The sequence below is a fragment of the Desulfofarcimen acetoxidans DSM 771 genome (assembly GCF_000024205.1).
In the GTDB taxonomy this organism is placed as follows: Bacteria; Bacillota; Desulfotomaculia; order Desulfotomaculales; family Desulfofarciminaceae; genus Desulfofarcimen; species Desulfofarcimen acetoxidans.
In genome coordinates this window covers 3915579-4146264 of record NC_013216.1, presented here as the reverse complement: position 1 = coordinate 4146264, position 230686 = coordinate 3915579, and the positions used below count along the sequence as shown (strand labels likewise).

195 protein-coding genes, 1 tRNA gene, 3 rRNA genes, 2 other RNA genes, 5 pseudogenes, 1 riboswitch and 2 other annotated features (2 of these 209 only partly in view) are annotated in these 230686 nt (G+C 41.5%); of the genes and pseudogenes, 148 read left to right on the top strand and 58 right to left on the bottom strand.

The window, feature by feature from the left end:
* The 3 genes from DTOX_RS19210 to DTOX_RS19200 form a co-directional block, all read left to right on the top strand.
* On the top strand, positions 1-698 hold the 3' portion of the coding sequence (locus tag DTOX_RS19210; RefSeq protein ID WP_015759330.1) for a PDZ domain-containing protein. The gene continues 574 nt to the left of window position 1, outside the view; only the last 698 of its 1272 coding nucleotides appear in the window; the start codon falls outside the window, past its left edge; its stop codon occupies positions 696-698.
* A 45-nt stretch (positions 699-743) separates the two neighbouring features.
* Positions 744-932: a CooT family nickel-binding protein gene (locus tag DTOX_RS19205; RefSeq protein ID WP_015759329.1), complete on the top strand. Its 189-nt coding sequence runs from the start codon at positions 744-746 to the stop codon at positions 930-932.
* A 202-nt stretch (positions 933-1134) separates the two neighbouring features.
* A complete protein-coding gene (locus DTOX_RS19200) occupies positions 1135-1710 on the top strand; it encodes a uracil-DNA glycosylase (protein WP_015759328.1) in 576 nt (191 codons plus the stop codon).
* Between the two features lie 17 nt (positions 1711-1727).
* On the opposite strand, the gene DTOX_RS19195 is transcribed toward DTOX_RS19200, so the two are convergent.
* Entirely contained in the window at positions 1728-2018 is a 291-nt protein-coding gene (locus tag DTOX_RS19195) for a DUF2508 family protein (protein WP_015759327.1), read from the bottom strand.
* Positions 2019-2212: 194 nt separating this feature from the next.
* Here DTOX_RS19195 and DTOX_RS19190 point away from each other — a divergent pair, with 194 nt between their 5' ends.
* The 4 genes from DTOX_RS19190 to DTOX_RS19175 all read left to right on the top strand — a co-directional run bounded on the left by DTOX_RS19190 (position 2213) and on the right by DTOX_RS19175 (position 10852).
* A complete protein-coding gene (locus DTOX_RS19190) occupies positions 2213-3550 on the top strand; it encodes a substrate-binding domain-containing protein (protein ID WP_042316263.1) in 1338 nt (445 codons plus the stop codon).
* A gap of 260 nt (positions 3551-3810) precedes the next feature.
* Positions 3811-5835, top strand: coding sequence for an excinuclease ABC subunit UvrB (uvrB, locus tag DTOX_RS19185; RefSeq protein WP_015759325.1), 2025 nt, complete (start codon positions 3811-3813; stop codon positions 5833-5835).
* A gap of 24 nt (positions 5836-5859) precedes the next feature.
* On the top strand, positions 5860-8751 hold the full coding sequence (gene uvrA / locus DTOX_RS19180) for an excinuclease ABC subunit UvrA (protein ID WP_015759324.1): 2892 nt from the start codon (positions 5860-5862) through the stop codon (positions 8749-8751).
* Positions 8752-8923: 172 nt separating this feature from the next.
* Positions 8924-10852, top strand: a complete 1929-nt coding sequence (locus DTOX_RS19175; RefSeq protein ID WP_015759323.1) for an ATP-dependent nuclease — start codon at positions 8924-8926, stop codon at positions 10850-10852.
* Here the strand turns inward: DTOX_RS19175 and DTOX_RS19170 are convergent.
* Together DTOX_RS19170 and DTOX_RS19165 are read right to left on the bottom strand one after the other, a co-directional pair.
* On the bottom strand, positions 10849-11079 hold the full coding sequence (locus DTOX_RS19170) for a 4Fe-4S binding protein (RefSeq protein WP_015759322.1): 231 nt from the start codon (positions 11077-11079) through the stop codon (positions 10849-10851). The two genes, DTOX_RS19175 and DTOX_RS19170, sit on opposite strands and share 4 nt — an antisense overlap.
* Positions 11080-11209: 130 nt before the next feature.
* Positions 11210-12634, bottom strand: coding sequence for a sensor domain-containing diguanylate cyclase/phosphohydrolase (locus DTOX_RS19165; protein ID WP_015759321.1), 1425 nt, complete (start codon positions 12632-12634; stop codon positions 11210-11212).
* A gap of 193 nt (positions 12635-12827) precedes the next feature.
* On the opposite strand from DTOX_RS19165, the gene uvrC reads away from it, so the two are divergent.
* Complete coding sequence (gene uvrC / locus DTOX_RS19160) at positions 12828-14702, top strand: excinuclease ABC subunit UvrC (protein ID WP_015759320.1); 1875 nt, start codon at positions 12828-12830, stop codon at positions 14700-14702.
* 162 nt (positions 14703-14864) lie between these two features.
* On the opposite strand, the gene DTOX_RS19155 is transcribed toward uvrC, so the two are convergent.
* The 5 genes from DTOX_RS19155 to DTOX_RS19135 form a co-directional block, all read right to left on the bottom strand.
* Positions 14865-15371 (bottom strand): flavin reductase family protein, encoded by a 507-nt coding sequence (locus DTOX_RS19155; RefSeq protein ID WP_015759319.1) that lies wholly within the window; start codon positions 15369-15371, stop codon positions 14865-14867.
* 61 nt (positions 15372-15432) lie between these two features.
* The gene (locus DTOX_RS19150) at positions 15433-16785 is read right to left on the bottom strand and encodes a glucose-6-phosphate isomerase (protein ID WP_015759318.1); all 1353 of its coding nucleotides are present in this window, start codon (positions 16783-16785) and stop codon (positions 15433-15435) included.
* Positions 16786-16948: 163 nt separating this feature from the next.
* On the bottom strand, positions 16949-17764 hold the full coding sequence (locus tag DTOX_RS19145; RefSeq protein ID WP_015759317.1) for a PD-(D/E)XK nuclease family protein: 816 nt from the start codon (positions 17762-17764) through the stop codon (positions 16949-16951).
* A 20-nt stretch (positions 17765-17784) separates the two neighbouring features.
* On the bottom strand, positions 17785-20031 hold the full coding sequence (locus DTOX_RS19140) for an ATP-dependent helicase (RefSeq protein ID WP_015759316.1): 2247 nt from the start codon (positions 20029-20031) through the stop codon (positions 17785-17787).
* 17 nt (positions 20032-20048) lie between these two features.
* Positions 20049-22037 (bottom strand): hypothetical protein, encoded by a 1989-nt coding sequence (locus DTOX_RS19135; protein ID WP_015759315.1) that lies wholly within the window; start codon positions 22035-22037, stop codon positions 20049-20051.
* 179 nt (positions 22038-22216) lie between these two features.
* Between DTOX_RS19135 and DTOX_RS19130 the strand changes: the two genes are divergently transcribed.
* The 22 genes from DTOX_RS19130 to DTOX_RS19025 all read left to right on the top strand — a co-directional run bounded on the left by DTOX_RS19130 (position 22217) and on the right by DTOX_RS19025 (position 45845).
* Positions 22217-23614, top strand: a complete 1398-nt coding sequence (locus DTOX_RS19130) for a hexokinase family protein (RefSeq protein ID WP_015759314.1) — start codon at positions 22217-22219, stop codon at positions 23612-23614.
* Between the two features lie 40 nt (positions 23615-23654).
* On the top strand, positions 23655-24461 hold the full coding sequence (locus DTOX_RS19125; protein ID WP_015759313.1) for a Cof-type HAD-IIB family hydrolase: 807 nt from the start codon (positions 23655-23657) through the stop codon (positions 24459-24461).
* A gap of 82 nt (positions 24462-24543) precedes the next feature.
* Positions 24544-26535 carry an amylo-alpha-1,6-glucosidase gene (locus tag DTOX_RS19120; RefSeq protein WP_015759312.1) on the top strand — a complete coding sequence of 664 codons (1992 nt, stop codon included), beginning with the start codon at positions 24544-24546 and terminating at the stop codon, positions 26533-26535.
* A gap of 135 nt (positions 26536-26670) precedes the next feature.
* Positions 26671-27690, top strand: coding sequence for a bifunctional phosphoglucose/phosphomannose isomerase (locus DTOX_RS19115; protein ID WP_015759311.1), 1020 nt, complete (start codon positions 26671-26673; stop codon positions 27688-27690).
* Positions 27691-27694: 4 nt separating this feature from the next.
* Positions 27695-28432, top strand: a complete 738-nt coding sequence (locus DTOX_RS19110) for a PHP domain-containing protein (RefSeq protein WP_015759310.1) — start codon at positions 27695-27697, stop codon at positions 28430-28432.
* Between the two features lie 40 nt (positions 28433-28472).
* A complete protein-coding gene (gene rapZ, locus DTOX_RS19105; RefSeq protein ID WP_015759309.1) occupies positions 28473-29357 on the top strand; it encodes an RNase adapter RapZ in 885 nt (294 codons plus the stop codon).
* Positions 29344-30630 (top strand): gluconeogenesis factor YvcK family protein, encoded by a 1287-nt coding sequence (locus DTOX_RS19100; RefSeq protein ID WP_015759308.1) that lies wholly within the window; start codon positions 29344-29346, stop codon positions 30628-30630. The genes rapZ and DTOX_RS19100 overlap by 14 nt, the downstream gene beginning before the upstream one ends.
* Before the next feature lie 35 nt (positions 30631-30665).
* Complete coding sequence (gene whiA / locus DTOX_RS19095; RefSeq protein ID WP_015759307.1) at positions 30666-31613, top strand: DNA-binding protein WhiA; 948 nt, start codon at positions 30666-30668, stop codon at positions 31611-31613.
* Between the two features lie 165 nt (positions 31614-31778).
* Positions 31779-33197, top strand: coding sequence for an RNA polymerase factor sigma-54 (gene rpoN / locus DTOX_RS19090; RefSeq protein ID WP_015759306.1), 1419 nt, complete (start codon positions 31779-31781; stop codon positions 33195-33197).
* A gap of 259 nt (positions 33198-33456) precedes the next feature.
* Positions 33457-34464 (top strand): type I glyceraldehyde-3-phosphate dehydrogenase, encoded by a 1008-nt coding sequence (gene gap / locus DTOX_RS19085; protein ID WP_015759305.1) that lies wholly within the window; start codon positions 33457-33459, stop codon positions 34462-34464.
* A 21-nt stretch (positions 34465-34485) separates the two neighbouring features.
* Positions 34486-35670, top strand: coding sequence for a phosphoglycerate kinase (locus DTOX_RS19080; RefSeq protein WP_015759304.1), 1185 nt, complete (start codon positions 34486-34488; stop codon positions 35668-35670).
* An 82-nt stretch (positions 35671-35752) separates the two neighbouring features.
* Positions 35753-36508, top strand: a complete 756-nt coding sequence (tpiA, locus tag DTOX_RS19075; protein ID WP_015759303.1) for a triose-phosphate isomerase — start codon at positions 35753-35755, stop codon at positions 36506-36508.
* Between the two features lie 16 nt (positions 36509-36524).
* A complete protein-coding gene (gene gpmI, locus DTOX_RS19070) occupies positions 36525-38066 on the top strand; it encodes a 2,3-bisphosphoglycerate-independent phosphoglycerate mutase (protein WP_015759302.1) in 1542 nt (513 codons plus the stop codon).
* Positions 38067-38095: 29 nt separating this feature from the next.
* The gene (gene eno, locus DTOX_RS19065) at positions 38096-39376 is read left to right on the top strand and encodes a phosphopyruvate hydratase (RefSeq protein WP_015759301.1); all 1281 of its coding nucleotides are present in this window, start codon (positions 38096-38098) and stop codon (positions 39374-39376) included.
* Positions 39377-39482: 106 nt separating this feature from the next.
* Complete coding sequence (gene secG / locus DTOX_RS19060; protein WP_015759300.1) at positions 39483-39710, top strand: preprotein translocase subunit SecG; 228 nt, start codon at positions 39483-39485, stop codon at positions 39708-39710.
* A gap of 42 nt (positions 39711-39752) precedes the next feature.
* Entirely contained in the window at positions 39753-41858 is a 2106-nt protein-coding gene (locus tag DTOX_RS19055) for a sodium-translocating pyrophosphatase (protein WP_042317478.1), read from the top strand.
* A 71-nt stretch (positions 41859-41929) separates the two neighbouring features.
* Positions 41930-42334 (top strand): PaaI family thioesterase, encoded by a 405-nt coding sequence (locus DTOX_RS19050; RefSeq protein WP_015759298.1) that lies wholly within the window; start codon positions 41930-41932, stop codon positions 42332-42334.
* A gap of 97 nt (positions 42335-42431) precedes the next feature.
* Positions 42432-42890 carry an SsrA-binding protein SmpB gene (smpB, locus tag DTOX_RS19045; RefSeq protein ID WP_015759297.1) on the top strand — a complete coding sequence of 153 codons (459 nt, stop codon included), beginning with the start codon at positions 42432-42434 and terminating at the stop codon, positions 42888-42890.
* A 6-nt stretch (positions 42891-42896) separates the two neighbouring features.
* Positions 42897-43245, top strand: a transfer-messenger RNA (tmRNA) gene (gene ssrA / locus DTOX_RS22535).
* 373 nt (positions 43246-43618) lie between these two features.
* Positions 43619-43872 (top strand) — a binding site (T-box leader).
* A gap of 124 nt (positions 43873-43996) precedes the next feature.
* Complete coding sequence (locus tag DTOX_RS25020; protein ID WP_042315521.1) at positions 43997-44524, top strand: IS630 family transposase; 528 nt, start codon at positions 43997-43999, stop codon at positions 44522-44524.
* Between the two features lie 19 nt (positions 44525-44543).
* Positions 44544-45047 (top strand): IS630 family transposase, encoded by a 504-nt coding sequence (locus DTOX_RS25015; RefSeq protein WP_242652418.1) that lies wholly within the window; start codon positions 44544-44546, stop codon positions 45045-45047.
* A 537-nt stretch (positions 45048-45584) separates the two neighbouring features.
* Complete coding sequence (locus DTOX_RS19025; RefSeq protein WP_015759296.1) at positions 45585-45845, top strand: hypothetical protein; 261 nt, start codon at positions 45585-45587, stop codon at positions 45843-45845.
* 106 nt (positions 45846-45951) lie between these two features.
* Here the strand turns inward: DTOX_RS19025 and DTOX_RS19020 are convergent, their stop codons facing one another.
* A complete protein-coding gene (locus DTOX_RS19020) occupies positions 45952-47085 on the bottom strand; it encodes an IS630 family transposase (RefSeq protein ID WP_015756644.1) in 1134 nt (377 codons plus the stop codon).
* A 76-nt stretch (positions 47086-47161) separates the two neighbouring features.
* Between DTOX_RS19020 and DTOX_RS19015 the strand changes: the two are divergent.
* From DTOX_RS19015 to DTOX_RS19010, 3 genes and pseudogenes are all read left to right on the top strand, one after another.
* Positions 47162-47635 (top strand): annotated as a pseudogene (locus DTOX_RS19015) (ATPase); the annotation flags it as partial.
* A gap of 156 nt (positions 47636-47791) precedes the next feature.
* Positions 47792-48112, top strand: a transfer-messenger RNA (tmRNA) gene (gene ssrA, locus DTOX_RS25465).
* Between the two features lie 131 nt (positions 48113-48243).
* The gene (locus DTOX_RS19010; protein WP_015759294.1) at positions 48244-49209 is read left to right on the top strand and encodes a tyrosine-type recombinase/integrase; all 966 of its coding nucleotides are present in this window, start codon (positions 48244-48246) and stop codon (positions 49207-49209) included.
* Positions 49210-49696: 487 nt separating this feature from the next.
* Here the strand turns inward: DTOX_RS19010 and DTOX_RS19005 are convergent, their stop codons facing one another.
* Entirely contained in the window at positions 49697-50776 is a 1080-nt protein-coding gene (locus DTOX_RS19005; RefSeq protein WP_042316255.1) for an NAD(P)/FAD-dependent oxidoreductase, read from the bottom strand.
* A gap of 526 nt (positions 50777-51302) precedes the next feature.
* On the opposite strand from DTOX_RS19005, the gene DTOX_RS19000 reads away from it, so the two are divergent.
* The 17 genes from DTOX_RS19000 to DTOX_RS18920 all read left to right on the top strand — a co-directional run bounded on the left by DTOX_RS19000 (position 51303) and on the right by DTOX_RS18920 (position 68947).
* Positions 51303-52625, top strand: a complete 1323-nt coding sequence (locus DTOX_RS19000; RefSeq protein WP_015759292.1) for an AAA family ATPase — start codon at positions 51303-51305, stop codon at positions 52623-52625.
* A 6-nt stretch (positions 52626-52631) separates the two neighbouring features.
* Positions 52632-53552, top strand: coding sequence for a hypothetical protein (locus DTOX_RS18995; protein ID WP_015759291.1), 921 nt, complete (start codon positions 52632-52634; stop codon positions 53550-53552).
* A gap of 35 nt (positions 53553-53587) precedes the next feature.
* The gene (locus DTOX_RS18990) at positions 53588-54001 is read left to right on the top strand and encodes an ASCH domain-containing protein (RefSeq protein ID WP_015759290.1); all 414 of its coding nucleotides are present in this window, start codon (positions 53588-53590) and stop codon (positions 53999-54001) included.
* Between the two features lie 125 nt (positions 54002-54126).
* Positions 54127-55176, top strand: a complete 1050-nt coding sequence (locus DTOX_RS18985) for an IS630 family transposase (RefSeq protein ID WP_015759289.1) — start codon at positions 54127-54129, stop codon at positions 55174-55176.
* A 148-nt stretch (positions 55177-55324) separates the two neighbouring features.
* Positions 55325-56554, top strand: a complete 1230-nt coding sequence (locus DTOX_RS21740; RefSeq protein WP_015759288.1) for a PIN domain-containing protein — start codon at positions 55325-55327, stop codon at positions 56552-56554.
* 1706 nt (positions 56555-58260) lie between these two features.
* Entirely contained in the window at positions 58261-58668 is a 408-nt protein-coding gene (locus tag DTOX_RS18975) for a phBC6A51 family helix-turn-helix protein (RefSeq protein WP_015759287.1), read from the top strand.
* 127 nt (positions 58669-58795) lie between these two features.
* Entirely contained in the window at positions 58796-59683 is an 888-nt protein-coding gene (locus DTOX_RS18970; RefSeq protein WP_015759286.1) for a tyrosine-type recombinase/integrase, read from the top strand.
* A 105-nt stretch (positions 59684-59788) separates the two neighbouring features.
* Positions 59789-60286, top strand: coding sequence for a hypothetical protein (locus tag DTOX_RS18965; RefSeq protein WP_015759285.1), 498 nt, complete (start codon positions 59789-59791; stop codon positions 60284-60286).
* A gap of 86 nt (positions 60287-60372) precedes the next feature.
* Positions 60373-61767 (top strand): ATP-binding cassette domain-containing protein, encoded by a 1395-nt coding sequence (locus DTOX_RS18960; protein WP_015759284.1) that lies wholly within the window; start codon positions 60373-60375, stop codon positions 61765-61767.
* A gap of 146 nt (positions 61768-61913) precedes the next feature.
* Complete coding sequence (locus tag DTOX_RS18955) at positions 61914-62777, top strand: amidoligase family protein (protein WP_015759283.1); 864 nt, start codon at positions 61914-61916, stop codon at positions 62775-62777.
* A 73-nt stretch (positions 62778-62850) separates the two neighbouring features.
* On the top strand, positions 62851-63126 hold the full coding sequence (locus DTOX_RS18950) for a hypothetical protein (protein ID WP_042316253.1): 276 nt from the start codon (positions 62851-62853) through the stop codon (positions 63124-63126).
* Positions 63127-63241: 115 nt separating this feature from the next.
* On the top strand, positions 63242-63700 hold the full coding sequence (locus DTOX_RS18945) for a gamma-glutamylcyclotransferase family protein (protein ID WP_015759281.1): 459 nt from the start codon (positions 63242-63244) through the stop codon (positions 63698-63700).
* A gap of 94 nt (positions 63701-63794) precedes the next feature.
* Entirely contained in the window at positions 63795-64286 is a 492-nt protein-coding gene (locus tag DTOX_RS18940) for a Panacea domain-containing protein (protein WP_015759280.1), read from the top strand.
* Positions 64264-64707 (top strand): hypothetical protein, encoded by a 444-nt coding sequence (locus DTOX_RS21735; protein WP_015759279.1) that lies wholly within the window; start codon positions 64264-64266, stop codon positions 64705-64707. Before DTOX_RS18940 ends, DTOX_RS21735 begins: the two co-directional genes overlap by 23 nt.
* 181 nt (positions 64708-64888) lie before the next feature.
* A complete protein-coding gene (gene terL, locus DTOX_RS18930) occupies positions 64889-66556 on the top strand; it encodes a phage terminase large subunit (protein ID WP_015759278.1) in 1668 nt (555 codons plus the stop codon).
* Positions 66557-66596: 40 nt separating this feature from the next.
* Positions 66597-68063, top strand: a complete 1467-nt coding sequence (locus DTOX_RS18925) for a phage portal protein (RefSeq protein WP_015759277.1) — start codon at positions 66597-66599, stop codon at positions 68061-68063.
* Entirely contained in the window at positions 68063-68947 is an 885-nt protein-coding gene (locus DTOX_RS18920) for a phage minor capsid protein (RefSeq protein ID WP_015759276.1), read from the top strand. Before DTOX_RS18925 ends, DTOX_RS18920 begins: the two co-directional genes overlap by 1 nt.
* Here the strand turns inward: DTOX_RS18920 and DTOX_RS18915 are convergent.
* On the bottom strand, positions 68942-69298 hold the full coding sequence (locus tag DTOX_RS18915; protein ID WP_015759275.1) for a hypothetical protein: 357 nt from the start codon (positions 69296-69298) through the stop codon (positions 68942-68944). The genes DTOX_RS18920 and DTOX_RS18915 overlap by 6 nt on opposite strands.
* A gap of 87 nt (positions 69299-69385) precedes the next feature.
* Here DTOX_RS18915 and DTOX_RS18910 point away from each other — a divergent pair, with 87 nt between their 5' ends.
* From DTOX_RS18910 to thyX, 6 genes are all read left to right on the top strand, one after another.
* A complete protein-coding gene (locus tag DTOX_RS18910) occupies positions 69386-71752 on the top strand; it encodes an anaerobic ribonucleoside-triphosphate reductase (protein ID WP_015759274.1) in 2367 nt (788 codons plus the stop codon).
* A gap of 14 nt (positions 71753-71766) precedes the next feature.
* Positions 71767-72258 carry a dUTP diphosphatase gene (gene dut, locus DTOX_RS18905; protein WP_015759273.1) on the top strand — a complete coding sequence of 164 codons (492 nt, stop codon included), beginning with the start codon at positions 71767-71769 and terminating at the stop codon, positions 72256-72258.
* Between the two features lie 105 nt (positions 72259-72363).
* A complete protein-coding gene (locus DTOX_RS18900) occupies positions 72364-72627 on the top strand; it encodes a LysM peptidoglycan-binding domain-containing protein (protein WP_042316249.1) in 264 nt (87 codons plus the stop codon).
* A gap of 163 nt (positions 72628-72790) precedes the next feature.
* Positions 72791-74554, top strand: a complete 1764-nt coding sequence (locus DTOX_RS18895) for an IS1634 family transposase (RefSeq protein WP_015758390.1) — start codon at positions 72791-72793, stop codon at positions 74552-74554.
* A gap of 34 nt (positions 74555-74588) precedes the next feature.
* Positions 74589-75086 (top strand): cell wall hydrolase, encoded by a 498-nt coding sequence (locus DTOX_RS18890; protein WP_015759271.1) that lies wholly within the window; start codon positions 74589-74591, stop codon positions 75084-75086.
* A gap of 19 nt (positions 75087-75105) precedes the next feature.
* The gene (gene thyX, locus DTOX_RS18885) at positions 75106-75756 is read left to right on the top strand and encodes an FAD-dependent thymidylate synthase (RefSeq protein ID WP_015759270.1); all 651 of its coding nucleotides are present in this window, start codon (positions 75106-75108) and stop codon (positions 75754-75756) included.
* Between the two features lie 34 nt (positions 75757-75790).
* Here thyX and DTOX_RS18880 read toward each other — a convergent pair whose 3' ends face one another.
* Both DTOX_RS18880 and DTOX_RS18875 read right to left on the bottom strand, forming a co-directional pair.
* Entirely contained in the window at positions 75791-76300 is a 510-nt protein-coding gene (locus DTOX_RS18880) for a GNAT family N-acetyltransferase (protein WP_015759269.1), read from the bottom strand.
* An 85-nt stretch (positions 76301-76385) separates the two neighbouring features.
* Positions 76386-76607 carry a helix-turn-helix domain-containing protein gene (locus DTOX_RS18875; RefSeq protein ID WP_015759268.1) on the bottom strand — a complete coding sequence of 74 codons (222 nt, stop codon included), beginning with the start codon at positions 76605-76607 and terminating at the stop codon, positions 76386-76388.
* A 143-nt stretch (positions 76608-76750) separates the two neighbouring features.
* Here DTOX_RS18875 and DTOX_RS18870 point away from each other — a divergent pair, with 143 nt between their 5' ends.
* From DTOX_RS18870 to DTOX_RS22720, 5 genes are read left to right on the top strand one after another with little or no spacing between them, the layout of a single operon-like run.
* Positions 76751-77284, top strand: a complete 534-nt coding sequence (locus tag DTOX_RS18870; RefSeq protein WP_015759267.1) for a hypothetical protein — start codon at positions 76751-76753, stop codon at positions 77282-77284.
* On the top strand, positions 77259-77537 hold the full coding sequence (locus DTOX_RS18865; RefSeq protein WP_015759266.1) for a hypothetical protein: 279 nt from the start codon (positions 77259-77261) through the stop codon (positions 77535-77537). Before DTOX_RS18870 ends, DTOX_RS18865 begins: the two co-directional genes overlap by 26 nt.
* On the top strand, positions 77461-78087 hold the full coding sequence (locus tag DTOX_RS18860; RefSeq protein WP_157863017.1) for an AAA family ATPase: 627 nt from the start codon (positions 77461-77463) through the stop codon (positions 78085-78087). Before DTOX_RS18865 ends, DTOX_RS18860 begins: the two co-directional genes overlap by 77 nt.
* Entirely contained in the window at positions 78038-78427 is a 390-nt protein-coding gene (locus tag DTOX_RS18855) for a sigma factor-like helix-turn-helix DNA-binding protein (RefSeq protein WP_015759264.1), read from the top strand. The genes DTOX_RS18860 and DTOX_RS18855 overlap by 50 nt, the downstream gene beginning before the upstream one ends.
* Complete coding sequence (locus DTOX_RS22720; RefSeq protein WP_015759263.1) at positions 78396-78788, top strand: hypothetical protein; 393 nt, start codon at positions 78396-78398, stop codon at positions 78786-78788. Before DTOX_RS18855 ends, DTOX_RS22720 begins: the two co-directional genes overlap by 32 nt.
* A gap of 156 nt (positions 78789-78944) precedes the next feature.
* On the opposite strand, the gene DTOX_RS18845 is transcribed toward DTOX_RS22720, so the two are convergent.
* Complete coding sequence (locus DTOX_RS18845) at positions 78945-79433, bottom strand: hypothetical protein (RefSeq protein ID WP_015759261.1); 489 nt, start codon at positions 79431-79433, stop codon at positions 78945-78947.
* Between the two features lie 577 nt (positions 79434-80010).
* Here DTOX_RS18845 and DTOX_RS18840 point away from each other — a divergent pair.
* The 6 genes from DTOX_RS18840 (at position 80011) to DTOX_RS18820 (ending at position 83766) form a co-directional block, all read left to right on the top strand.
* On the top strand, positions 80011-80643 hold the full coding sequence (locus tag DTOX_RS18840; protein WP_015759260.1) for a recombinase zinc beta ribbon domain-containing protein: 633 nt from the start codon (positions 80011-80013) through the stop codon (positions 80641-80643).
* 75 nt (positions 80644-80718) lie between these two features.
* Positions 80719-81312 (top strand): KilA-N domain-containing protein, encoded by a 594-nt coding sequence (locus DTOX_RS18835; protein WP_015759259.1) that lies wholly within the window; start codon positions 80719-80721, stop codon positions 81310-81312.
* Positions 81313-81371: 59 nt separating this feature from the next.
* Positions 81372-82142: a hypothetical protein gene (locus DTOX_RS18830; RefSeq protein WP_015759258.1), complete on the top strand. Its 771-nt coding sequence runs from the start codon at positions 81372-81374 to the stop codon at positions 82140-82142.
* Positions 82139-82603 (top strand): hypothetical protein, encoded by a 465-nt coding sequence (locus DTOX_RS18825; RefSeq protein WP_015759257.1) that lies wholly within the window; start codon positions 82139-82141, stop codon positions 82601-82603. The genes DTOX_RS18830 and DTOX_RS18825 overlap by 4 nt, the downstream gene beginning before the upstream one ends.
* Before the next feature lie 32 nt (positions 82604-82635).
* Positions 82636-82806, top strand: coding sequence for a hypothetical protein (locus tag DTOX_RS23280; protein WP_015759256.1), 171 nt, complete (start codon positions 82636-82638; stop codon positions 82804-82806).
* Between the two features lie 99 nt (positions 82807-82905).
* Entirely contained in the window at positions 82906-83766 is an 861-nt protein-coding gene (locus DTOX_RS18820) for a KilA-N domain-containing protein (protein ID WP_042316242.1), read from the top strand.
* 129 nt (positions 83767-83895) lie between these two features.
* On the opposite strand, the gene DTOX_RS18815 is transcribed toward DTOX_RS18820, so the two are convergent.
* Positions 83896-85278, bottom strand: a complete 1383-nt coding sequence (locus tag DTOX_RS18815) for an IS1634 family transposase (RefSeq protein ID WP_015759254.1) — start codon at positions 85276-85278, stop codon at positions 83896-83898.
* A 17-nt stretch (positions 85279-85295) separates the two neighbouring features.
* Entirely contained in the window at positions 85296-85709 is a 414-nt protein-coding gene (locus DTOX_RS24565) for a hypothetical protein (RefSeq protein WP_015759253.1), read from the bottom strand.
* Positions 85710-85994: 285 nt separating this feature from the next.
* Between DTOX_RS24565 and DTOX_RS18805 the strand changes: the two genes are divergently transcribed.
* A complete protein-coding gene (locus DTOX_RS18805) occupies positions 85995-86405 on the top strand; it encodes a type II toxin-antitoxin system PemK/MazF family toxin (protein ID WP_015759252.1) in 411 nt (136 codons plus the stop codon).
* A gap of 937 nt (positions 86406-87342) precedes the next feature.
* Here DTOX_RS18805 and DTOX_RS18800 read toward each other — a convergent pair.
* Both DTOX_RS18800 and DTOX_RS18795 read right to left on the bottom strand, forming a co-directional pair.
* Complete coding sequence (locus DTOX_RS18800; RefSeq protein WP_042316241.1) at positions 87343-87846, bottom strand: PIN domain-containing protein; 504 nt, start codon at positions 87844-87846, stop codon at positions 87343-87345.
* Positions 87847-87850: 4 nt separating this feature from the next.
* Positions 87851-89002, bottom strand: a complete 1152-nt coding sequence (locus tag DTOX_RS18795; RefSeq protein WP_015759250.1) for an XRE family transcriptional regulator — start codon at positions 89000-89002, stop codon at positions 87851-87853.
* 139 nt (positions 89003-89141) lie between these two features.
* On the opposite strand from DTOX_RS18795, the gene DTOX_RS23690 reads away from it, so the two are divergent.
* A complete protein-coding gene (locus DTOX_RS23690; RefSeq protein ID WP_015759249.1) occupies positions 89142-89306 on the top strand; it encodes a hypothetical protein in 165 nt (54 codons plus the stop codon).
* A 310-nt stretch (positions 89307-89616) separates the two neighbouring features.
* Complete coding sequence (locus tag DTOX_RS18790; protein WP_042316239.1) at positions 89617-89892, top strand: hypothetical protein; 276 nt, start codon at positions 89617-89619, stop codon at positions 89890-89892.
* A 42-nt stretch (positions 89893-89934) separates the two neighbouring features.
* Here DTOX_RS18790 and DTOX_RS25010 read toward each other — a convergent pair whose 3' ends face one another.
* The 4 genes and pseudogenes from DTOX_RS25010 to DTOX_RS18775 form a co-directional block, all read right to left on the bottom strand.
* A complete protein-coding gene (locus DTOX_RS25010; protein WP_042316237.1) occupies positions 89935-90408 on the bottom strand; it encodes a recombinase zinc ribbon domain-containing protein in 474 nt (157 codons plus the stop codon).
* Positions 90397-90462, bottom strand: a pseudogene (locus tag DTOX_RS25460) (hypothetical protein); the annotation flags it as partial. The pseudogene DTOX_RS25460 and the gene DTOX_RS25010, both read right to left, overlap by 12 nt.
* 705 nt (positions 90463-91167) lie before the next feature.
* Positions 91168-91533, bottom strand: coding sequence for a type II toxin-antitoxin system HicB family antitoxin (locus tag DTOX_RS18780; protein WP_015759248.1), 366 nt, complete (start codon positions 91531-91533; stop codon positions 91168-91170).
* The gene (locus DTOX_RS18775) at positions 91526-91771 is read right to left on the bottom strand and encodes a toxin HicA (RefSeq protein WP_015759247.1); all 246 of its coding nucleotides are present in this window, start codon (positions 91769-91771) and stop codon (positions 91526-91528) included. Before DTOX_RS18775 ends, DTOX_RS18780 begins: the two co-directional genes overlap by 8 nt.
* A gap of 305 nt (positions 91772-92076) precedes the next feature.
* Between DTOX_RS18775 and DTOX_RS23565 the strand changes: the two genes are divergently transcribed.
* The 4 genes from DTOX_RS23565 (at position 92077) to DTOX_RS18750 (ending at position 93890) form a co-directional block, all read left to right on the top strand.
* A complete protein-coding gene (locus DTOX_RS23565; RefSeq protein ID WP_015759246.1) occupies positions 92077-92424 on the top strand; it encodes a hypothetical protein in 348 nt (115 codons plus the stop codon).
* Between the two features lie 102 nt (positions 92425-92526).
* Positions 92527-92727 (top strand): hypothetical protein, encoded by a 201-nt coding sequence (locus DTOX_RS23560; RefSeq protein WP_162013545.1) that lies wholly within the window; start codon positions 92527-92529, stop codon positions 92725-92727.
* A gap of 435 nt (positions 92728-93162) precedes the next feature.
* Complete coding sequence (locus DTOX_RS18755; protein ID WP_015759244.1) at positions 93163-93363, top strand: hypothetical protein; 201 nt, start codon at positions 93163-93165, stop codon at positions 93361-93363.
* Positions 93364-93536: 173 nt separating this feature from the next.
* Positions 93537-93890: a DUF2680 domain-containing protein gene (locus tag DTOX_RS18750; protein WP_015759243.1), complete on the top strand. Its 354-nt coding sequence runs from the start codon at positions 93537-93539 to the stop codon at positions 93888-93890.
* 44 nt (positions 93891-93934) lie between these two features.
* Here the strand turns inward: DTOX_RS18750 and DTOX_RS23685 are convergent, their stop codons facing one another.
* The 3 genes from DTOX_RS23685 to DTOX_RS18735 form a co-directional block, all read right to left on the bottom strand.
* Positions 93935-94096 (bottom strand): hypothetical protein, encoded by a 162-nt coding sequence (locus tag DTOX_RS23685; RefSeq protein WP_015759242.1) that lies wholly within the window; start codon positions 94094-94096, stop codon positions 93935-93937.
* 787 nt (positions 94097-94883) lie between these two features.
* Positions 94884-95132, bottom strand: coding sequence for a hypothetical protein (locus tag DTOX_RS23275; protein WP_157863016.1), 249 nt, complete (start codon positions 95130-95132; stop codon positions 94884-94886).
* Between the two features lie 275 nt (positions 95133-95407).
* Entirely contained in the window at positions 95408-95755 is a 348-nt protein-coding gene (locus DTOX_RS18735) for a DUF6551 family protein (RefSeq protein ID WP_052292971.1), read from the bottom strand.
* A 28-nt stretch (positions 95756-95783) separates the two neighbouring features.
* Between DTOX_RS18735 and DTOX_RS18730 the strand changes: the two genes are divergently transcribed.
* The 5 genes and pseudogenes from DTOX_RS18730 (at position 95784) to DTOX_RS23785 (ending at position 101737) form a co-directional block, all read left to right on the top strand.
* Positions 95784-96065 (top strand): helix-turn-helix domain-containing protein, encoded by a 282-nt coding sequence (locus tag DTOX_RS18730; RefSeq protein ID WP_157863015.1) that lies wholly within the window; start codon positions 95784-95786, stop codon positions 96063-96065.
* Between the two features lie 445 nt (positions 96066-96510).
* Positions 96511-97779 (top strand): sensor domain-containing diguanylate cyclase, encoded by a 1269-nt coding sequence (locus DTOX_RS18725; protein WP_157863014.1) that lies wholly within the window; start codon positions 96511-96513, stop codon positions 97777-97779.
* 1086 nt (positions 97780-98865) lie between these two features.
* Positions 98866-99705, top strand: a pseudogene (locus tag DTOX_RS18720) (nuclease/transposase family protein); the annotation flags it as partial.
* Positions 99706-99972: 267 nt separating this feature from the next.
* On the top strand, positions 99973-101355 hold the full coding sequence (gene purB / locus DTOX_RS18715; protein WP_015759239.1) for an adenylosuccinate lyase: 1383 nt from the start codon (positions 99973-99975) through the stop codon (positions 101353-101355).
* 190 nt (positions 101356-101545) lie between these two features.
* A complete protein-coding gene (locus DTOX_RS23785; protein WP_042316228.1) occupies positions 101546-101737 on the top strand; it encodes a hypothetical protein in 192 nt (63 codons plus the stop codon).
* Between the two features lie 105 nt (positions 101738-101842).
* Here DTOX_RS23785 and DTOX_RS18705 read toward each other — a convergent pair whose 3' ends face one another.
* The 4 genes from DTOX_RS18705 to DTOX_RS18690 form a co-directional block, all read right to left on the bottom strand.
* Positions 101843-103555, bottom strand: coding sequence for an IS1634 family transposase (locus DTOX_RS18705; RefSeq protein ID WP_015756032.1), 1713 nt, complete (start codon positions 103553-103555; stop codon positions 101843-101845).
* 451 nt (positions 103556-104006) lie between these two features.
* Positions 104007-105335, bottom strand: coding sequence for a DUF4179 domain-containing protein (locus DTOX_RS18700; protein WP_015759238.1), 1329 nt, complete (start codon positions 105333-105335; stop codon positions 104007-104009).
* The gene (locus DTOX_RS18695; RefSeq protein ID WP_015759237.1) at positions 105328-105846 is read right to left on the bottom strand and encodes a sigma-70 family RNA polymerase sigma factor; all 519 of its coding nucleotides are present in this window, start codon (positions 105844-105846) and stop codon (positions 105328-105330) included. The genes DTOX_RS18700 and DTOX_RS18695 overlap by 8 nt, the downstream gene beginning before the upstream one ends.
* A gap of 618 nt (positions 105847-106464) precedes the next feature.
* The gene (locus DTOX_RS18690; protein ID WP_015759236.1) at positions 106465-107349 is read right to left on the bottom strand and encodes a VOC family protein; all 885 of its coding nucleotides are present in this window, start codon (positions 107347-107349) and stop codon (positions 106465-106467) included.
* 225 nt (positions 107350-107574) lie between these two features.
* Here DTOX_RS18690 and tnpA (DTOX_RS18685) point away from each other — a divergent pair, with 225 nt between their 5' ends.
* Entirely contained in the window at positions 107575-107979 is a 405-nt protein-coding gene (tnpA, locus tag DTOX_RS18685; protein ID WP_015756076.1) for an IS200/IS605 family transposase, read from the top strand.
* A 5-nt stretch (positions 107980-107984) separates the two neighbouring features.
* Positions 107985-109076: an RNA-guided endonuclease InsQ/TnpB family protein gene (locus DTOX_RS18680; RefSeq protein ID WP_015758955.1), complete on the top strand. Its 1092-nt coding sequence runs from the start codon at positions 107985-107987 to the stop codon at positions 109074-109076.
* A gap of 163 nt (positions 109077-109239) precedes the next feature.
* Here the strand turns inward: DTOX_RS18680 and DTOX_RS25005 are convergent, their stop codons facing one another.
* Together DTOX_RS25005 and DTOX_RS18675 are read right to left on the bottom strand one after the other, a co-directional pair.
* Complete coding sequence (locus DTOX_RS25005; RefSeq protein ID WP_015759235.1) at positions 109240-109368, bottom strand: hypothetical protein; 129 nt, start codon at positions 109366-109368, stop codon at positions 109240-109242.
* Positions 109369-109851: 483 nt separating this feature from the next.
* Positions 109852-110289: a universal stress protein gene (locus DTOX_RS18675; protein WP_015759233.1), complete on the bottom strand. Its 438-nt coding sequence runs from the start codon at positions 110287-110289 to the stop codon at positions 109852-109854.
* 456 nt (positions 110290-110745) lie between these two features.
* On the opposite strand from DTOX_RS18675, the gene DTOX_RS18670 reads away from it, so the two are divergent.
* The 3 genes from DTOX_RS18670 (at position 110746) to DTOX_RS18660 (ending at position 115495) form a co-directional block, all read left to right on the top strand.
* The gene (locus tag DTOX_RS18670) at positions 110746-111891 is read left to right on the top strand and encodes a helix-turn-helix domain-containing protein (RefSeq protein ID WP_015759232.1); all 1146 of its coding nucleotides are present in this window, start codon (positions 110746-110748) and stop codon (positions 111889-111891) included.
* 241 nt (positions 111892-112132) lie between these two features.
* Positions 112133-112762, top strand: a complete 630-nt coding sequence (locus tag DTOX_RS18665; RefSeq protein ID WP_015759231.1) for a TetR/AcrR family transcriptional regulator — start codon at positions 112133-112135, stop codon at positions 112760-112762.
* A 63-nt stretch (positions 112763-112825) separates the two neighbouring features.
* The gene (locus tag DTOX_RS18660) at positions 112826-115495 is read left to right on the top strand and encodes a PEP/pyruvate-binding domain-containing protein (protein ID WP_015759230.1); all 2670 of its coding nucleotides are present in this window, start codon (positions 112826-112828) and stop codon (positions 115493-115495) included.
* A 127-nt stretch (positions 115496-115622) separates the two neighbouring features.
* On the opposite strand, the gene DTOX_RS18655 is transcribed toward DTOX_RS18660, so the two are convergent.
* Positions 115623-116750: an S-layer homology domain-containing protein gene (locus DTOX_RS18655; RefSeq protein ID WP_015759229.1), complete on the bottom strand. Its 1128-nt coding sequence runs from the start codon at positions 116748-116750 to the stop codon at positions 115623-115625.
* 304 nt (positions 116751-117054) lie between these two features.
* Here DTOX_RS18655 and DTOX_RS18650 point away from each other — a divergent pair, with 304 nt between their 5' ends.
* Together DTOX_RS18650 and DTOX_RS18645 are read left to right on the top strand one after the other, a co-directional pair.
* Entirely contained in the window at positions 117055-117306 is a 252-nt protein-coding gene (locus DTOX_RS18650; protein WP_157863013.1) for a hypothetical protein, read from the top strand.
* Between the two features lie 53 nt (positions 117307-117359).
* Complete coding sequence (locus tag DTOX_RS18645) at positions 117360-118091, top strand: class I SAM-dependent methyltransferase (protein ID WP_015759227.1); 732 nt, start codon at positions 117360-117362, stop codon at positions 118089-118091.
* On the opposite strand, the gene DTOX_RS18640 is transcribed toward DTOX_RS18645, so the two are convergent.
* From DTOX_RS18640 to DTOX_RS18625, 4 genes are all read right to left on the bottom strand, one after another.
* Positions 118084-119439, bottom strand: a complete 1356-nt coding sequence (locus DTOX_RS18640) for a hypothetical protein (RefSeq protein WP_015759226.1) — start codon at positions 119437-119439, stop codon at positions 118084-118086. The two genes, DTOX_RS18645 and DTOX_RS18640, sit on opposite strands and share 8 nt — an antisense overlap.
* A gap of 239 nt (positions 119440-119678) precedes the next feature.
* Positions 119679-121067, bottom strand: a complete 1389-nt coding sequence (locus tag DTOX_RS18635) for a nucleoside recognition domain-containing protein (protein ID WP_015759225.1) — start codon at positions 121065-121067, stop codon at positions 119679-119681.
* The gene (locus DTOX_RS18630; protein ID WP_015759224.1) at positions 121064-121852 is read right to left on the bottom strand and encodes a FeoB small GTPase domain-containing protein; all 789 of its coding nucleotides are present in this window, start codon (positions 121850-121852) and stop codon (positions 121064-121066) included. Before DTOX_RS18630 ends, DTOX_RS18635 begins: the two co-directional genes overlap by 4 nt.
* Positions 121853-121867: 15 nt before the next feature.
* The gene (locus DTOX_RS18625; RefSeq protein WP_015759223.1) at positions 121868-122128 is read right to left on the bottom strand and encodes a FeoA family protein; all 261 of its coding nucleotides are present in this window, start codon (positions 122126-122128) and stop codon (positions 121868-121870) included.
* A 298-nt stretch (positions 122129-122426) separates the two neighbouring features.
* On the opposite strand from DTOX_RS18625, the gene DTOX_RS18620 reads away from it, so the two are divergent.
* From DTOX_RS18620 to DTOX_RS21730, 3 genes are all read left to right on the top strand, one after another.
* Positions 122427-122813 carry a hypothetical protein gene (locus DTOX_RS18620; RefSeq protein WP_015759222.1) on the top strand — a complete coding sequence of 129 codons (387 nt, stop codon included), beginning with the start codon at positions 122427-122429 and terminating at the stop codon, positions 122811-122813.
* 121 nt (positions 122814-122934) lie between these two features.
* On the top strand, positions 122935-123603 hold the full coding sequence (locus DTOX_RS18615; protein WP_015759221.1) for a hypothetical protein: 669 nt from the start codon (positions 122935-122937) through the stop codon (positions 123601-123603).
* A 210-nt stretch (positions 123604-123813) separates the two neighbouring features.
* On the top strand, positions 123814-126540 hold the full coding sequence (locus tag DTOX_RS21730) for a PAS domain-containing protein (protein WP_015759220.1): 2727 nt from the start codon (positions 123814-123816) through the stop codon (positions 126538-126540).
* A gap of 136 nt (positions 126541-126676) precedes the next feature.
* Here the strand turns inward: DTOX_RS21730 and DTOX_RS18605 are convergent, their stop codons facing one another.
* Both DTOX_RS18605 and DTOX_RS18600 read right to left on the bottom strand, forming a co-directional pair.
* The gene (locus DTOX_RS18605) at positions 126677-127771 is read right to left on the bottom strand and encodes a hypothetical protein (protein ID WP_015759219.1); all 1095 of its coding nucleotides are present in this window, start codon (positions 127769-127771) and stop codon (positions 126677-126679) included.
* A gap of 176 nt (positions 127772-127947) precedes the next feature.
* Positions 127948-128412, bottom strand: a complete 465-nt coding sequence (locus DTOX_RS18600) for a hypothetical protein (RefSeq protein ID WP_015759218.1) — start codon at positions 128410-128412, stop codon at positions 127948-127950.
* A gap of 208 nt (positions 128413-128620) precedes the next feature.
* On the opposite strand from DTOX_RS18600, the gene DTOX_RS18595 reads away from it, so the two are divergent.
* The 3 genes from DTOX_RS18595 to DTOX_RS18585 are packed head-to-tail and all read left to right on the top strand — an operon-like array spanning position 128621 to position 133143.
* Positions 128621-129289 carry an NADH-quinone oxidoreductase subunit NuoE family protein gene (locus DTOX_RS18595; RefSeq protein ID WP_015759217.1) on the top strand — a complete coding sequence of 223 codons (669 nt, stop codon included), beginning with the start codon at positions 128621-128623 and terminating at the stop codon, positions 129287-129289.
* Entirely contained in the window at positions 129273-131306 is a 2034-nt protein-coding gene (locus tag DTOX_RS18590; protein WP_015759216.1) for an NADH-ubiquinone oxidoreductase-F iron-sulfur binding region domain-containing protein, read from the top strand. The genes DTOX_RS18595 and DTOX_RS18590 overlap by 17 nt, the downstream gene beginning before the upstream one ends.
* Positions 131266-133143 carry an NADH-dependent [FeFe] hydrogenase, group A6 gene (locus DTOX_RS18585; protein WP_015759215.1) on the top strand — a complete coding sequence of 626 codons (1878 nt, stop codon included), beginning with the start codon at positions 131266-131268 and terminating at the stop codon, positions 133141-133143. The genes DTOX_RS18590 and DTOX_RS18585 overlap by 41 nt, the downstream gene beginning before the upstream one ends.
* Before the next feature lie 137 nt (positions 133144-133280).
* On the opposite strand, the gene rsgA is transcribed toward DTOX_RS18585, so the two are convergent.
* Complete coding sequence (gene rsgA / locus DTOX_RS18580; protein WP_015759214.1) at positions 133281-134336, bottom strand: ribosome small subunit-dependent GTPase A; 1056 nt, start codon at positions 134334-134336, stop codon at positions 133281-133283.
* Positions 134337-134630: 294 nt separating this feature from the next.
* Between rsgA and DTOX_RS18575 the strand changes: the two genes are divergently transcribed.
* The 4 genes from DTOX_RS18575 to DTOX_RS18560 all read left to right on the top strand — a co-directional run bounded on the left by DTOX_RS18575 (position 134631) and on the right by DTOX_RS18560 (position 139383).
* Positions 134631-135203, top strand: a complete 573-nt coding sequence (locus tag DTOX_RS18575; RefSeq protein ID WP_015759213.1) for a TetR/AcrR family transcriptional regulator — start codon at positions 134631-134633, stop codon at positions 135201-135203.
* 93 nt (positions 135204-135296) lie between these two features.
* On the top strand, positions 135297-137399 hold the full coding sequence (locus DTOX_RS18570) for an AMP-binding protein (protein ID WP_015759212.1): 2103 nt from the start codon (positions 135297-135299) through the stop codon (positions 137397-137399).
* Position 137400: 1 nt separating this feature from the next.
* Positions 137401-138660 (top strand): lysophospholipid transporter LplT, encoded by a 1260-nt coding sequence (lplT, locus tag DTOX_RS18565; RefSeq protein ID WP_015759211.1) that lies wholly within the window; start codon positions 137401-137403, stop codon positions 138658-138660.
* A gap of 39 nt (positions 138661-138699) precedes the next feature.
* Complete coding sequence (locus DTOX_RS18560; RefSeq protein WP_015759210.1) at positions 138700-139383, top strand: alpha/beta hydrolase; 684 nt, start codon at positions 138700-138702, stop codon at positions 139381-139383.
* 139 nt (positions 139384-139522) lie between these two features.
* Here DTOX_RS18560 and DTOX_RS18555 read toward each other — a convergent pair whose 3' ends face one another.
* Entirely contained in the window at positions 139523-140707 is a 1185-nt protein-coding gene (locus DTOX_RS18555; protein WP_015759209.1) for an ABC transporter substrate-binding protein, read from the bottom strand.
* 273 nt (positions 140708-140980) lie between these two features.
* Positions 140981-141242 (bottom strand) — a binding site (T-box leader).
* A gap of 350 nt (positions 141243-141592) precedes the next feature.
* On the opposite strand from DTOX_RS18555, the gene DTOX_RS18550 reads away from it, so the two are divergent.
* Genes DTOX_RS18550 through DTOX_RS18530 form a run of 5 tightly spaced genes read left to right on the top strand, consistent with a single transcriptional unit; the run spans position 141593 to position 146272 of the window.
* Positions 141593-142777 carry an ABC transporter substrate-binding protein gene (locus tag DTOX_RS18550; RefSeq protein ID WP_015759208.1) on the top strand — a complete coding sequence of 395 codons (1185 nt, stop codon included), beginning with the start codon at positions 141593-141595 and terminating at the stop codon, positions 142775-142777.
* Between the two features lie 38 nt (positions 142778-142815).
* A complete protein-coding gene (locus DTOX_RS18545) occupies positions 142816-143697 on the top strand; it encodes a branched-chain amino acid ABC transporter permease (protein ID WP_015759207.1) in 882 nt (293 codons plus the stop codon).
* 26 nt (positions 143698-143723) lie between these two features.
* Positions 143724-144710 (top strand): branched-chain amino acid ABC transporter permease, encoded by a 987-nt coding sequence (locus DTOX_RS18540; RefSeq protein ID WP_015759206.1) that lies wholly within the window; start codon positions 143724-143726, stop codon positions 144708-144710.
* A gap of 40 nt (positions 144711-144750) precedes the next feature.
* A complete protein-coding gene (locus tag DTOX_RS18535; RefSeq protein WP_015759205.1) occupies positions 144751-145539 on the top strand; it encodes an ABC transporter ATP-binding protein in 789 nt (262 codons plus the stop codon).
* Positions 145517-146272 carry an ABC transporter ATP-binding protein gene (locus DTOX_RS18530; RefSeq protein ID WP_042317457.1) on the top strand — a complete coding sequence of 252 codons (756 nt, stop codon included), beginning with the start codon at positions 145517-145519 and terminating at the stop codon, positions 146270-146272. The genes DTOX_RS18535 and DTOX_RS18530 overlap by 23 nt, the downstream gene beginning before the upstream one ends.
* Positions 146273-146391: 119 nt before the next feature.
* Here DTOX_RS18530 and pdaA read toward each other — a convergent pair whose 3' ends face one another.
* The 4 genes and pseudogenes from pdaA to tnpA (DTOX_RS18510) all read right to left on the bottom strand — a co-directional run bounded on the left by pdaA (position 146392) and on the right by tnpA (DTOX_RS18510) (position 149803).
* Positions 146392-147426, bottom strand: coding sequence for a delta-lactam-biosynthetic de-N-acetylase (gene pdaA / locus DTOX_RS18525; protein ID WP_015759203.1), 1035 nt, complete (start codon positions 147424-147426; stop codon positions 146392-146394).
* 127 nt (positions 147427-147553) lie between these two features.
* Positions 147554-147982, bottom strand: coding sequence for a universal stress protein (locus tag DTOX_RS18520; RefSeq protein ID WP_015759202.1), 429 nt, complete (start codon positions 147980-147982; stop codon positions 147554-147556).
* A gap of 404 nt (positions 147983-148386) precedes the next feature.
* A complete protein-coding gene (locus DTOX_RS18515; protein WP_015759200.1) occupies positions 148387-149478 on the bottom strand; it encodes an RNA-guided endonuclease InsQ/TnpB family protein in 1092 nt (363 codons plus the stop codon).
* 5 nt (positions 149479-149483) lie between these two features.
* Positions 149484-149803 (bottom strand): annotated as a pseudogene (gene tnpA, locus DTOX_RS18510) (IS200/IS605 family transposase).
* A gap of 632 nt (positions 149804-150435) precedes the next feature.
* Here tnpA (DTOX_RS18510) and DTOX_RS18505 point away from each other — a divergent pair.
* The 4 genes from DTOX_RS18505 to DTOX_RS18490 all read left to right on the top strand — a co-directional run bounded on the left by DTOX_RS18505 (position 150436) and on the right by DTOX_RS18490 (position 155389).
* A 16S ribosomal RNA gene (locus tag DTOX_RS18505) occupies positions 150436-152006 on the top strand.
* A 129-nt stretch (positions 152007-152135) separates the two neighbouring features.
* Positions 152136-152250: ribosomal RNA gene (gene rrf / locus DTOX_RS18500) — 5S ribosomal RNA — on the top strand.
* Between the two features lie 38 nt (positions 152251-152288).
* Positions 152289-152364, top strand: a tRNA-Met gene (locus tag DTOX_RS18495).
* 88 nt (positions 152365-152452) lie between these two features.
* Positions 152453-155389, top strand: a 23S ribosomal RNA gene (locus tag DTOX_RS18490).
* Together the 16S, 23S and 5S rRNA genes with 1 tRNA gene alongside form the textbook arrangement of a ribosomal RNA operon.
* A 501-nt stretch (positions 155390-155890) precedes the next feature.
* Here the strand turns inward: DTOX_RS18490 and DTOX_RS18485 are convergent.
* Entirely contained in the window at positions 155891-157540 is a 1650-nt protein-coding gene (locus DTOX_RS18485; protein ID WP_015759198.1) for a hypothetical protein, read from the bottom strand.
* Between the two features lie 626 nt (positions 157541-158166).
* Between DTOX_RS18485 and DTOX_RS18480 the strand changes: the two genes are divergently transcribed.
* The 4 genes from DTOX_RS18480 to DTOX_RS18465 all read left to right on the top strand — a co-directional run bounded on the left by DTOX_RS18480 (position 158167) and on the right by DTOX_RS18465 (position 165337).
* Positions 158167-160857, top strand: a complete 2691-nt coding sequence (locus DTOX_RS18480; RefSeq protein ID WP_162013543.1) for a DEAD/DEAH box helicase — start codon at positions 158167-158169, stop codon at positions 160855-160857.
* 24 nt (positions 160858-160881) lie between these two features.
* Positions 160882-161862 carry an HNH endonuclease gene (locus DTOX_RS18475; protein ID WP_015759196.1) on the top strand — a complete coding sequence of 327 codons (981 nt, stop codon included), beginning with the start codon at positions 160882-160884 and terminating at the stop codon, positions 161860-161862.
* Positions 161863-162964: 1102 nt separating this feature from the next.
* Positions 162965-163219 carry a hypothetical protein gene (locus DTOX_RS18470; protein WP_042316217.1) on the top strand — a complete coding sequence of 85 codons (255 nt, stop codon included), beginning with the start codon at positions 162965-162967 and terminating at the stop codon, positions 163217-163219.
* Between the two features lie 303 nt (positions 163220-163522).
* On the top strand, positions 163523-165337 hold the full coding sequence (locus DTOX_RS18465; RefSeq protein WP_015756151.1) for an IS1634 family transposase: 1815 nt from the start codon (positions 163523-163525) through the stop codon (positions 165335-165337).
* Between the two features lie 199 nt (positions 165338-165536).
* Here the strand turns inward: DTOX_RS18465 and DTOX_RS25555 are convergent.
* A pseudogene (locus tag DTOX_RS25555) lies at positions 165537-165665 on the bottom strand (ATP-binding protein); the annotation flags it as partial.
* 267 nt (positions 165666-165932) lie between these two features.
* Here DTOX_RS25555 and tnpA (DTOX_RS18455) point away from each other — a divergent pair.
* From tnpA (DTOX_RS18455) to DTOX_RS18435, 6 genes are all read left to right on the top strand, one after another.
* Positions 165933-166337, top strand: coding sequence for an IS200/IS605 family transposase (gene tnpA, locus DTOX_RS18455; RefSeq protein ID WP_015759193.1), 405 nt, complete (start codon positions 165933-165935; stop codon positions 166335-166337).
* A gap of 5 nt (positions 166338-166342) precedes the next feature.
* On the top strand, positions 166343-167434 hold the full coding sequence (locus DTOX_RS18450) for an RNA-guided endonuclease InsQ/TnpB family protein (protein WP_015759192.1): 1092 nt from the start codon (positions 166343-166345) through the stop codon (positions 167432-167434).
* Between the two features lie 228 nt (positions 167435-167662).
* The gene (locus DTOX_RS18445) at positions 167663-168295 is read left to right on the top strand and encodes a transglutaminase-like domain-containing protein (protein WP_242652473.1); all 633 of its coding nucleotides are present in this window, start codon (positions 167663-167665) and stop codon (positions 168293-168295) included.
* A 417-nt stretch (positions 168296-168712) separates the two neighbouring features.
* Positions 168713-169915 carry an RtcB family protein gene (locus DTOX_RS18440; protein ID WP_042316215.1) on the top strand — a complete coding sequence of 401 codons (1203 nt, stop codon included), beginning with the start codon at positions 168713-168715 and terminating at the stop codon, positions 169913-169915.
* A complete protein-coding gene (gene lepB, locus DTOX_RS25455; RefSeq protein WP_083773496.1) occupies positions 169912-170172 on the top strand; it encodes a signal peptidase I in 261 nt (86 codons plus the stop codon). Before DTOX_RS18440 ends, lepB begins: the two co-directional genes overlap by 4 nt.
* A 695-nt stretch (positions 170173-170867) precedes the next feature.
* Complete coding sequence (locus DTOX_RS18435; RefSeq protein WP_015759189.1) at positions 170868-172061, top strand: methyl-accepting chemotaxis protein; 1194 nt, start codon at positions 170868-170870, stop codon at positions 172059-172061.
* 362 nt (positions 172062-172423) lie between these two features.
* Here the strand turns inward: DTOX_RS18435 and DTOX_RS18430 are convergent, their stop codons facing one another.
* Positions 172424-172648 (bottom strand): hypothetical protein, encoded by a 225-nt coding sequence (locus DTOX_RS18430; RefSeq protein ID WP_207635999.1) that lies wholly within the window; start codon positions 172646-172648, stop codon positions 172424-172426.
* A 182-nt stretch (positions 172649-172830) separates the two neighbouring features.
* A riboswitch (cyclic di-GMP riboswitch) is annotated at positions 172831-172915 on the bottom strand.
* A 517-nt stretch (positions 172916-173432) separates the two neighbouring features.
* Here DTOX_RS18430 and DTOX_RS18425 point away from each other — a divergent pair.
* Both DTOX_RS18425 and DTOX_RS18420 read left to right on the top strand, forming a co-directional pair.
* The gene (locus tag DTOX_RS18425) at positions 173433-174404 is read left to right on the top strand and encodes an ABC transporter ATP-binding protein (RefSeq protein WP_015759187.1); all 972 of its coding nucleotides are present in this window, start codon (positions 173433-173435) and stop codon (positions 174402-174404) included.
* Between the two features lie 108 nt (positions 174405-174512).
* Complete coding sequence (locus tag DTOX_RS18420; protein ID WP_015759186.1) at positions 174513-175319, top strand: ABC transporter permease; 807 nt, start codon at positions 174513-174515, stop codon at positions 175317-175319.
* A 1-nt stretch (position 175320) separates the two neighbouring features.
* Here the strand turns inward: DTOX_RS18420 and DTOX_RS18415 are convergent, their stop codons facing one another.
* Positions 175321-175644 (bottom strand): DnaJ family domain-containing protein, encoded by a 324-nt coding sequence (locus DTOX_RS18415; protein WP_015759185.1) that lies wholly within the window; start codon positions 175642-175644, stop codon positions 175321-175323.
* Between the two features lie 204 nt (positions 175645-175848).
* On the opposite strand from DTOX_RS18415, the gene DTOX_RS18410 reads away from it, so the two are divergent.
* Positions 175849-176088: a hypothetical protein gene (locus DTOX_RS18410; protein ID WP_015759184.1), complete on the top strand. Its 240-nt coding sequence runs from the start codon at positions 175849-175851 to the stop codon at positions 176086-176088.
* Positions 176089-176103: 15 nt separating this feature from the next.
* Here DTOX_RS18410 and DTOX_RS18405 read toward each other — a convergent pair whose 3' ends face one another.
* Positions 176104-176676 carry an HPP family protein gene (locus DTOX_RS18405; protein WP_015759183.1) on the bottom strand — a complete coding sequence of 191 codons (573 nt, stop codon included), beginning with the start codon at positions 176674-176676 and terminating at the stop codon, positions 176104-176106.
* A 377-nt stretch (positions 176677-177053) separates the two neighbouring features.
* Here DTOX_RS18405 and DTOX_RS18400 point away from each other — a divergent pair, with 377 nt between their 5' ends.
* On the top strand, positions 177054-178751 hold the full coding sequence (locus DTOX_RS18400) for a glutamine--tRNA ligase/YqeY domain fusion protein (protein WP_015759182.1): 1698 nt from the start codon (positions 177054-177056) through the stop codon (positions 178749-178751).
* A gap of 192 nt (positions 178752-178943) precedes the next feature.
* Here the strand turns inward: DTOX_RS18400 and DTOX_RS18395 are convergent, their stop codons facing one another.
* Genes DTOX_RS18395 through DTOX_RS18385 form a run of 3 tightly spaced genes read right to left on the bottom strand, consistent with a single transcriptional unit; the run spans position 178944 to position 181633 of the window.
* A complete protein-coding gene (locus tag DTOX_RS18395) occupies positions 178944-179960 on the bottom strand; it encodes an RCKP-type rubredoxin-like domain-containing protein (protein ID WP_015759181.1) in 1017 nt (338 codons plus the stop codon).
* 24 nt (positions 179961-179984) lie between these two features.
* Positions 179985-181175, bottom strand: a complete 1191-nt coding sequence (locus DTOX_RS18390; RefSeq protein WP_015759180.1) for an MFS transporter — start codon at positions 181173-181175, stop codon at positions 179985-179987.
* 59 nt (positions 181176-181234) lie between these two features.
* Positions 181235-181633: a hypothetical protein gene (locus DTOX_RS18385; RefSeq protein WP_015759179.1), complete on the bottom strand. Its 399-nt coding sequence runs from the start codon at positions 181631-181633 to the stop codon at positions 181235-181237.
* A gap of 407 nt (positions 181634-182040) precedes the next feature.
* Between DTOX_RS18385 and DTOX_RS18380 the strand changes: the two genes are divergently transcribed.
* From DTOX_RS18380 to DTOX_RS18355, 6 genes are read left to right on the top strand one after another with little or no spacing between them, the layout of a single operon-like run.
* The gene (locus DTOX_RS18380) at positions 182041-183075 is read left to right on the top strand and encodes a GGDEF domain-containing response regulator (protein ID WP_015759178.1); all 1035 of its coding nucleotides are present in this window, start codon (positions 182041-182043) and stop codon (positions 183073-183075) included.
* A 41-nt stretch (positions 183076-183116) separates the two neighbouring features.
* Entirely contained in the window at positions 183117-186584 is a 3468-nt protein-coding gene (locus tag DTOX_RS18375) for a response regulator (protein ID WP_015759177.1), read from the top strand.
* Positions 186569-187465, top strand: coding sequence for a CheR family methyltransferase (locus DTOX_RS18370; RefSeq protein ID WP_015759176.1), 897 nt, complete (start codon positions 186569-186571; stop codon positions 187463-187465). Before DTOX_RS18375 ends, DTOX_RS18370 begins: the two co-directional genes overlap by 16 nt.
* A complete protein-coding gene (locus DTOX_RS18365; protein ID WP_083773494.1) occupies positions 187401-188063 on the top strand; it encodes a chemotaxis protein CheB in 663 nt (220 codons plus the stop codon). The genes DTOX_RS18370 and DTOX_RS18365 overlap by 65 nt, the downstream gene beginning before the upstream one ends.
* The gene (locus DTOX_RS18360) at positions 188050-189684 is read left to right on the top strand and encodes a response regulator (RefSeq protein ID WP_015759174.1); all 1635 of its coding nucleotides are present in this window, start codon (positions 188050-188052) and stop codon (positions 189682-189684) included. The genes DTOX_RS18365 and DTOX_RS18360 overlap by 14 nt, the downstream gene beginning before the upstream one ends.
* Before the next feature lie 7 nt (positions 189685-189691).
* Positions 189692-190018 (top strand): Hpt domain-containing protein, encoded by a 327-nt coding sequence (locus DTOX_RS18355; protein WP_015759173.1) that lies wholly within the window; start codon positions 189692-189694, stop codon positions 190016-190018.
* A 162-nt stretch (positions 190019-190180) separates the two neighbouring features.
* On the opposite strand, the gene acsB is transcribed toward DTOX_RS18355, so the two are convergent.
* Both acsB and cooS read right to left on the bottom strand, forming a co-directional pair.
* Positions 190181-192376 carry an acetyl-CoA decarbonylase/synthase complex subunit alpha/beta gene (gene acsB, locus DTOX_RS18350; RefSeq protein ID WP_015759172.1) on the bottom strand — a complete coding sequence of 732 codons (2196 nt, stop codon included), beginning with the start codon at positions 192374-192376 and terminating at the stop codon, positions 190181-190183.
* 26 nt (positions 192377-192402) lie between these two features.
* A complete protein-coding gene (gene cooS / locus DTOX_RS18345) occupies positions 192403-194427 on the bottom strand; it encodes an anaerobic carbon-monoxide dehydrogenase catalytic subunit (protein ID WP_015759171.1) in 2025 nt (674 codons plus the stop codon).
* 365 nt (positions 194428-194792) lie between these two features.
* On the opposite strand from cooS, the gene DTOX_RS18340 reads away from it, so the two are divergent.
* A complete protein-coding gene (locus DTOX_RS18340; protein ID WP_015759170.1) occupies positions 194793-195173 on the top strand; it encodes a hypothetical protein in 381 nt (126 codons plus the stop codon).
* Between the two features lie 24 nt (positions 195174-195197).
* Complete coding sequence (locus tag DTOX_RS18335; protein WP_015759169.1) at positions 195198-195926, top strand: YkgJ family cysteine cluster protein; 729 nt, start codon at positions 195198-195200, stop codon at positions 195924-195926.
* A gap of 231 nt (positions 195927-196157) precedes the next feature.
* Here DTOX_RS18335 and DTOX_RS18330 read toward each other — a convergent pair whose 3' ends face one another.
* Positions 196158-196415: a hypothetical protein gene (locus DTOX_RS18330; RefSeq protein ID WP_015759168.1), complete on the bottom strand. Its 258-nt coding sequence runs from the start codon at positions 196413-196415 to the stop codon at positions 196158-196160.
* Between the two features lie 303 nt (positions 196416-196718).
* Between DTOX_RS18330 and DTOX_RS18325 the strand changes: the two genes are divergently transcribed.
* The gene (locus DTOX_RS18325; RefSeq protein ID WP_015759167.1) at positions 196719-197663 is read left to right on the top strand and encodes a LysR family transcriptional regulator; all 945 of its coding nucleotides are present in this window, start codon (positions 196719-196721) and stop codon (positions 197661-197663) included.
* A 112-nt stretch (positions 197664-197775) separates the two neighbouring features.
* Here DTOX_RS18325 and DTOX_RS18320 read toward each other — a convergent pair whose 3' ends face one another.
* Positions 197776-198054 carry a transcriptional regulator gene (locus DTOX_RS18320; protein ID WP_015759166.1) on the bottom strand — a complete coding sequence of 93 codons (279 nt, stop codon included), beginning with the start codon at positions 198052-198054 and terminating at the stop codon, positions 197776-197778.
* A 194-nt stretch (positions 198055-198248) separates the two neighbouring features.
* Between DTOX_RS18320 and DTOX_RS18315 the strand changes: the two genes are divergently transcribed.
* The 5 genes from DTOX_RS18315 to alr are packed head-to-tail and all read left to right on the top strand — an operon-like array spanning position 198249 to position 203483.
* Positions 198249-199589 (top strand): histidine kinase, encoded by a 1341-nt coding sequence (locus tag DTOX_RS18315; RefSeq protein WP_015759165.1) that lies wholly within the window; start codon positions 198249-198251, stop codon positions 199587-199589.
* Complete coding sequence (locus tag DTOX_RS18310; protein WP_015759164.1) at positions 199561-200343, top strand: LytR/AlgR family response regulator transcription factor; 783 nt, start codon at positions 199561-199563, stop codon at positions 200341-200343. Before DTOX_RS18315 ends, DTOX_RS18310 begins: the two co-directional genes overlap by 29 nt.
* Positions 200344-200398: 55 nt before the next feature.
* Positions 200399-200797 carry a holo-ACP synthase gene (gene acpS / locus DTOX_RS18305; protein ID WP_015759163.1) on the top strand — a complete coding sequence of 133 codons (399 nt, stop codon included), beginning with the start codon at positions 200399-200401 and terminating at the stop codon, positions 200795-200797.
* A gap of 5 nt (positions 200798-200802) precedes the next feature.
* Positions 200803-202362 (top strand): bifunctional ADP-dependent NAD(P)H-hydrate dehydratase/NAD(P)H-hydrate epimerase, encoded by a 1560-nt coding sequence (locus tag DTOX_RS18300; RefSeq protein WP_015759162.1) that lies wholly within the window; start codon positions 200803-200805, stop codon positions 202360-202362.
* Positions 202362-203483: an alanine racemase gene (alr, locus tag DTOX_RS18295; RefSeq protein WP_015759161.1), complete on the top strand. Its 1122-nt coding sequence runs from the start codon at positions 202362-202364 to the stop codon at positions 203481-203483. Before DTOX_RS18300 ends, alr begins: the two co-directional genes overlap by 1 nt.
* Before the next feature lie 127 nt (positions 203484-203610).
* On the opposite strand, the gene DTOX_RS18290 is transcribed toward alr, so the two are convergent.
* Positions 203611-205899, bottom strand: a complete 2289-nt coding sequence (locus DTOX_RS18290; protein WP_015759160.1) for a CRISPR-associated endonuclease Cas3'' — start codon at positions 205897-205899, stop codon at positions 203611-203613.
* Positions 205900-206133: 234 nt separating this feature from the next.
* Here DTOX_RS18290 and DTOX_RS18285 point away from each other — a divergent pair, with 234 nt between their 5' ends.
* From DTOX_RS18285 to DTOX_RS18275, 3 genes are all read left to right on the top strand, one after another.
* Complete coding sequence (locus DTOX_RS18285) at positions 206134-206886, top strand: prepilin peptidase (RefSeq protein WP_015759159.1); 753 nt, start codon at positions 206134-206136, stop codon at positions 206884-206886.
* Positions 206887-206930: 44 nt separating this feature from the next.
* Positions 206931-208853: an aconitate hydratase gene (locus DTOX_RS18280; protein ID WP_015759158.1), complete on the top strand. Its 1923-nt coding sequence runs from the start codon at positions 206931-206933 to the stop codon at positions 208851-208853.
* Positions 208854-209044: 191 nt separating this feature from the next.
* Positions 209045-209341: an alpha/beta-type small acid-soluble spore protein gene (locus DTOX_RS18275; RefSeq protein ID WP_015759157.1), complete on the top strand. Its 297-nt coding sequence runs from the start codon at positions 209045-209047 to the stop codon at positions 209339-209341.
* Between the two features lie 274 nt (positions 209342-209615).
* Here DTOX_RS18275 and fliY read toward each other — a convergent pair whose 3' ends face one another.
* Positions 209616-210611 (bottom strand): flagellar motor switch phosphatase FliY, encoded by a 996-nt coding sequence (fliY, locus tag DTOX_RS18270; protein ID WP_015759156.1) that lies wholly within the window; start codon positions 210609-210611, stop codon positions 209616-209618.
* A gap of 347 nt (positions 210612-210958) precedes the next feature.
* Between fliY and DTOX_RS18265 the strand changes: the two genes are divergently transcribed.
* The 12 genes from DTOX_RS18265 to DTOX_RS18210 all read left to right on the top strand — a co-directional run.
* Positions 210959-211543: an ANTAR domain-containing response regulator gene (locus tag DTOX_RS18265; RefSeq protein WP_015759155.1), complete on the top strand. Its 585-nt coding sequence runs from the start codon at positions 210959-210961 to the stop codon at positions 211541-211543.
* A gap of 109 nt (positions 211544-211652) precedes the next feature.
* Positions 211653-213026, top strand: a complete 1374-nt coding sequence (gene glnA / locus DTOX_RS18260; RefSeq protein ID WP_015759154.1) for a type I glutamate--ammonia ligase — start codon at positions 211653-211655, stop codon at positions 213024-213026.
* Positions 213027-213171: 145 nt separating this feature from the next.
* A complete protein-coding gene (locus DTOX_RS18255) occupies positions 213172-214749 on the top strand; it encodes an FMN-binding glutamate synthase family protein (RefSeq protein ID WP_015759153.1) in 1578 nt (525 codons plus the stop codon).
* Between the two features lie 147 nt (positions 214750-214896).
* Positions 214897-215472, top strand: a complete 576-nt coding sequence (locus DTOX_RS18250) for an ANTAR domain-containing response regulator (RefSeq protein WP_042316209.1) — start codon at positions 214897-214899, stop codon at positions 215470-215472.
* A gap of 170 nt (positions 215473-215642) precedes the next feature.
* Complete coding sequence (glnA, locus tag DTOX_RS18245; protein WP_015759151.1) at positions 215643-216974, top strand: type I glutamate--ammonia ligase; 1332 nt, start codon at positions 215643-215645, stop codon at positions 216972-216974.
* A 282-nt stretch (positions 216975-217256) separates the two neighbouring features.
* Positions 217257-218591, top strand: coding sequence for a type I glutamate--ammonia ligase (gene glnA, locus DTOX_RS18240; protein ID WP_015759150.1), 1335 nt, complete (start codon positions 217257-217259; stop codon positions 218589-218591).
* Positions 218592-219078: 487 nt separating this feature from the next.
* Positions 219079-223644 (top strand): glutamate synthase large subunit, encoded by a 4566-nt coding sequence (gene gltB / locus DTOX_RS18235; RefSeq protein WP_015759149.1) that lies wholly within the window; start codon positions 219079-219081, stop codon positions 223642-223644.
* Between the two features lie 29 nt (positions 223645-223673).
* Positions 223674-225158 (top strand): glutamate synthase subunit beta, encoded by a 1485-nt coding sequence (locus DTOX_RS18230; protein ID WP_015759148.1) that lies wholly within the window; start codon positions 223674-223676, stop codon positions 225156-225158.
* Positions 225159-225683: 525 nt separating this feature from the next.
* Positions 225684-226856 (top strand): sensor histidine kinase, encoded by a 1173-nt coding sequence (locus tag DTOX_RS18225; protein ID WP_015759147.1) that lies wholly within the window; start codon positions 225684-225686, stop codon positions 226854-226856.
* Positions 226844-227494: a response regulator transcription factor gene (locus DTOX_RS18220; protein ID WP_015759146.1), complete on the top strand. Its 651-nt coding sequence runs from the start codon at positions 226844-226846 to the stop codon at positions 227492-227494. The genes DTOX_RS18225 and DTOX_RS18220 overlap by 13 nt, the downstream gene beginning before the upstream one ends.
* Positions 227495-227676: 182 nt before the next feature.
* A complete protein-coding gene (locus DTOX_RS18215; protein WP_278184596.1) occupies positions 227677-228732 on the top strand; it encodes an InlB B-repeat-containing protein in 1056 nt (351 codons plus the stop codon).
* Positions 228705-230686, top strand: partial view of an InlB B-repeat-containing protein gene (locus DTOX_RS18210; protein WP_015759144.1) — the 5' portion only. The gene runs 7 nt beyond the window's last position; only the first 1982 of its 1989 coding nucleotides appear in the window; the start codon lies at positions 228705-228707; its stop codon lies off the right edge, out of view. The genes DTOX_RS18215 and DTOX_RS18210 overlap by 28 nt, the downstream gene beginning before the upstream one ends.

The following is a 230686-nucleotide window of genomic DNA, read 5'->3' as shown; positions in this document are numbered from 1 at the left end:
TTGGGCTGCTGGTAGTCGGGCAGGGAGCGATGGTTGACGGCGTGGATATGCCGGGCTGGTGGCCCCTGATTAAATCGGGTTTGCCGGGTGATCCTAACAGCTTCATTTATACCCTGCTGCCGGTAGTTGCCGGCTTGGGTTACGGTGATGTGGCTATTGCCAGAACTCCCAACCAGAAAAGCAGAATGTCGGCCTTTTTTTTGGGTTTGTACAGTCTGATCCTGCTGCTGCTGGCGCTGGTGGCCGACCGGTCCCGCTTTCTGGCTTTGCTGGCTGCTTTATTCGCGCCTTTGGGACATGAACTGGTCATTTTTATCGGTAAACAGGTGGAGCTTGTCAGTCCACCTCTATATGCGGCTAAAGGTCCCGGGCTGATGGTTCTGGATGTGTTTCCTGATACGCCCGCCTGGCGGGCGGGACTTCGCTCGGGAGACTCGGTTGTTGAGATTAACGGCCGGCCGGTTGCGGATAGAGAAAGCCTGGACTTCTTGCTGGAGACGTCTTACATTGTATCTGAACTGGCTTATCTAAAAGCCGGAGAAAGGCAGTTGAGGAGAGTTACTGTCTACTTGAAGCCGGGACAAACTTTTGGTATTTTGCCTGTGCCGGCGGGAAATGAGGGCGAATACGTGGAGATTGCCGCGCATAGTCCGCTCAGGCGCAGATTAATGAATTTGTGGCAGAAAATAAGAAGTTGACAGCAACAGGAAAACTCCTTTATAATCAAAGTAGAGGTGAGGATTATGTGTGAAGCCAATGCTTATTTAGTAGAAGACGGTAAAGAAGAGCTTTTGCTGGAGATGGTGGACAAGGTAGTACCTCAAGAGGACGGCTTGATGTTAGAGGATATTTTCGGGCGGCGTAAACTTATCAAAGCTAAGATTAAAGAACTGGCTTTGGTTGATCACAGGATTATCTTGGAGAAGGAATAGTTGCAGCAGGGGCTGACCGAAGGAAGTTATGGTTAATCAAATTCCCAAAAGAAACCCGTATCACTTGTTGTCATAGTGGTACGGGTTTATTGCTTGTTTCATACATACCTGCCTGCATTTCCGGTTTCCAAGCAGGATCAGGCTATATTTTGTAGAAAACATAATAAATATAATTTTAGAATTTTAAGGGGTAATTATTTAAATGGAAGAAAAAATTAAATTGTGGAATGATTTAAAGGAAAAATGTTTGCAGTGCACAGGCTGCGCACTGTCTGAAAAAAGAACGAACGTGGTTTTTGGGGAAGGGTATATTGGAGCCGGCATTATGTTTATCGGGGAAGGACCGGGGCAGCAGGAGGATGAGCAGGGCAGGCCGTTTGTGGGACGGGCCGGGGTGCTGCTGGATAAAATGCTTGACGCCATAGGTTTGAGCCGGCATACCAATGCTATGATTTGTAATGTGGTTAAATGCCGGCCGCCCGGCAACCGTGTGCCTGACCGGCAGGAGGCGGCGGCCTGTCTTCCTTTCCTGCGCGCTCAGGTGGCGATTATAAAGCCTCGGATAATCGTGTGTCTTGGCGCTACCGCAGTCAAGCATGTGCTGGATACCGTTTCCGGGATCACGCAAATCAGGGGACAGTGGTATGAAAAAAAAGGTTACTGGATGATTGCTACTTTTCACCCGGCAGCCTTGCTGCGGGATCCGGCTAAAAAGGTTTTGGTTTGGGAGGACTTAAAGGCTATCAGAGCTAAGTACGATGAGCTTGGACTGGGATAGGGTTAACAGGAATTTAACTATTCTTGAATACCGGTTTCCGGCAGAGCTTCCGGCTGGGTATAGATTTCTTGCAATTCGCCGGGCCAGGAGGTTAAGCCTTCTTCCCTGGCTTGTTTTAACAGGGCAACGAACTTTCGTTCGGCGGAGCTGATCTTGTAGATTATGTGATCCAGCATGTTATGGCAGGTTGCCTGATTAATTTGCTGCAGTGCCAGCTGCCATTCCCGGCGGGCTTCCTCGGCTTCTTTCAATAAAGGATTTGTTATCTGTTGTTTAGGGTAGATATAGGTATACCAGAACATTTTCATTGTCACACCTCCAAAAATATTGAACCGTTGTTTGTGTTTCTGGATATATTTGTATTGACATTATTTTATGCACTAAATTTTTTCAATAGAAGCAAAATAGAAAAATGTGCTACTCATCCGGTTTGGATGAACAATATAATTTTGCCTGTTCTAAAGCATACTAACGGCAGCAGATATATTTTGGGGTGATGCTGATGTGGGGAAGTTGCTCCAGGAAAGTGTTGTTGCCGGTTATATTTTTTGTAGCCTTTCTTCTCACCGGTTGTCCGGATAAGGGTGAACAGAAACCTGTTAGCCAGAAGGTAAAAATAGGAGTCTGTTTAGCTGATATGGAGAGGGACGGGAATCGAATTATAAAAAAAATTATGACCGAGAGGGCTCAAAAGGAAGGGATAAGTTTTACCTGGCAGGATGCCGGCAATGATGCCGAAAAACAGCAAGAGCAAATAAATGAGTTAGTAAAGAAAAAGGTTAAGGCTGTTATCCTGCAGGCAGTTGACCCTTCAGCAGGGCCGGCTATAGCCCGCACTTTAACGGAAAAAGGAATTAAAACAGTGGCTCTCGAAACACTGCCTGCCAATACGCCGTTGGATGCTTATGTAGCTTCCGATCATGGCAGGGTGGGAGAACTGCAGGCCCGCTATGCTTTAGAGCAGTCTGCCGCCGGCGGGAAAACAGAGGGCTTGCGTATACTGGTGCTGCAGGGTGATCCCTCCGACCTGGCCGCGCGTGAAATTACCGCTGCTAATGAAGCAGTCTTAAAAGGAGATAAGCGGGTAGCCGATTTGAAGGTGCAGAGCAATTTGCGGGCTGATCCGGGCCTGGCCCGGGTCGCGGTTGAAAACACTCTGGCTGCCGGTAAATTGGATGCGGTGCTGGCCAATGACAGCAGACTGGCTATGGCTGCGGTACAGGTGCTGACAGAAAGAAACTTAGCGGCTCAGGTGGTAACGGTAGGCGTGGGTGCGGACAGTAAATCAGTCCGGGGTATTGCTTCCGGCCAGCATGACGCTGAGGTGGACAATTCGCCGGAGCTGCTGGCCCAGTACATAACTGACGCGGCGGTTGAACTGGCCAAAACAGGCCACTGGCAGTATACGGGCCATGTCCCCAACGGTCAATATGATGTGGCGACAAAAATAACCCCGGTACGCTTAATCACCATGAAGGATCTTTATTTATTGGGTGAGAGGGCAAGCGGTTCGGGTGGCGGAAATGAGCAGAACGATAAGTCTGATCAGCAAAGCGGCGGCTCAAGCCACTCAGGAGAAAAACAGGGTGGCGGTGAGCAGGGCGGCAGCGGGGAAAATTCGGGTGACCAGGGTGGTTCCGGTGGGCAGAGCCAATCGGGTGCTCAAGGGCAGTCCGGCAAACGAAAGACTACTCTAAAAATAACCACTCAGGACGGTAAAACCATGGAGGTAGAATTAAACGGTGAGATAAAGTCCATCGAAAGCAAAGACGGCGGCGGCCGGCAGAGTTCGGGTGACAGCCAGCAGTCAGGCGGAGCCAATGTGAGCAGCGGAGGTTAGTAAGGCAGTAAGTGTGAACATAGACAGTTTTAGTTGTTGAAGGTCTATTTTTACTTTTGCCGGTTCATAACAAAGCGGGGCGTGCCGAAAGGCACGCTTTTATATTGTTTTGGTGAATTATGCTTATGATGGATTTGCCGATAAGTCATTGTATAATCGAGCACGAGCACCTGTGGCTGCTCGAAAGCTGCTTTAAGCGATTTTCGGGCAAAAATATGATATAATATAATGCAGATCAATTTACTTTAAGGATGATAAAAATGGATTTAAAAATAAGATCCGAATTTACACCCAGGGGAGACCAACCTCAGGCTATTGCTCAGTTGGTAGACGGGTTGGGTAAAAAATATGATAAACAGATACTTTTAGGAGTTACCGGCAGCGGCAAGACTTATACCATGGCTAAAGTAATAGAAGAAGTGCAAAGGCCTGCCCTGATTCTGGCACCCAATAAGACACTGGCAGCCCAGCTTTGCTCCGAGTTCAAAGAGTTCTTTCCCAACAATGCAGTTGAATATTTCGTCAGTTATTATGACTACTACCAGCCGGAGGCTTATATAGCCCATACCGATACCTATATAGAAAAGGATTCTTCCCTCAATGATGAGATAGACAAACTGCGCCACTCTGCCACCTGTGCACTGTTTGAGCGGCGGGATGTAGTCATTGTAGCCAGTGTTTCCTGTATTTACGGCCTGGGTGACCCGGAGGAATACAGCACGCTGGTGCTTTCTCTGCGGCAGGGAGTGGAATATGACAGGGATGCCATACTGCGCAAGCTGGTGGATATCCAGTATGAGCGCAATGACATAAACTTTACCCGCGGCACTTTTCGCGTGCGGGGCGATGTCATAGAAATTTTTCCGGTAGCTGCCACTGAGCAGGCTATCAGAGTGGAGATGTTTGGGGATGAGGTGGAAAAACTTTTGCAGTTTGACGTTCTGACCGGTGAGATAACCGGGCAGCGCCAGCATATTTCTGTCTTTCCGGCCAGCCACTACGCCACCTCCAAGGAGAAAATGGAGGAGGCCATCAGCCGTATTGAGTCAGAGCTGGAGCAAAGGTTGGCCGAGCTGCGAAAACAGGATAAGCTGCTGGAAGCGCAGCGCCTTGAGCAGAGAACTAACTATGATATTGAGATGATGAGGGAGATGGGCTTTTGCAACGGGATTGAGAACTATTCCCGACACCTGACCGGCAGGGAGGCGGGCCAGCCCCCCTATACTTTGTTGGATTATTTTCCTGATGATTTCATTATGTTTATAGATGAGTCGCATGTGGCTGTGCCACAAATTGGCGGCATGTACGAGGGGGACAGGTCGCGGAAAGCCTCGTTGATTGAACACGGTTTTCGCCTGCCTTCCGCACTGGATAACCGTCCCCTGCAGTTTAATGAGTTTGAGGAGAGAGTTAAACAGGTTATATATGTTTCAGCAACTCCCGGTGCTTATGAATTAAAACATCACAGGCAAATTGTGGAACAGGTAATTCGCCCCACCGGTTTGGTTGACCCGGAAATTATCATTCGCCCGACCAGAGGACAGATTGATGATCTGCTGATGGAAATCCGACTGAGAGAAAAACGTGATGAGAGAGTTCTTATAACTACCCTGACCAAGAAAATGGCCGAGGATTTAACTGATTACTTCAAAGAAAACGGGGTAAAAGTGCGTTACCTGCATTCCGACATCAATACGCTGGAGCGGATGGAGATACTGCGTGATTTGCGTTTGGGTGTTTTTGACGTGCTGGTGGGAATTAACCTCTTGCGCGAAGGCCTGGATTTGCCTGAAGTAAGCCTGGTGGCTATACTGGACGCGGATAAGGAAGGCTTCCTGCGCTCCGAGCGTTCACTGATCCAGACTACAGGCCGGGCGGCCCGTAATGTGGAGGGTAAGGTGATTATGTATGCGGACAGGATTACTGAATCTATGTCCAAAGCGATCAATGAGACTGAACGCCGCCGCAAAAAGCAGCTGGACTTCAACGAAAAATACAATATTACGCCGCAAACAGTGCGCAAGGCGGTGCGCGATGTATTGGAAGCTACTAAGGTGGCTGAAAGCAAGGTGCCTTATGCTGTCTCCGGTAAGGCGAAGATGTCCAAAAAGGATTTAATAAAAATGATTGCCGGGATGGAAAAAGAGATGAAAGAGGCAGCCAGGCAGTTGGAATTCGAGCAGGCAGCCAGATTAAGGGATACTATTATCGAACTGCGGCTAAAATTACGCGGTGAGAAAAACATTAAAGCAGCCATACCCGACGACGGGGAGATAGCTTATTAACTATGCCGGACTGGAGGACTTGTGATGCTGGACAGAATCGTGGTTAAAGGAGCAAGGGTGCATAATCTGAAAAATATTGATGTGGAAATACCCAGGGATAAGCTGGTAGTAATTACGGGTTTGTCCGGTTCCGGCAAGTCCTCTCTGGCTTTTGACACTATTTATGCCGAGGGTCAGCGCCGCTACGTGGAGTCGCTCTCGGCTTATGCGCGCCAGTTTTTAGGACAGATGAACAAGCCGGATGTGGATTATATAGAAGGGCTGTCTCCGGCCATTTCTATCGATCAGAAAACAACTTCCCATAACCCTCGCTCCACTGTGGGGACAGTTACCGAAATCTATGATTACCTGCGCCTGCTTTTTGCCAGGGTGGGGAGACCTCACTGCCATAAGTGCGGCAAGCCTATTACCAGGCAGACGGTGCAGCAGATAGTTGACCGGTTGATGCTGCTGCCGGAAAGCACTAGGCTGCAGATACTGGCCCCGGTGATCAGGGGTAAAAAAGGTGAGCATGTAAAAGTACTGGAAGACATAAGGCGCGGCGGTTTTGTCCGGGTGAGAGTAGACGGCGAAACCAGGGAACTGGGTGAAGAAATCAAGCTGGAGAAAAATAAGAAGCATACCATTGAAGTGGTAGTGGACAGGGTGATTATCAGGGCCGGTTCGGAGAAACGACTGGCTGATTCACTGGAAACGGCTCTGCAGCAGAGCGGCGGCATTGTGCTGGCCAGTATCACGGACGGGGAAGAGTTGATTTTCAGTGAAAACTTTGCCTGTGTGGACTGCGGCATCAGCGTGCAGGAGATAGCTCCCAGATCCTTTTCCTTTAACAACCCTTACGGCGCTTGCCCGGAATGTACCGGTCTCGGCACTAAGCTGGAAATTGATCCCAACTTAATTATCCCGGACATGAATCTTTCTATAGCTGAAGGGGCCATCGAAGGTTGGCATAAAGGAAATATCTCCGCTTCCTATTTCAGCGGTCTGGCCGAACACTATGGCTTTAGCCTGGATACACCTGTAAAAGAACTGAAGCCTGATCACCTGCAGGTACTGCTCTATGGCACCGGTGAGCAAAAAGTGCGCATTATTTATACTGATGTGTACGGGCGGCGGCATGATTACAAGATGCCTTTTGAAGGTATTATTAATAACATTGCCAGGCGCTACAGGGAGACAGCCTCCGAGCATATGAGAAATGAATTTGAACAGTATATGAGTTCGGTGATTTGTCCGGTCTGCGGCGGGGCCAGGCTGAAGCCTGAGGTGCTGGCGGTAAAAATAGGCGGCTTGTCCATACATGAAGTAACCTGTTTAACGGTTACCGACACATTGCATTTCTTTGAAAAGTTGGATTTGACTGAGCGTGAGCGGGTGATAGCCAGGCAGATATTAAAGGAAATTAATGAGCGGTTAGGTTTTTTGATTAATGTGGGTTTAAACTACCTGACTCTGAACCGGACAGCCGGTACTCTTTCCGGGGGCGAGGCGCAGAGGATCCGCCTGGCTACTCAAATTGGAGCAGGCTTGATGGGGGTTTTGTATATACTGGACGAGCCCAGCATCGGTTTACACCAGCGGGATAACGAGAGATTGTTAAATACCCTGCGCCGCTTGAGGGATATAGGCAATACTTTAATTGTGGTGGAGCATGATGAGGATACGGTGCGCACGGCTGATTATATTATTGATATCGGGCCGGGAGCCGGTGTGCACGGCGGGCAGTTGGTGGCTGCCGGGACTTTGCGGGAAATTCTGGACAATGAAAATTCTCTAACAGGCCAGTATTTAAGCGGCAGAAAGTATATTCCGGTACCGGACAGCCGCCGGGAGCCTAACGGCAAGTATGTGGAAGTTAAAGGGGCGGAAGAAAATAATCTTAAAAATATTGATGTGCGCTTTCCCCTGGGGGTATTCACCTGTGTTTCCGGTGTTTCCGGTTCCGGTAAAAGTACTCTGGTTAACGAAATTTTATATAAAACCTTAAGCCAGGAACTGCACGGGGCCAGGAGCAAGCCGGGTTGCTGCCGGGAAGTGGGGGGCCTGGAATATCTGGACAAGGTGATAGATGTGAACCAGTCTCCTATCGGGCGTACTCCCCGATCCAACCCGGCCACTTATACCGGGGTGTTTACCTATATCCGGGAATTATTTGCCCAGACGCCGGAAGCCCGTATGAGGGGCTATAAGCCCGGGCGCTTCAGCTTTAACGTTAAGGGCGGGCGCTGTGAGGCCTGTCAGGGAGACGGCATTATAAAAATAGAAATGCATTTTTTGCCGGACGTTTATGTTCCGTGCGAGGTTTGCAAAGGACGCCGCTACAGCAGAGAAACCCTGGAAGTAACCTATAAAGGCAAGAGCATTGCCGATGTGCTGGATATGACGGTTGAGCAGGCTGTGGAATTCTTCCGCCACATACCGAAGATTCACCGTAAAATGGAGACTATGCAGGATGTCGGTTTGGGTTATATTCGTCTGGGTCAGCCGGCGCCGGAACTTTCCGGCGGTGAAGCGCAGCGGGTAAAGCTGGCTGCCGAGTTGTCCCGCCGCTCCAACGGCAAAACCTTTTACATTTTGGACGAGCCGACTACCGGTTTGCACACTGATGATATAGCCAGGTTGTTAAAGGTACTGCACCGCCTGGTGGAAGCGGGGGATACTGTGGTGGTCATTGAGCATAATCTGGATGTGATTAAAACAGCGGATTATATAATTGACTTAGGACCGGAAGGCGGGGACAAGGGCGGCAGCGTGGTAATTGCCGGGACGCCGGAGGAAGTGGCGGCTGAGACACAGTCTCACACGGGCAGGTTTTTAAAGAAGGTTTTGCCGGCCGGAGTGGAAGCTGCAGCCGGCGGCAGGGAAATGGGCGATGCGGAGGAGAATGCGGCTGCCGGTGAGGCGCAGGCTATATAGAAAAATTATCTGAGTCAAATGTCAACAGGAAACCCGTATCAACTGGTACGGGTTTCCTATATTTGCTGAGCAGGATTTTATCTGATATTTGTGGAATAGTGTGAGCTATGAAGTCAGTTTTTTGCGTGAGAACATGAAAATACTTGGCTTATTTTTGTAGGGAGAGGGAAGAATGGAGAAAATAGAAAAAATAGATTTGCATTTAATTGACGGCACCACTTATCAGATAGATAACAAACCGGGCCTGACTTATATTATAGGGCCTAACGGAACAGGCAAATCCTATGCTTTCAGAAAATTTGCCGAGGAAAATATTGGCCGGGCTCTTTATATTTTGCCTTCCAGAGATGATATGAGGCGCAATCTATATAATGTGGGGCATGGAGAAGAAAATGATTTTTTCCGCGAATGGGTCGTCTATGATCAGGTATGCCGTTACTGGGGCAAGGCTTTGAAGCAGCCGGGTCTTCTGGCGATGGCTTTTTCCTTTCTGGAGCGCCTGGGCGTACCCCACAGAATGTCGATAAGTGTGGAAGAGGGTGAAATTAAGTTTCAAATCTGTGATGAGTCGGTATGTTATGGCAGCAATCAGGCAATGTCAGGTTTACACAAACTGCCGGTGCTGGGCATAGCGGTTTATGATCCCGAGCATAAACTGGTTATTATAGATGAACCGGAGCAGTCTCTTCACCCCCAGGCACAGCATATTTTTGTGCAGGTTCTGCGTGATGTGGCCCGCCTGCAGGGCAAGCACTTCGTGCTGATTACCCACTCGCCGACTATGGTTGACCTGCGTGACGCCGGGGATCTGACCAGAGTGGTTTTTTTCCGGAGGCCCAAAAAGTACCTGACGGAACGCAAGATTTTTCAGTTAAGTATGGATGACGCGCAGCGTTTCAGTGAGCTGCTGCCGGGCTTGACTTCTTATAAACGTGAAATATTCTTTGCTGATAAAGTGATTTTGGTGGAAGGACAGCATGACAGGGATGTCTTTATGGCTTTGATTGAGTCCGGGGGTTTTGGACTATCCCTGGCCCGTACCAGTGTACTGCCTTTGGGCGGGGTAGGCTTTATGGCTAAATATACGGCTTTTTTTAAAGAAATAGGTGTTAAGCCTTTCATTATTTGTGATCGTGATGTATTGTATCCTTCTGCCGGTATTCGTTGGTTTTGCGGTCGTATGGAGGGTGAGAGGCTGGACTGGCGGGGCTGGATCAGTCCCTCGCAGGTTAAGGAATATCTTCAGGGCAAAGAGATGAAGGTACCTGCGGATCGTTATGATTTGCAGCCTGCGGAATTTGATAACATGGAACAAATAGCGGCCCGGCTGAGAAATTTGATGAAAAAAGCGTTGGAGAAAAGCGAACAGCTGATGGATAGGCTGCAAGGGGTTGCTTCAGCGGCAAATTTGCTGGCCGAACTGGCTAAAAAGAAAAATCTGACAGATGACTACAGTGAATACCGGGCCTTTCATTTACTGATGACGGTTGTGCTCAATCATTCCGACTGGTATAATACGCCTGCGGCAGAAATCTTTAAGCGCTTGAGGGAGGTATACGAGCAATTGGAGCACCAGTCTGACCGCCTGGAAATACTTATTTTGCGCATAGGGCGCCTGGAGGATTTGTACCGGCACAGTGGCCGCCTGGATGCCTCCAAAACAGAGAAATCCAGGCGCGAGGCTTTTGATATACGCAGATTATATCAAAATAATAAGGAACAAGTGGATGTTGATTATCAAGAGGTGATTGATCCTCTGATTAGAAAGCGCTATTTGCTCCGTATGCAAAACGGTATTCCGCACGAGGCGGCGGCTGTATTATCGGGAAAAATCCATGAATTATATGATTTCCTTTTTAGTGCCGGAGAACTGGCGGAGCGTGTGCAAAAATTGAGAAGTACGGGTAAGCTGGAAGAACTTTCCGCAGGTGCGGAAATTGTAGATTTTTTACCCGGCGCAGACCCCCCGCAGCTAACAATGGAGATACCCCTGCTGAAAGGTTATCTGTCAGTTGACGGTAGAATAACTTTAACAGCGGGTAAAAGGCCTGAAGTGTTTGACATGTTGTTCAAAAGAAGCTGGCAGGGTGGGAAAAGCTAAGTGCCTGCCTTTTGGGAAGAGCTTACAGGGATTATCTCCAGCGCGCCTCTGGGGCAGGTAAATGTGCAGTGAGCACATCCCAGGCAGCGCCGCATATCAATAACCGGCTGTGTATAAGCGGCTTTTTGCTCAAGTATTTTCCAGTTGCAAGAGAAGGTGGCAATACATATGCCGTTTTCGCAATCATCCGGCAGGCACAGGTTTGTATCGACTTTTACTAGCTGCATGGGAACCTCCACTGATAATTTTCTCTTCATTATATCGAATTGGCGAATAAAAACAATCTTATAAAGTAACATGCAAAAAACGGTCTCTAACCCGGTCTTTGCATGTTACTTCTGCAAATACCAGGCTGTGTTAATTTTCATCAAAAAGTTGAATAAATATTTCCACTATTCCTCTGTCAAACTGAGTTCCGGCGCATCTCCGAAGCTCTGCCAGCGCCTCTTCGTGTGTCATGGCTCTCTTGTAGGGCTGGTTATTGGTCATAGTGTCGTAAGCGTCGGCTATGGAGAATATGCGGCATTCTAAAGGTATTTCCTCGCCTTTTAAGCCAAGGGGGTAGCCGCTGCCGTTGTACCATTCATGGTGTTTGAGTATCCAGTCTGCTATCAGCATCAGATCGGGGCTGGACTGAGCTATTCTGTGCCCGATTTCACAGTGCTTTCTGATTTGGCAATATTCCTCCGGGGTTAGGCTTGTAGGTTTAAATAATATTTTATCGGAGATACCGAGCTTTCCGATATCGTGGTAACGTGTAAAATTGCGCAGTTTTTCCAGTGAGTGATTTAATCCTACGACATTGGCCATTACCTCAACCAGATCCTGCATGCGCTGAATGCGGTTTTCAGAGGTGCACTCTTTAATTTGCAGCTTTTTAAGAAGAGTTTGCATTATGGCGTCGCGTGTATTGGTTTTGCTGCTCAATTTTATTTGGTACATTTTGTCATCCGCTTCTTTGAAAATTTGGTTTAAGTCAGATGATTCTTCAGTACTGACAGCGTAACCTACTGAAATATTTAGCATTATGAGCGGGTTTTCTTTATTGTATTTATTAACGGAGTGATGAATGCGCCGGTAAGCTTTTTCCACTGCCGGAGCACTGCTGTTGGGAAGCAGTATGGCGAATTCATCACCGCCAATTCTGGCTATTACATCCTTTGATCGAAAAGAGCTGCGCAGTACGTTGGCGGCATTGACTATCAATATATCGCCTCTATCATGGCCCAGAGTGTCATTGATCAGTTTCAGACCGTCCACATCACAGATGATAATGCCGACCGGGGCGTGTTTTTTGTCGGACAGCCTTTTCATTTCCTGTTCAAAGTAAGTCCGGTTGTAGAGACCGGTCAACGAGTCATGCAGGCTTAAGTAGCGCAGTCTTTGTTCCATTTCCTTGCGTTTGGTAATTTCACGGACAATCATTAAGACTTCTTCCTCGCCGCTGATTACCATGCGGGCTTCCTGAACACACTGGATGCCATTGATATTAAGATGGTATTCGAAGGTTTGTATGCCGTTGGTCAGAAATGCTTGTTCCAGGTAATCCATAATTTGTTGTGCCAATTTAGGCGGCCAAAGGCAAGTGATATTTTTTCCTAGGCATCTGTCCGGTGAAATAAAAACGGTAAAATCTTTGCCGGGTTTGAAATCAACAATGGTTCCGTCCTTTTTTATTATCAGAAGTAAATCCGGAATTATATTTATCAGGGGATGGTGGCTTAACTTTTCCCTTTGTTTTAGTTTTGTAAAACATCCTTTTTTTGTATTTTTGTTTTTCATAAAAAACACCTCGGTGCACAGCAACTGTACTGTGTTATGCTATGCTATATTATATATATATTTCGAGTAAAAATTGATTTTCCCTCTAAGTATATTCTAGAATATTTAAAATATGGTATTGATAATTTATTGTATAGCAGCTGTCGTTTGCTGTTGAATAAGGGTTGTATTATTAAGCAGGGTGGTGATATTTTTGCCGGTAAATGAAAAGCTGCAGTATCTTCCAGCCAAGCCGGGTGTTTATATTTACCGGGATATGGCAGGTGAGATTATATATGTTGGAAAAGCCGTGTCCTTAAAAAACAGAGTTCGTTCTTATTTCCAGTCCAGCGCAAATCTGACTCCCAAAGTGCGGGCTATGGTGCCTAAAATAGCTGATTTGGAATACATTGTTACCGACTCTGAAGTAGAGGCTTTGATTTTGGAGTCCAACCTGATTAAAGAGCACCGGCCTCGCTACAATGTTTTTTTAAAAGATGATAAGAGCTATCCCTATCTCAAGATAACCTTAAATGAGGATTTTCCTAGGGTTTATATCACCCGCAGGGTTATTAAGGACGGGGCGCGCTATTTCGGTCCCTATACCAGAGTAGGGGCGGTGCATGAAACACTGCGTCTATTGAAAAAGTTGTTTCCGTTTCGCACCTGCAAGCAAAAAGAGCCGCCGGTCAGAGACCGTCCCTGTCTTAATCATTATATCAAGCGCTGTCTGGGTCCTTGCTGCGGTTTGACCGGCAAACAGGAGTACCGTAAAGCGGTTGATGAAATATGTCTTTTTTTAGAGGGACGCCAGGAGGATCTGGTCAAGCACTTGAAAAAGAGAATGGAGGAAGCTGCGGAAGCGCTGAGGTTTGAGCAGGCTGCTGAACTGCGGGATCAGCTGAGGGCTGTGAACGAGGTAATGGAGAAGCAGAAAATAGTTTTTGCGGGCCCGGAGGATCGGGATGTGGTGGCCATGGCTCGCGGCATCAGTGAAACCTGTGTTATGATTTTCTTTATCCGGGGGGGCAAGCTGACCGGCAGGGAGCATTATTTGCTGCAGGGAACGGAGGATATGGACAGGCGGGAAGTAGTTACCGCTTTTATCAAGCAGTATTATCACCAGGCTGACTTCCTCCCCCGTGAGGTGCTGCTGCCCGGCATGGTTGAAGAGGAAGCAGCGGTAATAAGCCGCTGGCTTTCAGAGAAAAAAGGATCCAGGGTAAACCTTCGTGTGCCTAAAAGAGGGGAGAAGCGCGGCCTTTTAGAAATGGCGGAGAAAAACGCTTTGCTGCTGCTGGATCAAATAGAGCAGGAAAAACTGTCCGCCCGGCAGGATAAAGACAATCTGGAAGCGGCCTTAGGTGAACTGGCCGGGGCTTTAGGTCTGGCTAAACCTCCTTACCGTCTGGAATGTTATGATATTTCCAACACCCAGGGTACGGAGACTGTGGCTTCCATGGTGGTGTTTGAAGCGGGCAGGCCGCAAAAAGATCAGTATCGCCGCTTTAAGATTAAAACAGTTGACGGGCCGAATGATTTTGCCTCTATGCAGGAAGTAATCGGCAGGAGGTTTAAGCGCGGGAAAGAAGAAAGAGAGTTGATCAACACGGGGCAGCTCTCCACAAAAGAGGCCAAGTTTCATCGCCTGCCTGATTGTGTAATCATTGACGGAGGAAAAGGCCAGCTTTCGGCTGCCAGGTCTGTCATGCAGGAGCTTGGCTTTGCTCATATTCCGGCTTTCGGTCTGGCCAAGCAGGAGGAACTGCTGTTTAAAGAAGGAGAAAAGGAGCCGGTTTTTCTGCCCAGGGATTCTCACGCGCTTTATCTGGTGCAGAGGCTGAGGGATGAGGCGCACCGTTTTGCTGTGACTTACCACAGGCAGCTGCGCTCTAAACGCAATCTTAAATCTTTGCTGGATGAGGTTGATGGTATCGGGCCCAAACGCCGCCGGGAATTGCTCAAGGCTTTTGGCAGTTTGGAGGATATATCGCGGGCCGGCCTGGGAGAGCTGTCCGCCGTGGAAGGCATGAACAAAAAAGCCGCGGAAGCCGTGTATAATTATTTTCATCAAAAAGAAGAGAAGTAGGGAGTTCGCATTGCATTCAAAGGTTAAACTGAGTCAAACATGTCAAACCCGTACCACTGTCAAGTGTTACGGGTTTTTAGGATAGGTCTGACGTGTAATTATTTATCGATTTTTTATGATTAATCCCTTATGTCTAAAATAATTTCTAAGTTCGGAGACATATTATTCCTTTACATAACAGGCTACAATTTGACCGTAATACAGTACGTGGAAGTCTCCTTTGGGGTAGCAGGTTTTGTGTATATCATCACTGGCTTGGGCAGGCTCCATATCCTGCTTGTAAACTATTTTGCATTCATAATGCAGGTCGCATTCACCAATGACCGGTGTAGTTATGACTTTACCCGCTTCGGCAGTCAGTCCGCATTCCTTAAATTTGTCAATATCCCTGCCTGACTTGGTTCCGCAGGTTGCCAGTGCTTGTTTTAAATCTTTGTTTACCGGTATGCTTACGGTAAATTCTTGAGACTTAGAGATAATCTCGTGGGTATATCTGGAGTAACGTACAGCAACCGTGAAAATTGGTTTTTGCCAGATATAGCCTACAGTTCCCCAACCAATAGTCATGGTATCTATTTTGTCTTCATGCTTGACCGTTAAAAACGCACCTTTGGGCAGTTGTTCAAAAAGTTCTTTTGTATGCTCATTGTATTTCACATCTTTTTTCATCCTGTCAACTCCTATTCTCATCGTAGTCATAATATATTCAGAATATTGAGTTTAAGTGATCTTAAATTGCATGCAGTTGTTTTTCCAGCGCTTTTTTAAGTTCCTCGTAACCCGGTTTTCCCAATAGGGCATACATATTATTTTTGTATGCCTCGACGCCCGGCTGGTCAAAGGGGTTGACGCCCAGCAAATAGCCGCTGACAGCGCAGGCCTTTTCAAAGAAGTAGAACAATTGTCCCAAACAGAAAGCTGTCTGTTCGGGAATAGTCAGCAGGACATTAGGCGCACCCCCTCCCGTATGTGCCAGCAGTGTGCCCTGACAGGCTTTTCTGTTAACAAAATCAATGGTTTTGCCGGTTAGAAAGTTCAGGCCGTCCAAGTCAAGCGGGTCGTTAGGAACGGCCAGTTCAAGTCTGGGCCGGTCAAAGAAGATGACTGTTTCAAAAAGCTGGCGCATCCCGTTCTGCAGGTACTGGCCCATTGAGTGCAGGTCCGTGGAGAAGTTGACTGAAGCGGGATATATGCCTTTTTCGTCTTTGCCCTCGCTCTCTCCAAAGAGCTGTTTCCACCACTCGGAGAAATACATGAGAGACGGTTCATAATTGACCAGAACCTCCACGGTTTTTCCTTTCCGGTAGAGAGCCTGTCTGGCAGCCGCGTATTGATAGCAGATGTTGGTCTCCAGTGCCGGGCTTTCATATTCCTGCCTGGCCCGGCCGGCACCGGACATTAATTCCTCTATGTTTATACCGGCCGCCGCTATGGGCAGAAGCCCTACGGCAGTTAAAACCGAATAGCGCCCCCCGGTTTCATCCGGCACGATAAAGGTTTCATATCCTTCACTGTCAGCCAGCTTTTTTAGCGCACCTTTTTGCCGGTCGGTTGTTGCGTAAATTCTTTTGCCGGCCGCTTCTTTACCGTATTTTTTCTCCATATAATCGCGAAAAATTCTAAAAGCAAGGGCAGGTTCCGCAGTGGTGCCGGATTTGGAGATTACATTGACGGAAATGTCTTTATCCGCAAGGATTTCCAGCAGGTGGCTGATATATGTGGAACTGATGTTATTGCCTGCAAAGTAAATCTGTGTACCGGTTCTCTTGCTTGAGTCAAGCAGGTTATGAAAGTGGTGTGTCAGCATTTCTATAGCAGCCCTGGCTCCCAGATAAGAACCACCGATGCCTATGACTACCAGAGCGTCGGAAGTGTTTTTTATTTTTTCGGCTGCCTGGAGAATCCGATTGAATTCTTCCCGATCATACTTCTCAGGCAAATCAAGCCAACCGGTAAACTCACTGCCTGCTCCGGTTCGGTTATGCAAAACATTATGAGCCGAAAGCACAAAAGGTTCCAGATTGACGATTTCCTTTTGCACAAATGAGTGACTCAGGTCAAGTTTGAGAAGTGATTGACTCAATATATAATGCCCCCTTTTGAACGATGCTGCTAAGTTGAGAAAATGGTTTATTCTGAATAGAGTTCCCTATAAATTACAAAATTATTAAAAGGCCAGTGGATGTGACCTGCATAATATATTTCGTGATCAAGCAGTCATATCCTGCTTAATTTTGGCAGATGATTTAAAAATTTTCAAAAGACAGGTAATCCTCGTTAATCTCCTCCACGGCATCTTCTATTGAATCAAATTCAATTTCCGCTCTGCTTTTTTCTCCCCGGCATATGGGTGAATACTCGCATCTGCCGCAGTGGTTTTTTTCCTCGGTCGCCTGGAAATCCGGATAATTTAATTGGAGAATCCTCTTGATTAAGCCGGTTATATAACGGGCAAAGTCCTTGTGTCTGGCCGCGGAATAATCTATTTCTATATTTTGGCCGGCAAAGATGGGATTCCAGTAAATCATCTTTATTTTTTCCGGTTCGACTGCTTGGCCGGCTGTTATAACTGAGGCGGTTTCCGCCAGCAGGAACAGGTAGAGCATGGTCTGCATACGGTTTAGCAGCTCGGTTTTTCGCAGCGGTCTGGCATCTGTCTTCCAGTCATAGATGATAAGGCTGTTGTCCGGTGTGAGCACGATTAAATCATATTGGGCTTGCAGTTTTATGCCGTTGCGGTTTAAGCGCAGTGTAAATTCCGGGTAATAGCTGTTTTCTCCGGTCATGGCAAAAGTATTCCGCAGGCTGTCCAGCCACTGCCGCAGATCATGTTCATATGGAGAGCCCCGTGGCACGGTGTTGTCCAGGCAGCTGTAATACCTCTGTGCCAGCAGGTGAAATTGCCGTCCTTTCTCGATGCTGTGTTTTTCCTCTTCCGTCGTCCGGCTTTGGGGCCAGTACAGGCCGTCGATGTGGCGCAGGCGGAATTTTAGAGCGCAGGTATTATAGATATTCAGTGACTGCTGGCTGAAGTAAAGATTCTTTAATCTGGCGGAAAGCATATTATTTCTCCTTACGTTATTTACTGTTTTTCCGAATAAAATTCATCTTTTTTCTGCCGCATATATCTTTTTAGTTCTTGCAGGGCAAGAGCCGGTTTTTTCTTAAAGGGCTTGGGGAAACCGGGCAGGTAAAGCATTTCGGGGTAACTGAAGAGCAGGTTTTCCCTGGCCCGTGTTATGCCTACATAAAGCAGGCGGAGTCTTTCACTGATGGTTTCCTTCTTGGCCTCCTCTTGAGGGTCGATTATTTTGCCCGGTTCAATCAGTGCTTTTAATTCCGCCTTGGCCAGTGCGCCGGGATTGGCCATATGCTTATTCAGGTAGCCGGGGTGATCCCGGAAATAATCATCCGGCTGTGACGGGAAGCTGTCTGAGGTCAGTGAGGTTAAGAAGACGGTATCCCACTCCAGCCCCTTGGCTTTATGATAGGTTGCCAGGCTGATGACACCCGGTTCCGGGGTATAGCCGTGGCGGTCATAAACCATATCTGTGAAATGGTCGAAGATGCTTTCCAGCGACTGTAATTCTGCGGCCAGGTCTGCCAGCCTCCAGGCCGGATTGCTGCGCAGCAGTTCTTTTATTTGCAGGGCGATTCTTTGTGCAATAGCAAGTTCCTCATTTTCCAGTCCCAAATCAGCGGCCAAAAAAAGCAGCAGCGATTCAGGGGGTATGCGGGAAGCTGTCAGCCAGGTTTTTACTCTTTTCAGCGCTGCCAGGCAGGACGGCCAGAGCAGCGAGGTGGCTGCCTCTTCAGGCAGCTCCTGTTTTCCCGCCCCTTCGGGGTATAGGAGTTCTTCCAGGCGGCAGGCTGCCAGGAATTCTTTAATGTACGGAAAATCCTCTCCGGCCAGTTCCGGCAGCAGGGTAGAGCTTAAGGCTTTGACCAGTTTGCTTCCCTTGTGCGGCTCGGCCAGGTATTCAATAACAGCTCCCAGGGCCCGCGCGGTATGGCGCCGTTCGCTCTGCCCGCCGGCTATTTGCCGAAAGGGCGCGTTGAGGAGGGTTAGTTGTTCCGCCGCTTCCAGTAGAATATACTTGTCCGGGGCAAGTATGGCCACAGTTTTTTCTTTGTTTTCCCTGATATAACGAGAGGCATGCCCGGCTATTTTGCTTATTTCTTCCCGGTTGGTTTTGCTCTTTATAGAGCCTATGGTGTAGCGTTCAGGTTGGGGATTAGGGCAGGGGTCAGCTGCCGGAACTGGTTTTATGTACTGTTTTTCCAGCGCCTGCCGGCAGGCTTGCACCGGGTGCTCCGTGGCAACCCAGGAAACCAGGTGATTAGCCAGATCGATAATGTTCTGCGAGCTGCGGCTGGAATAAAGCAGCGGTTGGTTTTTAATTTCCCGGCTGCGGCAGAAACTGCGAAAAAGTGCCGGGTCAGCCGCTGTGAAGGTGCCCATAACGGATTGGTTGGAGTCTCCCACGCGCACCAGATTGCCCGTAAAAGTAATACCTTTCTTATCTTCCGGGCTGCCGCCGGCCAGCAGCAGCAATATTTGTTCTTGCAGCAGGTTGGAGTCCTGCGCCTCATCTTCGAAAATATAGCTCCAGCGCTTTTGTAAACGCTTCAATACGGCTGTATCTGTTTTCAGAAGGGTGCGGGCATTATAAATCAAGTCGTCAAAGTCCTGAACTCCCAGATGGAAGAGCCTGTCTCTGTATTGATTATAGGCTTCTATGGCCCAGCGCAGGGGTGATTCATCAGCCAGGGCGGGCAGGTAGCCCTGCATTTCTTCCGCGGTAAGACCAAGGCATTTAAAGTAGGAGATCATATTTTTAAAGAAATCCAATGTTTTAGCCTGCCATTTTTCCAGATATTTTTCCTTGTTCTCCTGTTTGCCTGTTTCCAGGGCGGCTTCCCAGACGTTCCGGTTGCCGCTGATCCAGCGGTGAGTTACTTCCCGCAGCAGCTGGAACTGTTCCGCCTGTTCCAGGATGGTCATTTCCCCTGAGATGAGAAGTCGCTCGGGGCTTTCCTTTAAAATAGTTAAGGCCAGGGAATGCAGGGTTTTCACTTCATAGCCCCTGCCGCCGGGCAGACCTCTGGTTTCCAGTTCCCTGGCCAGCCTGGCTTTAAAGTTGGCTGCCGAGGAGTTCATATAGGTGACTATAAGCAGCTTTCCTTTACCTGTGCGGCCCTCGGCTATCAGCTGCGCGCCCAGATAGGCCAGGACGGTGGTTTTGCCCGCTCCGGGTACGGCCGGAACTGCCAGGTAACCGCTGCGGTAGGCCGCTGCTTCTTGTTGGCCCGGTCTTAGGATTATCATATATTTCTCCTTCTTTATCAGTGGCTTGAGAAATCCGTTGTTTGCTCTATGATATCTTGCAGCCGGCCGAACTGTTCCCATCCGAAACTGCTGTAGGTGCTGCCGGCGGTGATTAATTTTTCTTGGCACCTGTGAGCCAGTGCGCCGACAGTTCTGGCCGCTTTGTCCAGTCTGATTACCTGATCTATGTCGCCGGTCCAGACTGTGCCCGGAACCCAGCGCCTGGAAAGGACATGCGGGTTTGACAATTCTCTGGCGTCGCTGTTGAACCAGGCTTCTCCCGAGCTGTCCAGCCAGAACTGCACCCGGGAGGAATCGCAGTTCAACAGGTAGGCGTAGGGTGTGGCCAGGATTACCGAGTTCTTGTCGGGCTCCGGCTGTTCCAGTGTTTCAGCGGCTACTGTTCCCTGCTTAATCATCTCGATGAAGTATTTGCCTGCCGGTCCGGGGAAGAGCTCCGGTAAACTCTCAATTGCCTGGCTGAATTTTATAGCCGAGGCAAGCAGCTGGCGGCAGGAATAAATTTGCTCAGCTGCCGGTGCCAGGGGTGAGAGTATTTCACCGAAGACCCGCTGCAGGAAAGCTTCTATGGTTAGTCCCGGTTGTGACCGGTAGTCAGCCAGCCAATTGCTGAGCAGGTTGTATTTTGCCATAACTGACGGTCCGATTCTGGCCTGCAGATCTATGTCCGGCACGGGCAGGTTTCCCTGGCGATCAGTTAACAGTTCAGCCAGCAGGCCCGCCCTTACCGGATCAGTGCTCAGGATCAGGCGCAGGGTTTCTGCCAGGTCGCCGAAGCCGGCCTGCAGTGTCCACTCTGGGTGAGCCAGAACGGCCAGCGTGATCAGCGCCAGAGTGAAGGGTTCGTCCAGCAGACGCCGGCTTCTGGTGATATTATCTATTCTATAGCCTTTGGCGGCGAGGATCAGGTTCAGAGAAAATTCCAGAACCTTGTCCACATGAGGTGCGATCAGAACTATTTGCCGGGCGGGAATCCCCTGCCGCAGCAGTTCCAGCAGCCTCTGGCCGACTTCCCTGATCATTTCACTGCGCAGGTCGGTAAAAACCGGTTTTCCCAGTATGGGACAGGGCTGAGGCTGGGTAGGCCGGTTTTTCACCGCCTGTTTTAATGCTTCTGCCCAGCGGTATGTTTTCTCGCTGCAGGCCGGGCAGTCGGGATAGCTTTCCTGACTCAGTCCCACGGTAAGGTTTTTGGCGGAAAAGGGATCGGCCCCGAAAAAGATACCGTGTCCCCCGTCTTTGACATATATTAAAAGGGCTGTTTGCGCTTCTTCCAATAGTACGGAAATTAAATCCTGGGCTGCCGGCGCTGTTTCTTCTAAATTTTCTACGATTAAATGATTAAATTCTCTGTTCAGGTGTTGTCTGTAGAGTTGATCGGCCAGCAGCCGGTTATAGATTTCTACAGCCAGCGGGTAATCCAGAATTCGCTGCTGCAGGCAGATGGCCCGGTATTCCCCTATAATTTCCTGTGCCTGCTCAAAGACCGCGGTTTTTGTTTCTGCTCCTGACCAGGCGGCTTTCAGCCTTTGTCCGATGTTTTGCCAGTCCAGGCCGTTCAGTGCGGCTTTGCCGCGGCTGTCGGCAATTTGCATGGCTAAACGGTCCACAGGTGAGATAATGTCCCGCAGGTAACCCCTTTGCCGGTAGTTCTCCACCAGTGTGGCTGTAAGATACTGTGCGGTTTCCATAGTTAAATAAATGGGAGACAGCACCGGCTGTCCGGGAGGTAAATACTTTTCTGCCAGTGGCCAGTACTTAGTGAGTTCCCGCTGGACAAAGCCGAAATAGGTGTAGAGGTGAAGCGGGCCGGCTTTTTCGGTTTTGAGTGAGTTGTGCCAGCGGTTAATCTGCAGCCGGTTCATCAGCAAGACCAGTATTTTGTGCTGCCCGTGATTAACCAGTTTTTCGTAAGCCTTTATCCCCAGGTCGGGACAGGTTGAACTGCAGGCTTTAAAAGCAGCTGTTTTATTATATAAGTGCATCGATTTCACCTCTTTTGGTATTTCGCCCGGTTAATTTTTAATTCCTGCCGGTTTTGGCTGCCCGAGTTATAAAAAATGCTCGGGCTTTCTTATTGCTGAGTAACATTTTACAGTGGTATATGGTAATATTAAATATATACTAATCGTGGGCTGCTTTATTTTTCAAGAGGAGTGATTTAATGACCTTGCAGGCGCAAACCGGTGATCCGGATAATATAATGAAAAAACTGCGGCAACAGTTTGCTGTGCCGCTTTCTTTGCTTTTAGAGATAGCGGGAAAGTTTCACGGTGAGATTTTAAACGGGTTGGCCGGAAATAAGAGTTCTTTGAAAATGCTGCCTTCTTATCTGTCTAAACCTTCCGGTGAAGAAACCGGTGTTTTCCCGGCACTTGATTTTGGGGGCACCAATGTGCGGGTTCGGCTTCTCCATTTGCAAGGCTGCAGGGGCTTTTCAGTAAAAAGGCAAAAATCCATGCCTCTCAGGGACAGGGAAGGACTGTATGATTATACAGGTGCTTCAGTTGCAGCTGTGGAGTTGTTTGATTTTATTGCCGGAATTATAGAAGATGTTCTGAAATGTGTTGCGGAAGAACCGTCGCTGCAGTGTGAGCTATACCCGCTGGGACATACTTTTTCTTTTGGAACCTATCAGACAGGTGCCAATGATGCTGTGCTGATCAATTGGACCAAGGAAATCAAAACACAGGGCGTAGAAGGTCAAAATATCAACCGGCTCTTAGCGGACGCTCTGTTGCGGCGTAATTTATTTCATGTTAAACCTGTAGTTATACTCAATGATACAGTAGGCACTTTACTGGCGGCTGCTTACTGCGATCCTTATGCCGATATAGGTTCCATTTGCGGTACTGGCCACAATACCTGTTATCTGGAGCAACATGCCGCGGCTTATCAGGAACCGGTGATAATAAATATGGAATCAGGAAATTTTGACCTGCTGCCCTTAACACCTTATGATGACGCGCTCGACCAAAACAGCGGCAAACCGGGTGAACAGAGATTGGAAAAGGCTGTTTCCGGCAGGTATCTGGGGGAGCTGGCACGGCTTATTTTAAAAGAGCTGGCGCAGGCGGGGAAGCTTTTTTCCGGCGGCGATACAGGCCCGCCGGCTGTTTTGGAGCAGCCTTATGCTGTCAGTACAAAAAATATTGCTTTTATACTGGAAAGTGAGCCTGCCGCCGGAGGGAAGGATGAAGGCCTGGTTAAGTGGCTGCGGGATAACTGGGGAGCAGCTTGCTCAAATCAGGATATCGCAGCTTTGCGGGAGATTTTGTCTATGATTGCAGAGCGTTCGGCCAGGTTTGTGGCAGCCACCTATCTGGGCATTCTCCGCCATATAGATCCTGCGCTCACTTCCCGCCATACCATTGCGGTGGACGGATCACTGTATGAAAAGATGCCCGGCTATGCCGACTGCATTGCCGCCGCTCTGTCCGAAGCTTTGCAGGAAAAGGCGGGCATGATTAAGGTTAAGCTGACCAAAGACGGTTCCGGCGTAGGCGCGGCTATTGCCGCGGCCACGATAGCCGGTAGGTCCGGCAGCCGGAAGACCGTTTAAATCTACTCTCAGGGTAGAAAAAATTTTCCCGGAGGATTCTATGTCAAAATATAAATTTGTAGCTATCGATTTGGACGACACGCTTCTTGATAAGGATTTAAAGATTTCGGAACGGGCCCGCCAGGCGATAAGCCGGGCTAAAGACAGGGGGGTTCTGGTGACACTTTCTACCGGGCGGATGTACCGTTCGGCATTACCCTATGCCAGGGAGTTGGAAATTGATCTGCCTATAATTACCTATCAGGGTGCCTTAGTAAAAAACCCCGGCACAGGTGAAACTCTGGCTCATTACCCTTTGCCTCTGGATTATGCCCGCCAAGTTATCAGCAGGGGCAAAAGCCTGGGCTATCATATCAACGTTTATGTAAATGACAACCTCTATATTGAGAAGGAAAACCCGCACAGCGCCCGTTATGAAAAAATATCCGGCATCGCAGCTCAACCGGTGGGGGATCTGTCAGACTTTTTAAACCGGGAAGATCCTACCAAGGTACTGATTTCGGCTGAAGAGCAGCAGCTCGATGCCTTAATGGAGGAATTTGGCCGCAAATTTGGAGCAAACGTGCATATTACTAAATCAAAGCCTTATTTCCTGGAATTTTCACACCCTTTAGCCACAAAAGGACATGCTTTGTCGGTTTTAGCCGGAAAATACGGCGTGTTAAGGGAAGAGGTTATGGCTGTCGGAGACAGCTATAATGATCTGGAGATGATTGATTATGCCGGTTTAGGTGTGATTGTCGCTAATGCCAGAAAGGATTTAAAGGAACACGCGGACTACGTAACTGCGGCTTCCTCCGGGGACGGTGTGGCCGAGGCAATAGAGAAATTCATTTTGGAAAGATAGTTTTGCGTTGCAGGATTTAACGCATAGTCGCAGGAGGAACGGCTTAAGCTATACTACTATTGTTTAAAGCAGGAGGGATGATATGTATTTCGGAAAAGGCAGTTGGAAAAGTTTTGAGCAGGGTGCGGAGAAGGAATGGCTGGTTGCCAACGGTCTGGGCGGCTACGCGGCCGGTACTGTCATAGGGGCTAACGCCAGCAAATACCATGGCCTGCTGGTGGCCGCCTTAAATCCTCCGGTTGAGCGGGTTGTTTTGCTGGCCAAGTTGGATGAACAAGTGGAGGCGGGGGGCATTACTTACAACCTTGCTTCAAACCAGACCAACGGCGAAGTAACCCACTTTGGCTATGTTCACCTGCAGCGGGTGATCATTGATCCATTGCCCTGTTTTATTTACAGTTTTTCTGATATAACTATGGAAAAACATGTATTTATGCTGCGTGATCAAAATACTACGGTGATTTTATACCGTTTTTACAATGGGGCCCTGCCCGCTACATTACGCTTTACACCTCTGGTAAACTGCCGTGATTTTCATCACAATACTTACTATGGGCAGTTGAATTTCAACAGCCAGCCGCTAAAGCGCGGTGTGGCGGTCAGTGCTGTTTCCGGAGTACCTCCGCTGAAAATTATCAGCAGCGCGGGAAGATTCAATAAACGGGATGACTGGTATAAAGGCATGTATTATGCCAGAGAGCGGGAGCGTGGGCTCAATCCTTACGAAGATCACTTTATGCCCGGATATTTTGAGGTAAAAATTGATTCCGGGGAAGTCAAAACCATAACTGTGGTGGCCACCATAGAAGAAAAATTTCCTGCGGATCAAATTGCCGCCAACGGTGAGGGGTATCTTTTGCAGGAAAAGGTTCGATTAGAACAATTACAGGCTCAGGCCGGATACAGTGAACCTTTGGCCAGGCAGCTGGTCTGGGCGGCAGACAGTTTTATTGTACACCGCCGCTCGACCGGCACTAAGAGTGTTATTGCCGGTTATCCCTGGTTCAATGATTGGGGCAGGGATACTATGATTGCCTTACCGGGGCTGACTTTGATCACTCGCCGGTTCGAGGACGCCAGAGAAATATTGAGTACCTTTGCGCGCTATTGTAAGGATGGCCTTTTGCCCAACATGTTTGCCGACGGTGACAGGGAACCTCTTTACAATACAGTAGACGCCTCTCTCTGGTATTTTCAGGCTGTTTATAAGTTCCTTGAATATACAGGCGACTTTGATTTTATCAGGTCGGAAATTTTTCCCGTATTGAGGGATATCATTTACTGCCATGTGCGAGGAACACATTTCAACATTAAGGCTGATGAGGATGGTTTGCTGCAGGCAGGCTCCCCTTCCCTGCAGCTCACCTGGATGGATGCCAAGGTAAATGACTGGGTAGTTACTCCCAGACACGGCAAACCGGTGGAAATTAATGCTCTCTGGTATAACGCGCTATGCGTATATGAAAAGTTATGCCGGCACTACGGTGAAATATTTCCCTACGGCGACCTTCCCGGTAAAGTAGAAAACAGTTTTATCAAGCAGTTCTGGTATTCTGATGCCGGTATACTCTATGATGTAATCGGGCCTGACGGTAAAAAGGACGCCAAATTGCGGCCTAATCAAATTATAGCGGTAAGCCTGCCTCATTCGATGCTGTCTAAAAATAAAAGTATGATTATATTAAGAAGGGTCTGGCAGGAGTTATACGCTACTTACGGTTTGCGCAGTCTTTCCTTGAGAGACCCGGAATATAAGGGCGTTTATACAGGCGATCAATTGTGCAGGGACGGCGCCTATCACCAGGGGACGGTTTGGGGCTGGTTAATCGGACCGTTTATCAGCGCCTACAGGAGGATCAATGCCTATTCGCCTGCCAGCCGCGAGCAGGCGGAGAGGTTTATAGCTCCTTTTATTGATCACCTGCGGGATCACGGGGTTGGCTTCATCTCGGAAATTTTTGACGGCAACGAGCCGGTCAAACCCAGAGGTACTTTCGCCCAGGCCTGGAGTGTGGCCGAAGTCCTCAGGGCTTATGTCGAGGATGTGTTGGAGATTAAACCGGGTCGTGGCTAGCAAAGTACTGCTTTACTCCCGTACGTACATCTCAGGGCTTTGCAAAACAAGCAAGCCCCGAATGTAAGGAGATGGCTATGTCTGTGGCCTGCATGCTTATCGTATTATAACTTTCTATTAGGAGACTGTACCCGGATGATAAATTTAGACGATGTGCAAGCAGTACAAAACCTTGATACGAAAGAACTCCTGTCCACATTAGGGCAGCTCCCCGAGCAGTGTGAGGCTGCCTGGTGTTTGGCTGAACAGTTGGAATTGCCTAAAATAGGAGCTGTTTCTAATATTGTGGTGACCGGTTTGGGAGTTTCCGCTATCAGCGGGGACTTGCTGCGGGTTTTTTGCGGCAGCAGAATCTCTGTTCCTGTAATTGTGAACAGGGATTATATAATGCCGGAATTTGTTTCTGCCGATACTTTGGTTTTTGCCGCAGCCTATTCGGGAAATACGGAAGCTACTTTGAGCGCCTATGAAGAAGCACGCAGTAAGAATGCTTATTTGATAGTAATTGCCTCCGGGGGCAGGTTGACTGAAAAGGCTGTTAGTGACAGGATAACGGTGATTAAACTTCCAGACCATATGCTGCCCAGACTGGCTATGGCACAGCTTTTTTTACCCATGCTTTGTGTACTGTACCGCCTGGGTCTGCTGGAGGAGATGACCGGAGAAATTGCGGACATGGTCAGTCATCTGAAAATTATCCGGGAGGAACTTAAGCCGGAAATTCCCGAAAATCAAAACCCAGCCAAGCAATTAGCCAGGTTATTGTACAACCGCATACCGGTATTCTGGGGTTCTGCGGGTATAACTGAGGTGGCGGCCTATCGCTGGAAAGAGATTATAAACGAGAGTGCAAAATTACCCGCCTTCTGGAATATGCTGCCCGACCTGGATTTTAGCGAGACGCTGGCTTTAAAATCTCACTGTGATCTACAGCGGCAGTTTTTTGTTGTGTTTTTGAGAGATGCCTATGATCACCCGATGGTTCAACGAAGGACAGAGGCCATTAAGGAAATGATTGCCGAAAATGCAGCCGGGAGTACGGATTTAAACAGCTCCGGCTCCACAACCTTGGCCAGGGCCTTTTCCTTATTTTATACGGGTGATTATGCCGGAATTTATCTGGCCCTGCTCTGCGGCAGCGATCCCGGTTGTTGATAAAATGAAATTATTTGCTGACTATCATACTCATACGGTTTTTAGCGACGGACTGGGTACTGTCCGGGAAAACGCCGCATCGGCCGCTGCCAGAGGACTGAGTGAGGTGGCTATAACCGATCACGGGCCGAGGAATATTGTCACCGGCATGAAGGGTTTGGATAAACTTAATATTATGCTTGAAGAAGTCGCCCGGGTTAACCGGCTTGACCTGGGTGTTAAAGTATTGGCCGGTTTGGAAGCCAGCGTTGTAAGCAGTTCGGGCGAGCTGGAGCTGAGCAGGAGAGCTATTAAACAGCTTGACCTGTTGGTTGCCGGCCTGCACCCTTACTTTTTACCCCGCCAACTTAAAGATTTGTGGCATTTTGTTCTGCCCAATCACCTGGGCAGGGTCAGGCGCAGCAGCGGTGCGAAGCTAAAAAATACCAACACTAAAGCTCTCACGGAAGCTGTCAGGAGATACCCGGTGGATATTGTGAGCCATCCCAATTTCATGATGCCGGTAGAGCTGCAGGAACTGGCTCCGGTGTGTGCGGAACGGAATTCTTCTCTGGAGATAAATACCGGTCATGTATATAATAAAGATATGATTGTTCTGGCGGCGCAAAAGGCCGGGGCCAAGCTGGTGATTAACAGTGACGCACACACACCGCAGCGGGTAGGGGATCTGGCAAGCGGCCTGGCGTTGGTGGAGAGGTTGAAGTTTCCCCTGCAAAGGGTTGTCAATCTGAGACTGGAATAATTTAATCAAATTCAAAGATGAGATAAGGAGGTGTCCTATTTTGTTCCAATTGGTATTTGTAACAGGCCTCTCCGGCGGGGGGAAAACCCAGGCCTTACGCAGCCTGGAGGATATGGGCTTCTTTTGTGTGGACAACCTGCCGCCTGCTTTGATACTTAAATTTACGGAACTATGTACACAATCGGTGGGAAAAATAAATAGAATAGCCTTAGTAGTAGATATTCGAGGCGGGGAATTTTTCGATACATTATTTGAAGTGCTGAAAGAATTGAAGGCCCGGCAGATACGTTATGAAATTCTGTTTTTGGAGGCATCCGATGAAACTCTGGTGCGCCGCTTTAAAGAGTCCCGGAGACGCCATCCGTTAAGTGATGACGTTACCGAAGGTATTAAGGAAGAACGCAACCGGCTGCTGGATTTGCGGGGCAGGGCGGACAGGATTATTGATACCAGCAGCTTGACTACCCAGCAGTTGAAGGAAGAGCTTTCCGGTATTTACGGCACCGGATCTGATCCTATGAAGATGGTAATTACCGTTATGTCCTTCGGGTATAAATATGGCTTACCCCTGGATTCTGATCTGGTATTTGACGTTCGATTTTTACCCAATCCTTATTATGAACCTTCGCTGCGATTTTTTACCGGTAATGATCAGGTTGTACAGGAATATGTGCTTAAATCTCCGGCAACCAACGAGTTTATGGATAAATTTACGGATCTGGTGGATTTTCTTATACCTCATTATATCAAGGAAGGGAAGAGCAGCTTGACCATAGCTATCGGCTGTACCGGCGGCATGCACCGTTCGGTGACTCTGGCCAATCACTTGAGCTCAATTTTGAGGGAAAAAGAGCACCGGGTCATAGTAAAGCACAGGGATATAAAGAGATCTCAGGGGTTGAAGTGTTCGAATGATAACAGCTAAATGGTTGTACCCCGGTATGAAGGTTAAGAGATGGTTACTTCTGTCTCTGGTGGGAATTGTTTTAGTTTTAGCCGGTTTTTCCTTGATGCACGGATCGGTATTTAACCGGCCGGAAATACTTGTCTCAAAAATAATTCATGATATGCTGGATTTTGTGCCTTCTCCGAGGAGCGGTTTGTTTATTTTTCTTGCCGGCTTGATTTTTCTGATCTGGGGTTTGCTGCAGGTCTTTAAGTCGGTATTGAGTGCCGTTATGACGGACAGAGAGGGCAGGTTGGTGGATATTATTTTTTTCAGGCGCTATTTAAGGCGCGGGCCAAAGATTGTGGCTATAGGAGGCGGCACCGGTCTTTCGGTAATGCTCAGGGGGCTGAAAAACTATACCAGTAATATTACGGCAATTGTTACTGTGGCGGATGACGGCGGGAGTTCCGGTCGTTTGCGGGGTGATCTGGGTATTTTGCCGCCGGGTGATATCCGCAGCTGTCTGGCGGCTTTAGCCGATAAGGAAGACTTGATGGAGCAAATGCTGCGGTACCGCTTTAATTCGGGTGAACTGGCCGGTCATAATTTGGGCAATTTATTTTTGGCGGCTTTGAATGATATGTCAGGCGGGTTTGACAGCGCCGTGCGCAGTTTGAGTAAAGTCCTGGCTATCAGGGGGCAGGTGTTGCCGGTAACTCTGCAGAATGTTAACCTGGCAGCTGATTTGGAGGACGGCACCACTATTTACGGGGAGTCTTCGATTTGCAAGAGCCAAAAAAGAATTAAAAGGGTATACCTGTATCCCGCCAATTGTTTGCCCTTGCCTGAGGCTCTGGAAGCTATTAAAGAAGCTGATGCCATTATACTGGGACCGGGCAGTCTGTATACCAGTATTATACCTAATTTATTGGTTATAGGCATTCCGGATGCCATTATGGAATCTGAGGCCGTTAAAATTTATGTCAGTAATGTGATGACACAGCCGGGTGAAACGGACGATTTTTCTGCTACGGATCACTTGCAGGCGATTATAAGTCATGGCGGGCCGATTATCGATTATATGATTGTCAACCGGCAGGAAATCCCGTCGCACTTATTGAAGAAATACCGCATGGAGGGTTCACAGCCTGTAAGGTGTAATATTAAAGAGGCGGAGAAACTGGGTGTTAAAGTTGTGATAGATAAATTGGTGCATGAGACTGATGTGGTCAGACACCACCCTGACAAGTTGGCTGCTGCGATTATGAGACTGCTTCTGGTGTTTAGAAAGAAAAATAAGTTCAGGTAATATAGCTGTCTATACGTGAAAAAGAAGGTGAAGGCATGTCCTTTTCGGTAGTGACCAAGGATGAACTTGCCCGCATAATTGCTAAAAAGGATTGCTGCAGGTTAGCGGAACTGGCAGCCCTGGTGAAAATGGACGGCAGTATAGAAATAAGCGGCAACCAGAGACTGGGTTTAAGTGTAGTGACAGAGAGTGCCGGAGTGGCGCGCAAAATACTAACGCTGATTAAGCAGTTTTTTGATCATAATACCCAGGTAATAGTACGGCGCAAGGCCAGACTGAAGAAGAATAATATTTACCAGGTAAAGGTCAGCTCGGCTCCCGGTATAAGAGATATTCTGGTTCGTTTGGGTATGCTGGATGAGGACGGACAGCTGAGTGAGAAAATAAAAGCCGGGTTAATTACACGTACCTGCTGTAAAAAAGCGTACCTGAGAGGCGCTTTTTTAGGAGGTGGCTCGGTAAATAATCCCGAGGGAGATTATCACCTGGAGATTATCACTAACAAAGAACAGCATGCTCTGGATATAGCCGGTGTAATGCGTAAATTCGACCTTTCGGCCAAAGTCAGTACCAGAAAGAACTGGTATGTAGTATACTTAAAGGAAAGTGAGCAGATAATTACCTGCCTTAATGTTATGGGCGCTCACACAGCCTTGTTGGATTTTGAAAACGCGCGTATATACAAAGACATGCGCAATCAGGTAAACCGGCTGGTGAATTGTGAGACAGCCAACTTAAACAAAACTGTTGACGCAGCGGTTCGCCAGTTAGAGTGCATTAAACTGATTGAAGGTCTTGTCGGGTTGGAGAAACTGCCGAAAAGCCTGCGCAGGACAGCGGAACTGAGGCTGCAAAACCCAGAGGTAAGTCTGAGAGAGCTGGGAGATTTATTGGAGCCTAAAGCGGGAAAATCTTGCGTTAACCACCGTATGCGTAAATTAGAGAAGATAGCCGACGCATTGCGGGCTAAGCGGCAGTATTAGTTGCAGATGTTTTCAGCCAGTTATTTTGTGTTAATTTTTTAAATATATTGGATTTAATAAAACTTAGCAGGAAAATAGCATCTCGTTAGAGAATTTATTTTTTATGATGTCGAATAATGTGAATTTGTGGCGTATTAGAAATATTGTTTCGAGGAGTGAAAGGCGATGCGCATGGGTTATGGCTTGCATGTTGAGCAGACACAGAAATTAATCATGACCCCGGAATTGCGCCAGGCCATTACCGTTTTACAGTTGTCTTCCCTTGAGTTGAGCATGTATATAGACCAGCAGTTGCAGGAAAACCCTATGCTGGAGGTTCGAGAAGATGATTTAGACCGGATTGAGGAAAATGAGGGAGCAGAAGGCGACGCTAGCGGGGGGGAAGAGGAATTATCCCGGCAGGAATGTGATGTGGACTGGGAAGAATATTTTCACGACAGTGACTTGGATTTGGGCCGCAGGGAAAAATTAGCGGAGCAGTCCGGGAGCGGCTATGAAAATTTTTTAACGCAGGCTCCAAATCTAACTGAATATTTGATGATGCAGTTAAATTTGAGCCGGTGCGGGGATTATTTAAAAGCTATCGGTGAGTATATTATAGGTAATGTTGACCACAACGGCTACCTGCACGTGTCAGTGAAGGAGATTGCCGAGCAATTAGAGGTAAGCCAGTCTAAGGTGGAGCAGGCTTTATCTGTTATTCAATCCTTTGATCCGCTTGGTGTCGGCGCTTCGTCTTTGCAGGAATGTTTGCTTATTCAGGTGCGGTATTTGAATATAAAAAATAAGCTGGTTGCGGAACTGATTGAAAAATACTTGCCGGATATTGCTAAAGGCAGGCTTAACCAGATAGCTCAGCAGTTAGGAGTTGCAGTGACGGAGGTGCAGGAGGCAGCAGATATTATTAAGACGCTGGATCCCAAGCCCGGGCGCAATTTTAGCGCTACGAACGATGTTCGCTATATTGTTCCGGATGTGATAGTAGAGAGAGTCGAAGGAGAATATATTATTCTGGTTAACGATTCATCGGTGCCTCGCCTGACTATAAATACTGCATATCGCTCTGTTTTAACACAGGATAAGTTTGATCTTCAGACTCGCCGTTTTGTAGAAAGTAAACTCAATTCCGCTGCCTGGTTGTTGAAAAGTATTGAGCAGAGGCGCCTGACTTTATATAAAGTAGCCAGTTGCTTAGTTGATTTGCAGAAGGATTTTATGGAATACGGTGTCAAGCATTTGAAACCGCTTAATTTAAAAACTGTAGCGGAAATAGTTGGCTTGCATGAATCGACTGTGAGCAGGGCCACCTCCAATAAGTACATTCAAACCCCGCAAGGCGTGTTTGAGATGAAATTTTTCTTTTCTACCGGCCTGACTTCCGCCGGTGGAGGAATGACTTCGGCTGAGAGTATTAAGAAGACACTCAGAGAATTGATTGCGTCTGAAGATGCCAGAAAACCGCTTAATGATCAGAAGATCTCGGATATTTTTGCCGAGCGAGGGATAAAGATTTCTCGCAGGACGGTGGCTAAATACAGGGATGAACTGAATATTCCTCCTTTGAAGCAGAGAAAACGCTATTAATTGGGTAGAAATTAAATCATATTGATTAAAAGGTTAATCGGCCTGCTGTTATTTTATAATAGCAGGCCGATTTTTTTATGCCTTGGTAAATTGAGTCATTTGTTAGTACAAGCTTCTTTTTGACTTCTATAATTTTTTTCGCATATAATGATCTAAGGGAGGAACTTTTTGCATTTACAGAGAATGTAGTAAATAGTAACACACTAATATCATAAATTTAGACAAGTAAGACATACTAATAAGAAGAGAGGCTGGTAAAATGGCGGTAAGATTAGGCATTAACGGTTTTGGCAGAATTGGGAGATGTGTCTTCCGGGCGGCAATGAATAATCCCGAGGTGGAAATTGTTGCAGTGAATGATTTAACCGATGCCGCAACTCTGGCCCACCTGTTGAAGTACGATTCTGTGCATGGTACTTTCGATGCGCAAATCAGTGCTGCAGAAGATGCAGTTATTGTTAACGGCAAGACATTTAAGGTATTGGCCGAAACTAAGCCGGAAGCTTTACCCTGGGGAGACTTAGGGGTAGATATTGTTGTGGAATCTACCGGAAGGTTTGTCAAGCGTGCAGACGCGGCCAGGCATTTAGCAGGAGGAGCTAAGAAGGTAATTATCTCAGCGCCGGCCAAGGAAGAAGATATTACGGTGGTTATGGGTGTGAACGAGGATAAATATGACCCAGCCAAACATCACGTGCTTTCTAATGCTTCTTGCACTACTAACTGTTTAGCGCCTTTGGCCAAGGTTTTAAATGATAAATTCGGAATTGTCAAAGGGTTAATGACGACAGTACATTCTTATACCAATGATCAAAAGATTTTGGATGCTCCGCATAAGGATTTAAGGCGGGCCAGAGCCGGGGGCATGTCCATAATTCCCACTACTACCGGAGCGGCTAAGGCTGTTTCTCTGGTGCTGCCGGAACTGCAGGGAAAATTAAACGGTTTTTCCATGCGTGTACCTACGCCTAATGTGTCTGTGGTGGATTTAGTGGTGGAAACTGTCAAGCCTACCTCTGTGGAAGAGGTCAACGCTGTTTTAAAAGCTGCGTCTGAGGCCGAATTGAAGGGTATTTTAGAGTATTGTGACCTGCCTCTTGTTTCTAAGGATTTTAACGGTAACCCTCGATCTTCGATTTTGGACGCTCTGTCTACCATAGTAATCGGCGGCAATATGGTGAAGGTTATCTCCTGGTATGATAATGAATGGGGTTATTCCAACCGGGTTGTTGACTTAGTTTTTTACATGGCCGGCAAGGGATTGTAATTTCCCGTCAGGAGGTGTGTTATGCCCAAAAAATCAGTTAAGGATATAGATGTTCGCGGAAAAAGGGTTTTTGTACGGGTTGATTTTAATGTTCCGTTAGATGAAAAGCATGAGGTTACTGACGATACCAGAATCCGGGCGGCACTGCCGACTATTCGGTATCTCACGGAACAAAAGGCTAAAGTTATTTTAGCCTCTCATTTGGGCAGGCCTAAAGGAAAAGTTGCAGAGGAATTCCGTCTTGATCCGGTGGTCCGTCACTTGGAGGAGTTGCTGGGGAAGAAAGTTATTAAGACCGATGATTGTATAGGTGAAGAAGTTAAGGCAGCCATATCTGAGATGCAGGAAGGTGATATCCTGCTGTTGGAAAACTTGAGGTTTTACCCGGGTGAAGAAAAGGATGACCCGGTATTCGCACGTGAACTGGCTGCTTTGGCCGATGTCTATGTGAATGATGCTTTCGGCACGGCTCACCGGGCTCACGCTTCTACACATGGTATAGCCAGGTTATTGCCGGCTGTAGCGGGGTTTTTGCTGCAAAAAGAGATAAAAATGCTGGGATCTGCTATCAACAACCCGCAGCGTCCTTTTACCGCTATTTTAGGCGGGGCCAAGGTTTCGGACAAGATAGGAATTATTAAAAACTTGCTGGGCAAAGTAGATAACCTGCTGCTGGGCGGGGGTATGGCCAATACTTTTATCAAGGCGCAGGGTTATGATGTAGGCAAATCCCTTTTGGAATCAGATAAGGTGGAACTTGCCGGAGAGCTGATAAATGAGGCCAGGGTTAAAGGGATTAATTTTTTATTGCCGGTTGATGTTGTGGTGGCTCCTATGCTTTCCCCTGATGCAATGACTCAAGTGGTGGAAATCAGCCATATTCCCGGTGATAATATGGCTTTGGATATAGGGCCTGAGAGTATAAAAAAATATTCGGAGATTATTAAGAGCAGCAAGACGGTAATCTGGAACGGTCCGATGGGTGTTTTTGAGATGAACGCGTTTGCTAACGGCACTAATGATTTAGTACGGGTTCTGGCTGATTCCGGTGCTGTAACTATAGTAGGCGGGGGCGATCTGGATGCCGCCGTTGAAAAGACAGGTCTAAGCGATAAAATAACCCATGTTTCTACGGGAGGCGGCGCTTCACTGGAGTTTCTCGAAGGTAAGGAATTGCCCGGTATTGCTGTTTTGCAAGACAATTAGAGTATTTGCCAGAGGCAGCCCGGCGAAAAAGCAGGGCTGCCTTAAGTCGGATCTGTGGAAGAATGTTAGAAGAGGTGTTGAAATGAGGAAGCCTATAATTGCAGCTAATTGGAAAATGCATAAAACAGTTGCTGAAGCAGTGGATTTTTGTGTTAAACTAAGAGAAACAGTTTTAACGGTTAGTGGTGTGGAGGTTTTGGTATGTCCTCCTTTTACTGCTCTGTCTCCCGTCTCCGCTGTTATTAAGGATAGTGAGATTAAGCTGGGTGCCCAGAATATGCACTGGGAAGAACAGGGTGCCTTTACCGGGGAAGTTTCTCCTCTTATGTTGAAGGAGGCAGGCTGTGATTATGTTATTCTCGGCCACTCTGAAAGAAGACAGTTTTTTGGTGAAACTGATGAGGTAATAAATAAAAAAGCCAGGGCTGCTTTTGCACATGACTTGCTTCCGATAATCTGTGTCGGTGAGCGTTTGGAGCAGCGTGAAGCGGGTGAAACAGAAGCTGTGGTAACAGCCCAGGTTAATAACTCTCTAAGCGGTTTAACCGCGGCGCAGGTGGATAAACTTGTAATAGCCTATGAGCCTGTCTGGGCTATCGGTACAGGTAAAACAGCATCTGATGAAGATGCTCAGTCCGTGATTAAGCTTATCCGCAGTTTAGTGGCTGAACAGTTTAACCCGGCTTCCGCCGAAAAGTTGAGAATTCAATACGGCGGCAGTGTTAAACCGGGCAATACCGCGGGTTTAATGGCGCAAGCCGATATAGACGGAGCTCTGGTGGGTGGAGCCAGTTTGGATTTAGAGAGCTTTTGGGGTATCGTTAAAGCTGTAAAATAATCTGGGGGGTGGCGGTTTGGCAGCAGCCGGACCTGTGGTTCTGGTAATATTGGATGGCTGGGGATTGTGTGAGGATAAAAGGGGCAATGCTATTGCCTGTGCCCGTAAGCCGAATATGGACGGCTATTGGGCCAAATATCCTCATTCTAAGTTAGTTTGCTCAGGTGAGGATGTTGGCTTGCCTCATGGGCAAATGGGTAATTCCGAGGTAGGGCACCTTAATATGGGGGCCGGCAGGGTTGTCTATCAGGAACTAACCAGAATTACCAGAGCAATTAAAGACGGTTCTTTTTTTCAAAATGCAGAGTTTTTGAAAATAATGGATAAGATAAAGCAGGCGGGTTCTTCTCTTCATTTAATGGGTTTGTTGTCGGACGGTGGTGTGCACAGCCATATTGATCATTTGTTTGCTCTGCTTGAGTTGGCCGGAAAAGAGGGCCTGGAAAAGGTTTCTGTACATGTCTTTTTGGATGGACGGGATGTACCGCCGGATAATGCTAAAGAATACATAATGCAACTGCAGAATAAAATAAAGGAGCTGGGCATAGGGGAGATTGCCACTGTGTCCGGTCGTTATTATGCCATGGACAGGGACCGCCGCTGGGAACGGGTAGCCAGGGCTTATGAGGCTATGGTTTACGGCAGGGGGCAGGTGGCTCCCAATCCGATTGAAGCTGTGGATCAGAGTTACGGCAAAGAAAAGCCGGATGAGTTTGTGGAGCCTACAGTTATTTTAAAGGATAACGGTGAGCCGGTAGCTGTGGTATCAGATAATGATGGTATTATTTTCTATAATTTTCGGCCGGACAGGGCCAGAGAGATAACGCGGGCTTTTGTGGACAAGGATTTTAGCGGTTTTGACCGGGGAAACGGACACCCGAAAGTAGAATTTTTATGCATGACTCAATATGACAGAACTATTGACGCTCCGGTAGCCTATATGCCCCAGGTTCTGAAAAATACCCTGGGAGAGGTTCTGAGCCGGCACGGTATATCCCAGCTGCGTTTGGCGGAAACTGAGAAGTATGCTCATGTAACCTTCTTTTTTAACGGTGGCGTAGAGGTGCCTAATCCAGGTGAGGAGAGAATTTTAATAGCCTCGCCTAAAGTAGCCACTTACGATCTGCAGCCGGAAATGAGTGCCGGAGAAGTGACTGATGTTTTTCTGGAGCAAATCAGGCTGGATAAGTTTAAGGTAGTTATTATGAACTATGCTAATCCTGATATGGTGGGGCATACGGGTGATATGAAAGCTGCCGTGCGGGCCGTGGAAACAGTGGACGGTTGTTTGGGAAGACTGGTTGAGGCTGTGCTGGAAAAAGACGGCGTGGTGTTAATCACGGCAGACCATGGGAATGCCGAGCATATGATGGATGAAAAAGGAAATCCCTTTACCGCTCATACCACGGATCCGGTGCCTTTTTTATTGATCGGAGAAGCTTATTCAGGGGTCTCTTTAAGACAGGGGCGGTTGGAGGACATAGCTCCCACAATACTGCAATTGCTGGATATTGCTAAGCCGGAAGAAATGACGGGAGAATCTCTGATTGTTTTGTAAGTAAAATAATATTTTAGGGGGTTTTTAAATTGTCAACTACTATTGTGGACGTGCATGCCAGGGAAATTCTTGATTCACGCGGCAACCCAACCGTGGAAGTAGATGTGATTTTGGAAGACGGTACTATGGGCCGCGCGGCTGTTCCTTCCGGAGCTTCCACCGGGGCTTATGAGGCAGTGGAATTGCGTGATCAGGATTCCTCCAGGTATTTAGGCAAAGGTGTTAAAAAGGCTGTAGAGAATGTTAATGATATTTTAGGACCGGAAGTAGTAGGTATGGACGCTACTGATCAGCTTGGTATAGACAGGGCAATGATTGATTTGGATGGCACAGCTAATAAGGGCAAATTAGGCGCTAACGCCATCCTGGGCATTTCGCTGGCTGCAGCCAAGGCGGCTGCCGAAGCCTGCGGGTTGCCGCTCTACCAGTACCTGGGCGGTGTGAATGCCAAGCAGCTTCCCGTACCCATGATGAATATTTTAAACGGCGGGGCGCATGCCGATAACAATGTGGATATACAGGAATTTATGATTATGCCGGCCGGGGCGACCAGTTTTGCTGAGGGGTTAAGAATGGGCGCGGAGATTTTCCATAAGCTAAAGTCAGTATTAAAGGGCAAGGGTTTGAATACCGCTGTAGGTGATGAAGGCGGCTTTGCCCCAAATTTAGGCTCGAATGAAGAGGCTCTGGCCGTTATTGTTGAGGCAATTGGATCTGCCGGCTATAAACCGGGACAGGATGTGTTTTTAGCTATTGACGCGGCAGCCACCGAGTTCTTTAAGGACGGTAATTATGCCTTTGAAGGCAAAGCACTTACTGCGGCTGAAATGGTTGATTATTACGCATCTCTGGTGGCCAAGTATCCTATTATCTCCATTGAAGACGGTTTAGCTGAAGATGATTGGGACGGCTGGAAGCTTCTGACTGAAAAACTGGGCAGCAAGGTACAGCTAGTAGGCGATGATTTATTCGTCACCAATACTGAACGGCTGGCTAGAGGAATTGAAGCCGGTGTGGCTAATTCTATTTTAATCAAGGTTAATCAAATCGGAACTCTGACTGAAACTTTAGATGCTATTGAGATGGCTAAGAGAGCCGGTTATACGGCAGTTGTTTCACACCGTTCAGGTGAAACAGAGGATTCCACCATAGCCGACCTGGTTGTGGCTACCAATGCCGGGCAGATTAAAACCGGGGCACCTTCCCGTACCGACCGGGTAGCCAAGTACAATCAACTGCTGAGATTGGAAGAAGACCTGGCGGTTTATGGCCAGTTTAAAGGTAAAGGCGTGTTCTATAATTTAGGCTAAACTATCGCATAATTTCTCATTATACTAGATTGTCATTTTTAATGCCTGGTGTTATAATGAGTGGTATAATAATTTTATTTATATGAAGGGTGGAGGAGGTGAACAAGTGTTAAAAGGTATAGTGACTGCCCTTCACGTTTTATTAGCTCTGGGAATTATTGCATCAGTTCTGCTGCAATCCGGGCGTAGTGCAGGTTTATCCGGAGCTATAGCCGGAGGGGCAGAAACACTTTTTGGCAAGAAAAAAGGGCTGGACGAACTGCTGGGAAAGGTCACTGTCCTGCTGTCGGTCTTATTTGTTGTTATTTCATTGGTTTTAACTGTTTGGAAGTAGAATTATAGGGGATGAGGAGGGTTTTTTAAAGTGGAACCTAATATGACACTGGCTTATTATGCCGCTGGAGCCGGGATTTTGGCATTGCTTTTTGCAATGTTCACTCTGAGTCAGGTGCTCAAAGAGAGTATGGGTACCCCCAAGATGAAAGAGATCTCCGAGGCTGTACAGGAAGGCGCAATGGCCTATATGAACCGCCAGTATAAGACACTGGCACCTTTTGCAATCGTTGTTTTTATAGTACTTTGGGCTGCTCAGTATTTTGTAGTACAGGAGCCGGGTTCTCATTTACCGGTCGGTCCTGCCTCTGCAATTTCCTTCTTGGTTGGTGCTATTTGCTCGGCTATCGCCGGTTATCTTGGCATGAACAGTACAACCAAAGCTAACGCGCGTACAGCAGAAGCTGCGCGTAGTTCAGGATTAGCCAAAGCTTTGCAGGTTTCATTCCGCGCCGGTGCTGTTATGGGCTTATCCGTTGCCGGTCTTGGTTTACTCGGTGTTTCGGCATTATACATTATTTTTGAGAGCCCGCTTGTAATTAACAGCTTTGCTTTCGGTGCTTCCATGATTGCGTTTTTTGCCCGTGTTGGCGGTGGTATTTATACCAAAGCTGCTGACGTAGGTGCTGACCTCGTTGGTAAAGTTGAAGCAGGTATTCCTGAAGACGATCCGCGTAACCCTGCAACTATTGCGGACAACGTTGGTGACAACGTCGGTGACACTGCAGGTATGGGCGCTGACTTGTTCGAGTCTTATGGTGCTACCACTATTGCCGCTATGTTAATCGGTAACACTATCTTTGGTTTTGCCGGTGTTATCTATCCTTTGTTGATAGGTGCTGTAGGTATCATAGCTTCTATTTTGGGTACTTTCTTTGTACGTACCAGTGAAAACGGCAATCCGCAGGCTGCTTTGAACGTGGGTTTATGGACAACTAACATTTTAACCGCTGTTGCTGCCTGGTTTGTCACACAAAATATTTTTGGAGACACTGCTCAGTTCGGTACTGTCGGTACCGGTGTTTTCATGGCCGTTATGGCCGGTTTGATTGTAAACGTAGCTATCGGTTATTTGACTGAGTATTATACCGCACCTGGTAAAGGGCCGGTAAACAGTATTGTTGAGGCTTCCAAAACAGGTCCGTCTACTGTTGTTATTCACGGTTTGGCTGTAGGTATGGAATCAGTATTTATTCCGATGCTTTTCTTTGCCGGTTCAATTTATTTTGCATTCTGGTCTGTTTTAAGCAATGCTCCGGCTGAGCATGCAGCTGAATGGGCTATTTACGGTATTGCTATGGCTGCTATGGGTATGCTTTCCACTTCCGGTATGGTAGTTGCTATGGACTCCTTTGGTCCGGTTGCTGACAATGCCGGTGGTATTGCAGAAATGGCTGAACTGCCTGCTTCAGTACGTGAGAAAACTGATAAGCTTGATGCAGTTGGTAATACCACTGCCGCTATCGCAAAAGGTTTTGCTATCGGCTCCGCTGCTTTGACAGCTTTAGCTCTGTTCAGTGCTTATGTAGAAGGTGTTAGTCATAAGTTTCACGCTGATCCTGAATTAGTTAAATATGGCGGTAAATTTGTTGTTAACATGACCGAGCCTATGGTTCTCGTAGGTATGTTTATCGGTGCCGCTGTTCCCTTCCTGGTTGGCGCACAAACCATGCGTGCCGTTGGTCAAGCCGCTTTCGGTATGGTTGAAGAAGTTCGTCGCCAGTTCCGTGAGATCCCCGGTATTATGGAAGGTACCGGCAAGCCTGATTATGCAAGATGCGTTGACATTGCTACTAAATCAGCTATCAGCAAGATGATTGCTCCTGGTCTTGTGGCAGTTATTTGTCCTCCTCTGGTAGGCTTCATCCTGGGTGCCAAGGCTCTGGCCGGCTTCCTGGGCGGCTTAACCGCAGTAGGTGTTCTGATGGCTCTCTTCCTGGCTAATGCCGGTGGTGCTTGGGATAACTGTAAGAAATACATTGAGCAAGGTCACTTGGGCGGCAAAAAGAGCGAAGCTCACAAGGCTGCTGTTATCGGTGATACAGTTGGTGACCCCTGTAAAGATACTTGTGGTCCCGCTATGAACCCGTTAATCAAGGTTGCAGGTACTATTTCACTTATCCTTGGTCCCCTGCTCACCAAACTATAAGAATTATGAAAGCGCCGGGTATAATGCCCGGTGCTTTTTAATACAAATAAACCGGTACGGGGGTAAACTAAATGTCCGTCGAACTTAGAGACAGTATGTGCTTTGGTTGTAGTCCACAAAATCCTATAGGCCTGAAATTAAAATTCATTCATGATGGTGATATTTGTCGCAGTTATTTTACGGGCAGCAGGGAGCATGAAGGATGGCCAGGTATCATGCATGGCGGGCTATTGACAACCTTGTTGGACGAGGTTATGGCCCAGTGGCTATATGAAAGGGATATTATGGCAATGACTGTTGAGATTAATGTGAAGTTTAGTAAGCCCGTGCCTATAGGCCAGCAATTTGCTGTAGAAGGTAAGCAGGAGTCAAAAAAAGGAAGGCTGATAGTACTTGAAGGCCAGGTGCTGCTGTCAGACGGCACAGTAGCCACTAAAGCCACTGCAAAATTTATTCAGGTAAAAAATAGTATTTGACATCTATCAGGTATGTTGATAAAATGATACTGTAGATATCAGCCCTTCTGTCCTAGCTTCCTGGATAAGAGGGTTTAATTTTTCGGGAGTGTTCCGAATGACTGTAAAAAATATTTGTCAAAACAAAAAAGCCAGGCATGAGTATCATATTGAGGATACCTATGAAACAGGCATTGTTCTTACCGGGACTGAAGTTAAATCCCTTAGAGTAGGCCGGGGAAACTTGTTGGACAGCTATGCTCGAGTTGAAAACGGCGAGATGATGTTGTATAATATGCATATCAGTCCATATGAGCAGGGAAACAGGTACAATCACGAACCTAAGCGTACCAGAAAACTTTTAATGCATAAATCTGAGATTATGCGATTGTTTGGTCGTGTCAGGGAGAAGGGCTACTCTTTAATCCCTACCAGGGCTTATTTTAGAGATGGTAAGGTGAAGGTTGAACTTGGCCTGGCTAAAGGTAAGAAAACATTTGATAAAAGGCAAGATTTGGCTGCCAGGGATGCCCGCAGGGAAGTAGACCGGGCCTTTCGGGACAGGCAAAAGCAATAATATCATGGGGGCGACATGGTTTCGACGGAGGAAGTGGTGGCAAGAGCAGCGAGCCGGGGTTCCATCTGCCCGTTATACGGTGGGAAAATTTAATTGCCAATAACGATTACGCTTTAGCAGCTTAATTGCTGTTAACCTCCTACTCGCGCTGGGCCCGTGGCCCGGGCTAGGGGGTCACTTAAACGGGCTGGCTTAGTCCCAATTCTCGGAGGGGTTAAGCAAGATTCATCGAGATAGTCTTAACGCAGTTCGCCTGCAGACGGCGGTAAGGCGAATTTAAATTGCAGACTGCGCTCGGAGATACTCTTGTGGTCGTTCTTTCGGACGGTGGGTTCGACTCCCCCCGCCTCCACCATACATAACGAAGAAAAAGCGAGTGTCTGACAACTTGCTTTTTTTAATGTCATTTTGGTTATATAGTGGGTAGTAGGGAAAGCCGCAGACCTTTAAAATATAAGTAATTGCGACTTTGTTGTGTTGAAACCATAGAAATCTGCTATGGTTATAGACGTTCAATCCGTTTTGCAATATATTTAATTCCTCCCTCTAACTCAGTAATTTGATTATAAATATCTTTATTTAACTTGTCAGCGAATCTTTCAATTTCTAATTCGAAAATACCAGGCTCAAGTAATTGCGACAATTCACTAACGAACACGTCGGCGTATTGAGAACTTCTTATTGACAAAATAAATTAAACATTATATACTTATATAAAACAAATAATGTAAATAGCTATGAAAGGGACGAGTTTCTGTTGTATTGCTACAGAGAGCCGGAAATTGCTGAAATCCGGTGCATGAGGCTGGAATACTTCTCACCCTGGAGCTGCCAGTTTAAAGATTATTTCTATTAGACTAGGTCGGGTTTTTGATACCCGTTATCAAAATTGTGTTTATTTGGACACTTGAGTGGCTCATCATTTTAATGGTGTGGCAATCAGGGTGGTACCACGTGAGGTATAAAACCTTTCGTCCCTGGCATTTATTTTAACATGCCGGTTTGAAAGGTTTTTTGTTTCTATATAGAAACGATTAATAAAGTAATGGTAATTTTTACTCCTATCCTGTAAAATAGAATCAAGTGTGGGGAGGGGTATTATTACCATGAGGAAATTGCATTTAAACAATCCACAAAATTTAACCATTGAGGATTTGAATAAGATAAAAAGAGAAACACCATATAAACTAAGATGCAGAGTTCAAGCTGTTATTCTTGTCATGAAAGGGAGACAAGCAAAGCAGATTGCCGAATATCTTGATATAAGTGAACAAACCATAAGAAAATACGTTGCTTACTTTAATGAAGGTGGAGTTGAAAAACTGCTTCATGTATCAAAAAAACCGGGAAGACCGCCAAGGCTAACCAATGAACAAAAAGAAGAGGTCAAAGAGGTACTGAAAAAATCACCATCAGAGGTTGGTTTTAGTACCCATACTACTTGGAATTGTAAAACCCTCGCTGCTTACATTCATGATACATACGGCATTAAATATACATCAGATGGTGTTTGGCGCATGCTTCTTAAGATGGATTTTCGTTATAATCGTCCCACTTATGTATTAGCCAAAGCTGATCCGGAAAAGCAAAAAGCTTTTCAAGATGAGCTGGAAGAGTTAAAAAAATCTCACTGAATGTGAAATACTCCTATATGTGGATGCATCTCACATTAGGGACTATCAAGGTTTACAACGAGCATGGTTCCCAAAAGGTGAGCAAAAAAAGATTAAGACCTATGGACACCATGCAAAAGTTACATTATACGGTGCTTTAAACTACTATACGGGTAAAGTTTTTTGTGTAAATTATGACAAAATCAATGCAGAAAAATTCAAAGATTTTCTTAAAAAATTGGTATCACATTTTTTAAAAGATGACATTTCTAAAATTTACATTGTTCTTGATAATGCAAGAGTTCATCATGCAAAATTACTTAAAGACTTTTTAGACGAGCATAAGGATCATCTGTTTTTGAAATTTCTTCCACCCTACTCACCCAATCTGAATTGCATAGAAGAGTTATGGAAATGGTTAAAAAATACAGCTATTTATAATCGCTTTCATAAAAATGCTTCAGAAATTCAAAAATCTGTTGACTCGTTTTTAGAGGAAATCAAATGCTGTTCGGAAGATGTGAAAAAGAGACTTTGCGTTTAATTTATAACGATATTTATTATTTCGGTTCTATATAGAAAACATTAGAATAATGTCAAATTTATACTTATGTGTTTTTCAATTTTCAATGAGAAAATATCTATTTTTAACCCATTTTCATTTGTGGTTAAGATCCGAAAAATCATGAGAGTTAGTTACTAAACGACCTGTGAAATGTCGATGGTATTTAATAACTAAGATCAGATTAATCGGGAACGAATTTACACTACCCAATGGGGGCTATTCACCGTTGGTGAAACGTTCTCACTATTACGGGGAGCAGCGGCTACTCTAGGCGATATAAAAATATGGTATTTAAGGCCTTGCTCTTAAAAAAACGTTACAAGACCACTATTCATTATATTTCCAATAGGTCGTAAAGGTCAGGTCTTATTTACTGCAAAACGCTAGAAAATTACCACCTTACCCTTGACTTCACAGATGTTCATCTATATGAAATATCTTTAAATAATTACGAGTTAGGGGCTAAGTTGAATTTTTTAATTCCAATTGTTGCTTTATTTAAAGGAGAGATGATTTATGGTTATGAAAAGTGTTGGTGTTATTAGTAAAGATATTTATTCTAAAAATCAAAGGTTTCCATGGTTAAATAAATTTAAAAGAACTTGTAAAATTAATGGAAATAATGGAGAGTTTATAATTGTAACAAGCATTTGTAAGAAAGAATTTGAAAAAGGTATGGCGCGTGTTGGTAAAAGGGATTATTCTATAACTAGTAATAAATTGTTTGAAAAAACTGAGTATAGTGTAGCTAAATTGGAGGATTTTCTTAATAAATAAGTAAGGGAACTGAAACAGCAAAATGAAAAACAAAAAGTTACTAGTAGAACGATTCCTAATTAACATATAAATAAGCTAGTTAAATAATATAATTTCTACTAATAATTTAAATTATTTCAATATCATCCATTTTGTACTTCCAGCGGTAAACAGTAGGACAATCATTAATTTCTTTTATATATTTGTAAATTCTATCTTTTAATTCTTCTTTAGTTTTTACCCTAATAGCCCTCAGCATTGATTTAGCCATTTTGCCAAAAAATGATTCAATTAAGTTCAACCAGGATCCATGTTTTGGTGTAAAAACAAATTCAAAACGATTTGGGACAGTACTAAGATAAGCCCTTGTTTCTTTTGAAATATGAGCGGAGTGGTTGTCCAATATAATTACTATTTTCTCTATATCTTTGTAGTACTCACTTATCATTTTTAGAAACTCTACAAACTCAATACTACGATGGCGGTCTTCTACTTGAGCTAAGATATGACCTGTTACCAAATCAATACCGGCCATGAGACTAAGTGTACCATGGCGAACATATTCATAATCACGAGCAAGACATGAATACGTTCCAGGAGAAGGAGAAAGATCCGGAGCAATATTTTCTATAGCTTGAATACCGGGTTTTTCATCATATGATATATAAGCATACATTGATTGTTCATCATTTTTTGATACCATTTCAACTTCTTTATAGACATATAACACGTTAGCCATTTTTTGTTCAAATTCTGGATCCCTTTTTTCCAAGTAATATTTAATTTTATGTGGCTTAACTTTGTTTGCTGAAAGTATTTTTGATACTGTACCTTTTGCTAGATTTTGCAGGGTTGGATGGCCATTTTCTACACAATGATTTCGTGCATGTTTGGCTAATAAATCTGTTGTCCATAATTCATAGCTATATCCAAATTCCTTAGGTTTTTGGCAAGCAAGAGAAACAAGCCACGCTTTATCTTCTTTGGTTATTGTATCCGGCCTGCCTGAACGAGGAAGATCATTGAGTGCTATATCTAAGCCAAATTGTAAAATTTTATCTATATGTCGTTCTACTTTTGCACGGTTAGTCTCTAATATTCTACCAATTGAAGCTATTGTTTCTCCTTGATGATACAAGAGAAACATTTTAGCCCGTTCAATATGACTCACACTTTCTGTTCTTGAATGTATAATTTTTTCTAATCTATTTATTTCTTCTGTTGTCAAATCTAATTTTGCTCTTTGACTTATGAATGGCATAGTTTGGTCTCCCCACCTGTTATGTATTATAGGAAATTATATACCATGCCGATTTGTGGTTCAATGATAATTAAGAATTGCTCTACTAGTTGTTATTGCTGGACCGAATGGTTCCGGTAAGTCAACTGTTATAGACGAAAATTTAAATACACTTCCTGACATACTTATCTGTCCGGATGAAATAGTAAAACTAAAGGAATTTAAACGTATTTCAAATATAAGGGAACGATATATTGCAGCTATGGAGAAAGCTAAAGAGTTACGTAAGATTGCTATTGATAATGGGTTATCCCTTGCATTTGAAACAGTTTTTTCTACGAATGAGAAACTTGAGTTCCTTAAATATGCAAAAGTTAAGGATTATTATGTTGAGGTAATTTTTGTAACTACTCGTGATCCATATATTAATGTTGATCGAGTTAATCAAAGGGTCGAATCAGGAGGACATAGTGTACCTAAAGAAAAAATTATAGAAAGATATCAGAAAAGTATGAACTTAATTGCAGATATAGTAAAAGTTGCACATACAGTTAAAGTTTATGATAACTCTGAAGAAACTCCTTTTATAGTGTTTTTTAAAAATTATGATCGAAAAATTGTATTATTAAATAAATCTAGAAGGGATAACTGGGTAGATAAATATATAATCAATCCTTTAATTGAATGTGGTGTTTTAGACAATAGGCCAAGAGATTTGGATATAAAAGAAACGAATGATTATATAAATAATTCTTGCTTTGTTAAGGTAATAATGTCGTAAATGAAGGTAAAATATAGGCTTTGTATGTTAGACATTTTATATGTTCATACCATTACTAACAAAGTAATATTTGAGAACGTGAATTCAAGTTTAAACGGGCTGGCTTAGTCCCAATTCTCGGAGGGGTTAAGCAAGATTCATCGAGATAGTCTTAACGCAGTTCGCCTGCAGACGGCGGTAAGGCGAATTTAAATTGCAGACTGCGCTCGGAGATACTCTTGTGGTCGTTCTTTCGGACGGTGGGTTCGACTCCCCCCGCCTCCACCAAAAACCTAGTAAAATCAAGGGTTCTAGGGTTCTAAAAATACCCTAAAATCCATGTGTTCAATGGACTAAAAAAGGCTATACGAAGTCATTCGGACACCTACTTACTTAATGTTAAGGGGGTGTCTTTTAGTTTGTCTACAGCAAAGAAAAAAACCAGGTTGGTTAGAATTGTAGAGCAGGAAGAACTGACTAGAAGTGTTTCATGGGAGGAAGCTTTACAGGAATTTTTATTGTTAAAGAAGGCTGAAGGAAAGTCTGAAAGAACCATTAAAGATTACGGTTATCATATTAAACACTTTTTTAGACTTTATCCTGATACCGACTTGGCAGATGCCGGTATACTAAAGAGGCGAATCATTGATTACATGGCTGAAGAAGTTAAACCGGCATATTACAATAATAAGCTGGTTTATATGAAGACTTTTTTTAACTGGTGTGTTAAAGAACGAGTCCTTATCGAGAACCCAGTAAAAGAGTTTAAAAGACGGAAAGCAGATGAACGTATTGTGCAGTTCGACTTGGAGTTATTAAAAAAATTATTGGCTATACCAGATCAGTCAACCTATCCAGGGCTACGTGATTATGCACTGTTGCTGCTTCAGTTAGATTCGGGAATTAGACCGAAAGAAGCATTGTCTTTGCTAATTTCAGATGTAAACTTTAAATCTCTAGAGGTTTATATTAGGGCTGAGAATGCAAAAACACGTGTTTCAAGAACGCTGCCAATTAGTCCAATAACAGCTAAAGCAATACAAAAGTTAATAAATGTTAGGCCAAGTGATTGGAATGACGTACCTATTTTTTGTTCATGTGAGGGCAATAAAATGCTAGGTAATACCTGGTATAAAAGGTTAAGTAAGTATGGTGAAAAATTAGGGACAAAGCTTTACCCGTATCAGTTACGTCATACCTTTGCTTTAGAGTTTTTGAGAAACGGCGGAAATTCATTTGCCTTACAAAAAACACTTGGTCATGCTGACCTTAATATGACTAAGAGGTATGTCTCGCTGGCTGATAATGATGTTAAGAGTCAACACCTTATTGCTTCTCCAGTTTCTAAATTGGTTCAGCAGTCGAGTAGAGTGGGGAAGATTTAATTAATGTATAGTATGCATAAATAGCCGGGAAAAGATAATAGCTCCCGGCTATTGCTTAATAAATGTTATTTAACTTACTAAGATTTACAGGATGCCCACCGAGTGGCTAGTCCATTAAATAAGCTTGCTCCGAAAATGGAGAAGAAAAAACGTGTAAGACAATTGAATGTGTGAGATAACAAACAAAGTCGGGGTGAAATTTAATCCCGGCTTTTTATATATAAACAAAAAACAGAGTACATTACCCTGGCTTCCTTCATTGATACAAAAGCCTAATAAGTATAAATATCAGCTTGCTGTTTGATAAGATAGTTATAAGGGAAACGAATGAAATCGGTGAGTACAACAGGCCGAAGCTGGATGTAGAAATTGTTTGGAATACGCCGTATATGAATTTATCGGAGAGTTATTACAAGGAGGCTGTTTGAGAAATGTAGCCTCAATAGTTTAAAGGTTTGTTCCCTCTATCTACAGAAGGGACAATGCTTTATAAACAATGTAGACCTTTAAAAATATTATATAACTTAGCAAGTTTGCCCGCCTGATGTACTTTAGCAAAAGGATTATTGTAAATCATTTGTTTTATCCCTGGGCTACCCAAGAATTTTATAAGATTATCAAAATCTTTATTTTCAAAGGTATTAAGTATTTTCCTTATTTCATATTTAGACTGATTTTGGTCAAATATAGGCCTAACAAGTTCTTCATAACTTTTCTTATAAATAATATAGAGGGCTGCTAATATTCCTGTCTCTATCGCATTTAGCATTCCAAATCCTAGCAGGGAATCTATAAAACCTCCTGCCTTACCTATAAAAAATATATTGCCGAAATTGTGTGGAAAAACAGCTCCAATCTCATGGCGTACATCGGTGGTTTTTATAATGGTGCTTTGTGTATTTTCTTTTGCAATAAATTTTTCCCAGTAACAATCAAGTTCCTTTTGTGAAATATTATTAGCAGTTAAAGCTAAACAGGCTTTATTAGGACTATGAGCGAGACGGTAAGCAAAACACTTCTTAGCATATTCCGTATTTACCCACATCTTTATAGTATTTATATCAAATTCTCCACTTATTGTAGATATTCGTGCAAAGGCTTCTAGATGCGGAGTAAGTAAATCTAGCTTTTTTGCTTCATCAAATAAACCAGTAGCATCAATAATAAAATCATATTGACTCTTAATATCATCAATATAAATATGCTTATAAAATGTTATAGGTGTCTTAATATATGATGCCAATTGATTTTCTAATGAATTTTTAATGTCACCTCTTCGGAAAATATATCCACTTGTATTCTTTATGATTGCTTTCTTGGTTGGCCCTTGCATAATTATTTTGCTTAAAACATTAAGAGGTTCAAGATCTAGCCCATATTCCTTCTTTGTATAAATAAGGGGGTCTTCATATGTTCTATCAAATAATTTTAAGGTTGAGGTGGTAAAATCTATATCCTCACCAATACGTCTTCTTTTCTCAAAAATAGTCGGCATTATACCGTGTTTTTCAAATTCGTAAGCACAAGATAAACCAGCTATCCCGGCCCCAACTATTGCTATTTTCAAGTAGTTCACACCAAAGTCTTATGAATAATGAATTTCGTAGATTGAAAAACTACATATTTCTTGATAAAGTCGTATACGTATCGTTTAGGTAACGAGAAAAGCCTGTAAGAATTATAGCATGATGCTATCTTGCCAGCAATATTTACTTAGATGTATTGGCTAGTTAAGCTAATATTTTTTGTATTAACAAACTAACTTAACTTACTAATATTTATAGAATGATGCTAATAGCTAATTGTTTAGATAAGCTTTTTTAAACAGGATAAGAAAATTGTTTAAATATCTACTTTATTTACAAATAGAAAAAATTAGGCTATAATTGAAGGTAAAAATTACAAAGTACCCGAAATTAAAACTAATGATGTCAAAATAGGTATATTAAGACACAGTTAATTTATAAAATCTTTATTTTTTAGTTTTGCCCTATAGAGTTAATTCTAATAACAGAATTGTAAAATACATAATACTTTTCTCAATAGATACTTAATATAAATGATGATATACTAAGAATTTTGGGGGAATTTATTTGATTAGAATAAACAGAGTAGAAATAACAGGTTTTAAAGATCCTATCAGAGACATAAAAGTTAATTTCTCTACATACCCAATTTCAATAATATATGGGGAAAATGGATGTGGAAAAACCACTCTCCTTAGGATATTATATGGTGTACTTTCACAAGATGAATCAATTCTTGCTGCGGAAAAAGTAAAGAGTGTTCTTTTATATTATTCTGAAGACTTTACTAATAATAAAACAGTATTAGTTAGTTTAGAGAGCTATAAAGAAACAGCAGTTATATTCGATGGTAAAAATAAGAAAAATATTTATCTTGATAAGGATAGATATAATTGGGACGAGTTTAATGCAAGTGATTTAAAGAATACTTCCTCTATTTTATTTGGGGTTAACCGAGGTGTAACAACAAGAGAAATAAAAGTTGATAAAGAGCTTATTATGGATTTTTTATTAAGAAGGTCTCATTATGGAGAAATAATAGGAACTCGGTCACGTATTGATCATTTTTCAGCACAACTTGCATCGTATATTAATGATATAAATAAATGGAGAAGGTTTGAATTTTTCTCTGGTAGGAAACTCAGGTCAATTAAAGAAAATCATCTTTTACTAGATAATCTTAACATAGATATTATTAAAAACTTATTAATAGAAAGATATCAACTGGCTAAAAAACTGACTTCTGAGAGGGTACAGAAAGCTTTATTTGATACTTTATCATTAGCTATCAACCCTATTAGTGAAAAATGCAATACTAATGATAGTATCCCTAATAATTTATCCGCTTTGATAACTGATAACAAGGATAGGCTAATAGAAGCATTAAAAGCTTCTGCTGAAAACACCCTTAGAAATCAAATAATTAATATACTAACAAGGTATGACGAGTGTAAATCGGAAAGAAATGAATTACTCTTTAGTCTCCTTCATAAAATGATTTTAGAACTAGATAGTGAACAAAACATTTTAAATTCTATTAACATTTTAAAGGAAGTATTTAATGATCAAATATCCCCGTGGAAACAAATGGTTATAACAGAAGATGAAGTGTACATAGATTTAGGAGAAAATAATCGTCATAGTTTAAATGAATTGTCAAGTGGCGAAAGGCATTTATTATCATTCCTTACTGTGTTTATTATTGAAGGTAATAATAGAAATTTTCTGATAATTGATGAGCCTGAAATTTCATTAAATATCAAATGGCAAAGAAAATTGCTTCCATTACTCAGTAAATTTGCCCCCCAATCACAAATAATTGTTGCCTCTCATAGCCCATCCATAGCAAAAAATAATACAAATTATTTAGTAGAACTTAGGGGGCTTTAATTATTAATGAGTGCGTCAATGAAATTTGATTTGGATGAAGTGATAACCGGGGCAATAATGAGTAAAACTCCAGCAATTATTGTTGAAGGACAAGACGATATTAAATTCTATGAAATGATCGCATATTATGAAAAAAAAGATGTTGAAGTATATGCTGTTGAAAATTTTGAGGAATATACAGAAGGTTGTAATGAGGTAATTGAATGTTTGCGGAGACTTCAAGATAAAATTGAGGAAAAAGAAGATAATATAAAATATATAATGGGTATTATTGATCGAGATGCTAGATATTTTAGAAAAGAAATACCTGATGATATTTTAGGGTTATTTGTTTTAAAATATTATTCTTATGAAAGCCATTTTGCTACGGAACAGAGCCTAATATATTTGATTTCTCAGATTACTGAGAGTAGCGTAAAAAAAATTGATGAAGATTGTATTAATTATGTACAAAAAAATCTTGAAAATGATTATAAGGATTTATATTATATTTCTCTTGAAGCATTAAAAAAAGCTTGTGTTCCGGAATATGAAGCTATATTAGGATATAAGGTGAAATCCGGAAGAATAGCTGATACGAATTCTAAAAGATATTTTTTAAGTCATATTGGTAAAAAGAAAAAAGAGCTAGATATTTATGCAGAGGAATTAAATCTTGGAATAAAAGATTTGCCTATCATAGCTAAAGGAAAATGGCTACTAAAGACTTTTGCTAATAGCGTTTTTATGCAAATTAAAAATCTTAGTGAAGCATGTGAACAAGGAACTATTAAAAAATGCCAATACTGTCTTTGTGGACAAAATGATAAATGCTTATGGAGGTTAAACGCTAACTATACAATTAACCATATATATCATAAATTATTAAATAATTTTGAAGAGGAAGAATTAAATTATATAAAAGAAAAGCTAAATTCTCTTGCATAATTTTTTTAAATAAAAACGGAGCAAAAATAACACAAATGAAAGCAATCTCAATCCGTCAACCCTGGGCCACTCTTGTAGTCCACGGTTTAAAAACAATCGAACTCCGTAACTGGAAACGGAAATATAACATACTACCACAGTCATTATACATTCATACTGGCAGCAGAGTGGATAAGACGGCTCCGGTAGAAGTATGGCAATTAGCTGAACAGTTTGAGACAAGTAAAGTAAGAGGGGCTATTATCGGTATGGTAAACTTGATAGAAATGTTCCTATACGATAATGCCGAGAAGTTTGACTTAGACCGGGGATTGCATTTAACTAACTGGGAATATACAGAGAACCTGTATGGTCTACGTATGAAAGATGCAATGCTAATTGATAAACCAGTTAATTACCGGGGGCAGTTAGGTTTGTTTAATGTTGACGGTAAAATCACTCAGTATTAGCCAACTAGAGCTTACAGGATACCACTGAGAGCTTGTCTACTATATAGAAACGATTAATAAAGTAATGGTAATTTTTACTCCTATCCTGTAAAATAGAATCAAGTGTGGGGAGGGGTATTATTACCATGAGGAAATTGCATTTAAACAATCCACAAAATTTAACCATTGAGGATTTGAATAAGATAAAAAGAGAAACACCATATAAACTAAGATGCAGAGTTCAAGCTGTTATTCTTGTCATGAAAGGGAGACAAGCAAAGCAGATTGCCGAATATCTTGATATAAGTGAACAAACCATAAGAAAATACGTTGCTTACTTTAATGAAGGTGGAGTTGAAAAACTGCTTCATGTATCAAAAAAACCGGGAAGACCGCCAAGGCTAACCAATGAACAAAAAGAAGAGGTCAAAGAGGTACTGAAAAAATCACCATCAGAGGTTGGTTTTAGTACCCATACTACTTGGAATTGTAAAACCCTCGCTGCTTACATTCATGATACATACGGCATTAAATATACATCAGATGGTGTTTGGCGCATGCTTCTTAAGATGGATTTTCGTTATAATCGTCCCACTTATGTATTAGCCAAAGCTGATCCGGAAAAGCAAAAAGCTTTTCAAGATGAGCTGGAAGAGTTAAAAAATCTCACTGAATGTGAAATACTCCTATATGTGGATGCATCTCACATTAGGGACTATCAAGGTTTACAACGAGCATGGTTCCCAAAAGGTGAGCAAAAAAAGATTAAGACCTATGGACACCATGCAAAAGTTACATTATACGGTGCTTTAAACTACTATACGGGTAAAGTTTTTTGTGTAAATTATGACAAAATCAATGCAGAAAAATTCAAAGATTTTCTTAAAAAATTGGTATCACATTTTTTAAAAGATGACATTTCTAAAATTTACATTGTTCTTGATAATGCAAGAGTTCATCATGCAAAATTACTTAAAGACTTTTTAGACGAGCATAAGGATCATCTGTTTTTGAAATTTCTTCCACCCTACTCACCCAATCTGAATTGCATAGAAGAGTTATGGAAATGGTTAAAAAATACAGCTATTTATAATCGCTTTCATAAAAATGCTTCAGAAATTCAAAAATCTGTTGACTCGTTTTTAGAGGAAATCAAATGCTGTTCGGAAGATGTGAAAAAGAGACTTTGCGTTTAATTTATAACGATATTTATTATTTCGGTTCTATATAGTTAAAATCTATGTATTGATAACCTCTTAGAAGATATAAAGAATTAAAAATCAAGCAATGCAAATAATTTAGTTTTTAAGCTTAGTTAAATGATTGCTTATTGGAGGAGTGCTTTTGCATAGTCTATTTATTGGTCATATTAGACCATCAGAAGAACAATTTAAAGAGATTTGGAACGATGGAATTTTTGTTTTTGATACTAATATTTTATTAAATTTATATAGATATAGTTCAAGTACTCAAAAAGCTTTTATAGAAGTATTGGAAAAATACCAGGATAGAATGTGGATACCCCATCAAGTTGCAGTAGAATATGTTTCCAATCGTTTGGAAGTTATTTTTCAACAGGAGAATTTGTATAATACTATTGAATCTATCATAGATATTCCTAAAATAATAAGTCAATTAAAAAAATATAAGGATAGACACTTTTCAATTAGTATAGAAAAGATAACAAGTATTCTAGAAAAAACAGGTGAAGATATTTCTAAGGAGCTAAAGGAATCGAAAAGTAGTGATATAAAATACTCAGAGGATGATATAATACTTAAGCAAATTGTTGATTTATTTGATGGAAGAATAGGTACACCTTATAATAAAGAAAAACTAGAGCAACTATATAATATTGCTAAATTGAGGTATGACCAAGAAATACCTCCAGGATATAAAGAGAGGAAGTCGGGAAATGACAAATACAATGATTATATATTATGGCAACAAACTATTGATTATGCAAGAGAACAAAAAAAACCTATTATATTTGTAACCGATGATAGAAAAGATGATTGGTGGCTAAATTTACATGGTAAAACTTTAGGACCAAGGCCAGAATTAATCCAAGAAATGTATAACGAGGCAGAAGTACATTGTTTGATTTATAGGCCAGAGAAGTTTTTAGGATATGACGGCATGAGCCAGGATGATCCGACAGTGCATGAAATAATTAGTCTAGAGGAAATCAATTCAACAGTGAATGAAGATATTAATATAGAAGAACTTAATTCAATAATACAAGATAAAATTACTATAGAAGAACTTATTGACAGAAATCTTCTTCTAAAAAGTGCTATTAATATAATTGAAAAGCATGATATTTGTATTGAAGATATTCAAAATGAAATAAATAATTTCAAGCTAAACAATAAAAATGAATTTACAACAATACAGTTAGTTAAAAAACTTAATAGTAACGATTATATAGTTGGAGATCCTTTAAATATGGCTATTGGTAGAATCTTGGGTGAAGCTAAAGATCGTCTATCAATTGAGCCCATTTCTAGGATGAATACTTATGATGATGATTATAATGCAACATCAACAAGAATATGGAAAATAATTAACTAGTCTATTAGAACTAAAAATGAGATTAAGACCATTACCGAAACATGAGTGCTTTATTATGACTTAGATTAGTAGTGTCTGATAGGTAATATAATAAAAATTCGTAAATAGCGTAATAGCAATTTAAAACATTTTTTAGTAGGTATGGTCAGCAATGACAACTTACCTAGATTACAAGCCGTAAGTAATAATTTGTTTTAGAGGGCTTGAATAGTAGTGCTTGTAAAAAGCCTTAACAGCTACCTAATAGGTAAAGGAGTAATCACACTGAACTAAAAAATAACTAACAGCCATAAACGATAACTTCGGCTTATACCAACTGATAAAAATTTCTAACGCCAAATACCCTAAATCTAACTTGTAAAAACCCTCTACAGCTACCCTAAGTAGTAGAGAAGGTTATAAATTTATTTCTTACGGTCAAGAGATGAATGAACTGTAAAGAACTGTGTTATGTGAGTCAAATCTGTTACAGGGGTGGACAGAAATTACTCACTAACTATAAAGTAATATTATATATAATTATATTATTAATAATAAATCTAACGGATAAGAGTAATAAATAATTATATATAATACTTGTTAAATAGTAATACCGTAAGATTAACAGTAACCTACAGCAAACTAACAGTACCTTGGCCAAAACTGTAAATACACTTAACCCACGGCAAACAACGTTAACCAACGAAAATAACTGTAACTCGTTGTTGCTTACGGTAATTAACACAAAACATAAACAGTCAATAAATTACTCATGCTGGTCAAAAATTTACTCACCCCTAGACAAAAATGTTACATGGGTGACCACAGATTACTCACTAACAAGAATATATAATAATATATAAATAAATATAAATATATAATTATAATAATATATATAATAATTATTAAATATAACTTCGTGTGGGGTCAGGATTTACTCACCCCTGGACAGAAATTACTCACCCCTATACCTGACAGTATTTTGCCATAGCTGTAATAAGAACTGTATATCACTGTTTTCAGTACTTGCCTTAGATTTGGCAAGTTGTTTTATTTTTACGGTAGGTCTGTATTGACTGTTGGTATGATGATTAGCTGTCAAGCATATTAACTTGACGTTAAATACAGCAATCATCGTCATACTCGAAAGTCGTCCCGACTTACGTTAGTATCGTGATTATATTGCCATTGCTGTTATAACTGCTATTACCGTTGCTGACATGATTACTGTAAGTACCCTTGACTGTAACTGCATTTGACGTTCAATGATGGTGGCCGTCATGTGTAAAGTGGTAAACTAAAATGCTAATAGCAATGCCATAATTTACCGTGACTATAGCTGTTATTCTAACGTCAAGAACTTAAGAGGTTTGGCCATTACAGTATATCAACGTATCTTCGTTAATCCCTTCTCTGACGTTAGTTTACCGGTACTATCGTCAAGTGGCATGGGATTAACGGAAGTGGCAGGATAAATAGCAGCTAACTAACATAATCCTTACAGGATTTCGTTGTGTGACGAGTTAAGCAGTACAGAGTTGCAAATAAAATTCACCACTGTTGCATGGGGAAAATGTTTTGCAAAAGTGAGGAATTTTCACTTGCAAAAAACAGAATGACGACAATTAACGTCAAGTACTGTTACTTGACGACTATCACGATAAATACTGTAACCATTTTAAGCCATAGAATCGAAGGGTTATGACCTATGGAAAGAGGGGTGGAAAATGATGGCTAGAAGGATGGATGTGTTAAATGCACAACAAAAAAGAGCAGCTGAAATTTTAGCAACAAATGATTACCACCAGTTAAGCATGGGACAAGTGGCAGAAGAAGTCGGCATCAGTCAGGCCACTTTGTACCGTTGGAAAAATGATAAACACTTTATCAGATACCAAAACGAAGTGGCAGAGAGATGGATGGAACAGTTCTTAGCCGAGACTTACGTCCACTTAAAAGGCATGGTACGTACTGGCCGTTCTGAAAGTGCCAAGGTTAAAGCTATTGAGTTAGTGTTAAAGAACCGTGGCAAGTTAACTGACGTTCAAAAGGTTGAGGCTACCGTTGAGGATAGACGTTCCAATGCGGCTATCGCTGAAGAAATTGAAGAACTTAAAAAGCAGTTAGAAGAATAATACGGCAATTTCGTATATCCTTGACGATATACGAAGGAAATCCTATAATTTAAGTACGGAAACCCAGTAAAAAGACCTCCGTAACTACTGGATTTTACTTCGTATATCGGAAAGGAAGTTGACATCGTTGTTTGACATCTATTTGGACAAACTGAAAAGAGAGGGTAAGTCTGACCTGACCATCCGGCAATACCGTTCAAGCCTGGCAAGATTCCAGAACTGGTTTGAGGCAGAAGGGGTAGGAAGGGGGGACGGGGGTACTACCGGCATAGGGCAAGCTACAGCAATAGACATATCACATTTTAAAAGATTTGCTGTCAGAAATTTCAAGCCTAATACCGTCAAACAATCACTCTCTCACCTTCGTTCCTACTTTCAGTTCCTTGTTTCACAAAACATAATACCCGATAACCCTGTTCAATTCGTGGCTACCATAACCACAGCTAAAACAACTCCCAAGTGGCTTACACGGACTGAACAGAACACTATAATCCGGTACGTTAGGAAATATGGAGACCTCCGTGAACTCACCATGACAACCCTGTTACTCCATACCGGCCTTCGGGTACAGGAACTGGCTGATTTACGGTTGGTTGACATTGAAATTGGCGAAAGAAAGGGTAAAGTTATCGTAAGACAGGGTAAGCATGACCGTCACAGAGAAATACCACTTAATGCTGACGTGAGACACTTGCTGAAAAAATATCTGACGGAGTACAGCATAAGTGCCTATTTGTTCCCTTCTAAAACCGGGGATAAAATGACTACCCGGAATATACAGTACATCATGGAGAAATATCGTAAACTTACCGGTATTGACCATTTCAATTGCCATGCTTTAAGACATACTTTTTGCCATGAGTTAGTCACACGTAAAATATCTTTGGATGTTGTGGCAAGACTGGCCGGACATATGAGGACTGATGGAACTCCGAACATTCAACAAACACTCGTATATACACAGCCAGGGGAAGAGGATTTACAGAGAGCTGTGGAAGAATTGAGTTGGAGATAAATAGAGGGATTTCTAAGAAATCTGTTTAAGCTAAGCCCTAATACGAAAGACTAAAAGCAATAAAACAAATGAATTTTAAATATATTCTTTAGGGGTTAGATTAGGATGGAAAATTTGTTCTGGTCTATTATGCTTTGGTTACTGGTTTTTTTATTAATCCCTATTCAAAGAGTTAAAAAGCTATGGCCAGTAGCAGTTATATCTTTTATTTGGTTATTTATCTTGGAGTATATATTTACATACCTCGGTTATTACCGATTTGTAAATGGGTTCGCTTATATTGCTAGTATACCGTTATTTCATATGGTTGGTGGGGCTGCAGGAGGAATACTTTTAGTAAATTGGATGCAAAGAAATCCTTTATATAAAATATTACTAATAAGTCTTTTTAGTGGACTGCTGAGTATTTCTGAGTATATTATGGTTTATTTTGGAGCTTTTAAACATCTACATGATTTTAATTTTCTTATAAGCTATGTTTTAAATATTGCCGGATTATCTTTTCTTACGTGGTTTTCAATTGCAGCTGTAGGTGAAGACACGATATACAAAGGTAACAAGACAAGATATGATAAAAAAATATCTTTATCTGACAAGCGATGAGGATTTTGCTAAGTTCATGATGAACATTTCAAATTCTATATGGTTACATTTTGTAACTCTAAAAACTAGCCAGTTGGGGGAACAAAGTGGCAAAGTACTGTATAACTAAGCAATTCACAATGAAAACTAAAATCACCGAAAGAACATTAGCCGTATCCGAAGCCTTTGGCATCTCATTAGACGATGAATTCACATTTACCATATATGATAACTTAAAACTCGATATATCCCAGGGGAATATCATCTACATAACCGGTGATTCCGGCAGTGGTAAATCAATACTGCTAAAAGAACTCCGTCAGCAATATCCCAATGCCGTAGCAACAAATGAACTACAAATAGAACCTGACACTGTAATCATTGATGGTGTAGGCCAAAACATTGACCAGGCTATATATTACCTAACACTGGTTGGACTTAACGATGCTTTCATCTTTCTCCGTAAATATAAGGAGTTATCTGACGGTCAGAAATACCGTTACCAACTGGCCAAGCTGCTGGAAACAACAGCAGATGCTTACTTCATAGATGAATTCTGTGCCTTACTTGACCGGGAGACAGCTAAAGTAGTAGCTTTTAACATGCAGAAGATTTGCCGAAAGTTTAACAAAACTCTAGTAGTGGCAACCACTCACAATGATTTAAAAGATGACCTACAACCAAATATTCTTATCCGTAAAGGGCTAGAGAAAGAGGTAGCCCTTTTTTATTTGCCTGTTACCGAACCCCTTCAATGTTCTCTAATCAAAAACCTAAAGCTGCAAGATGGAACCCTTGATGACTACAAAACCCTTTCCCGTTTCCATTATCGTTCTGGTAAAGTCACAGTACCACAGAAAATATATAAGTACACAAACGGCGAAGAAACAACCGGTGTTATAATATATTGCTACACTTATCTGGCTTTAGCCGGACGTAATCAATTTACCCAGAGATATAAAGCTGCCACAAGTGAAGTTGCAAGGCTACTAAACCAAGAAGTGGCACTGATAAGCCGGGTAGTCCTACACCCGAAATACCGTGGAATTGGCCTTGGTTCAAAATTAATCAAAGATACTCTACCGTTAACCGGCAAGAGGTACGTTGAAATGTTGACTACAATGGGAAACTTTAATCCCTTTGCTGAAAAAGCTGGTATGACTAAAGTTGATTACACCAGCAATGATCGTTTTAAAAAAATCCGTTCACAGCTACAACTGTTAGGTTGGGATATGGTATTAGCCAACTCCCGGCAGTATAACTTACAGAAACTAAACGAACTCGATGAAGCCACATATAAACTCATAGCTGACCCAATCGTTAAAAAAGTCCGTCAAGCCAAAGACGGTGGGGTGCAGGGAGTTAACCCTAACAAGAAGAAAGCCAGTGATAGGACGGCAGATGAATATACCAAAGAAGAAGTGGCAGCAATGATAAAAGAAATCCTTCCTAAAAACCGGATATATTACATCTGGGAAAACCCTGAATGGTCGGCAAGCTAGGTAAACCAAGTATCGGCATTATAATCTAATAAGTGGCAAAAAGTTGAAGAAAGTGGCAGTTTATCCTTGATAATTCCTCCTTTCCGTAATATAATAATTTCAGAACAAGGAACCAATAAAAACGGACAACATGGAGGATGACACTAATGGCAATGAACACACTAAAAAGCTTCAACTTTAACGAGAACCGTACCTTCGGAGTAGAAATTGAATTCAATGGAATCAGTTCTGAAACAGCTATCCAGGCTATAAGAACAGCAGGAATCACAATCTACAAAGAAGGCTACAACCACTCAACCAGACCTCATTGGAAATTAGTTACCGATGCATCCGTGAACAACAGAGGAACAGGCTTAGCCAGAGGGGGTTGGGAAGTAGTAAGCCCAAAATTAACTGGCAAGCAGGGATTAGTCGAATTAGCTACCGTTATGAAGGCACTTGACCAAGCCGGTGCTAAAGTTGACAGAAGTTGTGGATTGCATGTACACCATGATGTTACCGATTACCAGGTCAAAGACTTCCAGAATATCTACTACATCTACTACAAATTTGAAAACTACTTCGATTCCGTAGTACCGGCCAGCAGGAGAGGGAGCCATAATATCTACTGCAAGGGAATTAACAAAGAAATAATTGAATCAGTTGAAAAGGCAAGAACCATAAACGACTTAAGGCATAGCCTCCCAGACCGTTACCTGAAATTAAATTTCCAGTCCTACTTCAGACATGAAACCATTGAATTTCGCCAGCATAGTGGCACTGTAGATGCAGACAAAGCAACTAACTGGGTAATGTTTACACAATCGATAGTTGAAAGAGCAAAGCTTGAAACTATAAGATTAGCTAAAAAAGACCATGACCGTGATGCAGTAACAAACTTCAACCATGAAAGAAGACTTAGAAGAACCTTATTCGGTGAAGTTACCCGTGAAAGCCTGGAAAACGAATATGGCCAAGCAATTAAATTCCAGATTAAACGTCGCCAGCATTTTGAATCCCAGGCAGCCTAATAGAATAAAGGGTCGGGTTGTAATAGCCCGACTCTCCATATATAATAAATTAACCGGAAGGGGAATAATAATAGTGGCACAATCAGCTAAAAAGGAAAGGTTGTTAAAAATGCTTATAGCTACCTTTATAGATGGGTTAGTCTTAGAGGGTAAAACCTATGAGGAATTAGTGAGAAAACTTCGTAGTACATCTTTTAAACCGGGAAAAGACGTTAAAGAATACATGAAGGACACCCAAAGAAGGGTACAGTTCCAGACCGGCAAAGAAATTTCCTATACTGACTATGAAAGCTTTATTCTTGAACTCGTAAGGGTAGAAATTATTACAAACCTCAAAATACAAGAATAACTAAGACGTGGAATAAAATCCCGTCTTTTTTCTTTTCTGTCCTTGAAATTTACCCTATTCCGTAATATAATATACATATAAAACATTTACAGGCAACTTCAGGAGGTTTGACATAATGAAAAGACTGCTGCAACTATATTACTTCGCTTACGGTTCCAATCTTCATAAAGAACAAATGCAAAATAGATGTCCTGACAGCATACCAATTGCCAAGGCAACGTTGGCAGATTATGAGTTAACCTTTAAGGGGAACTGGAGAGGAAACGGGGTAGCTGACATACAGCCAAAAGATGGTGACTCTGTAACAGGTGCAATATACAAAGTATCAAAATTTGACCGTGAATCACTTGACCGTTATGAAGGTTATCCCCGGCTGTATAACAGGCATGTTATCGAAGTTGTCAGAGAAGATACCGGGGAGATAGTTAAAGCCTTTGTTTATCGTATGCTTGACCACTATATGCTGACACCTCCGGGGGAAGCATATTTCAGTATAATTGCCGATGGTTATAGTGATTGGGGAATAGATATCAAAAACCTTGAAACGGCAAACTTTAAACTTAATCTAGTTTAAGAAAATATATCAGTAAAAATTTAGTTTAATGTTACTTATTCTAAAAGCAATGTTATTATGGTATTATTTAATTATGAGAAGGGGGGTTAATATTATGTTGAAACAAATAAATCCAATTGATTTATCTAGGCATGTCATTAAGTATGTTAATGATAAAGGCCATGAAGTAAGTCATTTGAAATTGCAAAAACTAATATATTATGTTGATGCATGGCATAATGTTTATTTTAACCAACCTTTAATTGAAGATCAATTTGAAGCATGGATGCATGGCCCGGTAGTTCGTAATATCTGGAATTACTTTAGAGATAAATCAGTTTTATATGACCCAATTAAATTAGAGGAAGGTTATTTTGATATATCTGAATACATTAGCAGTGAACAATTAGAACTGATAAATGATGTTTTAGATGAATATGGGGATAAAACAGCATATTATTTAGAGTGCCTAACTCATTCTGAAGAACCATGGCGAAGAGCAAGACTTGGTTATGCTCCAAGTGATAAATGTGAAGCCGTAATATATAAAGATTTGATAAAGCAATTCTATGGGAGCATGCTTTATGGCAAAAATACCGAAGACTAAAAAACAAAGAAGTTTGTTTACAGGATTATCAAACAATAACAAAGCAAAACAGGATGAACAAGATTCAAATAGCATGTTTCTATTTAGTTTAAAAGATTTAGACAGGGAACAAGGGCAATCGTTAATTGAGTGGGAAAAGGAAGGAATTCTTGCCAGAGCTTTTGAATTAATAAGGAATTATTGCTGTTCTACACTTACATCACAGTCTAATACCGATAAATTTACAGTATATGGTGATTTTCCTCCTAAAAATGTTACTGAATTTTTCCACCCTAAACACATTCCAGATGATGCATTATGGGCAAGAATTCATATAACTGGTAAGCAATGTATTATCGGTCATGTTGTCAGAAATGTTTTTTATGTAGTCTTTTTAGATAAAGACCACGAGTTTTATAAATCCAAACTAAAACATACTTAATTAAGAATACTTATAGGACGTGCCAGGATCGCTTTGGTACGTCTTTATTATTTTGCATAAGCAAATACATTACCGTTAAATCCATACTTAAAAGGGACATATTTACCGAAGCCTGGTGACGTGTTAGGGGTGAAATAGTATTGACATTTTAGACCAACGACAAAGACGTGAACGGATTCTATTGCTGGATAAAAGGATAAATCTGTATGAAAACATAAAAGACACCACAGAACTAGATGAAGAACAGTGGGAAAACTATCTCTCTGACTTAAAAGAAATTGTAAGATTAAAAAGAATAGACCGTTCGGAATCAGATGTTTTGTATTTCATGTATGAATATTTTTCTGACAGCAAAAACCCGGCAAATGAACAAAATTTAATACCTGCTGGTGTAAGTTTAGCTATTGCCCCTAATTTTCACCGTGATTTATGTGGAATCCTCGATGAAGTATCCAGTCTAAATCCGACAGCCAGGATAGGGTGGGCTGCACCCAGGGGTCATGCTAAGTCTGCCTACCTCTCCAACTGCTTCCCTGTACACCAAATATGCTTTAGATTAAGACGGTACATTCTGATTATCTCCGAGACCGACACTTCAGCCAAGAAATTCATTGAGTGGATAGCCATGCAGCTAAAATTTAATCTAAAGCTAAGAGAAGACTTCGGGGAACTGCTTTCACCCAAAAAATCTTTAAATGACCGTGACAATCAGGAAGCATTTCTCACAAAAAACGGTGTTCTGGTAGAAGCTGCTTCGATGGGTAAGCAGTTAAGGGGTAAAAGAAACGGTTCCTACCGGCCAGACCTGGTAATATGTGATGACCTGGAGAGTTCCAAAAATACAAATACCCCTGAATTGAGAGAAAAGAATATTCACTGGTTTAACTCAGTTGTTATGCCAATAGGTGACCCTGACAGAACTGCTTTTATCTACATGGGTACGATAGTCCACGGCTCTGGTCTACTGATCAGTGTTTTAAAACGTGCCGACTTTGAAAGCAGGATTTACTCAGCCATAGTAAACCCACCGGATAGGGAAGATCTCTGGCAGAAATTTGAGAGTATTTACCGTGACCAGGAAAATGAAAACCGGCTGGAAGATGCTTTAGCTTTCTACCATGCCAATACTGATGAAATGGATAAAGGTGTTAAAGTGTTATGGTCAGGCCGGTTCTCTTATGCCAAGCTTATGATGGAAAAGGTTAATATTGGCTCCAGGGCTTTCGGTTCTGAATACATGAATAATCCGATTGACGAAGATACACAGATATTCAGGCCGTCAATTTACACATATTTTGATTACAGTGATTTAAAAGACAGAAGAGGCAGGAATTTACCGTTAGATTACTTCTCAGCCTGGGACATAGCCTTCGGCAAAAATAACAGAAGTGATTACAATGCCATAGTAACAGTGGCAAGAGACAGAATAACCGGCATCATTTTCTGTATTGATACCTGGTCAAAAAAATGTCCGGCACATGAAGCCTTAAATGTGGCAGTAGAAAAAATACGACAGTACAGGCCAAAGGTCTTTGCCGTTGAAACAGTTCAAGCTCAGATTGATTTCTTCCGTCAACTTCGTGACCGTCTTCCCCAAGAAAAAATCTACTACACCAAAATCAAAGCTGTTACCAGCAAAACCCGTAAAGAAGAAAGAATCGAATCACTGGAGCCACTTTTAGAAAACGGTATATTACGACTAATGAAACATCAAAGGCTGCTACTCGAAATGCTGGAACAGTTCCCCACACATGACCATGATGACTTACCGGATGCATTGCAGATGGCTGTTGAACTTTGTGGAGGTGGTAGAAGAAAAACTTATCACCAGAAGCCAAAAGGGTTGTAAAAAGTGTCGCCAGCTAACTATATAAGTAAGGGGTGATGCCATGTTTGCTATTGGTGGATACTACCCTCCACCTTCCCACAGGGAAAGAATCAAACGATACAGAGAGAATAAAAAGCTGTTCTTAGGCCAGCATTACGATGTATTTAAAAAAGTCCAAGACCGGCTTACTTCAAGACAAAACGAAATAGTGTATATATCAGCAAACCTGCCGGGGATTATCTGCAAGAAGTCGGCAGATTTTTTATTTGGTGAAGCTCCCGTTTTCTCAGCCGGTAAAGAGGATAATTCCCTTGAACAAGTGAAAATTGACCAATTAGTGGCAGATAACGACCTTAATATAACCAATTATGAAAGTGCCATTGGCAATGCTTACCGTGGAGACAGTTTTTATAAAATCCGTTACGGCCAGATGTACGGTGGTTTAATTGATGTAAGTATTGACCCGTTTCGAGTATTTATCGAACCCCAAAATGCTGAGTATGTCTTTCCCGAAACAATACCGGGAGATGCCAATAAAATAATTGCTTATCACATTGCTTACCCGTTACTGGTCAAAGACAGTGACGATGAAAAATGGATATTAAATGTTGAATCACATTACCCCGGCTTAATCAAATACAGCAAGTGGAGATTAAACCCTTTGGTTATCACGGTTGACAATGAAATAACGGAATGGGGTATATCAGCAGAAATATATTCAGCCGAAAACACTGTAGAAACAGGAGTACCTTTCCCCCTAGTAGTACACATCCCTAACTTCGCCACTGACGAAGACTGGCAGGGTATTGATGACATCTCCGAAAACAAAGGACTGTTTGACGAAATAAACCACCGTCTTTCTCAGATTGCTACCATTTTAGATAAACATGCAGACCCAGCCATTGCTGTTCCCACTGGCACACTGGGAGAAGACGAACAGGGTAACCCGGTATTCCGTGTTGGCATTGATAAAGTATTTGAAATGCTGGGTAAAGATGATATTGTACCTCAATACATCACCTGGGATGGCCAGTTACAGGCAGCATTTATGGAATTGGAAAAATTAATCGATATTCTGTTAATTAACTCTGAGATACCGGCAGTGGCACTGGGTAAAGGTGATTCCGGCACCAGTGGTTCATCTGGACTGTCAATCAAGTGGCGAATGAATTCACTGTTAGCCAAGATTAACCGTAAAAGACAGTATTATGACAAAGGGTTAAAGCAGATTTTACTCATTGCCCAGCTATTAGAACAAAGCCGTCAAACAATAGATTACACAGTTACCATACCGAAAATTAAATTTAATGATGGTTTACCTGATGATGAAACGGAAATGGCAAACATCATGGCTATTCGTACTGCCGGTAAAGCCACGGTATCACAGAAATCAGCTATAATGTGGCTGGATAATCTGACTGAAGAACAGGCTGACATTGAACTAAAAAGAATTCAAGATGAAGAAGACTCAATGTTAGCAGCAGACCCTACTGCATTTAATGTAGAAGCCTCCGTAGGTGGCAGCTAATGCGAACTATACCGGAACTCAGTTATGAACGGGATGAACAAAGATTAATTAACTATTACAAAAAAGCATTGCAAAAAATAGCTTACGAACTCAGAGGAATTACCAACGGAATAGAAATGTCACATGCTACCTCACTGTTAAATCAGATAGCTTATATTTTAAACGAATTGAACAACCAAACACAGCAGTGGACAGAGGAGACAGTAACACAGGCTTTTATAGATGGACAGGCTGGTACAATATGGACAATCGGAGAAGCAGCTTCACTTGCCGAAGCTGCCAGTCTAGCTTCCTTTTCACTTCTGGCAAGAGATACGGTTGAATCTTTAATAAATGATACCTATACCGATTTACTCATGGCAACACAAAACACGGAGAGAAAAATAAAGCAGCTTGTCAGAAGTGTTGTCAGTGACACCATGAGACTCAGAACAATTGAACAGCTTGGCCGGAGAACACAAAGAAATGAAATTGTAGATAAACTCACCCGGCAAGGATTATCAAGAAGACTTGAATCTGAAGCTTGGGTAGGCATAGTAGATAAAGCAGGGAGAAGGTGGAACTTATCAACTTATGCTGAGATGGTAGTTAGAACCAAACTACAACAGTCACACATTGAAGGGGTAAGGGTAGAGTCACTGGAAAGAGGTGTTGACCTGGCCGTTATTTCTTCTCACGGTGCCAAAGATGCTTGCCGTAATTATGAGGGTATGGTTATTTCTATGAACGGTGTAACACCTGGTTATAAGACATATCGGGAGTTAAGGCAGAGTGGCAAAATATTTCATCCAAACTGCAAACATCATATATCGCCATTACGAAATATATCGTTACTACCCAAATCAGTCTTGGTAAAGCATAAACAAAAACCCCAAACTTTATAAATCAAATGGTGGTACATCAATTTTTAAATCAGGTTCATTGTGAATAAATGTTACCTGGAGAGTACCAGCAATATCAAAATCGTCATTAACATACTTTTGCTGGTTGCTACATTCCTCCAATAATGCTTTGCTTTCCTCATATAATTCAAGGCCAGTATCTAACAATGATGCATAGAGTTTGTCTATGTTATTCGTAGGAACTTCAAAAAGTATATTGATTAGCCTGTTGGAAAACATTTTAAAGTTAAGTATCCAGGCTCCACTATTAGATATAGCGGTATTAACTTTACTAATCATATCATGCCTATCTTCTCTCGTTTGACCGTTGATTCTAATAAATCTTGGCATCATAATTTACCAACTCCCGGTTTGATGTTCCCACTATATCTAGTATACCACAAATTAATTGTATTACAGGTAATAAAGGGAGGCTTCGAAATGGTTGATGCAATCAATAATCAGAACACAGGGAACGAACAAAATACATCTACCGAGAAAAACATGGAAAATAGGAGTCAAACCAACCAGCAGGAAGATATGATTCCCAAATCAAGTTTTGAGGAAGTTAACCAGAAATATAAGGACATACAGGCTAAACTTGAGTCACTGCTGGCTGAGAAAGAAAAAGCTGACACTGAAAAAGTAAAGGCAGACAAGAAAGCCAAAGAAGAACAAGGCAAATATGAAGAACTTTATAAGACGGCCAATGAGGAACTGGTAAAGGTAAAAGACAGCTACAAGTCCACCAGTGTTCGTGTACAGGAATTAGAAACTGTAATCAATGGCTTACTGGAAGCAAAGCTGGCTGATGTACCCAAAGAGTTTCACGATTTAGTTCCTGCCAATTTAACCCCGGAAGCAAAGTTATCCTGGTTATCAAATGCCGAAAGCAAAGGACTTTTCAAATCTGTATCACAAAAGAAAAATGAACCAGTGGGGGAGAATACTAACCCTGGCAGTAGCCAAACCAAAGACTTAAACAGTTTGGACGGTATTTCTCCCCGTAAGGTAGATGTCGGCCAGATGTCCCATGATTACTTTACCAAAAGACTGGCTGATGCTTCAGTAGATGTTAATGCTAATGCCAATGAGGAACTTTCAGCCAATAATTATCAAGCCGAAGTTACCAAAGGGATATTAAAACTCGAAGGTTATTACCTGCTTTGGCGATACTCAAAAAAGAGATTTGGAACAAGAAGGGCTAACGAGTTAATTAAAGCTATTTGGAATGGCGAGTTATATTTTCACGATGCTTCAGGCTACGGAGTACAATTGCCTTATTGTTTTGCTTATTCAACAGCTAATTTAATGACTGAAGGCAGAATGTATGGTCAGTTATACAGTTTACCACCCAACCGTTCTGATTCCTTTGTAGCCCAGGTTATTGAAACGACAATGGATTTAAGTCAAGAGTTTGTGGGTGCTGTAGCTCCCGGTGATTTTATCGTAAACCTATGCTGGTACTTAGAACGTGAAGGTATTGATACCGAAAGCAGCGAGGGTAGAAAGTATATTGAAAATCTCTGGCAAAAATTTATTCATGTGATGAATAACAAATTTAGAGTATCTGGTCAGAGTCCGTTCACTAACGTGAGTATTTTTGACCGAGAGAATTTAAAAAAACTGTTTACAGATTACCGTTACCCGGATGGCAGTGAGGTAAATATTGATTACATCATGGATGTTCAAAAAATCATAGCAGAATTCTTTTCAAAGGGAGACCCGTCAACTGGATTGCCGTATAGATTTCCGGTAATGACTGTTAACTTATCTGTTGACGAAAATAGAAACCCTCTGGATTTAGATTTTCTTGACTTTGTGGCAAAAACAAATACCCAACTTGGTATTTACAATATCTACATCAACGAGGGAAGTAAAATAGCAATGTGTTGCAGATTTTCCCCTTCAACAAATCAAAGAATGAACTACCGTGTTGACACCTTTGGCAACGGTGGCTTAAATATTGGGTCTCATAGAGTGGTAACAATAAATTTTCCGAGGATAGCAATGGAAGCTAAGTCAAGAGAAGATTTCTTCAATATTCTTGACAGTCGTACAAAAATGGCAAAAGACTTACTTTTAGTTCATCGTGAGGAAATCTTACGAAGAAGAGTGGAAAGAGGATTTTTAAAATTCTTTAACCCGTTGAAGTGGTTTAATCTGGACATGCTTTTTTCTACAATCGGGATTCACGGTTTATATGAAATGTGCCACTTCTTAGGATTTGACATGGAAAACCTGGCAGGTCAAGATTTCACAGAAGCAGTGTTAAAAAAGATTGAGGATTATGCCTTGGCATTTAGTAAAGAAACTGGCCACAGCTTTAACACCGAGGAAATACCTGCTGAATCAACTGCAGTAACTTTGGCAAAAAAAGACCGGATAATATATGGCGAAGATAAACAGCCATTTGCCTTATACAGCAACCAGTATATACCCCTGATAGCTGACATGGACACTATTGACCGTATTAAATTAACCGGCAGGTTTATGAAGTATGTCTCCGGTGGTGGTATCTTACACCTTAACGTTCAAGACCGTGTAACCAACCCTGACACCATGAAAAAGTTAATTCTAATGTGTTTAAAAGAAGGAGTAGAACATTTTGCAGTTAACTATGGTTTCGGAATTTGTTCAGAAGGTCACACATCAATAGTGGGTAATGGCAAAGTTTGTCCGATATGTGGTAAACCCATAGATGATTATTTAACCAGGGTGATAGGTTATTTCTCAAAAACTTCATCATGGGGAGATGTAAGAAAAAATTATGAGTTTGAGAGAAGAAGATTTAACCAGACTGCTTAAGGGGGGAGACAGCAATGACTAACACAAATAATCTGGTTCTCGTCAAAAAACTTCATAATGATGCAATCATTCCTAAAAGGCAAACAGAACTGTCAAGTGGTTTAGATTTACACTGTCTTGATGTAGTTACTGTTAATGGTATAAAAGATATGTATGATAACGGTTTTACATTTTATGAACTTGACCCAGGTGAAAGGGTATTGGTTAGAACCGGTCTGGCTTTACAAATGAACCCTGGCATGGAGGCACAGATAAGACCGAGAAGTGGTCTGGCTATAAAACATGGGATAACTGTGTTAAATAGTCCTGCCACTTTAGACAGTGATTACAGATCGGATATAGGGGTTATCCTTGTAAACCACAGCAAAGATATTTTTACAATAACAAAAGGTGACAGAATTGCACAGTTAGTATTTCAACCGATTTTGCATTATGTAAACTTGCAGGAAACTTCGAAGCTGACATCAACGGGAAGGGGAGAGGGAGGCTATGGTCATACGGGATAAAGGAATGTTTTATTTGATTGTTTCAATAGCTTTACTGCTACTTTACTGGTATATGATGGGCTTTGATTATCATACGGTTAAGGAATTATCGGGGAGGTTGGTTTATTGGCAAATATAAAGAGATATAAAGTTACCTTGGGTGTCAGTGTACTTATAGCAAATCTATTAATTGCAATTCCAGTCCAAGCATTTTCCTGGTCTAATGTTGAGTTTGACGGTAGAGGTTGGAGTACAAAGCAGCCTGAAGAATCAAACCCGATAAAAGTACTTTCTTATTACACACAACGAATGAGTTACACCGTTAAAAAAAATGATACCTTATGGAAGATATCTCGGCAGTTAGGAACTTCAGTTGATTCCTTACCCTAGTTTGGCGACATATATTGCCAAACCCTGTAATACCAAGGCCTAAAGGGTATCTACTTAAAAAAGTGTAGTCCCAACACTTTTTTAAGAAAAGTCGACTTAACTCTTGATTATATAAGGTTTTTGGGTATAATTATTGTAGTCCCAATAATAATGGAGGGCTACAATGTTTCTAAAAAAATCGATTTTCAAACGAAACAATAAAATATACTGTCATTATAAAATAGTAGAATCCTATCGTGAAGACGGAAAGGTTAAACACCGCATTTTATTTAACGTCGGCACATTGTCAGATGAACAGGCCGAACGTTTACGAATTACTCTAAATGCTCATAACAATCCAGATATTATTGTTTCAAAACCGGAACAAATTGTTGTGACCAAGCATGCTGCATATCTTGATGTAGCAGTACTAAACCATTTATGGCACGAGTGGCATTTTCATCAATTCTTTTCAAAAGATCAGTGGGTAGAAGCACTTGTAATTAACCGATGTATCGACCCAAAAGCGAAAATTAATATCAAGGATTGGATGGAGAAAACAGTTATTCCTGCCTATTTGGGTATCGATGATCCTACCAAACTTGATAAATTTGAAGTTTATCGTACTCTTGACAGATTGCATAAATCAGAAGGTGAACTACAAACGTTCCTTTTCCATCAGATAAAAAACCGATGGCCACATACAGAGAATGCGTTTTTTTATGACATCACCTCATCTTACTTGACGGGCAGTCGTTGTGTAATCGCTAAACTTGGTTACTCCAGAGATCACCGACCCGATTGCGAACAAATAGTAATTGCCCTGATGATTACTCCTGAGGGGTATCCTTTTTACTGGCGTGTTATGCCGGGAAACACTCAGGACATCACAACAATTAAGCCTTTGATTGAGGATGTTAAAGCTCGCTTTGCACTAAAAAACTGTACCATGGTATTTGATCGTGGTATGGTATCTACAGACAACATTGTTGCGTTGGAATGCGAAAAATGGACGTATGTTTCTGCAATGGATCGGGATGAGATTAAAAAAGCAGATTTTTTCAATACAGCATTACCGGAATCAGTTACCCCAGATAATTATGAACAAATTATGGTCATGCAAGAGTTTCTCCCCTTTGACGAAAACGCTTTTTTATATTATCGCGAGTTTATAATTGATGATAGACGTTATATCCTGACCTTTGACGTGGCTCGTTTTTTTGATGAACATCATGCACAATTAAATAATGTTGCCTATTTTGTTCAATGGCTAACCGTTAAAAATCAGTCACTCCGTGAAGCTAAAAAGAAACGTTGTCAAAGTTTGCTTGAACGGGAAGTTGCCGCTATGCTGAAGCGTAAACATTTAAAAAAATGGGTATCCGTCAATATTGAACCATATGATTTTGAAGTTATCAATAAACGGGGTAACTCACGAACCATTCAATCCTTTCAACTGTCGTACACGATTAATACCGTGGCACAAAAAAATGAGCAAAGAATTCATGGTATTACATGCTTTATTACCAATTTGGATGTTACATCACATACAGCAATTGACATTATTCAATGGTATCGTCGCAAAAACAAAGTTGAAGAAGCATTCCATGAAATTAAAGATCATCTAGATTTAAGACCAATTTACCTTACCCGAGAACAAAGGGTTATGGCACATGTAATAATTTGTGTATTGGCATACTTCATTTTCAATGACATAGAGTACCGGTTAAAGCAAAATGATCTGGCTTATTCTACTGAAGAAGTTATTGGTACCCTAAGAGAATGTCTGGTTAATCGTCTTGCCATTCAACAAACAAATCGTTCTTGGTTGAGTATTACGCAACCTTCATCTCAATTAAAGGAGATTCTCCATGCGTTGAAATGTGAGGTTGTTATTGATAAAAAGCGTGTCGAACCAGTTCTAAAAGCAGCGGAGTGTTGGTTGTAGGGACAACACTCTTAAACCTATAGGGCTCAAGCCCTTGTCATATCTGCATTTGGCAAATTATGTCGCCAAACTAGGGTCCTTAAAAAAGATTAATAACTTATCAAGTGATTACATCTATCCGGGGGAGTTACTGTATTATGATAAAGAAATCAATCAGTCAGACAATCAACAAAATTATAACCAGACTGATATTGACCTAATAGCCAGAACAGTATATGCCGAAAGCAGGGGAGAACCATACTCAGGACAGGTGGCAGTGGCAGCAGTTGTTTTAAACCGGGTAAAAAGTTCTGATTTCCCTAAAAAAGTAGTTGACGTAATATACCAGCCTTGGGCCTTTTCAAGTGTGATGGATGGACAGATTTACTTAACACCTAATTCAACAGCATATTTGGCAACATACGATGCTGTTAAAGGTCTCGACCCTTCTTACGGTGCTTTGTTTTTCTTTAACCCTGACACTTCAACCAGCAGTTGGATTTGGACAAGACCTCAAACTGTAAAAATCGGTAATCACATCTTTGCCAAATAACTGATAGGAGAGTGGAATAATGAAAGTATTACTGATAGAGTACACATCACCACTTGCCGTTATAAAAGCTACAGCAATGCCTTATCAAAGCAAAGAAAGTATAGATGTTGTAAGCCGTGTATGGAACAGTGGTCACAGAAGTATTGCCAGACACGGCATGGCTTCTTTTCTTGTGGAAGGTGTTAGTCAAAGCTTACTCAGACAATTAAGCCGTCATCCTCATATTAATTTGACCGTTAAATCATCACGTTTCTGTAATATGGATGAAGTTAATAATGCTGTACCACCGTTTATTAGCTTGACTGACCGTTTTGAGTATAACGATGACTATGAAACAATAATGAAAATATATCATAAGTGGTCAGAAAAAGACGGTTACAATAACCGTGAACAGAGGAACGAACTGGCAAAGCTAATGTTACCGTTAGGAAGTACCACAGACCTTGTATTATCCGGCAATTATCAAGCTTTGTACGAATTCCTACAGCTAAGACTCTGTGAAAGAGCGGAGTGGGAGATTAGACAACTGGCCAATAGATTAAAATATATACTGTCAGAAATTATGCCGGTTATATTTAAGGAATTGAACTGTAAGGGTAATGAATTAGGCTATTGTCCAGAAATTCACGGTTCATGTGGTAAACACATGGTAAAACAGAAAGTGGGTTAGTACAGGTTTTTAAATTACTCCTATGCAAAGTGTCTTAAAAAATTTCCTTAATGTCAGTCCAACCGTAGGAAGTTATTTCGGCTTCAAAATACTTGAAATCGAATTGCTTACAATCTACTTTTTCTCCTTGGTGTAATTCATAAAACTTCCGATAATTATTATCAGATAACACCCAAACTATAACTGAATAAATGTCTAGTTGCTTAAAATTACTCATAATTGCCTTAATGAGAGAACTTCCTATACCTTTATTTTGATAACTTTCTAAAACATATATTGCATAAATTTCTCCCTTATAAATAGGATTTGATGTTCTTTCATGACCTGCAGCTGCAAAACCAACTATATTTTGGTTTTCGTCTTCAGCTATGTAGACAAAAGAATTATGAAACGGAAATTCCCTCCAACCTTTTTCTCGTTCTTCATAGGTTAGACTATTTAAGTAGTCATCAGGTATAATTCCACGATAAGTTGTTTTCCAAGTATCAACAGTAACCTTTGCTATGGCAGATACATCACTGATAGTGGCCGTTCTGATTAACATGGCAAACACTCTCCTTGTTATTAAACAGAATCCTAAATCATTGATGATTCAAACAACAATAACGTTTCACAGTAACACGTGGACGTTATTGTTTCACTTCTTCAAAACGAATCAATTCACTAATATCCTTGATATTTAAAGCTTCTGCAACTCTCACTAAATGCTCCGTATTAATAACCGATCTCCTGTTATTAGCAAATTCACTAATAGCAGCAGGTCTGAGTCCGGTTAACTCCACCAGTTCTTTCTGTGTCATTCCTCTTTCGAATAAAATTTGTTTCAATCTTACAGTAAATTTTAAAGGCATGATATTCCTCCATGGTGATTACTGTTTAACGTAATCCTATTATATATAAATATTTTTACGAAATCAAGTAATTGCAGTGTCACAAATGAATTTTAATTACGGAATGTAATAGTAGAGGGTTATTTAAGGGGGGGACACAAGACATGACAGCAAACCCTTATAACCGGTACAGGATGGACTACCGGACAACAGAACAATTTGCCAGGGATATTAAAAACGGTTCAAAAGCTGAAAGGGTAATTATTGATTGGTATGTTGAGTATTACCGGAAAAAGTATGGAGAAAATCTCACCGTTTTAGATAATGGTTGTGATAACATCGGTAAGCTTTTGAGTTTATCGAAGGTTAACAGCAAAGCTGATTTTTTAGTTAACGGCAAGCCAGTCGAGGTTAAGTTAAATAAACATTATTTAACGATATTTCACTTTAAGGTTGACCAGTTAAACAGTTATCTAAAGCAAGAGGCTGTGGTTCTTTGGGTTAACGGTTATGAAACTGATAATCCGGTCTTTACTGTTATCAAAAAAATAGACATGGAACGTATTAAGAAAGTAAAGATACCTATTTATTTTCTACCGTGGGGTGGGAAATTGTGTTACGAACTTAAGGCAAAAGAATTTGATTGGACAAGTTTTAAGGGAGGCAAATCTGATGAGTGGAGTTATAGATTATCGTGATGTAATGACCAGGTATCAAAAGGAACTTGATGATTTTCTAAATGAGATGGATGAACTGGCAAAGTTTAACGGAACGAGTTTAGAAGAAGAACTGGAATGTCTTGACCCAATAGAATTGCAATACTTCGAGAGACTGGAAAAAAGATTGGCTAAGCTGCAGCAGTGGGATGCAGTAAATGAAAATAATAAAGCCGGACAAAGCAAAAAAAGAAAGGGGAATAGTAAAAAGAATGAGGATAGCAGTAACAGGTAAAATGAGAAGTGGTAAAGACACAGTGGGTGATTATCTTGTTAGAAAGCATAACTTTAAAAAGTTTGCTTTTGGTGATGCTATCCGGTCAATATGCCAAGAACTGTTTCCCGAAACTTTGGTAAAAGGTAAACCACGATACTTATATCAAGCTGTAGGACAAGGTATGAGGACAATTGAAACTGATGTTTGGATTAATAAGCTATTTAAGCAGTTAAATAAGGAATCACCCGGAACCAATTTAGTTCTTACGGATCTAAGGCAACAAAATGAATATATGGCTTTAAAGCAGAATGGCTTTATCATTGTACGGGTGAATTCTAGGCTGGATAACAGAATTAGAAGAATGAATGACAGTGGTGATAACTTTTCTATGGCAGATATAAAGCATGAGACAGAACAATTAATTGATTCCTTTTCTGTTGATTATCAGATTAATAATGACGGTACACTGGATGAACTGTACCAACAGATAGAACAGAAATTGAGGGAGGTATGTAGTAGTGGCCGGGTTCAAAGTGGACATGGCAACAAAGATGAAAAAGTTGGATGATAGATTTCCGATTGATACGAAAAAAGGTGTTCATGCCTTGTTTTCACAAATTCATCATGTCAGGGAAAGCAGATTTATCAGGGGTGATTATGAAGCCAGTGTCTTGCTGTTAGACTTTGAGAAATCAATGACAGAGGCTAATTTAACTGACCGACAAAAGCAAGTTATTTATCTGGTTTTCGAAAAAGATTTAACCCAACAGCAAGTGGCCAGGATACTAAATATTTCACAACAGGCAGTCAGTGACCATGTTAACAGTGTGGTTCACAAGATAGCAATGGTTAACAAAGGCAAGGAGGAAAGTTACTGTGAATGTTTACAGCAGCAAATTCCGGCATGATATGGATTATAAGGCAGCTTTTAAAGACGAGGTTAGTTTACTTATCAAAAATAAAATGCCGTTACCCTGGCGAATTAAAGCAGTACAGGACATTACGGATGCTTATGTTGAATCAATCAAAGAGTTGCCAGATAGTAACCAGTTAACTGAACTGGCTAATTATATATTAATGGATGACCTGGCCAATAAACTGTCAGATAAAGTGGCCAAAACAGAATATCCGGTTTTGGGTCAAGAACAGCTACAACTCAGAGATAATAGGGAACAAGTAAAAGCCGAGTTATCGGGATATACATCAAATAAAAAGCATATGTTGAACGGACGGAAAAAGAAGTATTGTAATGGAGGTAATGTAAGTTGACAGTATTTGCAGGAGTACTGCTTACAGTCAGTTTTTACCGTTCGATATATTTTGTTATTAATAATGTCTGGCCAGTCTATGATACCACAGTGATGATTTTTTGTTTGAAGTTCTTGGGATTAATTTAATAAGAGAGGGGAAAATCCCTCTCTTTGATTAAATAATCTGACTGTAGCCGATACGGTTAACTACTTTTTGATTATCATCATCCCAGGCCAATGCTGCAATTTTATCTTCCTTAACGTCCTTCTCAAACATTTTTGGAACAGCTATACTAAAGACTCTCAAACTCCATGCATGTGCATCCTGTTCTTTATTAAGACCACGTTTTTGTTTGTCGCCGGTAAATTGTAGGTGGTGACGGAGTTCATGTAGGAAGCTGACTATGCTGGTATTGCCGAGTTTAATTGTATTAGCTGAAGGGACGTAACAGGCATAGGCTCCGAGGGGTACATTCTGGGTTATGATTTTAACAGGGGATACGTTGTAAATCCGGCAGATATTTTCAGCCAAAGATTTAAGCATGGTGAATCTTTCGGTGTTGGATTCTTTTTTGTAGTAGCCGTTTTTTATAATTTGATTGACCAGTGTGGTTACTTCGGGTTTAACTGTGATAGATTCGTGAATAGGGTTAGTTATTGTCATAGTGATTGGCCTCCTGGTGGTATTTATATGTTTATTATATTACGGAATACAGTAAGCTTCAAGGAGGAAATAATTATAATATATTTGATGATACTGTAATTATTGTTGAATGATATTTTAAGTTAGAAGACAATTATTGAGTCAAATGGTAATATTCCTCAACCTAAATGGTGGAAGAAATGTTTTGCTTAGCATATTTTTTATGTTATGATGAATACGTGCAGGTCACTTGAACTCCAGTCACATTTTACTTTGTTAAAGTCAAGTGTTCGAATGAACTGAAAATAGTCTTTCATCATTGAATATGCTGCAGGCCAGGTGGCACAAGGGTTTCAGCTCGGAGATACTCTTGTGGTCGTTCTTTCGGACGGTGGGTTCGACTCCCCCCGCCTCCACCAAGTAGACAAACCTACTTTTTTAACTTAGTTAAAAGTGGGTTTGTCTTTTTTTATGCCCTTAAATTGTAAAAAGCGAAGGATTACTGCTCGGCAATTCAAATCGTAACATAAATTACCGTAGGTTTGGGCCGCTGGTGAAATTATAAACCCACAAATAATAATGTTTAAGGATGCCTTCTATGAAAATTCCTTATGGTTTTACTGTAGATAATCATGGCAAGGTTACTGTTGAAAAAACGCAAGCGCAAGTTATACAGATGATTTTTAGAGAATACCTTAACGGCAATAGCCTTGGAGGGTTGGCAAGAATGCTGGAAAGCCGGGCTATTCCCTCACCATCAGGAAATAAGTGTTGGGGGCGGGCCGCGATTGATAAGCTATTGTTCAGTTCAAAGTATGTTCCGCTCATTATTAGCTTGGAACTGTATACCGCAGTACAATTTGAAAAAGCGGCGCGCTCAAATCAAGAACTGCGTAATAACGGAAGCACACAGCGGAAGGCCACTCGGTATAATTCACAGAATGTACTGAGCGGCCTTTTGATTTGTGCGGAGTGCGGCGCGAATTACCGCAGAATCACACGTGCCTCCGGAGAAGTGGTATGGCGTTGTGCAAACCGTGTGGAACGTAGAAGCTGCACACAGTCCCTATCAATTGCCGAGCAAGATATAATCCTGTTGGTTTGCAATGAGCTTAGCATGCATACTTTTGATGCGGAGCATGTCAGAAATTCGCTGAATCAAATCCTGATCAATCATTTCGAAACGCTCTCTTTTGAGCATAAACATATGCAACGGTTTTCAATTCTCTGATCAGCGCTATGCAAACTCCCTCGAACAAAAGTATTATATAAATATATTCAGGTTTTGTTTTAATGGGAGATGAGTATGTTGACTGAGGAAGAAAGAGCAGAAGCTATTTGGACATATTGCATAGCAAGAGAAAAAGTCTTAAAGCGTCTGGTTGAGAAAAATATCATGCCTCAATATCTCGCGGATACGCTTTCCGAAAGGATGCTTGAGCAGCTGAATGTAAATGACATACCCGGATTTCGCCGATCATCAGTCGGTGAAGCTATGATTGCGAAGCGCATTCAAATTGCTTTTCCGGATAACACCTATATGTCACTGACCGAGATAGCCCGGCAGAAAGATACGGAAGTGCCAAGTTATGTCATTCAAAGCTGGCTGCGCAACTATGGAACAATTGAATTCCTTCGTTTGTGGGAGAAAGAGAGTAATCCAAAATTCGTAGATGAAGAATGTACGGCGTTAATCGAAAGAATGAAATCCAGCTCTTTTACACTGACGCTTAAGCAGTGGATTGCCAATACAGGTGCGGTAGGGATTACATCGAAGCAGGGCAAAAACGGCGGTACCTTTGCCCATCCGGACATTGCCTGTGAGTTCAGCATGTGGATTGATCCAGCATATAGGCTAGATGTCGTCAAGAAGTTTCGCATGGCAAGCATAGAGAAATAGTTACTTTGTGTGATTGCTATATCAAGTAGGCTACAGAAAAGTGAAACGGAGGCGAAACGATGAGTAACAACTTGCAGATGCCCTTTCAAGATATAGTCGGTGAAGATAGCCCAGTACAGCAGGCATTAAGACACCTTCGTATATTAGCCGATGAAAAGCCGATGCCAAACGCAAATTCAGATCAATCCAGATCAGCATCCGCTCTTATTTTGACGCACTTATTGGGGCTATGTGATAGTACCGGTTTAATTAATTGCCGTGGCTATCATTCCGCTGCAATTACAATGTTTCGTCCCATTGAAGATGCTACCGATTGTTTTGCTGCAGTTGCTCTGGATATTAATGCCGCAAAGAATTGGGCAGAAGGAAATTTGAAGAGCAGCGATGCCGCAAAAATATGGACGAATGCGGTAAACTTAGTTATGTCTGATGGGATTTATCTTAGTGAGTACCGGAAAATAATCCGACACGCTCTTAATAACTATAGCCATTGCACTCCTGAACAGGCAAAATGGAATGTATATCTCGAGTTTATCGATGAAAAAAAATGTGCGATGGAGTTGAACACAAAATCACTGGTTATCAACTTGAATGCTTATTATATTGACCGATATCTTTGTACACATTTATACGAACTGATAGAAATTGTGCTCATTGCATTCTCTGAATACTTTGAAGCTCATCATTCTTTGAAGGAACGGCTTGGAGGACTCCGGATAGAAATTGAGAAAATTGTCGTTGATTTCCTTGGATTTATTAAGTCTAAGAAAATTGATGTTTCTATTGCGCCGGAGATTGGGAGATTAAGTAATTGTGAGGAAATATTATGAGCGTACAGTCATTTCTCAAAGCGGCGCAATATCTTTATGATAACAATTTCTATGATGGAGCATTTTGTTTGGTATGTGTTGCATCAGATGCTTCCGCCCAGATACAGTATCCGAGTTTAAAAGTTGGTGAAAGATATAAAAAATTTATTTCCACCAACTTTAGAAGAATTTGCGGCAAAGGATTCCCTGGTGTATCTGCAGATTTTATTAAAATAAAAGTAAATGCTAATGTGAAAAACTTGAAGTTGGATGAGAATGGATATGCAGGCATTGAAGATATAATATATCATGTTATTCGTTGCGGTTTAGTTCATGATTGTGCCACTGACCAGTCTATCAAGTTTATTGATTCCACTATCATTGGGAATTGGGAAAAAGGTTTATTTTTTCTTCCAAAGTCGCTCATAATGGGACTAATTGATGCAATTCAAAACAGCATGAGTAGAGAAGAATTGGAATAATTACCATAAAAATCTTTTGGAGGTGGTTTTGTATGAGATCTGTTTTACTCGGCAATGGAATCAATATTCAATTTGGTGGCAAGGCATATTCTAATGACTTTATTATGAAGCGGATCATTTTCAACGCTAGAGCGAACAAATATGACCCATTGGTTAATGGTTTGATTTCTGGCAAAGAAATTGAGGGCATGAAATCTTTATAAATATAGGTAAATTTTGTTTTGTATTGCAATACGGAACATATGTTTGATATAATGTTGATAAGAAAATTAAAGCAGGGTTAAGGGTAGGTGAGTAAAAATATGAGTAAAAATAAGAAAACAAGTGTTATATCAGTACAAGATATTTCGGTTACTATAGCTTCATCTGATATGAATGATTATATTTGCATCACTGATATGGCAAAAGCAAAAGATGGTGATGCACGGGCTGCCGACATTATTAAAAACTGGATACGGAATCGCTCTACGCTGGAGTTTTTAGGAACTTGGGAGAAGATGTATAATTCCAATTTTAAAGTGGTCGAATTCGACCACTTTAAAATGCAAGCTGGGTTACCGACTTTTGTATTAAGTGCAAAGCAATGGATTGAAAAGACAAATGCGATCGGTTTATATGTTCAAGCCGGCAGATACGGCGGCACTTATGCCCATAAAGATATTGCCTTTGAATTCGGGTCTGCAATCAGTCCTGTATTCAAACTGTATCTTCTCAAAGAGTATCAACGTCTCAAAGATTTAGAGTACGATCAACAGAAATTGGAGTGGGATGCCAAAAGATTTTTATCAAAAACAAATTATTTAATACATACGGATGCTGTCAAAAAATATATACTTCCACAGAGTGATTATGTAAAACAAACAGAATGGCTTGCTTATGCAGACGAAGCTGATTTATTAAATGTTGCACTTTTCGGCTGTACGGCGAAACAATGGAGACAGGCAAATGAAGAATTGGCAAAGAAAAATAACATCAGAGACTTCGCCTCAATAAACGAACTGACGGTTTTATCCAATCTTGAAACACATAATGCTGAATTGATAAAGGAAGGAAAAAGCAAAGAAGAAAGGTTTAAGATATTATTAGAAATAGCTGGCTATCAAATTTCGATACTGGATGAAGCGGATAAAATGAAAGTGCTTAATAAACAGAACGGGAACTAATTGAATATTATCAGGGAGGGATTACTTTGATTTATCCCGATACTAATAAAGCCAAAGGGGTTATAATATCACTGTTACCCCCCAGGTTTCGCACCAAGGGATCATTAAACTGGGAACCACTGCCAAACCTTATTTTCTAAAATTATCCTTAAACCATTTCTCAATATGATAAGAAAAATTGATTGCTGAATTAATAACCTCTATTAATTCAAGTGGATGTGGTAATTTAAACAGATTAACCAATACATCAATAGTATTAGGAATATTCGTCCCATTCCAATGGCGTATACCAATAGGCTGCAACCTTTGTTCTGAGATAGTTAGGTCGCCAAGTTCTCTCTGTAATTTTTGGGGAGACATCTTTTTGCCATTTTTAGCTAACAGCCAGGCTGCTAAATTAAGCACAAGCATAGCCAATACTTTTAGAAAGCAATAGGCATCTACTCTTTCAGGATTGCGAAGGAATACTTGTTGTAAATCAAGAGAACCCTTTAAAAACCTAAAACTGATTTCGATGTCGTTCCTACCACGATAGCGGGTAAGCAGTTCATTAGCATCAACCTTCTCTTTGTCATGGTTGGTTAAAAGCACAAAGATACCGTCGGTTTTCTCAAGCTCCGGAATTATAGCTTCATCTTTTGACCAGGACATAACAATAGCATTATGTTGATTTAGTTTAATTGTTACATTAAACAGCCTACGCATTTCAGGCTGCCCTTTAAAAATATTATCTACTGCTTTTTCACAGGCTTCCTTCGTAATTAAGTTACGTTTGTTGAGCTTACCATTTAGTTCTACTAATGCATCTTCTGTGCTGGTTATACGCTTTTGACGACGCTCTTGTTCCTTAGGTTTTTTGTTTAAATCACAATAAATAACCGCCCTTATAGTATGTGTCGCAAATATTCGCTTACTTTTTTTGAGTTGCTTTTTGTTCTTACTACCCTCTGAGGGAGGCTCAAGTTTTACCTTAAACGTATATTTTGTCTCTAACGCCTCGTAGTGTCTGGGTAGATTTCTTTCTATTTCTTTCTTAGAGCGATAGTCAATAGCAGCAAAATCATCTTTTTTAGCCTCATTTAATTGCTCTAAGACCCAATTTTTTGATAGCTCATCCTTGAGTGGACCTATAAAAAAGGCCTTTTGGTTGCTATTAGTAAGCATCAAATGCATATTATCTTGGGTTAGGATACCACGATCAATAATCATCTCAAATTCTTGGTCATCGGTAATCTCTTTAACCTTCTCGAATGAACGCTCAAAAGTCGTACCGCCTTGAACATTACCGGAATCAATTGATGATGTTACCGGCAAAGATGCACCAGAGGCTATCGTAAGATTAAGGATTAATTGTTTTAAACCCGGTAGACCACCATACCCGTATTGAACTTTATCGTTATCCTCCATAACACCAGAGACTGGAATGGAAGATGTGTCATTGTAAAAAGTGTTAAGTGGAACTCCAAATTTCTTGGATGCTGATAAAACAATATCCTGCAATACATTAGCCATATATTTTGCATTTGAGTTTATAGCGTCAAGGGCTCTACCATTTTGTCATAATTAAATTTTTCGGACGGTATACCGAGTATTGTTTCGACTTGCCAGTTTTTACAAGCTTCTTCAAATTTATATAAACGGGTGAGATCTTTATTTCTGCCCAGCATGTCGCCAACCATTATTTCACATGCCAAACCAGTACTTACCCGACATTTAGAACCGTTGGCTCTGTCTTCACGTAGATGCTCATAAGTAACATATTCTTCGCCTATAAAGTTGTCAATTATTTTACCGATGCCCAGGCTTCTTGCTAAAAAGACACCGATAAGTACTGCACCTGAGGGATCTGCCTTCGGAACTTCTACTTTTAATTCGGGCATTATCTTCATCAATATTTCGGGGGGTAATTTAGCTAGTTGTTCTAAAATAGGTTGTAAGTCCATGACGATCCCTCACTAATATTTATTCTTATTAGTGATAATTCGACACAAAAAACAGAGATCCTTCCAGTTTATGGATCAGTTTTTTTTATGGTTGTAATTAATATTATTTATGCTCCACTATTTTACAGGTTTAAATTTTTATCTTGCGGAAGGTGGGATCTTTGTAATGACTTGTGGAAATTAGTTGTTAAACTTGAAGAACTTATTTAGTTAGTTAAAAAATTAGGAATTAAAGATAAAAAAATTGTACAAGCATATTTTAAGCACATAGAGAATAAAACACAGATGTTTATTCAGGAAGATTCCTTTACTATTCCAGATGGAATAAACATTAAAAGGGGTACCGTTTTTTGGGTAGATTTTGGAGTAAATATAGGTCAAGAATTTGGTGGAAAACATCCTGCAATAGTATTGCGAGTAGGAGGTAATACAGCTATTGTAGTTCCATTAACTAGTCAAGAACCAACGGATGAACAGAAAAAGACTGAGTTATATGTTGAAGTAGATAAGGTTTATGGTTTTAAAAATATAACTCGCTGGTGCAATGTTTTAAATACTATGCCTGTTAGTTTGCAGAGATTTGATTTTAATTCTTTCTCAGGAAATATTAAAGGTAAGATATTAGATAGATTAAATGATGCTATTAAAAGATCTTCACTATGGGAAAAGCTTACACCAAAAAATTTAGCAAATTAAAATAGTCTGTTGTGAAAGTACTTTACAAGGAAAAAGAAGATTTTAAAGATGTTTGGTAAAAGAAATGTTATCTTGCTATTGCAGAGTACATATTACTATACATAATTAATACATAATTTAGTTACCTAATAGTTGCATTAAATAATAAGAAAGCGATAACATGAGTCTTTTGAAAAACATCTTTCAAAAATGAACACTAACCAAAGAAGTAATATTCATTCTAGTTGTATTGAGGTTCAGTTTTGAACAATTAATAAACGCATACCAGATATATTAAAGAACAATTCCGTTTGGTATAAATTCCAAACGGTTTTTTTGTCTTTTTCTAAAACAGGCTTTTTAATTGCTGTGGTACGAATATACGAGTAAAGGATCAGAGTAAGGTAATAACAATCGTCTAAAAATGATCAAACGCACCATGTATGGAAGAGCCGGTTTAGATCTTCTCAGAGCTAAGATTATCTATTAGCTTTTTATTTTAGACTTTTATACCCAATATTGCGGAAGAACCCCGGATGTCTCCGAAATATGCACCTCCCGCACTTTCCATTATATAATCCCTTAAACAGTATCCGGCAACATTTGTGTTAAACGAACGATTCTCGTCCTTATGATAGCTTGTCGCCGCTTCAGGCTCGCGAAGGTCGGATACGGTTCATCCGGCCAGAGGTGGGGGGGCTTAGAGCACCCCTCTTTGGGGGTCGGTAACTAACGCATTCGGGTGGAGATAGGCTCCAGTTTTGGGCCAATTTGCTGTATTGGTTATTGCACAGTAAATAACGTCTGCGTTTTTCAGGTCCGATTGATGGCTTTTTCGGTTGCAGCGCTGGCTTGCTTTTCTTATGACCGGGTACCGGGAGAAAAGATTTTACTGCGGCTCTCGAACAACCTTCCCTCCCGGTTTTAATAGTGATGTACTTTAAATAATCGAGAACAATTAAATAACCCCAAGTCTTTTAAAGGCTTTTTCTACGATATTGTCGGTGATGTATTTAGGATTAATCTTTTGTATTTCTACTATAATATCTCTCGCATGTTCAACAGGCAGCCCGCCAGATTGAACTAATATGCATATTAGTTCAATCCCCCATATTATTGGCACTCCTTCAATTTCACACTTTTGTCTCAAAGGTTTATCGTTTGTTACACAGGCCCAACCATGTTCTTTTGCAAGAATTAAACATAAATTATCTTGAAAAGATAGTGGGCCTTTTTTCTCTGCTGCTATCATAACCTGCCATAGTTCTGGTTCCACAAGTATAATTCCAAGTTCAACGCAGTCACCCTCATCGATTTCATTAATTTCATATAAAACAGGCGTAGCTAAATAGATTTGACCTACATAGGTACAAATCAATTTAATAATCGTCCTGTCACATTTACAGAAATCGATGAGTATGTTAGCATCCAGTATTAGAAAATGCCTCTTTTTTGTCCCCATTTATTCACACCCATGAAGAGACCATTTCTCGCATGGCCTCAAGATCTAATCTAAGAATTTCTGCCCCACGACTCATGGTGATTTCATCCTTTTCGATAGCTTTACGAACCAATCTAGATAAACGATCTTCAATAAAGTGTGAGGGGGATAGAGAGTCAGGTTCTCTGGAACGCAATACTTCTGGCGATGATTGTTGAAATTTATCTGGGGACAAAGCCTCCGGCTCATCCGCAATACTCAATGTTTTGCCAGTTTTCATCTTATAAGCAATCTGAAATTTTTTCCACACGGAATTTCCCAGACTTTCAGAAAGGCGATATAGAACAGTTTTGTAGCTTACCAGGAATATTTGCTTAACTTTAAAAACCCGGTCGACAAAGGACAAGCCGTAAGTATCTATCCATTCAGCTTGAAAAGCTTTTTCTGGCATCAAAAAATGGGAAGCAAAGACATTTGCTTCATTTTCTTGGTCTTTGTCTTCAAAACTTTCTTCTATGTTATAGGTATCTAAATGAAGAAGTAAATGCCCTAGTTCGTGAGCAGCGCTAAAAATCCATCGCTCAACGGATATTCTTCCCCAAACATTAACAATGACTGCAGGGCCGCCATCTTCTCCGGCAACAGATAAGCCGAAAAAACCGTCTGATACAAGACTCAGAGGGTATACTTTTATCCCGCATGCTTCCAGCAGACCAGCAATATCGCGGATAGGCTCTTTTTCTTTGAGTTTCAATTTTTTTCTTACTCGTTCGGCTGCATGCTTAGCTCTGTCATCTCCAGGAGGCATTGAAGACAACTCCCTGGTAAGATCTTCGAACTGGTAGTCTTTGTGATCATTTAGTAACCTTTCCAGGTAATTAAAATCATCAAGCCAATGTGCTACTTCAGTCAAAATATTGTCCCGGCTGTTCATCTTTTTCGATGCTCGAAATCGGACTCCCTTTAAGGTGCGAACCGGAATGAATAAATCCTGGAGTTTTACTCCAACAGCGGAAGCGATGTTTTGCAGGGTCGATACTTTGGGGGTTGTATTACCGTTTTCAATATTTCGATAAGCAACCCTTGAAATCCCAGCCAGATCGGCTACCTGGGATTGAGTCCAACCCTTGGCCTCGCGAATCCGGCGAAGGTTCGCACCAATAATTTTTTGATCCATAGTTACCACCCTTTTATTCTTATTATATACAAAAAAACAAAATTTGAATACTTGATAATTATACTTGCTAAAAAATAATTTTCTGTATATAATTAGTTTGAGCTAGGCTTATCCACATTAAGCCAAAGGGGGTGGGAAGATGGCCAAAAACACGGGCAAAAACCATAGACATGGTGCGGTTTCTAACCGGACCCAAGCTTACAACCCAAAAAACGCTACATGGGTCAAACGCGATAGTAGCACTGGCCGGTTTATGGATGTGAAGTCAGATGGGAACCCATTTAAAGGGGTTACAAAAGAATAACTTTCGAAAGGGGTGGTGCACTTTGCAAGGAAGAAAAAAGTAAAAAGAACATCCTGGCCGATGCTCTTTTTACTTTGAGATCCTATTTTTGAAAGATCCAAGCAGATAGAAAGGTTGGGAACCCTACTATCTCGCCAAGTCCGGGGGAAATTACATATAAATCGATTTCCCATGACGGACTCCATTATTATATTATGTTACAGTTCGCCACGTTTTATGTATTTCCTGCTGGACTTGTGCCAAGTTGGGGAAATTTTAGTTAATTTCCTGACTCAAAGCCCAAATTTAATGAAGGGTTAGGTACTGAAAAATGACAGGAAAAGAGCAAGAAGAAGTAAAGGGATCTGTCGTTCATGGCGACAATCATGGTAAAGAAATGGTTATGATTTATGTCAACGATATAGCAGTAGAAATACATCGTGGTCATCAAGCGGTGGCAGCAATTAAGGCAGTTGGTAATGTTCCTTCAACTGATATACTATATCTGATGCCAAATTACGAAGCAGCTTTAAACGATAACGATTCTATTACTATCAAAGGTGAGGAACGCTTTAAGTCTTGTGCGCCATCCGGCGGTTCTTCCTAAGGGGGTTGCAAGATGAGATACCCGGAGGATCAGCTTAAAGAATTAAAAGCACAATTGTGTCCTGATGTTAGGTGTTTCTTTAGACTCAGCGACATCATTAAGCCGTTCAATCCGTTTTGCAATATATTTAATTCCTCCCTCCAACTCAGTAATTTGATTATAAATATCTTTATTTAACTTGTCAGTGTATCTTTCAATTTCTAATTCGAAAATACCAGGCTCAAGTAATTGTGACAATTCACTAACGAACACGTCTAATAATTTTGCTCCGAAACGATCTTTGGGCACCGGATTTCTCTTGCAGGAAATAGGACCTTTTCTTTGGTATGTGCCGCAGTGATAATATCTGGTATAGCTACGGGATTTAATACTATTTGATCCGGTGACCATCTTATTACCGCAATCAGGACATAACAATAGCCCTTTCAAAATGAAAGGGCTAACCTTAGAGGATTTTTTAATTGCTTCCGCATTATTTGTTCTGTCTGTTCCTCGTTGCTTTACTGCATTAAACAAATCCCTTGATACTAACGGCTCATGCGCATTGGCTGTAACAATCCACTCGTTTTTAGGTCTGTTTTTTGGCGATAGCTATCATTTCTGTCCTTACAAAATTTGCGTATAACGTTTAGCTGGGCTGGGATAGATAGTTCTTTCTCGGCATGCTCCTTTGAGGAAACGCGGGCATGAGCTGCTTTTCATGCAACTTTATATAAAGATTAAGTTTTAGAGCCGGTCTGCGAAGTGTAACCAGCTCCTGAGTCAGTGCACGGGGTATATCATCTCCAGTAGTAATGGAATGTAACTCTACCCGCATATGATGGTATGCGACATAGAGAAAACTATTGGCATAGAAATTGAAATTGGATTTTATCCAAACATTCCTCGGAACGAAAAAAGATATATCTTAAAAAATGCTAAAGTTGGAATGGGAGTTAGGGGTGCCTATATTCATTTTTCCATTCAGGAAAAAGATAAATTAATTTAATTTATTATCGATGGAATTAAGAATTTTGGGTATAAAATTAACCCAACATTTAGAAAGTATTGGGTATCTACTTCCGAAGAATTGCTAACCGAACCAGAGGAAGGTCAGACATTGATTGAAGTACAAGGTGGAGATAAGATTTATAGATTTATGTTGTTTATCAGTGAAAATAATTGAATGATTTAGTATAAGAGCCTCCGGACTCTTTCTTATTGCTAAAAAAAACAAAACCCCTAATTTAGATAATGGGGCTTTGCAAAAGTATATTATTTTTCAAATCAAGAAATTTACTTAACCGGATGTCCTGTATTTCGGGACAACTGATACATAATATATTGATTGAGACTAACCTTTTCATCTTTTGCTTTTTCAGCCAATAAGCGGTGAAGGGTTTTAGGTATACGGATGTTGAGTTTGCCGGAGTATTCATTCTGTATCTTGACCGGCTCGGGAATCTCTATGCCATCCTCAAGGGCGGTTTCCAACCAGCATATTTTAGCATCCTGAATCATTTTGTATGCTTCTTCCAATGTTTCACCCTGGCTGATGCATCCGGGAAGTTCCGGTATTTCAATTGCATATCCGCCTTCTTCGGCAGGATGAAGGAGTACCCGGTAAGGTAGTTCTAGGTAATATTGAAGATCTTTAGTCATTGTTTATTTCTCCTTTCAGTAAATTTATGGCCAGTTCTACATAAATGGTTTTGATATGAGGCTCATCAAACGGAACTGTTAACCTCTTGGACCCTTTTGAGTATATGTAATGGCTTGAGCCTTTTCGAGGCTGCCTCCTATTGAAGCCTGTCCGTATTAGAATTTTGTCCAGTTCTTCAAATCGCATGGCTTTAGGGTTGTTTTTTATTTTCTTTAGCAGTTTTTCAAGTTTACCCATTGCCCTCACCTCTGATATTATGGTACTACATATAGTACTATAATATCAAGAGTTTTTGGGTAAATAGATAATGAAATAAAGAAATCCCCCGGTTTAAATTTTAACTGGGGGATAAGTATTATATCTGTTATTCACTTGACGGGTTAAGTAAGGTAGTTAACAAAAACACCCATAATCAGGGTGTTTTTGTTTTGCCATAAAGGCGGTGGTTTTATAAAATAGAATTATCGAAAGTTGTAACATTTTCGGGAAGAGAAGGAATTTCCCCTTTTGCTGGCGTATTATTGCGGAAAAGGAGGGGTTGTATGAGAAAAGTATCATTAAGATTATTATTAATTTTACTATTAGCCATGCCATTAGCATTATTTGTTTCTATATCGGAAATCATCAGTGCAAATGATAAAAAGCAAGTAGTAATAAAAGAACTTGGCTCTGCGTTAGGTTCTTTAGGAGTTGGAGCTTTGACTGGTGCTGTAACAGGATTGCTTGTTGGTGCCGGCGTTTTATCGCCCTGGACAGCAATGATGGGTGCAGCAGTCGGGGCGGGTTTAGGCTCGTTTGGTGGGCAGACACTCGCCAGTAATATATATAATAATATAGCTCAATACGCTTCGGGTACTGATAACGCCTCTGGTGGTTTAGCCCCTGGGTAGGAGAAAAAGGTCCTGAGTTAATGAATGTGCCTCGGGGTAGCCAAATCATACCTAATCATAAGCTGTCCGGCATACCGCCCTATAACCTGGAATGGCATTTTTGTGGGTGCTGATGCTTATGACCGAATGATGATCGTTGGACTTATGCGAACTGCCGGAAAACCAGTACAGCTTACAACTGAAAAATTTACAATACCTGTGATGATAGAGGAATTCTTACCGGACTATAAAAATAACCGGCGAATTCCTTTTTCTATTATCTTACGTCGAGTCATTGATAACAAATCAAACTCTGGTAGCTGATGCGGTAGATAAGTCCGCTGTGATGGTGGCTCAATCAACTGTCACAAATAGTCAGGACTATATCGTTAAATCAGGAGATACACTGAGTCGCATTGCTGCAAACCTATTAGGTGACCCAAATAAGTGGGAGCAACTCTATCAGGATAATCAAGGCGTGTTAGTTAATGGCCCGCACAAGATAACAGCTGGGATAAAGTTGGTGATTAACACTGTTTAAAGATCCATTTGTAAACAGAAAAGGTCCGTTTAACAAAACTCATAAAAGCCAAGGAGCAAATCATCAAAAATGATGCCCTTCGCACAGCGGCAGAATCAGCCACTTCGGAGCTTGAAAAGATTATAGCCGCCGTGGTTACTTCTGCAAAGCAGACGGTTGTTGATACGATCAAATCCAAATCCGGTACCGGTACCCTTACGCCGGCAGGAGCCAGGGCAGTGAAGAACAAGGTTATTGCTGATGTGAATTCTATTTTAAGTGAAGAAGCGAAGGAAATTTTGTCTGGTAAATATGGTGACTTGGAGGCTTGGATTTCTCATTTGATTGAACAGGCTGTTGCTGGGCAGAAAAAAGTTAGCTTTGTTTTTAGTGATACGGCGAGATCTATTTCGGAAGAGCTGGAAAATCAAACATCATAAGTCTGTATATTGGATAAAATATAATGACGCGTATTAATTTTCTTTTGCCCTGTTAATATGACAGGGCTTTTTTTGTTTGTCTAATTAGATTCGTAACAAAACTGTTAAACTTTTGTCCTTGTTTTGCAAAACTTATTGTTTATAATTATAAAAACAAAACAGGAGGGGATCACATGAAACGTAAATGGATAATTGGTGTAGCCCTATTAGTTTTAGTATCCTTCGCCGTTCCGGTTTTTGCGGCTACCAATACGGCCATCGATGCTAAAACGTGGTTTGAGCAGAAGTTTGCAGCCAAAAAGGCAGCAGTAGATCAGGCGGTTAAGGACGGTAGAATTACTGAGGAGCAAGGACAGGTTTGGAAAGAACATTTCGACCAAATGGCCGAATTTCATGAGCAAAACGGCTATATTTGTCCCGGTGGTGGTCCTGGCATGGGATATGGAAAAGGCAATGGCATGATGCGTGGTAATGGAATGGGTATGTGGGGCGGTCAAACTTCTGTAGCTCCGGTACCTACAAACTAAATTAAGCACGAACAACTTTTTACACCTCCCTTCGGGGAGGGTTTTTATTTTTTAGAATCCTCTTTGTTATTACTAACCTTTATGGCATTCTTCACGCCGGAAAACACAGCCCAGTAGACAATATAACCGAATAATCCTGCAGAAATGAGCATCATGAGTATTCCCCATACTCCATAAGTACTATTATAACCAAACATCATTGGCATTGGTATTCCTCCCATTTATTTTCTTGTTAGTATACCAACCATTCTTTTATAATATCCCCGGCAGCTATATAAGCAACAAATAGAAGTTAAAACTGGGCCAGGATAATATGCCAGCTGAGTTACAGTGTAGAAACGTTCATTTATAAATGGTAATCCCTGCTTTCGTATAAAATATAATAACGTGAATTAATTTTCTTAGCCCGGAACTGCTCTAATATACTGAGTAGTTGCCGGGGCTTTTTACTGATATAGTTATGTTCTCCTGCAATGTTTGATTTTGAAATGAATAAGCAAGATAATGGTACTTATAATTGAATAATATGCAAGTAGTAATATAAATTTTTGCACTGGATCGCTTGGTAAAAAATCGCCTGATTCAGTATAAATTTTAAGTTCGGCAAGGAGTATAGTTACTAATTGAGTTAGTAAGAACAGTCCTCCAATTGAAAACATAAACATTATATTGAATGCGGGCATTGATGAATTATTTTTGAGATATGTTTCCCACCCTAGACCAGGATTGTTTATTTCTATTTCATCCCTTATATATCTAGCTATGTTCATAATTGTTTTGCCATTACTAACCCACCTACCTGCTAAAAACATTGATACAATAGGATATACTAGCAAAACCAATACTGATTTTCTTTTTTAGTAAAAGCGATTGTTAAGAATGTACCAGCAGCGATTAAAGTTAGATTAGCTATTTTGTGTTGATATTCAGCATTTTTTAGTTCTTTAACTACGATTTTTGATTTTTATAGTGGGTTCACTGAATACTTACAGACTATTTATGTCGTCGGTCAATAAGCTGCTGGTTGATATGGCTGAAATCCTCGCAAACCTCAAGACGGTGAAGCAGGTGCTTTTCGATACCGCCGTCTTTGACGCGGAACGTGCTGAACTGTAAACCGAGATGGCTGTTCTTGCCGAAATGATGCAGAAGTGCGTGGACGAGAATGCCCGCGTTACTCAGAGTCAGGACGAATACCACCAGCGCGGTACGAGGGGCTGGTCGGCCGCTTTGAAACGGCAAAACACAGATTCGTGGAAGTCGGCGATTTACTTTCAGAAAAAAAGGCCCGACTGGATATAGCTGAAGCCTTCATCGACAGCCTGAGAAAACAGGATGGTTTGATATCCCAGTTCAACGTGCGGTTTACATTTAAAAATGGGATGATCATCCAAGCATAGAGGGCCCGCGGTGCTTCAGACCGCATCCTCTTCTTCTTTAGTATCGAAGTCGCTTTCTTCGTACTCCTTGCCAAAGTCATCCTCTGGTGCAGCAGATTTGGTCATATACAATTTTGACTATTTCAGCGGAGATTTCATTTTCTTGTTGTATGCGATAAGCATGGCCTCAGCATAACCAAGAGATCCGGCCTTTCGTTCCTTTGCTGTGCGCCCTATTTCTTTGGAGGAAAACTTGCCGACTTTTTCTTTAAAAATATCGTCCTTCAGAACATTGCCAAAAGCCACAATCAGCTGGGCTATACCTTTCAGCATATTAGCGGACAGCGAATTGTAATCGCCTTCCCATGTCCCGACGCAGAGACGCAAGGTGCGATCCAGCACATGGAATCCGAATTTCTGATGAATATACTCTAGACAGGATACAGCGCAGATACCGCCGGGAACTTTGTTCGACGAAATGAACAAGCCGTATGATTCCACCAGGGATTTAATGATGTCAGTGACCCACATAAGTCACGTTGAAACAGCCAAAAAGCATGCGAGTCTGGAATCGCTGGTGCGGATTGCGAATGTTCTTGGCGTTACAGTGGATCACTTGCTAAGTGGCAATCAGACAAACGATCAGGCAGAATATCTGACAGATTTGGCGCGGATTATAGAGGGTTGTACCAGCTATGAAAAGCAGATTATTTATGAAATTGCCTTGGCGACCAAAAAGAGTCTTCTCGAAAACAAATGGCTGCAGCGCAAAGATAGCACGGTAATTAAAGCCTAATATTAATAAGACAATTGACCCACAGATCTGGCAGTGTTGCTTGCTTTGTGGGTATTTTTGTTTAAGGAAGCTTTATAGTGTATTAAAATTACTTTCGGGATACAAAGGTTTTTTGAATGAACGATCCGATATGTTATTTATAAGAAACGTCGATTTTTTTTATTTCTTGTGATATACTTGCAGTTGATACAGCAGCAGAAAGAGGAGAGAGTCCTTGGTAAGAGAGTATTTCAGAGGTTTGAGCCGGTTTTCAAACATTTTATTGTTGAATATGGATTTTAAAAACCATCTGGAATTTGAAAGAAAGCACCTTCTGTTAAGTTTGCAGAGGGGGGAAATCTTCACCGGGTTTGTTTTCATTTTAAGTTTTTTAAACTTTTATTTGGATTTTATACTGCATCAAGACCCTTCTGTGGATATTATATACCTCCGGAACCTTTTCACAATGCACGTTATCATTTTTCTGCTCTCAATAGTCTATCTTGTAGCCTATAGCTTGCTTAAGAAGAATCTTCCAAACTCTTGTGCTGCCAAAGCTTTGCTCCTTTCTGAAATATCCCTAATTGTTTTGTTCGCATCCGCTCTATCTTTAAACAGCCAAAGATTTACCGGAAACATTAATGCATACATTATGATTGTCCTTGCGGCAGCGCTGGTCATTCCTATTTATCCGAAATGGGTGCTTTCGATTTATGCTGTGAACCATATGCTATTTCTGATCGGCCTTTCCTATTTGTGCACGGATAATTCCGTTGTTGTCAAGCAGTTTAATGCTACTACCACCATATTGATAGCGGCTGTTTTGTTCCTACTCTTATATCGCTACAATGTGACAAACTTCTTAAATGAGGAAATGCTCAAAGAAGATAGACAGACTTTTATTAAACTGTTTGAGATCAATCCCTTTCCTCTGCTGATCTGCAGGTTTGATGATGGGAAAATCCAGTACGCAAACAATAGAGCTGTGTTGTTTTATGGGCTCCCAGAGGAGCCATCTGATGATTTAAACTATACACATTTCTATAAAAACGTCCAGGATTTCAACAGCATCCGCAAGAAGCTGGAAGCGGACAGAAAAGTGACCGATTATTTAGTAGAGCAAAAGACATTGCTGGGGCAGACTAAGTATACTGTTGTTAATTGCGAACTGATCGATTATTTCGGTGAAAAGTCAATTTTAAGTGGCGTCGCGGACATCAGTGAAATAAAGAGGATCGAAAACAAATTGAACCTTCATGCCTCCACCGACCCATTGACCGGTGTTTTAAACAGAAGGGCCGGGATGGATCTGCTTCAGATGCGGTTTGAAGGCGTCCAGTGCGGGAAAACGGGATTTAGCCTTTGTTTTTTTGATATAGATAATCTTAAAACGGTAAATGATACCTTCGGACATTTGGAAGGGGATGCTATGATTATCGACGTTTGCAAGGTTATCATGCAAGAACTGCATCAGGACGACGTTATTTTCCGCTATGGCGGGGATGAATTCGTGATATTATTCGAGAACAGCTGTGAACGGGAAGTCAGAGAAACCTGTGCTCGAATTGCACAGCAGTTTGAGGCCTTGAACCAAAGCAAACAAAAACCTTATTGGATTGACGCGAGTTTTGGGGTATTCTCGTATAAACCGGAAATGAACCTGAGCTTGGAGCGAATCATTGAAATTGCGGATAAAGATATGTATTACAACAAAGCAAAAAAGCAGGGTTTATAGGGCAGTCTGTTTCAAATGAAATATTGGACTAGATACTTTTATTTTCATTATTGAGTGAATGATACGCAGAAATTTACGGTTATTTCAAGGTTGCCGGGCTTCCAGTCAGAAGAATATTTATACACTTATTGTTTTATTTTTTGACCCATAGTGGCTGGTTTTTCGATTATAACTTGGCTGATTTTTGACTTGACATATACAAAAAATTAAGCAAATATTTAAAGACTATTGGGCTAGTTTTCAGGAAAAACATAAAAACCTAATAAGGCCTGTTGTCACAAGAGAAGTAGAGCGAATTGGGTGTGTGGTGTATTTTATTGATACCATTATAAATGTCAATGTTGAAAACAATAATAAAAAACCTATTATCAAATTCACTATTTTTTTATCCACCTTATATTTTCTTAAAAAATATACACAAGCCACCAAACATAAAATTACCAAAATAAATATTAACATCAACATTGCTATATAACCACCTACTTAACTTTCGCCTTTGGTTTGTTGATTAATTGCAAAGTGCAATTGACACAGCTATACTTAAATTAAGCATACAAAGCATAAAAATTCTACTCAATTGCTAATTACCTTCATAAGTAGTATTTGGGTGTACACCCAAGTAAAAATTTATCACAATTTATCATATCTTGCAAGAAGTAAAGAATGTTGAAAAAAATAATAATTTATTTAAAGTTATATTATTTTATTATGGTTAATTAATTTCTACATAATACTACGTCTTATATAGTCTGATCCAACATGGGACATACTTAAGAACGAAAATATTTTGATTTGCCGGAAGACTAATACAGTTTTAAAGATGACTTAGTATGTAGGTGGTGCAAAAAAAGAACTCGCCAGCGTTAGCTAGCGAGCTATGATTTTTCCGTTTCAGGTTTTCTACCCTGAATAACTGCCTCGTTGTTTGGTAGTTACCGCCGATGGCATCGGTAATAACGAGGTACCGGCCTTCCCATTTTTTAAGTGAGATTGCAACTTTTAAGAAACAGCCCGGAACTAAAACTTTTTATTGAACTGAATCTACCGACACATCATAATGTAGTAAATGCGTAAATAACACATCATAGTATAACGGTGCCGATCTATTTAGCTCAAAAGCCATCGAAAAAGACCGGCAAGATTAACGGTATCAACTACCGGCAAATGGTTTTGGATTATCTTAAAACAGGCAGTGCCTATCAGGTAGAAATCCTCCGCAGAGACGGGAAATATTACGTCCATGTGAGTATTGAAGAAGAAGCTCCGATGCCATATAACCATAAGGGTGCGTTTGGTGTAGACACCAACCCGGACGGATTAGGTGTAACCCAGGTAGAATGTCTGGGGCAATACCGGGGCAGTGAATGGCTGGGTCAAGGCGAATGGACTTATGCCAGAACAAACCGGAGAGATAACCAGACCTGCGAAATGGCTAAGAAAGTGATCCTCCGGGCTAAAGAAAAAGGTTACGCCCTGGCGGTAGAGGACTTGAAGTTTAAAAATGACAAGTCCGTAACTGCCAAGTTTAACCGAATGAATCACAGTTTTGTCTGGTCAAAGTTTCTAAAAGCAGTTGACCGGAGTGCTGCCCGTGAGGAAGTGCCGATATTAAAGGTAAAACCGGCTTTTACTTCAGTCATAGGCATCCTAAAATACCAGCACATGTACGGCATAGCTGTTCACGAAGCGGCAGGCTATGTCAAAGCCCAGCGTGGCTTGGGCTTTGATCATGAGAAGATACCCAAGATATTGCTTGATAAACTGGTTAAAAAGAAACCTGAATTTAAACAAATGGCAAATTGGAAACAATGGTCAGCAGTTAAAAAGTCTGTGCTGGCCAAGATTAAAAAAATCACGAAAAGGAAGAAGGTGAATAGCCTGGTTTCATGGCAGATTCACCGGAAAAATGTGTTAGGTATAGGTTAATCCCTTTGCTATAAATTTTGCGGGCGGCACAGTACACGCAGCGAAAGGCTGTTGCCGCAAGTCAGAACCCAGGCGGAGGTAACACCTTCTCCGGGTAGTACGCTTGCTTTAAGCAGTGGCGGGGAACTCTTTTAGAGGAGACCACCCGGAACATAGGCGAGAGCCTATGGCCTAGCAGTTGAATCCTGTGACACTGCCACCCGTTTGTCGGACGGGTGAAAAAACTACTTGTAGTTTTTAGTGGGTTTTAGAAACCAGGGAATGTGTATGAATAGAATTAAAGCTTTGACTTCGATTGAAGGTCGCTATGGCAGTGTAACAACAAACTTAGAAAACTATTTTTCTGAGTGGGCATTAATGAAATTCCGCGTGCATATTGAGGTTGAATGGCTGATTACAATGGCTTCTAATCCGGAATTTCACGACATAAGAGGCTTGACTATTGAAGAAACACAGTTTCTCAGAAATATAGCAGCTAATTTTAATGAAGAACTCGCTTTAAAAATAAAAGAGATTGAAAAGGTTACTAACCATGATGTGAAAGCGGTGGAATATTTCTTGAGGGAAATGCTAAAAGATACATCACTTTCGGATGTAATTGAATTTATTCATTTTGCTTGTACATCAGAAGACATAAATAATTTGTCCTATGCTTTAATGTTAAAACAGGGAATGAATGAAGCTTGGTTACCGATGGCGAAAAAACTTGTGGATGAAGTTGCTAATATGGCAGAAGAATTAAAAGATGTTCCAATGTTATCCCATACTCATGGGCAGCCAGCCTCGCCAACTACTGTCGGGAAGGAACTGGCAATATTTGTTTATAGGTGGAACCGACAGCTAAAGTTAGTTTGTTCACTTGAATATCTTGGTAAATTTAATGGAGCTGTAGGTAATTTCAATGCTCATAAAATCGCGTATCCTGATGTTGAATGGGAGAAAGTATCCAAGGAGTTTGTATGCGGCTTGGGCCTAGAGTATAATCCCATGACCACGCAGATCGAGTCTCATGATTATATGGCTGAATGTTTCCATGCAATCAGTCGTTTTAACAATATTGTTTTAGATTTTGACAGGGATGTATGGTTATATATTTCACTTGGATATTTTAAACAGAAAATGGCAAAAGGAGAGGTTGGATCTTCAACAATGCCGCATAAAGTCAATCCGATTGATTTTGAGAATGCTGAAGCGAACCTTGGGATAAGCAATTCTATACTGCGATTTCTCGCGAATAAGCTTCCAATATCACGTATGCAAAGAGATCTTAGCGATTCATCTGCTCAGAGGAATATAGGGGCGGCAATTGCGTATTCATACATAGCGATTAATTCTACTTTGAGAGGGTTCAGAAAAATATCTATAAATCCCAAGACTATTGAAGATGATTTTGAGGAAGCCTGGGAAGTTATTGCTGAAGCTGTACAAACAGTTATGAGAAAGCATGGCTATTGCAACCCATATGAAAGGCTCAAGGAAATTACTCGTGGAAAGATGATTGGAAAAGAAGAAATAAGAGCATTTATTTCAAGCGTTGAACTACCTGAAGAAGATAAAATGCGACTAATGGAATTGAGTCCTCAGAAGTATATTGGGTTGGCAGATGAACTAGTGAAACATATTAGCCTGACGGGAGAACTTGACAAATAAGGTGTTGTAGCACATAGTGAATTGTTCCAGTAGTTTTCAAGAAATGGCTTGTGTGCTTCTTGAAATATTGTAATGATCGAATTTTTGAACAACTTCATTAATCCCGAGGACTGGTGGCCCCTGTTTTCTTCTTCTTTCTGCTTGGTATTGGTCGGTTTGCGTGGCGCTGGGCGTCAGGGCGGTGGGTAATGTGTTTCACAGCCCGGCCATTCAAGCCGCGGTACCCATGCTGGTGCCGCAGCAGGAATTGGTGCGTGTCAACGGATGGAGCCAGTCCATGCAGTCGGGTGCCTTTCTGCCATGCTTTCCTATGAGGACATGCTCTTACCTTAACGCGCTGACCGCTATGAGAAAGGTGGCCAAAGTAAAATTGAGAAGTTAGGTAAAAAAAGATGCCATTAATTTAACCTAGCGGGAGTTTACGAATTATTAGAAACAGATCCCTTCTATGCCAGCAATCACAAGGCATCGGAGGGATAAAAGTGTATTACCCACCAAGTGCATACTTCCCTATATCTAAAACCTCTAATAATCTCTTTTCTTCAGCAGATATTTTCGTTAATGAAAAACACTCCCTGTCCTTTTTTGAATTACCCTTCTTTGGATAAACGGTAATAACCTGTTTAATATCAGATAATCTTGACAGCATTTTGTTTATACTCATTTTAAGGCCATTTTCATGCAGAACGCGGTTTAACAAACAACAAAGTCTTAAGGCCAGCACGCAATAGAAAGCATGAACTTTAATTTTTTGATCAGTCCAATGATGTATTGGACGAAAACCTAAAAATGTAGTGTCTTTCATTTGCCTAAAATCGTCTTCTATATGATATTGTGATCTGTATGTGGAGATTATCTTATCATTTGGCCAATCATGATTATCCGTAAATAAGACTGTCTTGCCAAGAAAATGTTCTTTAACATAGTTAAATTGTTTGATATTAATAGAAAAATCAAGATGAGCAAGACCATCTTGTTCATATATCTGAACATCGAAAATATCACTCATAAACTCGCCGTGAAGAATAGTGGCAACATTTTTTTGTACAGATGTAACCGTGGGCTTACGCCCTTTTGTAGTTACACCGGCAACACGATCAAGTAATGATTTCTGCAGTACTCGTAACTTAAGAGTACATTTTTCAATATTAATTGCAATGCTCTGCATCTGTCCGGCAAATAACTCAGGATTGCAAACCACTAAAACTGTCATTTCCCGGTTATAAACGGAAAGCGTAGTCCGGTATGCCTTAACATTTCTAAAATTATCACTGTTAACCGACTCGTATTCTTGAATTGGAATATCAAGCAAGGATTTATTTTGAGAAAGCCTAAGAGAACCTACAACATTAAAAGCAAATTCACCGCTCATAACAAGATCCATATTATTTAGAGAATTGTTTCCCTTATCAAAAACAAGGGTTGCATTTCCCGGTTTACCGCAAATATTAATATAGCGGTTCTTAAGTTTCTCAATAACTGCCTTAAACTCAACAGAGTCGTTGTCATTGCCCGGATAAACATCATAAAAAAGAGGGACATTGAAATCGGGAGTAACCATCATTGCTAAACCGACAATCTTCAAATCAGACCTCTTTTCCTTGCTGTGGCCCCGTTGTGGTAACTTATCGGCTGATAACGTATCAATATATGTAAAAAAGTTGGTTGCATCGTAAATAAGCAAATCGGTAGAAAGATTATATTTATCAACGATAAGTTGCGTAAATTCATTTTCAAAACTCTCAATAGCTGAGTCAGATAATAAACTCATATTATCCCAGAATCTTTGACTTGTTAATGATTGTTTTGGAGCAGGCAGCATTCTATAAAGCATTGTTTTATCATACCATTCACCAATTTGGAACTTGCTAACAGGTTTAACGACCCTGTTTATAGCAGCCAGCAGCATATATTCTCCGACACTTAACCCTTGTTCGCGTTTGGGAGCATACTTATCAATTATTTCAATAACACCGAGCTGCTTGGCAATATCATACAAAGCACACACGGTGCCAAACTCTAAAACAATACTGTACTTGGGATTTTCCAAATCAGATTTGCCTTCAACAGCCTTGGCAATATCCTCGGCACGTCCAAGATATTTTTGCCGGACAATTCTTGGCTTACCGTTAACTCGGGCAGACTCTACCAGATAGTAATAAAATTGATTTTTTTTCTTCTTTTTAATGATCGAAGCCATGGAAACCTCCCTTTATTATGGTAGGGTAATACATAACTTCGACACTTATGCATAAAATTCCTGCATACATCAATAAAGTCTTTGAAATTAAGCATTTCATAACCAAAAAACATGTCTAAAATGTTAAATATGAGTTATGCGGTAGGGTAATACACTTTTTCTTCATCAATACCACTTTTTAATTGCAAAAAAGTCCTTTAAAATCAAGGCCTCCACTAGTTTTTTAGATGATAATTTCTGTTCATTTGTTCATAACGACATGCTAATTCGTAAACTCCCGCTAGCTATCCTTTCTTGGCATGTTTCAGCCTCCATATGCATATTTTATAATTTGGTCAGAAGCGTGTCAATGTACCCGTCCCCTTTGACATGGTACAATTTCCTCATTACTGTCATATGTTGAAAAACGAAGTAAATCTCCCATGGATTATTAGGTTCATAATATTGATACTTATTTTAGTCTCACAACCTTTCCATTAATGTTAATTTCTTTAACATTTGCAACCTTAATAGGCTCTGTAGGCATATATTTGCAGATAATCATGTCATCTTCTCTTTGTGAGATTACGGATTTCAGGGCTAGAATACTACCATCATTCATTTTTACCGATACGCTAATATCGTTAGTATTGTCCTTTATGTTTCCATTACCAATTATTGAAACACCAATGGGGGAAACAGAAACCTTATTTATTTTTATTCCGCCCGAATTCATATCACAGTCAACTACTGTGCTTTTTTCCACTGCTTCAATTTTAAATGTAGTCTGCCATTTGCCTTCAGTATACTGTCCGGATGTCGTAAAATGATCTGCATTGAGCCTATAGTTATTAAGCTCGGTTTTCTTTACTTGGAAAATATACTCAACATATTCACTGCCATATTTGGTATTTCCTTTTTCATCAGTACCAAAATAAATGTTACTTGGGTTTATTCTATTACCCGAACTGTCAATTAACGCAAAGGTACCATGATCATCAATTCCATTACCGTTCCATTTAGTTTGAACATGAAGCTGCCCATCAATAATTCCAATATTTGATATATGTGCAAAATTTATATTTGGTAGTGCAATATTCATTTCATCGGTTTTTAATATATTTATAGTTCCTTTTTCAATTAATTTATTAAATAAATCACCGCTGCCACCGGGAATATTATGCATGTCAAGGGGAATTGTGCTTGTATTAGAGTCGTTTACAGCCTTTACCAAGTCAATGCCGGTATCAAATAAGTTATAACTTTGTTTATCACTTAAAAATGAATTTACATTAACTGTTACTTTTTTACCATTCAGTCTGCTGCCTCCATTCGCAAGTAATCTTACAATTGCAGTCCTTGAAGCTTTATCATATGATATTACTTGACTTGTAAAACTATGCAATCCTGTAATACTGTAATTATAAAAGTCGATATCCTCATCAACTCTATCAGCAGTCAGGTCTTGCATTGAGATGTACACAACAGCAGTATCATCATCACTCATTGCTGCAACCACTTCCATTTTAATTCCGTTATCTTCAGAAGTAACTCCTATTGGCTGAAGGAATTGTGCTATTTGCGGACTTACAGTATATAAAAGTTTATTAAAGTTTGGAATAGTTGCTGCCATAACAGAAACGGACAGCATAACACATAAAATCGCTGCAGCTATGGCAAATACTCTTTTTACTGTTTTTCTTTTTTTATAGGAATTACTTAAAATTTTACCTTTAAGCTCATCACTAATTTTAATGTTAGCAAGCCTTGTATCAATAACATTCTTAATTGTTCTATTCATCATAATACCATCCTTTCAAATTTATTTTTAATATTTCTCTTGCTCTCTTCAACCTAATAGATATAGTTGCCTCCGGTGTTTTCAACACCTCTGCAATTTCGCGGATTTTCATATCTTGATAGTAGAACAGAAGTATCACTTCCTTGTATTTAGAAGATAACTTCATTATTTCTAAAAGGAGCGCCTCATCTTGCAAAGCATCATTGCTGTTATTTGAAGGCATATTTTCTAAAACCATTGTTTCATCAATGCGTTTCCACCAGGAAGAGCGCAAGTAATTTTTGCAAACATTGATTGCTATTCTCATTATCCATGTTCTTTCCTTACTGTCACCTCTAAACTTTGGATAGCTTTTATGTATCTTAATGAAAGTATCTTGTACAGCATCTTCTGCTAAATGTGAATCTTTAAGGTAAATAAGGCACATTCTAAGCAGTGAGTTGCCATATTTTTCTATGAGATTATTTATATCAGGTATAGGTTTTCTATTTGGTACCGAGATATAACCCATTACTTCAGCCTCCTTTTAGCTATTAGACACCTTAAAGCAAAGAATTCTTTCAAAACTAAAAAATATTTTCATAATTTAAAAAGCGGTGATTCATGATGTAGTATAGAACTTTTTATCGAAGACCCTGTAATTAAGGGACTTCTATCTTAAATAAGGTTGAACATCAGCTTAAAATATGGTCATCCTCCTCAAAATTTTAAGCACTGCTACATGGATATATCTGAATTCCATGCAAACCATCTCCTTCCAACGAAAAATCTATAAATCAGTAAGTTGTCTTTTTTATCATGCCGCATTTCATAAACAAAGACATACCTTCCTCTTGGAGGAAGATATGTCTTTTCTGAAAAGTTTGGTTAAAAAAGATGCCTTAACTCATAACAATTTTCTATAAACGCTGTAATCCTTTAATTCTTTATGCTTAATTGTCACCGTTCACTTTAAATTAGACTAGAATAATTAAATTAAAATAGACTAAATCAATCCGTCAGTCCGTCCCGAATATAAAAAAGCCAGTCCCCGGGAGGGGTACATCCCCAAGCCTTTTATATATGCGTCTACTTCGTTCATTTAAATATACATCGCTGTCTCTGGTTTTTGCTTTTCCAGAGACACACCTTAAATTCCAGCATAAGCTTTTTGCAAAGCTCCCAAATCAAATTTTTTCATTTTCAGGAGCGCCTCGGTCACACGCCGTATCTTTTCTCTGTCACCGGACTTTATCATCTCATTCATAACTGTAGGTACGATCTGCCACGACACTCCAAACTTATCCTTTATCCACCCGCATTGTTCTGCCTCAGGTACGGCAGAAAGCTTTTGCCAGAAGTAATCAATCTCTTGCTGGTCGTTACAGTTTACTTTAAAAGAAATTGCTTCATTAAAGTTGAAATCCGCCTCAAAGCCATTATCCATTGCAGAAAAAGCAATACCGGCTAGTTTGAAAGCAGCATAATTTATCTTTGCCTTTGGTGACACTGCTTCTCCTTCTCCATACCTGCTGATTGCTCCTAATTCTGAGTTTTCAAATACTTCGGTGTAGTACTTTACTGCTTCTTCAGCTTTACCACATGATTCTTTTGAAAAAAGTAAGTTGGGTGTAATCTTTTGAACAGTTTGTGCATTATCGGTAAGCATTAGCTGCCAGGACAATCCATACCGGTCCTGGACCCAACAGTACCACTTACTAAAGGGGTATTCACCCAAAGGCATTAATTCCGTTCCACCTTCAGATAAAGCTTTCCATTTGGTATTTACTTCTTCTACAGAGAAACAGGCTACCATCAAGGAAATGGAGGGGTTGAATTTGAAGAAAGGGCCGGCACTAATCGCCTCGAATTGTTGTCCAGCCAGTTCAAAACTAACAATTTCTGCTTTCCCTGAGGGGGTATTTTCTATAATTGTTATATTTAATAATTTTGATTGGTCAAATAGACTAATATAAAACAAAGCTGCCTCTTTAGCTTCCTTGTTGTACCATAAGTGTGGAACTATTCTTTGCATAATTATATCCTCCTATTTCATCAACATCTATGGCTGTTATTATAATCTATACCACCGTGACTTATATTATTTAATGTTTTTTTAACCAAACCCCGCCAGAATTCCCCCACCTCTAAGGTGGTGGGATGAATGGCGGCCTTGTTTTGTGTACTAATAAAATGTTTGCCAAAGCCTCTATGATGTGGCAAAATATAATCAGACGCAATAACGAAAGGCTGATTATTATTGAGCAAACTTGATACAAATAGCCACTCGGTCTTCTTACTCACATATCATCTGATTTTGGTAGTAAAATATCGCAGAAAAGTTATAAACGACACAATAGCAAACCGTATCAAAGAAATTGGTGAGTATATTGCACCAAAATATAATATTAGTTTTCTTGAATACAACCATGACAAAGATCACACACGCATATTGTTCAAGGCTCACCCTAATACGGAAATTTCTAAGTACATCAATGCATTCAAAAGTGCATCATCCAGACTTATTAAAAAGGAGTTTCCGGAAGTTAGAAAGCAGCTGTGGAAAGAATATTTTTGGTCGCAAAGTTTTTGTCTTCTAACTACAGGTGGTGCACCCATTGAAGTAATTAAGAAGTACATTGAAACCCAGGGTGAAAAGAGGTGAATCATTTGCAAATTGTCTACCGGTTTGAAATGCGTCCGACCAAAGAGCAACAGAAAAAAATGTTTCACACACTAAAACTTTGCCGGAAACTCTATAACTGGTCTTTATCTGAGCGTCAGCGTGTGTATAAAGAAACCGGCCAAGGGTTGACATATAATAAACAGCAGAATATGCTGCCGGGCTATACAAAAGAACATCTGGAATACAAGCAAGTTCACAGTCAGGTAATGCAGGATACTTTGCGCCGGGTAGACTTTGCCTATCAGCGGTTTTTTGCCAAAGAAGCCGGATACCCCCGGTTCAAAAACCGTGACCATTACACATCGTTTACCTATCCCCAGGTGGATGCTGTAAAGAAAACTTTCTCTAAGCCGGGTAAAATCTATCTTTCTAAAATAGGTTTCGTAAAAATGACAACTCACCGGGAATTTGATGCCAGTCAAATATCCAGGGTTAACATAAAGTATCACGGTGGTAAGTGGTACGCTAATTTGACTGCCGAAGTGGAAGTACTCGAAAATCTTATCGACAGTACCAAATCCATTGGAATAGACGTGGGCCTTGAACATTTTGCTGTATTGTCTGATAGTACAGAAATAGGAACCCCAAAATACTATCGTAAATCAGAAAGGAAGTTAGCCAAACAACAGCGAAGACTTTCTCGCAAAAAGAAAGGTTCTAACAACCGAGGGAAAGCCAAAACTAAAGTGGCTAAACTTCATGCTAAGATAACTAATCAACGAAAAGACTTTCTACACAAGGCCAGTCTAGACGTGGTTCAGAGCCATGATATTGTCTTCATGGAAGATCTAAAGATCAAGAACATGGTCAAAAACCACTACCTAGCTAAAAGCATACATGATGCTTCATGGGGTACATTCAGAAACTTTGTTGAGTATAAATGTCACAGATATGGTAAAATATTTCTTCCTGTCCCTCCTCATGGCACTTCCCAGACATGTCTTTGTGGTGCCAATGTGCCAAAGGATTTGAGTGTCAGAGTGCACCGGTGTCCTGCTTGTGGAATGGTTATGCCCAGGGATTTGGTGTCAGCCATATTGATAGAACGTCGTGGCTTAGAAATGCTAGCGGCTTAGATATATAGTTGTAGGGCGGGGACCGCCCGAAGTCATGCCTGCTGGAGGCCGTGTAAGACCTATTGCTCTTTGTAACGGTAGGCCGTGGCTGATGAATCAGGAAACGCTCGTTGATGTTCCTTTGGAAGCCCCCGCTTCTTAGTGGAACGTAAGCGGGGGTAGTTCACACACAAGCAGCAGGTATTGCAAAAATTAATAGAATTAAAATTAAGAAGAGAACAAAGGGCCAACTTCCGAAAACCGCTGCTCCAGCAGGGGTTGTATCTGTACATGTATCTGTACCATAAGCCATTATATTTATCCTCCTTTTCCCGTATCCTTAGTTTATTACTATATTATTGCTCTTGGTATTATTTGTTACATTTAAATACAATGTTGTTTATTTACACTTATAGATGTTTGTATAGATCTGAGGAACCATAAACTGTAATTGTTGAGTTTTGGTATAAGTTAATTGTGGATTATGAAGAAAAGGAAATGAAGCTGTCTGGTGCAAAAGAAAAGGAGCAGCCTATAACTGCCCCCTTTTTATTTTCCTTAACTCCGGATTGTTAGTAATCGATTTTCTTTGATTTTTGTGGTAATTTATTATTGTAAATTGATATTATTTATATTTTGTGAGGATTAATAAATTAAGAAGAACTATCAGCTATAATAACAAACTCGTCTCTTTTTTTGCATGGTAAATAATCACTCAAATTTTGTTCATTTATAATAGTATAAAGTTTTATAGAAAATCGCTCCTGAAAACCCATGGACTCGTCCCGGAGGAGGTTTACTTTACTACCAGTACCGGGCAGTGACTGCAGTGTAGTACCTTGTGGCTTACACTTCCCAGCAATGCGCTTTTTATGTCACCAAATCCTCGGCTGCCGATAACAATCATATCGAAATTCCCTTCTTCAGCGGTTTTGCATATAGTTTCGGCTGTATTTCCTCTACCCAGTATAAATTGTGGAGATAGCCCTTCAGCTTTAAATATTTCAGAAACCTTTTCTGAAACTATTGCCGCACGGGATTGAATATCTTTTTCCAGCTCATTGCGATTTATCCAAGCACATATACCCGGCTCAGGAAAAAGATCAAAACAGGTAGGAGCCACGAAAATAACGGTGAACTTCAAATCGCTATGCAATTTAGTCAGACTCAAGGTTTTTTCTGCCGCACGCAGTGAGTTTTCGGATCCGTCAACTGCTAAAAGTATGTTTTTCATATGCTTCCTCCTTCTAAATAATTTTACCGACAGATTACGTTATTTGAGATAGAACCAGTTTAGAGTATTGCATTTCCTGCGCTACTATAGGTACTCTACAGAATTTATTCTCTCTGGAGGATGAAAATCCTTTTTTTCTTTGGATAATTGCGGAATTTAATATATTTCCATAATCTCCTGAGTGAACCTCCGTCTGTATTTTTCCACCCATAACTTGATTTTCTCACGGGTAGAGCATATCGATTATGTGCCTGTTTTTTATGCCATTCTTTAAGGACTCAAGAAAAATGATTGGATGAACCAACATGTTAATAATATACTTAAATGCCTAACCAAGAGCAGGGAGTCCGGCTCAACCGGCCCGCTTTTTCCACTCAAAACTGTTGTTTTTATTCGAAAAATCGAATAGAATGCAGGTATGAACTTGTGTGAATATATATTTTTGTGAGGTTTGCTATGTTTGATTATATGACTGTTGAGGAAGCTGCGGAAAAATGGGGTATAACAGGAAGGCGTGTACAGATATTATGCAGACAGGACAAAATTCCAGGATCTATAAAAAAATCCGGCGCATGGTTTATACCCCAAAGCGCGCAAAAACCTTCCGATCCAAGATTACACAGAAAGAATCGGATAAGCTCTGCTGAAATCTTAAAAAGGCAGGTGGTAAAGATGCGTCCTGAACTGATAGAATTTAATAACGGAATGCCGGTCAGGGCGTTTGCCCGGAGCGGCAACCAATACCCTTACCACTGGCACGACGCACTGGAAATCATTCAGGTTCTCAAAGGCTCGGTCAACATCGGCATGGGCGACGATGACCTGCTGTTGCAGGAAGGTGACATTGCCGTTACGAACATGGGCGAAATTCACCGCATGGCGGGTGATGGAGAAGAGGAAATCCTGTTTATCCACATCGACAACGACTTCTGCCGCCGCGTCCTGCCGGACCATTACCTGTTTATATACTGCTGCTCCCCTTACCACGAGGCCCAGGCACCGGAGAAGTATAACGTCTTGAAGGAATATATTGCACGGCTGGCCGTGATGCTCGGCGCAGGCCCGCGCATTACCGATCAGAATACCGTTGAGAAGCTGCTGAAAGAAATGCTGATCTATACCACATACAACTTTGACTTTATACGCTGGGGCTATGGAACGGAACCCTTTGACGAAAAGCGCGTATCAAGGCTGCGTCAGATGGCAAAGCATACAACCAGTGACGCGGAGGTACAGATGGGTCTGACGGCTCTTGCTGCCGAGCTTGGCATCAGTGCCCAGCATTTAAGCGGCGACATCAGGAAAAAATTCGGAATGACCTTTCAGGAACTGTTGTGTTACAGCCGGTGCGAACACGCGGCGAGACTATTGTTGGGTACCGACAGGCGCATCGTTGAGATCGCGGCGGACTGTGGCTTTTCCGATAACAAATACCTAATCAAGTATTTTAAACGCTTCTTCCGCTCCACTCCTTCTGATTTCCGCAAGGCTTACCAATTGGACGGCACGACTCTCGCTCTCCAAACGCAATACCGGGTCATGTCTTTCGACTATGCCCTTCGTCGCCTGCCGTTAGTAGGAGCGAGAGATTCCCGTGAATAACTAAAAGAACATGATGAACACATCAACCCGCTCAAAAGCGGGTTTTATTTGTAGTCTGGGAAATTTTAAAAAAATTCGGAATAGAGGTCCTGTCCGGTTTTTATTGTTCAAAAGCATAGTAAGAAATACTATTGACACAACAATGAATGTAGTGATAAATTAATTACACAATGTATATAACTATGCTTTGTATAATTGCTTCCCCGGTTCTCTTTTTTAAAATTTATATTGGAGGTTGCTAATGGGTTCAGGAAATATGTTGCCTGAAAACAGGCTTGAGCGTAAGAAAAGGGAAACTCGACAAAAGATTATTACAACCGCTCTGGATTTATTCCGGCGGCAGGGGTTTAATAACACTACCATGGAGCAAATAGCTGAAAAAACAGACATTGCCAGAAAAACGCTTTATAATCACTTTCCCGTCAAGGAAGCTATTGTTGACGAGTATATGCGGGATATTTCCAGCGAATTTGCCAAGAAAAGCATGAAAGCCATAAGGGACCTGCCTGATACCAAATCCCGTTTAGTGGCTGCACTGGATAAAGCCTACCAATGGGTGGAAGAAAACCCGGAGTTTGCAGGAATCTGCCTGGGTTATCGAATGAAAAACATATGCCGGGGCTCAGAAGATGAAAATAGCGTAACAGGAACTCGAAGTATTGTTTCTGAGATTATCCGTCTGGGCCAGGAAAGCGGTGAAATCAGACGCGATTTTCCGGTGACTGTACTGGCCACCCAAATAGATATTCTCCGGGGTGCCGTGGTCATGGATTGGTTAAAGGATATGTCCAGGTTTGAACTGCGCCGAAAGATGGTCATGGTAACAGACCTTTTTTTAAACGGGGCAGCTAACCGCGATGATTCTGAATAAAAAACAATGGAAAAAGCCTGTGAGTATATTTATGATCCAATAATTCCAAAGGAGGTCAACAAAGTGAAAAATTCCGGAACAAAATGCATTTTAAACTGGTCAGAGGTTTTTCATTTAGGTACCCGTCATGCCGGTGGCAAAGGCTGGAACCTGGGACGCCTAGCCAGGTATGGTTTTAACATTCCCCCGGGAGGAATTCTTACTACTCGGGCTTATGCTGAATTTATTAACTTAAATAAACTTCAGGAACAGGTGCAAGACATTGCCGCATCAGTAACCGCGGCAAATATAAATGAAACTTACAGCCGGGACATTTTGACTGATTTAAGAAATAAAATCAGGAGAGGTGCCGTGCCGCAACATGTCGTATCGGAAATAACCAACCTGATCAAAGAACCGGAGTTGGCAGATAAGTCGTTGGCTGTGAGATCATCAGCAGCGGCGGAAGATTCAGTGCAGGCCTCCTTTGCCGGTATCCATGAATCATTTCTGAATGTAAGCGGACTGGACAATATACTGGCGGCAATAAAAGAATGTTACGCTTCGCTTTGGTCACCCCGGGCAGTGGCATATCGGAGAAAAATAAATATCAGTGATGATGATTCAGCTATGGCAGTGGTAATCATGTCCATGGTTGAGGCACATGCCGCCGGTGTGGGGTTTACATGTGATCCCCGGTCTGGACAGCAGGATGTTTTGGTGATCAGTGCCAATTTCGGTTTGGGTGAATCGGTGGTAAACGGGGTTGTAGAACCGGATACCTATTATTTGAATGCACAGCCTTGGGAAGCGGTACCGGGGCTAATTGAACGTAAAACCGGTCGAAAGGAAGGAGTAACCATCAATAAAAAGGATGGTGGGACTCAATTTATACATAATGAACAATTATCCGGTCAGCCGGTATTGTCCAACGAGGAAGTTGAAAAACTTGGCCTGCTCCTACTGAGGGTGCTTTACGCCCTGGGAGATGGTGAGCAGCACCAGGATGTGGAATGGGTCTTTGACGGGCGGGAATTTGTTTTGGTCCAGGCCAGACCTGTGACAAGCCTGCCTCGCAACACCTTTCCGGCTTTAAAAGGCCAGCCGGATATTTGGTCCAACGGCAATTATCGGGATGCCGTGCCCATGGTTCAGTCACCCCTGAATCGCCGGTTATGCATCGACATAATAGATACTATCCACGAAGCCTCCTATACCCGCATTGGCTACCAACTACCCAAGGGTTTAAGGTTTTCCAGATATTTTAATGGCCGGCTTTATGCTAATATCTCTGTCCTGCAGTGGGCCTGGTATGATTCCATGGGCATTTTGCCCAGGGATGTTAACAGTTTTTGGGGAGGGCACCAGCCGGAAATAGATATCAAGGAGACCGAACCGTATCAAGGCGACGCAGGTGCAAAGAGGTTGGAAAGATTGCAAAAAAATGCCTTGTTGATAGATAAGGCCATGGAAGATGCTCCGAAGACATTTAGTCACGTATTACACCGTGTAAATATTCTAACCGAAAAAGGTTTTGAGCAGCGGCAGGGTACTGAGATTATCAATGCTTATAATGAATTGGCACGGTTGGCTAAAGAATATGCCCGGGAATTTAGGTTTTTGAGCGGCACAGGCGCCTCAGCAGTGGGTTCGTTGTTTACGGTACTCAACCAGTATTTGGGTCACAGGGCCGCAATGGTTTTTAATGCCTTGATGGTGGGCAGTGAGGTGGGCATAACCAGCGCGGATCACGGTTACAGGCTAGTGGAACTGGCGTCATTGGCCCGCCGGGACAATGACGCTGTTCGATTCTTTAATATCGCCGATTTTAGACTGCTCAAATGGGAGGAACAGCTGCCCGAGGAATCTCCCTTCAAGCAGTCTTTTCGGCAATTTCTCAATGATTACGGGCACCGAGCTGTCTATGAATTGGATATAAGGAACCCCAGGTGGCAGGAAGACCCTACTTACCTGCTGGATATTATCCGTGGCAGCATTGACACTGCCGATATCGGAGAAATCAGGACGAAACAAAAAGAGAAATATGAACGGGTTTGGGAGGAAATTAAAGATAAGGTGCCCGTAAGCGAGCATTACTCCATAGAGAAATGGGTCAAGGAGGCTCAGGCCGGGGCCGCGGTGCGGGAAATGGCTAAATCGATTTTGGTAAAGGTTACTAATGTATGCCGGATAATGGCTTTGGAGTTGGGTTCCCGTTTTTATTTAAAGGGGATTATTGAAAAACAGGCTGACATCTTTTTTTGCACTTGGCCGGAATTATTCTCGGTGTTAACCGGAGCATGGGACGGTATCGGACTAAAGGTTCTAATTGTTGAAAGAAAGTCCCTGATGAGTAAAATGGAATCTATTTCTCCCCCGGATATAATTTTTGGTGAAACACCCAGATATACAGAGCCGGTTACCCTCAACTTAGATAGCGGGCTACAGGGGGTGGCGGTTGCCGCCGGTAAAGCTTCCGGCACTGTACGATTGATCAATAACCCGGTTGAGGGAAGCAAATTGCAATCGGGTGATGTACTTGTGGCACCGTCTACCGACCCTGCCTGGACTCCTTTGTTTTTAAAAGCCTGCGCAGTGGTTATGGAAACCGGGGGATTTATGTCTCACGGCGCCATTGTAGCCCGGGAATACGGCATTCCGGCGGTAGTTAATATTCCCGGCGTTATGAAGGTTGTTAAAGACGGCCAAAAAATAACGGTGGATGGTGATGAAGGCAGAGTTTTTATCCCATAGTATAACGCAAATTTTTTTGAGAACTTGAAATGCTCGTTCAACGTTTATTATTTTTTACAATAACTATTAATAAACGCATATCTTGTTATGATATAGATCATAGTTTTAATGGGTTATAAAATTTGCATTAAAAACTTTCAATTGCTTTACCGTTAATATACAAAACACCGGAAAAAAATTTATCTACCAGGTGACTTTTGCTATTCTCATCTTTAGTAATCTGATAATCAGTATCCTCAAACAGACTTCTTGTCTGTACCCACTCGTATTCATCGTATTGTTTTCTAAAACCGGTCATAATTAACAGAGGGTATGCCGGATAATAGTTATTAACCATGTTTTTTATTTTATTCATGTATTCCTGCACCTGTTCGGGATGATATTTATTTGCTGCCTCAAAACTAAAAGGAGCGCTGCTTTTAACAAAAACATAAATAAGGTCTTTTAATTGTTCTGTGTTTTGTGCAGCGTTTTTGACATATACTTCAAAATTGTAAGTTTCACCGTCAATAATGGCACGGGAAGTGGAATTATTTAATTGTTTGGATAACTGTGTAAATATTTGATCCGATGTGTTGATAGTTGTAATATCTCCCAAACTAATCATATTTTTTATAACTGAATTGGTTCTGCAAAAGGCCCTGTATAACAAAACTGCCGCCTGTGACCTGGTTAAAGATTGCTCAGGCCTAAAAGTTCCGTCAGGATAACCGGAAATTAATTCATTTGACAGGGCGGCAGCTATAAGAGGCTGAAGGCTGTCAGTTATTGACGAGTAATCTTTAAAATTATTTTTGAGAATGTCAAGATCTTCTTGCTTTGAATTGACACCGCCTTTAGCTTTTACCAAGGCAGCTGTTACGTCCTCTCTGGAAATAGGTTTTGTCCCCTGGAAGTTAAAAGTACCGTTTCCCAAAGAATAACCGGGCAAATATTCTTTTACAGCTTCTATGTATCTTGCAGACCAGTGTTCAACAGGTACGTCAATAAATGAAGAGTTATCGGTACTTGTAGGTGAAATACCCATGCAGCGTACAAGTAAGACTGCAAATTCTTCGCGGGACATTGCTTTTTCAGGTTTAAAACTATTATCTGGGTAACCTAACATATAACCATGTAAAACCATGGTATTAATAATATTATGAGCCCAGTGCTCAGAGGATAAATCAACAAACTGTGAATCTTGCGCGAAAGATTTGCCGCCATAGGCTGATACAAAAACGGTAAGCAATATTAAAATAAACATTTTTTTCATATGATTTTACATGAATACCTCTCTTTCCTAAATATCAATTTATTATTCCATATACTGTTAACTACGAAATAATGATTATGATATTTTTTATCTATATTGTATCTATTAATGCAAATATTGTCTAATCAAAAAATACGTAAATATCACCATAGATTATTCAATAGTCTGGATTATATGCTGATGAATGAATATTACTTTAATATAATCCAAAATGCTGCCAATAAAGCTATTTTAAGTCGTGTTAGTTTTAAACACGAAAAATGGCGGACAGCAGTGGGTTGGATCTGGCCTTATGGAAAGAGGTATGCTTGATATAAAAGGGGGTATAATTTGGGATGCCGGAAGACGGATTTTGGATCCCGTTTTTCAGCATATAAGTAATAGTCTCTTGTTGAAAAACAAAATATTTTGGAATGCTTTAAAGATATTAACTTATCTCAGGAACAGTCTACTTGTGCCGACAGGACAGACTGCAGATGGTATAATAAATATAATGAAAGGGGGCGAAGGTTTGACTGTTTCAGATGATAAGGCTTACAAAATAGAGGATTATTAAATTTAGTTTTGCGATATGATGCGTTATAATGTAAATGTAAGGGGGAGTATGTCATGGCAAATGAATACATCTATCCTGATATTAATGATCAGATTACTCTATCGCTTATAAATAAAACGGAACTTATAGCCGGGAGTTGGGAACAAGATGAATTATCAATATTAGCATGGATAAAAGAAAAGCTGTCTCATCTGGATCCTGATAAGGCGGTTCTCCTTGATGGTGGCTGTGGGGATGGTCGTCTGCTGCCTCATTTTCATAGCTTTTTTAAAAAAATATATGCTATTGATCCTGATAGCAATAGGCTTTCTAAAGCTGCAGAGACCTCCAGAAAATTGGGAATTGAAGAAAAGGTTGTTTTTATAAATGCGGCATTGGAAGAGTGTGAGTTTGAACTGCAATTTGATGTTATAATTTCCAGTCACATTATTCAGCATGTTCAAAGGCATTTAGTGGATAAAATATTATCGGGTTGTTTTAAGCATCTTAAGCCGGGCGGTTATTTATTCCTCATGACAAGCTATTCTACAAAATCCGCTGATTATTATGTAAAAGATTATTTTGCCGAGAACAATTTTGTTGAAGAGGAAATAAGCCCGGAGTTATTTGATTCAATGGTAAGCAACAGTGAGGGGATATTACCCGTGCATTTTTTTAGCAGACAGTCTCTGGTAGAGCTTTTTCAAAATAATTTTTTAGTAATAACATATATGCAAATTTTTCATAATACCAAAAACAATCCAAATGGCCGTGACATTTTTGTAGCGGCTGAGAAGCCTATTTAAGTATACCTTTTAATACATCAATAATCGTAGCTATTGCCCCTAAACCGCCAATAACTGCCAGATAAATTAATATTTTATTGATTTTTTTGTTGTTATCTATAATCAGTTTCTTTTCGGCTGTATCTTGATGCTTAGTTAATTCATTTAATTTTGCATCAATGAGAAGACTGTCGCGAATATTTTGTGCAAGGATATCTATTTCTTTTATTCCGGAAGAACAAAGCATATCGGAAAACATACAGTAAAGCTTGCTTTTTAGAGCATAAATCTCTTCAATACTGGTGGTAGATTCAAATTTATGTTTTTCCTCTATTTCGTCTAACAGGCACCTGATTATTGAGATTTGTTCTAATAATAAAAAAGGTCCGTGATCAACGCCGGCTATTTGGGGTAGTTTTTCTTTATAGAAATAGTGTAGTTGTTCCTGTCCGTATTGGGTTAATATCTCTTCTTGTTGATCTTCATATTTCCTTCTTCTTTCTCCGTTGCTGAAATTAATTGATAGAACACATTTATCAAATGAGATGACAGTAAAGAAATCCCTTGTTGACCATGTGTTGGATATTCGTGAATTCAAAATGTCATGGGGAACAAAACGCCATCCTTCATCACCGGTAATGATTCCATATAGCTGTTGAGGGAAATGTTGAATCAAATGTTGAGGATTATTAATAAGGGAGCCGGAATTTTTAATCGGATCTCTTATTTCAACTAAATGAGTAAAAAGAAAATATTCATAATCAGTTTTTTTAATAAGGTTAACAGCGTATTCATTTAGTTTAGTAAATAATTTTGATTTATCTTTCCCTTTTACATTTTGGAAGGATACGTGGTGATGACCGTCAAAACATTGCTTAATAAAAATAATATCGTCTGTTGTAGCGTCTTTTCTAACAATATTGAAGAAAATTATGCCTACATCCGTTCTTGGGTAAATGGTGAAATACACATCCACAACAATTTCATTTTTCTTACTGGTGTCTACTGATGTATCAGCATTGTTTACCGTATAGAAAAAAGAAAATCTGTCAATCTTTACTCGATAGCAATCTTCAATAAGTTTTTGACCTTGTATACTTCTTAATATAAATTTCTCAGCATATGTAATTCCCTCTATTTTGGGTTCAATTTTATTATTATAACAAAGTTTTTCTTTTAAAATAATTTCCATGGCATCTTTATATTTTCTTAAAATTTGTTGCCTTTGTCCATTGCTTAGTTGACTTCTTTGCAGTAGATCTTTTTCAGAATTACTTAGAGGGTCCAGAGATGCCGGGAATAAATAAAAAAAAGTTAAAAAAACTTCTCCAAAGACAAGTTCATTTGATAAAGTGTCTGTCTGAGACATTTTTTCTTAGCCCCTTTGGTGTGAGATGATTTTACATAATTATTGCTAACTGATTATAACAGTATTATAGTCAATGGCGGACAATTATGACAGGTTGTAAATAGCTTTTTTCCTATCTGTTGCAGACATTTTTTTAATTTAAATAAGTGAGTGGAATTATAACAAAAATTATAGAAGAGTGTAAATCCGATTCTGATCCACACTCTTCTATGCACATTAATAAAATGATAAGAAGCCGCTTATCCTTCAATAAGCTTGTAAATTTGAGCCGCAATAAAGCAGACAGTACAGGCAACTCCCAATGGAATTAAAGCGGCCAGTATAGTCCATTTGGTACTGCCGCATTCTTTACGGATAGTCCACAGAGTAGTTCCACAGGGATAGTGCAGCAGGGAGAACAACATCATGCAAACTGCAGTAAGCCAGGTCCAGCCGTGCTGTACCACAAAGAGATTGTATAAATCTTCAATACTATCTAATTCGGTCATGGAACCGGTGGACAAGTAACTCATGATCAGAATGGGAAGTACAATTTCATTGGCCGGTAATCCGAGAATAAAGGCCATTAGGATAAAACCATCCAGCCCGATCATCTGGCCAAAGGGATTTAACCACTGGGCACAATGGGCAAGTATACTCAAATCGCTTACATAGATATTAGCTAAAAGCCAGGTAATGGCACCCGCGGGCGCCGCTATACAAACTGCTCGGCCCAGAATAAACAAGGTTCGATCATAGACGGAACGTACTATGATTTTTCCTATCTGGGGTTTCCGATACGGAGGAAGTTCCAGAGTAAAAGATGAAGGAACTCCCTTTAACAATGTTTTGGAAAGAATCCATGAAATGGCAAGTGTTGCGGCAATTCCCAGGAGAACAATTCCTACTACAATAGCAGTTGCCCCAAAGCTGCTTCCCATACCAAAGACTAAGATACCGGCCAGGGCTATTAAAGTGGGAAAACGGCCGTTACAGGGTACAAAGTTATTGGTTAACATGGCAATCATGCGTTCCCGGGGTGACTCAATTATTCTGCAGGCTACAATACCGGCGGCGTTACAACCAAAACCCATACTCATGGTCAGGGACTGTTTGCCGTGGGCGCCGGCTTTCTTAAAAAGTCGGTCAAGATTAAAAGCCACTCTGGGTAGGTAGCCCAAATCCTCCAGTAAAGTGAAACAGGGGAAGAAAATAGCCATTGGAGGCAGCATCACGGCTACAACCCAGGCCAGACATCGGTAGATTCCTTCTATAAAAAGACCGTGGAACCATGCGGGAGCATGCAGGTAGTTGCATATATAGGTTAAACGATCCTGGATCCAGAACAGTGAGTCTGCGATCATCGCAGAGGGAATATTGGCACCTGCTACGGTCATCCAGAATATCAAACCCAACAGTATTAACATGGATGGGAACCCAAGCAACCTTGAAGTAAGAATGTCATCCAGTTTTTTATCCCAGTCAATGCCCGGTTTATCTTTTTGGCTAACAACTTGATTTGTTATTGTCTCCGCAGCGTTGTAGATGCTGCTTACGATAGTATCATTTACCCACGGCTTATTGTCGGGGGCTAAGTTATCAGTATCTCTTAATATATCGTCAAGTCCGGCGGAGAATGTCCGGTTCATGCCCACACCTCACCTCCTACCGGGCTCTTGAAAGTGCTATCATGCTGATACAATTTTTTAAGAGTTTTAATTACGGTTTCATCCTTATCCAATAGTCTTAAAGCAAGCCAACGGCTATTGAAATTTTCCCCGGCCAACTGTTTAATCTTTGGCTCAATTTTCTCAATGGCAGCTTCAAGACAATCGCTGTATTTAACAACATAAGGATTAGTATTAATTGCTCCGCTGGCAACACCTGTGACGGTGTTTATTAATTGGTCCAGGCCTGAACCATTCCGAGCGGATGTGGCCACTACAGGAACACCTAAAATATTTGATAAACCTTCCAAGTCAATCTTAATTTTTTTTCTGGAAGCCTCATCAATTAGGTTTACGCAGACGACGACTTTTGCAGTAATCTCAAAGACCTGTAATGTTAGGTTTAGATTTCTTTCCAGGCAAGTGGCGTCCACGACAACAACGGTAGTGTCGGGTTTGCCAAAGCAGAGGTAATCTCTGGCCACTTGTTCTTCCACAGAATTGGCCAGCAGAGAGTAAGTGCCCGGTAGGTCAATTAAATTAAACACCAGACCTTGATTGATATATTTCCCTTCAGCTCTTAATACTGTTTTGCCCGGCCAGTTGCCGGTGTGCTGGTTTAAGCCGGTTAAGGCATTAAAAACAGTGCTTTTACCTGTATTTGGATTTCCGGCTAATGCAACTACATAATCTGTTTTGGAAAAATAACTTTTATGAAAGGTTTCCTTGTTTGCCCCGCTGCCACAAGATCGGTGCGTTAAACCCATGTCTTTTAATCCTCCTTATAATTTTACTAATATTTTTGTGCCTTCTTCTTCTCTGAAAGCAATAACGGCACCACGAATTTTATAGGCTTTGGGGTCTCCCATGGGGCTAATTCGCAAGGCCTCTACCTTTGTGCCCGGAACCAGGCCCAGATCAAGCATTCTTCTTCTGCTGATTCCTTCAGCTTTAATAGAACTCACAATACCCATTTTACCAATGGGTAAATCATGCAGGGTAATAATATTTTTATTGTTAGGGTTCTTCTGTCTGTCTTTCATTGTATACTCCTCACGGTTGGATGAATTTTAAAACATCGTGTCTAAGATTATGATTAGCTTAAATCTTTCAGCCCCCAAAAGAAGTTTGCCGGGGCTAATTTTATTAGTTTAAGCTCACTTTTAAATTGCACCTGACACATATTATGTAAGAATCTTTTTCATGGTTACAGGTTGAAAGTAAATTATTAAAGAGTTATTATCTAGCTTTAGCTATCTTCAGATTAAATTTTGCCGAATGATTGCCAACCGGATATCATAAGATTTACAAATTAGATTTGTAAGAGCCGGGGGGATGATTTTGAATAATATCTCAAGCGAAAGTGTTGTAGAGAGTAAAATAGCTGCAGGCAATACCTGTATCGGAGAAGAGGAATTCCCGGGTACACGAATAGAAGCAGCCCAACTGGGAATGAAAACCGTGGTATTATGGATTTATAACATTAATCAAAATGGTTCGTCAAATTTATTTCAGGAAGATATGAGCCGCCATTTTACAAGTGATAAAGACGGTAATGTGATAATCAGGGATATGAGTCCGGAATTAATGGCACAATTTTTATCTAATTTAACCACATCCAAGGAGATTCAAATACACGAATTGGGAATTCGATTAATGCTATTTGTATATAATTGCAATCAGAATGGTTCGAACAATGCTGCAAGAGTAACACCGGTTGCGGAATAAAAAAAATTTCAAGCCCTCATATGGCATAATTTAACAATGATGAATAGTATGTAATGTAGTAAATAGTGCAGGAAAGTGCCGAATCCCACTGGGTGGGAAAAAAATATTGGGGGTATTTAATATGTTGGATAAGAAGAAAGTTGATTGTGTGGATTTTAATGGTTGTATGCAGGAGCTTAATTATTACATTAAGGATAATAAAACAGAGGTTAACGTACCTATTAATTTGTTGGTAAATTTATTTAACATTTTGCATGCGGAAGTTACTGCTTGTGCTAAAGCCGCTGCCGAGGCTGTAAATATAGCGAAGGAAACTGTAACTGTTGCCAATGAGGCCAAGAATGAGGCTAAGAATGCGGCAATAGCAGCTTCCAAAGCTGAGGGTGAGGCAAAGAGTGCAGCGGTTGCCGCCAATAAAGCTGAGAGTGAAGCAAAGAATGCCGCTCTTGCCGCTAATAAGGCCGAAAATGAGGCAAAGAATGCAGCAGTTGCCGCTAATAAGGCTGAGAATGAAGCAAAGAATGCCGCCTTGGCCGCCAGCAAAGCGGAGAATGAGGCAAAGAGTGCGGCAGTTGCCGCTAATAAAGCGGAAAGTGCGGCTGAGAATGCGGCATTGGCAGCTAATAAAGCTGAGAGCGATGCAAAGAATGCCGCCTTGTCTGCTGCTGAGGCTAAAAATGATGCCATGGCCGCCAATGAAGCCAAAAATGCCGCGGAAACTGCTGCTGCCAATAGATCTATTTGTGAAAATATCAACCAGAATGGTACACATAACTCTGCCAGGTCTTGATAAATATAAAACAATATATATTGGAGATTCCGGTAAAAATTAATTTAACAGGCGTTTTCCTAATTAACGGAAGGCGCCTGTTTTGCTTTCCATAATAAGAGATGTTTATATAGGGTTTAAGATTGAATAAATGCTTATTAGTCATAATTCGACAGCATTTCCGAAGGTATTATCTTGGTTTCTGTCTAATGTTTAATGGGAGTGTGCCGTATGTCTATGGGAGGTAATGTTAAAATGAAGGGTAGAGATAAATTAAAAGAAATGTCTGTTGGCAACTTGTTTGAATTGGAAAGAAGATTGCCTGATAACAATTTCTGTTCTTACAAGCTGATAGATGATAAGTATCTTTTGGGGGATGATTCAATTGGTTTTGAACAGCTCCAAAACATATTAGAAATAATACCTTATGGCATATCTATAACTACAGATCTGTCCTGCAGAGATATAAGACATAATTCAGCTGCTGCTAAGATATTAAGAATTAACCCCTGGGAGAGTTTTTCACTTTCATCTGCTATTCTACCGCCTGTGAAAATATATAGTAACGGGAAAAGACTTTTACCGGAAAATGCGCCTATGCAGCGTTCGGCCATATATGGTGAAATAATTGCGGATCAGGAGGTGGAAATGATATGGGAAGACGGTGTTCGAAAAATTACAAAATGGAATTCCAGACCTTTTTATGACAGTAAAGGGGAGATTGTCGGTGTAGTGGCCTTCTGTGAGGACATATCTAATTTAAAAACATTGAATCTTTTGCTTCAATGTGATAGTACGGCATGCAATGTTTGCAGAAAACTGGTAGATATAGTTGAATTTCTGCCGGATGCTACTTTTGCTGTAGATATTAATAAAAGGGTTATTTTTTGGAATAGGGCAATTGAGGATATGACCGGTATTAATAAAAAGGATATTATTGGTAAGAGTGACTTTCCCTACTCCTTGCCGTTCTATGGTGAAAAAAGGCCATTGCTGGTCGATATAATAATTTCAGATAAAAAAGACGATATAAAAAAATATAATTACTTTGAAAGAAAGAAGGGTATTTTATATGCCGAAAGCTTTAGTAAGTATGCATTTAATGGTAAGGGAGCCTTTTGGTGGGGAAAGGCTTCTCCTCTGTATGACAATGAAGGCAATATTGTTGGAGCAATTGAATCAGTTCGTGATATGACTGAACATAAAAAAATTGAGAATGAGTTGAAGAAACACCGTAAGCACCTGGAAAATCTGGTGCAGGAGCGTAATAAGGAACTTATAATTGCGAATAAACAATTGCAATCGGAGATTACTGAGCGGAAACAGATAGAGAAGAAACTGGAAAAGGATCAGGAGCGCTTGTATGAGCAGTTGCTCTTTTCTAATTCCCTCAACCGCATAGCTGAAACCATAATCGTCCAGGATGACAAAAAGACGATTTTAAATGATATGACCAGAATGTTAGGACAAACACTTGGGGTGGACCGCTGCAGTATTTTTGAAATAGACATTAAACAAAACTTAGCAATAAAAATGTGTGAATGGATGAACGAAGAAGTCGTTAATATGGTGCCCTGTCAAGATATCTACAGTTTAGACCAATATTCGAATGGTGTCAGGTTTATTTGGAATTGTCGAAAATGGCTTGAGAGTCACATAGATAATAAGCATGCTGAACTAACCGCTGATGGTTCCGCAGAAATATTTCACCATCAAATTAATATACAAAGCATGTTGTGTTACCCTTTCTCTTTCCAGCAGAGCGGTTACTATTTAATGATTTTTAGCCAGATTAGATACCGCCGCACCTGGCATTTAGACGAATTCAATTTTATTAGCGCCACTGCGAAGCTTGTTGAATTAGCCACTCAAAAAATCAGTATTTTGTATGAACGGGGACAGTTTTTAGAAACACTGAGAAAAGCTGAAGAGGAGAAGGAGCTTATTCTCAGTAATCTGTCGGAACTGGTAGTATATCACGATATAAATATGAGGATTAAATGGGCAAATGAGGCTGCAGGCAGGTTTTTTGGATTAGCCCCGGAAAGGTTAGTGGGCCATCGCTGTTACGAGTTATGGAAGCAGGTGGAACCATGTGATGGCTGCCCTGTTAAGGAGCTGCTTGAAAGCGGTCAATCGCAGGAAAAAGAGGTTATTGGTCCCGATGGAAAGGACTGGCTTGTTAGGGCTAACCCTGTTTATGACGGTAACCGCAATGTCATAGGAACTGTTCAGGTTGCCCTGGAAATAAGCCATCGTAAACAACTGGAACAAGAAATAGCACGCCTGGACAGGCTTAATTTAATCGGAGAAATGGCTGCCGGTATAGGACATGAGATTAGAAATCCAATGACTACAGTACGCGGTTTTTTACAAATGATGGCAGAGAAGAATGATTGCCTTAAATATAAGCAGTATTATGATTTAATGATAGAGGAACTGGATAGGGCTAATTCCATTATTACGGAGTACTTATCGCTGGCCAAGAACAAGTGTGTCAATTTAAAAATACAAAGTTTGAATCAGATTTTAGATGTTTTATACCCGCTAATACAGGCTACAGCAATGCGTGAGGATAAGTTTATAGTGCTGTCGCTGGGAGATGTCCCGAATTTGCTTCTGGATGAAAAGGAGATCCGTCAACTTATCTTAAACCTATCCCGCAATGGTTTGGAAGCTATGTCCCCCGGTGGAAAATTAATTATTAAAACGATGACATGCAGCGGTAAGGTTGCTTTAGTTGTACAAGATGAGGGTTCGGGTATACGACCGGAGATAATTAAAAAGTTGGGGACTCCTTTTTTTACGACTAAAAATAATGGAACAGGCTTGGGTTTATCAGTCTGCTATAGTATAGCCAATAGACACAAAGCAACTTTAAAAGTTGAGAGTAATAATATGGGAACTACCTTCTCTGTTTGGTTTAACCAAAACCAGCCAGAATTCCCCCACCTTTAAAGTGGGGGATGAGCGGAGGCCTTGTAAGACCTCTTCTCTTTGTATCGTAGGCGGTAGCTGATGAATCAGGAAACGCTCGTTGAAGTTCCTATGAAAGCCCCCGCTTCTTAGTGGAACGTAAGCGGGGGTAGTTCACTTAAACTGTCAAATCAATTTGCTGAATTGTGCCCGCAGTTCCGTTTTCATTAATGTAAATTCCTGATGTTCTAATCTGCCCGTTTAAAATGTTTTCACTGTTCTTCATGCTAAATGGTGTCTCTATATTACCGAGATATATGGCACCTACACCTTTTTGGCCAAGGGCAAATAATTTATCGTTGCCTTTTGAATCCTTAGTCCAGATGCGAAGCTGCTCAAAGATGGGATCATTTTCATCTATCCAGTTATTACCGTCGCTGTCGTATTGAGACAGCTCAGCAAAGCCATTTCCGCTGTTTGGCCCAAATAATTCACTGCCGTTATTAATGACACCGTCATTATTCAGGTCCAGAGCCAGAAAGCCACTGTCCTGGGTTAGAAAAGAAATTTGATCCTGGCTGCCGTCAGAGTCCAGGTCAAAACTAAACTTTGTATCAGTTAACTCCGGCGCTTTACCATTAAAATTAATCACCAGTGGGTCAATTTTAACAGCATCACCCGCTCTGATTTGAATGTTTTGTTGTGATGCGAACTGCCTGCTCATATCTAACTGAACAGAAAAATTGATTTCCCTTCCATCGCTTGTTTTTATAATCCCCTGAGACTCATAAGACATTTGTTCCTTTTCAAAATGTGTTTCTTGCAGGTTGTATTCCATTCCCGAACCTAGTTTAGCGGGTAATTTAATATTCAGGTTTCTGGAATTAAAAGAAAGTTTAGCGCTGGTTCCCTGAAGTTCTATTCTTTCAGGTAAAATGAACTTAATTTTCTTCCCGGTGATAGCTTCCAGCATTTTTTGAAGCAATAGAATTTTTTGTTTATCTTTATCACTTATATTTATTTCCTCGTTTTGAGTTTCTGTAATTTTTCCGGAAGCGCTTTTTTCCTGTTCAATTAAGGCCCTGGCCTCTTCAGATAAATCCAGGAAATCAGTATTAATAGTTATTTTAGCTAATTGATTAGTAGAAGATAACTTTCCTTCAAAGTCAGGTCTTTTATCACCGACCCAGGTTTTTAAAGTTTCTTCTTTTGTATCTATACTAATACTGCTGCAATCGCTATGCATGAAGATATTTGAACTCTGGATTTTCACGCTAATTCCTCCCCTCTTTAAGATAAATTCTTTTAATCTATATCGGGTTAGTTTACTAAATCTTTATATATAAATTCTTCTGTAATCCTTAATTTGTCAAAGATACAGTAAAAACGGTCAAAAAAAATAGCCCCAAAGCTTATTGGGCTGCTGATGAATGGCTTAAGTCCTTGTTTTTATTCTTCTTCTTCAACCAGCCATTCATCCTCCCAGCCCATTATATTGCTTATCTTGGCTGACTTGCGGTTAATAAAATTTGTCGCAAACCTGTCAGCATCCTTTTCCGCTTTTTCTTCATCCACGTCGGCAGTGAGAAAATTGTTTACCAGTTGATACCTGTGTCTTAATTCATGAACTAATGCGTGTAAGGAGTATAACTGTTTGCTGTGAAAGTTATCCCCGTCATCATCTTGAGCAAAGATGCAGACAAAAACTTCATCGGTGGCCTGGTTGTAAGTACCCTCTAACTTTCCCGAAAATTCTTCCAGAGAAAAATTAAAGCACCTGGGATAGTGTTTCAGCATATCAAACCTGGTTTCATAAATAACCAGCTTCTGTGGCTTGTAATCCTTGCCCAACAGTTTGATTATTTTATTCAGCTGTTCATCTGTAAATACATTTCCGTTGTTTATAATGATCATGGCAACCTCACATGTTTTGAATTTATAAATTATGGTTTAATTTATTTTACTTTAGTATTGCTAATAGTCAATAAGAAAATTACAGGTAAGATATATTTTACCTGATTAAGTTTCCATATAACAAGTTGTATTAGTATTTACTGTAATACATATAATAACGCAAATAAATATCTTGTGATTAGTGATTGCTTATTTCAGGAGGTATCGCATGGAAATAGAAGCCGGAGAAAGGTGTTCTTCCTGCGGGCAGGAGAACGCCCCGATATTTAAAAACCCTTTGCCGGGGGAGAAGCAGGATGAGCTTGTAACAGCAGCTAAGAATAAGGCTTCATTATATGCTGAACTGGACAAGCTGCTGGAGCTCTATGGCAGGGAAAGAGGTGAACTAATCCGGGTTCTCTACGGCGCTCAGAAGATATTCGGTTATCTGCCGCCGGAGGTTCAGGCATATATTGCCGCCAAAATGGATATCCCGATTAGTGAGGTTAACGGGGTAGTGACATTTTATACTCTTTTTGTTACTGAGCCGAGGGGGCGGCATACGGTTAGGGTTTGTACGGGTACAGCCTGTTACGTTAAGGGTGCCGCTGATATTATGGATAAATTTAAACAAGAACTCAAGCTGGACGGCCGGGAAACAGGCGAGGATGGTTTATTCACATTAACCTCTACCCGCTGTATCGGTGCCTGCGGAATGGCTCCGGTGTTGACTGTTGATGAGGAAGTATACGGCAATTTAACCGCAAAAGATGTGATTACCATACTGGAAAAATACCGGTCTGATCCGGTCGCTGCCGGTAGTGGTACGGCAGCAGCGGAAAAAGCTGAAATACAGCCGGAAGCGAGGGCAAACGAGAATCATGATCAAGTCCATTGAGGAACTCAAAGCAATTAAAGATAAATACCTGCCTGTTATCAATTTGCGCTTAGATCACAGACCGGCTTCGGAACAAAGACATCTGCTGGTTTGTGCCGGTACCGCCTGTACTTCGTCAGCCAGTCAAGAGATCATCAAAGAACTTGACCGACAGATCAAGGAACATAAGTTAACCGGTAAAGCAAAAGTTTTTAAAACAGGTTGTTTCGGGTTTTGCCAGCAAGGACCAATTGTTGTGGTGCAGCCTGATAATATTTTTTATTGCCGGGTTAAGAAAGAGAATGTCAAGGATCTGGTGGAAAAGCATATAATCGGCGGCCGGGTGCTTGAGGAACTGCTGTTTAAAGAGCCTGATTCGGGAGAACTGCAGCGGCGTATGGAGGACATAAGGTTTTTTCACAACCAGCAGCGGGTGGTACTGCGCAATTGCGGTGTAATCAACCCGGAAGATATTAATGAGTACATAGCCAGGGACGGTTATGCCGCTTTAGCCGATATACTTAATCATCGTTCGCGGGCTGAGGTTATTGATCAAGTAATTAATTCTGTTCTTCGTGGCCGGGGAGGTGGGGGGTTCCCTACAGGCAAAAAATGGCAAATAGCTGCCCGGCAGGAAGTAAACCCTAAATATATAGTATGCAATGCTGATGAGGGGGATCCGGGCGCGTTTATGGATCGCAGTATTTTAGAAGGAGATCCTCATGCCATACTGGAGGGTATGTCTATCGGCGCTTACGCTGTAGGTGCCGAGCAGGGTTATATCTATGTGCGCGCAGAGTATCCTATCGCGGTGGACAGGCTGGAAATAGCTATTGGGCAGGCCAGGCAAATGGGCTTACTGGGTAAAAACATTTTGGGCAGCGGTTTTAACTTTGATATTGATATAAAACTGGGCGCCGGGGCTTTCGTCTGCGGTGAGGAAACCGCGCTGCTGCATTCATGCATGGGGGCCAGGGGAGAACCCAGACCCCGACCGCCCTACCCCGCTCAGGAGGGGCTTTGGGGAAAGCCTACTGTAATTAACAATGTCGAGACTTTTGCCAACGTGACGGTTGTTTTTCAGAAGGGTTGGCAGTGGTTTGTGGGGCGGGGTACTGCCAAAAGCAGCGGAACCAAGGTATTTTCTCTGGCCGGCAAGATTAAAAATACCGGTCTAATTGAGGTGCCCATGGGCTCCACTTTACGCTCTATTATTTTCGATACCGGAGGTGGTATACCTGACGGCCACAGGTACAAGGCTGTCCAGACAGGCGGGCCTTCCGGCGGGTGTATTCCGGAGGAATACCTGGATATCCTGGTAGATTATGACTCTCTGGCGAAAGTTGGTTCAATTATGGGTTCCGGCGGGCTAATTGTTATGGATGACCGCGACTGTATGGTGGATATAGCCCGTTTCTATGTTGAATTTGCTCAGGATGAATCTTGCGGGCGTTGTACCCCTTGCCGTGTAGGTACGAAAAGACTGCTGGAAATCTTGCAGCGCATAACCAAAGGTGAAGGTGAGATGGAGGATTTAAGGCTGCTGGAGGAACTTTCTCAGGATATTAAGGTTGCCTCCCTCTGCGGGTTAGGCCAGACCGCTCCTAATCCGGTGCTCTCCACACTGCGTTTTTTCCGGGATGAGTATATCGCTCATATTAGGGATAAGCACTGCCCGGCCGGTGTATGTAAAGACTTGCTGCATTATCTGGTGCTGGAGGACCAGTGCATTGCCTGCGGTATATGCGCTAAAGCCTGCCCGGTTGATGCGATAAGCGGGGAGAGGAAAAAACCGCCCTATAAAATTGATCCGGAGAAATGTATCCGCTGCGGCGCCTGCATGGAGAAGTGTCCCAAAGATGTTATTATCAGGGGCAGCATTCCCGGATTTAAAGCTGCTGCAGGTCAAGTTCCCGGGGGCGGCAGGGGTGGTATAAACGAAGAAGGCAACCTGGAGAATTCAGACTTTGCGGGGATACGGGAAAGGGGGGATAAGCATGCCGCAGGTTCAGGAGTACACGCCGGGTCCGGTCATTGAGGGTGCGGGCCACCTGTTTGAAAAAGATGAAAAGAACTTAGAAAAGGTGCGGCTGTTTATTGACGGTAAGGAAGTGACGGCGCTAAAGGGAATTTCTGTACTGGAAGCAGCCAGATCTGTGGGCATAACCATACCCAGTCTATGTTATTTAAAGGGTATTAATGAGATAGGTTCCTGCCGGGTTTGCATGGTGGAGGTGGAAGTTAACGGGGTTATGACTTTGCAGGCTTCCTGTGTGTATCCGGTTGCTGAGGGAATCAGGGTGTACACCAATACGCCGCAGGCCCGCCGTGTCAGGCGGACTATGGTGGAACTCCTGCTTTCCGATCACCACAGGGAGTGCACTGCTTGCATAAGAAACTTAAACTGTGAACTGCAGAACCTGGCTGATGACCTGGGCATCAGAAATATTAAATACACCGGTGAAACGAATTATGTTCCCATATTTGCAAATAACCCTTTTATCATGAGGGACTACAATAAGTGCATTAAATGCCGCCGCTGTGAGGCTATCTGCAGCAAGGTTCAGGAGGTAAACGTGTATTCTGCTTTAGGCCGGGGGTTTGAAGTAAAAATAGCGCCTGCTTTTATACAGGATTTGTCCGCCGTCGCCTGCATTACCTGCGGGCAGTGTGTTATTGCCTGTCCCACCGGTTCACTGGTGGAAAAAGAGTGCATTGAAGAAGTATGGGATGCTCTGGCAGATAAGGATAAGTATGTGGTGGTGCAAACCGCCCCGTCCATACAGGTTACTTTAGGAGAGTCTTTCGGTCTTCCGGTAGGGACAATTGTTACCGGAAAACTTGTATCGGCACTGAGGCGGATGGGGTTTGACAAAGTTTTTGCAACCGATTTTACTGCTGATTTAACTATTATGGAAGAGGCGCATGAACTGTTAGACAGACTAAACGGCCATGGCAGGCTGCCGCTTTTGTCTTCCTGCAGTCCCGGATGGGTCAAATTCTGCGAGCATTTTTATCCCGAGTTCACGGAAAATATGTCTACCTGCAAGTCACCGCATGAAATGTTCGGTGCCTTGACCAAGACCTATTTTGCCGAGAAAGAGGGGCTTGATCCTGAGAAAATTGTGGTGGTGGCCATTATGCCTTGCACTGCCAAGAAGTATGAGGCCTCACGTCCGGAATTCGGCAATAAAAGATTTAAAGATGTAGATTGGGTGCTGACTACCAGGGAACTGTCCCGCATGATTCGACAGATGGGAATAAACTTTACTGAACTTCCTGATGAGGACTATGATCAGCCTATGGGCATGTCCACAGGGGCGGGAGCAATTTTTGGCGCCACGGGCGGAGTAATTGAAGCCGCTGTGCGTACAGCTTATTACCTGTCAACCGGAGAAGAAATGGATTTATTGGACTACAGTGAATTTGAGGGAATCAGCGGCTTGAAAATAGCCGAGGTAAAGCTGAAGGACAGAACTATTAAGGTAGCGATTGCCCACGGTACCGGCAATGCCCGCCGCCTGCTGGACAGATTGAAGGCCGGAGAAGAATTTCATTATGCCGAAATTATGGCCTGCCCCGGAGGTTGTGTGGGCGGCGGCGGACAGCCTATTTTCGGAGGCAGGGAGCACAAGGAAATCTCGCTTGATTACAGGCATAACAGGGCTGACGCCCTGCACAGGATTGATCTGAGCAAAGAACTTCGCCGATCACATGAAAACCCGGCGGTCAAGAAGATATATGAGGAATATTTAGGGCGTCCCCTGGGGGAGAAATCCAGGGAATTGCTGCATACCTGCTTTACCCCAAGGGGCAAAATGCCCGGTTTTGCCTGGCAGGATTTGCCGCCGGTGGATCATAAATGTTTGCATTGAAATTTTAAGTTCATGGTTTTTATATAGAAGAGATTGATGAGATTTTAGGCAGATATTAAGAAAATGAATATGTTTGAATGAATTAATTTTGACAAAAACCCTTCGAAAAACATGTCTTCGAAGGGTTTTAGATTTAACTATCGTTTTTTAAGATTTTTTATCTGTTTATGAATCTTTTTCCATCTTTCTTTCTCTGCCAGATACTCCTGCCGGTTTTCTTTCCTGGATAGGTAGGCCAGTTCTTTTTGCAGTTTGCGGTAATTCCCGTACCTGTCATAATCCAGTCGGCCATTCTCTAGAGCGGCTTTCACAGCACAGCCGGGTTCTCCTTCATGCCGGCAGTCCTTAAAGCGGCACTGTGAGGCCAGTAACGAAATATCTGCAAATGATTGCAATCCTTCACACGTACCCCATAGCTGCAATTCTCTCATCCCCGGTGTATCTATTATAAGTCCACCCCCGGGTAGAATGATTAATTCGCGGTAGGTTGTGGTATGCCTGCCCCGGTCATCTGACTGTCGTATTTCGGCGGTTTTTTGTGCTTCTCTGCCGCAAAGATGGTTGATAAGTGTTGATTTGCCCGCTCCTGAGGAGCCCAGCAGGGCCGCAGTGCGGCCCTTTCTTAGATGAGAAGCCAGTTCAGTTATCCCTGTTCCGCTTTGGCTGCTGGTCACATGTACCGGCACGCCCGGAGCAATGTTTTCAATGGCCAGGACTTTTTGATTTATATCATTGCATAAGTCCGCTTTGCTCAAAATTATAACCGGATTAGCTCCGCTTTCCCAGGCCAGTGTCAGGTAGCGTTCCAAACGCCTTAAATTAAAATCATTATTCAGGGCAGCAACTAAAAACACGGTATCTATGTTAGCCGCTATTACCTGTTCTTCAACAGTTGTTCCCGCTGTTTGCCGGGAAAACTTGCTTTGTCTGGGTAAAACAGCCTGTATAGTGGCTTTTCCTTCCCCGGTTGGGTTAAGAACAACCCAGTCTCCGACAGCAGGAAAGTCCCGCCGGCCGGAGGCTTCGTAGCGCATTTTGCCGGAGACGGCGGCCAGCAATTCACCTTGCTCAATGTATACGCGGTAGATATGTTTGTGCTCTGCCGCTATTCTGCCGGCAATATAGCCCTGCTGTGAATAAGGAGCAAAGCTGTTATTGAAAAATGAGTTCCATCCTATATTTTCTAAATTCACTTGGATTCCTCCAGACCAAATTATTGTGGTCGCAGAAGAATCCCCAGGTATTTAAATCAGCTTTCAATTAATAAATGAGGAAACCTGCGACCTTAATTACCCGAAATGAGACTGAGATTACCGAATCCTTTTTCTCGGACATATTCACCACTCCTTTAAAATATTGCTTATATTATATATGGCTGAATATTGTAAGTCCAGAAAGTTTACTATAAAAATATTTACAAAACTGTTGACAAAGCTATTCTGCTTAACATATACTTAGTTAACAAATGTTAACCAAGGGGAGACGTTATGGAACATATTTACTCTCATCACGGGAAAAAAGAAGATATTATAAATGCCAGTATTAAGTTATTTGCCGAAAAAGGTTATGATGCGGTTTCCGTCAGAGATATTTCCAAAGCCGCAGGGGTTACTGAGGCTGCCCTTTATAAGCATTTTAAGGGCAAAGAGGATATGTTTTTAACTATTTTTAAAGAAATAATCCGGGAATATTGCCGCCGTATATTTGAAATCAAGCAAAGCGACACCGGTGCTATTGAAAAGCTTTGCCGGATTGTTGCCATTACTTTTGATCTTTATGAGGCTCATCCTTCGGAAATACGCTTTGCTTTAATCACACAGCACAAGTTTTGGGAGGTACTGCCTAATGATTTTAAGCCTCACCTGCTAATCAAAGCGATACTTGAAGAAGGCATGGATTCGGGTGAAATACCAAGGGAGGAAGTCTACCTGCTGATTACTGTTTACAGCGGGCTGCTGCTGGAACCTCTGGCTCAGTATCCGTATTTTTATGATGTTTTGCCGCCTCTACAGGAGCTTAAGGTACGGATCATGTCTAAAGTACGTAAGCTTTTGCAGTAACAGAAATAATCACACGAATAAAATATTTTTTTAAGTCGTAGTTAACGAACGTTAACAAATAAAAAGAGTGCTATTAAAAAGGAGTGTCACGATGTGAGACGCTTATTGCAAATAATATTTAAGCTGTTATTCAGGCTTCGCCTGGTTAATTTTGAGAATTTGCAATTTAACGGGCCGTCTGTAATTATACCTAATCATGTGTCCTTTATAGATCCTGTTATTCTATATCTTTTTCTGCCGCGGGAAGTAGTCTTTGTGGTAAACACTCACATTGCCAAACGTTTTGCTTTTGTCTTGCGCTTTTGCCATCATGTTGATGTGGATCCGTTAAATCCTTATTCCTTAAAAAAAATAGCTGCCATTGTTAAAACCGGTACCCCGGTGGTATTGTTTCCGGAAGGACGGATTACAGTAACCGGAGGCTTAATGAAAGTATATGACGGTATAGGTTTTATTGCTCAAAAAACGGGAGCTGCTCTTTATCCCCTTATTTTTACCGGTTTAGAGTATTCTAAATCATCCCGGGTGCGGGATAAGCTTAAGAGCAGGTGGTTCCCGAGGGTGCGGCTTTTTGCGGATCAGCCGGTAAAATTGAAGGCTGATGAAACTAAAACTTCTAGAATGCAGAAAAGGGAACTGAGCAATAAAATTCTGCAAACTATGCAGCAGTCTCTTTTCAGGGCTAAATATGAGGAAAAGGTTAATCTTTTTAATAATTTGCTCCAAGCCGCCCAGACCAATGGGACTGGGAGCATTATTGCAGAGGACATGGGGCAGAAAATATCCTATCGCAATTTGCTTATCGGATCCTATGTTTTGGCTAAAAAATTGTCCGGATTGCTGAAAGATGAGAATATAGGGGTTTTACTGCCTAATTCCATAGGCCATGTGGTAACCCTTTTTTCCCTGTTTTTCAACGGTAAGACTCCCGCTGTGCTTAACTTTTCCGCAGGGGTGAAAAATAACCTGGACTGCGCTGAAACAGCCGGTATCGGTGTAGTTTTGACTTCCCGTGTGTTTATAGAAAAGGGTGACCTGAATGATTTAGCGGAGGCACTGGCTAAAAAATATAACGTTATCTATTTGGAGGATATTAAAAAACAAATAGGTTTTAGCGATAAATTGAACGGTTTAATTAAATATTTAGTCAAAGCTAAAGCCCAAAAGCCCACTGGCAGAGTAATACTTTTTACCTCGGGAAGTGAAAGCAAGCCCAAGGGTGTGGTGTTAAGCCACAGTAATATTGCGGCCAACATCAGACAGGTTTCCTGCGTTATTGATTTTACGCCTAAGGATAGGATATTCAATGCCTTACCTATGTTTCACAGCTTTGGCCTGACAGCCGGCACCATGCTGCCCCTGCTCTCCGGTGTAGAAGTGTTTCTCTATCCCAGCCCTTTGCATTATAAAATTATACCCGAGCTTTGTTATGAGAAAAGAGCCACGGTTATTTTCGGCACTTCCACTTTTTTGGCCTCGTATGGAAAATATGCTCATCCCTATGACTTTTTTAGCTTGAGGCTTGTCTTAGCCGGGGCAGAAAAACTTAAAGAAGATACCAGGGCCCTTTGGCAGGATAAGTTTGGTATCCGTATTTTAGAAGGCTATGGTACTACGGAAACAGCACCGGTTTTGAGTTTGAATACGCCGCTTTTTTATAAAGAAGGCACGGTAGGCAGGTTGCTGCCGGGAGTAAGTTGGCAATTGGAAATTGTTGAGGGGATTGAAGGAGGGGGGAGTCTTCTGGTGCAAGGGCCAAATGTAATGGAGGGCTACCTGCTGCACGGGGTTGGTTTTGTTCCCGCCCCGGTCTGGTATAACTGCGGCGACGTTGTAAGTATTGACCGGGAGGGGTTTGTTGCTGTCAAGTCCCGGCTGAAGAGGTTTGCCAAGGTCTCAGGTGAAATGGTAAGTTTAAATCTGGTGGAAGAGCTGGCTGAAAAGTGTTTTGGAATTGCTGGGCAAGCAGCTGTGAATATGCCTGATTCCAGAAAAGGGGAAAAAATCATACTCTATACCTCTGACAAGAAAGCGACTAGGCAGCAGCTCAGAGATTATCTGGCGCGCAGTCACCAGAGTATGCTGCTGATGCCGGCGGAGGTGGAGTATATTGAAAAACTGCCTCTGCTGGGCAGCGGTAAGACAGATTATGTAGCATTAAAACAAGTTGCTGAAAAAAGAAACTTGAAGGACTAATTTGGCTGGAGGTGCGGAAAAGGAATGGAAAGAAAATGAAACAATGTTGGAACAACAGAAATGGGGAGGGGGCAGCATGTTGGTTGCCGGATGGTGTTTTAAGCTAAAACCTCTAAACGCTCTGTTTGCCGCTCAGTTTTTATCTGCTTTTGTTGATAATATGATTCTTTTTATTACACTGGCAATTATTAATAGGGATGGTTATCCCGGTTACTATCTGCCGCTGGTTCAGAGCGCTTTTCTTTTTGCTTATATTGTGTGTGCACCCTGGGTAGGCAGGTTTGCTGATAAAAATCCCAAGCCCTGGGTGCTGGTTATCGGCAACATTTTAAAATCAGTCGGTATTTTAATGCTGCTGGTTAAAATTAATCCCGCTGTCAGTTATGCGGTTGTCGGTGCCGGTGCAGTGGTATACAGTCCGGCCAAGTATGGCATATTGCCTGAACTGACCTCTGGCGAAGGCCGGCTTTTAAAAGCAAACTCGAATATGGAGAGCTTTACTATTCTGGCAATACTGGCCGGCTCGGTGTCCGGGGGGTATCTCTCAGATAAATCTATACTCCTGTCACTCCTGGTCTGCCTGGTGCTTTATGGCCTTTCGATACTTTTTAGCACTTTTATTCCCAGACAAAAAGGCAATGAACGCATTGGTTACAGTAGGGCGGTACGGGCCTTCGGAGCTGACAGCACGTTACTTTTTAAAGACGCGCAGGGTCGTTTCTCGCTTATTGGCACCGGGTCGTTTTGGCTTGCTTCTGCAGTGCTCAGAATGGTGATTATTGCCTGGCTGCCGATAACCCTTGGTATTACCGGCAATACCTCTATCAGTATGATTATTGCTGTAACCGGTATTGGCATAGCTATTGGTGCCGCCATTACTCCGTATCTGGTGACGGTAAAAACCTATACCAGAACAGCTTATTACGGGTTGGCCATGGCAATTTGTATTTTTGCCTTCACCTTAATCCACAGCTTAACATTTACAATAATCTTTTTGTTGCTGACAGGTTGTTTGGGAGGTATTTTCATCGTTCCCATGAATACCTGTTTGCAGCAGGTCGGGCATGAAACTATTGGGGCCGGAAAAACTATTGCCATTCAAAACTTTGTAGAGAATACTTTTATGTTTCTTGGCGTTGGCGGATACACTCTGGCAGCTAAAGCCGGTGTGGGTGTAAATGCCGCTATTGTGGCAACAGGGATTACGCTGCTGATTTTTATCGGCTATATGTTTTTATCTGGAAGGAATTGTGCCCGATGAATCTGGAATTATGTCACACTTATGCGTCAGAGGTGAGTGTTGTTGAAGAATAAGGATGCCTGTCTGCTTATTCACGGCTTTAGCGGTGGGCCCTTTGAGGTTATGCCGTTGGCAGATTATTTAGCCGAGCAAGGTTTTACTGTATCTGTTCCAACACTGGCCGGGCATGATGATAACCTTAGTAAACTGGGCCAGGCTAATTATCAGGACTGGCTTGCCTCCGCTGAAACAGCTTTAATTAAGCTGCGCAGCGAGTACCGGAAAGTGCATATTGCCGGTTTTTCCATGGGAGGGCTGATAGGTATCTATCTTGCTCATAAATATGAGGTAAATAGCCTGATCACATTGAGTTCACCTGTTTATGTTCTTGATTTCAGAAAGATTGTGGAGAATATATATACAGGCTTAAAAAATAATGATTACCGGCGCATAAAAAAATATGCTCGCAACATAATGCACGTACCTTTTAAGGCAGTGGCCAATTTTAAACTTATCCAGAGAAAAACTTTGCCGCTGGTTAGAAGTATTCAGGTGCCGCTTATGGTTATTCAGGGTTTAAAGGATGATACGGTTAAACCTAAAAGCGCGGACTATATTTTTAATAACGCCGTTTCGAAGACGAAGCGAATATATTACTTGCCGGAATCTTCCCATTTAATATGTCTTGATGTGGAAAAGGACAGAGTTTTTGAACTGGTAGTTGATTTTATTTCAGAGGTTTGAGGGATTTCTAAAGAGACTAACAAAAATCATGTATTTGTTTTTGGGAAATAATATTTGAAAAATATAATAAGAAGGTGATTTAGGTTCAGGCCTTTTCAATCACCTTCTTATCACCAATAAGACTATTTCATTTTAATCATTATTTCATTAGCTGCCATTTACCGTCTTTAATTTCTACCAGCACCATGGACTCCGCATTTAACCCGTTATGATCCTTATCTGAGAGATTGAAGATTCCTGAAACACCGGAGAAATTCTGAATTTTCTCCAGCTCATCCCTGATAGCAGCTTTATTGTCGCCGGCTTTTTCAATTGCTCTTACCACTAAATTAAAGGCATCATAACCATAACCGCCGAACGAGTTGGGCGGTGCATTATACTTCTTGGTATAATCATCAATATAATTAGTTAGAATTTTTTTCTGAGGATCGGAATCTGGAAGCTGCTCAGCAACCGCAATTTTCCCGATGGGCAAAATTACGCCTTCAGCTGCGCCCTGTGCCAGCTCGATAAACTTTTGGTTGCCTGACCCGTGGCTGTGCAGCAGGGGTATGGTAAGTTTTAAATCCTTAAAATTCCTTGTCACAATAGAAGCTGTGGGTGGTATGGCCCATACGATCGCTGCTTGTGCTTCGCTGTTTTTTATTCTGGTCAACTGCGGGGTCATATCCTTATCGGCAGCTTCAAACTTTTCTTCATCAGTAATAGTCAGTCCCTCTTTTTGGGCAACCATCTCAAAGCCTTTTCTGCCGTTGTCCCCGTATGCATTATTAGTGTAAAGAAAAGCGACTTTAGTTAAGCCTTTCTCTTTAAGATAACCGGCAATCCTGTTTGCAGTGACCAGGTCGCTTTGAGCGGTCTTAAACACCCATTTTCTTTCCGCCACCGGCTCTACGATTGTACTGGCGGCGGCCATAGAGATTAAAGGTGTTTGTTCTTTTTGTGCCGTGTCAACCATTGCCAGAGAAGGGCCGCTGGAGCTTGCTCCGATAACGGCCAGTACTTTTTGCCGGTCAATGAGTTTTTTAATAGCCATTACCGCTTCAGTCTCATCACTTTTATTGTCTAAAATGGTTAGTTCTACCGGGTGTCCGTTAATACCGCCGGCAGCATTTAATTTATCGGCCAGCATCTGCAAAGTGTTGCGCTCGGGAACACCAAGCGATGAAGAAGGACCGCTGATATCAACAACCGCGCCAATTCGATAAGGTTCTTTGGCGGTATCCGTGGGGGCCCCGGTTTCCTTTGTGCCACTGGCACAGCCGCTGAGTAAAAAAACTGCCGCCAGCAGTGACGCTATAATGTAAACAGGTAATTTTCTCATCTTGTTCCTCCTCATATTATTAAAAAAAATTATCATAGAATATATTGCCATGTATGGACTGCTTTTTCGAAGTAGAATTATTTAAGGCAGCACTGTTTTAATCTCTTCATAAACCACCCCCTGAAAAAGGAAATAAAAAAAGCCCCAGCCTTCGCAGGGACGAAAGCGGGACTTCCGTGGTACCACCCCAATTGGTTAAATAACCCACTCAATAAGGGTACGTGAAAATATCCTCCCTGCCAGGTGGTAAAAATAAAAAAAACTCCTCGTCCGTAAAGGGACGAAAAGTTGTTTCGCGGTACCACCCTTGTTGGTCAATAAATGACCCACTCTTTAGGCAGGGTACGGGATTTATTCCTTATACCCCCTTCCTTTTAACGGTAGAAGAATCCGGCCGAACCTACTCCAAAGACTTTCAATCCGGCAGTTCGCGGGGAGAACTTCAACGGCACATACTTTAAAAGCGCTTCCAGTCACGACGCTTTCTCCCTGAAAAGATGAAACTCCGTTTACTTTTCCCAGTCATCACTTTTAAATATTTAATTAATTATAAACCGTCTTTGTACAAAGTCAAGATAAAAATCATATTTTTAAAAAAACTATAAAATTATTATTATTGATATTTTGTCATAAGACGGTTGAAATTTGCTATGCATTATGGTAAATTTAGAGGAATAGCTTGTTATTGAAGAATGGCAGAATGGTAATTAAAAGATTTGTTCATTACTTTCAGTTACCCGAAGGCAGGTGGTATTGAGAGGCTAATAAAAATGTAGAATGGTAGAACGGTAGAATGATGTTGTGGCTTGTGGATGGCACTCTCATTCGAGGGTGCCGTTTTTGATTTTTATTCACTACTTTGATTGGGAATTGGAGGCTTAGATAATGAAAAAAGTTCCTGTATTATTAATAATTTCAGTGTTGTTGTCAGCGCTGCTTTTTACGGCAGGTTGTTCTTCCAGTCAGACGGAATCAGCCAATTCTTCTAAAACCGGCGACACGATAAACATAGGTGCCGTGCTGGATATTAGCGGTACATCTTCCTCTCTTGGTATACCTGAAAGAGATACTTTACAGATGATGGCCGACCAGTTAAACGCTAAGGGCGGTATCAACGGCAAGCAGGTAAAAATGATTATTATGGATAATAAAAGTGATGAAACCGAATCGGTTCTGGCAGTGAAAAAGCTTATTGACAATGATAAAGTGGTTGCGGTAATCGGTGCCAGCGCAAGCGGAACCTCACTGGCTATGGTGGATACTGTGCAAAAAGAGGGAGTACCCATGATTTCTTTAGCTACAAACAGTAAAATTGTGCAGCCGGTTGCTGAGCATAAATGGGTGTTTAAGATGGCTCAGAGTGACGCTACTGTTGCCGATAAAATGATTATTTATGCAAAGGCTAAAGGAGCTCAGAAAATAGCTGTGCTCTATATGAATAATGCTTTCGGTGACGGTGGCAAAAAGGCTTTGATTGAGTCTGCTGCCGCTAAAGGTATTGACGTTGTTTTTGAGGATAAGTTTGAAGCCACGGATAAGGAAATGTCAGCGCAGCTGGCTAAAATTAAAGCCAGTGAGGCTCAGGCTGTATTGGTGTGGGCTATTCCTCCTTCTGCATCTATACTGACTCGCAATTATCGGGATTTGGGTTTAAAGATTCCTTTAATTCATTGTCACGGGATAGCCAATCAGAAGTTTTTGGAACTGGCAGATGAATCTGCCAACAATATAGTTCTGCCGGTAGGTAAGATTGTAGTGGCTGAGCAATTGCCGGATAGTGATCCGCAAAAACAGGTATTGCTTTCTTATGCTAAAGATTATTCAGAGAGGTTTAAGAGCCAGCCGAATACCTTTGGCGGTCACGCCTGGGACGCTTTTAGTATGTTGGTCAATGTGATTAAGGAAAGCGGTACTGACCGTGTTAAAATCCGTGACGGGTTGGAGAAAACAACTGGTTTTACAGGTATATCCGGTGTATTTAATATGTCTGCGCAAGATCATAACGGGCTTGATGAAGCTTGCATGGTAATGGTAGAGGTTAAAGACGGTAAATGGAATTTAATTAAATAATTTATTATATAACAACCAGCAAATGAGGTGGCGAATAAGTGCAGACTCATGAACAGCTTTTACAATTCATCTTTTCCGGCTTGATGCTCGGCAGTATTTACGCACTGATTGCCCTGGCCCTGGTTACTACTCATAATATAACCGGTATTTTAAATATGGCCCAGGGCGAGTTCGTCGCTATCGGTGCCTTGACCGCCTGTAGTTTTTACGAGGCGGGTTTTTCCTTGCCCGCAGCTTTTATTCTGGCTGTATTGATTACGGCGATTGTAGGCGGTTTTATGGAGAGGCTGGCCATCAACCCGGCCCGCAATTCATCGCCCCTGTCTCTGATTATCATAACTATAGGTGTATCTATTGCTTTGCGCGGTACAGCACTTCTTATATGGGGTACAGATCCTTATTCTCTGCCTTCGTTCAGCGGGGGCGAATCACTGCATGTGCTGGGAGCCGTAATTAATGAACAAGGCATATGGATTTTGGGTTTGGTCATATTTGCGGTATCAGGCTTGTATATTTTTATGGAAAAAACTTACTGGGGCAAGGCGGTCCGGGCCTGTGTGATTAACCGCGTAGGCGCCAGGTTGGTAGGCATAAACCCGTATATCCTTTCCTTTATGGCCTTTGTGGCCAGTGGGGCATTAGGAGCGGCAGCCGGCATTGTGATTACTCCTGTTACTCTTGCTACTTATGATATGGGTTTTGTGCTCGGTTTGAAAGGCTTTGTTGCGGCAGTGTTGGGCGGTATCAACAGTGTCGGAGGGGCAATTCTGGGGGGTCTTTTATTGGGTGTTTTGGAAATGTTCGGAGCAGGTCTAGTCTCATCCGGTTTTAAGGATGCTGTTGCCCTGATTGTTTTAATCATAGTTTTGCTGGTCAGACCGGAAGGCATTATCAGTGCAGTTACCGGTAGAAGAGTATAAAAAATGACCATACGGAGTGATCAGCTATGAGAGTTATAATAACTTCCGTTTTGGGCCTGTTATTTTTGGCTCTGCCTTTTATAATTAAAAGCAACTATTTATTGAGTATATTAATTGTAATAGGTATATATACGCTCGTTGTGGAAGGCCTGGGTTTGCTTATGGGCTATGCGGGGCAGGTATCTTTCGGGCAGGCGGCTTTTTTTGGCATCGGCAGTTATACGGTGGCCATATTGACTGCCAGGTACCATTGGGATACTGTTGCGGCGCTGCTGGCCGCTGTAGTTATTCCTTCAGCCGTGGCTTTTATAATCGGCAGGCCTACTTTAAAACTGCGGGAACTTTATCTGGCCTTGGCGACTCTTGCTTTTGGGCTTTTGGTGCATATAGCTTTTAATGAAGGAAGAGAACTGACCGGTGGGCCGTCCGGGCTTACCGGAATTCCTTATCTCTCCTTTGCCGGATTAATATTGAATCGTGATATACATTTTTACTATCTGGTTTGGGCTTTTGTTTTGCTGGTTTTCCTCGCAGTCCGCAATTTGGATCGCTCCAGAATTGGCAGGGCTATGAGGGCTATTCGTGACAGTGAATTAGCGGCGGAAGCCAATGGGATCAATACCGCTCTTCTTAAGCTGCAGGCTTTTGTGTTCAGCGCTTTTTTGGCCGGATTGGCTGGGGGAATTTATGCCTATTACATTACTTTTGTCAGCCCTTCACCTTTTGGTTTCAATATGTCTGTTCAATTTGTTTTAATGGCTGTTGTCGGAGGTTTGGGCACAGTTTGGGGACCGGTTTTGGGTGTAGGCCTGGTGGTGGCTTTGGGAGAGGTACTCAGATGGTTTATTCCCCTGGTTATGCCTCGTGCAGGCGGTGAATACCAGATTGTATTTTTTGGGATAATACTGGTTCTGGTAATGATTTTCAGACCGGAAGGCTTAAGCGGGAGGTGGCGTAAAAAACAGGCTGCAGCCGAAGAGGGTAAGGGTGCTCTGGAGACTACTACTACTTAAAGTACTTTTTGAGAAAATGAGGTGCACCGGAGGTGGCATAGTGTTTTTGGAAGTAAAAGGTCTGACTAAGCATTTTGACGGTGTGACAGCTGTGGATAATGTCAGCTTTAAAGTGTTCCCCGGAGAGATTTTCGCTCTTATCGGCCCTAACGGTGCGGGAAAAACAACAGTATTTAATCTGATTTCCGGTATATTGAAACCGGACAGCGGAGATGTAAAATTTAAAGGTAAGGATTTGACTGTTCTAAAGCCTTTTCAGATAAGAACGCTGGGCATGGCCCGTACTTTCCAGAACCTGCAGCTTTTCAGCAGTATGTCCTCTGTGGAAAATGTTATGGCCGGTGCTCATGTGACCGGTAAGAAAGGTTTTGTACAGTCATTGCTGCGATTGCCGGGCGTTGCCATTGAGGAAAAGGAAACCTACCGGCTTTCTGTAAGTGTAATGCGGGAAATGGGATTGGGCAGTGATATTGATACACCGGCTTCCACTCTGCCTTTTGGCAAACAGCGCTTGTTGGAGATTGCCAGAGCACTTTCAGGGGCTCCGGAACTGCTTCTGCTGGATGAACCTGCAGCCGGACTTAACGCGGGTGAGACGAAGCAGCTGGCGGAAAATTTGAAAAAATTAAGAGAAAAGGGTCTTGCTCTGATTCTGGTTGAACATGACATGGATACAGTAATGGAAGTAGCGGATAGGATTCTGGTTTTGAATTTTGGGATTCCAATTGCAATGGGAACACCGGAGGAAATTAGAAATGACACGCAGGTGAAGAAAGCTTATCTCGGGGAGGATGAAGAATTTGAGTATGCTGCAGGTGCAGGGGCTTAAGGTATTTCACGGGTGTGTGCAGGCCTTGCGAGGTTTGACTTTCCGGGCGGAACGGGGGGAAATGATAGCTGTACTGGGGGCTAACGGAGCGGGAAAAAGTACACTGTTGGCCACTATTTCCGGTATATGCTCGCCCGGGGAAGGCGAAATAATATTTGAGGGGAAATCCCTGACCCGCAAGTCTCCTGAGTTTATTGTCAGGCAGGGTCTTAGTTTGGTACCGGAACACAGGCAGATATTTAATTCTTTAACTGTGTTGGATAACCTGCTTTTGGGTGCGTTCCACCGTTACCGCAGTGATAAGAGTAGGGTAATGGAAGATTTGCAGCGGGTAATAGAAATATTCCCTGCTTTAGAAGGTAAGCAAAAGCAGATAGCCGGTACAATGAGCGGCGGGTTGCAGCAAATGCTGGCCATAGGCAGAGGATTGATGGCCAGACCCAAACTGATCATGCTTGATGAACCTTCTATCGGCCTGGCTCCTATGGTTGTGCGTGAAATTATGTGTGCCTTGCGAAAACTAAAAGAAGACGGCACGACGATTATCCTGGTTGAGCAAAATGCCTCTGCTGCTTTGAAAGTGGCAGACAGGGCGATTATTATAGAGCGCGGACAGGTTGCGTTAAGCGGTAATTCCAGCGAGTTGGTCAGCGATGAAAGAGTTCAGCAGGCATATTTGGGTAAATCAGCAAAATCCGGCTTTGCAGTTCGCGAGGCTGTGGCGTTTGGCTAATAGTGCATAAATTCAAACCCCTTATGAATGGCAAATTCACAAGGGGTTTTTGCATGATTTCTGCCGAGCACGGTTGCCTGTGGCTGCTTGAAAGTCGTTTAAAACGGTTTTCTTGTGTCCTACTGTTTTACTAACTCGTCCAGGGACTTAAATACATATCCTTGCTCCTTGGTGTCCTTTATGATCCTATCCAGAGCTTCCGTATCATCCTTGGAAACGGCATGTAGAAGTATTAGCGCTCCATTGTGCAGGTTGTTTATTACGTGGTCATAGGCTTCTTGCGGCCCGCCTTTCATGGGCACCCAATCTACCAGCGCCATACTCCAGAAAATATTATGGTAGCCTAAATCTTTAGTTAGTGCCAATGTTCTTTCGCTATACTCTCCTTTAGGCGGTCTCAGGTATTTCATATTTTCTTGGCCTGTGATTTGCTTGTAGCCACTCTCCACCACCTGAAGTTCTTTTTTTATTTGCTCGTCTGAAACTTCAGGCAAACTGGGGTGAGTATCGGTATGGTTGCCGATAATATGTCCCTCATCTGACATGCGTTTAACCAGTTCAGGCTGAGATTTTAAATAGTGTCCGGTTATGAAAAAGGCTGCCTTGACATTGTTGGCTTTAAGAATATCCAAAATACGATTCGAATAACCATTTTCGTAACCCTCGTCAAAGGTTAGGTAAACAACTTTTTCATTGGGACTGCCAATCCAGTAGGAGTTGTATTTGTTCAGTGTGGCTGTAATTGAGGACGGCATCTCGGGCTGCTGATGGTTGCTGTTCACCTTTAAGCCCCAACCTTTTTTAGTGTTAGACAGACCGGTTGTTACCGGTTTTTGAATTTTTTCATTAGATTGTGTTTGATCTGAAGCAGGGTTTACTGTTTTACTGTCTTTAGTTGTACTCCCGGATGAATTGCTATTTGCATCCTCCTGGTTGTCTTTGTTCGGTGTGGTTTCCTTAGTTATGCTGGCAGGTGCACTGTTTTTAGCTTCTTGCTTGGTCTCTGTCGAGCTGCTGTCGGGCATTGTTTTGTTCTCTATCGTATTGGATTGAGTTAAATTATTCTTAAGATCAGTTGTAGAATCCTGACTGTAAGCATAGGCACCGATTAAAACTGCAAACAGTATAATTGAATAAAATGCGTATTTTGACATATAGCTCCCCCATATATTCGATTTATTGCTAGGATTAGCAGAAGACCAATAATTTATTCGACACTTATAATAATGTCAGCTCTAAAAAAAGTCTTATGAGTCTTCATGGCAGTATTTTTATGGAAGATTATTTGATCAGTGTAACCGGACATTGAGCCAGGTGTATGATTTGGTGACTGACACTTCCCATAACCAGGCCTTTTAAATTGCTTAGTCCCCTGGTTCCCAGGACAATATGATCGATATCATTATTTGCGGCGTATTTGGCTATCTCTATGCCGGGATCTCCTTCGGCAAGAATCCTGTTTATGGTTATGCCCTTATCTTCAAATATTGCAGCGCGTTCATCTAACAGTTTCCTGCCCTGCTCTTTTAAGACCGCTTGAATATCCGGGATAACCATAAAAGGAGAAATGCTGGATATTATTTGTTTGAAATTTACCACGTGGATTAGAACAATTTCCAGGCCTTTAGTGACTTTAGCCAGGTTTAACATATAATTAACTGCCCGCAGAGCATTTTCCGATTCGTCTATAGCCAATAAGTATTTGTACATTTTTCAGTCCCCCTTTTTCTTGTATTATAGAAAATTATGGTTATAGTGGATTTATGGATAAGTTAAGGTTAGTACTTTATAATTTTCAACCGGTACCAGTGGCCGTAGTTGTTTGAAAGGCGCTTAAGGCGGCTTTCATGTAATTATAACATGTTTTTTTTACTGTATATTAATCAGAATAACGAATATTTTATCGAATACTGTTATGATTTCAGAGTGCCTAGCGTTTTATTCCTTGTGAACTACCCCCGCTTACGTTCCACTAAGAAGCGGGGGCTTCCAAAGGAACATCAACGAGCGTTTCCTGATTCATCAGCCACGGCCTACCGTTACAAAGAGCAATAGGTCTTACACGGCCTCCAACAGGCATGATTTCGGGCGGTCCCCGCTCTACAACTATATATCTAAGCCGCTAGCATTTCTAAGCCACGACGTTCTATCAATATGGCTGACACCAAATCCCTGGGCATAACCATTCCACAAGCAGGACACCGGTGCACTCTGACACTCAAATCCTTTGGCACATTGGCACCACAAAGACATGTCTGGGAAGTGCCATGAGGAGGGACAGGAAGAAATATTTTACCGTATCTGTGACATTTATACTCAATAAAGTTTCTGAATGTACCCCATGAAGCATCATGTATGCTTTTAGCTAGACGGTGGTTTTTGACCATATTTTTGATTCGCAGATCTTCCATGATAATAATGTCATGGCTTTGAACTATCTCAAAACTTGTCTTATGCAAAAAGTCTTTTCGTTGATTAGTTATCTTGGCATGAAGTTTGGCAACCTTAGTTTTGGCTTTCCCTCGGTTGTTAGAACCTTTCTTTTTGCGGGAGAGTCTGCGCTGTTGTTTAGCTAACTTCTTTTCCGATTTAAGATAGTACTTTGGGGTTTCTATCTCTGTACTGTCAGACAGTACGGCAAAATGCTCAAGACCCATGTCTATTCCGGTGGATTTGGTTCTGTCAGTAAGATTTTCGGGTACTTCCACTTCGGCTGTCAAATTAGCGTACCACTTACCACTGTAATACTTTATGTTAAGCCTGGATATTTGACTGGCATCAAATTCCCGGTGAGTTGTCATTTTTACGAAACCTATTTTAGAAAGATAGATTTTACCCGGCTTAGAGAAAGTTTTCTTTACAGCATCCACCTGCGGATAGGTAAATGATGTGTAATGGTCACGGTTTTTGAACCGGGGGTATCCAGCTTCTTTGGCAAAAAACCGCTGATAGGCAAAGTCTACCCGGCGCAAAGTATCCTGCATTACCTGACTGTGAACTTGCTTGTATTCCAGATGTTCTTTTGTATAGCCCGGCAGCATATTCTGCTGTTTATTATATGTCAACCCTTGGCCGGTTTCTTTATACACACGCTGACGCTCAGATAAAGACCGGTTATAGAGTTTCCGGCAAAGTTTTAGTGTGTGAAACATTTTTTTCTGTTGCTCTTTGGTCGGACGCATTTCAAAACGGTAGACAATTTGCAAATGATTCACCTCTTTTCACCCTGGGTTTCAATGTACTTCTTAATTACTTCAATGGGTACACCACCTGTAGTTAGAAGACAAAAACTTTGCGACCAAAAATATTCTTTCCATAATTAGGGTGAGCCTTGAACAATATGTGTGTGTGATCTTTGTCTTGGTTGTATTCAAGGAAACTAATATTATATTTTGGTGCAATATACTCACCAATTTCTTTGATACGGTTTGCTATTGTGTCGTTTATAACTTTTCTGCGGTATTTTACTACCAAAATCAGATGATATGTGAGTAAGAAGACTGAGTGGCTATTTGTATCAAGTTTGCTCAATAATAATCAGCCTTTCGTTATTGCATCTGATTATATTTTGCCACATCATAGAGGCCTTGGCAAACATTTTATTAGTACACAAAACAAGGCCGCCATTCATCCCACCACCTTAGAGGTGGGGGAATTCTGGCGGGGTTTGGTTAAAAATTTCTTGGGAAAACATTCTGACTTAAATTAATTTACCTGTTTTGATATTGATTTAAATAAAATTTGCTGAATACTAATTTGTCACTTGCATTATTTATAAATATGCTGTATTATATTAAATGTCGCTGCAAAGTGACAAGAAGCAATTGGTTATTGACTAAATTATCATAACTTGTTATAATAAAAAACATTGCTGATGACTGCTAGACAGAAAATAGTTGTTGACAGCGGCAAGAAAATTTGATAAACTTACTCTTGTCGCCACTAAGGTGACGATAGTAAAAACTGGTTCTTGACCCGAAAGGCAGAACCTGATAAAATAAACTCCTGTCGGCGTAAAGTCGGTGAACAAACAGGTCATAAACAGGTCTTTGAAAACTAAACAGTGTAAGATGGATGAAATTAAACATACCTCGTCAAAAGTTTTAACTTTTAACGAAAATCTATAAGCCAAATTTTAATGAGCAATCAAACTTTTCACATATTTAACGGAGAGTTTGATCCTGGCTCAGGACGAACGTTGGCGGCGTGCTTAACACATGCAAGTCGAACGGAGTTAAGAAAAGAGTTTACTTTTTCCTTAACTTAGTGGCGGACGGGTGAGTAACGCGTGGATAATCTGCCTGTAAGACAGGAATAACGCCGGGAAACCGGTGCTAATACCGGATAACCTCTTTTTATCGCATGGTGAGAAGAGAAAAGGTGGCCTCTTTGCAATGCTGCCGCTTACAGATGAATCCGCGTCCCATTAGCCAGTTGGTGGGGTAACGGCCCACCAAAGCGACGATGGGTAGCCGGCCTGAGAGGGTGATCGGCCACACTGGAACTGAGACACGGTCCAGACTCCTACGGGAGGCAGCAGTGGGGAATCTTCCGCAATGGGCGAAAGCCTGACGGAGCAACGCCGCGTGAGCGAAGAAGGTCTTCGGATTGTAAAGCTCTGTGATATTGGACGAACAGATTTCTTGTAAATAGCAAGGAAAAATGACGGTACAATAAGAGGAAGCCACGGCTAACTACGTGCCAGCAGCCGCGGTAATACGTAGGTGGCAAACGTTGTCCGGAATTACTGGGCGTAAAGGGCGAGTAGGTGGTTTATTAAGTCAGAAGTGAAAACTCCGGGCTCAACCTGGAGACTGCTTCTGAAACTGGTAGACTTGAGTGCAGGAGAGGGAAGTGGAATTCCTAGTGTAGCGGTGAAATGCGTAGATATTAGGAGGAACACCAGTGGCGAAGGCGACTTCCTGGCCTGTAACTGACACTGAGGCGCGAAAGCGTGGGGATCAAACAGGATTAGATACCCTGGTAGTCCACGCCGTAAACGATGAGTGCTAGGTGTCGGGGGTATCGACCCCCTCGGTGCCACAGTTAACACAATAAGCACTCCGCCTGGGGAGTACGGTCGCAAGACTGAAACTCAAAGGAATTGACGGGGGCCCGCACAAGCGGTGGAGTATGTGGTTTAATTCGACGCAACGCGAAGAACCTTACCAAGGCTTGACATCCCGTGACCGCCGTGGAAACATGGTCTTGCAAGTTTACTTGCACACGGAGACAGGTGGTGCATGGTTGTCGTCAGCTCGTGTCGTGAGATGTTGGGTTAAGTCCCGCAACGAGCGCAACCCCTACAGCCAGTTGCCAGCACATAAAGGTGGGAACTCTGGCAGAACTGCCGTTGACAAAACGGAGGAAGGTGGGGATGACGTCAAATCATCATGCCCCTTATGTCTTGGGCTACACACGTACTACAATGGCCTGAACAGAGGGAAGCGAAACTGTGAAGTAGAGCCAACCCCTAAAAACAGGTCCCAGTTCGGATTGTAGGCTGCAACTCGCCTACATGAAGTCGGAATCGCTAGTAATCGCAGGTCAGCATACTGCGGTGAATACGTTCCCGGGCCTTGTACACACCGCCCGTCACACCACGAAAGTCGGCAACACCCGAAGCCGGTGACTTAACTCGCAAGAGAGAGAGCCGTCGAAGGTGGGGTCGGTGATTGGGGTGAAGTCGTAACAAGGTAGCCGTATCGGAAGGTGCGGCTGGATCACCTCCTTTCTAAGGATATTGGATGTTGGTGGTTAACGGTTAGCCACTGGGAGAGAAATCACTCACAGCTAACGGAAGCTCCATATCTCAATATTGGTCGACATCCATCGACAAACTGTTTAGTTTTGAGAGACTTTTTCCGGTGGCAATAGCGAAGAGGTCATACCCGTTCCCATCCCGAACACGGAAGTCAAGCTCTTCAGCGCTGATGGTACTTGGGGTTACCCCCTGGGAGAGTAAGACGTTGCCGGAAACTAAATTTACCCTGTAAAAAGGGTTTTTAAACAACATCGCGGGGTGGAGCAGTTGGTAGCTCGTCGGGCTCATAACCCGAAGGTCATAGGTTCAAGTCCTATCTCCGCAACCAAAAAAAAAGTTCTTTGAAAACTACACAGCGTGAAGCAAAAGAAAGCTCTATTTAGAAATACAAATAGAACTCTCAAGCGCAAAAAATAGGTCAAGCAAAAAAGAGCATACGGTGAATGCCTAGGTGCTGCAGGCCGAAGAAGGACGCGGCAAGCTGCGAAAAGCCACGGGAAGCCGCAAGCAGGCAACGATCCGTGGATATCCGAATGGGGCAACCCGGCGAGGCAAACCCTCGTCACCTGTAACCGAATACATAAGTTACAGGAGGGCACCAGGGGAACTGAAACATCTTAGTACCCTGAGGAAAAGAAAGCAACAGCGATTCCCCGAGTAGCGGCGAGCGAAAAGGGACCAGCCAAAACCTAAACTGCTTGCAGATTAGGGGTAGCGGGACACTCATCACAAACCATTGCCTTAGCCGAAGCGGCCTGGAAAGGCCCGTTATAAAAGGTAACAACCCTGTAGGCGAAAAGGCGAGAAGTTTAGAGTGAATCCCAAGTACCGCGGGACACGAGGAACCCCGTGGGAAACAGGGAGGACCACCTCCCAAGGCTAAATACCTGCAGCAACCGATAGTGATTAGTACCGTGAGGGAAAGGTGAAAAGCACCCCGGAAGGGGAGTGAAAAAGAACCTGAAACCGTATGCTTACAAGCCAGTCGAAGCACGTTAAAAGTGTGACGGCGTACTTTTTGTAGAACGGACCGGCGAGTTACATCTAACGGGCAAGGTTAAGTCAGAAAAGACGGAGCCGAAGCGAAAGCAAGTCTTAATAGGGCGGCAAGTCCGTTGGAGTAGACCCGAAACCGGGTGATCTACCCATGTTCAGAGTGAAGCTTTAGTAAAATAAAGTGGAGGCTCGAACCGACCTTCGTTGAAAAGGAGGCGGATGAAACGTGGGTAGGGGTGAAATGCCAATCGAACCCGGAGATAGCTGGTTCTCCTCGAAATAGCTTTAGGGCTAGCCTTGAGAAAAAAATCCGGAGGTAGAGCACTGACTGGGCTAGGGGCCTTCACCGGTTACCGAACTCAATCAAACTCCGAATGCCGGATTAAAACATACTCAAGAGTCAGACTATGGGTGCTAAGGTTCATAGTCGAAAGGGAAACAGCCCAGACCGTCGGCTAAGGTCCCAAAGACATGCTAAGTGGAAAAGGATGTGGGGTTGCACAGACAACCAGGATGTTGGCTTAGAAGCAGCCACCATTCAAAGAGTGCGTAATAGCTCACTGGTCAAGTGGCCCTGCGCCGAAAATGTAACGGGGCTAAAGCATGTCACCGAAGCCACGGATGTCGCAAGACATGGTAGAGGAGCGTTCCATATGCGGCGAAGTCGTACCGTAAGGAGCGGTGGAGCGTATGGAAGTGAGAATGCCGGTATAAGTAAGCGAAAAGGCAGGTGAGAATCCTGCCCGCCGAAAACCTAAGGATTCCTGGGGAAGGCTCGTCCGCTCAGGGTAAGCCGGGACCTAAGCCGAGGCCGAAAGGCGTAGGCGATGGACAATAGGTTGAAAATCCTATGCCACCAAAAGTCGTTATCAGGATGGGGTGACACAGGAGGGTAGGCCAAGCGCGCGGATGGAAAAGCGCGTCCAAGCTCGTAGGGCGTCAGGCAGGCAAATCCGTCTGACACAAAGCCTGAGAAGTGATGGGGAGGGAAAACAAGTACCGAAGTGGTTGAACCCATACTGTCAAGAAAAACCTCTAACGAGACTCATTGGTGCCCGTACCGCAAACCGACACAGGTAGGTAGGGTGAGAATCCTAAGGCGCGCGAGAGAACCCTCGTTAAGGAACTCGGCAAAATGACCCCGTAACTTCGGGAGAAGGGGTGCCTCATTAACGTGAAGATTTATACATTCGGAGCGTGAAGAGGCCGCAGAGAAAAGGCCCAAGCGACTGTTTACCAAAAACACAGGTTCCTGCTAAATCGCTAAGATGAAGTATAGGAGCTGACGCCTGCCCGGTGCCGGAAGGTTAAGAGGAGAGGTCAGGGGAAACTCGAAGCTTTGAATTGAAGCCCCGGTAAACGGCGGCCGTAACTATAACGGTCCTAAGGTAGCGAAATTCCTTGTCAGGTAAGTTCTGACCCGCACGAAAGGCGTAACGATTTGGGCACTGTCTCAACGAGGGGCTCGGTGAAATTGAATTGCCGGTAAAGATGCCGGCTAACTGCGATAGGACAGAAAGACCCCGTGGAGCTTTACTGCAGCTTGATATTGGATTTTGGTATTGCATGTACAGGATAGGTGGGAGGCAGAGAAGTCAGGGCGCCAGCCTTGGCGGAGCCAACGTTGGGATACCACCCTTGCAGTATTGAAGTTCTAACATACGGCCTTGAATCAGGCCGGTGGACATTGTCAGGCGGGCAGTTTGACTGGGGCGGTCGCCTCCCAAAAAGTAACGGAGGCGCCCAAAGGTTCCCTCAGCGCGGTTGGAAATCGCGCTCACAGAGTGCAAAGGCAAAAGGGAGCTTGACTGCGAGACATACAGGTCGAGCAGGGACGAAAGTCGGGCTTAGTGATCCGGCGGTATCGAGTGGAAGAGCCGTCGCTCAACGGATAAAAGCTACCCCGGGGATAACAGGCTTATCTCCCCCAAGAGTTCACATCGACGGGGAGGTTTGGCACCTCGATGTCGGCTCATCGCATCCTGGGGCTGTAGTAGGTCCCAAGGGTTGGGCTGTTCGCCCATTAAAGCGGTACGTGAGCTGGGTTCAGAACGTCGTGAGACAGTTCGGTCCCTATCCATCGTAGTCGCAGGAAACTTGCAAGGAGCTGTCCCTAGTACGAGAGGACCGGGATGGACGGATCACTGGTGTACCGGTTGTCGCGCCAGCGGCAATGCCGGGTAGTTATATCCGGAAGGGATAAGCGCTGAAAGCATCTAAGCGCGAAGCCCACCTTAAGATTAGGTTTCCCTTCGCAAGAATAAGACCCCTGGAAGACCACCAGGTAGATAGGCCGGGTGTGTAAGCATAGTAATGTGTTTAGCTGACCGGTACTAATAGGTCGAACGCTTGACCTTAATATTCACGCTGTGCAGTTTTGAAAGAACATTAAAAGCTTATTTAAGCCCTTTAGGATTTTTTCTGGAGGGTTTTTGCTTTTATATCAGGCATCATTTTTTATTAGGTTGTTAATTTACAAAAATCCACACTATTTTGATTTTAGTACAGTGTGGATTTTTGTAGGCTAAAAGTTTTATTGAGCCATATCCCTAGATTACGATAATAATTTTTGCATCAATTATTTATTTTATGTTCAATAATAAAAGCAATGATTATATTAGTATGTTCCCGCATACGAGCCATGTGGAGTGCGTGGTAAGAATAGAAAGGGTGAAGCCACGTATTTAGCGGCCTGCGAGTCTTTTCGTATTGCTGATATTTATGATGTGGGCATCTGCTTGATACGAGAAAAAAGCCGAGGGAGTTGTACCTTCTACCTCGGCTATTAGGTTAAGGTTCGAAACAGTGAAAACCTCTCAATTAACATTTTTAAACTTATTGCTGATGTTTTCTTAGGGTTAATTTTTAATACTACACTTATTTAGCAATAATGCAAGCTTTTTTAGATTTTCAAAATTCCCCGGGGCGAAAACATTGTCATAATCTTCAATCCTACCCAGTACTGTAGTATCATTTAAAAATGTATTAATAGTAGCTAATTGTCCAACTATTCTCTTTTTAAGCTTTTCTACAGTAACATATCCTTTTGTTAGTTTATTTTTTAATTGAGCATTTGATAATGATTGTTCTCTTATGCTATTATCTAAATTCATAAATAGGTCCCACTCTTCATCTGACAAAAGATTGGGTTTTGAATCTGGCAGTGCCCGTTTATTCACTATGGATTTTAATAAGGTTATTTTTAGTTCAAATTCCTTAATGAGACTCTCAAGTTGATAAGACTGTCTTGCCTTTTTTAATAACAATTCATAGTCTTCAGTACTAATCCAATCTGGCTTAGGTTGTTTTAATATTTTTTTTGCGTTATTTGTTTCAAGTATATTAGGTATTGACATTAGTTTTAGTTTATATGCTCGATCGGTTAAATTGTTCTTAAATTCTGCAGAAAGCATATCTAGATCTAGTTGTTGAAGAAATATCAGAGGTTCTTTTTCTAGTTCTAATCTTATTGCAATCGAGGTATACAGTATCTTTTGTAGGAATTCATGGTATTCGGACCAAAATGAATCTAAAACATAATCCGGCTTTTGATCGTTAATCTCTTTTAGAATAGATTTGTAATCATGTAAGTGAATGTATTGTTTTCTTGAAAAAATATATTTTTTATTGGCATTAATCTGTAAATCAGACCAATCACTTTTAGGAATATGAAGTGGTTTGGGAATTGCTAGAAGTTTTAATATTTGCTGTTCACTAAAATATCTTTCTACTGCCACATTATAACTTTCCACAAATTTTTTACAATAACCAGTTTTCAAGGTATCCCATTCATCTTCAATTAAGTAATCCGGTTTATTATTATTTAAAATTTTATAGATTTCCGAGTTCATTATCTCTTGTGTGAAAAAATATGCTTTAATAATTTTTTGTTTTAATGCTTCTTCACGAATATTAGCCCATTTATTTTTAGTAATATAGAATGGGCTATTCCTTCTTTTTAAAATAGTATCATGATTACCATAAACTATTTTAGATTCCCATCCTTGTGTTCTAATAAAGTAAAAGTATAAAATTGTTAACAGTATCCAGTAAATCATTATCATAATTTCAAGTATATCATAATGGTTATTCCTAGAGAGTGCCTCAGAAGCAGTACCATTTGAGGGGTATATTTCTAAATCAGATTTATTTATTCCATTACCTAATGATTTAAGAGTTAATAAAAAACTGCCTTGTGGTGGTAATTCTGGATATACAATTTCAAGAGAGTTATCAGTTTTTTGCTCTTTCACATTATCAACATATGAGTGTTTTATAATATCACATGAAGTAATTTTTGCCTTTATTTTAACCTGTATTTTTTTAGCTTCAACCTTACCACTGTTTTTTACAATTAATTGTTGTATACTTTCAGTTGAATCACTAATTGGTATTTTATCAGATAATGTATATCTAACGTCTACTGTAGTATGATTTAAATAATATGTTATAAATACTGCTAATATAGGTATAATTGCTATAAGAAATTTGGAAATATTTGATCTCAAAGGTGCCGCCCCCCAAATTTAGACTTAATATAAATGTACTACTTTTTACTACAAAAACCTTTTTAAATGTTAATTGTTAGCCACAAAAAGTTCCCCAATATATAACCGTGTCAATGACATATTTTTGGTAATTCCTTAACCATCTTCTTAATTCCTGCTTTTATCAATGAAATGGGAAAATATTTTTGTGTCTAATGGCTAATATTTATCTAAATTTACCAGCCTTTTTACGAATAACAATCGCAAAGCCACGACGTTGCCCGTGGCAAGCAGGGATTTCTTGGTGAGGGTTAATGTGAGGGTGGGGAAGTTGCGGTTGGGGCGAATGGGGTGTGTAGTGGGAGTGTGGTTGGCAATGAGGTTTAGCAATATGAGCGAAAGGGTACAGGTGAATATAGGATGAATAGTAATATGAAAAATATATTATATATTATTATCTCTATGCAAAGAAAGAAGGACTATTGGATTTAATGTAGAATTATGACAACATACTATTAATATACAATGCATGTAATCTTCTTTAAATATAAGCAATTATCACTAGATAAATATATATTTTTTTTTATTAAACTTGTAGTATTATGACAAATTTTTCATATGCCAAATATAGTCCTATATGGTTCATTATGAACAGGGGTGATAACATCAATAGTTTTTTTGAGATACGACAATGGGAACTGGTCGATACAATTCTCTTAGAATCAAGGGAGAAGTGTTTAGAACCAATTGATGACCTACCACTATCCAATACAACACTAAATTATATTAAAACATTTGTTCCAGGAATATATTTGCACCAAAAAGAAGCTCTTAAATATTCCATAGGTGGATATAATGTTTGTTTGGTTACAGGTACTGCATCGGGTAAAAGTTTGGCATTTTATGCTTTAGGTATTGAGAAATTAGTTGCAAAACCTAGTGCAAAAATAATTGCCATTTACCCATTAAAAGCATTAGGACGTGAACAAGAAAAACGTTGGAAGAATGCACTTGATGCAGCCGGAATAAATGCTAAAGTTGGACGTATTGATGGTGATGTAAAATCAATGGCTAGGAGAAAGGCTATTCTTAAAGATTGTCAGGTTGTAATTATGACTCCTGATATAATTCATCATTGGCTTTTGTTGAATATTTCCGACAGGGAAATTGTAAAATTTTTAACTAATGTTGCCCTTTTTGTTGTAGATGAAGTACATACATATACCGGAGTTTTTGGTTCAAATGCTGCTTTTTTATTCCGGCGCTTAAGGCATCTTATAGCTTTTACCAATAACACTCCCCAATTTATTTGTGCTTCAGCAACTATGGCATCTCCTGAAAAACATCTGGAAAACCTTTTTGGCGTCCCTTTTCATATTATTGGTTCTGAACTTGATACATCTCCCAGACAGGAAGTCAAAATTGTGTTTTTAAGACCTCATTTAAAAGGAGATTATCTTACTGAGATTACTTATTTTCTTAAAGAGCTTACTTCTATTGAAAGACGGTTTATAGCTTTTGTTGATAGTAGGAAATCAGCGGAATTAATAACATCAATTTTATCAAGAGGTCATCAGGGACGTGAACAAGGCGCAAATATTGAAGTTGAAAGTGATAAGATTACAGGAATTATAAAACCAGATCGCATACATACTCTTAATATTCTTCCCTATCGTTCTGGATATGAAGAAGAAGATCAAATAATTATTCAAGAACGACTTTATACAGGTTCTTTAAGCGGAGTAGTTAGTACAAGTGCACTTGAACTCGGTTTAGATATAGCAGACTTGAGTGCAGTTGTCTTATTAGGTGTACCTTATTCATCAACTAGCTTATTACAACGCATGGGTCGTGTTGGTCGTAATTGTCCCGGAACCGTATATATCATTCATTCAGGTGATGTTGTTGATGAAGTTGTATTTAGGAATCCTAAAAGTATATTAGAACGTCCTTTATCAGAAGGTGCATTGTACCTACAAAATCCCCGCATTCAATATATTCACACCTTGTGCCTTAGTCGTGAGGGCGGTGAGCATGATCAATTTTGCCAAGCATTAAAAATATCTAATGATGAAACTGACTTTATTAGTCCAATAAAATGGCCTGAAGGGTTTATGGTATTATGTAAGTCTGAGCGTACGGGTGAGTTACCATCTGATCTTCAAGCAATGAAATCTGAGGCAAATGATTGTCCCAATAATGTTTTCCCTTTAAGAGATGTAGAAAGTCAGTTTAAAGTGCAGTTTAAACAAGGCCCTGTATTAAAAGATATGGGTTCACTTTCCTATAGTCAAGCATTAAGAGAAGCTTATCCTGGAGCAGTTTATTATTATGCCACAGAGTCACTGCGAGTATATAAAATATTCCAAAAGAATCGTCTTATTTATGTTAGGAGCGAGAAGAAGTATACAACTAACCCTAGTATGCCTCCATCTCAAGTATTTCCCAATTTTACAGAGGGAAATATATATAATTCCAATAAATATGGTGATCTTATGGTAATTGAAGCAAATTGTCAGGTTCGTGAATCTGTTATCGGATTTAAAGAAAAAAGAGGTTCAGCCGAGACTAAGCCATATAAGTATCCGCTTACTGGTGATGGCATTAATGTATTTTTTGATCTCCCACGATTTACAAGAAACTACTTTACAAGCGGAGTTGTTTTTACTCATCCTACGTTCAATATTGCCAAAACAGATGAACTAGGAGCAGTTTCAAGGTTGATTTACGAAGCTTTTTTAATTTCTATACCATTTGAACGTCAAGATTTAGATGTAGCTTTTGGAAAATTTCGTGTAAAGAGATTACCTTATATTCAAGAAGGGAATTATTTTATTGTTATTTATGATAGAACATATGGAAGTCTGCGCTTGTCTGGACATGTTATGGCTGAAAATCAGATGGGTACAGTATTTAAACAAGCATTAGAAATTGCCAGATTAAGTGATGAGGTAATGGGACCGGGGGGCGTTTTGCCAGTCACAGCAGAAGTTATCGCTTTGTTGGAGACCTTATGTAATGATGGTTCATTATCTAAAATGCAAGTTGATTTTGAATCTTCTACTGAGACAATGCCAGATGAAAACCGTTATGAGAGGATAATTATGCCTGGAGGAATTGGACTTGCTGCTCGTAATAATAACTCTGAATATATAATAGAAAATATCTTCTTTTATCCAAAACAGAAGGAATTGTGTTATCGGGGAAGATATTTAACCCAAAGTGAACAGGATACGGTAAATGTTACTTGGCCAGTCAAAGAAATTCGTGAAGTTCCAGGAGAATCTGTAATTGGGTATTATGATTATGAAACAGGGGAGCTACTCACTGATAAATAATGATAAAATTCTGGGGAGGTATTTATGACGAGAGTAAAGATTCCACAAGATATGAGTACAAAAATACTGGTTGAATGTCATTATCGTTGTTGTTTGTGTCCTGAACACAGTAGGATAGCGAATATACATCATATTGATAAAAATCATTCAAATAACCAATATGATAATTTAGTAGCTGTACGTGAAAAGTGCCATTCCGACCTGCATAGTAAATTTGAGATGAGAAGAAACATAACTCCTGAACAAATTGGAGTTTTTAAACAAAAGTGGACTGAACAATGTAGTAATCTTGAAGAATACTTACGATACAATGATTCCTTTGTAAATCAATTCTACTATATTAATGTGCATAGATTGGAAACCATATTTAAGTCTATAACAGGTAAAAGCATGATTACTAAGATGCCTTACAAATACTCTAATTCAAAGGGTAGTTACAATTCACTTTGGAATAACCCCAAAAACTCTCTTAATTGGACTCAGCTATTAGAGAATCGTTCTTACCTTGATGATGCGGTAAAAACTGTAATGAGTAATATGTCTACATATAATCTAGCATTAATTGAATTGGGTGCTTTAGATGCTACAGAACTTAGAGGTGAAATTGTTCATTTTTCTTGTCAATTTATTGGAAGAGACATTCCAGACCAAACCGAACTGGTTGATGCTAGCGGAATGATAGAAGGACCGCAAGGAACCATGAGAAGGGAAATATTAGATAAATTAAATGATGTTATTTTTGAAATATGTATGTTAATTGATCCTTTATATATGTATTCTGATTCGGCATTTATACAGTTTTCGGAAAACGGATTCTGGAATGGTATTGCACTAGTCGGGCAATTAAGAGATGGAATAGGTTCTAATGATGGACATCTACTTCGAAAACAACTGATTTTAACTCCCATATGTATTGGAAGCCCTAATAAACTTCTTGTAAGCAGTAAAATTAGAGCTAAGGGTGCTATTTTAGAGGACTATGAATTGCTTCAACTGACTTCATAAAAACTAAACGAAGTTTGTTTTTTGCTCAAAATATCATTAAGAGCATGTTATGAAATATATCTTCAAAATTATTGAAAATATAGCTTAAAGAACTTGTAAATCTCCCAAATTGCCAAACTATATGGGTGAGCGAGCATAAGTCCAACCCACTATATCGGAAAATAATCCGGGGCGGACTTAATGTTCGAGCTTGTATAAAATGTTTGCGGTTAAAACGAGTTTTAATAACATAGCCACCAAAATATTGAAAATGTCGAAAATATCTCACATATAGACCTTGTAATCTACCCCAAAAGAACCACTATATAAGTGAATAAGCATAAGTTCGACCCATTATATCGGACAAATAAACCGGGGTTGACTTAGTGCTTGAGCTTGTATAAAAGATTTATAGTTAGAACAAGTTTTAAAATCTAACGACCAACAGCTACATTAACAGTTAAATAATGCTATGTTTAGCGGGGCGGCCCGGCCAGCCATCCCTCTCTCTCTCTTTAAGGGTTTTTATAAGACCAACGGTTAAGAGATAGGTATGTATAAAAAATACGAACAAACAATAACGATATATAATAATATATATATCGTTATTGCTGTAATATACTGTATATATCGTTATACAGCGATACTCGCCAAAGCATAAGACTTATCTTGGTACTACCACCGGGATATATTTTATGCTTTGGGTGCGGCCAAGGCTGTCAAGCAAATGAGTTTAACAGTAATAGTCTAGTGCAGCGTGGCGTAAATACACGTACACCAATAAATACCAAATAAATATTGTGCAAACATAAGTATTTTGGCTTATGTCTAGCGAAAAGGTTCAGGCCGATACTAATTACAGTAGTTAATAAATATTGAATACGTAGTTCCAGTACCTATTGCAGTAAACATCCTTTATGATAATTAACTAAATTTTAATTTGGTTTATTCTGAATTACTGTAAATTTATAGTGTGTACGTATTTACGCCATCGTGCACTAGCAATCAGGAAAACTATAAACTCACTGAACCAATTTTAAAGGGTAATTCCGATTCTAAGCAGTTATTACCTCTACAGCAACTTAAGGGATATAAAATAGCGTCTGAATTATCAAGTGGTGAAATGCGTATTAGTGAAGAATTACTTCTCTGGGAAAATGTTAAACATTCAAGTGGCGTGAGGGTAAATGATCTTACTATACATCCTGAAAGAATGATCTGGGTAGTAAAAACTAAATCCCCCATATATTTAACTAGATATGGTTCCGTAACAGATGCCGATGTAACTCAGCTTTGGGACGCTGAAAATGGAGAATTCTATGGTTATGAATTAAGCGGAAAGCCAGGAATAGATTGGAGAAGTCCTGTTGATAAATAGGAAAATGGTTATTTATGATGTAATTACACTAGATGTAATAGGCAGATATTACGACCTCATGTGCGCGGCAAGTACTTTTGGACAAAAATCGGCAAATAATTTTGGATAGTTTAATGGTAATTATAGGTTGTTATAAAGTCTGTCAACCCAACTTCCGCATTATAAAATTTAAGACTGCCAGATAATGGTGCATAAGCAATGTTAATTACAACCATAAAAATAAGTGATCCATAAAATGGGAGGATATTCCCCTTTTGTGTCGAATCCTTACTACTAGTAAAAAACTATTAGTGAGGGATCGTTATGGACTTACAACCTATTTTAGAACAACTGGCCAAATTACCGCCTGAAGCGTTGATGAAGATAATGCCCGAATTAAAAGTAGAAGTTCCGAAAGCAAATCCCTCAGGTGCAGTACTCATCGGTGTTTTTTTAGCTAGAAGCCTTGGCATCGGTAAAATAATTGACGATTTTATTGATGAAGAATATGTTACTTATGAACATTTACGTGAAGAAAGATCCAATGGTTCTAATTGTCGGGTAAGCACTGGTCTAGCATGTGAAATAATGATAGGCGATATGCTTGGCAGAAATAAAGACCTTACCCGTTTATATAAATTTGAAGAAGCTTGTGAAAATTGGCAAGTTGAAACAATACTCGGTATACCGGCCAAAAAATTTAATGATGACAAAATGGGCAGAGCCCTTGATACTTTAAACTCAAATGCAAAATATATGGCTAATGTATTGCAAGATGTTGTTTTATCGGCATCCAAGAGATTTGATATTCCACTTAACACTTTTTACAACGATACATCTTCCGTTCCGGTCTATGGTGATATGGAAAATAACGATAAGGTTCAATATGGATACGGGGGCATGCCGGGTTTAAAACAATTAATCCTCAATCTTACTATATCCGCTGGTGCATCTTTGCCGGTAACATCCACAATTGATCCCGGTAATGTTCAAGGTGGCACTACTTTTGAGCGTTCATTTGAGAAGGTCAAGGAAATTACCGACGGCCAAGAATTTGAGATGATTATTGATCGTGGTATTCTGACCCAAGATAACATGCATTTGATGCTCGCCAATAGCAACAAAAAGGCGTTATTTATTGGCCCACTTAAGGACGAACTATCGAAAAATTGGGTTTTAGAGCAATTAAATAACACTGAAAAAGATGATTTTGTTTCTATTGAGTATCGCTCAAAAAAAGAAATAGAAAGAAATCTACCTAAACACTACGAGGCATTTGAGACAGAATATACATTTAAAATAGAAATTGATCCTCTCTCAAAAGATAAAAAGGATAAAAAGCGTCGTAAAAAAGGTGAGCGAAAATTTGTAATCCATACTATTAGGGCAATTATTTATTGTGATTTAAATAAAAAACCTAAGGAAGAAGAACGTCGTCAAAAACGTATAACCAGCACTGAAGATGCCTTAGTAGAACTCAATAGCAAGCTCAACAAACGCAACTTAATTACCAAGGAAGCCTGTGAAAAGGCGGTAGATAATATTTTCAAAGGGCAACCTGAAATGCGTAGGCTGTTCAATGTAGAAATTGGGCTAAATCAGCACGATGCTCTTGTTATGTCCTGGTCAAAAGATGAAGCAATAATTCCTGAACTAGAGAAAACTGACGGTATTTTTGTGCTTTTAACCAACCACGATAAAGAGAAAGTTGATGCTAACGAACTTCTCACCCGCTACCGGAGTAGGAACGATATTGAAATCAGTTTTAGATTTTTGAAAGGTTCCCTTGATTTACAACAGGTTTTCCTTCGTAATCCGGAAAGGGTTGATGCCTATTGCTTTTTAAAAGTATTGGCTATGCTCGTGATTAATTTAGCCGCCTGGTTATTGGCTAGAAATTACAAAAAAATGTCTCCCCAAAAATTACAGAAAGAACTTGGTGACCTAACTATATCAGAGCAAAGGTTGCAACCTATTGGTGTACGTCATTGGAATGGGACGAATATTCCTAATAGCATTGATGTATTGGTTAATCTGTTTAATTTACCCCATCCACTTGAGTTAATAGAGATCATTAATTCGTCAATAAATTTTTCGTATTATATTGAGAAATGGTTTAATGATAATTTAAAAAAATAACGTTTGGTAGCAATTTCTAATTTAAAAATCTCTAAATGCGAAATCTGGGTGTCAAGTCTAGCCTATGGCGCCGCTTACTGAACCCACAAATTCCTCAGAGGCTCACCTAAAAAAATGTATTTTAAAACCGCATTATCTCTGTATCTCCGTGGCTATTTCCCCCTAATTGAGAATCATCATCTTCTTGTTGTACCTTCTTTAAAATAGTATTTCTATGTTTAATCCTATAGCTCTCACCACTCATATTAAATATTTCGCTATTATGAACCAGCCGATCTAGAATGGCCGTTGTAATTACCGGATCACCTATAAACTCTGCCCATTCCTCAAGTCTGACTACTTTATGTCGAGCTTGCTCGGCTGTTTTTTGTTCACTCACGACAGGCCAGGAGATATTTGGATAAGGCCATAGTTATTACTTAGACATTCTTCAACGTTGCTTGTTATTGGTTTAACCAAACCCCGCCAGAATTCCCCCACCTCTAAGGTGGTGGGATGAATGGCGGCCTTGTTTTGTGTACTAATAAAATGTTTGCCAAAGCCTCTATGATGTGGCAAAATATAATCAGACGCAATAACGAAAGGCTGATTATTATTGAGCAAACTTGATACAAATAGCCACTCGGTCTTCTTACTCACATATCATCTGATTTTGGTAGTAAAATATCGCAGAAAAGTTATAAACGACACAATAGCAAACCGTATCAAAGAAATTGGTGAGTATATTGCACCAAAATATAATATTAGTTTTCTTGAATACAACCATGACAAAGATCACACACACATATTGTTCAAGGCTCACCCTAATACGGAAATTTCTAAGTACATCAATGCATTCAAAAGTGCATCATCCAGACTTATTAAAAAGGAGTTTCCGGAAGTTAGAAAGCAGCTGTGGAAAGAATATTTTTGGTCGCAAAGTTTTTGTCTTCTAACTACAGGTGGTGCACCCATTGAAGTAATTAAGAAGTACATTGAAACCCAGGGTGAAAAGAGGTGAATCATTTGCAAATTGTCTACCGGTTTGAAATGCGTCCGACCAAAGAGCAACAGAAAAAAATGTTTCACACACTAAAACTTTGCCGGAAACTCTATAACTGGTCTTTATCTGAGCGTCAGCGTGTGTATAAAGAAACCGGCCAAGGGTTGACATATAATAAACAGCAGAATATGCTGCCGGGCTATACAAAAGAACATCTGGAATACAAGCAAGTTCACAGTCAGGTAATGCAGGATACTTTGCGCCGGGTAGACTTTGCCTATCAGCGGTTTTTTGCCAAAGAAGCCGGATACCCCCGGTTCAAAAACCGTGACCATTACACATCATTTACCTATCCCCAGGTGGATGCTGTAAAGAAAACTTTCTCTAAGCCGGGTAAAATCTATCTTTCTAAAATAGGTTTCGTAAAAATGACAACTCACCGGGAATTTGATGCCAGTCAAATATCCAGGGTTAACATAAAGTATCACGGTGGTAAGTGGTACGCTAATTTGACTGCCGAAGTGGAAGTACTCGAAAATCTTATCGACAGTACCAAATCCATTGGAATAGACGTGGGCCTTGAACATTTTGCTGTATTGTCTGATAGTACAGAAATAGGAACCCCAAAATACTATCGTAAATCAGAAAGGAAGTTAGCCAAACAACAGCGAAGACTTTCTCGCAAAAAGAAAGGTTCTAACAACCGAGGGAAAGCCAAAACTAAAGTGGCTAAACTTCATGCTAAGATAACTAATCAACGAAAAGACTTTCTACACAAGGCCAGTCTAAACGTGGTTCAGAGCCATGATATTGTCTTCATGGAAGATCTAAAGATCGAGAACATGGTCAAAAACCACTACCTAGCTAAAAGCATACATGATGCTTCATGGGGTACATTCAGAAACTTTGTTGAGTATAAATGTCACAGATATGGTAAAATATTTCTTCCTGTCCCTCCTCATGGCACTTCCCAGACATGTCTTTGTGGTGCCAATGTGCCAAAGGATTTGAGTGTCAGAGTGCACCGGTGTCCTGCTTGTGGAATGGTTATGCCCAGGGATTTGGTGTCAGCCATATTGATAGAACGTCGTGGCTTAGAAATGCTAGCGGCTTAGATATATAGTTGTAGGGCGGGGACCGCCCGAAGTCATGCCTGCTGGAGGCCGTGTAAGACCTATTGCTCTTTGTAACGGTAGGCCGTGGCTGATGAATCAGGAAACGCTCGTTGATGTTCCTTTGGAAGCCCCCGCTTCTTAGTGGAACGTAAGCGGGGGTAGTTCACTATGTTACCATAAAAATAATTTTACCAGTGAGAAGCTAGATTATGTAAAAGGATTTTTGCCTTGAGCACAGCGAAAGGAATGAAACTTAATATGGATTTTGCAGTATTCTTACAGGAAAATAAGTATATAGATTTTTCATCACCATTAATAACAGGAAAGGCAAAACAGCTTTTTAAGCATATAAATACGGATGCTGAAAAAGCAAAAATTGCATTTGAGTATGTAAGGGATGAAATTCCGCACTCATTTGATATAAAAGCAAAAATTATTACATCAAAAGCATCGGATGTTCTCAAGTATAAAACAGGAATTTGCCATGCCAAGGCTAACTTACTTGCAGCTTTGTTAAGAACACAGGGTATACCAACAGGAATGTGTTTTCAGCATATAACGCTTGCAGAAGATGATTCGCTCGGATATTGTGTTCATTGTTATAATGCAATATATGTGAATAGTTATTGGATAAAAGTTGATGCCAGAGGAAATACAAATGGGAAAAACGCACAGTTTTCTTTTAATAAACCATTACTTGCATTTACCAATCGGCAAAATTATGATGAATTTTTTTGGCCTGGGATATATGCAAGCCCTCACAAGGATACAATGGAAATGCTGGATAATGCTATTTGCTTACAAGATGTTATTGATAACATTCCTGACTATGTCAATGAAATGCCGGATATTGCCGAGTAATCGTGTTACATCATAATCCAGTTAATGACACTTCTTTAACATTAATTTGTATGAAAGAAATTCTTAACCACCCGAAATCATTTATTTTTATCTTAAGGGACAATATAACGAAATAGATATTATTAAGAAAAGTATTTAAGGTGATTGATAGAGTATATCCCCTTTTCACTATCGACACATGTGGAAACGGTAATAAGGATAGAAAACTAAAAGCCTAGTGTTTACGCGGCCTGTGTGGTATTTTGACATGTTCCAACAGGCAATAAAAGCTGATACCGTTGTAAAGGAGAACATGTTACTCTCGAATGAACATTGATAGTAAGGAATGTCTGTCATCGTATGAAATAAAGAAAAAGTTATGAGGGTGAGGAATTTAAGTTAAAAACGTGAAATATCAGAATGGAACGGTGAAAAACTATGTTGGAAATTAAAGGAAAATGTAATATGGCGAAGGTGTATACCGATGTTCTAGAAGAAGGTGCTGCTTCTCAGATTGAAACTCTTTGCAATCAGGAGTTTGTAAAAGAAAGCAAAATCCGGATTATGCCGGATGTACATGCCGGAGCCGGTTGTACTATTGGGACTACCATGACCATTGCGGATAAAGTGGTACCTAATTTAGTTGGGGTGGATATCGGTTGCGGCATGGAGACAATTTCGATAACTAATAAGCGACTGGAACTGCAAAAGTTAAATAAGTTGATTTATGAAAAAATACCGTCAGGATTTGAGGTTAGGAAGACACCGCATCGCTATAACGAGCAAATTGATTTAACACAGCTCCGTTGTCACAAGGAAGTAAAATTGGATAGAGCAGAAAAGAGTATTGGAACATTGGGTGGCGGCAATCATTTTATTGAAGTAAACAAGGATGAGGAGGGCAACCTGTATGTTGTGGTTCATTCGGGCAGCCGTCACTTAGGCCTTGAAGTGGCAAAATATTATCAAGAAGCTGGTTATAAGCAGTTAAACCGTAATGACAAATCCGACATTGAGGCACTTATTGCCCGCTATAAATCGGAAGGACGTGATAAAGAAATCCAGAACGCTTTAAAGGAATTCAAGAATCAAGTATTGACAGATATTCCGTTTCCTCTTGCTTATGTAACCGGCAGTCTATTCGAGGACTATATACATGATATGAATATCGCCCAGCAGTTTGCAGAACTGAACCGCAAAGCGATGATTACAGAGATCGTAAAAGGCATGAAATTGGACGTAGTGGAGCAGTTCACTACAACTCATAACTACATTGATACCGATACGATGATCTTACGGAAAGGAGCGGTATCTGCAAAGAAAGGGGAGAGGCTTTTAATTCCGATCAATATGAGGGATGGCAGTCTTATTTGTATTGGCAAAGGCAATGAGGACTGGAACTGCTCTGCTCCCCATGGCGCAGGAAGGCTCATGAGCAGGACCAAGGCAAAACAAAGTTTTACTGTTTCGGAATTTAAAAAACAGATGAAGGATGTCTATACTACATCTGTCAATAAAGAAACCTTGGATGAGTGTCCTATGGCCTATAAGAATATGGATGACATCGTAAACAATATCGGGCCGACGGCAGATATTGTGAAAGTTATTAAACCGATTTATAACTTTAAGGCGGGGGAATAGGATTAATCGGAAGGCATTATCTGAATAATAGTATTGTTTATATTAATGGCAAACCGTTAAAAGAACCTTATATATCTGAATTACCTATTAATAAATTTGAATCATATAAAATACCGGCTAATAATATTTTTTTAATGGGTGATAATGGAAATAATGGTTATGATAGTAGATATTGGGGAGCGCTCTCTATTAATAGTATTATAGGTAAAGCAGAGTTTATATATTATTCATTTGATGAAATAAAAATATTAGAGTAAATATTTAAGATATATAGTTATTACCTTCTTTTTCTCGGGGACTGAGCAAGCGAGGCATCACGAGCTATTCGCAGTATGACCACTTATCGTCGAAGGCGACCCATTTAATCAGCAGGTGAGGAATACTATTCACCTCATGTTATTGAGTGCGGTACTGGCCGTTGTAAATCCCTGTATGACTACAGACGGTCTGTTACGAAAGGATATAGATTAAAATCTATATCCTTTCGTTATGCCGCTGTAAACATCAAGACTTGTGTGATGGGGCCGCTATTGTCGTTGAAGATCGCTGGTAGCTGTACCACTATAACTTAGACGTGGTGCACGACTGGCTGGGAATGTTGAAAATAATGGCACACCGAACATTCAGCAGGCTTTAACTCACACACAGCCTGGGGAGGATGATTTGCAGAGGGCTGTAGATGAGTTAAGTCGGCAATAAGAAAACAGCAGCGATATAAATTTGTTATTTTTTGAAGTTAATAATTAAGAAATATATTATTATGTAATATAACGCAAAATAAATGTCGGTATTCTACAATTATACCGGATTTTAATATTTTTATCTTGTAGATATGTCAAAGTAATTGTAAAATATCTATTAATTATTGTAAGAAGATTTTCACTATTGTTGATGAAATATTTAATAAAAGTTAATTAAATTAAGTAAACATAATAAGAGAGGATATAGCATTATGTTTTTAAATTTCTCAAAACCTAAGTCTACTACAGATAGCCTAACTAAGAGAGATAATTCTGATTTTATTACCGCATTAGCTGCTTTTTCCTTAGCTCATACTGAATTAATATCTTTTCAAGCTATGCTAAAGATACAGGAGATAACAATAAAAGCATCGGAATTGTCTGCTACCAGTCAGCAAATGACTGGTATGACTGAAGAGGTTTCTTCCTCCGTTCAGCATATTAATGCTACTATGGAGCAGGTAAAAGCTGGGTCAGAAGAAGGTGTCAGTAAGATTAATATTTTGTCTCAATTTGGCGATAAAACAGGAGATGTCATATTAGAAATGGTTAGCAATGTGGAGGAACTAGGAAAACAGGTAAAACAAATAGACCATATAAGTCAGAATGTAGCTTATATAGCGGATCAAACTAATTTACTGGCTCTAAATGCCGCTATTGAAGCGGCTAGAGCAGGCGAGGCAGGCAGGGGTTTTAATGTTGTGGCAGAAGAAGTACGAAAACTGGCTGCACAAACCAAGGATGCCGTCGGTAATGTAAAAAAAATATCCGAACAAATGAATTTAAAATCGTCTATAACAAATGACAACATATTAAATGTGAAGAACACTTTTGAACAGTATCTGGATGAGTCAAACAACGTTGGTGGTATATTTCAGGAGGGTACAATCCAAATTGAAGAATGTGCCAGTATGATTGCCAATATATCAGGTGCTACAGAGGAACAAAATGCCATTGCTACAAATTTATCAGATTTATCCGAAGCTCTTGCAGAAACAAGTGAGTATATCGGCAATCTTTTGAGAAATGAAGCAGATAACCTGTGCGAAATAATAAATCCGAGTCTAGTATTATCCGGTAGTAAATCGGTTATAAGTATCCTGGCTGCCAGACTAATAGATCATGCCAATTTCCTTAAGAAGACTATAGCAGATGCAGGTAAAAAAGTGAAAGTTACTGGTTACAAGGAATGTGCCTTTGGCAAATGGTATGAGGAAAACAGGGACAAATACAGTTCTATAAAGGCTTATGTAGAAGTGGATTTGCCCCATAGAAGAGTACACGAGGCAGCTGAAAATTTATCAATGGATTGTAATTCAAAAAATATTGAAAAATTGATGCTTGCCTCTTCAGATATGTTAAAAGCTTTTATTAATCTTCAAGATAATCTTAAAACAAAGAATTAAAACCTTAAAAAGGACTAACTATCAGATTAGGATGGTTAATATCATTATTCATAAATAGAGGTAATATATTTCTAATAAAAATAAATATTATTGGGTTACATTTATTGTGTAACCTTTTTTTGTTTCCCTAGCTAACAGGCATAATGTCGCTCTTGATTTTGATACCGGGCCAAGTGAAACTACCATCCATATGATATTTATAGTGATAATAAGTACAAAAAAGAGGGATAGATTATTCTACCCCTCCTGGACTCTCGACACATGCGATATGCTTGACTTAGCAAATGCACAGTTAGTTAAGCAGCCAAAGACGAAGCGTTTAAGAATAAGCACTTTAACTTGGAATTATATATAAACTATTGTTAGCTAAGTAATTTTTTAGCCCTATCATATTGATTTGGAAATAAATCCGCAGGAACCATATCCATACCTTTTTCCTTAAGGACCATGTATCTGGCACACTTACTACAATCTGTCATGCAATATTTCTTCTTGTACAATTCTGCTGTTGAGGGCATACTTGCCATTTTATCATTAAAAAATGGACATGTTTTTAAGCGTGGACATTCAGACATTTTTTTAACCATCCTCCTTTGATGTCCTTATTTTAAAATAACCCTAAAATAACTAACTGTGCTTTACTAAGTAATTACTACATTTTTAACTTTATAATCCACGAAGATGAGTTTTTAATCAATAATTTGATAATTGTTCAAATTTTATTATGTTTTTTTAAAAACAGTACTTTAAAAAATAAAAACCGACCTTTTTTCTTCAAGGTCGGTTGCATCACTAACTCAATCAACTCTAAGATGCCCAGATAAAGAGTTGATGTCATAGTTCCCAAGAAACTCATTAATTTTATATTTATAATCGCAAGGGATTATAATACTTTCATGTTAATTTACTGTATAGAAGCATTATAGTTTGGTAATCCGGGATGGTTAATTGCAGCACTTCATTTTTAGGTACTACATTCCATGTGTTAAATATTCTCTATAAAACGGCGTATTCCTGCAAAAGTAGAATATAAGTGGGCAATTAAACAGCGTTTTATAGAACTAGTGTAAAACTGTAATTTGGGGATTTTAGGTGATGAAATACTGCGAAAAAAATATAAATTCAAGGTGTGGCCGGAAATCTGCGGGCTGTACGGAACTCATCAAGATTTGGAGTGTCCGAATAACCCAGGAGCGTTCGCCCGGTAGGGCGACAAGTATATACACAAACACTTCCTCTACTGTATAATTGGATCGTGGAAAGAAAAACAAACCATTGCGTTTACAATATTAACTATCATATCGAGTTTTGAGCAAAACACCAATACCGTTTGCATTGGCAATACGGGATTCTTATTACAGGGTGATGCAGATGAGTGATAAAGTCAGAGAAAAAGTAGTTTATGCCAGGTATTTGGTAAAGTCTTATGATGGTTTTGAAGCAGTGAAGGGTGTCAATATGGAAGTATACCGAGGCAATTGCTTGGGTCTGCTGGGTCCTAACGGTGCAGGGAAAACATCTATAGTAAAAATGATTTGCGGTTTTTCCCCGGTTACTTCAGGCAAACTCGAAGTATTTGGGGAAAATATTATGTCAAGAGGCAGGAGCATTAAGGGGAGAATCGGTGTGGTGCCGCAGGAAGATAACCTGGATCAGGAGCTGACTGTGCGCCAAAATCTGATTGTTTATGCCAGTTATTTTAGGATGAAAAAGGCACTGGCACTCAAGCGCTCAGACGAGATACTGGAGTTTATGGATTTAACTGAAAAATCCCGTGAGGTCGTAGATAACCTTTCCGGAGGTTTAAAGCGGCGTTTGACTATAGGGAGGGCGCTGATCAACAATCCGGAGCTATTAATTCTGGATGAACCAACTACTGGATTAGATCCTTATGCCCGTCACCTGGTTTGGCAGCGCTTAAGAAAACTAAAGGAAGCCGGTACAACCATACTTTTGACGACACACTATTTAGAAGAGGCTGAGCAGCTTTGTGACATGCTTGTAGTAATTTATAGGGGTAAAGTCTTGGAGCAAGGTACGCCGCAGGAACTGGTAGACCGGCATGTTGGTCAAGAGGTTTTAGAGTTAGGAATTGCTTCAGAGCATTATGATTCTCTTTTAAATGGCTGCGAAGAAATGGTTAAAGGCAGTCAGACATTGGGTGACGATGTGCTTCTCTTTACTAATCACGGTCGGGAATTATCCCGGTTGGTTTCTCAAAAAGCTGCTGAACTCGGATTGACCATTAATTACCGAAGACTCAGAGCCAGTAATTTAGAGGATGTATTTTTGAAGCTGACGGGTGAGAGTTTGGATGAAGAATCCTCCGGTAATCTTCAGTGACTGTCAATGTGTTTGTTATACGCGTGATTGTAGATGAAGTCAGCCTGAGTTAGAGAATAATATTGAATGATGGGTGTTTTGGTGTTATTTTGCGGGAGGTGGATGCTTATGAAAAAAATAAAACGTTTGTTGTCCGGTGTAACTACTGTTCCGGATTTATCCTGGCCGTTGGTTATGAAGGTTTTCTACCGCAATATGCTGGTTTTTAAAAAGACCTGGCAGGCCAATATCATGTTTAATTTTGTTGAGCCAATGCTTTACCTATGGGCTATGGGCTTTGGTCTGGGTACTTATGTAAGCCAGATTAACGGGCTCTCTTACATTCAGTATCTGGCCCCTGCGCTCATTGCCTCTTCGGCTATGTTTGCTACATCTTATGAAATGACCTATGGCAGTTTTACCCGTATGGGTTACCAGAAAACCTTTCACGGCATGGTAGCCACTCCTGTGAGTATGGATGATGTGGTTATGGGTGAGATACTATATGGTACCTGTAAAGGGGTTCTCTACGGCGTTGTTTTTTTTATGGTGGTAGTTATGTTTGGTTTGGTTAAATCGGTTTGGGCGCTTTTGTTGCCTGTGCCGCTGGCTCTGATGGCTATGTCTTTTTGTGTTATGTCTCTTATCTGGACCAGTATTGCACCAAACTATGATTCCTTCGGATATTTTTTTACATTGTTTATTTCACCAATGTTTTTGTTTGGCGGGGTTTTTTTTCCGGTAGATAATCTTCCTGATTGGGCCGGTTTTCTTCCCTGGCTAACCCCCCTATACCACGCTGTGCAGCTAATACGTCCGCTGATTTTGGGACAGGTATCATGGGCTATGTTATCTGATCTAATCTGGCTATTAATATTTGTTGTCTTGACCTTAAGAATTCCTTTGGCTATGGTCAAAAACAGGCTTATTCAGTGAATTATCTCCTGCATCTTCTCTCCATCATAATGTTGTATTTGAGAAGCAGCTTGGATAATCTTGTTTTCAAAGACTGTTTTTCATCTTCCTTCATGCAGCAGTCAAGCATTCTTTGCAGAGAGACTATTTCCTTGTGCAGTTGCATCTCTTCAGGCAGTACCCCGGCATTTTTTAAAATAGTATAGGAGGCCCGAAATTCGACCGGTATTTGTGATAAATCCTCTAAATTTAAGGGTTTTCCTTCTCCTTCGAGATTTTTAAAATCGCCTTTTCGTATGCCTTCAAGAATTCTTTGCTCAGCAATCCTTGCAATAATATCTTCCACTTTTTTATCACCTGGCTTTTGGATGGGTTAATATATTATTTCTTTATAATTGCCTTTATTCCTGCTGCAAATTAAAAGTGCCGGCCAAGCATTTCGTAAGCCATGAAAACTGATATCAAGCTGGATATTAATGTTGCGGATATTGCCTGAGCATTGTAAAATTAAGACAAAATAAAGCTTATAGCAGGAGTGAAGGTGGTTAGTATGAATCAGAAACAGGCTGCAGTTTATGCCTATATTCAGAAGCAATATGAAGTGCAAGTTAGACTTTATAACAATATTTTGGAAAACAGGGCTAAGCAAGGCAGCGATTCTTTGTATTACGAAGGTTTTATGGACGGTCATTTTAACGGTTGCATTTTGCAGCTGGAAATGCTGGCTGATAATAATAAATTGGGGATCATGGCTGAAGAGCTCAAGTCTTTATATTCCAGTTTTAAATAAATAAGGATATGTTATTTAATACCAGTAATCGGGGTACTTTCGTTGGCTGGAAATATTATTTACTGCGACTGCTATGAGCACCAGGCATGTTACTCCTATGCCAACAGGGGAAAAAACAAAGCTATAGTTTTGACTTGAGTAAACAGCTACAAAGGCAGTTGCACCGCCGGGAGGATGGAGTGTGTGTGTAACTGTCATCATAACGATGGATACAGTTACCGCCAGTGTTATTGCCCACCAGGGGTTGCCAAAGAGTTGATAGGTGGTTACCCCTGTCAGAGCTGAGATTATGTGTCCGCCGATAACATTTCTGGGTTGTGCCATAGGTACATGGCAGGCGCCGTAAAGCAGTACCGCAGAGGCTCCGAAAGATGGCAAGAGCAGGGGTAGTTTATAGTAGGTGGCCAGTAGTGTAATTAGTCCAATGCCCATGAAGCTTCCTATTGATGTAACCAGTAAACCAGTGAAAGATGATTTATTCATAGCGGGACATTTACCGCCTTTCATCTTACACAGATAGCTTTTGGCTAATCCCTTAACATTAGTTTTGGCCAGTTGTTTTTGATCGTTTTCTTCACTGTTGTTCATTGTTGAGAACCTCCTGCAACGGTTAAAATAAGCTTCTTATTCTATCTGCATATTAATAATTTTATCATTATTTATGATGTTTGAGTGTTAAATATAATATAGCTAAGGGTGATATTTGTCACAAATTAATAATAACTGATATTGTCAATATAAAATGTTTGCCGGACTGCAGGTTTGGTTATCTATAAATTAGAGTGGATTTTAACTAGTGTTGCAAACATTGTTTTGATACAGTTGCTTTAAGATTGTTTGAAATGTTATTATATATAAGTAAATTGCTTGCTTAATCCAGTTTTTTGCTTTAATCAGGTTAAATTATATTTTGATTAACATTATATGTTTTGATAGCTGAGAGAAAACCTTAAGGAGCCAATAATATGACGATCAAACCGGAATTACCTTCAAACTTTATTCAGAACATAATTACTGAAGATTTAAAACAAAACAAAAACAACGGACGGGTTCAAACCAGATTTCCGCCCGAACCTAACGGTTATTTGCATATTGGACATGCTAAATCCATATGTCTTAATTTCGGTATAGCCAGGGATAACGGGGGTTTTTGTAATTTACGTTTTGATGATACCAATCCCAGTAAAGAAGAAGTTGAATATGTAGACTCAATAAAAGCAGATGTGCAGTGGTTGGGTTTTGATTGGGATGACAGAATGTTTTATGCTTCAGATTATTTTGGCCGGCTGTATGATTATGCGGTACAGTTGATTAAGTCCGGCAAGGCTTATGTCTGTGATTTGAGCGCGCAGGAAATCAAGGATTACCGGGGTACACTGACTGAACCGGGCAGAGATAGTCCTTACCGCAACCGTTCGGTTGAGGAGAACCTGGATTTGTTTGAGAGGATGCAAGCCGGAGAATTCCCGGATGGTTCCCGCGTGCTGCGGGCCAAGATTGATATGGCTTCGCCCAATTTAAATATGAGAGATCCGGTTTTATACCGTATTCTACGGGCGACCCATCACCGGACAGGTGACAAGTGGTGCATTTATCCTATGTATGATTATGCCCACCCCCTGTCGGATTCTATTGAAGGGGTTACTCACTCTATTTGCACAATGGAATTTGAAGATCACCGTCCTCTTTATGACTGGGTGCTGGATGCTCTGGAACTTGAGTGTCACCCTCAGCAAATAGAGTTTGCCCGTCTTAATTTGAGCTCTACTGTTATGAGTAAGCGCAAACTGCGCATTCTGGTTGAGCAGGGCTATGTTAATGGTTGGGATGACCCCAGGATGTCAACTTTATCCGGTTTGCGGCGCCGGGGCTATACCCCGGAAGCTATTCGCGACTTTTGCGACCGTATTGGTGTGGCTAAAAGCAACAGTATAGTTGATATTGCAATGCTGGAGCACTGTATTCGTGAGGATTTGAACGCGCGGGCTCCCAGAGTGATGGCTGTATTGCGGCCACTGAAAGTTGTTATTGACAATTACCCGGAGAATCAAGTAGAAGAACTGGATGCCGAGTATAATCAGGAGAACCCGGCTATGGGTTCCCGTAAACTTCCTTTTTCCCGTGTAGTGTATATTGAGCAGGAGGATTTCAGTGAAAATCCGCCGAAAAAATTTTTCCGCCTGGCACCGGGCCGTGAGGTGCGTCTAAAGCATGCTTATATTATCAAATGTGAGCGGGTTGTTAAAGACGAGACAACAGGTGAAATTATCGAGCTGCATTGCACATACGATCCTGAGACTAAAAGCGGTGTAAATGCGGATGTGCGAAAGGTAAAAGGAACACTGCATTGGGTTTCCGCTGCTCATGCCGTAACAGCGGAAGTTCGTCTTTACGATCATCTTTTCACTAAGGATAATCCCGAAGACGCCAGAGAAGGTGTTGACTTTAAAGATTGTTTGAATGAAAACTCTTTGGAAGTGCTTACTGATTGTTTGCTTGAGCCGGGTCTGGCAGGAGCGCTGCCGGGGAGCCGCTGCCAGTTTTTGAGGCATGGCTATTTTATAATAGATATTGAGGCAAACGAAAACAGGCTTGTTTTTAACCGCATAGTATCTCTAAAGGATTCTTGGGCAAAAATTCAAAAGGCAATGACCGGCAATTAAATTAATATGACAGCGATTAGTATCAGAAAAGTTTTTTATGGTGCAATAAGAAAGGCCATAGTCTTGTGTTTGCAAGCTGTGACCTTTTTCTTATTCCAGTAAATTATGCCTATATTAGATTTGCGGATAAGTTAAGGTTAGTACTGCATGATTTCCAGCGGGTACAAGTGCCTATGTCTGACCGAAATTCGCTTAAGTCGACTTTTTTGTGGCGCTCTTTTTTTCTCCTTCCACTGTTTCTTTTATCAACATATCCTTTGGCGCGCCGCAGGTTTTGCATTTTCCCGGTTTGCAACGGCCTTCAATAACTGCTCCGCATTCATTACATTTCCAGACAGCCATTTTTGATTCACCCCTTTCACTCAGAAACTCAAGCATTTCGTTGATCCCGGATAACAGCTGAGCTTTGTCCCTGGGCAAGGTGCCGGCCAGCGGCAGCAGGTTGGAAATATGATTGCTGCGAAAAATACAAGGCCTGCTGACATTAATATTGCGGATTATCATTTCTAATTCCTGTATTGCTTCTAAATCGGACAGGGTTATAAATTTGCCCTGCTCCGCAGCAATCGCCAGGGGAATTTTTTTCTGCAGCATTAATGTCAGTGTGCTCAACATGTAAGGATTAATTTTGTTTATAGCGAGCGCGGTGTTTTGGGCATGATTCACTGAATGTTTTTTACCCCCCAGACCCAGTATGATCATAAGGGACAATTTTATACCTGCAGCCATAACTCTTTGTCCTGCTTCAATCATCTCAGCGGGGGTTGCGCCTTTGTTTATCTCTGACAGAACCTCCCCGTCACCGCTCTCCAGACCCAGGTAAATGATTTTTAGTCCGGCATTTTTTAAGGCAACCAGTTCATCAAGGCTCTTATTTAATATATCATTAGGCCCGCCGTAACAGGAAATGCGGGTCAATCTGGGGAAATTTAAATGCAGTAGTTGCATTATATTAAGCAATTTGCCCGCAGGCAGCACCAGTGCATTGCCGTCAGCCAGAAAAATCTTGCGTGCATGAGGCAGGTAAAGCACAGCCCGATTTATCTGGTCCAGAATTTCATCCTGTTTTCTGATCCGAAATTTTACGTTTCTGTACATGCCGCAGAAAGTGCAGGCATTGTGAGAGCAACCCAGGGTTACACGTATAATAAGGCTATTTGCCTCACCCGGCGGGCGATAGACTGTGCCCGGAGCAGTGTCAAAATGCATGCTAAGTGAATCCTTTACATAAATCTATTTATGGGAGTGGTGTTTTGTTTCCCGTTTTTTTATGAATTCCCGGGCATCTATCAAATAAAACATGACAAGCGGTATTAGAATTATCAGACTACAGGTTAGATACATGTAGGACATGCCTGTTTGATCGGAAAGAATGCCTAGAAAAATTGACCCTAAACCTATCCCTAAGTCAAAGGCGCTCATAATAGTAGCGTTGGCGGCACCCCTGCGGTAAGGTTTTACCCGGTTAATAGCCATAGCCATTGCTGTGGGGTGGACTATGCCAAAACCTATACCCATACTGACGGCTGATAAAAGAAAAAGCGTGTTTCCTTTGGCTATAAAAAGAAGAACGAAGGCCATGGATATGGAGATAAAGCCCAGGGCCATGATTTTCAGCGGGCCGTTTTTGTCGAAGGTTTTACCGGCTATCGGTCTTACCAATAGTAATGTGAGTGCGTATACCAGAAAAAAGGTGCCGGCGTTTTTTATTCCCAGGTCCTTTCCGTAAATAGTAATAAAGGAAACAATACCTCCATAGACTACGGCAATAAAAAAAATCATGGCTGACAGTGAAAAAACTTTGGCCTCGAAAAAGCTATTCAGGCTCATAATACTTTTATCTTTTGAAGTAATCTGTTCTTTATAAGATATGGGAAGAACAAACAATAGGCCTAGCAGGGCGGTAAGCACACAGGCATTAAATAACGAAGTAAAGCCGGCTTTATTGATGATGAATAAACCCAGGCTGGGTCCTATCGCCATAGAGAAGGTGTTGGACAGCCCGAAATAACCCATTCCTTCGCCCCTTCTTGTCGGCGGTACCACATCAGCGGCGATGGTTCCGGCCCCGGTGGTAGTAAAACCCCAGGAAAAACCATGTAGGGCCCTTAAAACTAATAAGAGTGTTAAACCGGTGACAAAATTATAAGCTGCCATAGAAAGGATAAAAGCCAGCAGGGCCACAAGCAAAACTTTTTTGCGGCTCAGGGTATCCAGCATATAGCCGGAAACTGGCCGCACCAAGACTGCTGTTAGAGACAGAATACCAATGATATAGCCAACCTTGCTCTTATCCCCTTTTAATACATCAATAACAAAAACCGGTAATGTAGGTAAAAGCAGATAGAAGCTGATAAACATAATCATATTGGCCAGACAGATTAAAATGAAATCTTTGGTCCAAAGAGATTCTTTTTGCTCCAAATAATTACCTCCTCTTAATTTGTTGGTAATAGTATATCATAATAAATACTACGAAAGGACTATAGCAATAACGATAATAATCCCAGTGGGCTGTTCAGCAGCAAAACATCAGTTATGTTAAAATGAAGCGCAACATCTTTCTGTATTTTCAAAGGAACAATTTCCAGTGTCACAGTTGCCTGAGCGGTGGTGCCCTGAATAGATATATCCCTGATATTGGTCAGGCGAATATTATTGTGTAATTTTTCAATTAGTTTTTCGGCAACCGGTCCGGCCCCCTCCACATATTTTTGCACAATCTCAATATTGCCGCTGTTGATTCCATTGATTAATTCTGTGATAACATTGCGTACATCTTGTTCTGTAACATTCTTATTCAATGTCTGTGTATTTGGGACAGTTGAACAGCCGCCTCCCAATAATGAGAGCAAAAGAATATAAATCAGTAGCTTTTTCACGAATAACCCCCTCAAAAAAATGATCATTTACATATAAGATAATTCGTTCGTGGTGATAATAATCCTGCAAGTCCCTGTTTTATCCGTAATATTTTCTTAATAAACTAAACAATAGCAATGTCAAATGCTAATTTAATTTTCCTAATTGTTTATCTTATTGGCATAAATAATATAACTATTATATAAAAGATCATATGTTTAAAAAAATATCTACTATATAGCATCAAAATATGGTATTTTATTAGTGAGAAAATAGGTTTTCAGGCTATCACCTGTCTATTTTAAATTTGTGGATTGAACTATTAAAAATATGAGAGTTATTATTTAATAAAAAAGATTATCACATAGCGTTATTTAACTATATAAACGATTTCAATATTCCGAAATAATTAAGGGGGCTCAAAAATATGAGCATACTGGTAGTTGACGATCTGCCTGATAATCTGAATTTAATTAAAACTATTCTGCAGGCAGATGGTTATACTGATATCTTGATGGCACATTCTGCACACGAGGCATTTGATTATCTTGGGATAACAGATGACAGGAGGCGCGGGGCAACTAATATTGATGCGATTTTGATGGATATTATGATGCCGGGAATTGACGGTATAGAGGCATGTAATCTAATCAGGGCGAAAGAACGTCTGCGAAATATTCCTATAATAATTGTCACAGCGAAGACGGATGCTAATGATCTTCAGGCAGCTTTTGCTGCGGGGGCTGTAGATTATGTTAAAAAACCTTTTAATAAGGTGGAATTGTTGGTGCGTCTGCGCTCAGTTCTAAAACTTAAGCATGAAATGGATAGGCGCAGAGCCAGAGAAAAGGAATTGCACGAAGTGACACGTTTGCTGGAAGAGGCCAACCGTACCTTATACCGGCTTTCATCGCTGGACGGTCTTACAGGTATTCATAACCGGCGGCGTCTTGATGAGTTTTTGGCTGTTGAATGGACCAGATCTGTCAATGAGGCGAACCCTTTATCTATAATTATGGCAGATATTGATTCTTTTAAAGCATATAACGATACTTATGGTCATTTAATGGGTGATGATTGCCTGGTGCAAGTAGCAAATGTTTTAACCGGTACACTGCACCGACCCAGTGATCTGGTTGCTCGCTTCGGTGGGGAGGAGTTTGTAGCTGTTTTGCCCAAAACAACAGCGGAGGGAGCGTTGGTTGTTGCGGAGAGAATGCGCTCATCTATTACTGAACTCTGTATTAAGCATAAAAAATCAACAAATTCTAATTGCATTACTATGAGTTTTGGCATAGCAACTCATTGGCCGGGCCAAAAATCAACGCCTGCGGATCTTTTGTTGGCGGCTGATTGGGCTATGTTTCAGGCCAAACGTGCCGGTGGTAACATGGTCAAGGTGGTTGATATTAATATGGACACTCATTTGTACGATAAGCATTGTAGTATTGAGGATATATAAGGTGTTGCTCTTTAAAAATTATGATATATGGAGAATAAAAAATGACAGGCCAAAAAGATGATTCAAGTATTTTAAATTCATTAAGAAGAGGCGGTATTGCCAGAGTGCTATTGTTCTGGCTTGTAGGTGCCGCATTATTGCCGATTTTTGGTGTTACTATTATTTTATACCTTGAATTGCAGCAAAAAGTTGTTCTTATTGGATCTATATCAGCTGCTATACTGGTCATATTTGCTGCTGCGATGGTAACAAGAAGTATTGTCAGGCCAATGCTGCAGCTTTCTCGCTGTGCTAGAAATTTAGCTATAGGCAATCTAATATATGAACAAATCTCATCGTCAATTTATGAGATCAAACATATGGACAATGATTTTAAAGAACTAATTGATTCCAGAAGATTAATTACTTCTGTATGTAAGGAGGTTGCCGGGGGTGATTTGAGCCATACCGTTTTTGTCCGAAGTGAGGAAGATGGTCTTTGCACTGCTATCAATCAGATCATTGAAAACCTGCGCAATGTTGTTCACCAAGCAGTGGCTATTGCTAACGGAAATTATTCTTTAGATATATTGCCTCATTCAGACAATGATGAATTGGGAGTAGCTCTAAGCCATATGACCTCGACCCTCAGGCAGGTAACGGCGGAAAATGACAAGCAGGCCTGGCTGAAAACAGGTTTAAACCAATTATATGATACCATAAAAGGAGAACAAGATTTAATTGAGCTGTCGCAGAATATAATTGGTTTTTTAAGCAATTATGCAGGGGCACAGGTCGGAGCTTTTTTTCTGCAAGAGCAGGATAAGTTCAAATTGGTTGCCAGTTTTGCTTATACAAAAAGAAAACATATTGCTAACTCATATGCACCCGGTGAGGGATTGGTAGGCCAGGCGGCGCTGGAAAAAAAGAGCATATTGATAACCGGTGTTCCTGATGATTATGTAAAGATTAATTCCGGTTTAGGTGAATCGGCACCGCGTAATTTAATAGTTGTCCCGGCTGTGTATGAAGGAGAAGTAAAAGCAGTAATTGAATTGGGCACGTTTCATGAACTTACAGATATCCAAGTTGATTTTATGCAGCAATCCGTTTCCAGCATTGCTATTGCCATAAACACCAGTGCTTCCAGGTCTCGCTTAAAAGTTCTGGTGGAGGAAAGACAGCAGCAGTCGGAAGAGTTGCAGGTGCAGCAGGAGGAATTGCGGCAGACAAATGAGGAATTAGAAGAACAGGCCAGAGCGCTGAGGGATTCTGAAGCTAAATTGCAAGTACAGCAGGAAGAATTGCGGCAGACAAATGAAGAGTTGGAGGAGAAAAATAGGTATCTGGAAAAACAGCAAAATGATATTAAGAAAAAAAATGAGGAACTGGAGTACAGTCGCCGGATGATTGAAGAAAAGGCCAGGGATTTAGAGTTGTCCGGCAAATATAAATCGGAATTTTTAGCTAACATGTCACATGAATTAAGAACTCCTTTAAATAGTTTGTTGATACTTTCCAGATTGCTATATGAGAATAAGGAAAGCAACTTAACAGAAAAGCAAGTAGAGTTTGCTCGTACTATTCATTCTTCCGGTTCCGATTTATTGGAGTTGATAAATGATATTTTGGATCTCTCAAAGATAGAGGCCGGTAAAGTAGATTTATTTATTCAAGATTTGGATATTGCTGATTTGGCCGGTAGTGTTGAAAGAAATTTACGTCATATGGCGGAGGAAAAAGGCTTAACCTTTGACATAGAATTATCTCAGTCCATGCCTTCCATTATTAGAACAGACAGGCAGCGGTTGGAACAGATAATTAAAAACTTGTTGTCCAATGCTATTAAATTTACTTCTCAGGGGAGCATTTGTTTAAAGATCGGCAGACCCTATTCAGAAGCAAAGCTGATGCGCAGTGATCTTGACATAAGAAATACGGTAGCTTTCACAGTTTCCGATACAGGTATCGGTATAGCGGCTGATAAAATGAAATTGATTTTTGAGCCTTTCCAGCAAGCCGATGGTACTACCAGCAGGCAATATGGGGGTACAGGCTTAGGTCTTTCCATATCCAGGGAACTAGTTAGATGTCTGGGTGGTGAAATTCAGCTTGAAAGCAGGGAGGGCTATGGCAGCACTTTTACGATATATTTGCCGGAAATATTGAGCGAGCAGAGTGCCTATAAGCTGTGGACTGTAAAGAAAGATGCAGCAGACAAGAAGGTTGTCCGAACCGGTTTGCCGGAAGCAATAGAGTTTACGCAGGCAAGGGACACTAAACACATTGTTGCAGAAATACAGGAACAGCAGTTAGCTTCCAGATCTGCCAAGGATCAACTTAAAGATAATCGACTGGGTGTTTCTGTATTAATTATTGAGGATGATCCCAGGTTTTCTGCAATCCTGGTGGATTTGGCCGGAGGCAAGGGATTTCATGTATATACTGCGGCAGACGGGGAAACAGGATTGCAGTTTGCGCTAAAGTATAGACCCAGTGCCATAATTCTAGATGTCGGGCTTCCAGATATAGATGGTTGGGCGGTTATGGAAAGGCTTAAAGGTAATCCTGAAACCAGACATATTCCGGTACATTTTATTTCAGCTTACGACAGTGGTCTTGATGCCATGCGAATGGGTGCCATAGGGTATCTAACAAAACCCGTAAGCATGGAAGTCTTGGACGGAGCTTTTAATAAAATTCAGGATATTATATCAAAAAATATCAAAAAACTTTTGGTTGTAGAAGATGACGAGCTGCAGCAAAGAAGCATCCTTGAATTAATTGGTGAAGGGGATGTTATGACTACGGCTGTGGGAAGTGGTTATGAGGCTTTTGAATTGTTGAGAACAGGCAATTTTGACTGTATAGTTTTAGATTTAGGACTTCGGGATATGTCAGGCTTCGATCTGTTGGAAAAGATAAGAAACCATGATGCAATTTCGCATATTCCGGTGATCATCTATACGGGCAAAGATCTTACCAAAGAAGAAGAAGCCATACTTAGTGAGCATGCGGAAAGCATTATTATTAAAGGAGTAAAATCACCGGAAAGGCTGCTGGATGAGACTACTTTATTTTTGCACAGGGTAGAAGCTAATTTGTCTGAAGACAGTCAGAAAATGCTGCAGATGATTCATAATAAAGAAATGATCTTTCAAAATAAGAAAATTTTGCTTATTGACGATGATATGCGCAATGTGTTTGCCTTAATGAATGTTCTTGAGGAAAAAGGCATGAAGGTACTGGTGGGCAAGAACGGCAAGGAGGGCATTTTCCTGTTGGAAGATAATCCTGACGTTGATCTCATACTAATGGATATCATGATGCCTGAAATGGATGGGTATGAAGCTATGAAAGAAATAAGAAAACAGAATAAGTTTAAGCTTACTCCTATTATTGCACTTACGGCAAAGGCTATGGTGGGTGACAGGAGCAAGTGTATTGAAGCGGGGGCCAGTGATTATTTGTCCAAACCGATTGACACGGACAAGTTGTTGTCACTTCTCAGGGTTTGGCTTTACCAGTAAGTCTTTTCCAGGGGGGGAGCAAACTGGATATAACAGACGAGTCTACAATAGATGTTAATCGGGAAAATCAAAATATTGAAATAAGGCTATTGTTAGATGCGATATATTTGAAGTATGGTTATGATTTTAGAAATTATGCCAAAGCCTCTATAAAGCGACGTATATTGCACAGAATGGCTATGTCCGGGTTGCAAAGCATTTCAGAAATGCAGCATTTATCTTTATATGACTTGGATTTTTTTAAAAAACTATTGCTTGATTTTTCAATTAATGTAACTGAGATGTTTCGTGATCCGTCTTTCTATTATTCTCTCAGGCGAGAGATAATTCCTGTTTTACGAACCTATCCTTATATAAAAATATGGCACGCTGGCTGTGCTACAGGTGAAGAAGTATATTCTATGGTTATACTTCTAAAAGAGGAAGGGATCTATGACAGGTGCCAGATTTACGCTACTGATTTCAATCAGGTAGTACTGCAGAAGGCCAAAGAAGGAATTTTCCCAATTGAAAATATAAAAGAATATACAATTAACTATCAAAAAGCAGGAGGCAAGGAATCCTTTTCCAGTTACTACACGGCTAAATACGATTCGGTTATTATTAACCAGTCGTTAAAAAAAAATATTCTGTTTGCCGATCATAACTTAGTGACTGACGGGGTGTTTGGCGAGATGAATTTGATCTTATGCCGCAATGTGCTCATATATTTCGATAAGATTTTACAAAACAGAGTTATAGGACTATTTTATGACAGTCTTTGCCGAAACGGCTTTCTTTGCCTTGGTTCCAAAGAAAGCCTGATGTTTTCAGAATATGGTCGATGCTTTGAAGACATTGTTAAGGAGGAAAAAATATATCGAAAGAAGTCTAAATACTAGTTTAAAAGAGAAAAGGGTATATCAAGCGGTTGTAATAGGTGTTTCGGCTGGAGGGTTTGCCGCGTTGAGTTTCTTGCTTCCTTCTTTGCCTGAAGACTTCAGCCTGCCGGTGATTATTGTGCAGCATTTGCACCCTGCTTCAGGCAGCTATATAGTTCAGCACCTAAATAATAAATGTTCACTAATAGTTAAACAAGCGGATGAAAAAGAGTCTATTAAGCCTGGTACGGTTTACCTGGCATCACCTAATTATCACTTGCTGGTTGAGGAGGATAGAACTTTTTCCTTAACAGTTGATAATAGAGTTAATTATGCCCGTCCTTCTATTGATGTGTTATTTGAAACTGCTGCACGGGCTTATGGAGAAAAATTAATCGGGATTATTTTAACCGGATCTAATAACGATGGCAGTAAGGGGCTCAAAAGGATTAAAGAAGGAGGGGGGCTTGCTGTGGTGCAAGACCCTCTGGACGCTGAAGTGGATTCCATGCCCCGCGCTGCACTGGCTGCCACCGCAGTTGATTTCATACTGTCGTTAGAACAAATAGCTTCTTTTTTGATGAGTTTATCGAAAGGAAAGAGTTATGAAAATAAATGAAATGGCGAAAGTTCTTCTGGTAGATGACAGACCCCAAAATCTTTTAGTTCTGGAAAATATACTGGTAGATCAAGAAGTGGAATTTTATAAAGTCAATTCCGGCAATGAAGCTTTAGCTTTGTTGCTTTCCCATGATTTTGCCCTGGTGTTGCTTGATGTGCAGATGCCGGGTATGGACGGTTTTGAAATTGCCGAATTAATGAGAGGAATTGAAAAAACTAAAAGTATCCCAATAATCTTTGTAACAGCAATCAGTAAAGAACAGAAACATATTTTTAAAGGATACGAAGCCGGTGCTGTTGACTATTTATTTAAACCGCTGGAACCGGAAATCTTGAGAAGCAAGGTAAAGGTATTTCTGGAATTGCATAAACAAAAAATCTTGTTGCAAAAGCAAGCGGAGGAACTGGAACAAAAGATGATGCAATTAAGTTTGGCGCAAAAAGCGGCTGAAGCTGCTAATATTGCTAAAAGTGCCTTTCTTGCTAATATGAGTCATGAGATTAGAACGCCTATGAATGCTATAATAGGCATGGCAGATTTGCTCTGGGAAACCTCCTTGACTAAGGAGCAGCGCGAATATGTGGGTATATTTCGGACAGCCGGACAAAATCTGTTGAATCTGATTAATGATATTTTAGATCTTTCAAAGGTTGAAGCAGGTCATCTTAAACTGGAGCAGCAGGACTTTAACATTAAAAAGTTAGTTGAAAAAACTGTTGAATTTATGTCTGTCCAGGCAAATATTAAGTTTCTTTCTTTGTCATACCAGATAAAACCTGATGTGCCGGGTTTTGTAGTCGGAGATCAGAATCGTTTGCAGCAAATACTGGTTAACTTGCTCGGTAATGCCATTAAGTTTACCGAAAAAGGTGAAGTTATTCTCATAATTGAAAAGCTATCGATGCAGGAAGAAAATGTTTTTCTTAAATTCTCTGTTTCCGATACGGGTATCGGTATTGAAAAGGAGAAAAGTGAAATTATATTTGAGAGTTTTACGCAAGCAGATGCTTCTACTACCAGTAAATTTGGCGGCACCGGTCTGGGATTGACTATTTGCAAAAGACTCGTAGAAGCGATGGGCGGGCATATTGGGGTTGAGAGTGAGATAGAGCAGGGGAGTACTTTCTTTTTTTCCATTCAATTGAAAATAGGAAAAGAGCCTGCTTTAGAGAATGGTGAACGTGATTTACAGCAGCAATTCACAGAAGACCGGTCAGACCTGTCCTTGCACAGCAGAGGCTTAAGGCGGAGGATTTTACTGGTAGATGATTCCGGAGACAACCGTATGTTAATAATGGCATATTTAAAGAGAACCTGCTATGAAATAGATATTGCCGAGAACGGTCAATTAGCAGTTGAAAAGTTTAGGGCAGGCAAATATGACCTGGTGCTTATGGATATGCAAATGCCGGTAATGGACGGATATACTGCTACAAGCATTATCAGGGAGAATGAAAAGGCCAATAATTTAACACGAACCCCGATAATCGCGTTGACAGCATACGCATTAAAGGAAGATGTGCTGAAAAGTTATGATGCTGGATGCACGGATCATCTGACAAAACCTATTAAAAAGTCAGTGCTGTTGGAGGCAATACATAAATATATCGGGAGTTGATGGGCTTATGGAGATTCATAAAATATTAAGTCAAGAAAAGATTATAATAAAGGTGGATTCTTGTTTAGAAGATTTAATACCAGAATATTTAAGCAACAGGCAAAAAGACATTAAGAACTTATTAGAGGCGTTAGAACAGGTTGATTATGATAGCATAATATTTATTGGGCATAATATGAAGGGTTCAGGCGGCGCCTACGGGTTTGATTATATTACTGAAATCGGTTGCTGCTTGGAAGTGGCGGCAAAAGAAAGAAATTGCGAATTAATTGACAAAAAAGTACAAGAACTTACTAATTATCTTGAGCGCATTCAAATAGACTTTGTTTTATAGAAAAAAAAAGGCATGTGTTTGCTGCACATGCCACACAGAGGTTATTACATCTTCAGATCACAATAACCCAGAATTGCAATCTGAGAATTTATAAGGAGGTTAAAAGACTCGCCAAGAAAGACTTTTAACCAAGATTAACGAATTTCTGAAATCAGGCTTTATTTAAAACATAGAGTCCATAGTTAAAGCCGGGTGGCCTTTTTCCTCCAGGAACGGCAGAATTTCTTCGCCGGAGGCTCCAATGGTTTCATCTGCAATCTTATCTACGAAATCTTCACCAAGTCCCTCATCTATAGCTCTTTCGGTTAAACCTTCACGCAACAGATCCTTTAATGCTTTAGGCATCCAGACAAGGCGGGCTAATCCACCATCAGCCGGTACGAATTTCTTGGAAAGCAGATAGGATTTACCGATACCCATGAAACCGGGCATTTGAGCGCCGCCACCCATCATACCGGCTAAAGTCGAGAAGGTCATACCTGTTGGGGTCATACCGCTGTGCTCACGGGAAACCACCATAAAACCGTTGCACTCAGGCACCATGGCCATAATAGCTTCGAAGCAACCGCAGGAGGTCATCGGGTATTCCATAATGGTGTAGAAGTTAACCTTTTCTACGGTACGCTGAGAGTTGGAGAAAGTATACTCGTTAAAGGATTCCCATTGACCCTTAACATCATCAATAACCTCGCCCTTAGGAATGGGTTGGTTAGCGCCGTGTGGGTTAATTTCAAAAGCAGCTTTGGCATCCAGCCAGCTAACAGCCCCACAGAGACCAACACGCTCGGGAGCTACCACGCAAACGTGGGTAGGAGCAAAGGTCTGGCAGAGCAGGCAGGAGTAGAAGGTATCAACACCCTCGTCAGTTAACTCTTTAAGGCGTGCGTCACGCTTAGTGTAGTAACTGCGGGCTACTTCACGCATTTCTAAAACTTTTGCTTCATCGGTGATAAGGGTTATCTTAATCCGGTCTACGATAGCGGAGAACTCGGATTTAAACTTGGCATAAAGGATATCTCCTATATGTCTCATACGGAAACCTTTAGCATAAGCGTCTTTACTGATCCTGACCCACATTAAATCGCGCTGGGCCACGTGCCAGAGACCTTCACCGTAGTTGGTAAAGTAGTGTACCCGGCGCTCCAGAACAGGCTCGAAATCTTCCTGCATTTTACGGCCGTATACATCAACTACAATACCTATAGGCAGCTGGCTGCCCGGTTCCAATCCATCAATATCCGGCCCGACGAGCTCAATAGTACCGTCTTCAATGTCATCTCCGGCCATACGCACCAGTTCAAAACCAGGTGTTCTCTGACCGCCGAATTCAACGAACATATCTTTCTTACGCAGGCTCTCACCTTCGAAAGCGGGACCAACCATAATCGGCACATCAATATCAATGGCTGTAATTTTAACTCCGCGAACTTCCAGTGCAACTTGAACGATTTTATCATAATCAGGTTCTGAAATGAACCATTCAGGAATTTGCTTATCTTCCGGCAACACCTGGTCGGTAATAACCGGGAAACCAACGTTAATACAACCCATAGCCGCAGCAGTTTTAACCATGTCATGCTCACCAAGGTAGAGAGCGAAGGCCAAAACACGACGGCGCTGGTAATCTTTTTGAGCTTCATAGTCGCCCGGCTTAATGCCGCCGAACATCATACCGGCACGCAGAGCGTAGTTGGCAGCATGAACGATCTGAGTGAAGTTACCCAGTGGGTAGGCGATATAGTCAATACCGAGTTTAACGTTTTCTTCCAGGCACTGCTCAATGATTTCATCACTAAGGAATAGCATTAGGCCTTTAGCCATTAAGCTGGTAACAATTTTCTTAGCTGAGGCGCTGTCTTTAGCACGGCCAAGAATAACTGCTTCACCGGGGATGGTCCAGTCAACCATCTTAGTCCCATAGGAACGAACTACCGGGTCACCGACAAAGCCGGTCCAGGGTTTAACGTGTAAAGGATTTTCCGGTGTATTTTGGATATAACGAACCGCTTCGATAATGTCAGCCGCATACCAGGTAGCCTCACCCCAGAAACGGGCATTTTCAAAGGTTTTAGCCTCTTTAACCCTGGCCCGCATTCTGTTTAATACGGGTACGCAGTCACCCAGAGTCTTAATTTCTTCACCGCTTAAGCAGCGGATTACCGGAAGATAGTAGGCAGTATCGGGATAGCCTATCTGCTTATCTTTCCCGTAGGTCCGGATGGCCTGATTTAATAAAATTTCAGCATAACTAAGTGCGGTTATTGTACCTTCATATGCCTCTTTAAATAGCTTTTTCGGCTCTTTTCCCGGTTCTATTGCACCTTCAAAGATTTGATCGAAATTGATCGCTTCAGACATTTTAACTCCTCCTTTCAATATCTATATTACCAGCACTTGGACAGGCTGGTTTCCAAATCCTCGGCCACTGCTTTGTGTATTTTCAGTTTCCAAGCCCTGTATTCCAGAGCATTGAGAATCTTCTTAATAGATTCTTCTATATCGCATTCCAGAATAAAGTAACCGCCTAAAACGTCACCGGCAACTTGTGTTAAAACGCTGTATATCAGGTCGCAGCCTTCTACCGGAGGCATAGTACCCACGTGAGTCGGGCATCCAATATCAACACACCAGGTACCGATACTGGTAGCTTTACCGCTCATGGCTTCCGGAGCAGATGCTACAAACGGTACTTTCGGGGTATCAACGCCCAGATCTCTGGCCATATCCATCAGCAATTCGGCACCACGGGAGTTATCAACACAAGAACCCATGTGCAGTACCGGCGGGATCGGATATTTCATGTTGGCATTGGCGCTGATGCGCTTGAAGAAGGATTTTAAGCCATCTCCGCAATATGTTTCAACATTGGCGGGATCCATTAAGCCGTGCTTGGCACAAACCTGGGCATGGCAACCGGTGGAGATAACAAATACATCGTTGGCCAGCATAGCTTTGGTAATTTCTAAGTGAGCCTTATCCTGCATGGTCTTCAAGTTGTGGCAACCGACCATAAAGGCAACACCCTTCAGTTCTCCGGACAGAATAGCATCATTTAGAACGCGAACCGGATTTTCCGGGTTAACTGAGGCAAAAATATTGTAAATAGCTTCGAGACTGTAACCTGCAACCACATATTGTTTGTGTTGCGGTATTTTAACCGGGCGATCTCCCCGCTCTTTAAAGGCTTCTATGGCCATGGCAATAACTTCTTTAGCGTTATCCATGGCTGTTTTTTCCTGGTAGTCAATATGGATAGAGCCAGGAATCTTAACGATATCGGAAGTTGTTACCAGTTTTGTATGGAAACATTGGCATACTGGTCCTAAGCCGGGCATGATGCACTGCACATCAACTACCATTAAGTCAACGGCACCAGTGCAGATAACCAGTTCCTGGGATGAGAAAGATGTGACAAGTGGAACACCCTGGCGCATCAAGACCTCATTACCTGTGCAACAAATACCTGAGAGTGTAATCCCTCCGGCACCGGCGGCTTTTGCATCTGCTTCCATTTCCCGGGCCGCAGCAACGATCATTTCACTTAACAGAGGATTATGTCCGTGCAGAATTATATTAACATTTTTGGCTTCAAGTACACCCATATTAGCTTCACTTGCTACAGGTTCGGGAGTGCCGAAAATTATATCTGACAGGTCGGTGGCAATCCATTTGCCGGCCAGGTCAGCCAGGCCTACCCGTACTGCGCTGAACACCAGGTTAATCGGGTCATTGTCCATACCGACGTGTGCCTGGGTTACCAGGTCTGAAATAACCGAGTGGATACCAAAGGGCATAACATTATGGGTTCTGTAGAGGTTATTGCGTTCAGGAACAACATTCTTGGTAATCCAGCGAACCTCTCCTTCACCTTTAAGCATGGCCATATCTTCCAGGGCCAGTTCACACAGTTCTTTGGCCAGAGTCATATCATTCTTGCTATCAATGTTCTCAACACCGTATCTCTCACTTAACCGGCGTAATTTTGCGGGATCTTTAATAGAATAATCAGTTGCATGGCCCTCAGCAACCATGTGCAATGTGTGGGCTATGTGGTTGCCGTGCTGGGCATGGGAAGCGCAACCGGTAAGAATCATCAGACCTACGCTGCGGGCTACGATAGTCCAGGAATTGGCTCCGCAAATACCTCTGCTGGCCGGGCCTTCATCCGCTTTAATGCGGCAGGGTCCCATCATACAAAAACGGCAGCAAATACCTTTGTAACCAAATTGGCACTGGGGCTGTTGGGCTACAACCCGGTCAAATGCAGTTATAATGCCTTCTTCCTGTGCTACTTTGATCATTTCTAATGCTGCCGGATCTATGGTTCTCATTACAGACTTGGGATCAACAACACGAGGTGATTTGTCAGAAGACCGGCAGGTAAGACTGGTGTCTTTAAACCTTGGCATAAATGAAACCTCCTTTAAAATAAAATTTGTCCTTTTCTGATTAGTTTGAAAAGACTGTTTTTTTATATTGAAATATATTTCGCAATATATTTCAAAAGTCCTGCTAAAAAAATAAATTTTTTTTGAAATTTATTTCGATATAATTTAATTGAGCCAGGAAAGACTGATATTTAGCGGGACAAGTTTAGAATATTGTTCAAAACCAAAATAAACCCGATAATTTATATGAACAAAGTGCAGGTTAACTGCCGGGATTTGAAATAGATTTAGAAGAGTCTGTTGAAATACTGGAATTTGATGAATTGAATCAACGGGGTAAATGAGGTATTATAAAAAGAACAAGAGATAGCTTTGGAGGTTGGAGAATGGATCAGTATTGGATAGGTTTTGACCAGGTGGGAAACGCGCTTGACGGAAATGCTACTTTGAGGCAGTTGGAGGATTTGTTCAGTTCATATGTATTAAACGTGCGTTTTCATAAGGCTGATGTCAATATATTGGATGTTTGGAGTGAGAATCCGCGCACCTTTGGGAGTATATTAATCAATGACCGGCGGCAAAGAGTTGACGAGGGTAAGGAAATGCATTGTCAGCCGCCTTTAATGATAGCAACTGTTGAAGGAAGGGAAATTGTCCGGCTGGAATGGTATGAAGGAGAAAGTGAACTGGCTTTAAAGTATGACTTAAGGAATCCCAGATACGAGTTTGCCGGCAGCAGTTATCAGAATGACTCAGATGTTTATTAATATATTGTCTTTAGGGGTGTATTGATGAAAGAAGAAATTATTCTTAATTTAGAGAGTAAGTTTAATTTTTCCTGCCATCAAGGGCTGGAATGTTTTAAGCAGTGCTGCCGTAATATAAACATTTTTCTAAGTCCTTATGATGTCTTGCGCATGAAAAACAAGCTCGGGCTTACCTCACAGGAGTTTTTAAATCTCCATACACTTCGTTTATCGTTTCAAAAGCAGCGTTTTCCTCTGGTGCTGATTAAGATGAAAGAAGATGAAAACCTGGTTTGCCCTTTTATTACCTCCTATGGCTGTATGGTTTACCAGGAAAGGCCCTGGGCCTGCCGCATTGCCCCGGTGGATATGCTGGGCAACGGCCAGTTTGGTTTTATATTTAAACCTGCACGCTGTCATGGATTGAAGGAGGCCAAGGAGCAAACTGTAGATGAGTGGATGCAGGAGCAGGGATTGGGCATCTATGATCAGATGGAAGAGTCTTTTAAGGATTTACCCGCATTGATAGAGTTTTCCGGGGAGAAAGAACATGACGGAAAAATTGGTGAACTTATCTTTTTGGTTTGCTACAATACGGATGAATTTAAATATAAGCTTTTTAGCTTAAGTTTTGTGGATAAACTCTCCATATCGAAAGAGGTAGTTGGGAAAATTAGGGATGACGATGTTCAGCTTATGAAGTTTGGTTTTGAATGGCTGCGTTCTGTTCTGAGTGATATGCAAAAGCAGAGAGAGGCTTTTTTATTGCTCTAGCAAATTATGCTTATGATGGATCTGTGGATAAGCTAAAGTTAATACCGCATAATTTCCCGCGAGTATGAGTGCCTGTGGCCGCTCGAAAGCCGTTTTAAGCGACTTTCTTGTATTAGGAAAATAGTATGAAGGAGGGCTGTTCCAGAAAGGCAGATTTAAGCACCTTTATGGGGTCAGCCCTTTGACTCTTCTCAAAAAAGAAAAGTGCCGGTTAGTGAATCTCAAACTTTTTTATTTGTTGGGGGCTACCATAAGGCTTTGCAACGTCTTATAAAATTGCCTGCTCAAAACCTTTTTCAAAGGTTTGTCATCCCGCTCTGCTATTTTTACAAAAACATGCAGTTGATCCTGCAAAAATTCCTTTAGAATGTATTCAACCACTTCTTCACCTGTTCTGTTGGTTTTCTCAGCGTATTCATCGATTAATCTCATAACATCATCTGAGAGTTCTAACTCAAAATCCTGATCATCATAAAATACAGAGGACATAATATCAGACATCCCTTCAAAAAATTATATTTTTGAGTAGCCACAGGCACTCGTACTCGACGGAAATTATGCGGTACTAACATTGCTTATGCAATATAAATTTGTGTTTCATTAAGCAATGACTTATCTGTAGATTCATCATAAGCATAATTTCCTGGAGTAAAGTAAAGACTTCGCTTTTAATAGTAGTTTTCCTTCTCGAAAGTATAATTCATAAGGTTGAATAAAAAACATTTTTTTTTATAATTATTATTTTCAAATTTACATATTAATGTTAAAATAGTTCATATATAAGAATGACTTATGCAAATCAAAATTTTTATAAATAGTTGGAGGAGCCTCTATGTTAGAACATCAACTGCAGATTTTTATGGTTGTTTCGGAAAAAAAAACTTTTCCAGGGCAGGTGAGCTCTTAAAGCTGACCCAGCCGGCTATAAGCCAGCATATACATGCCCTTGAAGAGTATTATGGTGCAAAGCTCTTTGAACGGTCCAGTAAAAGAGTGGAGCTTACTAAAGCCGGGGAGGTACTTCATCATTATGCCCAGGAAATAATGAAAATGCACCAGGTGGCTAAAAGAGCGGTTGCCGATTTGGTGGAGATGGTTTCCGGTGATTTGAAAATTGGGGCCAGTTTTACTATTGGAGAATATGTGCTGCCCCGTCTTTTAGGTGCCTTTTCACAGAAATACACAGAGGTCATGTTCTCAGAGTTAATTGGCAATACGGAGTTTATACATGAAAAAACCCGTGAACGAGTTATTGATGTTGGTCTGGTGGAGGGTTTGGTTGAGGACAGCCATTTAATCATTGAACCGTTTTTGCAAGATGAATTGGTGTTTATTGCCGCACCGGGACACCCACTGGCTAAAAAAACCTTTTTGACCAGAGAGGATATCAGTGAAATTCCTTTTACCTTCATCCTGAGGGAAGTTGGTTCCGGAACAAAATTGGCTATGGATGATGTTTTGCACGAATTGAAGTTAAAGCCGGCCAGGAGCATGACTATGGGCAGTACCCAGGCTATTAAGGAAGCTGTAGAGGCTAATCTGGGCATTTCCTTTATCTCCAAATGGGCCCTGCGCAAGGAGTTGCAATTAGGTACACTGAAGCTTTTGAGAATTAAGGATTTTAATGTAACCAGAGAATTTTACCTGATTAGGAACAAGGATAAATTTGAGTCAAAAGCAACAGAGGAATTTGTCAAGTTTATTATGGATCGGTCTGTTTCACAAATACTGGGATAAGCTTTTAGCCGGTATAGCAAGCAAAGAAACCCGTGCCGCTTTAGTGACACGGGTTTCTTTTTTTGAGTTATTGACTTTGTCCGCAGCATTGGTACAGCCGGTTTTTTTAATATTAACTGGCTTCCGCTTCAATGATATTTAAAAATTCATTGCCAAGTTTGGTGAGATTACAGATTTTGCTTTTCCCTTCGGTGGATACATCGACTAAGCCTAAAGCGTACAATTGCATAATAATATGATCCAGGACAGCCCGTTTTACTCTGGCTGTTAGTGATAATTCCTCTTTGTTCATACTGCCCTGATCGAATAAGGCCTGTAATACCTTTTTTGCTTCTGTAGGCAGTCTTTTATTGGCTTGAGTCAAGTATTCGTTTAAAGTTATTTGATGCATTTTTTATCCTCCCCTAAAATTTTTGCTAACAATAGTATGCCCAGAAAACGTTAATTAATAAGTTGATTTAGCAATTTTTATAAAAAAAATTAGAAAATAGCAAATTATTAATTCTGTAATTATACAGACCCATTTCGGTGCAGGAAATCGGGCCTTCTTGTAGAATACCTTAATTAAAATATAGCATCTAAGAAATGAGGACTATGAATATAGATACAAAGGATTTATTAAACGTTATTATCAGATGGTTGATAGTTCAACTTATCGGTTCTGTCATGGTGCTGGCCTTATCTCTAAAATTATGGCAGGCGGTTTTTATTTTGTTTATTATCAGCGGTTTATCTGTTTCCTTTGTTCTTTACTACTGGTTAAACCGTCGTCCGGTGAAGCTTAAATCTACCGACCAGCCGATTGAGTTGCAGATAGCCAGTGAGACGCTGCCTTTTATGCGGCGGGGTTTAAATGTTGAAACGGCCGGGAGTACGGCGGAAATAATTAAAAAAATCAGTGATGTTGATGCCGTGGCCATAACCGACAGGGAAAAAGTGCTGGCTTATATAGGAGAAGGTTCCGATCACCATAAACCGGGTGGGGAGATTTTAACCTATGCAACCAGGCGGGCTATTATAACCGGTGAGATAAAGGTAATTCATAACAGTCGGGATATAAACTGTTCGGTGCCTCATTGTCCCCTGGAAGCGGCAGTTATTGTGCCGCTTAGATGTAACGGGGAGGTTGTCGGCACTGTAAAAATGTACAGAACCAAACAGGGTAGAATGCCGGATCATTTGGTAAAGCTGGCTGTTGGGGTGGCTCAGATGCTGGATGTGCAAATGGAGTTGGCTGAACTGGATCGCCGGGCTCAGTTGGTAGCTGTAGCCGAACTCGATGCCCTGCACGCTCAAATTAACCCTCATTTTTTATTTAATACTCTAAACACCATAATCATGTTCAGCCGGACAAACCCGGAAACCGCACGTAGGCTGTTAATTCGTCTGTCCTCTTTCTTTCGTCAGGCTTTGCAGAGAAAGGGACATTTCAATACTTTAAAAGGTGAGATTGAATATATAAACACTTATTTAGTATTGGTGCGGGCCCGCTTCCGTGAGAAGATCAGGGTGCGCCGTCAAATAGCTCATGAATTGCTGGAATACCGGGTGCCGGTTTTAACTATACAGCCGTTGGTGGAGAATGCTGTCAAGCATGGGATTATGCCAAAAGAAGGTGCGGGTACCGTATCAATTACTGTAAAGATGCAGAATGATGAGCTTTTAATTGTTGTGGAGGATGACGGGGTTGGTATCAGTTTGGATATGATCCCGAAAGTTTTGCAGCCAGGCTACGGCTCGGGCAACGGAGTAGGTTTAAGCAATGTTCATGAACGACTAAAGAATTTATTTGGCGAAGAGTACGGGTTAAGGATAATCAGTAAACCTGGTGAGGGTACAGCTGTTTATGTCCGGGTACCCATAAAAAGGGATCTGATTAGGAGAGGTGAAATGTCCGGTGAAACTGAAGACCTTGATCGTGGATGACGAATATCCTGCCCGTCAGGAACTGCGCTATGCTCTAAGTGAATTTGATAATGTGGAGATTGTCGGTGAGGCGGCTAATGCAAAGGAAGCGCTGTCTTTAATTAAGGCACTTGATTATACCGTGTTATTTTTAGATATATCTATGCCTGGCATGAACGGCCTGGAATTAGGCAGAGCAATTCAGGATCTGCCTAACAGGCCCTATGTCATATTTGTTACAGCCTACGATGAGTATGCCGTACAGGCCTTTGAAGTTGATGCAGTTGACTACCTGTTAAAGCCTGTGGAACCGAGAAGGTTAAAACAAGCTATCGAAAAGGTTATGAAGGCCGTTGGAGAATCCGCGCCTGCAGTAGAGAAAGATGAGGAGGCAGTTGATATTTCCGCCGGTAAGGTCAAGCAGGAGCCTAAACAAATTCAAATTGACCGAATACCGGCAGAGAAAATGGGCAAAACTGTGCTGATCAATGAAGCGGATATTATCTACGCTTTTACCGAGCAGGATTATGTCTATATAAAGACTCATAATGATAAACTTTTGACCAGGTTCACTTTAAAAGATCTGGAAGCACGCTTGAATACAAATTCTTTTTTCCGCACTCACCGCTGCTACATTGTTAACCTGCACAAAGTCAAAGAAATTGTGCCTTTTTTTAACGGTACGTATAATCTTGTGGTGGAAGATAAGGAAGGCGGGGAAGTTCCGGTTAGCCGTGCCCAGGCTAAAAAGCTGCGTAAAATATTGGGCTTTTAGAAAACCTGTCTCCAGAGGCAGGTTTTTTATCTGAAAAAGGAAGCGGGGGCTTGTATTGTTAATCGGTGTCGGTACAGACAGTATTGAAATTGTGCGGGTAAGAGCGGCCATAGAGAAAATCGGCTGCAGCTTTGTCAGGCGCTTGTTTACTGAAAGGGAAGAGGAGTATTGTGAAGGTAAAAAGGATCCCTATAGCAGTTATGCTGCCAGGTTTGCCGGAAAGGAAGCGGTTTTTAAAGCTCTGGGTTTGGGACTGGGCGGCTGTAAGTGGACAGATGTGGAAATAATAAATGAAGCCGGTGGGCGGCCGCAAGTTTTTCTGTACGGTCAGGCTGCTCAGATTGCGCAGGAAAAAAAGATTGCCGGGGTATTGATCAGTCTTTCGCATGACAGGGAGCGGGCTGTGGCTTTTGCCGCGGCAGTCAGCGCAGAGGCTATTTTGATGAGGGAGTGAAGCTAATGCAGGTTGTTACGGCAGGGGAAATGGCTGCTCTTGACAGGAAGGCTATTGAGCAGTATTGTATACCGGGCATTGTTCTTATGGAGAATGCAGGTCTTCAAGTGGTTAAGGTTATAGTTGATCTTTTGGATAAACAAGTAAATGGCAAGAGAGTGGTTATTTTTGCCGGCAAAGGCAATAACGGCGGGGATGGGTTTGTTATTGCCCGCCACTTGCATAATCTGGGTGCCGCTGTAGATGTCTTGCTTTTTGCTGATCCTGCGCAAATTTCCGGCGATGCCGCCATCAATTTAAATATATGGCTTAAAATGGGCCAGACTATTGTTCGGATAAATGATGGAAACGGTAAGTCTCCGGCTGAACTTGCGGTTGCTTCCGCTGATATTATGGTAGATGCTCTTTATGGTACCGGCTTTAAAGGAGTTGTGCCTGAACCAGCGGCTTCTTTTATCTTGCTGGCCAATAACAGCGGCAAACCCATTGTATGTGTGGATATTCCTTCCGGTGTAGAAGCTGATACAGGTTGTGTCCGGGGACCCTGTTTTAAGGCTGATCATACAGTTACATTTGCGCTGCCCAAGCTGGGTCTTTTGCTGGAACCGGGTTCGTACTATTCCGGCAAGCTGCACATAGTGGATATTTCTTTGCCGGCCGTTTTATTAAAGTTCCGGAATTACGGGCGTTATTTGCTGCGGGATGAGCTTGTCAGTGAGTGGCTGCCTCGCCGTTTTACCGGTGCTCATAAAGGAGATTGTGGAAGAGTATTAATTCTAGCCGGATCCCGGGGAATGACAGGAGCTGCCTGCCTGACAGCTCAGGCTGCGATCAGATCCGGTGCGGGCCTGGTTACGCTTGGTGTACCTGAAGGTTTGCACGATATTATGGAGATTAAGTTAACCGAGGTTATGACGGTGCCGTTGCCGGAAACAGACAGGAAAACTCTGTCTCTGGAGGCCCTGGATCAGATAAAAGCGCTGTTAGACAGGTCTGATGTGCTTGCTTTGGGGCCGGGCCTGACGGTGCATCCTGAGACCGTGGCTTTAGTGCAAAAGGTACTGGAAGATCTAAAAATACCTGCTGTAATAGACGCGGACGGGTTAAATGCTCTGGCCGGGCAGACCGGTATTTTGAGCAGAATTAAAGCACCTGTTGTGCTAACACCCCATCCGGTAGAAATGGCTCGTTTGTTAAGCATAACTGCCGGGGAAGTGTTGTCTGATCGCTTAGGCTCAGTTCAAAAATTAGTGGAGGCCGGCGGGTGCATTGTGCTTTTGAAGGGCTCCCGCACTCTGATAACGGATGGGGAGGAAATCTATATTAATGCCACAGGTAATCCGGGAATGGCTACCGGCGGAAGCGGTGATGTTTTGACCGGAGTTATTGCTGCGCTTTTAGCGCAAGGCTTGAGTCCTCTCAGAGCAGCTGCTGCCGGTGCGTTTGTGCATGGCAGAGCCGGAGATTTGGCCCTGGCGGATAAAGGTGTTATGGGGTTGATTGCCGGTGACTTTCTGGATTGCCTGCCCGGAGCTTTAAATATGATATTAGAAGGTGAAATATAATGTATGAGAAAACCACCTGGGCAGAAATTAATCTTTCGGCGATAGCTCATAACATTCAAGAATTGCGGCGGATAGCTGCGCCCGGAGCACAGTTGATGGCTGTAGTAAAGGCGGATGCTTACGGTCACGGAGCTGTGGAAACCGCCAGGATTGCTTTGGATAACGGTGTTGTGATACTGGCAGTTTCCCGTGTTTCAGAGGGTGTAGCACTGCGCGAGGCCGGAATTGACTGTCCGGTCTTAGTGCTGGGCTATCTGTCCCCCGGGGAAGTGTTGTTTTCGTTAAAAAATGACCTGTCTCATACTGTTTTCAATATGCAGCAGGCCGAGATTCTTTCGGACATAGCCACTAAAGCAGGTATAAAAGCGAAAGTACATATAAAAATTGAGACCGGTATGGGACGATTGGGCTTTGAGGCCTGTCAGGCTGTTGTTGAGCAGGTTATAGCTGTTACCAGACTTTCACATTTAAAAGTGGATGGTATTTTTACACATTTTGCCGTGTCTGATATTATTGATAAAAGCTATACCAGACAGCAATTATTCAGGTTTCAAGAAGTGCTGCGGGAGTTACATCGCAAAGGGGTGGATATACAGTTAAAGCATGCAGCCAACAGCGCGGCAATTATTGATATGCCGGATACGCATTTGAATATGGTTCGCGCGGGTATAGCCATGTACGGTTTGTACCCATCTGAAGGGGTTGACAAAAGCAGGATTGTTTTGCAGCCGGCCATGTCCTTTAAAACGCAGGTAGGACATATAAAAAGGGTGCCTGCGGGCTATCCGGTCAGTTATGGTTGTACATATATAACCAGGCGGCCTACTCTTATTGCCACGTTGCCTGTTGGGTATGCCGACGGTTACAGCCGTCTCCTATCCTCGCGGGCGGAGGTGTTGATTCACGGTCAGCGCGCACCTGTTGTGGGCAGGGTATGTATGGATCAGTGCATGATCGATGTTGGCCACATAAATGACCCTTTGATCGGGGATGAAGTGGTATTGTGGGGCCAGCAGGGTGAGTCTAGCCTGCCGGTTGAAGAGGTGGCGGAGAAAATGGGTACTATTAACTATGAATTAGTTTGTATGGTGAATGTTCGTGTGCCAAGAGTGTATATTTAACATAATTTTCTTTAAAATATAGCATTACAAGTTAGACGGCAGTCAAAAAGAGACGGGTACCACTTTTGGGGTGATACGGTCTCTTTTTGAGTTTGATTAGCTGTCGACACCTTTGGAATCAACTCTCTTAAACCCAGAGCGCATCATTGTCTTCTTTTTGTATTTTTCGCAGGTCCAGTCCCATTTCGCTGTTATAAGACAGCTTGCAGATCATAAAGCTTTTAAAAAAACCGTCATCATGATAAAAATACTGGGGATATTTAATGTACCAGTAATAGGGTAACTTAATATATAGACTGTCGGCCATTTCAGGGTTTTTGTGCAGATACGGATCCCAGACGCATTCCGGTATGACATCCATTTTGTATTGTTTTTCATTCCACATTTGAATCTGCTTGCGATTTCCCGCGGCTTGCCGCACTTCCTGAGGTGAATAGCCAAATAGTGTACAGTAGTTAAATACTTTAGCCAGGTTGGTAGCTGAACTTGATTCAGTAGAAAATTTGTTTTGATAGTACAGCTGAGTAATTTGGGAAAAGCTAAAGCAACGATCATGCAGTTCATCCCAGTCCGTCTCTTGATTGATACCCTGCTGCCCGGGATATATGTAGGCAGTCTGGTCTGTTCCACGTCCAGGCTGATACAAAGTATTGATGCGGTGCAGCAGGCATTCTAAAGATTTAGTGCCAGTATGAACAGTATCACAATTGATATCGAAAGTATAGGCCAGAATTGCCTGGGTGGCAACTATTACCCATGGGCCAGGCAGTTTGTCCAGTTTGCTGATCTGCTTGTGCTTACTGGTAGGAGAATAGTAGCGATCATGACTGCTGTAAACAGAATGACACAGATAAACATTGCTATTAAATAATAATTTTTTAAGTTTCAGGAAAAGCCTTTGTGCTTGAAATATATTATCACAGAAAATTAACTGTTTTTTTCCCTGGTGATAAAGTCGAATGTATTCGTCCTTGTTTCCCTCCAAAGTCTTTTCCGTTATTTTGCATTGAAATTTTTGATCGCTGTTATGTAAATCAAAAATCCTGCAATTATGGTTTTGGTAAATATAGTTTTGGAATTGACCAGGTACAAAACTTGTTGCTCCCAAGCATGGAATTTTCATTTTCCACAACAGCTTAATGCAGTCAAGCAGGTATCGTTGAGAAGAACAACTGTTGGGATTAAATCCCTCAAAAATAATAACTGAGTTTAGCAATTTGCCCAGAGCGAAGTCCGATTGCTTATAGCCGTGTACCATTGTATAGACTAAGTGGTCTATTGTTGTAACAGTCACTTGTTTGTCAAAAATACGATCTCCGTAGCGCAAGTTTCTGGCGGTATCTCTGCCCTGATCCCCTTTTTGCTTTAATTCATTGGGTATCAGCTGCTCCTTTACATAATAACTCATAGTATGGATCAACCCTACATTGGCAGAACCAAAAATATCCTTCAACCACTCAAAAATGGGCTCGGAAGCCAGTTGATACGGCAGCACATAGATTATTCGTGATCTGTGTTCCCGGTTAGCCAGCATCAGTGCCTGCTGTACCACAAGTTCCCGCCTGTTGCGGTTAATCGGGGCTAAAAACAAATTAAATTGCCCTGTTGTTAATTCATCGCAGCAGGCTTTGAGAGAAACAACAGGCGGCAATGTATTTTTCAAAATCTGTGCAGAACCGGCAAGATTTCCGGGATCAAACACTTGGTCATAAATTGTTTCCGGCTGCAGGCAATTTTGAGAAAAAGCTTTGCTGGATTGTTGATCGCAGTATTTCATAATTGACAACAGATAACAATATATCGCTTTAAATTTAACCTTGTCTTCAAGGTTGTCTATATCATAACGGGTAGAGGTTATCAAGGAGAAAATATGATCTCTCTGATTGTTGCTGTATATATAGGCCGGATATTCAGAGATGGGATGATAACGCAGTTTAAACATATTCTCCAGATATTGTCGGTATATTTCAGCGTAACTTTCTATAAAAGCCGTAATTTGCTCAAAATGATAGTTCACACGTGGTTTTATGGGAACACGCCTGTATATATAATCATAAAGTTGATTGTGATGAGATAAAACAAGGCAGCGTAAAAGAAGTTCACTTTCCTTGGGTAAATTTGTTTGTGTAAAAGGCATAGCAAAAAAAGGGTGAGAAACATTGAGGTTTACCTGGCCGGTAATAATATTTTTCTGGTATTCCTGAGTAGCTTTACCAAGGTCATGGAAAAACAGGGCCAGAAAAATAATGTTGCACAGTTCCTCGTAATCTATGGTAAAATCACGGGCAAACCTTTGAAGTGAAGATTTATTCTCGTTAATATAGCAGGCCAGCACTTTTATGTCGTCTATTGTATGTCCGGTAAGGGTTTGATAGGTGTTGCGTCCGGGTGCTTTTTTGGCCAGTAAGTCAAACATGGTTGACCGCCACCGCTCGTAAAGTATTTGTTTCAACAATAATATTTAGATGTATGTTTATTATTTCCTGCAAAAAATATATAATTAGTACATGTCAAGTAATAGCTACAGAGATAATTGACCCAGATAATCACATCTTAATTATAAAATATTGTTTTAAAATAATACAGTTAATTGATTTAATAAACACGTTATAATAATATTTAACAGATAACTGTTGTCGTGGGTGATATTATGAGTTACTTGTCTTTTTTATTGGTCTTTATTGTCGGTGCCTGTGTAGGCAGCTTTTTAAATGTATGTATTTGCCGCATGCCTCTGGGCGAATCGATTATTAGCCCGCCATCACATTGTATGAGTTGTCATAACAGGTTGGGCTTGCCTGAAATTTTACCAATAGCAGGTTATTTATTATTCAAGGGCCGTTGTAAATATTGTGGAGCAGTTTTCTCCCGGCAATACCCTATGGTAGAATTGTTTACAGCACTGAGCTATACAGCAGTGTGGCTGCGTTTTGGTTATGCCTGGATAACCCCGGCTATGTGGTTATTTATTTCTTTATTAATAGTGGCTTCAGTAATAGATTTATATCACCAAATTATCCCTAATCGCATTATTTTGGCAGGTCTTATTGCCGGTTTGCCGCTTACGGCCTTGCAGTCCTGGGAGGTACTAAAGTCAGGCTTAATGGCATTTGTTGTCGGGGGAGGCTTTCTTTTAATTGTTGCTATTGTTTCCTGCGGCGGAATGGGAGGCGGTGACATTAAGCTTGGTGCAATGATAGGGTTGTATTTGGGCTTAAATAATTTAATTGTAGCTTTCTTTTTGGCCTTTTTAACCGGTGGTGTTGTTGGCTTGGTTTTAATGTTGTCCGGTCGCAAGGGCAGGAAGGATCCCGTACCGTTTGGGCCGTTTTTGTCACTGGGAGCACTTCTTGCTGTATTCTGGGGAGAGAAGCTTATCTTATGGTACTGGGGTTTTATGTAAAATAAATTGTTTATACACTATAATTAATAACTAGGAGGATAAAAATGGGCAGAAGTCTTACGCAGAAAATTTTTGCAGAACATCTGATAGAAGGGGAAATGATTGCTGGCAAAGAAGTTGCGATAAAAATTGACCAGACCTTAACTCAGGATGCCACAGGAACTATGGCCTACCTGCAGTTTGAAGCTATAGGAATTCCCAGAGTTAGAACAGAATTGTCCGTCAGCTATGTTGATCATAATACTTTGCAAAGCGGTTTTGAGAATGCTGATGATCACCGTTTTTTACAAACAGTGGCTGCCAAGTATGGTATTTATTTTTCCCGTCCCGGAAACGGCATTTGCCACCAGGTGCATTTGGAACGTTTTGCTAAACCGGGTAAAACACTGTTAGGCTCTGATTCTCATACGCCGACTGCCGGTGGGATGGCTGTCATAGCTATCGGCGCAGGTGGTTTGGATGTAGCTGTAGCAATGGGCGGGGGAGCTTTTTACACCACCATGCCCAAAGTTGTAGGGATCGAGCTAAAGGGCAAATTACAGCCATGGGTTTCGGCCAAGGACATTATATTGGAAGTTTTACGTATTCTCAGTGTTAAAGGAGGGGTAGGCAAGGTAATTGAGTATTTTGGTGAGGGTGTTAAATCTTTAACCGTACCGGAGAGGGCTACGATTACCAATATGGGAGCGGAACTGGGTGCGACAACCTCAATTTTTCCCAGCGATGAAGAGACCAGGGCCTATTTAAAATCTCAGGGCAGGGAAGAAGACTGGGTTTCCCTGAATGCTGATGCTGATGCCGTATATGACGAACTTTTAGAAATTAAACTGGATGAGCTGGAACCCCTGTCAGCCAGGCCGCATAGCCCGGACAATGTGGCCAAGGTGCGTGACATCGGGCCGGTTCCTGTTCAACAGGTGGCTATCGGATCCTGTACTAATTCATCTTATGCCGATTTAATGATTGTGGCTAAAATGCTTAAGGGCAGAACTGTGCATCCTTCTGTCAGCTTGGCTATTGCCCCTGGCTCCAAGCAAGTATATACAATGATTGCTCAAAACGGTGCGCTGGCTGATTTAATTGATGCCGGCGCCAGGATATTGGAATCAGCCTGCGGGCCATGTATCGGTATGGGGCAGTCACCTTCGTCAGCTGCCAACTCAGTGCGTACCTTTAACCGCAATTTTGAGGGTCGCAGTGGAACACAGGATGCCAGCATTTACTTGACCGGTCCGGCAGTGGCTGCCGCTACTGCAATAACCGGTGTTTTAACCGATCCCAGGGATCTTCAGATGAATTATGAAGAGGTTGTTTGGCCGGAAACTTTTACGGTTAATGATAATATGATTATATCCCCACCGGAAAACGGGGCAGGCTTAGAAGTTCTGCGTGGTCCCAATATCAAGCCACTGCCGGTAAATGAAGCTTTGCCGGGTGAGATTAAAGCCAGTGTTTTGTTAAAAGTCGGGGATAATATTACCACTGATCATATTATGCCGGCCGGAGCTAAAATATTGCCGCTCAGATCAAATATCCCCGCTATTTCCGAGTATGTATTCTGTACGGTGGACAAGTGTTTTCCTTTGCGTGCTAAAGAAACAGGCAGGGGAATTATTATCGGAGGCAGCAACTACGGTCAAGGTTCCAGTCGTGAGCACGCCGCTCTGGCTCCCATGTTTCTGGGAGTTAAGGCAGTCCTTGTGAAGTCCTTTGCCAGAATACACAGACAAAATTTGGTTAATTTTGGTATTTTGCCGCTAACTTTTGTTGATGAAAAAGATTACGACGGTATTGATCAAGAAGATTTGCTGCTGTTATCAGATACATCCGCTCAAATGTCTGCGGAGCATATGCTGGTTCGGAACTTGACTAAAGGTACGGAATTTAAAGTAGTGCACAATCTTTCCGAAAGACAAAAAATAATAATTAAGGCCGGCGGCCTTTTAAACTACACTAAAAACCGTTAACCCTTTGCCTTTTTTATATTTTAATAAATTATGCTTATGGCGGATCTGTGGACAAGTCATTGTTGCATGAAGTACAAATTTATATTGCATTATTTTGCTTTAATATTTTGGTCATTGCAGGGCATAATAATTTAATAAGCAGGACAACATGATTTTTTATATTGATAAAAAACTACCAGGAGGGGATTATTTTGTCCCAAAAAACCTTCCCGGATTTACAGCCCAATTCTCTGGCCAAAATAACTGCTTCCATAGGGATAGTTCCAAGCGAGCTGCAGCCATATGTTCAACCGGCGTTGGAGGAATTTAAGAATGAGATGGCTTCCGAAATCGGTATACATGATTATGCTTATATTGATAAAGGGGAACTAACCAGCCGGCAGAACGGCAGAGTTGGTGGGGGTATGACTAAAAAAATGGTTGCCTTTGCCGAGGCTGTTTTGGCCTGGGACTATAGAAACAGGAAAATGATTAAGGGCAACAGCTAAAAAATATAAGTATATTATACCTCATACCCTGCCCAATATTCCGGCAGGGTATGATCTTTTTATTCCTTGCCAAATTATACCTTATGGTGGATTTGTGGATAAACCATTTTATAATGAAGTGCAAATTCATATTGCATAATCAATGTCAGTAATGCATAATTCTCAACAAGCACGAGTGCGTGTGGCTGCTCAAAAGCCGCTTTGAGCGACTTTCCTGTTTGTAAAATAATGTCCGGCTATTTTACTGTTTGTTGGTGATTGTGTAAACAAAATATTATTCTAATTTCCAATTAGGCATACTTAGTTGATTTATTTCGACCTGCATTTTTCCTTTTTGATCAATTAGCTTACCTTTACCTACCAGTGTATCCCCTGCATATATCTCAACGCATTCCGCAGAGAGCGGCAGTGTAAGTTTTTTGCCGATTTCCAATCTTGCCAGTTCCTCAACAGTCGACAGAGTTTTGCCGAGTACCACAGTCAGGTTAACAGGGAGTGATAAGGCTGCTGTAAGATTAGGCAATTTGGAAGCAACTGCAACCTGGTCATTATCTGAATTAGCGTTATTGGCAACAATTTCTGCTTCTTTATCCATATAACCGGCTTTTTGCAGAAGGTAATTTGCTTCTTCTTGAGCTGCGTCCACACTGAGTATCTGCATAATAGTAGTTTTTAATATATTACTGATAAAAGTATCAAATCTAACTACAACCACCGGTTGTTCGGTAGGAAGAGGGGTAAGACTTGCATTTTTGATGTCATGAACCATGGTTATTGTTGGCGGGGTTATATCGATAGGAATACCAAACATATCAGTCATAGCGGTACATACTGAACCTATCATTTGGTTCATGGCTTCCTGGGCAGCGCTTATTTCCAGTTCACTTAATTCAACAACAGGCGGGATATTTCCGTCCCCGCCCAGCATCAGATTGGCTATTGTCGCCACTTCATTTTCAGTAATGATAAGTACATTAAAACCCGTTAAGCCTTCTTTAAAAGACACATAAACCAGAAGGTAGGGTGTGGCAAAACTTTTAAAGACCTCTTCTTGTTTACAGACTATTACGCGCGGGTTGCCTATAGTTACGCGTTGGTTTAGAATTTGTGATAATGTTGTGGCAGCAGTTCCCATGGAAATGTTACCAACTTCACCGATTGTATCAAGCTGATGATGCGACAGGAGACTGCTGAAATCCTCTGATACAGGATTATTATAGCGTTCAAAAAGTGCATCTATCTCGGCCTGTGACAGTTCACGATGACTCAATAACTACACCCCCATATTTACCGAGAAAATTTATCCTCTATTCTTTTGTTGATATATTGCCAGCTTCTTGTTTTAATCATTATAATGCATATCTATATCAGTAAAACAGATCTTAAAAAATATAAATTTTTTTATTTTATCAGCCGGACTGTTTCGAAATAAACTTTTTTGATTTTCCTAATAATTTTAAGCTGTGAGTAAGTACACTTTTAAATGATAATATGGTATAAATATTTAGGTCTATTGCGGGCTAAATATGATATGATAATATATTTGAATTCTGCTATTTAATTTTAAAAAAATAATGTTAGAATTAATTATAACAAGAGTTTTAGGAGTGTCGCCCGATGTACGGGACCAGAATAGTTATTGCAGATGCTGACAGGGTGTTTTTAAAAAAACTGAAAGACAGTTTAACTCATGTCGGATATATGGTGGTAGGTGAGGTATATGATGCAAAAAGCGCTCTGCAGGTTATCTTTAAGACCGAACCGGATTTAATTATTATGGATTCTAATATTCCTGGTTGTGAAGGACTGGAAATAGCACGTGTTATTGAGGAACATAGGGTGGCTCCCGTTTTGCTTTTAACTGCCTATAGCCAACGTGAATTGATTGAGGAAGCCAAACATTCCTGGGTGTTTGGCTATTTATTAAAACCTATTAATCAAGAAAATCTCTTTCCGGCAATTGAGATAGCTATTGCAAGTTTCAAAAGACTTCTTAGACTGGAAAATGAGAACAAAGAATTGAAAAAGTTGCTGGAGGAAGGAAAACTTATAGAGAAAGCCAAGGGTTTGTTAATCAGCCAAAAAGGGTTGTCTGAAAAAGAAGCTCACAAGTTCATCCAAAAAATTAGTATGGATAAGGGAATTGCAATTCCCAAGGTAGCAAAAAAAATTATTTCTCTTCTACAAAAAGAAAATAATTGAAGCTTGACTTTTTTTTGAAGATAATGTACCATTACCTGTAGAGAAGTTATAAGTTAATATTTGGGCAGAGACGTCCGTTAGTTGACCTGTTGTATGGCAGGATCAATTAATGGATTTTTTTATTTTTAAACTGGGATTGAGGTGTTTTGTGCTGAGTCTATTATCAAAAGAGGATGTATTGGAAAAAGCCAAGGAGTATGATGTTAAGTTTATCCGGCTGCAGTTTACCGATATTTTAGGATCCTTTAAAAATATTGCTATCACTATAGAAGAGCTGGAGAGAGCCCTAAATGGTGGGATAATGTTCGATAATGCGGTAATAGAAGGTTTTGCGCAAAGCAAGCAGTCAGATATTTATTTGTGTCCGGATCCGGAAACTTTTGTTATATTTCCTTGGAGGCCAAGGAATGGAGCGGTAGCTCGTTTAATTTGTGACGTATATGGTTCTGATGGTGAGCCATTTTCGGCATGCCCGCGCAGTGTCCTAAAGCGGGTGTTGTTGGAGGCGGAGCGGTTGGGCTATGGGCTTCGTTCAGGAGCCGAAATTGAGTTTTTTATGTTCTATATGGATGATCAGGGTAAGCCTACTACGGTAACTCACGATCAAGCCGGTTATTGTGATTTAACCCCCGTGGATTTGGGGGAAAACGCCAGGAGGGATATGGTACTCACTCTGGAAAGTATGGGATTTGAGATTTCTTCTTCTCATCACGAGGTTTCTGCCGGTCAGCACGAAATTTCTCTAAAAGAAAGTGATGCTCTATCAATGGCGGATAACTTAGCTACTTTTAAGTTTGTGGTAAGAACAATTGCTCAGCGGCATGGTTTGCATGCTTCTTTTATGCCAAAGCCTCTGGCCGGTTTTAACGGATCCGGTCTGCATCTGCATCATTCTCTGTGGAAAGAGGGGGAGAATGCTTTTCACGCACCTTCTCATGCTAATTGCCAGCAGCTGAGTAAGACAGCTTATTATTATATGGGTGGATTGCTGGAACATGCAAGAGCCTTAACAGCTATAACCAACCCGCTGATTAATTCATATAAAAGACTTGGTTTGGATCTGGCAGCTCCGGTTTTGGCCGGATGGTCTGAGCAAAATCGCAGTACCATGATTCGTGTGCCGTCTCAGCGGGAAAGCGGCACTAGAATTGTTTTACGCAGTCCTGACGGCACTTGCAACCCTTACTTGGCTATGGCGGTAACCTTGAAAGCAGGGTTAGTTGGGATTATATCTAAAATTAAACCTCCTGCCGCCATGGAAGAAAATAATTTGCATGGTGGATTGGGAAAAATTATCAAGAATTACGGCTTGCCGTCCAATCTTAATGAAGCCTTATGTGCTTTATCAGCTAACGAAGTAATTAAAGAAACGCTTGGTGAACAAATTTATAGTCGTTTTATTGAAACTAAGGAGGAAGAATGCAAGCGCTTTAATACTATAATACACCCTTGGGAAATCGAGGAATATTTAAGGAATTATTAGAGAAAGTGAACTGAAAATTTCTTTATTTAAAAGCCGGTGATTTTAATGCGAGCTTATATGTTAATCATATAGCATAATAGCTCTGGCCGACTTTTGAATAAGTGTTTAGATAAAAATATAGATAAAAACAGGGGGATGGTAGTCAATGAGTGGATTTAGTAAAGGTGTTAACGCGAGTACCGCAACATTAACCAAACTGCGGACAGGTAAGGATTTTAGTCCTAGCGGGATGTGTGTAACTTGTTTGGATGGGTGTCCGGGCCTTTGTGAAATCGGTAAATCGGCAGTAAGGGGGAAAGAGGTTCTCTATCCTGCCCCGTTTGGCAAAACTACGTCTGCCTCACAAAAAGAATATCCTGTAGATTATTCTCACTTTAATATTATGGGTACAGCTGTTGGTGCTCATGGCATCGAAGCCGATTCCGAAAAGGCGATTTTCCCGGCCGTCGATATTTCTACGGAATTTGGCAGCACAAACAAGATTAAGATGGATGTTCCCATTGTTGTGGCAGCTATGGGTTCCACTAATGTAGCCGCCGATAACTGGGATCACCTGGCAGCCGGTGTGGCTATTTGTGGTGGCGGTATTGCTATTGGTGAGAACGTTTGTGGCATGGATCCGAATGTGGAAATCAAAAATGGCCGTGTAGTTAATTCTCCGAACCTGGCTCGCCGGGTTAAAGATTTTCAGAAGTGGTATAACGGTAAAGGTTTTATTGCCGTTCAGGCTAATGTGGAAGATACCACTTTGGGTGTTCAGGAATATGCTTTGGAAAAGTTGGGTGTTGATGCGGTTGAACTTAAGTGGGGTCAGGGTGCTAAGGATATTGGCGGCGAAGTAAAGCTGAATACCTTGGAACGTGCACTTCAGTTAAAGAGTCGCGGTTACATCGTGCTGCCAAACCCGGAAGACCCGAAGGTTCAGGAAGCTTATAAAGCCGGTGCTTTCAGTGAGTTTGAGCGTCATTCCCGTGTTGGTATGGTCGAATACGAGTCCTTTATGCAGCGCGTGGAAGTACTGCGTAATGCCGGTGCTAAATATGTTTTCCTGAAAACCGGTGCATATCGTCCGGCCGACTTAGCCCGTGCAGTTAAATATGCTTCTGATGCTAAACTGGATCTTTTGACTGTTGACGGCGCAGGTGGCGGAACAGGTATGAGTCCTTGGAGAATGATGAATGAGTGGGGTTTGCCGACCGTATATATACAGGCTTTAATGACCCAGTATTTGGACCGTTTGGCTGCTAAAGGTGCCTATGTGCCTGATGTAGCTATTGCCGGTGGTTTAGCTTTGGAAGATCATATGTTTAAGGGTTTTGCTATAAGCGCACCTTATGTGAAGGCTATCGGAATGGCACGTTCGGCGTTAACTGCCGCTATGGTAGGCAAGACTGTGGGGCAGGCTATAAAGAAAGGTTTGACTATAGCCGAGTATAAGAAGTATGGTGAAAGTATGGAACAGATTTTTGTTGCTGCAAGTGAGCTAAAGGATAAGTTGGGTTCTGATTTTGATGACCTGCCGGTCGGTGCTATCGGTGTATACAGTTACTACGAGCGTTTGTCTCAAGGCTTACGTCAGTTCATGTGTGGAGCGCGTAAATTTAACTTGGGTCTGATTGGCCGCGACGATATTGTATCGCTTACTAAGGAAGCTGCTGAAATCACAGGTATAAGCTATATCATGGACGCTGATGCTGAAGAGGTGGAACAAATTCTCGGCTAAGGTTGCTAAAAAAACTATTGCATTGCGGATTAGGTTAATATATAATTGTTTAAGATACAATGACGTATCTTAAACTCGGCAATGGTGCCCCGACAGTATATTTTCTGTTGAGGGCATTTTTATCTTGAGTAACGGGGTGTGTACTCCATGGGTGAACAAAGAATAGTTTTGGTTGCCAAAGATACCGCGTGGAGGAACAATATTAAATCTATACTGAACCGGTCGGGTTACTATGTTGTGGGTGAAGCCGGCGACGGTTTGACTGCTTTAAAAATGATTAGGAGCAGGCAGCCGGAATTGGTGATAATGGAACCCCTGCTGCCGGGAATGGATGGGTTGGAAGTAGCCCGAATTGTTCATGAGGATAAATTGGCTCCTGTTGTTTTGATTGCTTCCACTTCACAGGCTGATTTAGTGGAGAAAGCTAAAAGGGCAAATGTTTTTGCTTTTTTGGTAAGTCCGATAGAGGAAACCACCTTGGTGCCGACCATAGAATTAACTATTACAAAGTATAAAGAGTTAGTCAAATTGGAATCGCAGGTGGCTGAACTTAAGGAAACATTGGAAACAAGAAAAGTTGTGGAGCGGGCTAAGGGTATCTTAATGGAGAAGCATGGCTTGAACGAATCTGAGGCCTTTAACCGGATGCGCAAACAAAGTATGAACAAAAGGGTTTCCATGCGGGTTATTGCAGATGCAATAATTTTAGCAAATAACTTGTAGCTGGTTTACTATATTACAGACAATGCTGTCTATATTTTATAAGGCAACGAGGCCTTTAAAGTGATAATAAAATTACTTTAAAGGTTTCTTTATGTTATATGGTAAATTATGTATTATTATCTATTTTATTAAATATTTTTTATACAAGATATGAAAGGTGGCATAAAAACATGGATGCTGCAATAAAAATGGAGGTTTTTGAAAAAGTTCGGGAGGCGGGAGTTAAGTTTATTAGATTACAGTTTAGCGATATTTTTGGGCTTTTGAAGAATGTTGCTATTCCGGTGGAACAATTAGACAAAGCATTAGACGGTGAGTTAATGTTTGATGGTTCCTCAATTCATGGTTTTACACGTATTGAAGAGTCAGACATGTATTTACGTCCGGATCCGAAAACCTTTGTAATTTTTCCCTGGCGTCCACGTGAAGGGGCTGTTGCTCGTTTAATCTGTGATATTTATAATCCCGATGGCACTCCTTTTGAAGGTTGTTCCAGGCATATTATGAAAAAAACTCTGGCAGAGGCTAAAGAGTTGGGTTATACCATGAATGTAGGGCCCGAATTAGAATTTTTTATGTTCCATGTGGACGAAGAGGGTCGTCCTACACTGGAAACACATGATCGCGCCGGTTATTTTGATATGGCTCCGGTAGATTTAGGCGAAAATGCCCGCCGTGATATGGTACTAACACTGGAAGATATGGGTTTTGAGGTAGAGGCCTCTCACCATGAGGTAGCTCCCGGTCAGCATGAGATTGATTTTAAATATTCGGATGCTTTGGATATTGCCGATAAGATTATGACATTTAAATTTGTTGTGCGTACTGTTGCACAACGTCACGGTTTGCATGCGACATTTATGCCTAAACCGATTTTCGGTATTAATGGTTCCGGTATGCATATGAACCAGTCTTTATTTAAGGATGACCAGAATGCTTTTTATGATCCGAGTGGGCCGAATGCATTAAGTGAGACAGCTTATTATTATATTGCCGGTTTGGTTAAGCATGCACGTGCATTGGCGGCTATTACCAATCCTACTGTAAATTCATATAAACGTTTGGTACCCGGCTATGAAGCACCTGTATATATAGCCTGGTCTTGCCGCAATCGCAGCCCTCTTATAAGAGTACCTGCTAAGCGTGGACTGTCAACCAGAGTAGAATTAAGAAATCCCGATCCCTCCTGCAATCCGTATTTAGCTATCTCTGTGGCTTTAAAAGCAGGTTTGGATGGCATTAAAAACAAGCTTCAGCATCCGGCTGCGTGTGATCGCAATATTTATCATATGAATGCTGCTGAGCGTTTGGAAAACAATATTCCCAGTTTGCCTGGCAGCCTGAGAGAGGCTTTGGATGAATTAGCCGCTGATCCGGTAATTAAGAGTGCTCTGGGAAATCATATCTTTGATCGTTTCATGGAGTCAAAACTTGTTGAATGGGATAACTATCGTGTACAAGTGCATAATTGGGAAGTTGAAGAGTATTTGACAAAGTTCTAATATGTTTGGTGTAATTTTTATTTATGGCATATATTTTCCCCTTAATTAGGGGACTACCATCCTTCTATAATCCCTCACCTTAATTAGGTAAGGGATTTTTTCTTGCAAAATGTGTGGATTTTCTTAAGGAGATATGCTATAGTTTATTTTAAATATAAATGGGGTACAATGTTGTGCCTAAGGCAACGGAGCCTGCATGCAGGGGTGAGAAATACCTGTAGGTGTGGCCTTTTTGCGTTTTTTGGACTCCATTGATTAACCGGGGGAAGGTGAATTAAACAAATGTCTAAACTTACTAACGACGATGTTCGTAGTTTAGCAAATGATTTGGGAGTCAAATTTATCCGCCTACAGTTTACAGATATTTTTGGCGTCTTAAAAAATGTTTCGATTACCGTTGAACAGTTGGAGAAGGCTTTAGCAGGGGAGTTAATGTTTGACGGATCATCTATTGATGGTTTTGTGCGTATTGAAGAATCCGACATGTATTTACGCCCTGATCCTTCCACTTTTGTTATTTTTCCTTGGAAACCCAGGGATGGGGCGGTTGCCAGACTTATTTGCGATATCTATAATCCTGACGGTACACCTTTTGAAGGTGATCCTCGCTTTGTTTTGCGTCGATCTTTGCAGGAAGCGGAATCTATGGGTTACAGCACGATGAATGTGGGGCCGGAGGCTGAATTTTTCCTTTTTCATGTTGATACTGAAGGCAGGCCGACTACTGTTACCCATGATCGGGCCGGCTACTTTGATCTGACTCCGGTAGACTTAGGGGAAAATGCCCGGCGTGATATGGTTTTGGCTTTGGAAAGTATGGGATTTGAAATCGAGGCTTCTCACCACGAGGTGGCTCCGGGGCAGCATGAGATTGATTTTAAATATTCCGATGCTCTGGATATAGCCGATAAGATAGTTACATTTAGATTTGTTGTTCGCACTATTGCCCAGCGGCATGGCTTGCACGCTACTTTTATGCCCAAACCGATTTTCGGTATTGCCGGTTCCGGTATGCATTTAAATCAGTCCTTAATGAAGGATGGTAAGAATATCTTTTTTGATCCTAATTTGCCCAATCAGATGAGTGAAGACTCTATGTATTATATTGGCGGCTTGCTTAAGTATGCCCGTGCTATTGCTGCGATCACTAATCCCAATGTAAATTCCTATAAACGGCTTGTATCAGGTTACGAAGCTCCTGTATATATAGCCTGGTCCTCCCGTAACAGAAGTCCTCTGATTCGTGTTCCTGCTAAACGGGGTTTGTCAACCAGAATTGAATTAAGAAGTCCTGATCCGTCCTGCAATCCTTATTTAGCACTGGCAGTTTGCCTGCGGGCCGGTCTTGATGGTATAAAGAATAAAACAATGCCCCCACCTGCCTGTGACCGCAATATTTATGATATGACTGATGCTGAACGCAGTGAATTAGGCATTGGCAATTTGCCGGAGAATCTTTATGCCGCTTTGTTGGAACTTCAAAGAAGTGAATTGATGCAGGATGCACTTGGCAAACATGTCTGCCAGCGATTTATAGATGCTAAGCTTATTGAGTGGGATCGCTATAGGATACAGGTTCACCCATGGGAAATTGAAGAATATTTAACAAAGTTTTAGATTTTAAGCAGTCCTGAGACAAAACAATTATTATACGTCAGTGCAATAATTGTTTTGTCGAAAGTTCTGTAAACATACAAAGGGATGCCTTATAATACCTGGCCTTTAGTATACAATATTCTTCTTTTGCCGGAGTTGACTTTTTATCTAATAATGATATACTTAGGCAAAGTTAATATTAAGGGCGAGGGTGTCCGCAATTAGATCTTATATTGGTCTATTTTGGGGCGTTTTTTTTTCTTGGGTTTTTGATTAGTATTGTAATAGAAAAATAACAAATATATGTAAACCTGATATTTAGTACAGTGTGGTACTGGTTATCTGGAAGGCAAAGGAGCCTTGGAATGCAGTTAAATCTTGTTTGGATTTGCTGTGTCCGGGTTTTTTTGTTTTGTTAGGGGTGTATTTAGTAATACCTGTTGGTTATTCATTTTGTAGATTTATTTCGCAATTAGTTACTTAGAAATCTGTACAAGGGTGTGCTATTATGCAACAGAGTTATGGTCTGCCAAGAAGACAAGGTCTGTATGATCCGGCCTTCGAACATGATGCCTGCGGTATGGGGTTCGTTGTGAATATCAATGGCGAAAGATCTCATGATATAATCGATCAAGCCTTAACCGTACTGGAAAACTTAAGCCACAGAGGCGCAAGTGGAGCTGACGAAAATACAGGAGATGGTGCCGGAATACTGATTCAGATCCCTCACGATTTCTTTAAACGGGAAAGTGAAGTTATCGGTTTTGATTTACCCGAACAAGGAAGCTACGGCGTAGGGATGATATTTGCCCATAAGTATGATGATTTTCGGAAAACTCAGATGGAAACCTTTGAAAAAATTGTCCGGGAGGAAGGTCAAAAAATCCTGGGCTGGAGGGAAGTTCCTGTCGATAAAGCGATTATTGGGGAAAGCGCAAAAGCAGTAATGCCCCGTTTTGTTCAGGTTTTTATCAGCAAGGATGCCGGTATCAAAGACGAGATGGATTTTGAAAGAAAGCTTTATACCATTAGAAAACGTGCAGAAAAAGTTATAGTACCGATGTGTGAAGATAAGGGCGGGGCTTTCTATATAGCCAGCCTTTCCTCAAAAACCATTGTTTATAAAGGCATGCTGACTGCAGAACAACTTCGGAACTTTTATCTTGATCTTGCCGATCTTGATTTTGTATCAGCTCTGGCTATGATCCATTCGAGGTTTAGCACCAACACCTTTCCCAGTTGGGAGAGAGCACATCCCAATCGATACCTCGTTCATAATGGTGAAATTAATACTATCAGAGGTAATGTCAACTGGATGAAAGCCAGACAGAAATGTATTGATTCACCGCTTTTTGATGATATTTCGAAAGTCTATCCCATTGTCGACGAGACAGGCAGTGATTCTGCAATGTTCGACAATAGCCTGGAATTCCTTCATCTCACAGGAAGGTCTCTTCCTCATGCTGTGATGATGATGATCCCGGAACCCTGGGAAAGAAATGAGCTCATGTCCCAGGAGAAGAAGGATTTCTATAAATTCCATGATTTTCTTATGGAGCCCTGGGATGGCCCTGCGGCTATGGCTTTTACTGACGGTGTAGTTATCGGTGGAGTACTGGACAGAAACGGGCTCCGGCCTTCCCGGTATTATGTTACCAAAGATGACAGGGTGGTCATGGCTTCGGAAGTCGGGGTCATGGATATCAAGCCTGAAAATGTAAAGTATAAAGGACGGCTGGAACCAGGCAGGATGCTGCTTATTGATACAGAGCAGAAGAGAATCATCTCTGATGAAGAACTCAAGAGAAGTGTTTCGATGTCACAGCCCTATGTTGAATGGAATAGTCGTCATATCATTCCCTTATGCAATATTCCCGTTGAAAAAGTGAAGGAAGAGAGCGTAAAGGGGGAGCTGGTTAAGCGGCAAAAAGCTTTTGGTTATACGTATGAAGATATTAAGTCAATTATTCAGCCTATGGCCGTCACGGGTGTAGATCCTGTTGGAGCAATGGGTATGGATTCTCCTTTGGCTGTATTATCGGAGAAACCTCAAATGCTGTATCTTTACTTTAAACAGCTTTTTGCACAGGTTACCAATCCTCCTATTGATGGAATAAGAGAGGAAATCATAACTTCCAGCAGTATCCTCCTTGGGAACAGTGGAAACCTGCTCGATCCCGATCGGGAAAATACGGCCAGTATAGCCTTGGAGCATCCGATATTAACTAATGAACAGCTTAATACGATTAAGCAGCTAAACAATGACAAGTTTAAGGCAGCGACGATTTCCATCCTTTATAATATGTCAAAAGGGGCAAGAGCAATGGAACGAGCCCTGGACAGGATTTTTAAAGAGGCGGATAAGGCAATCAGGGAAGGGGCTAATATCATTATTCTTTCGGACAGAGGCGTTAATGAGAGTCTCGCACCGATCCCGGCACTTTTAGCCTCATCCGGATTGCACCAGCACCTGATTAGAAAAGAGATCAGAACAAATGTCGGCATAGTTTTGGAATCCGGAGAGCCAAGGGAAGTACACCATTTCTGTACGCTTATCGGTTATGGGGTCACGGCAATCAATCCGTATTTAGCCTACGAAACAATTAAGGAGCTTGCTGAAAAAGGGTTACTTGAAGGTAAGACTTACGAAGATGGCATAAAGAACTTTATTAAGGCTTCCGTTAAAGGTATGCTTAAAGTGCTCACCAAAATGGGTATTTCAACAATCAAAAGCTATCACGGAGCTCAGATTTTTGAGGCAGTGGGTCTTAGAAAAGATCTGATTGACAGGTATTTTACTTTCACACCTTCGAGAGTCGAGGGGATAGGGCTTGAAGAAATCGCCACGGAAAACCAGCTGCGGCATGAGAGTGCCTATCTGGAAAATTCACCTTATGCGGGTACCCTTGAAGTAGGAGGTTATTTTCAGTGTAAGGATGATGGGGAAGTCCATATGTACAATCCCGAAACTATTTACCAGCTTCAGAGGGCATGCCGGGAAGGAGATTACTCTCTATATAAAGATTTCTCCAGGAAGATAAACGATGAAGAGATATACACTTTAAGGAATCTTCTTGATTTCAAGTATGATACAGGTGATACTATTCCCATTGAGGAAGTGGAACCGGTTGAGGCAATTGTCAGAAGGTTTAAGACCGGAGCTATGTCCTACGGCTCTATCAGCAAGGAGGCTCACGAATGTCTGGCTATCGCTATGAACAGGCTGGGCGGAAAGAGCAACACCGGTGAAGGTGGAGAGGACATCGAAAGGTTCAAGGTTATGGACAATGGGGACTCTAAAAAAAGTGCTATTAAACAAGTTGCCTCAGGGCGTTTCGGTGTGACCAGCAATTATTTAGTGAATTCTCAAGAAATACAAATAAAAATGGCTCAGGGGGCAAAACCAGGTGAAGGCGGCCAACTTCCGGGACGCAAGGTTTACCCGGCAATTGCCAGGGTTAGGCACTCAACTCCGGGTGTGGATCTTATTTCGCCGCCGCCGCATCATGATATCTATTCCATTGAAGATTTGGCTGAGCTTATCCACGATTTGAAGAATGCCAACAAGGATGCCCTGATTAACGTTAAACTTGTTTCTGAGGTTGGGGTTGGCACAATCGCTGCCGGGGTAGCGAAAGGAAAAGCTGATGTAATCCTGATTAGCGGTTATGATGGCGGAACCGGAGCCTCTCCACGGACTAGTATCAGGAATGCGGGACTTCCGTGGGAATTGGGACTTGCCGAGACTCACCAGACTTTAGTTCTCAACAAGCTAAGGGACAGGGTTGTTTTGGAAACAGACGGAAAGATGCTCTCGGGAAGAGATGTTATTATTGCAGCAATGCTTGGGGCGGAAGAATACGGTTTTGCCACAACACCTCTTATTGCCTTGGGATGTGTAATGATGAGAGTTTGCAACCTCAACACATGTCCGGTGGGCATAGCCACTCAGAATGAAAAATTAAGAAAGAATTTCACGGGCAAACCCGAGCATGTTGAAAACTACATGCGTTTTGTCGCTCAGGAAATGCGTGAAATCATGGCTAAACTAGGCTTTAGAACAATCGATGAAATGGTTGGACGGACAGACAAATTGAAACATAAGGAGAATACCAAGCATTGGAAGGCAGCTACGGTAGATCTGTCTCGGGTGCTCTATCAACCTTATGCCGGTGCTGATGTCGGTCGGTTCCATAGCCAGGCACAGAATCATGGGCTGGATAAATCACTGGATATGAAGAGGCTGCTCAGGATGTGTAAGCCGGCGCTGGAGAATGGTAAATCCATTAGGGCTAAAATAAAGATTAATAATACTGACCGGGTAGTCGGAACGATTATCGGAAGCGAAATCTCTAAGAGATACGGTGAAAACGGGCTTCCTGAGGATACTATCAAGCTCACCTTTGTGGGTTCTGCCGGACAGAGCTTTGGAGCATTTATTCCCAAAGGGATGTCTCTAGAACTGGAAGGTGATGCCAACGATTATTTGGGAAAAGGCTTATCCGGCGGTAAAATTATAGTTTATCCTCCTAAAAACTCTGATTTTGAGCCTGATAAAAATATCCTGATCGGAAATGTTGCCTTCTACGGTGCAACTTCAGGAGAGGCCTATATTAATGGGGTTGCAGGTGAAAGGTTCTGTGTAAGAAACAGCGGGGTTAAAGCGGTCATCGAGGGTGTTGGTGACCATGGTTGTGAATATATGACAGGCGGTAAAGTTGTTGTTCTGGGTAAAACAGGAAGAAACTTTGCTGCGGGAATGTCCGGTGGTGTAGCGTATCTATTGGACTTTGACGATATATATTGTAACAAGTCTATGGTGTTGCTGGAAAAGATCGAATCAGAAGAAGAGTTAAATGAGATCAAATCCATGATTGAAAAGCATGTTGAGCATACCGGCAGTCCTTTGGGTAAGAAGGTTCTCAATGATTGGGCAGGCCATTTACAGAGATTCACCAAGGTAATACCTAAGGATTACAAACTTATGCTGGAAAACATTGATAAAGCATACAAGGCGGGCTTTAGCGGTGAGGAAGCTTTAATGGTCGCGTTCGAAGAGAGGTTTAAAAGCTAAAGGACTTTAGAATTAAGGTGGGACTTACAATGGGAAAAGCTACTGGATTTTTAGAGTATGAAAGAATCAATCCAAAGAAACGGTCTCCGGAAGAACGCCTTCAAGATTGGAATGAACTAAGGCTTCCTCTCGACCCTGAGGTTGTTAAAATACAGGGTGCGAGATGTATGAGTTGCGGAGTTCCTTTTTGTCACGGTGGAGTACTCTTAAACGGCATGGCCTCAGGCTGTCCCCTGCACAATTTAATACCGGATTGGAATGAATTAGTGTATGAAGGGCAGTGGCAAGAGGCTTACAAAAGGCTGACGAGAACCAGCCCTTTTCCGGAATTTACTTCAAGAGTCTGTCCTGCACCCTGCGAAGGAGCTTGTACAGAAGGTCATATTATGGAGCCTGTTACGATTAATACTATTGAATATGAAATTATCGAAAAGGCTTTTGCTGAAGGCTGGGTAACACCGGTTAAAAGCAAATCGACTGAAAAGAAAATCGCTGTTGTCGGGTCCGGGCCCGCGGGGATGTCAGCAGCCTACTATTTAAATGCCGTAGGCCATGACGTGACGGTGTACGAACGAAGCGACAGACCGGGCGGTCTCTTGATGTACGGGATTCCTAATATGAAGCTTGAAAAAAGAATTGTGGAAAGACGGATTGAACTGATGAAGGCCTCAGGTATCCGGTTTGTGCTCAATACTGAGATAGGTAAGGATATTGCCGCACAGGAACTCGTTGATCGGCATGATGCAGTGGTGTTGTGTGCCGGTGCAACCAAAGCGCGGGGACTCGATGTGGAAGGAAAGGAACTTAGGGGAGTTCACTTTGCGGTCGACTTTCTGGCGGTTAATACGAAAAGCCTGCTGGATTCCAATTTGCAGGATGGGAACTATATCAGTGCCAGGGGCAAGAATGTGATTATCATTGGCGGAGGGGATACAGGAACAGACTGTGTTGCCACCTCCCTCCGGCATGGCTGCGAGAGTGTTTACCAGTTTGAGATTATGCCTGAACCGCCTAAAAAGAGAGTAGAAGAAACGAATCCCTGGCCGGAATGGCCTATTAAGCTGAAGGTGGACTACGGCCAGGAAGAAGCTATCAGCCTTTATGGTAAAGACCCGAGAAATTACCTCATCTCTACTAAAAAGCTTGTAGGCAATGAAAACGGTGAAGTTAAAGAAGTTCATACCGTAGAAATTACCTGGGTAAAGAATGCTTCCGGAAGAATGGTTCCTGAGGAAGTTCCGGGTAGTGAAAAAGTATGGAAAGCTGATCTTGTGCTTCTGGCCATGGGATTTTTAGGGCCGGAAGATACGATTCCGAACGAACTTAAGCTGGAGAGAGATTCCCGCAGTAATGTGCAAGCAGAATTCGAAGTTTTCGAGACCAATGTGGAGAAGGTATTTGCCGCAGGTGATATGAGAAGAGGTCAGAGCCTCGTGGTCTGGGCTATTCAGGAAGGAAAACTTGCTGCCAGGGAAGTTGATAGATATTTGATGGGCAAAAGCGTAATTAAATAGCAGACTAAACCCGGAAAGCAGCAGTTTCTCGTCTTTGCAGGATCTGAGACCGGCTGACAGAAGCCAGAGATAGGTTTGAAGCGGCAGACCGTTCATGCCGGATGACCAGATATGCGAGAAGACGGTGTTGCCCGCAGGAGATTCCACCGGTACGGAGGAATTGCATAAAATATTAGATTGATAAAAGTGAAAGGCAAAGGAGTTTCTCCTTTGCCTTTCTTGTTTAATGAGAGTGATATGGTGGAAATCAGAATTATTGCGGATCCATGCAATAAACTCTAAATTAAACATGATACAATTTATTGCGTAATACAATATTTTGTAGCATAATAATAGAAAACTTTATCGGGAGAGATGATAGAGATTATTTAACGGTAAAAGAAGCAGGTTAAAAATGGGGCGTGGGCACCCGGATTGTAACAATATATTGTAACGAAAGCAGGATTGAGGGCGCGGTGAAAATAAAAAATGGATCCTAACATAAGACGGCTTTTTTTATCCCTATACTATTTTGGAATCTTCTTTGTGGCAATTACATTGTATTTTGATAAAACTTCAGATCGTCTGATTGCCGGGATACTCTACATAATACTGATGGCGCTAATGACATACCATCATCTTTGCTATAATAAACCGGAAGGACTGCTGCCCGGGGGGAAAAAGCTTATGGTGGCAGAGTTGGCTTGCGCGTTATGCGTTCTGTATTTTGAACATTCCGTATTCCCGGGCATTTCTATTGTTCTCATAATTTCTTATGCCATATTGGTCTATGAGGCTCGTTTCAGCGTACCCTATACCTTGATTGCCCTTTTTGCCTACATAGGGATATTGTATTATAAGGCTGACGCGCCTGTCTTGTATGATTTCTGGCTTGAAAACAGGGTAATCCTGCTTCCCCGAATCATAATTATTTTGGTGATTATCAATACGCGCAACGTAATTAATTCGGATCAGAAAAACAGGAAGCTTTCCGCATCGTTGGCGAAAAAAAACCGTGAGCTTGAAGCGGCAATGGATCAAATGGCGGTATATATGGACGAGTTGAAGAAAACAGCGGACCTCCGGGCAAGAGAACGGCTTATGCATGAGCTCCATAACAAGCTTGGGCATATCCTGGCGACCGCTTCCATAGGGGCTCAGGCAACTGCGGTTTTGATGGACAAGAATATTTCCCACGCCAAAATGCAGCTGGAAAGCGTGGCACAGCAAATCCGCGCCGCCATGCAATCCCTGCGCAGCGTGATCATAGGTGAGGCAAGCTATCCTTCAGACATTGGCTGGGACTATACCGACAGAATCCTCAGCCTTATTTCGGAAACTGAAAGGCTTACCGGAATAACGATAGTCCACAATTTGTCCGAAGCGCCGGCAAAGGAGCTTGATGAGCTTGCCGTCCCTAAACAGTCTTTTCTATACAATACACTTATGGAAGGGCTGACAAACGGCCTGAGGCATGGGAAGGCTACCGGATTTGAGTTTGAATTAAGAAAAACAGGCGGGCGAATTCTTTTCAGGCTGCAGGATAACGGTACTGGCTTTCATAATATTAGATACGGGTATGGGCTGACAAAAATTCAAAAAGACGCGGTGCGTTTCGGAGCAGAACTAAAAATTAGGGGGTATGCCGGCTGTGTCATAGAAATTGTGATTTCTGATGAAGATGAATCAATGGGGAGGATGGCAAAGTGTCAAAAATAAGGGTAGTTATAGCCGATGACCAAAATCTGATTTGTGACGGGATACGCATCATACTTGATTCCCAACCGGATATGGAGGTAGTCGGTATAGCTGACAACGGACAAAAGGCGGTGGAATTCGTAAGTGCCTGTCAGCCGGATGTGGCCCTGTTGGACATCAGTATGCCTGTGATGAGCGGTATCGAGGCACTGAAGGAAATCAAGGTCAATTATCCGAAGACAGTGGTGTTGATGTTGACAACTTTTGATCCGGATGAATATATCATCGGGGCTTTCCGCAGCGGCGCAGACGGTTATTTGTTGAAGGACATGACGGCGGAAAAATTGGTTGTGGCAATTCGCAATGCCTTTAACGGCAATGTTACCATGCCTGCGTCAATTGCCTCCAGAATTATTGTACATATTCATGAAGATGTTAAAAAAAACAGTCTGCAGGATTATGGATTAACACAGCGTGAAATAGAAATAGCCGGACTGATGGCAAGGGGCTTCAGCAATGAACTTATTTCTATAACACTGGGAATTTCCTTGGGAACTGTCAAGAATTACATCAGCGTGATATATTCCAAGCTTGAAGCTAATAGCCGCCAGGAGGCGATACTTGTCATCAAGGGACTCAATTATAGTGAAAGCATCTAGACCGTACAAATTTTGTACGGTTTTTCCGACTAAAAGTCATATGACTTTTAGTCGGAAAGTAACTTGTGTTTCCCCTGACCATTTAATAAAATTTTACTTGAAGTATTTTAATCCAGGGAAGGGGAAATCCGGTTTATGAAAAAAAACTGCCTGAGGATTAATGGACGGGAAATCCCCACACCCTGAAATATAACGCCAACGGCGGCGCCGGTACGATGACCAATAAAGCAACGAATACAGGTCAGCAGTTCTATTTGGCAAGCAATACATTCACCCGGGCCGGATACAGCTTTGCCGGCTGGAACACGACACCGGCGACTGGTTACGTACAATATGTCAACGGTGCGCTCTACACGATGCCGGATGCCGATGTGATTCTCTATGCAAGCTGGAATGCAGGTAACTTCACCTTAAGCTATAACGCCAACGGCGGCAGTGGAACGGCACCGGCGGGGGAGACCGTGGTCATGGGCAATACCTTCACGGTGGCAAACAACACCTTCACTCCCCCGGCGAACAAAAAGTTCAAGGAGTGGAACACGGCGGCGGATGGCTCCCGCACGGCGTATTCGCCGGGAACGACAGCTGCGGTGCCCCCGCAGAACCTGACGCTGTACGCCATCTGGTGCGACTACACGCCCGTCGAGCGGATTGACGCCGACCTTGACGCCCTCGTATGGGACGCTATAAAAAGCGGCAACAGCACGGAAAATAATGTTAAAGCGGCCCTTAATCTACCAAAAATAGGGGCAAACGGCACGGCCATAGCCTGGAGCGCACTCCCCACGGGTATTATTAACACCGATACGGGTGCCGTAACAAGGCAGCTCGTCGACCAAGCGGTTGCTTTGACCGCAACGGTTTCCTATATGGGCGGGACGGAAAAGCCAAAGACCTTTAACCTGACTGTTCCCGCTATCCCGGGCAAGTTTGAGGCGGAAGACGCGGTTATTTACAAAGCGAAGGTTTTCGGCGATGCTCAGGCTGTGGGGCTTTGGGAGGAAAACAGGTTGGGGATATCAACCAAAAGGGAAGCAGCTACGTCCAATGGAACAGCCTGCCCCAGTCGCCTATGGTTGAAATCCGCTACGCCAGCCCAAACAGCGGAACGATCAGCATTTACAAAAATGGCGCGCATATTCAAGACGTTACATTCGCCTCTACGGGTGATTGGTACGGCGAAGGGTGCTTTAGCAGCCTATGGCTTCCTTTGGAAATTGCCGGCGGAGACAGCCTGAAAGTTCAATATGACAAGGGTGACGCGATATTGAATCTGGATTATCTCGCGTGTTACGCAAGCCTGATCAAGGGCGCCGTCATCAGCCCTGCCAGCGGGACCTTTTACAAAGCTGAGCCGGCGAATGTGACCGCGACCGTCACCTTGAACGACGCGGTTTCCATATCCGACATCAAGGCGGGTACAACCTCCATCGGGACGGGAAGCTACAGCGTGACCGCCATCGACGGCGACACAGCCACCCCGGCCCTGGCCATCAATAAGGAATATCTGGCGGCAAAGGCCCCGGGCAACCTCGTATTGACTGTCGTATTCGCCAAAGGCGCACCGGCGACGCTGACCATAGCGATTAACGATGCGGTACCGGATACCCCAGTCAGCATCGCGGCGATCACAGGTGTGACAGCTCCGGTATGCGGCGCGGCGCCTGCGGCAGGGATCATCGAAACGGCACAATACACCGGGACCGTGACCTGGAATCCTGCCCATAACCCCTTTGCGCCAATCACGGTGTATACGGTGACCATCACTCTTACTCCTAAAGCCGGTTATACCTTTAACGGTGTTACCGAGAACTTCTTCACTGTGACCGGAGCAACCGCGACCAACGCTGCCAATTCCGGCATAATCACGGCGGAGTTCCCGGCGACGGGAGCAGAGCCTGCGGTGACCTACAGCGCCACCTACGACGCCAACGGCGGTACCGGCACCGCCCCGACAGAGAGTGTCAAAACCGCCGGCGCAACCTTCGCGGCGGCAAACAATACATTTACCCCGCCGGGCGGTAAGAAGTTCAAGTACTGGTATACCAATCCCCTTTGCACGGGAGGCACCGCTTACGCCAAGGACGCGCCGGACGCGACGGTGACCATGCCGGCCCACGACCTTATCCTCTACGCCGTTTGGGAAGATGTAAGCACAGCTGTCAAAAGAGGTTACCTGGAAGTCAAGACACTGGCCGGAGGGGCAGTGAAGCTGAACGGCGATTCGGCGCCCCTTTCGACGGTATATAGCGAGCCGTGTGAAATGGGTGACCCCATTCGCCTGGAAGCCAAGGCAAATTCGGGATATATCTTTGCTTATTGGCTGAACGTGGAAAGCTCAAGCGTCATTTCCACCAGCCCGGATTATGAAATCATTATGGGATCAGGGATTAACCTGATAGCGGTGTTCAGCAAAGCTCCCGCTGCGGGGGACACTTGTTACACCGTTACATTTAAAGACAAGAACGGAAGAATTCTGCAATCGACGAATGTAGCGAAGAACGGATCGGTAACTCCTCCCATCGCTCCCCCGCTGTTCGGGTACAGCTTCTCTCATTGGAGCCATTCGTCGGGCAGCGTAACCTCCGATATGGTTATCACCGCCGTCTATGTAAGAAAAGCGGATGACCATACGGTAACCGTGACGGGCGGAACCCTATCCACAGGCGGAAATAACGGCAGCTACAGGTTCGATATGCCGGTAACGGTGGTGGCGGACACCGCGCCGGACGGACGAAAATTCAGCCATTGGGAGCAGGACGGTAAAAAGGTAAGCACGAAATCCACGTTTACATTCTTTACCCCTATGGAGAACACCACGCTTGTCGCCGTGTTTGTTGACAACGGTGGGGTGATTGAAAATAAACCGTTTATCACATTGTCTGATGATGTAATGGTAAATTCGACAAACGGGACCATCATGTTCACGGCAATCAAAGATCTTCCGGCTGGCTTCACTTTGGTGGAGAGCGGCGTGTTGCTGCTAAAATCACCGACAGCGGTGGCTGACCTGAAGGTGGATACTCCCAATGTAATCCTCGGCAAAATACTGGATACCTCCGCCAGCCAGTTCTATATCATCAAGGGGAATGTTGAAGACGGCGACACCTGGTACGGGAGAGCCTATTTGATTTACAAGGACGGCGCAGGCCATACGGCAACGGTATACAGCGCTAATATTGCGCAGGGAAC

What these genes read in the sequence shown, in the direction of transcription:
- DTOX_RS19205 (WP_015759329.1), top strand. Translation starts at nt 744, where the DNA reads ATGTGTGAAGCCAATGCTTATTTAGTAGAAGACGGTAAAGAAGAGCTT.
- DTOX_RS19200 (WP_015759328.1), top strand. Translation starts at nt 1,135, where the DNA reads ATGGAAGAAAAAATTAAATTGTGGAATGATTTAAAGGAAAAATGTTTG.
- DTOX_RS19195 (WP_015759327.1), bottom strand. Translation starts at nt 2,018, where the DNA reads ATGAAAATGTTCTGGTATACCTATATCTACCCTAAACAACAGATAACA.
- DTOX_RS19190 (WP_042316263.1), top strand. Translation starts at nt 2,213, where the DNA reads ATGTGGGGAAGTTGCTCCAGGAAAGTGTTGTTGCCGGTTATATTTTTT.
- uvrB (WP_015759325.1), top strand. Translation starts at nt 3,811, where the DNA reads ATGGATTTAAAAATAAGATCCGAATTTACACCCAGGGGAGACCAACCT.
- uvrA (WP_015759324.1), top strand. Translation starts at nt 5,860, where the DNA reads ATGCTGGACAGAATCGTGGTTAAAGGAGCAAGGGTGCATAATCTGAAA.
- DTOX_RS19175 (WP_015759323.1), top strand. Translation starts at nt 8,924, where the DNA reads ATGGAGAAAATAGAAAAAATAGATTTGCATTTAATTGACGGCACCACT.
- DTOX_RS19170 (WP_015759322.1), bottom strand. Translation starts at nt 11,079, where the DNA reads ATGCAGCTAGTAAAAGTCGATACAAACCTGTGCCTGCCGGATGATTGC.
- DTOX_RS19165 (WP_015759321.1), bottom strand. Translation starts at nt 12,634, where the DNA reads ATGAAAAACAAAAATACAAAAAAAGGATGTTTTACAAAACTAAAACAA.
- DTOX_RS19155 (WP_015759319.1), bottom strand. Translation starts at nt 15,371, where the DNA reads ATGAAAAAAGATGTGAAATACAATGAGCATACAAAAGAACTTTTTGAA.
- DTOX_RS19145 (WP_015759317.1), bottom strand. Translation starts at nt 17,764, where the DNA reads ATGCTTTCCGCCAGATTAAAGAATCTTTACTTCAGCCAGCAGTCACTG.
- DTOX_RS19140 (WP_015759316.1), bottom strand. Translation starts at nt 20,031, where the DNA reads ATGATAATCCTAAGACCGGGCCAACAAGAAGCAGCGGCCTACCGCAGC.
- DTOX_RS19135 (WP_015759315.1), bottom strand. Translation starts at nt 22,037, where the DNA reads ATGCACTTATATAATAAAACAGCTGCTTTTAAAGCCTGCAGTTCAACC.
- DTOX_RS19130 (WP_015759314.1), top strand. Translation starts at nt 22,217, where the DNA reads ATGACCTTGCAGGCGCAAACCGGTGATCCGGATAATATAATGAAAAAA.
- DTOX_RS19125 (WP_015759313.1), top strand. Translation starts at nt 23,655, where the DNA reads ATGTCAAAATATAAATTTGTAGCTATCGATTTGGACGACACGCTTCTT.
- DTOX_RS19120 (WP_015759312.1), top strand. Translation starts at nt 24,544, where the DNA reads ATGTATTTCGGAAAAGGCAGTTGGAAAAGTTTTGAGCAGGGTGCGGAG.
- DTOX_RS19115 (WP_015759311.1), top strand. Translation starts at nt 26,671, where the DNA reads ATGATAAATTTAGACGATGTGCAAGCAGTACAAAACCTTGATACGAAA.
- DTOX_RS19110 (WP_015759310.1), top strand. Translation starts at nt 27,695, where the DNA reads ATGAAATTATTTGCTGACTATCATACTCATACGGTTTTTAGCGACGGA.
- DTOX_RS19100 (WP_015759308.1), top strand. Translation starts at nt 29,344, where the DNA reads ATGATAACAGCTAAATGGTTGTACCCCGGTATGAAGGTTAAGAGATGG.
- whiA (WP_015759307.1), top strand. Translation starts at nt 30,666, where the DNA reads ATGTCCTTTTCGGTAGTGACCAAGGATGAACTTGCCCGCATAATTGCT.
- rpoN (WP_015759306.1), top strand. Translation starts at nt 31,779, where the DNA reads ATGCGCATGGGTTATGGCTTGCATGTTGAGCAGACACAGAAATTAATC.
- gap (WP_015759305.1), top strand. Translation starts at nt 33,457, where the DNA reads ATGGCGGTAAGATTAGGCATTAACGGTTTTGGCAGAATTGGGAGATGT.
- DTOX_RS19080 (WP_015759304.1), top strand. Translation starts at nt 34,486, where the DNA reads ATGCCCAAAAAATCAGTTAAGGATATAGATGTTCGCGGAAAAAGGGTT.
- tpiA (WP_015759303.1), top strand. Translation starts at nt 35,753, where the DNA reads ATGAGGAAGCCTATAATTGCAGCTAATTGGAAAATGCATAAAACAGTT.
- DTOX_RS19055 (WP_042317478.1), top strand. Translation starts at nt 39,753, where the DNA reads ATGACACTGGCTTATTATGCCGCTGGAGCCGGGATTTTGGCATTGCTT.
- DTOX_RS19050 (WP_015759298.1), top strand. Translation starts at nt 41,930, where the DNA reads ATGTCCGTCGAACTTAGAGACAGTATGTGCTTTGGTTGTAGTCCACAA.
- smpB (WP_015759297.1), top strand. Translation starts at nt 42,432, where the DNA reads ATGACTGTAAAAAATATTTGTCAAAACAAAAAAGCCAGGCATGAGTAT.
- DTOX_RS25020 (WP_042315521.1), top strand. Translation starts at nt 43,997, where the DNA reads ATGAGGAAATTGCATTTAAACAATCCACAAAATTTAACCATTGAGGAT.
- DTOX_RS19025 (WP_015759296.1), top strand. Translation starts at nt 45,585, where the DNA reads ATGGTTATGAAAAGTGTTGGTGTTATTAGTAAAGATATTTATTCTAAA.
- DTOX_RS19020 (WP_015756644.1), bottom strand. Translation starts at nt 47,085, where the DNA reads ATGCCATTCATAAGTCAAAGAGCAAAATTAGATTTGACAACAGAAGAA.
- DTOX_RS18995 (WP_015759291.1), top strand. Translation starts at nt 52,632, where the DNA reads ATGAGTGCGTCAATGAAATTTGATTTGGATGAAGTGATAACCGGGGCA.
- DTOX_RS18990 (WP_015759290.1), top strand. Translation starts at nt 53,588, where the DNA reads ATGAAAGCAATCTCAATCCGTCAACCCTGGGCCACTCTTGTAGTCCAC.
- DTOX_RS18985 (WP_015759289.1), top strand. Translation starts at nt 54,127, where the DNA reads ATGAGGAAATTGCATTTAAACAATCCACAAAATTTAACCATTGAGGAT.
- DTOX_RS18975 (WP_015759287.1), top strand. Translation starts at nt 58,261, where the DNA reads ATGATGGCTAGAAGGATGGATGTGTTAAATGCACAACAAAAAAGAGCA.
- DTOX_RS18965 (WP_015759285.1), top strand. Translation starts at nt 59,789, where the DNA reads ATGGAAAATTTGTTCTGGTCTATTATGCTTTGGTTACTGGTTTTTTTA.
- DTOX_RS18955 (WP_015759283.1), top strand. Translation starts at nt 61,914, where the DNA reads ATGGCAATGAACACACTAAAAAGCTTCAACTTTAACGAGAACCGTACC.
- DTOX_RS18945 (WP_015759281.1), top strand. Translation starts at nt 63,242, where the DNA reads ATGAAAAGACTGCTGCAACTATATTACTTCGCTTACGGTTCCAATCTT.
- DTOX_RS18940 (WP_015759280.1), top strand. Translation starts at nt 63,795, where the DNA reads ATGTTGAAACAAATAAATCCAATTGATTTATCTAGGCATGTCATTAAG.
- DTOX_RS21735 (WP_015759279.1), top strand. Translation starts at nt 64,264, where the DNA reads ATGGCAAAAATACCGAAGACTAAAAAACAAAGAAGTTTGTTTACAGGA.
- DTOX_RS18925 (WP_015759277.1), top strand. Translation starts at nt 66,597, where the DNA reads ATGTTTGCTATTGGTGGATACTACCCTCCACCTTCCCACAGGGAAAGA.
- DTOX_RS18920 (WP_015759276.1), top strand. Translation starts at nt 68,063, where the DNA reads ATGCGAACTATACCGGAACTCAGTTATGAACGGGATGAACAAAGATTA.
- DTOX_RS18915 (WP_015759275.1), bottom strand. Translation starts at nt 69,298, where the DNA reads ATGATGCCAAGATTTATTAGAATCAACGGTCAAACGAGAGAAGATAGG.
- DTOX_RS18910 (WP_015759274.1), top strand. Translation starts at nt 69,386, where the DNA reads ATGGTTGATGCAATCAATAATCAGAACACAGGGAACGAACAAAATACA.
- dut (WP_015759273.1), top strand. Translation starts at nt 71,767, where the DNA reads ATGACTAACACAAATAATCTGGTTCTCGTCAAAAAACTTCATAATGAT.
- DTOX_RS18895 (WP_015758390.1), top strand. Translation starts at nt 72,791, where the DNA reads ATGTTTCTAAAAAAATCGATTTTCAAACGAAACAATAAAATATACTGT.
- thyX (WP_015759270.1), top strand. Translation starts at nt 75,106, where the DNA reads ATGAAAGTATTACTGATAGAGTACACATCACCACTTGCCGTTATAAAA.
- DTOX_RS18880 (WP_015759269.1), bottom strand. Translation starts at nt 76,300, where the DNA reads ATGTTAATCAGAACGGCCACTATCAGTGATGTATCTGCCATAGCAAAG.
- DTOX_RS18875 (WP_015759268.1), bottom strand. Translation starts at nt 76,607, where the DNA reads ATGCCTTTAAAATTTACTGTAAGATTGAAACAAATTTTATTCGAAAGA.
- DTOX_RS18870 (WP_015759267.1), top strand. Translation starts at nt 76,751, where the DNA reads ATGACAGCAAACCCTTATAACCGGTACAGGATGGACTACCGGACAACA.
- DTOX_RS18865 (WP_015759266.1), top strand. Translation starts at nt 77,259, where the DNA reads ATGAGTGGAGTTATAGATTATCGTGATGTAATGACCAGGTATCAAAAG.
- DTOX_RS18860 (WP_157863017.1), top strand. Translation starts at nt 77,461, where the DNA reads ATGAAAATAATAAAGCCGGACAAAGCAAAAAAAGAAAGGGGAATAGTA.
- DTOX_RS18845 (WP_015759261.1), bottom strand. Translation starts at nt 79,433, where the DNA reads ATGACAATAACTAACCCTATTCACGAATCTATCACAGTTAAACCCGAA.
- DTOX_RS18840 (WP_015759260.1), top strand. Translation starts at nt 80,011, where the DNA reads ATGAAAATTCCTTATGGTTTTACTGTAGATAATCATGGCAAGGTTACT.
- DTOX_RS18835 (WP_015759259.1), top strand. Translation starts at nt 80,719, where the DNA reads ATGTTGACTGAGGAAGAAAGAGCAGAAGCTATTTGGACATATTGCATA.
- DTOX_RS18830 (WP_015759258.1), top strand. Translation starts at nt 81,372, where the DNA reads ATGAGTAACAACTTGCAGATGCCCTTTCAAGATATAGTCGGTGAAGAT.
- DTOX_RS18825 (WP_015759257.1), top strand. Translation starts at nt 82,139, where the DNA reads ATGAGCGTACAGTCATTTCTCAAAGCGGCGCAATATCTTTATGATAAC.
- DTOX_RS23280 (WP_015759256.1), top strand. Translation starts at nt 82,636, where the DNA reads ATGAGATCTGTTTTACTCGGCAATGGAATCAATATTCAATTTGGTGGC.
- DTOX_RS18820 (WP_042316242.1), top strand. Translation starts at nt 82,906, where the DNA reads ATGAGTAAAAATAAGAAAACAAGTGTTATATCAGTACAAGATATTTCG.
- DTOX_RS18815 (WP_015759254.1), bottom strand. Translation starts at nt 85,278, where the DNA reads ATGGCTAATGTATTGCAGGATATTGTTTTATCAGCATCCAAGAAATTT.
- DTOX_RS24565 (WP_015759253.1), bottom strand. Translation starts at nt 85,709, where the DNA reads ATGGACTTACAACCTATTTTAGAACAACTAGCTAAATTACCCCCCGAA.
- DTOX_RS18805 (WP_015759252.1), top strand. Translation starts at nt 85,995, where the DNA reads ATGTTTATTCAGGAAGATTCCTTTACTATTCCAGATGGAATAAACATT.
- DTOX_RS18800 (WP_042316241.1), bottom strand. Translation starts at nt 87,846, where the DNA reads ATGGGGACAAAAAAGAGGCATTTTCTAATACTGGATGCTAACATACTC.
- DTOX_RS18795 (WP_015759250.1), bottom strand. Translation starts at nt 89,002, where the DNA reads ATGGATCAAAAAATTATTGGTGCGAACCTTCGCCGGATTCGCGAGGCC.
- DTOX_RS23690 (WP_015759249.1), top strand. Translation starts at nt 89,142, where the DNA reads ATGGCCAAAAACACGGGCAAAAACCATAGACATGGTGCGGTTTCTAAC.
- DTOX_RS18790 (WP_042316239.1), top strand. Translation starts at nt 89,617, where the DNA reads ATGACAGGAAAAGAGCAAGAAGAAGTAAAGGGATCTGTCGTTCATGGC.
- DTOX_RS18780 (WP_015759248.1), bottom strand. Translation starts at nt 91,533, where the DNA reads ATGACTAAAGATCTTCAATATTACCTAGAACTACCTTACCGGGTACTC.
- DTOX_RS18775 (WP_015759247.1), bottom strand. Translation starts at nt 91,771, where the DNA reads ATGGGTAAACTTGAAAAACTGCTAAAGAAAATAAAAAACAACCCTAAA.
- DTOX_RS23565 (WP_015759246.1), top strand. Translation starts at nt 92,077, where the DNA reads ATGAGAAAAGTATCATTAAGATTATTATTAATTTTACTATTAGCCATG.
- DTOX_RS18750 (WP_015759243.1), top strand. Translation starts at nt 93,537, where the DNA reads ATGAAACGTAAATGGATAATTGGTGTAGCCCTATTAGTTTTAGTATCC.
- DTOX_RS23685 (WP_015759242.1), bottom strand. Translation starts at nt 94,096, where the DNA reads ATGCCAATGATGTTTGGTTATAATAGTACTTATGGAGTATGGGGAATA.
- DTOX_RS18730 (WP_157863015.1), top strand. Translation starts at nt 95,784, where the DNA reads ATGTCAGTGACCCACATAAGTCACGTTGAAACAGCCAAAAAGCATGCG.
- DTOX_RS18725 (WP_157863014.1), top strand. Translation starts at nt 96,511, where the DNA reads ATGCACGTTATCATTTTTCTGCTCTCAATAGTCTATCTTGTAGCCTAT.
- purB (WP_015759239.1), top strand. Translation starts at nt 99,973, where the DNA reads ATGAATAGAATTAAAGCTTTGACTTCGATTGAAGGTCGCTATGGCAGT.
- DTOX_RS18705 (WP_015756032.1), bottom strand. Translation starts at nt 103,555, where the DNA reads ATGGCTTCGATCATTAAAAAGAAGAAAAAAAATCAATTTTATTACTAT.
- DTOX_RS18700 (WP_015759238.1), bottom strand. Translation starts at nt 105,335, where the DNA reads ATGAATAGAACAATTAAGAATGTTATTGATACAAGGCTTGCTAACATT.
- DTOX_RS18695 (WP_015759237.1), bottom strand. Translation starts at nt 105,846, where the DNA reads ATGGGTTATATCTCGGTACCAAATAGAAAACCTATACCTGATATAAAT.
- DTOX_RS18690 (WP_015759236.1), bottom strand. Translation starts at nt 107,349, where the DNA reads ATGCAAAGAATAGTTCCACACTTATGGTACAACAAGGAAGCTAAAGAG.
- DTOX_RS25005 (WP_015759235.1), bottom strand. Translation starts at nt 109,368, where the DNA reads ATGGCTTATGGTACAGATACATGTACAGATACAACCCCTGCTGGAGCA.
- DTOX_RS18675 (WP_015759233.1), bottom strand. Translation starts at nt 110,289, where the DNA reads ATGAAAAACATACTTTTAGCAGTTGACGGATCCGAAAACTCACTGCGT.
- DTOX_RS18670 (WP_015759232.1), top strand. Translation starts at nt 110,746, where the DNA reads ATGTTTGATTATATGACTGTTGAGGAAGCTGCGGAAAAATGGGGTATA.
- DTOX_RS18665 (WP_015759231.1), top strand. Translation starts at nt 112,133, where the DNA reads ATGGGTTCAGGAAATATGTTGCCTGAAAACAGGCTTGAGCGTAAGAAA.
- DTOX_RS18655 (WP_015759229.1), bottom strand. Translation starts at nt 116,750, where the DNA reads ATGAAAAAAATGTTTATTTTAATATTGCTTACCGTTTTTGTATCAGCC.
- DTOX_RS18650 (WP_157863013.1), top strand. Translation starts at nt 117,055, where the DNA reads ATGCTTGATATAAAAGGGGGTATAATTTGGGATGCCGGAAGACGGATT.
- DTOX_RS18645 (WP_015759227.1), top strand. Translation starts at nt 117,360, where the DNA reads ATGGCAAATGAATACATCTATCCTGATATTAATGATCAGATTACTCTA.
- DTOX_RS18640 (WP_015759226.1), bottom strand. Translation starts at nt 119,439, where the DNA reads ATGTCTCAGACAGACACTTTATCAAATGAACTTGTCTTTGGAGAAGTT.
- DTOX_RS18635 (WP_015759225.1), bottom strand. Translation starts at nt 121,067, where the DNA reads ATGAACCGGACATTCTCCGCCGGACTTGACGATATATTAAGAGATACT.
- DTOX_RS18630 (WP_015759224.1), bottom strand. Translation starts at nt 121,852, where the DNA reads ATGGGTTTAACGCACCGATCTTGTGGCAGCGGGGCAAACAAGGAAACC.
- DTOX_RS18625 (WP_015759223.1), bottom strand. Translation starts at nt 122,128, where the DNA reads ATGAAAGACAGACAGAAGAACCCTAACAATAAAAATATTATTACCCTG.
- DTOX_RS18615 (WP_015759221.1), top strand. Translation starts at nt 122,935, where the DNA reads ATGTTGGATAAGAAGAAAGTTGATTGTGTGGATTTTAATGGTTGTATG.
- DTOX_RS21730 (WP_015759220.1), top strand. Translation starts at nt 123,814, where the DNA reads ATGTCTATGGGAGGTAATGTTAAAATGAAGGGTAGAGATAAATTAAAA.
- DTOX_RS18600 (WP_015759218.1), bottom strand. Translation starts at nt 128,412, where the DNA reads ATGATCATTATAAACAACGGAAATGTATTTACAGATGAACAGCTGAAT.
- DTOX_RS18595 (WP_015759217.1), top strand. Translation starts at nt 128,621, where the DNA reads ATGGAAATAGAAGCCGGAGAAAGGTGTTCTTCCTGCGGGCAGGAGAAC.
- DTOX_RS18590 (WP_015759216.1), top strand. Translation starts at nt 129,273, where the DNA reads ATGATCAAGTCCATTGAGGAACTCAAAGCAATTAAAGATAAATACCTG.
- DTOX_RS18585 (WP_015759215.1), top strand. Translation starts at nt 131,266, where the DNA reads ATGCCGCAGGTTCAGGAGTACACGCCGGGTCCGGTCATTGAGGGTGCG.
- DTOX_RS18575 (WP_015759213.1), top strand. Translation starts at nt 134,631, where the DNA reads ATGGAACATATTTACTCTCATCACGGGAAAAAAGAAGATATTATAAAT.
- DTOX_RS18555 (WP_015759209.1), bottom strand. Translation starts at nt 140,707, where the DNA reads ATGAGAAAATTACCTGTTTACATTATAGCGTCACTGCTGGCGGCAGTT.
- DTOX_RS18550 (WP_015759208.1), top strand. Translation starts at nt 141,593, where the DNA reads ATGAAAAAAGTTCCTGTATTATTAATAATTTCAGTGTTGTTGTCAGCG.
- DTOX_RS18540 (WP_015759206.1), top strand. Translation starts at nt 143,724, where the DNA reads ATGAGAGTTATAATAACTTCCGTTTTGGGCCTGTTATTTTTGGCTCTG.
- DTOX_RS18530 (WP_042317457.1), top strand. Translation starts at nt 145,517, where the DNA reads ATGCTGCAGGTGCAGGGGCTTAAGGTATTTCACGGGTGTGTGCAGGCC.
- pdaA (WP_015759203.1), bottom strand. Translation starts at nt 147,426, where the DNA reads ATGTCAAAATACGCATTTTATTCAATTATACTGTTTGCAGTTTTAATC.
- DTOX_RS18520 (WP_015759202.1), bottom strand. Translation starts at nt 147,982, where the DNA reads ATGTACAAATACTTATTGGCTATAGACGAATCGGAAAATGCTCTGCGG.
- DTOX_RS18480 (WP_162013543.1), top strand. Translation starts at nt 158,167, where the DNA reads ATGAACAGGGGTGATAACATCAATAGTTTTTTTGAGATACGACAATGG.
- DTOX_RS18475 (WP_015759196.1), top strand. Translation starts at nt 160,882, where the DNA reads ATGACGAGAGTAAAGATTCCACAAGATATGAGTACAAAAATACTGGTT.
- DTOX_RS18470 (WP_042316217.1), top strand. Translation starts at nt 162,965, where the DNA reads ATGCGTATTAGTGAAGAATTACTTCTCTGGGAAAATGTTAAACATTCA.
- DTOX_RS18465 (WP_015756151.1), top strand. Translation starts at nt 163,523, where the DNA reads ATGGACTTACAACCTATTTTAGAACAACTGGCCAAATTACCGCCTGAA.
- DTOX_RS18440 (WP_042316215.1), top strand. Translation starts at nt 168,713, where the DNA reads ATGTTGGAAATTAAAGGAAAATGTAATATGGCGAAGGTGTATACCGAT.
- DTOX_RS18435 (WP_015759189.1), top strand. Translation starts at nt 170,868, where the DNA reads ATGTTTTTAAATTTCTCAAAACCTAAGTCTACTACAGATAGCCTAACT.
- DTOX_RS18430 (WP_207635999.1), bottom strand. Translation starts at nt 172,648, where the DNA reads ATGGTTAAAAAAATGTCTGAATGTCCACGCTTAAAAACATGTCCATTT.
- DTOX_RS18425 (WP_015759187.1), top strand. Translation starts at nt 173,433, where the DNA reads ATGAGTGATAAAGTCAGAGAAAAAGTAGTTTATGCCAGGTATTTGGTA.
- DTOX_RS18420 (WP_015759186.1), top strand. Translation starts at nt 174,513, where the DNA reads ATGAAAAAAATAAAACGTTTGTTGTCCGGTGTAACTACTGTTCCGGAT.
- DTOX_RS18410 (WP_015759184.1), top strand. Translation starts at nt 175,849, where the DNA reads ATGAATCAGAAACAGGCTGCAGTTTATGCCTATATTCAGAAGCAATAT.
- DTOX_RS18405 (WP_015759183.1), bottom strand. Translation starts at nt 176,676, where the DNA reads ATGAACAACAGTGAAGAAAACGATCAAAAACAACTGGCCAAAACTAAT.
- DTOX_RS18400 (WP_015759182.1), top strand. Translation starts at nt 177,054, where the DNA reads ATGACGATCAAACCGGAATTACCTTCAAACTTTATTCAGAACATAATT.
- DTOX_RS18395 (WP_015759181.1), bottom strand. Translation starts at nt 179,960, where the DNA reads ATGCATTTTGACACTGCTCCGGGCACAGTCTATCGCCCGCCGGGTGAG.
- DTOX_RS18380 (WP_015759178.1), top strand. Translation starts at nt 182,041, where the DNA reads ATGAGCATACTGGTAGTTGACGATCTGCCTGATAATCTGAATTTAATT.
- DTOX_RS18375 (WP_015759177.1), top strand. Translation starts at nt 183,117, where the DNA reads ATGACAGGCCAAAAAGATGATTCAAGTATTTTAAATTCATTAAGAAGA.
- DTOX_RS18365 (WP_083773494.1), top strand. Translation starts at nt 187,401, where the DNA reads ATGGTCGATGCTTTGAAGACATTGTTAAGGAGGAAAAAATATATCGAA.
- DTOX_RS18360 (WP_015759174.1), top strand. Translation starts at nt 188,050, where the DNA reads ATGAAAATAAATGAAATGGCGAAAGTTCTTCTGGTAGATGACAGACCC.
- DTOX_RS18355 (WP_015759173.1), top strand. Translation starts at nt 189,692, where the DNA reads ATGGAGATTCATAAAATATTAAGTCAAGAAAAGATTATAATAAAGGTG.
- acsB (WP_015759172.1), bottom strand. Translation starts at nt 192,376, where the DNA reads ATGTCTGAAGCGATCAATTTCGATCAAATCTTTGAAGGTGCAATAGAA.
- cooS (WP_015759171.1), bottom strand. Translation starts at nt 194,427, where the DNA reads ATGCCAAGGTTTAAAGACACCAGTCTTACCTGCCGGTCTTCTGACAAA.
- DTOX_RS18340 (WP_015759170.1), top strand. Translation starts at nt 194,793, where the DNA reads ATGGATCAGTATTGGATAGGTTTTGACCAGGTGGGAAACGCGCTTGAC.
- DTOX_RS18335 (WP_015759169.1), top strand. Translation starts at nt 195,198, where the DNA reads ATGAAAGAAGAAATTATTCTTAATTTAGAGAGTAAGTTTAATTTTTCC.
- DTOX_RS18330 (WP_015759168.1), bottom strand. Translation starts at nt 196,415, where the DNA reads ATGTCCTCTGTATTTTATGATGATCAGGATTTTGAGTTAGAACTCTCA.
- DTOX_RS18325 (WP_015759167.1), top strand. Translation starts at nt 196,719, where the DNA reads ATGCAAATCAAAATTTTTATAAATAGTTGGAGGAGCCTCTATGTTAGA.
- DTOX_RS18320 (WP_015759166.1), bottom strand. Translation starts at nt 198,054, where the DNA reads ATGCATCAAATAACTTTAAACGAATACTTGACTCAAGCCAATAAAAGA.
- DTOX_RS18315 (WP_015759165.1), top strand. Translation starts at nt 198,249, where the DNA reads ATGAGGACTATGAATATAGATACAAAGGATTTATTAAACGTTATTATC.
- DTOX_RS18300 (WP_015759162.1), top strand. Translation starts at nt 200,803, where the DNA reads ATGCAGGTTGTTACGGCAGGGGAAATGGCTGCTCTTGACAGGAAGGCT.
- alr (WP_015759161.1), top strand. Translation starts at nt 202,362, where the DNA reads ATGTATGAGAAAACCACCTGGGCAGAAATTAATCTTTCGGCGATAGCT.
- DTOX_RS18290 (WP_015759160.1), bottom strand. Translation starts at nt 205,899, where the DNA reads ATGTTTGACTTACTGGCCAAAAAAGCACCCGGACGCAACACCTATCAA.
- DTOX_RS18285 (WP_015759159.1), top strand. Translation starts at nt 206,134, where the DNA reads ATGAGTTACTTGTCTTTTTTATTGGTCTTTATTGTCGGTGCCTGTGTA.
- DTOX_RS18280 (WP_015759158.1), top strand. Translation starts at nt 206,931, where the DNA reads ATGGGCAGAAGTCTTACGCAGAAAATTTTTGCAGAACATCTGATAGAA.
- DTOX_RS18265 (WP_015759155.1), top strand. Translation starts at nt 210,959, where the DNA reads ATGTACGGGACCAGAATAGTTATTGCAGATGCTGACAGGGTGTTTTTA.
- glnA (WP_015759154.1), top strand. Translation starts at nt 211,653, where the DNA reads ATGGATTTTTTTATTTTTAAACTGGGATTGAGGTGTTTTGTGCTGAGT.
- DTOX_RS18255 (WP_015759153.1), top strand. Translation starts at nt 213,172, where the DNA reads ATGAGTGGATTTAGTAAAGGTGTTAACGCGAGTACCGCAACATTAACC.
- DTOX_RS18250 (WP_042316209.1), top strand. Translation starts at nt 214,897, where the DNA reads ATGGGTGAACAAAGAATAGTTTTGGTTGCCAAAGATACCGCGTGGAGG.
- glnA (WP_015759151.1), top strand. Translation starts at nt 215,643, where the DNA reads ATGGATGCTGCAATAAAAATGGAGGTTTTTGAAAAAGTTCGGGAGGCG.
- glnA (WP_015759150.1), top strand. Translation starts at nt 217,257, where the DNA reads ATGTCTAAACTTACTAACGACGATGTTCGTAGTTTAGCAAATGATTTG.
- gltB (WP_015759149.1), top strand. Translation starts at nt 219,079, where the DNA reads ATGCAACAGAGTTATGGTCTGCCAAGAAGACAAGGTCTGTATGATCCG.
- DTOX_RS18230 (WP_015759148.1), top strand. Translation starts at nt 223,674, where the DNA reads ATGGGAAAAGCTACTGGATTTTTAGAGTATGAAAGAATCAATCCAAAG.